Source organism: Pseudomonas izuensis, from assembly GCF_002356535.2.
Classification (GTDB): Bacteria; Pseudomonadota; Gammaproteobacteria; order Pseudomonadales; family Pseudomonadaceae; genus Aquipseudomonas; species Aquipseudomonas izuensis.
Genome location: NZ_AP017423.2, coordinates 1,714,115 through 1,944,800 on the forward strand (window position 1 = coordinate 1,714,115; position 230,686 = coordinate 1,944,800).

Here is a 230,686-nt window from a genome sequence, read left to right on the forward strand (position 1 = left end):
CTTGGGGCTGGCCAGCAGTTCGCCGGCATTGGCCGCGTCTTCGGCAGCCGTGAGACCCCGCGGGCGCGTGCCTTTGATCGGACGGGTTTCCACCTGGCGCTCGCTGACTTTGACGAAGCGCTCCGGTGACAGGCTCAGCACCGCGCCACCGTCGGGCAAACGCTGGAAGCCGGAAAACGGTGTCGGGCACGCCAGGCGCAAGGCGCAATACGCCGCCCATGGATCACCCTGGCAGGGCGCGCGGAAGCGCTGGGCGAAGTTGACCTGATAACAGTCGCCGGCCTGGATGTATTGCTGAATACGCTCGATCGCCTGTTGATACTCATCAGCACTGAGGTCCGCCTTCATGGGTGCTTGCAGTGTGAACCGCTCGACCCCTTCAGTGGCTGGCTGGCTGAACAGCTGGATCAGGCGCTGACGCTCGCTGTCGGCCAGCGTCGGGTGAAACACCAACTGGCTGGTGGCCCGCAGGTGATCGCTGATCAGTGCCCAGTCGTACAGGCCGAAACGCGCATCCGGCAATTGCAGATCATCCAGGGCCTGGCTCGGCAGGTTTTCCAGGTGGCGGCCGAAGTCGTAGCTCAGGTAGCCGATCAAACCGCCGACGAATGGCAATTCATAAGGTTCGGGCAGGGATGCTTCGCCCAGTCGCGTCAGGTTATCCCGCAGGCGCTGCAGGAAATGGCCGCCACTTTCGTCAGGCGCCACCGCCAGTTGCTCCAGCGGCCAGGCACTGAGCAGGTCAAACCGTCCGCGCTCGGCGCTGGGACGGCCACTGTCGAGCAGCACGGCACCGGGGGCATGTCGAATGGCCGCGAAGTACTCGGCGGGGTTGGCACAATAGGGCAGCGGGTGTACGGAACAGGTCAGCATGGGCGGGTTGGATCAGCCATCGAGGCGGGGTGGCGATTGTAGTCCCCTCGGGGAATTGTTCCTACAGGGGATGTCGGGGATTGGCAGATTGGGGCAGGCTTGATTGATGTATCGACCGTGAGATCGTCTTCGCGAGCAGGCTCGCTCCCACAGGGTTCAACACAGCTCCTGTGGGAGCGAGCCTGCTCGCGTAGGGGGCGACGCGGTTTTGGATTAACCCTCGACCGGCGGAATATGCCCGAACATCTCCTGCACAAACGCCACACGCTCTTCGACGGTTTCCGTCACACCGCGAGCCTTCAACTCTTCCAGTCGCGCCTCGACCGCATGGGTTCGCAAGGTCAGGCCGCAATGATTGGCAATCTGGATGTTCAAGCCCGGTCGGGCGTTGAGTTCGAGGATCAGCGGGCCTTTTTCCTGGTCGAGCACCATGTCGACACCGATGTAGCCCAGCCCGCACAGCTCATAGCAGCCGGCGGCGAGTTTCATGAAACCGTCCCAATAGGGCAGTTGCACGCCGTCCACCGCGTTGGTGGTGTCCGGGTGTTTGGCGATGATGTTGTTCAGCCAGGTGCCACGCAGGGTCAGGCCGGTGGCGAGGTCGACACCGACGCCGATGGCGCCCTGGTGCAGGTTGGCCTTGCCGCTGGACTGACGGGTTGGCAGGCGCAGCATGGCCATGACCGGGTAGCCCAGGAGCACGATGATACGGATGTCGGGCACGCCTTCGTAACTGATGCTCTTGAAGATCTGGTCCGGAATCACGCGGTATTCGATCAGCGCCCGGTCGCGGTGACCGCCCAGGGAGTACAGCCCGGTGAGAATGCTGGAAATATGGTGCTCGATCTCTTCGTGGCTGATGATCTTGCCCGATACGGTGCGATAACGGCCTTCGAAGCGGTCGGCGACCACAATGATGCCGTCGCCGCCAGCGCCCTGGGCCGGCTTGATCACAAAATCGTTGCGCCCGCCGATGATCTCGTCGAGCTTGTCGATTTCCTTCTCGGTGGAGATCACGCCATAGAGTTGCGGCACATGGATGCCGGCGGCTATGGCGCGTTCCTTGGTGATGATCTTGTCATCGACGATCGGGTACAGGCTGCGCTTGTTGTACTTGAGCACGTAGTCCGCGTTGCGCCGATTAATCCCCATGATGCCCTGGGCTTCCAGGGCCTTCCAGGTTTTCCAGAAACCGAACATCAGGCTTCAGCCTTCTTCAGGAAGGCCTTGAAGCGCACCAGTTCGGTCAGGCGGTAGCCGCGATAACGACCCATGGCCAGCATGAAACCCACCATGATCAGCAGGATCGCCGGGAAGGTGAAGACGAAGTACACCAGCTCCGGCACGGTCATGATCAGGTGCGCCAGGGACGCGGCGAACAGTGTACCGACGGCCACTTTCATGGCGTGGCCGGCACCACGCTCCTCCCAGGTAATCGACAGGCGTTCGATGGTCATGGTCAGAATCACCATCGGGAACAGCGCCACCGACAACCCGCGCTCCAGACCGAGCTTGTGGCTGAACAGGCTGATGGCAGCGATCAACACCACCACGAAGGTCAGCACCACTGACAGCCTCGGCAGCATTTGCAGTTTCAGATGCTCAAGGTAGGAGCGCAGCGACAACCCCAAGGCCGTGATAATCGTAAACAGCACGATGCCGAAGCCCAGCTGGGTTTCGCGGAAGGCCAGGGCAATCAGCACCGGCGTAAAGGTGCCCAGCGTCTGAATGCCGATCAGGTTGCGCAGGATCAGGATCACCAGCACGCCGATCGGGATCATCACCATGATCATGAAGGTCTGCTGGGTTTGCAGGGGCAAGCCGTACAGCGAATATTCGAGGAAATTGGCGTCGGTGTTCTCGTCGGTCAGCTTGGCCAGGCGAATGGCGTTCATTTCGCTGTTGTTCATGCTGAACGTGACGGTGGCCTTCTTGCCGCCATCGACGGTGATCAGGTTTTCGTCACCGGTCCACCACAGCAGGCGGTCGGTCGGCAGGCCCTGTTCACCGGTTTCCGGGTTGAAGTACAGCCAGTCGGTGCCATTGAAGCTGCGCAGCCAGAGCTCAGGAGTTTGTGGTTGATCGGCCACCAGACGAATGGTGTGGACCTTCTCCACCGGCACGTGGGCAATGGACAGTACCAGTTCGACGATCCTGGCCTTTTGCGCGGTGGACGGATCGCCGGCCAGCAGCAGCTTCACGTTGTCGTCGTTGAGATTGTTGACACGCTTGATCGCTTCGCCAACGAAGGTTTCGACATCGGCCGAATGCTGGCGGATCGGTGCGAGCAGGGCTTCGGCAGCGATTTTTTCCGGGCCGTCGAGGGCGATGCTGTCACGGAAGGTCGGGCCTTTGACCTTGGATTTCTCGGCGCTGTAGCGCTTGGTCAGCACCAGACGGTAATAAAGGGTCTGGTTGCCTTTCGCCCGTCGTGCCGACCAGGTGACCTTGCGGTTGCCGTCAACCTTGTTGACCGCCACCCCGTAGTTATTGGAAATGAAGCTTTCGTTGAGGCTGACGTAGTCGCGGCTCAGCGGCGGCACGAACATCTGGATCTTGACCGGGTCCTTGGCACTGGCGACGAACTCGACCTTCGCGTCGATGTTCCACAAGTCGTCGGTGGCGTCTTCGGTCACGGGAATGCCCAGCACGAAGATCTGATAGGCCGTAACTGAAATGCCCAGCACCACCAGGATGGCGATCAGCATTTTCAGATGAAGGGTAAGAGAGCGCATTGGTATTACTCTGCGGTATGAGCGTCGATGGCGCAGGCGGGTTTGCCGGCAGCGTATTTAAGACTGGGGTCGACCAGCGCATCGAAGCGTTTGAGTGCTTCGGAGCCGATCAGGAGCGGGTACTGGAACGCGCTGCGGTCGGTCAGGTTCACCTCGATGCTGCGTAAGGCCGAGCCCATGCAGATATCCAGCTCGATCACCGGACGGGCGGTGTACTTCTTGCCTTCTTCCGGATCGTAGTCGCCGGCCCGGCGCTTGATCTTGCTGACGCGGGCCAGCGGCCGTTCGATGGGGTGCGTATGGGCCGTGTCGATGGCCAGGTAGAAGCGCACCCAGGATTCGCCATTGCGTTTGAAACGTTTGATGTCGCGGGCGCTGAGGGAAGCGGTTTTCGCCCCGGTATCGAGTTTGGCGGCCACTTCCAGGTCGAGTCCGCCAAGCGATGCGTACTCATTGAGGCCATACACAGTCTTTTCCCCTGCCACTGCGACGCCGGGCAGGCAAAGAAAATAAAGGTAGGCGGGGAAGGGCTTGAGTCTCATAAATCCTGGTGCAAAGCGGGCCGTATTTCGATTCAAGACCCTGGCATTGCTGCGCAAGCTCCTCGTATGCCTATCAGCTATTTATGACAGGCAGTGCAGATGTGACAAACAAATGCGGGCGGCATTCTAGCACGGTGGTTTTATGGCGCCAGCGCTGGCCGGCGGCTATAAGTCGCGTTGCTGCGTCTTTATGGTGCAAGCGGTTATTAGACGATTGTCGACAATATCTATTTATCCTTTGACTCTGATGGCCGATTTCGCTAGTTTTTGCGGCATTGGTTTTCAAGGTGTCGACAATATGTTGGAGCAACTCCATCCGCCACTCACCGCCCAGGACGATTCGGAAACACTTTCCGAGAACGTCTTCCGGCGTATCCAGGCGGCCATCGTCAAGGGCGAGATCGCCCCGGGCAGTAAGATCTCCGAGCCGGAGCTGGCCCGTACCTATGGCATCAGCCGGGGGCCGCTCCGCGAGGCCATTCACCGTCTTGAAGGCCAGCGCCTGTTGGTGCGCGTGCCGCACGTCGGGGCGCGGGTCGTGTCGCTCAACCACGCCGAGCTGCTGGAACTCTACGAAATCCGCGAATCCCTCGAAGGCATGGCCTGTCGCCTGGCTGCCGAGCGCATGAGCGTCGAAGAAATCGACGAACTGCGCCGAGTCCTCGAAACCCACGAGCGCGATGAGGCATTCCAGGCCGGTCGAGGCTATTACCAGCAGGAAGGCGATTTCGACTTCCACTACCGAATCATCCAGGGCAGCGGTAACCGCACCCTGACGCAGATGCTCTGCGGCGAGCTTTATCAGCTGGTGCGGATGTACCGCATCCAGTTCTCCACCACGCCCAATCGCCCGCACCAGGCCTTTGCCGAGCACCACCGCATTCTCGATGCCATCGCCGACCGTGACGGTGAGTTGGCCGAGTTATTGATGCGCCGCCACATCGGCGCCTCCAAACGCAATATCGCCCGTCATTACCAGGACGGCGTTAACCCGACAGCCAAACGAGGTGAGTCATGAGTTTGAACAAGAGCACACCAGGCCAGCGTTTCCGCGATGCGGTCGCCAGCGAGCATCCATTGCAAGTGGTCGGCGCGATCAACGCCAACCACGCGCTGCTGGCCAAGCGCGCCGGTTTCAAGGCGATTTACCTGTCTGGTGGCGGGGTGGCTGCCGGCTCCCTCGGCGTGCCAGACCTGGGCATCACCGGCCTGGATGACGTGCTGACCGACGTGCGCCGCATCACCGACGTCTGCGACCTGCCGCTGCTGGTGGACGTGGACACCGGTTTCGGTTCTTCGGCGTTCAACGTCGCCCGTACCGTCAAGTCGATGATCAAGTTCGGCGCGGCGGCGATTCACATCGAAGACCAGGTCGGCGCCAAGCGTTGCGGTCACCGTCCTAACAAGGAAATCGTCTCGCAGCAGGAAATGGTCGACCGCATCAAGGCCGCCGTCGATGCGCGTACTGATGACAGCTTCGTGATCATGGCCCGTACCGACGCTTTGGCGGTGGAAGGCCTGGAGTCCGCCCTGGATCGCGCTGCCGCGTGCATCGAGGCCGGTGCCGACATGGTGTTCCCGGAAGCCATCACCGAACTGGAGATGTACAAACTGTTCGCCAATCGCGTGAAAGCGCCGATCCTGGCCAACATCACCGAATTCGGCGCGACGCCGCTGTACACCACCGAGCAACTCGCCGCTGCCGACGTGTCGCTGGTGCTGTACCCGCTGTCGGCCTTCCGTGCCATGAACAAGGCTGCGGAAAACGTCTACACCGCCATCCGCCGCGACGGCACGCAACAGAACGTCATCGACACCATGCAGACCCGCATGGAGCTTTACGATCGCATCGACTACCACACCTTCGAGCAAAAGCTCGATGCGTTGTTCGCCGCGAAGAAGTAAGTCGAAGAACTCCCTAATAAATTCAAGAAACTGGAGGCAGAAATGGCCGAAGCAAAAGTACTCAGTGGCGCCGGGCTCCGTGGCCAGGTTGCCGGGCAAACCGCACTGTCCACCGTGGGCCAGTCGGGCGCGGGGCTGACCTATCGCGGCTACGACGTTCGCGAACTGGCGGCTGACGCACAATTCGAAGAAATCGCCTACCTGCTGCTGTACGGCGAACTGCCGAGCAAAACCCAACTGGCGGCTTACATCAGCAAGCTGAGCAAGCTGCGTGACCTGCCGCAAGCGCTGAAAGAAGTGCTGGAACGCATCCCCGCCGACGCCCATCCGATGGACGTGATGCGCACCGGTTGCTCGTTCCTGGGCAACCTGGAGCCGGAGAACGACTTCTCCGAGCAACACGACAAGACTGACCGCCTGCTGGCCGCGTTCCCGGCGATCATGACCTACTGGTATCGCTTCAGCCACGAAGGCCAGCGTATCGACTGCGTGAGTGACGAGCCATCCATCGGCGGCCACTTCCTGCACCTGCTGCACGGCAAGAAACCGAGCGAGTTGCACGTCAAGGTGATGAACGTTTCGCTGATCCTTTACGCGGAGCACGAGTTCAACGCCTCGACCTTCACCGCCCGTGTTTGCGCCTCGACCTTGTCCGACCTGTTCTCGTGCGTCACTGCGGCCATCGGTTCGCTGCGCGGCCCGCTGCACGGCGGTGCCAACGAAGCGGCAATGGAAATGATCGAGCGCTTCTCGTCGCCGGACGACGCGATCAAGGGCACCCTCGGCATGCTCGAGCGCAAGGACAAGATCATGGGCTTCGGCCACGCGATCTATAAGGACAGCGATCCACGTAACGAAGTGATCAAGGGCTGGTCGAAAAAACTCGCTGACGAAGTGGGCGACAAGGTGCTGTTCCCGGTCTCCGAAGCCATCGACAAGACCATGTGGGAGCAGAAGAAACTGTTCCCGAACGCCGACTTCTACCATGCCTCGGCGTACCACTTCATGGGCATTCCGACCAAGTTGTTCACGCCGATTTTCGTCTGCTCGCGCCTGACCGGCTGGGCCGCCCACGTGTTCGAACAACGTGCCAACAACCGCATCATCCGTCCGAGCGCCGAGTACACCGGCGTCGAACAGCGCAAGTTCGTGCCAATCGAACAACGCTGAATGGTGGGGGCCGACACCGGGGTCTGAATTCAACCCAGATCCCTGTGGGAGCGAGCCTGCTCGCGAAGACGGACTGACATTCAAAAGAAATGTCGTCTGAAAGACCGCTTTCGCGAGCAGGCTCGCTCCCACAGTGGATTGTGTTGATGTCGAATCCGGTGCCAGCCCCACCCTTTGTAATTACCGTGACCGAGTCCTGACGATGAACACTGAATTCCGTAAAACGCTGCCCGGCAGCCACCTGGATTACTTCGATGTCCGCGCAGCGGTCGAGGCCATCCAGCCCGGCGCCTACGACACTCTGCCGTACACCTCCCGCGTGCTGGCGGAAAACCTTGTGCGTCGCTGTGACCCGGCCACGCTCACCGAATCCCTGAAGCAATTCATCGAACGCAAGCGCGACCTCGATTTTCCATGGTTCCCGGCCCGCGTGGTGTGCCATGACATCCTTGGCCAGACCGCGCTGGTGGACCTCGCCGGCCTGCGTGACGCCATCGCCCTGCAAGGCGGTGACCCGGCGCAAGTGAACCCGGTGGTGCCGACGCAATTGATCGTCGACCACTCCCTGGCCGTCGAGCGTGGCGGTTTCGATCCCGAGGCGTTCGAGAAGAACCGCGCCATCGAAGACCGTCGCAACGAAGACCGTTTCCACTTCATCAACTGGACCAAAAAGGCCTTCAAGAACGTCGACGTGATCCCGCCGGGCAACGGCATCATGCACCAGATCAACCTGGAGAAAATGTCTCCGGTGATCCAGGTGCGTGACGGCGTGGCGTTCCCCGACACCTGCGTCGGCACCGACAGCCACACCCCGCACGTTGATGCGCTGGGCGTGATCGCCATCGGCGTCGGAGGCCTGGAAGCCGAGAGCGTGATGCTGGGCCGCGCGTCGTGGATGCGTCTGCCGGAAAGCGTCGGCGTCGAACTGACTGGCAAGCTGCAACCGGGTATCACCGCCACCGACATGGTGCTGGCGCTGACCGAGTTCCTGCGCAAGCAAAAAGTGGTCGGTGCCTGGCTGGAGTTCTTTGGTGAAGGCGCCTCGGCGCTGACCCTCGGCGACCGCGCCACCATTTCCAACATGGCCCCGGAATATGGCGCCACCGCGGCGATGTTCTACATCGACCAGCAGACCATCGACTACCTGAAACTCACTGGCCGTGAAGACGAGCAGGTGCAGTTGGTCGAGAACTACGCCAAGCAGGTCGGCCTGTGGGCGGACAGCCTCAAGGGCGCGCAATACGAGCGCGGCCTGACCTTCGACCTGTCCTCGGTGGTGCGCAACATGGCCGGCCCGAGCAACCCGCACGCCCGTGTCGCGGTGTCGGATCTGGCGGCGAAAGGCATCTCCGGTCAGTGGGATGATGTGCCAGGCCAGATGCCGGACGGCGCGGTGATCATTGCCGCCATCACCAGCTGCACCAACACCAGCAACCCGCGCAACGTGATCGCCGCCGGTCTGCTGGCGCGCAACGCCAACAAGCTCGGGCTGACCCGCAAGCCATGGGTCAAATCGTCCCTGGCGCCGGGTTCGAAAACCGTGGCGTTGTACCTCGATGAAGCCGGCCTGACCGATGAGCTGGAGCAACTCGGTTTCGGCGTCGTGGCCTTCGCCTGCACCACCTGCAACGGCATGTCCGGTGCGCTGGACCCGGTGATTCAGCAAGAGATCATCGACCGCGACCTGTACGCCACCGCCGTGTTGTCCGGCAACCGTAACTTCGACGGCCGGATCCACCCGTACGCCAAGCAAGCCTTCCTCGCTTCGCCACCGCTGGTGGTTGCGTACGCCATCGCCGGCACCATCCGTTTCGACATCGAGAAAGACGTGCTGGGTGTGGTCGACGGCAAGGAAATCCGCCTCAAGGACATCTGGCCGAGCGACGAAGAGATCGACGCAGTCGTGAAGGCGTCTGTTAAACCTGAGCAGTTCCGTCAGGTGTACATCCCGATGTTCGCCATCCACGAAGACACCGGTCCGAAAGTGGCGCCGTTGTACGAGTGGCGCGAGATGAGCACCTACATCCGCCGTCCGCCGTACTGGGAAGGCGCGCTGGCCGGTGCACGTCCGCTCAAGGGCATGCGTCCGCTGGCGGTGCTGCCGGACAACATCACTACCGATCACCTGTCGCCGTCCAACGCCATCATGTTGGACAGCGCCGCCGGCGAATACCTGGCGAAAATGGGCCTGCCGGAAGAGGACTTCAACTCTTACGCGACTCACCGGGGTGACCACCTGACCGCGCAGCGTGCGACCTTCGCCAACCCGAAACTGTTCAACGAAATGGTTCTGGAAAACGGCAAGGTCAAGCAGGGTTCGCTGGCTCGCGTCGAGCCGGAAGGCAAAGTCATGCGCATGTGGGAAGCCATCGAGACCTACATGGACCGCAAGCAGCCGCTGATCATCATCGCCGGCGCCGACTACGGTCAGGGTTCGTCCCGCGACTGGGCGGCGAAAGGCGTGCGCCTGGCGGGTGTAGAAGCGATCGCCGCCGAAGGCTTCGAGCGCATTCACCGCACCAACCTGGTGGGCATGGGCGTGTTGCCGCTGGAGTTCAAACCGGGTACCAACCGCCACACATTGGCCATCGACGGCAGTGAAACCTACGACGTGATCGGTGATCGCACACCGCGCGCCGAGCTGACACTGGTGATCCATCGCAAAAATGGTGAGCGTGTCGAGGTGCCGGTGACCTGCCGTCTCGACACCGCCGAAGAAGTGTCGATCTACGAGGCCGGCGGCGTGTTGCAACGCTTCGCCCAGGACTTCCTCGAAGAATCGGCGGTTGCCGTCTAACACAGGCTGTACGGGCACGGGACTTTGAGTCCCGTGCCTGTTTTCAGGATCAGGAGTATGAGCACCATGGCTCACCCGGCTCAAATCAAGATACCCGCCACCTACATGCGCGGCGGCACCAGCAAAGGCGTGTTCTTCAGCTTGAAGGATCTGCCCGAAGCGGCACAGGTTCCAGGCCCGGCCCGCGATGCCTTGCTGCTGCGTGTGATCGGCAGTCCCGACCCTTACGACAAGCAAATCGACGGCATGGGCGGGGCGACCTCCAGCACCAGCAAAACCGTGATCCTGTCGAAAAGCACCCAGGCTGATCACGACGTCGATTACCTGTTCGGCCAGGTGTCCATCGACAAGCCGTTCGTCGACTGGAGCGGCAACTGCGGCAACCTCTCGGCAGCGGTCGGTTCTTTCGCCGTCAGCAATGGCCTGGTGGACGCCAGCCGCATCCCGCACAACGGAGTTGCCGTGGTTCGCGTCTGGCAGGCCAACATCGGCAAGACCATCATCGCGCACGTGCCGATCACCAATGGTGAAGTGCAGGAAACCGGCGATTTCGAACTCGACGGCGTGACTTTCCCGGCCGCTGAAGTGCAAATCGAGTTTCTTGATCCGGCCGCGGATGAAGAGGGTGGCGGCGGTTCGATGTTCCCCACCGGCAACCTGATCGATGACCTGGAAGTGCCGGGTGTCGGCACCTTCAAGGCGACCATGATCAACGCCGGCATTCCGACGATTTTCGTCAATGCCCAAGACATCGGCTACACCGGCACCGAGTTGCAGGGCGCGATCAACGGCGACCCGAAAGCGTTGCTGATGTTCGAAACCATCCGTGCTTACGGCGCATTGCGCATGGGCCTGATTTCCAACATTGACGAAGCCGCCAAGCGGCAGCACACGCCGAAGGTGGCGTTTGTCGCCAAACCAGCCGATTACGTGGCTTCCAGCGGCAAGGCGATTACAGCCGGTGATGTCGACCTGCTGGTGCGTGCGCTGTCCATGGGCAAGTTGCACCACGCGATGATGGGCACTGCAGCGGTGGCGATCGGTACGGCCGCCGCGATTTCCGGCACCTTGGTGAATCTTGCGGCGGGCGGTGTCGAACGCAATGCGGTGCGTTTCGGTCATCCGTCGGGCACCTTGCGCGTCGGTGCCGAAGCCAGCCAGGTCAACGGCGAATGGACCGTGAACAAAGCCATCATGAGTCGTAGTGCGCGGGTGTTGATGGAAGGGTTCGTGCGCGTGCCGGGCGATTCTTTCTAAATCGACACTGAACCACTGTGGGAGCGAGCCTGCTCGCGAAGACGGACTGACATTCAACATAGATGTCGACTGACACACCGCTTTCGCGAGCAGGCTCGCTCCCACAATGGATCGCATTTGAATAACAAGAACGGTGTCACCCAGTGAGATTGCCCTGAACCGAACCACCGCAGAGTGAATCGAACATGAGCGCCAACGTTGACCTGAACAATCGCCCGGACTATGACCAGGTCCTGCAGGACATTGCCGACTACGTCCTCCAGTTCAAGATCGAATCCACAGAAGCCCTGGACACCGCCCGCAATTGCCTGATGGACACCCTGGGCTGTGGGTTGCTGGCACTGCGCTTTCCCGAATGCACCAAGCATTTGGGACCTCTGGTCGAAGGCACCGTCGTTCCGTTCGGCGCCCGGGTGCCGGGCACCTCTTTTCGGCTGGACCCGGTCAAGGCAGCCTGGGACATCGGCTGCATCGTGCGCTGGCTCGACTACAACGACACCTGGCTCGCCGCCGAGTGGGGACACCCCTCGGATAACCTTGGCGGCATTCTCGCGGTGGCCGACCATTTATCACAAAAGCGCCTGGCCAATGGCGATGCGCCGCTGACGATTCGCGACGTGCTCGAAGCGATGATCATGGCCCATGAAATTCAAGGCGTGATTGCGTTGGAAAACTCGTTCAACCGCGTCGGCCTCGATCACGTCATTCTGGTGAAAGTCGCCTCGACCGCGGTCACCGCCAAACTGATGGGCGCCAACCGTGAGCAGATGCTTTCGGCGTTGTCCCACGCCTTTGCGGACGGCCAGGCGTTGCGCACCTACCGGCATGCGCCGAATGCCGGATCGCGCAAGTCATGGGCAGCCGGCGATGCCTCCAGCCGAGGCGTGCGTCTGGCGGACATTGCGATGCGCGGTGAAATGGGTATTCCCGGCGTGTTGAGTGCCAAACAGTGGGGCTTCTATGATGTGTTGTTCAGCCACACCAACAACGATCTGACGCTCAAACCCGCAGACAAGCGCACGTTCAGTTTCTCCCGCCCGTACGGCAGCTATGTGATGGAGAACGTGCTGTTCAAAATCAGTTTTCCCGCCGAGTTCCACGCACAAACCGCCTGCGAAGCGGCGGTGACCCTGCACCCGCAAGTCCGTAACCGGCTGCACGAGATCGACAAAATCGTCATCACCACCCACGAATCGGCGATCCGCATCATCTCCAAGGTCGGCCCGTTGGCCAATGCCGCCGACCGCGACCATTGCCTCCAGTACATGACCGCCGTGCCACTGGCTTTTGGCAATCTGGTGGCTGAACACTACGAGGATGACTTCCACCGGTCGCATCCGATCATCGATGTACTGCGCGACAAAATGGTCATCGTCGAGGACCCGCGCTACACCCGCGAGTATCTGGAGGCGGACAAGCGCTCCATCGCCAATGCGGTGCAGGTGTTTTTCAAGGACGGATCCAGCACCGGGAACGTGGTGGTGGAGTACCCGATTGGTCATCGTCGGCGCCGTACGGACGGCATTCCGTTGCTGGAAGACAAGTTCAAGGCGAACCTGGCGACGCGGTTTACCGGGCAGCGAAGCGAGGAGATATTTGCGTTGTGCAAGGACCAGGTCCGACTGGAGGCAACGCCGGTAAATAGGTTTGTGGATTTGTTTGTGATCTGAGGGACCGAGTTATCGTTCTTCGCGAGCAGGCTCGCTCCCACATTGGAATGCAGTCAAATGTGGGAGCGAGCCTGCTCGCGAAGACGGCAGATCAGACGCAGAAAATCTATTTGAAGCGCCGCTCGACGCCTTTCTCCACCAGGATCTTCGCGGAGATTTCCTCAACGGAGAAATGCGTGGAGTTGATATTCGGAATGTTCTCGCGGCGGAACAGGTTTTCCACCTCGCGCACTTCGAATTCGCACTGGGCGTAGCTCGAATAGCGGCTGTTGGGCTTGCGCTCGTTGCGGATCGCGGTGAGGCGGTCCGGGTCGATGGTCAGGCCGAACAGCTTGTGCTGGTGGGCGCGCAGGGCGCTTGGCAGGGTCAGGCGCTCCATGTCGTCTTCGGTCAGCGGGTAGTTGGCCGCGCGGATGCCGAACTGCATGGCCATGTACAGGCAGGTCGGGGTCTTGCCGCAGCGCGACACGCCCACCAGGATCAGGTCGGCCTTGTCGTAATAGTGCGTGCGGGCACCGTCGTCGTTGTCGAGGGCGAAGTTAACGGCCTCGATACGCTCCATGTAATTGGTGTTGGCACCAATGGAGTGGGATTTGCCGACGGTGTAGGAAGAATGCTCGGTCAGTTCCTGTTCGAGAGGTGCCAGGAAGGTCGAGAAAATGTCGATCATGAAACCATTGGAAGTCGCGAGGATCTCACGAATATCCTGATTGACGATGGTGTCGAAGATAATCGGACGAAAGCCGTCGGTTTCGGCGGCTTTGTTGATTTGTTGTACCATGGCCCGCGCTTTGTCCACGTTGTCGATGTATGGCCGCGTGACTTTGCTGAAGGTAATGTTTTCGAACTGCGCCAGAAGGCTTTGACCCAGGGTTTCGGCGGTAATGCCGGTACCATCGGAGATAAAGAAAGCAGATCGTTTCATTTGCACCTTGGGCCTTAAGCTAGTGACGATTCTTGGATATGATAGGCGCGATTTGCCGGCCGCCAATGGCCCGCATTCTCACTTATTTTCCAGGTCCAGGCCATATAGCTGGCAAACGCTCCCCCGAGCAGCCGGCTTCTGAGCTTTTCCAACACAGTTAGTGGAGAGATCACCTTGGTAGAGTACGTAGTTTCCCTCGATAAGCTCGGCAAACACGATGTTGAGCATGTGGGGGGCAAGAACGCATCCCTGGGCGAGATGATCAGCAACCTTGCGGGTGCCGGTGTATCGGTGCCCGGTGGCTTCGCCACGACCGCTCAGGCTTATCGTGATTTCCTGGAGCTGAGCGGCTTGAATCAGCAGATTCACGATGCTCTCGACGCCCTGGATGTCGATGACGTGAATGCCCTGGCCAAGACCGGTGCCCAGATCCGTCAATGGATCATGGAAGCCGAGTTCCCTGAAAAACTGAATACCGAAATCCGCACGGCGTTCGCCGCGCTGTCCGCCGGCAACCCTGACGTGGCCGTGGCCGTACGTTCTTCCGCTACCGCAGAAGACCTGCCGGACGCCTCCTTCGCCGGTCAGCAGGAAACCTTCCTGAACATCCGGGGTGTCGAAAACGTCATTCGCGCCGCCAAAGAGGTGTTCGCCTCCCTGTTCAACGATCGTGCGATTTCCTATCGCGTGCACCAGGGCTTCGATCACAAGCTGGTAGCCCTGTCGGCCGGCGTACAGCGCATGGTCCGCTCCGAAACCGGCACCGCCGGCGTGATGTTCACCCTCGATACCGAATCGGGCTTCCGTGACGTGGTGTTCATCACCGGCGCCTACGGCCTGGGTGAAACTGTCGTGCAAGGCGCGGTGAACCCGGATGAATTCTACGTCCACAAAGGCACGCTGGCCGCCGGTCGCCCGGCGATCCTGCGCCGCAACCTGGGCAGCAAGGCCATCAAGATGATCTACGGCGACGAGGCCAAGGCCGGTCGTTCGGTCAAGACCGTCGATGTCGACAAGGCTGAACGCGCGCGTTTCTGCCTGACCGACGCGGAAGTCAGCGAGCTGGCCAAGCAGGCGATGATCATCGAGAAGCACTACCAGTGCCCGATGGACATCGAATGGGCCAAGGACGGTGACGACGGCAAGCTGTACATCGTGCAGGCCCGTCCGGAAACCGTGAAGAGCCGCACCCAGGCCAACGTCATGGAACGTTACCTGTTGAAAGAAACCGGCACCGTGCTGGTGGAAGGCCGTGCGATCGGCCAGCGCATCGGCGCCGGCAAGGTCCGTATCATCAAGGACGTGTCCGAGATGGACAAGGTCCAGCCAGGAGACGTACTGGTCTCCGACATGACCGACCCGGACTGGGAACCGGTGATGAAGCGCGCCAGCGCCATTGTCACCAACCGTGGCGGCCGGACCTGCCACGCGGCGATCATCGCCCGTGAGCTGGGCATTCCGGCCGTGGTCGGTTGCGGCAACGCCACCCAGCTGTTGAAAGACGGCCAGGGCGTGACCGTGTCCTGCGCTGAAGGCGACACCGGTTTCATCTTCGAAGGTGAACTGGGCTTCGACATCAAGAAGAACTCCGTGGACGCCATGCCGGAGCTGCCGTTCAAGATCATGATGAACGTCGGCAACCCGGACCGTGCCTTCGACTTCGCGCAGTTGCCGAACGCCGGCGTGGGCCTGGCCCGCCTGGAGTTCATCATCAACCGCATGATCGGCGTGCACCCTAAAGCGCTGCTGAACTACGACGGCTTGCCGCAGGACATCAAGGAAAGCGTCGACAAGCGTATCGCCGGCTACAACGACCCGGTCGGCTTCTATGTCGATAAACTGGTCGAAGGCATCAGCACCCTGGCGGCTGCGTTCTGGCCGAAAAAGGTCATCGTGCGTCTGTCGGACTTCAAGTCCAACGAATATGCCAACCTGATCGGCGGCAAGCTGTACGAGCCGGAAGAAGAAAACCCGATGCTGGGCTTCCGTGGCGCCTCGCGTTACATCAGCGAATCGTTCCGTGACTGCTTCGAACTCGAATGCCGCGCCCTCAAGCGTGTACGCAACGAGATGGGCCTGACCAACGTCGAGATCATGGTGCCGTTCGTCCGCACCCTGGGCGAAGCAAGCCAGGTGGTGGACCTGCTGGCCGAAAAAGGCCTGGCACGCGGCGAAAACGGCCTGCGCGTCATCATGATGTGCGAACTGCCGTCCAACGCGATTCTGGCTGAAGAGTTCCTCGAATTCTTCGACGGTTTCTCCATCGGCTCCAACGACCTGACCCAGCTGACCCTGGGCCTGGACCGTGACTCCGGGATCATCGCGCACCTGTTCGACGAGCGGAATCCGGCGGTCAAGAAGCTGCTGGCCAACGCCATTGCCGCGTGCAACAAGGCCGGCAAGTACATCGGCATTTGCGGTCAGGGCCCTTCGGACCACCCGGACCTGGCCAAGTGGCTGATGGAACAAGGCATCGAAAGCGTTTCGTTGAACCCTGACTCCGTACTGGAGACCTGGTTCTTCCTGGCTGAGGGTCAGGCTTCGGCTTGATGGTATGTTAAACGGCTCGCTCTTTGTGGGAGCGAGCCTGCTCGCGAAGACGGACTGACATCCAACAGGGTCGTCGGCTGATATACCGCTTTCGCGAGCAGGCTCGCTCCCACACTGACCGGCTTTTAGAGATTCAATTGGGGCGGGCATCCTCTGGATGCCGCCCTTTTTTGTGCAAGAGACTATGCAAAGCAGCAGCAACCTATTTCCTGTCGCCCTGATCAGCGCCGAACGGCGCGGTGATCTGAGCGAAGATGTCTACCGTTTGAAACCTGCAAACAGCCCTGACGCCAGTGTCGAACTGGCGGTGACACGCCTGGGCATGGCTGACGAGCCGGCGGTGCGTGGTGTGCCGGTGATCCTGTTGCACGGCAGCTTTTCCAATCGACGTTTCTGGTTTTCCCCCAAGGGCCTGGGCCTGGGGGCGTATCTGACGCGCCTGGGATTCGATGTGTGGATCGCGGAAATGCGCGGTCACGGCTTGTCCCAGCGTAACCAGAATTACCGCAAGAACCGCGTCGCCGACTATGCGCGTTACGATCTGCCGGCCATTGGCGCGTTCGTGCGCGAGCAAAGCGGCCAGGTCCCGCACTGGATCGGCCACTCGTTGGGCGGTATCACCCTGGCGGCAGCGCTGGGCGGGGAATACATCGGTGAGCCTGTGGTCGCTTCTGCGGCGTTTTTCGGCACGCAAGTCAGTCGTACCTACTGGCCGTTGAAAATTCCGCCGGTCGAGTGGGGCGGGCGCTTCATTCTCAAGCGCTTTGCCCAGTTGTCCGGTTCACGGCTCAAGCGCGGCCCGGAGGACGAGCCGATTGGCCTGGCCCTGGAGAGCATGCGCTGGTACGGCCTGTTCGGGCGTTTTGGCGATGCCGACAAGGACTGGTGGGCGGGGTTGGCAGAGGTCAAAGTGCCGGTATTGGCAGTGAGCGCCGCGGGTGACCATCAGGACCCGTCATGGGCTTGTCGCAAGTTGTTCGAACAGGTGGGGTCCGAGCACAAGCAATTTATCAACCTGGGTCGCGAGCAGGGTTTTGGCGACAATTTCGGTCACGTGGAAATGCTGGTCAGCAAAGCGGCCCAGGCTGAAGTCTGGCCGTTGGTGGCCCGCTGGCTGGCGGATCAGCAAACGCCTCTGCTGGGTGATCAGGCGGACGTGGCTGCGGCCATCTAAGCTGGACGCTCTATCAAGGGCATTTCGCTCTGATCGGCTTGCGGCTAAGATATGACGCATTGAGCGGTTCCAGTCATTTTCGATGATTGAATCTTCCGTAATGTTCGCGCTGTCTTCCTCTTTACAGGAGTTTCTCGATGATCCATTACCTCACGCCTGACTTGTGCGACGCCTATCCGGAACTGGTGCAAGTGCTGGAACCGATGTTCAGCAATTTCGGTGGCCGTGATTCCTTCGGCGGCGAAATCGTGACCATCAAGTGCTTCGAAGACAACTCGCTGGTCAAGGAGCAAGTCGAACTCAAGGGTAACGGCAAGGTACTGGTGGTCGATGGCGGTGGCTCCCTGCGTCGCGCGCTGCTGGGTGACATGCTGGCCGAGAAGGCTGCGAAAAACGGCTGGGAAGGGCTGGTGATCTACGGTTGCATCCGTGACGTCGATGTCATCGCGCAAACCGATCTCGGGGTGCAGGCGCTGGCCAGCCATCCGATGAAAACCGACAAGCGCGGTATCGGCGACCTCAACGTTGCCGTGACCTTCGCCGGCGTGACCTTCCATCCGGGCCATTACATCTATGCGGACAACAATGGCGTGATCATCTCGCCCAGCCCGCTGAAAATGCCTGAATAAAAGCGGCTGTAGACAGAGGAGTGCGGATGTTCGAGGAAGAAAACGCGCAATGGGGGCTGGTACATGCCCTGGTGCTGGACGGTAAAGGCGGTGCGCGTTCGATAGCCCGGACAGAACTCGATGACTTGCAGCTGCAGGCCCATGAAAGCCTGTGGCTGCACTGGGATCGCAGTCATCCGCAAACCCAGACCTGGCTGCGCAAAACCAGTGGTTTGAGTGAGTTCAGCTGCGACCTGCTGCTTGAGGAAAACACCCGTCCGCGTCTTTTACAGCTTTCGGACAGCGAACTGCTGCTATTTTTGCGCGGGGTCAACCTCAATCCCGGTGCCGAGCCTGAGGACATGGTGTCGGTGCGGATCTTCGGCTCTGCCCAGCGGGTGATTTCCCTGCGTTTGCGTCCATTGCGCGCCACGGAAGAACTGTTGGCGCAACTGGCGGAAGGCAAGGGGCCAAAAACCGCCTCCGAGCTCATCCTTTATATGGCGCAGTACCTGACCAACAAAGTGCAGGACCTGGTCAGTTGCCTCTCGGAAGTGGTCGATGAGGAAGAAGAAAAGCTGGATGCCGACGAACGGTACACGCCCGAGCATGGAGAGGTTCTGCAGATCCGGCGCCGGGCCGCTGCGTTGAAGCGGTTTCTCGCTCCGCAGCGCGATATTTTCGGTCAGCTGACGCGAATAAAGTTGCCCTGGTTCGTCGAGGACGATGGCGATTACTGGAACGAATTGAACAACAGCCTGACACGTTATCTCGAGGAGCTGGAATTGACCCGGGAGCGCGTGGGGCTGGTCCTGGAGGCTGAGGACCGACGTTTGAGCGTGCGCATGAACCGCACGATGTATCGCTTCGGGATCATCACCGGGGTCTTTTTGCCGATGAGTTTTCTGACCGGTCTTTTGGGGATCAACGTCGGGGGGATTCCGTTATCGGGGAGTCCTTACGGCTTCCTCGTTGCCTGCCTGCTGATGGTCTCGGTGGCGCTCGGGCAGTGGTGGTTGTTCCGACGTTTGCGCTGGGTTTGAACGTGATTCATGTGACCCGACCAAATTTGACCGCGTCTTTCACAGACATCACGAGAGGTGCGTATGCACGATCCGTTTGAACAGTCTTTGCGTGACATGCTCAATGCATCACCGTCCACCCGGGACGACGATGCGTGCCTTGGCCGTGTCCTGAAAACCGCCAACCGCCAGGTCGGTGCCGGCGATCTGTTCAGCCTGCTGGGCCGCTGGCTGCCCGCCCTGATGATCGCCCTGAATAACGGATCGGCCCACGTGGCGCCGGTGTCTCGTCTGCGTAAACCTACCGCTCGCACTGCTGATAAGGCTGATTGAATATGGAACTTGATCTCTGGACACAGAGCCTCGTCACTGCAATGACTGCGTTATGGACCAAGGTTGCGAACTTCATTCCAAACCTGTTTGGCGCACTGGTCGTGCTGCTTCTGGGGTTTGTCGTGGCCAAGCTGCTGGACACGCTGCTCTCCAAATTGCTCGCCAAACTGGGCCTTGACCGCCTGATGGGCGGTACCGGTCTGACCAAACTGCTGTCGCGAGCCGGCCTTCAAGTGCCGATTTCCACGCTGATCGGCAAAATCGTCTATTGGTTCGTTCTGCTGATTTTTCTGGTTTCTGCGGCAGAATCACTTGGACTTGAGCGAGTTTCAGCTACGCTGGATATGCTCGCGCTGTATGTTCCGAAGGTATTCGGCGCAGCGCTGGTGCTGCTGGTGGGCGTCTTGCTGGCGCAACTGGCCAATGGCCTGGTGCGCGGCGCCGCAGAAGGCGTAGGCCTGGACTATGCTTCCGGGCTGGGGCGAATAGCCCAGGGCCTGGTGATCATCATCAGCATTTCGGTCGCGATCAGCCAGTTGGAGGTCAAGACTGACCTGCTCAACCATGTGATCGTAATCGTATTGATTACCGTTGGTCTGGCGGTTGCGCTGGCCATGGGGTTGGGAAGCCGGGAAATTGCCGGTCAGATTCTTGCGGGAATCTATGTGCGTGAGTTGTACCAGGTTGGGCAACAAGTGCGTGTTGGCGAGGTCGAAGGGCAGATCGAAGAGATCGGCACGGTTAAAACCACATTGCTGACCGATGAAGGTGAGCTAGTCTCTCTTTCCAATCGGATCCTCCTCGAGCAGCATGTGAGTAGCCGCTAACCCGGCAAACCCTGCTAATGTATGCCGCCGCAAAATGCCTGCTGATGCTGGCAGCGGCGGACATTGACCTGACTGTCGGCCCGACTTGTTTTGAATAAAGCCCAATCGCTATCCATGCGCTACGACCCCCGCGAGCTCTCTGATGAGGAGTTGGTCGCGCGCTCGCATACCGAGCTGTTTCACGTAACGCGAGCCTATGAAGAACTGATGCGGCGTTACCAACGAACATTATTTAACGTCTGTGCACGATATCTCGGGAACGATCGCGACGCAGATGATGTCTGTCAGGAAGTCATGTTGAAGGTGCTGTATGGACTGAAGAACTTCGAGGGCAAATCGAAGTTCAAGACATGGCTATATAGCATCACGTACAACGAGTGCATCACACAGTATCGGAAAGAACGGCGAAAGCGTCGCTTGATGGACGCCTTGAGTCTGGACCCCCTCGAAGAAGCGTCCGAAGAAAAGGCGCCGAAACCCGAGGAGAAGGGTGGACTCGATCGCTGGCTGGTGTATGTGAACCCGATTGACCGCGAAATTCTGGTGCTACGATTTGTCGCAGAGCTGGAATTTCAGGAGATCGCAGACATCATGCACATGGGTTTGAGTGCAACAAAAATGCGGTACAAACGCGCTCTAGATAAATTGCGTGAGAAATTTGCAGGCATTGCTGAAACTTAGTTCGGCGCAAATATCTCTTACGCGTAGGCAAGTTCTGATAGACTTGCCGCCGAGTTGTCCCCCGGTTTGCGGGACTGCTTCACAATCACCAGATGGGGATTTAACGGATGAAACTGAAAAACACCTTGGGCTTGGCCATTGGTACTCTTATTGCCGCTACTTCGTTCGGCGCTCTGGCACAAGGCCAAGGCGCAGTTGAAGGCGAGCTCAACTACGGGAAGAAGTACAACGACAGCGTTAAGAACGTTGAAGACGGCTACACTCCTGGCGCCTCCATCGGTTACTTCTTGACCGACGACGTGTCGTTGAACGCGACCTACAACAATGACGACCACACCCGTTCGAACAACGGTACTGGCCATCAGAAAATCGAAGGCGACCAGTTCGGTCTGAACGCCCAGTACCACTTCAACAACGCTGGCGACGCTCTGCGTCCATACGTTCAAGGTGGTGTTAAGCACGGCAGCATGACCAACGTAGCCGCTGACGGCCACACCGGTCGTGACCAGTCGACTTTCCTGACTGCAGGCGGTGGCGTTAAGTACTACTTCCTCGAAAACTTCTTCGCCCGTGCTGGCGTAGAAGCCGACTACAAGCTGGACAACGGCAAGTGGGACTACATCCCGTCCGTAGGTCTGGGTGTGAACTTCGGTGGCGGCTCCAAGCCTGCTGCTGCTCCAGTTCCAGCACCGGCTGAAGTCTGCTCCGACAGCGACAACGATGGCGTATGCGACAACGTTGACAAGTGCCCGGACACCCCAGCCAACGTAACTGTTGACGCTGATGGCTGCCCAGCAGTTGCTGAAGTCGTACGTGTAGAGCTGGACGTGAAATTCGACTTCGACAAGTCGGTAGTCAAGCCTAACAGCTACGGCGACATCAAGAACCTGGCTGACTTCATGAAGCAGTACCCATCCACCACCACTACTGTTGAAGGTCACACTGACTCCGTCGGTCCTGACGCTTACAACCAGAAACTGTCCGAGCGTCGTGCAAACGCCGTTAAGCAAGTTCTGACCAACCAGTACGGTGTTGCTCCGTCCCGCGTTCAGTCTGTTGGCTACGGCGAATCCCGCCCAGTTGCTGACAACAAAACTGAAGCTGGCCGCGCTGTAAACCGTCGCGTAGAAGCGCAGGTTGAAGCTCAAGCTAAGTAATTAGCCCGCAGCTCTGAGAAAAGCCCGGCTTAGGCCGGGCTTTTCTTTGCCTGCGATTTGGTGTTTCAGCCCGGACCCGAAAAGATCGCAGCCTGCGGCAGCTCCTACATTGATCCTGCGTAGCGTCCTGTAGGCGCTGCCGCAGGCTGCGATCTTTTGATCTTTTCGTTGGTTGCCACCGCGCCGATGACCAATATGGCTGGGCTTTTCAACTCGAAGTCGTGGGCCGCTTCTTCCATCGACATCAGATCACTCCGACATTCCCGTTGGTGCGGTAGCGAGGCATTTTCGATCATCGCCACCGGCGTGTCTGCCGCCATCCCGCCGGCCAATAGTTGCTGACGAATTTCGCTGAGCTTGGCCACCCCCATGTAAATCACCAGGGTCGTACCGCTCTGGGCCAGCGCCTGCCAGTTCAGGCTGCTGCCGTCCTGAGTATGGGCGGTGACCAGTGTCACGCCGCGCGCCACACCCCGCAGGGTCAGCGGAATATCGCATTGCGTGGCGCCAGCGAGCCCGGCAGTGATGCCATTGACCAGTTCGACCTCAACCCCGCGCTCGCGCAACCACTGTGCCTCCTCACCGCCGCGCCCGAAAATGCACGGGTCGCCGCCCTTGAGTCGCACCACGCATTTGCCCTGGCGCGCGTAACGCAGCATCAGACGATGAATGAACGCTTGTGGCGTTGAGCGGCAGCCGCCACGTTTACCCACGGGAATGAGCCGCGCGTTGCCGCAATGCTCGAGTATGGCGTCATTCACCAGATCATCGATCAGCACGACATCTGCTTCGCTCAACGCCCGCACGGCTTTTAGCGTCAACAGCTCCGGATCACCGGGACCCGCACCGACCAGCCAGACTTTTGCATTCATCGTGTTTTCCTCACGGGAAATGGAATAAATCTAAAGATTTGCAGTGATGTTCAGTACGCCTTCGCGAGCAGGCTCGCTCCCACAAGGGAATGCATTTCAACTGTGGGAGCGAGCCTGCTCGCGAAGGGCGCAACTCGGTCTCAACCATGAAATACCGCAAACATCAGCGCCAGATTGATCAACAGCGACCCCAGTGCCAGCGTCCGCCACACCTTCAGCGGCTCGCGCTCCAGCAAGGGCCTCGGGCGTACGCTCAAGCTGCGGCGCTCACCCTGTTCCATCAGCAGCAACCATTCTTCGGCGGTTTCAAAGCGCTGGGCCGGATCCGCCGCCACTGCACGCTCAAGGCTAAGGTTCAACCAGTCCGGCAGGTCAGGGCGATAGCGGCTTGCGCTGACCGGTAATGCAAATCGTGGGCGCTGGAAAGCTTCGATTTCGCCGTAGGGAAAATGCCCGGTGAGCAGGTAGAACAGGGTCACACCGACCGCATACAGGTCCTGTTGCGGCGTCGGCGCTTCACCGCGAAATGCTTCCGGCGCAATGTAGCTGGGGGTTCCGGGGAGGGCCGAGGGCTGGTCTTCGGACAAGCCAGGGCACCAGGCGAGCCCGAAATCCAACAGACGCAACTCGCCGTCGTCTCCCAGCAGCAAGTTTTCCGGTTTGATGTCGCGATGCAGGATCTGCCGCCGGTGCAGCAGGCCAACGGCTTTGACCAGGCGTTCAGCCAGGTCCTGCCATTGGGCCAACGGTAACGGCCCGCTCTGCGCGTGCAGTTGCGCCAGGGTCGAGCCGGCGTATTCGCGCATCACGTAGTACAAATGCTGACGCTGACTGGCGGTATGGACTTCAGGAAAATGTCGCCCGGCCACCCGCTTGAGAAACCATTCCTCCGAGAGCAGGGCTTGTCCGGCCAAGTGATCATCACGAAGCACACCGGGCAGGGTTTTCAGCAGCCAGGGTTGTTGCTGACTGTCGCGCACCCGATAAAGGAGCGACTGCTGGCTCTGGCCGAGTATTGCTTCAACCTGCCAGCCTTCGAAATCCTGGCCCGGTTTCAGCGCCGGTGGCAGTGGCCATTGCTGCAAATGAATCAGCGCATCGCCGATGCTGGTTTCACCGAGGGCATCGACCCGCACCAGCAAGGCACTGGCGTTATCCTGGCTGCCGGCCAGGTGCGCAGCCTTTACCAGCGTCTGCGCGGCGCTGTCGAGGTCCGGTTGGTCGCGCAGAATCGTGGCAATCGCGGTATCGCCCAGCACCGCCCAGATACCGTCGCTGAGCAGCACAAAACTCTCGTCCAGGCGTAATTCACCGTCGAGAAAGTCCAGCACCAGATGCTGATCGAGCCCCAGTGCCCGCTTGAGCACATGCTGCATGCCCGGTTGATCCCACACGTGATCTTCACTGACCCGCTGCAATTGCTCGGCATGCCAGCGATACACCCGGCAATCGCCGACATGGGCCAGGGTAAAACGCTTGCCGCGCAAGACCAGGGCGCTGACGGTGGTCAGCAAGGGCTGCCCGCCGCCGTTGGCCTGCAACCAGCGGTTCTGCGCCAGCAGCAAGCGATCCAGGGCCTGGGCGACGCCCCAGGTCTCCGGGGTGGCGTAGTAGTCCAGCGCCAGTGCCTGCAACGTCGAGCGGGCGGCCAGGCCGCCATCGGCGCACTGGCTGACGCCGTCGGCGATGGCGAACAAGTAACCCTTGCTGGCGGCCAGCGCCGGGGCCGGTGTGACCAGGCGCAGGGCGTCCTGGTTCTCGTCTCGCGGACCGGTGGCGCTGGCTTGGGCGAAGCTCAGTTGCAGGCTCATGGCTGCGTCAGACCCGCGCAGCGGTCACGGCGGCCGAACCCCAGGTGGTTCTCCAGCGACGTTTCACGCCGTGCAGACCGAACCAGGCGAGGACGCCAAGGCTGGCGAACAGCCACAACGCCATCTGGTAGCTGCCGGTGCTTTGCTTGATCGCGCCCATGCCTGCCGCCAGGGCAAACCCGCCGATGCCGCCGGCCATGCCGATCAGGCCGGTCATCACGCCGATCTCCCGCCGAAAGCGCTGTGGAACCAACTGGAACACCGCGCCGTTGCCTGCCCCCAAACCGAGCATGGTGCAGACGAACAGTGCCAGCGCTGCAATGGAGCTCGGCAGGTTGAAACCCACGGCCGCGATGCAGATCGCCGCCACGGTGTACATCGCCAGCAAGGTGCGGATGCCGCCGAAGCGATCAGCCAGTGCGCCACCCAATGGACGCATCAGGCTGCCACCGAACACGCAGGCCGCCGTGTAGTAACCGGCCGTTACCGGGCTCAGGCCGTACTGGTCGTTGAAATAGCCGGGCAGGGCGCTGGCCAGGCCGATGAAACCGCCAAAGGTCACACTGTAGAAAAACATGAACCACCAACTGTCGCGGTCGCCCAGGGCCTTGAAGTAGTCGGCCATCGATTTGGCTTTCGGCCGCTCGGGGGCGTTTTTGGCCAGCCAGGCGAAGACGATCAGGGTCAGGATCAGCGGGATCAGGGCGAAGCCGAAGACGTTACTCCAGCCAAACGCCGCCGCCAGCACCGGTGCGATCAACGCGGCCAGTACGGTCCCTGAATTACCGGCCCCGGCGATGCCCATGGCCTTGCCCTGATGCTGCGGCGGGTACCACTGCGAGGCCAGGGGCAGGGCCACGGCGAACGAGGCTCCGGCCATGCCGAGGAACAGCCCCAGCAGCAGCGCTTGCTCATAGCTGTGGATGCCGAGTTTCCAGGCCCCGAACAGTGCACAAATGACGATCACTTGACCGATCAGGCCGGCGGTTTTCGGTGACAGGCGATCAGCCAGCATGCCCATCACAAAGCGCAATACCGCTCCGGCCAGGATCGGCGTAGCCACCACCAGTCCGCGTTGTTGGGTGGTCAGGTGCAAGTCACCGGCAATTTGCACCGCCAGCGGGCCAAGCAGGTACCAGACCATGAAGCTCAGGTCGAAATACAGGAAGGCCGCGAACAGGGTCGGGGTATGGCCGGATTTCCAGAAGCTTGAATTCATCGCGCACCTCAGCTGATAGGAGTCTCGAACGGGAGTCATGCAGGTGGGGCGCCGAAGGGCCGCACCACCGGCCCCGGGCTATGGGGCCAAAACAAAAAAACGCCGCTACCCGATTCGCCAGGGGCAAATGGGGTGAGCGACGTCTTTGTCGTGGGTGGGGCAACCGCCGTTGGTTACCTGTGGTGATTACTTAGCCAGATTTGTGCCAACAGCCGAAACCGTGGTGCACCCTACGCGAGCAGGCTCGCTCCCACAGGGGAATTGCGCCGTACACCAATCAACTGTGGGAGCGAGCCTGCTCGCGAAGGCGATAGAACATTCACCACAAGGCTTCAGCCAAGCAACTCACTCATGGCAATGATCTGCTCCGCCACCTGAATCAGCTTCTGCTGACGGCTCATGGCCTGGCGGCGCATCAGGGTGTAGGCCTGTTCCTCGTTGCAGTTCTTCATTTTCATCAGCAGCCCTTTGGCCAGCTCGATGCGCTTGCGCTCGGCCAGTTGCTGGTCGCGGGCGTGCAGTTGGGCGCGCAGGGCCTGGTCGCTTTCGAAACGCGCCATGGCCACGTCGAGAATCGGCTGCAAGCGTTGTGCGTGAATGCCTTCGACGATGTAGGCACTGACCCCGGACTTGATCGCCTGGCGCATCACGTCGGGGTCGTGTTCATCGGTAAACATCACGATCGGCCGTGGCTGGTCGCGGCTCACCAACACCACTTGCTCCATGACATCGCGGCTCGGTGACTCGGTATCGATCAGAATCACGTCCGGACGCACCGTTTCGACGCGTTCGGGCAGGTCAATGGTCAGCCCGGACTCGTCGATCACCTCGAAGCCGGCTTCGGTCAGGGCCGCTTTCAGGCGCCCGACTTTTTTCGCGGTGTCGTTGATCAGCAGGATACGCAACATATTCGCAGTCTCCTGTCAGTGGCTGGCGATAAGGGGCGAGTTGTCGCTCATGGCGTGCAGTTTGAAGCTTCGGGCATAACCGGCCGGATCAGAGCCGTCCCAGACCTTGCCGTCGATCAACTGGCTGCTGCGCATTTCCGTGCCCAACGCGGCGACTCCGATGGCACTGGCGGCCTCCCGGTACACCTCCAGTTGCTGGACCTGTCGGGCCACCGCGAGGTAGTCCGGGTCGTCGCGCAACAGCCCCCAGCGGCGGAACTGGGTCATGAACCACATGCCATCGGACAGGTACGGCAAATTGACCGCGCCCTCACCGTGGAAACGCAAGGCGTGCGGGTCTTGCCAGCGATTGCCGAGACCGTCGGCGTACTCGCCCAGCAGGCGAGGTTCGATGCAGTCGAGCGGGGTGTCGAGGTACTGCGGCGCGCTGAGCAATTGTGCAGTGCTGCGGCGATTTTCGACGCTGTCTTCAATGAAACGGCTGGCTTGCAGGATTGCCATCACCAATGCCCGGGCGGTATTGGGGTATTGCTCGACGAAGGCGCGGGTGCAGCCCAGGACTTTTTCCGGGTGGTCGGGCCAAAGGGTCTGGGTCGTCGCCAGGGTAAAGCCGAGATCCTGTTGCACCGCGCTGGCGGACCAGGGCTCGCCAACGCAGAAACCGTCGATGCGGCCGGCTTGCAGGTGCGCGACCATTTGCGGCGGCGGCACCACCACGCTGTCGACATCCTGCAACGGATGGATGCCCTGGCTGGCGAGCCAGTAATACAGCCACATGGCATGGGTGCCGGTGGGAAAGGTCTGGGCGAAGGTCAGTTTTGGGCGAGTTTGGTGCACGTGCCGGTGCAGTGCTTCAGGACCGGTCACGCCCAGGCCCTGCAAGCCACGAGAAAGATTGAGGCTCTGGCCGTTCTGGTTCAGGCCCATGAGCACGGCCATGTCGGTCGGAGCCACGCCACCGATGCCCAGGTGCACGGCGTAGATCAAACCGTACAGGCTGTGGGCGGCGTCGAGTTCGCCGCTGACCAGTTTGTCCCGCAGATTGGCCCAGGATGGCTGGCGCTTGAGGTTCAGGGTCAGACCGTAGGGCTGGGCGAAGCCCTGGGTGGCGGCGACGACCACCGAGGCGCAGTCACTCAGGGCCATGAAGCCCAGATTGATTTCGGTCTTTTCCGGGGCATCGCTGCCATTGACCCAGGCCAGAGGGCCGGCGGACGGTTCGTTCATCGCGTATTCACCTTGCAAAAAAAACGTCGTACCGGTGGCCTTGCACACGCAAGTCCGGTCACGACGTCATTGTCCTGGCACTCACACCGTCGTTGGCGCGGGTGCTGATGCCTGAACGGGTGCAAGGCATATGCCAGCCGGGGTTTCATCAGCTTTTCATCAGGATTCAACGCGCCATGTCTTTCATCCTGCCGGCCCTTGATCGTCAGGCCGAAGGAGGTTGGCGTGCACATCGAATCTCTACGCGACACGCATTTCCCGGATGCCCGTTCCAGCGAGCGGGTGCTGCATCTGCGTGTCAGCGAATCCCCCGTGCAACTGGTCTCGCAACAGTGCGCGACGGTCGGCTGCCTGCCGACAGGTTGGGAAGGGCTGATTGCGATGAGCGGTGCATTCGAGGCGCACGGCAGCATGCAGGCGCTGCCGATTGCGCAAGCACCGTTGGTGAAGTTGCAAGTGTTCATCGATCTGGGGAACGCGCTGAATGATCAACGGCCTGGCCCGGCTCCCTGGGCGGCATTGCCGGTGGCTTACCCCACCGTTCAGTGCGAGCGCGCGCTGGAGCGCTGGTACATCGAACAGTCCATGGTCGGTGGTGTGGCCTACCAGGCCTTTGCCAGCGTGTTGCGTCATACCGAGGGTTACGGACTGGTGCGCTTTCTGCTGGAACAGGGCACCCACAGCGAAAAGCTGACGACCCTGGCGCAGCGTTATGGCGTCTCTGTGTCGCATTTTCGCCGACTGTGCCGGCAGGCACTGGGTACGGCAGCCAAGCCTGCCCTGCGCGGCTGGCGGACGGCCCAGGCGCTGTTGAACATGAGTCTGCAGGGCGGTTCCCTGACGGATGTGGCGCTGGAGTTCGGTTTTGCCTCTTCTTCGCATTTCTCCAAGGAAATCCGCGAACTGGTGGGCTTCACGCCCAGCAGCCTGGCCGACATTACCTATTTACCAGGCAAGTGAGCCGATGAACCGCCTAATTCACTCTTTGTATGTTTTGCCCTTCTGGCTGGGTGCCGCGTTAATCATCGTGCCGTTGCCCGCGCAGGCCGATATCTATGAATTCGAGGCCCGCGAACAGAGCGCGCGGACTTTTTTCAGCGAGTTGTCCGGATCGCTTGGCAAGCCGGTCATCGTCAGCAAGGCCGCTGCGGCCAAGCGCATTTCCGGTACGTTCGATCTGCGTAAACCGCAACAGACCTTTGAGCGAGTCAGCTTGAAAATGGGTTTGATCTGGTACACCGACGGCCAGGCGATTTACCTGTATGACGCCCCGGAAATCAAAAGCTCGATGGTGTCACTGCAAACCCTGACGGTGGCCAGGCTTCAGGCGTTTCTTGAGCGTTCCGGGTTGCACGATGTGCGTTATCCACTGCGCCATGACGGTCTGCGTACTTTTCATGTGTCGGGTCCGCCGATGTATGTCGACCTGGTGGTGCAAGCGGCCGGGATGATGGATAACCAGCGTTCGGAGTTGTTGCTGGGCAAGCAGCAGATCGGTGTCATCCAGGTACACAATACCTTTGTCAGCGACCGCAAATACGAGCTGCGCGATGACAAGGTGACCCTCCCCGGACTGGCCACCGTGATCGAGGAATTATTGCGTGGCGAGAAGCGCGAGGTCGAGCCGTCGGTAGCGCACGCCCCTGCACCGCGACCGCAGGGGTTGATGCCGGCGTTTCCCCTGGAAGGCCTGGCGACCAGCCCGTTGGATCGGGACCCGGCAGCGCCGCGCATCCTTGCGCGGGACGTGGCCGCCGGAAACATTCGGGTGGTGGCCTATCCGGATACCAACAGCCTGCTGGTCAAGGGGTTGCCGGAGCAAGTGCGTTTTATCGAGAACCTGGTGAGCGCGCTGGACACGCCGAAACGACATGTGGAGTTGTCGCTGTGGATCATTGATTTGCACAAGGACGAACTCAACCAGCTGGGCATCAACTGGCAAGGCGCCGTGAATACGGGCGGGAAATTTTCCGCTTCCCTCAATGCCGGCTCGGCGACCACCCTCGATGGTGCGTCGTTCGTGACCCAGGTCATGGCACTGGAACGCACCAACCGGGCGAATGTGGTGTCGCGGCCGGTGATCCTGACGCAGGAAAACGTTCCGGCGATCTTCGACAACAACCGCACGTTTTATGCCCCGCTGGTGGGGGAGCGCAGTGTCGATTTGCAGCACGTGACCTACGGCACGCTGGTGAGCGTACTGCCCCGTTTTGCCCAGGCGGACGAGGTCGAAATGTCGCTCAACATCGAGGACGGCAACGAAGTCGAAAGACCTGATCAGGACAAGCCGCCGGGTACATTGCCAACGGTCGGCCGCACACGTATCAGCACGGTGGCGCGGGTGCCCCAGGGCAAGAGCCTGTTGGTGGGTGGTTTCACCCGCGATGACAACAGTGAGCAAGTCGGTCGCATACCGGTTCTGGGTTCGATTCCGTGGGTCGGGCGCTTGTTCAGCTATCGGCAGAACCGTTCGGCCAACACGGTGCGGGTGTTCTTGATCCAACCCAAGGAAATTCGCAACGCACTGGAGCCCACCACGGCAGAGCCGGCTACACGATTGCTGACCCCGGAGCAGCACGAGCGTGTGCGCCGGTCCTATTTTCGGGCAGCCGTACAATGATTCTGCCATCGATTTCCACGGGCGGGCGAGCCGCCCAGGCACGGCTGAATGCCGAGAAGGCCGCCGAACATCCACAGCCTCAGGCGGATGCAGACATCGATCTCGATGACAGCGGTACGGCGGCTGCTGTCGGGCGTTTTGTGCAGATCAGCGATGAAATGTCGGCAGCGCTGGCGCAGTTCCGTGGCCGACGGCACATCGAACTAAAATCCGACACGCTGGCCGATAATTTCGAGCGGGTGCTGGACGACGACACGGTGCCCAAGGCACGGCAGATTCTCAACCTTGCGCGGCTGACGGACAAACCTGTCACCTGGCTACTGCAAATGGTGCGACATCTGTTCCCCGACGATAGCGACCTGGCGTTGGTGCTGCGGGAACTGTTGCGCCGAAAAAAGCTGGAAACGACTACTCGTCAACGACTCGAAACGTTGTTGCAGACGGTGGTTGCCCAAGGCTCCCCCAAGCGTATGAATGCCGGGATCAACACTGCCCTCAAAGCCCGGATGTTCGGTAAAAGCATGGCGGTGCGCGCAGCACTGTTGCGCGAGACCTACCGCGATTTTCTCGAGTCCGACGAAGGCCCGGTCGATTGCTATCAGGACTGGATTGCGTTGTACGGGCCACTCCAGCGCAAGAACGTTCTGGTCTTTATCGAAGCGGCGTTGCTCACCGACATCAGCGCCCAGGACCCGAGTTGCTCGCGCGCAGAATTTGGTCATCTGCTGGCCCGGGTGAACGACCTCAAGCGCCTGCGTTCGGCCGATGACTTGTTCATCGGCAGCCTGCTCGGTGACGCGCTCATCTGTCGGCATAACCCCCACGAGCCTGACTGGCTGGTGTTCCTGCTCGGCGTGTTGGCCTACCCCGATGAGCTCGATCAACTGTTGCTCGGCGCATTGGGCGAGCGGGTGCTGCTGAGTCCGCACCGTGAACGCTCGACCGTGCTGCAGACGCTGCGTCGGCACAGCCTGCAATTGCCGACGCCTCTGTTTGCCGACGAAGAAGCGCCGGTGCGCCTGGCCCAACAGTTCATGCGGCTGGCCGACATTGCCTACGCCCACGAATGTATCGAACAGCGACGTCTCGGCGGTTGCCCGTGACTTTTTTGCGGAACTGACCTGCCATGCTCAATGTGTTTTTGCGAAACGTCGGCGCTCGTCCGGAGCTGCTGATCCTGACGCTGATGGTGATGATCATCGCCATGCTGATCATTCCACTGCCGACGGCGCTGGTGGATTTTCTCATCGGCCTGAACATCGTCATTTCGCTGCTGGTGTTCATGGGCTCGTTCTACATCGAACGCATCCTCAGCTTTTCGACATTCCCGGCCTTGCTGCTATTGACCACCTTGTTTCGCCTGGCACTGTCGATCAGCACCAGCCGCCTGATCCTCAGTCAGGCCGATGCGGGGGAGATCATCGCGTCGTTCGGTGAGTTCGTGATCGGCGAAAGTCTGGTGGTGGGTTTCGTGATCTTTTCCATTGTCACCATTGTCCAGTTCATCGTGATCACCAAGGGCTCGGAACGGGTGGCCGAAGTCGCGGCGCGCTTCTCGCTGGACGGCATGCCGGGCAAGCAAATGAGCATCGACGGTGACCTCAAGGCGGGCGCCATCACCGCCGAGGAGGCCAAGGAAAAGCGCAGCGTGCTGGAACGTGAAAGCCAGTTGTATGGCTCGTTCGACGGCGCCATGAAGTTCATCAAGGGTGATGCGATCGCCGGCATCATCATTATCTTCGTCAACTTCATTGGCGGCATGGCCATCGGGGTCGGGCAGATGGGCATGGACATGTCTACGGCCTTGTCGACCTACACGCTGCTGACCATCGGCGATGGTTTGGTGGCACAGATTCCCGCGTTGCTGATCGCCATCGGCGCCGGGTTCATCGTCACCCGTGTAAACGGCGACGACAGCAACCTGGGGCGCAACATGCTCGCGCAAATGCTCGGGCATCCGTTCGTGCTGGGGGTGACGGCGCTGCTGGCGGTGGGTGTCGGCCTGCTGCCCGGTTTTCCGCTGCTGACCTTCCTGCCCATCGCCGCTGCCCTGGCGCTGGTGGTGTTCGTCCGGCAACGCAAGGCTTCCAGGATGGAAGGGCAGGGTGACAGCCGTCCGGCCCCTGCGCAGGGGGATGCCATACAGACCGGATCGGGCCTGCTCGATGACGTCGACAACATTGCCACCGAAACCGTCGCCTTGATGTTGCTGGTGCCCACGGCGCGGCTGGAAGAACTGAACAAGGCCCGCTGGGCCGCGCGTTTTCGCAGCCAGTTTTTCGTCGACTACGGGTTGCGCATTCCGGAACCGCAGCTGCGTGCCAGCGAGGCGTTGCCGACCCATCAAGTGGCGGTGCTGATCAATGAAGTGCGCGCCGAGCAGTTCGATATCCATTTTGATCACTGGCGCCTGCTCGACTATTCGCCAGAGCTGGAGCCCCTGGGTTTTGCCCTGGTACGCGGCAACGACAGCAACCGTCTGGGTGGTGTCTGGGTCAACGCCGGCGACAGGGAGCGGGTGCAGCAGCTGGGGTATCACCTGCGTCCGGCGGACGAGGAATGCTATCGCTGCCTGGTCACGCTGTTGGCGCGCAACATCCAGGAGTTTTTCGGGGTGCAGGAAACCAAGCAGTTGCTGGACGAAATGGAATCGCGCTACCCCGATTTGCTCAAGGAAGTCTATCGCCACGTCACGGTGCAAAAGATCGCCGAGGTGCTGCAGCGGTTGATCGGCGAGCGCATTTCCGTGCGCAACATGAAGCTCGTTCTCGAGTCGCTGGCGCATTGGGCATCGCGGGAAAAGGACGTGCTAGCACTGGTCGAGCACGTTCGCGGCGCGATGGCCCGCTACATCAGCAACAAGTTCGCCCAGGGCAATGACTTGCGTGTGCTGCTGTTGTCACCGGAGTTCGAGGAGGTGGTGCGGCGGGGCATTCGACAAACCTCGGGCGGCAGTTTCATCAACCTGGAACCGGCGGAGTCGGAGGATTTGATGGACCGACTGACTGTCGGTCTGGACAGCGTGCACATCGCGCACAAGGACATGGTGTTGCTGTGTTCGGTCGATGTAAGGCGCTACATCAAGAAGCTGATCGAGGGGCGGTTCCGGGAGCTGGACGTGATGTCGTTCGGCGAAGTCTCCGAGACCGTCTCCGTCAATGTCATCAAGACGCTGTAAGGAAAACCTGTAAATGATGCCAATGGATATTGCCGACCTGTTGCGCGAAGCGCTGCGCCACAGTGGCTGCATGGACAGCCAGATCGGACACTTCGACAGTCACAGCACCATTGAAATGCAGATGAAGGATTTGCCCAATATCAACGTCGGTCATGTGGAAGGAGAGGTATGGGTCTGGGCCGCGGTGATGGAGATCGGGCCTCTGCAATTGGGCCGTAGTGCCGACCGGTTGTTGCAGATTTTACTGCAAGGCTGCCCTTGGTCCCGCAGTGGGCAGTTGCATCTGTGCGAGGTAGAAGGGCAGCTGGAACTGCGGCTGATGTGCAATCAGCAGGCCCTCAGCGAAGCCGGCAAGTTCGCCCAGGCCCTGGACCACTTTGTGGCGGTGGTCGAAGAACTGTGCGGCATTCTGCGCCTATGACCGGGCGACTGGAGCGAACGGCTGCCCATCCCCTGCGACTGAGCGGTCCATTGGTCGAAGCCGCGCTGAGCAATGTGGTGATCGGCGAAATTTGTGAAGTGCGTCGCCATTGGCGCTTGCCTGAAGTGTCGGCCAGGGCGCAGGTCATCGGCTTCAAGCCCGACGCCGTCGTACTCAGTTTGCTCGGCGATGCGAAAGGCTTGTCCAGGGAGTCGATGATTGTGCCCACGGGCTCGACCCTGCAATTGACGTGCAGTGATGCCTTGCTCGGCAGCGTGGTCGATCCACAGGGCACTATCGTGGAGCGTCTGGCACCTTCAACCGCGCTGGCTCAGCGCGACTGTCCGGTGGATGCCGACCCGCCGTCGTACCAGCAGCGGCGTCCGGTTGTGGACTCGCTGCGCACGGGAATTCGCGTCATCGACGGCTTGCTGACTTGCGGGGTCGGCCAGCGCATCGGCATCTTCGCCGCCGCCGGTTCCGGCAAAACCACGTTGATCAACATGCTGATCGCCCACACCGATGCCGATGTTTTTGTCATCGGCCTGATCGGTGAGCGCGGGAGAGAAGTGACCGAGTTCGTCGAACATCTGCGCCAGTCCGAGAAGCGCTCCCGCTGTGTGGTGGTGTATGCCACATCGGACTTTTCTTCGGTGGATCGCTGCAACTCGGCCCTCCAGGCCACGGCCATCGCCGAGTATTTTCGTGATCAGGGCTGGCGTGTGGTGTTGTTGCTGGATTCGTTGACACGTTATGCACGTGCCCGGCGCGACCTGGCCTTGGCGGCCGGTGAAGCACCGGCGCGGCGCGGTTATCCGGCCTCGGTGTTCGATGCCTTGCCGCGTTTGCTGGAAAGACCCGGTATGACCGCTTCCGGCAGCATCACTGCCTGGTACACCGTCCTGCTGGAAAGTGATGATGAACCGGACCCGATCGCCGAGGAGATCCGCTCCATTCTCGATGGCCACGTTTACCTCAGCCGAACCCTGGCGGCCAAAGGTCACTATCCGGCGATCGACGTCTTGCGCAGCGTCAGTCGCGTGGCGACGCAAGTCACCACGCCACAGGTACAGCAACTGGCGGCGTCCACCCGGGAAACGCTGACACGTCTCGAACAACTGCAGATTTTTCTCGACATGGGCGAGTACACCCAGGGCGTGGACGCCGCCAACGACCGCGCGCTGCAACGCCGTGACGCCCTCGACCAGTGGTTGCGACAGCCCACCGGCGAACGATGTGAACCAGACGAAACCTTGAGGCGCTTGCATGAGCTTATTACCTGATCGACGACGCCTGTTGGCGTTCAGTCAGTTTCGTCGGCAACGGGGCGAACAGGCCGTGCTGCGTACACAGCAGCAACTGCAACCGCTGTTGCAGGAACGGGCCGGATTCGAGGGGCAAGCAACAGCGCTGCAAAACCTGTTGGCCAGCCATCGCGCCAATGACTGCATGCTGGATCACGGGCAACTGCTGGCGCTGTTGCGGCGGCAGGCGGTCATCCGTCGGCAGATCGATCTGTTGCGGGTCGAGCGTGATCGCGTCGACCAGCAGTTGCGACAGATTGAACAAACGTTGCAAGAGCAGCGCGAGCAACTGTGTTTTCTGCAGTGCAAACATGACAAGTACGAGCGGTCTGTCCAGCAGTTGTTGCGTGCGCAACGGCTTGAGCAGGTGCGTCGGGAAGAACGAGAGGTCGAAGAGATGAGCGGAGTTCGGCGATGAAAGAGGTATCTGTCATTTCACTTCTGCCGATTCAGGTTCCGGACCCCGTGTCCGAAGATGCCATGGATGAGCTGCTGGATCCGCTTGTACCGGCGCAAGAGGATGAGTTGCCGCAAGGTGTATTGGAGCTTGTGGCGAGTTTGATCCGGCTTCATCGACCGGCGATGGAAACGGTTCACCCGGTAGCCTGGGAATCATTGGCTTCCCCCCGGAGAACAACCCATGTTGAACGTGAGGGAATACGGGCTCCCACTCCGGTGACGATGCCTCACCCACCAGCGGGCCCATTGCTCGGCAAGCCAGTACACCGTCCGTTGCCACAACCCATGGTTCCTGTCGCTGCCTTCATCGACAAGGTGATAGCGCCAACACCCATGAACCTGCTCCCTTCGATTGCAGATGAACCGGTGTTGATTGAGCGCCCAACGGTCGAACCACGACAGGCCGAGCACATCGCCAGTTCCAGTACGCCGCCGGCATCCACCTTCGATGAGCAATTGCCCGAATCCTTGTTGAGCCTTCAAGCCCCGCGCCATGGGTCGCAGGTTGCACGAGCTTTCACCCCTTTGCCTGTGTCGCTGCAACCGCTGCCAGCGCTCGACGTAATGCTTGAAACCCTGCCTGGCCCGGACAAGGGCTTGCTGCAGGTGCCGTTCAACAAAGGCGCTGCCAGCGGGCAAGTGACGATCAGCCGCGTGCCGGACGAACCGGCCCGGAACCTGCAACTCAGCCCCAGCAATGTCCTGGTGTTCGAGCAACTCAAGGTGCCCTTCGAGCTGGCTCGAGAACCTGCCTGGCGACTGACAGACAGTGGTGGCGAGCAGCAGCGCCAGGGTTCCCGTCAGTCGCCGGATGACGAGCAGGCTGAACAGTCCGAGCATCCTGCATGAGCGCACTGACATTGCGCCGGATCGACGTTCAAGCGCATGCCTGTGCGCAAGCGGTTCAACGATGGCGGTGCACAGGTGTGGGCGCGGGTTTGGAACGTCTGCAAAGGCAATCCGGTTATTTGCGTTTCCGTGCGCAAGGTGACGGCGGCGACTGGCGGGGGCTGATCGTGGCCCGCGACTGGTTGCATCACTTGCTTCCAGAGCTGCAGTCGCTGCTGGCGGTCGAGTGCCCGGTGGCGAGCATCGCCGGGTTGTTTCGGGCCGTGCCACGGCCCTTGCCGTTGGCTGTGGAGGCGTTGCACTACCGGGCGCTTACCGACGTCGAACTCGTCGACCCGAAGGAATTGCCCACCCACGACGTGCCGTGGCTCGACACGCCAGGGGGGCGAGTGTGGTTGACGCAGTTGCCCCCGGCACGCGCCGCTCACATAACCCTCGGCCCCGAGTGCTGGCTGAGCGAATTGCCGCTGCGCCTGGAGCTGATGCTGGGCGTCAGTCACCTGAGCCCTGCAAGTCGGACTCGGCTGAAAGAGGGCGATGTCCTGCGGATCATTCAGCGCACTCACCAGTGTTGGCTGGCGGATCGATGCCTCGGCGTTTTCACGTTTCACGAAAAGGGAATACACATGCAATCGACCATGGTCGAAGCCAATCAACAGGACACGCCGGATCCCGGGATTGACCTTGGTTCTTTATCGGTGCGCCTGGAGTTCGTACTCGCCAGCCAGCAAATCGATCTGGCCTCGTTATCGCAGATCATCGAAGGGCAACTGATCCCGCTGGCTGACGATGCCGCCCATCACATCGAGATTCGCGCCAATGGCAAGTGTGTTGCCCGTGGAGAACTGGTGCAACTGGAGGAGCAATTGGGCGTCGAGTTGCTAGAGGTTTACCGGAACATCCGCAATGAATGACGTCTCGCTGATCGCGCTGCTGGCATTCGCGTCCTTGCTGCCGTTTCTGGTGGCGGCAGGTACCTGCTACATCAAGTTTTCCATTGTCTTTGTCATCGTGCGCAATGCCTTGGGGTTGCAGCAGGTGCCGTCGAACATGGCGCTGAATGCGATTGCTTTGATGCTGGCGATTTTCGTAATGACGCCGGTGATGAAACAGGGTTATGGCTATTACAAGTCCGAAGCGGTGGCCTTCACCGATATCGAGTCGGTGGTGAATTTCGCCGAGAACGGTTTGGGTGGCTACAAGGACTATCTGCGCAAGTACACCGACCCGGAGCTGGCGCTGTTCTTCGAGCGGGCCCAAGCGGTTCACGATGAAACCGAAGTAGACCTGCCTGCCGATGAAGAACTCGCGCCCTCGCTGTTCGCACTGTTGCCGGCCTATGCCCTGAGCGAAATCAAAAGCGCCTTCAAGATCGGCTTCTATCTGTATTTGCCCTTCGTGATCGTCGACCTGGTGATCTCCAGCATCCTGCTGGCGCTGGGCATGATGATGATGAGCCCGGTGATCATCTCCGTGCCGATCAAACTGGTGTTGTTCGTCGCGCTGGACGGCTGGGCGTTGCTGTCGACCGGGTTGGTCAAGCAATACCTGACCTTGCTGGTGTAGGGGGCAATCATGAACGATCTGGTCTATGCCGGTAACAAAACCCTGTACCTGATTCTGTTGATGGTGGCCTGGCCGATCATCGTCGCCACGGTGGTCGGTCTGGTGGTCGGCTTGATTCAGACGGTGACCCAGTTACAAGAACAGACGCTGCCGTTCGGTTTCAAGTTGCTGGCGGTGGCGGCGTGCCTGTTTCTGCTCTCGGGCTGGTATGGCGAAACCCTGCTCGATTTCAGTCGTGAAGTCATGCGTCTGGCGTTGAGTTAGGCCGATGTCGGTCACGTTGTTTTTCGACCTGTACGCGTTGTTCGCCGCCGCGATCCTGGGCGTTGCACGGCTGGCGCCGATTTTTTTCATGCTGCCGTTTCTCAACAGCGGGGTGCTGACCGGGGCGCCGCGCCAGGCCGTCATGGTGCTGGTGGCGCTGGGGTTCTGGGCCTATGTCAGCGTGCCGTTACCCGCCCTCGACGGGTTGGCGTTCTTTGGCCTGGTGCTGCGCGAGGCCGGTATCGGCGTATTGCTGGGATGCCTGCTGTGCTGGCCGTTCTGGGTGCTGCACGCCATGGGCAACCTGATCGATAACCAGCGCGGAGCCATGCTCAGCAGCACCGTGGACCCGGCCAACGGCGTTGACACTTCGGAGTTGGCGAACTTTCTCCAGTTGTTCGCCGCCGCGGTCTATCTCGAAGGCGGCGGTATGCTGTTAATGCTCGAAACCATAGGCCACAGCTACCGGATCTGTGCCCCGGCGAACGGCTGCGAAGTGCATCTGCAACCGATCCTGAGTTTGTTGGATGCACTGGTGAGCAAGACGCTGGTCATCTGCGCGCCCGTGGTGGCCACGCTGTTGGTCAGCGAGGCGCTGCTGGGTTTGCTCTCGCGCTTTGCACCGCAGATGAATGCGTTTTCGGTGTCGCTGACGGTCAAGAGCCTGGTGGCACTGGTGGTGCTGATGCTGTATTTCGGCGTGCACCTGCCGGACGAAGTCTTGCGCATGGGCATGAAGTCCGGGGCGCTGGAGCACTATCTGGGGGCCGAAGGGGAGGGAAGCGATGTCGTCCAGCGCCTCGAAGACTGAGAAGCCCACAGCCAAGCGTCTGCGCGATGCTGCCCGCAAGGGGCAGACCTTCAAGGCCAAGGATCTGGTCATCACTTGCCTGACCCTGTGCGGTATCACTTACATGGTGTTCAACAGTTCGCTGATTGAAATCATGGAAGTCTATCGACGCATCATTGCCAGCGATTTTGATGCCGACCTGCAAAAGTATTCGGCGATGTTGGTGGTGGTGGGGTTAAAAGCGCTGCTGCCGCTGTTGGTAGTGTGCGTCTTGACCAGCGCGTTGCCGGCGTTGCTGCAAAGCGGTTTTACCCTGGCCAGCGAAGCTTTGAAGCTGAACCTCGGGGCGTTGAACCCGATCAATGGTTTCAAAAAACTGTTCAGCCTGCGCACGGTCAAGGACACCGTCAAAGCGTTGCTGTACCTGGGCAGTTTTGCCCTGGCGCTGTGGATTGTCTGGAGCACGCAACGGCGATTGCTGTTTGCCCAGCTGTTTGTTCAGGCACCGGAGCTGTTTGCGATCTGGGGGCATTTGCTGCTGGTACTGGTGTTGGCATTTCTGGTTTGTGTCCTGTTGATCGTCGTGCTCGATGCACTCAGCGAATACGCGTTGTTCATGAAAGATCAAATGATGGACAAGGACTCGGTCAAGCGCGAACACAAGGAGCAGGACGGCAATCCGCAAATCAAGGGCCGTCGCCGTGACCTGCACCGGGAGTTGCTGTCGGAACAGATCAAATCCGACGTGCGCAGCTCGCGGATGATCATTGCCAACCCGACCCACATCGCCATCGGCGTGTATTTCCGTCCGGAAATCACCGTGCTGCCGTTCATCTCCCTGATGGAAACCAACCAGCGAGCCCTCGCAGTGCGGGCTTACGCCAAAGAGGTCGGTGTACCGGTGATCAACGACATCGCCCTGGCCCGGCGGATCTTCAAGACCCACCAGCGCTACAGCTTCCTGCAAGTGCAGGAAATCGAAGAAGTGCTGCGTCTGTTGATCTGGCTCGAACAGGTCGAACAAGCCTGATCCCAACTCTTGTCCTTGTAGGAGCGAGCCTGCTCGCGATGGTCGAGAAGGCGCCGCGTTCATTCCGGCGTTGGCATGAGCGCAATTTGGCAGCGCCCTTGTCAGCGCTTTGGCTCAATGCACAGGTCAGCAGTGCTGACGTTTTTTCAGGAGTGTGGCTGATGAGTCGCAACAACAAAGAAGACGAGCAGATTGCCCTCGACGTCGTGGATGCGGTGCTCGGTGGCGCGGCATTGAAGGACGTTCAAGGCATCAGCGATGAGCAGATGAACAGCCTCTATGCCTTCGCCTACCAGTTTTATGAGCAGGGTCGGCTGGACGATGCCGAGAAGTTCTTTCACTTCCTGTGCATCTACGACTTTTACAACAGCCATTACTGGATGGGGCTGGCGGCTGTGCACCAGCTCAAGCAGAACCATCAAAGAGCGATCGATCTGTACGCGATCGCCTTCGCCCAAAGCAAGAGTGATTGGCGGCCGATGTTTTACACCGGTCAGTGTCAGCTCGCCCTGGGCAGGATCGCCAAGGCCCGGTTGTGTTTCGAGTATGTGCTTGAGCAAGCCACGGAAGATGAACTGCGAAAGCAGGCCGGGGTGTATCTCGACACCTTGAGTCAAATGGAAAAAGACTGTTTGGAGGACTGAACATGAGTGAAATCAGAAGCACTTTCAATCCGGTCATTCAGGGGGCATTGAGCCGAACTGAAGCCCTTGAGAAATATGGCAAGGCCGCCGCCCAGGTTGCCAGGTCGGTGGATCACCAGAAGGCCGGTCAGCAAGCGCTGGCGCGTTTGATGTCGGTGAGTTACGAAGGCCCGCATGGTGGATCGGCCGTCGGCACGGCAAGACCCGTGCTGCATGCGCCACCCGCCCGTGCAGACGGCAGCAAACAGGAGACCAACGGTGATCTGTTCACGCTGTTGATGGCGGTGATCAGCGAAATGCTGGGTGAAGTCGACAGCAACAAGCTGAAAAACCGACTGGCGATGCTGCAAAGCATGGCCGCCATCAAGCAACAAGGCCATGAAAAACTGGCTGCCGAATACGCCGCGGCTGTCGAGGCGCTGGAGGCTGCCGAGGGCGCTGTGGGCAGCAGTCAGGAACACCTCGATCAGTTGCAAGCGCGAGTCCGGCATTTTCAGGGGCTGCTGGAAGAAAGTGAAGCACGCCTGGCGGGACTGGATCCCGAGTCACCGGAGTATGCGGCTGAATTGGCGCGGCGTGACCAGCTCAAGGGCGAACTGGCAGGCCATACCTTGACCTTGCAACAAGCCACCGACACTCACCTGAAATTGATTGAGACCGCCAATGCCCATGCCAAAACCCTGGCCGCGTTGGCCGTGAAAGTGCAGGAGGCTGGTCTTGGTGGTTCCTCAATCAAGGAAACCAATGAGAAGGCTTTGAGCAGCAGCGCCCTGGCGTTGCTGAACCGTTTGAAGATCATCGAGATGCTCGGCGAGGCGGCGCAGAACAAGGAAGAACTCAGTCAGGAACTGTTCCAGGAATTGCAGGCCAGGCTTCAGGAGCACATGAAGCTGGAGTCGGAAAAGTATCTGGAGGAAGTCCGAAAGGCCGAGGCGCTGCAAAAGACCATGGGCTGCATCGGCGCCATTGTTGGGGCGATTTTGACCGTCGCAACCATCGCCGCTGGCGTGCTGACTGCCAATCCGGTGCTCATCGCAGTGGGTGTGATCGGCGCGGCGATCATGATTTCCGATGCGGTGGTCAAGGAAGCGACCGGAACGTCGTTCATGGCCGAAGCCATGAAACCGCTGACCACCGTGATGCAGGAAGCCATCAAGTTGTTCACGGAGCTCTATACCCAACTGCTGATCGCGGTTGGCGTCGATGAAGAGACTGCAAAAGACATCGCACAGATCGCCGGCATGATCCAGGGCATCGCGGCCACCCTCGCGGCCGTGGCGTTAGTAGCGGTGGTCGGTGCGCAAGTGATTGGGCCAATGGTCAGCGCCGTCGCCTCGAAACTGGCCTCGGTGGTCGCGCAGGCAGCTCCGGCGGCGGTGCAGGCAGCCAGGCAATTGGCAACGTCACTGGGCAATTCGTTGACGCAACTGCTGACCCAGTTTCGCAGTTTCATCACCCAGGGTGCCGACCCTGTGACCCTCGCCCGGTACGCCGCCAACCTTGAGATCGCCCAGGCCGTTACCGAGTTCGGCAACGTAGCGGTGCAGGGCGGGCTGCAAATCAAAAGCGGTATGCACCAGGCCCAGGCCGCCGTGCATTTGGCTGACGTGAAGGTGCGCATGGCGATCAGCGAGGAAATCTCCTCCTACCTGACCCGGCTGGTCGAGGACTACGGCAAAGCGATGCAGGACAGAACCCGGCATATCGAGCATGTTTTTGCCGATTTGCAACGCAGCCATGCCGTGAGCCTGCATATGGCCCGGCATGTTTGAACGGATCGATAAAGGAGCTTGCGATGACCACGATTCACACAGCCATCAGAACCGCGCCTGCGGTATTGACTCATGATCCGATCAACAAGGCCGGCCGTAGCGAGAAGACCGGAAGACAGGTTTTAGAACTCAAAGAGAGCGCTATGGGGTCTGCATCATTGGACCGGATCGCCGGAAAACAATTACTGCAGAACGGCCAACTCACAGCACCTACCGCTCAGGAGTTTGAAAGCGCAATCAGTGCCTACCAGCCCAGCGAGTCCGATTGGCAAGACTTCGTCGCGGGCATGAGCTTGATCGACGATGAAGTCAGAAACGATCTGATGTTCGACCCCGGTGCCTGGGAAAAACACGCGAACGTACTGGTTGCCGCCATCATCGCGCTGAACATCGCACGGGTAGCCAACGCGCAATTGCGCGGGCATTTCAGCGTGATGGCGGCCGATGCCGCCAAGGCCGTAGGGGCTGCGATCGTCCAGTCGGGCGAAGCCGCAAAAAACAGCGCCATGTCCCAGTTTTTGGTGTCCGGTGCCATTGCTGGTTTTGCCATGGTCAAAACCTTTCAAGGGCAAGCGTTGAAGCATGCGGACATCAACCTGCACAAACGCAATTCCCTGGATGCCAGCAACCTCGAACGCGACCTCAAGCATCATCGCAACCGCGATGACTGGAACCCGCAAACCACCTACAAGATCAAGACCTTAGATGATTTCGGCCGCACCACGTCAGTCGATTTCAAACCCAAGGGCGCCACGCTGACACCGCAGGAGCAGGCCTGGTTCGACGGGGAAATCCTCAAGGCGCAGAAGGTCAGTCAGACCTCTGACTGGTTGAGCCAGATGGGGGGCAAGGGCATTGAAAAGAAACTGGAAATCGGACGGGCGCTGAACGCCATGTCGATGAGCATGAGCCAGGTGGTATCCAGCATGGTGCGCATGGCCGAGCATGCTGCGCGGGAGGAAGAGGTCTTGCAGCAAAGTGCGCAGAACACTCAGAAGAGTTTGAGCGATGAAGTCGGGCAAAAGGATTCGGCCGATGCAGCGTTGTTGCAAAAGCTGATGGAGATGGTGATGCAGCTGTTTCAATCGCGTATTGAAGTTATTGGGCGAGTTTGAGTAGGGACACAGAATGATCATTACGAAATACACATTGCCAACAGCTAAACCACCTGCGGATTTTAACCTGACCACTGAAAAATCTGTGCCTGCCGAAACGCCTCGCGAAGCGAGAGTGGTGTCTGCCCAGGTTCGATTGCTCGACAGTTCGACCAAAGCGCTCAATCGTAGCCTCGACAATGTTCTCAAGTGCCCGCCGGAAATGTTCGAAGTACGATCGCAAATGGGGGCAAGGCAAGTTGAACAATACAGCGCACTGATCACTCAGTGCTTACAAGCGCTATCCATGGAGGAGCGTCAGCAACTCTTCGAGCACAGCTTGCAACGAATGCCTGTACCGCTTGAGATTTCTGACGATTTCGATGCTGGTGTGAAATCATCGAATGACTTCTTCGACAAGCTGCTCGAACTGATCGACCTGATCAAGAACGGCTACCTGGCCGGTTATGAACACATCATCGCGGCTTACTCGGATTTCTTTAAGGATTTCAACGCGGAAATAACCGCGAAGATGAAGGACTGGATCGAAGGCGCCAATGACGGAAAGGAAGTCAAGTTAAATGCCGGCGCACTGAAAGCGGCGCTGGAAAGCCTTCTGCAGAAATACTCCCATCCCAACCCTGCCTCAGTGCTGTTTCCGAAACCCGGCCAGGGCGGCGCAAGCCGGGAAGAAGCGGAAAAATGGCGAGAGGCGCTGGGCCTGCCCGCCAGTTGCCTTAAGCAAAATGCCGACGGGACATGGTGTGTAGTCATCGATACCGGGCCGCTTCTGAAAATGAAAGAGGGCCTGCCGTCTGGTACGGTGACTTGGGACACCGCGAAATTCCAGGCCTGGCAAACCGGCTTCAACGCCCAGGAAGAACGCATGAAAAACACGCTGCAGTCCTTCACGCAGAAGTATTCGAATGCCAACTCTTATCATGACAACTTCAACAAAACGTTGTCTTCGCATCTCAGTCAGTTTGCGGACATGCTTAAGGCGATGTTGAATTTTTGAAGTGGATGTAAGAGCGTAAAGCAAGTCACTTGTATATCAAAGGGCAGGTGCATCGGCGGTTCGTTTGAATCGAAGTTGTGCCTGCCTTTACTGCATGGGAAAAGTTAATGTCGAAAGAAGTGTTGGCTGGGCTTGAAGTTGAATGCAAAGTAATAAAGGTATTGTCAGATTGTTGTCCGGCAGTTCGCGGGAGAATTGAGCTGGGATCGCGATTGGTGGAGGATTTGTGTGTGGATTCCATAAGCCTGGTTGAAATTGTGATGGCGCTGAATGATTCGTTTGGTATTGAACTGTCCGAGGCTGGAGTGGGGGAGTGGAGGACAGTGTTGGATATCTACGTTTCGGTGAGAGAGAACGGTTGGTACATGGGGTGAGAGTATGATTTATAATTGTTGTATTTTGCGGGGTAAGTCGTTTTTTTTTTGTATCTGTTGTATTCAGTGGGGCGGGCTGTGGGGATTGGCTTTTAGCAGGTTTGTTGTTTTGGGGTTATTTTGTTTTTTCAAAGCAGATGACCTCCCGGTATGGGTGGTCATCTTTAAAGGAGGGCTGATTAGGTTGGTGTGATTATTTTTTTGAAGCGATCATTAAGTTGGCTTGCCAAATCGGCGTCTGCGACTTCAACGGTCAACAGTTTATCGAAGAGATCATGCTGGTTGTTGGAGAGTAATGCGTCCAGAGAGTCGTAGTTTATTTCTGAAAGTTTGGCGTCAACGAGTTTTATGGTTTGTTCGGAAAACTCGTTGTGCGTAACCCCGTTGATGGACTCCATTTGATACATGGCAAGTGCTGGAAGCAAGGAGGTTTCTACATAGTTGGGCTCGTAATAATCATTAAGATGTTTCTCTTCTCTCGGGGTTAATGGCAGGTTAAGTCTGCGGGCTTCGGTCAAGTGAGTATTGAGTTCGAGTTTTAGGTCTAGAATTTGAAGGAAAGTAATCTGGTTCTGCAAAATGCTATCGAATTCTGCTTTATTTTCTATTTTTCTTTGAGGGATCTCTTTTATTTCTTCATTTTTTTCGAAGGCGTAGGATTTTTCCGTTACCGATTTAGCAGTATGTGCAAGGGTCGTGGTTGTCCCCATTACTGAAGCGTGTGTTTCGACACTATGAGCGAGATTAATCGGGAAATGATTGGTTTCACCTTCTGCATAGAGCTCTTTTTTTATTGGCATCATGGTTGCTCTAGATATGAAAGTCGTATGGCGACTGTCTTTGCTGCTTTGGTTTTTTGATGCGCTCAATTCATATTTGGAGTATTCGTGCTCTTTCGCATGAGGCTGATCCAGGCTGCCTTCTTCATAGTTTACATTCATATATCCGCCGGAGAATACTTGGGAGGCCAGTGTCCATCTATGGTAGTGAGGACTATCCTCGCCACCCAATCCACTGCCTTTCACGCTAAAAGTATGCAGGCGTAAGTTCCAGCCTTGAACATCATTTGACATTAGGTAGAGTTTCGTGAATAGAGGCGAATTTGCCGAGCTTTTTTGGCATTGCTCGAATAAGGCTGGGTCTGATTGTAAGTGTTTAAGTATCGAAATTATTTCTTTTATTGTAATGTTTTCAATGTCACCAGTAATGCCTGGCTTGTGTTGGAAGCCAATTTCATTTTCTTGGCTGAATGCGGCGTACCGTTGACTGATTTCATTGAAGATGCGGGCATATACTTGTTCGTTGTCTTCGGGGATGGTGTTGTTTTGAGTTGGTGGCAGAGTGACGCTCGTTGGGAATGCTGGTGTGGTAGTAGAGTGGCTGCTTAATTGGCTGATGTTCATATTTATTGAGCTATTGATTGATGGGTTTTAATGTTCTGTTTATATTGTTTTTCGACGCTATTAAAAAACGCTCTTGGCTGATTTGTTTCTGGCAGATTTATTCTTGTTCTTAAATTTTCGGAAAGTTTTGGATTTGTGAGTGTAAGCCTACGGTTTTTGTCGCAATTTCCCACGGATATAAAGTTAAACTCCTACGGATTCCCCTCACTCAACTTCCTATAGTCACGCCGCTTGTCATCTCGAGCCTGCCCACCCCACAGGCTCGATTGCGCTTCAGTAACTTTCTATAGAGATGTCTCAGAGTATGGACAGTGCAACTGATCAAACGCCGGCCAGGTCATTCGTTTTTGACCACTGGCTACTGCAAAGCGATGGAACGCTGATGCGAGATGGGCATGGAGTTCATGTCCCCCCCAAAGAGTTGAACGTGTTGCGCCTGTTGCTGAAATCGGCGGGAACGGTGGTTAGCAAGGATCATTTACTGGACCGGGTATGGCCTGAGACAGACGCCGCCGAGGAGTCGTTGACTCGCTGTATTTATGCCGTGCGCAAGCTGCTCAAGGAGAACAAGGATTTCATTGCGACGGTGTACGGCCAGGGTTATCGATTCACCTGTCCGGTTGTCGAACTCGACGTATCGAACGAGGCGAGAACAGCAGCACCCTCGCTGGCTGTTCTGCCTTTTCGCAATCTGGACGAGCCTGCTGCGCTGGATCTGCAAGACGTGTTGATCCGCCAATTGACCACGGCATTCGGCGAGGCGTTGCACATTATCCCCTCTGGATTGATGGCCGGTTGCGGACAACCGGTCCTTCTGCAGTCGCTGGCGGGTCAGATGTCGGTGGACTACTGCTTGAGCGGGCGCTTTACGGGCACGAGTGAGCAATGCCGCTGGTCGGTGGAATTGATCCGTGGCAGTGATCACGCGCTGTTGTATGGACAGACGCTGGATGCCACTGATCTTGCAGAGGCGCTGGGTGCTTTGACTTGTATGGTTGCGCAGCGTGTTCCCCGGTTGCGTCCTGTCGGTGATGCCTGTGGGTCATATCCGGCCGCGGTGGCCTATCTCAATGGTTTGTGCCGCCTGCATCAGCATACTCCGCAAAGTCTGCGCGATGCCTTGGTGCAGTTTCGACAATGCCTCAAGCAAGATGCCGGATATGCGCCAGCCTGGTGCGGGTTGGCAGATGCCTGGCTGGGGCAGGCGATGATCGGCTTGTGTTATCAGGGGCGCGCGATTGAAGAGGCACAGGCGGCAATATCCAATGCGTTGAGGCTCGACCCTTCCAATCCTCTGGCACTGACTCGCCTCACTCTGCTCACCAGTCTGCGCGGCTGCGAGCAGGCGGCCCAAGTGCTTTTTCGACGCTGTTTGCTGACGGCTGATCAGGCTGACGTGTATTACTTTCATGCATGGCATCACTGGTTCTGGCGGCGCAATGAGCAGGCGGCACAGAGTATCGACAAGTGTCTGCAACATGATCCGGATTGTGTACGGGCGCAGGTCTTGCGCGTGCGTATCGCGCTTTCGCAAAGCCCCACAGAGGCAGTGCTCGTGGCTCGTCGGGTCTTGCAGCAAGGCGGTATGGGCAATCCTCTGTTGGTGATACTGCATGCCGTGGTATTGGCGTATTTCGGTCAACACACGGCGGCCTGGCATGAGCTTGAGCGAGCCGGTCTGGTTGAAAGCGCTCTCGGTGAGCAAGGGTTGGCGGCCTGGAATGTGCTATTCGGGGGCAACCCACTGATCGCTCGCAGTCAGTATGCAAACTGGTTGCGCCTGATGAAGTCTCCAGTCATCGGCAAGGGGCAGGGGGGAGCATGCGTTGCGCCCCTCTGGCAATCTTTACAGCGTTCGACAGGTATTCGGCATCAGACGCCGATGCTGGGTTTTCCATTGCAGGACCCGCTGACAATCGATGATGGACGGCGCCTGGCATGAGTCCGCGCAAGGTCAAATGGCTGATCGTGCTGGTGTGTCTTGGCGCGGGTCAGGCGCATGCCTGGTGCTGGAATCGGGCGGGGGAGCACCATGCAATCGAACCCGAATTGCTTCAAGCGATTGCCGATGTCGAATCGGGATTGCGGCCGGATGCAATCAACCGAAACAAGGACGGCACGCGAGATATCGGGTTGATGCAGATCAACAGCAGCCATCTGCCCCGATTAAGTGCCCAGGGCATTACCGAGCAGCGCCTGCTGGCAGAGCCTTGTCTTTCAGTCGAAGTCGGCGCGTCGGTGCTGGCGGGTTTCATCGCCCGTTACGGCTACAACTGGACGGCGGTGGGCGCCTACAACGCCGGCAACTCACCTCACCGGCAAGCTGCGCGTCTTCGCTATGCACGCAAGGTCTGGCAGCGCTATCAAGTGGTCACGGCGCCATGAGCGGGTCGGCTGAAGATTCTGATCCTCTGCCGGGTGCAATCGGCAGAATTCGATCAGGAATCCCGCAGCCAGCCTTTCTAACATGCCCGCTCATTTCACAGCTATGGAGCTTGAACGGTGACAGTTCTGACGGCCCCCGCCTTGCAACCCTGCGTGCTACGGATACTCAATGGTCCGTTGCAAGGTTGTGAGTTCCCCCTCGGCGAAACCACAACCCTGTTCGTGGTAGGGGCGGTGGATCTGCTGGGGGAGGGGGCCCTGACGGCCAGCGTTCCTGCTGATGCCATCTTCGTTCCTCTGGATGAGGGTGGCTGCAATTTTGAGGTGTTGGCCGATCAGGGCACGTCGGACGGCCTGCCGTTGCGAGTACTCAGTGAGTCAGTCGAAATACGCTTCTGCGCCTTTCAGACCCGGGTGCAGATCGGTGGCCTGTACATCGCCTTGCGTCGTGAAGACCAATCCTGGGCCCCCGAGCTTCTGCGACTGCCATACAACGCGTCATCCGATGCAACCGCTTTTGTGTGGAGGCGTGCGCCTTCGACCCGATGGATCGCCTGCAGTCTGGCACTGGCTGCGCTGGTCGTGGCGGTTGGCATCCGGGCGGTGCCGGAACCGACACCGGAAACCGATATCCGCGCGTTGATCGCGGGCGTCAGTGCGGAGGTCGAGGTGCTGCACGGTCGTGACCACCGGGTTTACGTATTTGTGTCTTCCGAGCGCGATGCCGGCTGGAGTCGACAGGTGCTGATGCGCGACAACACGCTGAGCGGCAAGGTGCTGGTGATGGATCAGGAGCGTCGTCGTCTGGAGCAGTTGCTGATCGACCATGATCCGCAATTGGCCTGGCATTCCCTCGATCTCAAGGACCCGTTAGTACCGCGACTGCTGCTCAGCGCCCAGCGCAATCTGCTGACGCCCCAGAAACAGACAAAGTTGCTCGAGAGGCTGCTGGCGGCCGCTCCCTATGCCCGGGATATCGCGGTGCATTTACAGGATGACAACCTTCTCGCCGACCTGGCGCAGGAAGGCCTGCAACGCCTATCGATCGGTTTCAACCGGCTCGAACAGGGGGACAGCGTCACGTTCGCGGTGACGGGCAATTTGCAGGATTCCGAACTGGCCGCCGCTCGCCAATACGTCGACAGCTTTTACCGGCAGTGGGGGGATCGCTACGTGCATTTCACTGTCGAGCTCAAGGACGACTCGCTCAAGGACAAGTCGTTTCAAACCGGCCCGCAGGGCTACATCAAGATGACCTCGTCATCCTGGCATTTTCCGACACAACACTAACAGGTGACTCATGGCTGACATTGGTATCCCTATCGACTTTCCCGATGACTTTCTCGGACGTCAGGCCGAGGCGTTCGAAAACGGTGCCTCAAAACTCAAGAGCGCGCTGGACAAGGCGCTGGAAGACTTGAAAAAAGATGCATCAGACCCCGGTTTGCTGGCCGCTTATCAGACCGCATTCTCGTCCTACACGGTGTTCCGAAACGCCCAGACCAACACGATCAAAGGCTTCAAGGACATCGATATGGCGATTATCCAGGCCGCTCGCTGACGTTTGTGTTTTAACCGGCCATGGGTTCCTGGCCATGGCCATTTTCATGAGTGTATTCCATGCAAGATATTTCCCTTTTCGGCATCGAGCGGACAGCCTTCGCGCCATTGCGAGGCCCGCAGGAAGGACCGGTCGTTTCCCTCGAGTCACGCTTGATCGATGCCTTCGCCGGTTCCGCGGTCAACAGCGAGCAGGAGGTTTCGGCGATCCATCAGTTGATGCAGCGCCCGGACATCACCAACCCCGAAGTACTGGCCCAATTGCAGGAGCTGACGGGGCAATACAACGTCGATATCAATTTGCTCAACGTGCTGGTCCGCAAGGCGGTAGGTACCGCCGAAACCCTGTTGCGTGCGTCATGAAGCCAGGCCTGTTGTTGATGCTGTTGTGCCTGATGTTGTCCGGATGTCGCCAGCCGAATCTGCTTGAAGGGCTGGACCAGCAACAGGCCAATGAAGTGCTTTCGGTGTTGCAGCGAAACAACATCGCGGCAGTGAAAGTCGACGCCGGCAAAACCGGCTATGCGGTGAAAGTCGATCAGGTCGATTTTTCCGCCGCCGTCGATTTGCTCAACCTCTATTCGCTGCCTTCCCGGCCTCGCCTGCAGGTGGCAGAGATGTTTCCCGCCGATTCTCTGGTGGCTTCGCCCCGCGCTGAAAAAGCCCGGCTCTACTCGGCGCTGGAGCAGCGCATCGAACAGTCACTGGGTGTGCTCGAAGGCGTGGTTTCCGCGCGGGTACATGTCAGTTACGACCTGGATGCCGGTGAAGGCGGGCGCAAGTCGTCGCCCATTCACCTCTCGGCGGTGGCGATCCATGAGCGAGATGTCGAGCCGCAGTTGCTGATCACCGACATCAAGCGTTTTCTCAAGAACAGCTTTGCGGCGGTCGAGTACGAGCACATCTCGGTGGTGTTGTCGAAACGTTCGCCGACACAGCATGTCGCACCCTCCGTCGCTGCAACGCAGGGACATTCGAACTGGAAGTGGTTGTTGGCCGTGATGAGCGGATTGCTGTTGGCCGGGGGGGCGGTCTGGGCCTACCGACAGGCAAGGATAGGGCGACGCGATGTCGCACGCTGAATCTCTGCGGGCGATTCTCGCCGAGCCGCTGGACTATTTGCACCCGCAGCGTCTGACGGTACCGGCGCGATTCAATGGGCCTGAGGCACGGAACCTGCTCAACCGGATACTGCTGGAAGGCCTGGAGCTGCAAGGTCCATGGCCTTCGACGCCGCTGACCGCCGTGGCTAAACAATGGGTGCGCCACTGGCGACAATTGCCCCATATCGCCAGGTTGATAGGCACGCATCGCATGATGCCCGATCTGGCGCGAGGTGCGGCACTGCGAGGCCTGCCATTGTCGTTACGGCGGTTCGCCGGTTACAGCATTGCGGCTCGAAACAGCCTTGCGCTGGAGTGCCCGGCTGTTTCAGTAACGCAGGTCGAAGCTGCCGGCCTCAATGCGTTATGGAGCTGGTCCGGGCAAGTACCCCGCATGTTGCTCGAACGCCTGAACTTGCAATTTCCCGAACCGGTGGTGCGTTTGCACAGGCAATGGCCGATCACTGAACCCGATACAGCTCTTTACTTTTTGGCGGTGCAGCATGCTCGACTCCATCCGAATCCTGACTGAACTCCCCGAGTCGAGCGATGCGCATCTGTCCCGCGAGGACATGGCCGCTGCGCGTCAACGCAGAAGCTTGCAGCAACAGGCCCGGCGCTGGGCTCGCGATTGCGTCGAGCAAGCCCGTCGCGACGCCGAAGCGATTCATGCCCAGGCGTTTCGGGAAGGCTATGCCGAGGGCCTCTTGCGCGCGACCGGGCATCTGGCCAACGGCTTGCTGGAATCGCAGTCGCTGGGAGCGCAATTGCGCAAGGACCTTGCGCAGGCCGCTCGCGATTTGCTCGCACAAGCCTTGAGTCGTCCCGAATGGCTGGACGACATGCTGGAGCGCTGGCTGACCGGGCATCAGGGCGGCTCGGGTGCGGTGCTGCAAGTGCTGTTGCCGGCGCACTTCCGGTCGCGAGGCAATGAACTGCGCGAACAATTGCGCAGGCTGTGGCCCGGCGAACTGGTTATCGACTATCACCCTCAGGAGCGCTATGTGGTGCGGCTCGCCGATCAGCTACTCGAATTCGATGTTGAAACGACCCGACAACGGCTGGAACCACGATTGCTGGCGTGTATCGCGAACCTGCCGGAATCGGTTCGATCCCTGGACCAGCGCTCGATGCAGGCGCTCACGGAATTGTGTTCGACCTTTGCCGAGCGCCCAGCCCGCTGCGCCCACACTGCCCCGACCGAGGCGCTTCATGAAAATTGAATCCGTAAACAGTTCCAGCGCGCTTGAGCGCGGTGAAAGTCCGGTGGTGGAGACGCTGGAGTCGCGCCTGATAGCTGCCAGCCCGGCGCTGTCTGGCAACAAGCGCCCGGACCCTGAGTTCGAGCGCTTGTATCAACAACTGTTGGCGATGGAAGGGCAAGGTGAGAAGGCCATTTATGAGTTCCTTCGCGCGTTGCGGGGTGCCGATGGAGAATCCCCCGCGTATCCATCTGCCAAGGCGTTGATGGCGGTCACGCTGCAGGTTCTGGTCCGGCTGAAAGACGAGGGTCTGGAAAAGTCTCGGATCTATAGCGAAGTCAGCGGCGCCAATGGCCTGGCGTTCAGCATGGACCTGTTCGTCAAGGGCTACATGCGGGATGTGTTCCAGCCGATGGGGGACGAGGCGTGGGAGAAGAGTGAGTGGTGAGGTGGGCTAAAGCATCTCGAATAAACATGAATAACAACTCAGGGAATAGAAAATGGTTATTTCGATTACTCCGTCTGCTGGGAACTTTCGCGCCTCTTCAGACAATGTTGTTTCATCTTCTGCCAGACAGACCTACAGCCCCTTGCTTGAATCGCTCGATCTCGCAGGAATGGACTTTCGAGCTGACATACTGGGCACGGAGCGGGAAATTGTAGCGGGTATGACGCGTCTGGATCGTCCGGTGTCGATGGCATTGCGTGAGTGCCACGATGAGCTCGGTGAGACAGGGCAGGTAACGGCAGGAGAGGTGAGACTCTTTATCGAAAATGGGGAAATCAGGTCGTACGATGATTTTTCCGCCCGACTTTCCGAAATGAACAGGACAGATAACCAGCAAACCCGTGAAAGTCGTATGCATTCGGTCATCACGGCGGGCATGGAGTTGCTAGAGGGAGTGAGGGGACCTGGACTGAACCTGCTGAACGTAACGGCACGAACAGGTCTGATCGTCACGCTGACCACGGTACTGCGCCAGCTCGTTGGTTATTACGTGGAAAAAGCTATCCGGGAAGGCGATTCCACCGACGCCTCTCGCGTCTGGGCCGTGGCCGCGATCACGATGATCGGCCCGGCCATGAGTCTGATGGGGGCTATCCGTGATGAGTGCGCAGGAGCGGCCACACTTCAGACACGACTTGGGCGGGTGTGCATGGCAAGCATTACGATGGGGGCGTTTATTGCGGCACAGCTGACCGGCGCCACAAACACCATGCTCTCCACCGTGATCGGTACGAATGTCTATACGGTGGCTCGAGACGTGACCAATGCCTTCTTCCCTTTGCAGGACAACGCGGGTGGAGCGACTGCCTTGTCTACCGGGGTGACCACGGCAGCGTATGGAGCTGTTCAATTTTCACTGGAACATTTGAATGCCTTGATGCCACTCAGCGGCGCGGGGCGGTATGCGGCGGAGCTTGGCTACAGTCTCGGGGCGGATGTCATTCAGGGCGTACTCAATGGCTTGGGAGCGGTCACTGACGACTTCATTTTCATCCTGTGTAGAAGCTGGCCCTTGCTATCTCCGTCAGTGGGGTTGGATTCGGCTCAATTTGACCCCGAATCGCTGCAACGAAGTGTTCTGGAAGTGCGTGCGGGGGCGCGTTTGCCATCGAGGGAGCAACTGGCCAATGCTCTGCTTAACGTCAACGCATCCCGAACGTCGGCATTCCAGGCACTCAATCATGCTTTGGGAGCGGCGGCAGTCACGCTGGCTCTTTCCGATTTGGATGAAGGTACTCAAGGTCATCTTTTGGTTGTCGGTTTGGCGATGGTCCTGATGCTCATCTACTTTCCATTCATCTGGAGTTGTTCACAGCGTACTGACAGGGCTAATGCACCCGCGCAACTGAGTGAAAATCCTGCGCCGTAAACGCTTTGCGTAGTGTCGTTTCGTATGTGGAGGGGCGGTGTCATGTGCGCCCTCGCCTGTGTCCCTCCACCCGGCTATAATCCCCGCCACTTTTCGCCGCCCCGAGTCCAAGCCGCCCATGTACACCCTGGCCCGTCAGCTGTTGTTCAAACTTACCCCGGAAACCTCCCACGATCTGTCCCTGGACCTGATCGGCGCAGGGGGGCGTCTTGGGCTCAACGGTTTGCTGTGCAAGGCCCCGGCGAAGATGCCGGTCAGTGTCATGGGGCTCGACTTCCCGAACCCGGTGGGTCTGGCGGCGGGCCTGGACAAGAATGGCGCGGCCATCGACGGCTTCGCGCAGCTGGGCTTCGGTTTTGTCGAGATCGGCACCATCACCCCACGTCCGCAACCGGGCAACCCCAAGCCACGGTTGTTCCGCCTGCCGGAAGCCGAGGCGATCATCAACCGCATGGGTTTCAACAACCTCGGCGTCGATCACTTGCTGGCCCGCGTGGCGGCTGCCAAGTACAAGGGCGTGCTGGGCATCAACATCGGCAAGAACTTCGATACCCCGGTCGAGCGAGCGGTCGACGATTACCTGATTTGCCTGGACAAGGTCTATGCCCACGCCAGCTATGTGACGGTCAACGTCAGCTCGCCGAATACCCCCGGCCTGCGCAGCTTGCAATTCGGTGATTCGCTCAAGCAGTTGCTGGCTGATCTGGCCGAGCGTCGTGCGGAACTGGCCTTGCGTCATGGCAAGCATGTACCGCTGGCAATCAAGATCGCGCCGGACATGAGCGACGAAGAAACCGCGCAAGTCGCGCAAGCCTTGATCGAAACCGGCATGGACGCGGTCATCGCGACCAACACCACGCTGAGCCGCGTGGGCGTTGAAGGCATGGAGCATGGCGACGAGGCGGGCGGTCTGTCGGGCGCACCGGTTCGCGACAAGAGCACCCACACCGTGAAAGTGCTGGCGGCGGAGCTGGGCGGTCGCTTGCCGATCATCGCGGCGGGCGGCATCACCGAAGGCAAGCATGCGGCCGAAAAAATCACCGCGGGCGCGAGCCTGGTGCAAATTTATTCGGGCTTCATCTATAAAGGCCCGGCGCTCATTCGCGAATCCGTGGACGCCATCGCGGCATTACGCTAAGCCCTGTGGGAGCGAGCCTGCTCGCGAAGACAATCTGTCTGCCAACGTTATTGTTGAATGTGAGATTGCTTTCGCGAGCAGGCTCGCTCCCACAAGTTTTTCTGCGTCTCAAGATAAATCGACAGGCATAAAAAAGGGCTCCTATAAAGGAGCCCCTGGGCCGGAGCCCGCCGTCCGGATGGGACGTGCGTGGTTAATTCGTTACGTAATCAGATTGTGTGTCGGAGTGTGTGCCCTGTGTTAGCCGACGGCGTGAAGTTCGTTGAGTCTGTGGATTCCCGCAGTGCCGGTCATACCGTCCCAGTTGTCGCCGCGTCCTTCTCGCCAGCCGTTGATCCAGGCTTGACGTACCGACGGTAGAGTAAATGGGCAAAGCTCACGGGATTTGCCACCAACGCCATATTGATATCCGCGCAAAAATGCTCTTTCCAACGGATCACGCTTAAGTCTTCTCATAGGGTGTAGCCCTCACTTGTTGACTGTTTTTATCGCGTCGACCTCTATTGAGGTCAGGCAGAAAAACTCTGCCGTTGGGGCTCGCTGCCGGCGTGGCGAGCCAAGGTGTTGACGTCATTGCGGCGCCAACCTGTATTGAGTTCTAACCAATGCGTCACATCGAGGGAATGATCGTTTTGTCATAAGGGCGTAACTATTAATGTGGTATGGCCATAAGCAACACGATGTTTGTGCCGTATTTATTAGTCAAAGCCCTGTATGATCGGCCCCCCGCAGGATGACGGGGTTAATCCTTTGGTGAGAATGCCTCGCGTTGCAGTGTGGCATTATTCGACGAAGGGTCGACTTATGACATTTTGTTGCATCAACTTTTTTATCTGCCCTTGCATCTAAGCTCATTTAACCCGAGCAGCAGGGGTGGAACGGCACACCTTCGTGCCACGCGGGCGCTCTTCGAGAAAAGCGCCTGATTGAAAACCGGGCCGGCAATGCGTTGCCGGTTCACTCAGCCAAAGGCGCAGAAATTCTCATGTCCGATCGTTTCGAACTCTTCCTCACTTGCCCAAAAGGCCTAGAAGGCCTGCTCATCGAGGAAGCCGTCGGGCTTGGCCTTGAGGAAGCACGTGAGCACACCTCTGCCGTGCGCGGCATGGCCACCATGGAAACCGCTTATCGCCTGTGCCTGTGGTCGCGCCTGGCCAACCGGGTGCTGCTGGTACTCAAGCGTTTCCCGATGAAAGATGCCGAAGATCTCTATCACGGCGTGCTCGACATCGAGTGGCAAGACCACATGCTCAATGATGGCACCCTGGCCGTCGAATTCAGCGGCCACGGCTCGGGTATCGACAATACCCACTTCGGCGCGCTGAAGGTCAAGGACGCCATCGTCGACAAGCTGCGCACCCCGCAGGGCGACCGTCCGTCCATCGACAAACTCAACCCGGACCTGCGCATTCACCTGCGCCTGGACCGTGGCGAAGCCATTCTTTCCCTCGACCTCTCGGGCCACAGCCTGCATCAGCGTGGTTATCGTTTGCAGCAAGGCGCGGCGCCGCTGAAGGAAAACCTCGCGGCGGCGATCCTGATCCGTTCCGGCTGGCCACGCATTGCGGCCGAAGGCGGCGCGCTGGCGGACCCGATGTGCGGTGTCGGTACATTCCTCGTCGAGGCGGCGATGATCGCCGCCGATATCGCACCGAACCTGCGTCGCGAGCAATGGGGCTTCACCGCCTGGCTCGGCCACGTGCCGGCGCTGTGGAAAAAACTCCATGAAGAAGCGTCCGAACGCGCGGCAGCCGGCCTGGCCAAGCCACCGCTGTGGATTCGCGGTTACGAAGCTGATCCGCGCCTGATTCAACCGGGCCGCAACAACGTCGAGCGTGCGGGCCTGAGCGAGTGGATCAAGATCTACCAGGGCGAAGTCGCGACCTTCGAGCCGCGTCCGGACCAGAACCAGAAAGGCCTGGTGATCTGTAACCCGCCGTACGGCGAGCGTCTGGGTGACGAGGCGAGCCTGCTCTATCTCTACCAGAACCTTGGCGAGCGCCTGCGTCAGGCCTGCTTGAACTGGGAAGCGGCGGTATTCACCGGCGCGCCGGACCTGGGCAAGCGCATGGGCATCCGCAGCCACAAGCAGTATTCGTTCTGGAACGGCGCCTTGCCGTGCAAGCTGTTGCTGATCAAGGTGCTGCCGGATCAATTCGTCACCGGCGAACGTCGTACGCCGGAGCAGCGTCAGGCCGAGCGTGAGCAGGCGGCTTACGATCAGGCCCCAAGTGAGCCGCAAGAGCGTCAGTACAACAAAAACGGTAACCCGATCAAACCGGCTCCGGCACCCGCGCCGGTGGTCGAACTGCCGCGCCTGAGCGAAGGCGGGCAGATGTTTGCCAACCGTCTGCAAAAAAATCTCAAGGCGCTGGGCAAGTGGGTCAAGCGCGAAGGCATCGATTGCTACCGCGTCTACGATGCAGATATGCCCGAATACTCCATGGCCATCGATCTGTATCAGGATTGGGTCCATGTCCAGGAATATGCCGCACCAAAATCCATCGACCCGGCAAAAGCTTCTGCACGTATGTTTGATGCCCTGGCCGCGATTCCGCAGGCGTTGAACATCGACAAGAGCCGCGTAGTGGTCAAGCGCCGCGAGCGCCAGAGCGGCACCAAGCAGTACGAACGCCAGGCAGCGCAAGGCAAGTTCGTCGAAGTGAGTGAAGGCGGCGTGAAGCTGTTGGTGAACCTCACCGATTACCTCGACACCGGCCTGTTCCTCGATCACCGGCCGATGCGTATGCGCATTCAGAAAGAAGCGGCCGGCAAGCGCTTCCTCAATCTGTTCTGCTATACCGCCACCGCCAGTGTTCACGCAGCCAAGGGTGGCGCACGCAGCACCACCAGTGTCGACCTATCGAAAACCTATCTGGATTGGGCGCGGCGCAACCTGTCGCTGAACGGTTTCTCCGACAAGAACCGCCTGGAGCAGGGCGATGTGATGGCGTGGCTTGAAGCCAGTCGTGACGAGTACGACCTGATCTTCATCGACCCGCCGACCTTCTCCAACTCCAAGCGCATGGAAGGTATCTTCGACGTGCAGCGTGACCAGGTGCAATTGATCGACCTGGCCATGGCGCGGCTGGCAGCCGGCGGGGTGTTGTACTTCTCCAACAACTTCCGCAAGTTCGAACTGGAGGCCAATCTTTCCGAGCGTTATGCCATCGAAGAGATTACCGCCCAAACCATCGATCCGGATTTTGCCCGCAATGCCAAGATCCACCGCGCCTGGAAAATCATGGCTCGTTGATGGTGGATCCTCTCCCGTAGGAGCGAGCGCTGCTCGCGATGGTCGACAACGATAACGCGTATCTTCTGGATGTACGCGGTGCCGCTGAGCCCATCGCGAGCAAGCTCGCTCCTGCAGGGGTTTCAGTGCTGGTCAAATTAGTGGCTAATAGCTATAACTCAACTCATGGCCAAAGGGCTTTCCCGCACCTGGCGTTTTGAGTTGCGTTTATGTCGTTGCACGCCGTGCGCCCAAAGATCCTGGGTTTTATCAGCGAAGACGTTTCGGCCTGGCTGGTCGCGCTCCTGGTATTGATCGTCGGCGGGATTCTCACGGGATTGCTGGCCTGGTCGACGCTCAACCTGTTTCACCATCAATTGCGGCAACGTTTCCAACTGCTGGCCAGTGAACGCTACAGCCGTATCGAAGAACGTTTCGAAGACCAGGAGCAGCGCCTCGACGGCCTGCGCCGGTTCTTTGCCAATTCCGATTCGGTGACCCGAGAGGAATTCAACGGATATACCCAACCTCTGCTGCACCGGACCCAGGCGTACTCGTACGCCGAACGGGTCAGGGGAGATCAGCGGGCGGCTTTCGAGCGCCGCGTGCGGGACGAGGGCCTGAGTGGTTTTACCTTGCGCGAACTCAATGCCGACGGCCAGCTGCAATTGGCCGCCGAACGGGATGAGTACGTGGTGGTGCTGTACAGCCAGACGCAAAGTAAACTGGGTTCGCCGTTGGGCTACGACCTGCTGGCCCAGCCGATGCGACGCGCTACCCTCGAGCGGGCCGACCAGCATGGGCGCATGGCGGTGTCGCAACCGATGTACCTGGTCAGCATCGAACCGGCTTATGCGCGGGGTGTGCTGCTGGTCGCGCCGGTCATGTTGCGCAATAACCCGGATGGCGCAACCGGCAAGCCATTTGGTTATGTCATGGCGGTGATCAGCATGCGCCAGCTGTTGGCCGACGACTTGCCGGAGGCGGGCCGTGATTATCTCGCGGTGCGCATTCTCGACTTATCCACCGAGGAACAACACGAAGTACTGTTCCAATCACCGAACCCACCCGCCATCAGTGAGTTGTCCGCGACCCGACTGTTGCGCCTGGCCGATCATGAATATCAAGTCGATATCCAGCCCAGCGAGGCGTTCCTGCAGGCCAACCATTCGTCGGTGACCACCCTGGTGGTGCTCGGAAGTTTGCTCAGCGTACTGCTCAGCGCCTTGCTCTACGTGCTGGTCAGCCAGCGGCAACGGGCGCTGAAAATGGTCGAGCAGCGGACCCAGGAACTGCGCGCCCGCGAACAGGAACTGCGTGGCACCCACGGCCAATTACGCGGAGTGCTGAATGCCGCCACCCAGGTGGCGATCATCGCAACGGACCTGCGCGGAGTGATCACCACCTTCAATGCCGGTGCCGAGCAAATGCTCGGCTACACCGCCGCCGAAGTGGTTGGGCACATGACCCTGGAAAACCTGCACTTGCCCCGGGAGCTCGCCGCACGTTCCGCCGAGTTGAGCACGCGATTCGGCAAGCCGGTGCCGGCCTGCCACGCGATGCTGGTCGAAGGCAGCATCGAGGGTGGGCACGAAGCGCGGGAGTGGACGCTGGTGCGGGGCGATGGCAGCTATTTGATGGTCAACATGCTGGCCACGCCGGTGCTCGACGAGCAAGGCTTGTGGGTCGGGCATCTGGCCGTGTGCATCGACATCACCGAACGCAAGCGCGTGCATGAGGCGCTGGCTGCGCGGGACCTGTTGTTGAAGAAACTCAGTGCCCACGTGCCCGGCGGTATTTACCAGTTCAAGATGGAGTTCGACGGCCGCTTCAGTGTCATCTATGCCAGCGACGGTATTCGCGAGATCTACGAACTCGATCCGGACGTGTTGCTGCTCAATGCCGAAGCGATCTTCACGCGGATTCATCCGCAGGACACGACGCGCGTGCGCGCGTCGATCCGCGCCTCGGCGGATACCCTCAGCCCCTGGCGCGAGGAGTACCGTGTGCAACTGCCCCAGCGTGGCCTGCGCTGGGTCCGCGGCGAGGCCACGCCGGAGGAGCTTCCCGGTGGCGGCGTACTGTGGCATGGCTACATCTCGGACATTTCCGATTTGAAGCGAGTGGAAGAAGAACTGCGCGCGTTGTCGGTGACCGATTCCCTGACCGGTATTCACAATCGCCGCTACTTCCAGGAGCGCCTGACCGGCGAGATGGCCCGTGTGGAGCGTGGCGGCGGCGAGCTGTCGGTGATCATGCTCGACATCGACCACTTCAAACGCATCAATGACCAACACGGCCACGCCGTGGGCGATCGGGTGTTGCAAGCGGTGTGCGAGCGCATTGGTCAACGGTTGCGGCGCACGGATGTGTTCTGCCGCCTGGGGGGCGAAGAGTTCATGGTGCTGTGCCCGGACATCGGCGGCGAACAGGCCCATGTGCTGGCGCTGGAGCTGTGGCAAAGCTTGCGCAGTGCACCGATCGACGAAGTGGGGGTCGTCACGGCCAGTTTCGGGATTGCCAGTTGGCGGGTCGGCGAGGGCGCGGATGCGCTGTTGCTGCGGGCGGATTCGGGGGTTTATGCGGCGAAGCAGGCGGGAAGGGATCGGGTGCAGGGGGAGATGAACTGAGTCAAGCGGCATGCAAACACTGTGGGAGCGAGCCTGCTCGCGAAAGCGATTTTACACTCAACATAGATGTTGGCTGTTACACCGCTTTCGCGAGCAGGCTCGCTCCCACATGGGTTCTGCGTTGGGTTACAGAACCGAAGCGGTCTGCGGCAGTTTCGGTTGGCGGTACAGGTCCAGCAGTACCTGATCGAGCACCGACGATGCGCCGAACGGTGCCTTGTCGTTGAGGATCGCCACCACCGCCCAGGTGTTGCCGTTGATATCGCGGCTGAAGCCGGCAATCGCGCGCACAGTGTTCAGGGTGCCGGTCTTGACGTGGGCTTCGCCGCGCATCGCGGTGGTCTTCAGCCGTTTGCGCATGGTGCCGTCGGTGCCGGCAATCGGCATCGAGCTGATGTATTCGGCGGCATAAGGGCTGTGCCAGGCGGCTTGCAGCATCGAGGCCATTTCCCGGGCACTGACGCGTTCGGCGCGTGACAGGCCGGAACCGTTCTCCATCACCAGGTGCGGCGCAGTGATGCCTTTCTTCGCCAACCACTGGCGCACCACGCGCTGTGCCGCTTTGGCATCGTCGGCGTCGGCGTCGGTGCGGAATTTCTGGCCGAGGCTCAGGAACAACTGCTGGGCCATGGTGTTGTTACTGTATTTGTTGATGTCGCGGATGATCTCCGCCAGGTCCGGTGAGAACGCCCGCGCCAGTACCTTGGCATCTTTCGGGGTCGGCGCCAGAACATCCTTGCCCTGAATGCTGCCGCCCAGCTCCTTCCAGATCGCACGTACGGCGCCGGCGGTGTAGGTCGCATGGTCGAGCAGCGACAGGTAAGTCTGCGAGCTGCAGCCTTCGCCCAACTGCCCGCCGACCGTGACGGTCACACTGCCATCGGCCTGGGGTACGGGGTTGTAGCGCACGCCGCCGGTGCATTGCTTGGAATTGATGGCCTTGACCTGGTTATCGATGCGGATGCTGGCGATTGGCGGTTCCACCGAAACCAGCACTTTGCCCGAGTCATTGCGCGCGACAAACCGCAGCGCCTTGAGATTGACCAGCAGCGCATCGGGCTTGACCAGGAACGGTTTGTTCTCATCGTTGCCGTCGTCGTTGAACTCGGGCAGTTGCGGTTGCACGAAGAAGTTTTTATCCAGTACCAGGTCGCCGGTGACCTGGGTCACGCCGTTGGCGCGCAGGTCGCGCATCAACAGCCAGAGTTTCTCCATGTTCAGCTTCGGATCGCCGCCGCCCTTGAGGAAGAGGTTGCCGTTGAGGATGCCGCCGCTGAGGGTGCCGTCGGTGTAGAACTCGGTTTTCCACTGGTGATTGGGGCCGAGCATTTCCAGGGCCGCGTAAGTGGTGACCAGTTTCATGGTCGAAGCCGGGTTGACCGATACATCAGCGTTGAAAACGGTGGCAGTGCCGGGGCCCGTGAGAGGAATCATCACCAGCGACAGGGCGTTGTCCTGCAACTTGCTGGCCTTGAGGGCTTTTTCGACGCTGGGCGACAAGGCGGTATTGATCGGATCAGCGGAAACGGGGAGGGCCAGCGGGAGGAGAAGGCTGGCGAGCAGCAGTGGACGCAACGATTTGATCATTTGAAATAAGACCCTGCAGTCGAGGGGGAAAAGACGAGGGCATGAAAATGAAAGCCCCGGCGGTCACAAAAGTGTCGGCATTATGCCCCAAGGTGTCGTGGCTTGGGCCGTGCCTTGGTCTAGTTATCGGCAATTTTTTTACCGGCGGTAAGGCGCGCACCGTTCAGAGGCGGGCAATCGGCGGCTTAAACTGCTAAAGTGCCGGCCGTTATTACTTAAGAGGATTGTTCCAATGGCGACTAACCGTTCCCAGCGTCTGCGCAAAAAACTGTGCGTCGATGAATTTCAAGAGCTGGGTTTCGAACTGAACCTGGATTTCAAAGAAGATTTGGCTGATGAAGCCATTGATGCTTTCCTCGACGCGTTCCTTAAAGAAGCCATGGAAGCCAACGGCCTGGGCTATGTCGGCGGTGACGACTACGGTCTGGTTTGCCTGCAGAAGCGTGGCTCGGTCAGCGCTGAACAGCGCGCTGCCGTTGAAGCCTGGCTCAAGGGCCGCACCGAGCTGACCAGCGTTGAAGTCAGCCCGTTGCTGGACGTCTGGTACCCGGAAAAGCCGATCAATCCGGTAGCTTGATGTCATGAAGAACGGCGACCCAAGGGTCGCCGTTTTTTTATGCCTGCTTTTTCTCTTTGTGGGAGCAAAGCTTGCTCGCGATGGCGCTTTCAAGGACGCCATCGCGAGCAAGCTTTGCTCCTACAGAGGGTGGTTGCTCAGGCTTTGCGCCAGTTCAGGATCACCAGCGTCACCACCCCCGCGACAATCCCCCAGAACGCCGAACCGATGGAAAACAGTGTCAGCCCCGATGCCGTGACCATAAAGGTGATCAGCGCCGCTTCACGTTCCTTCACTTCGCTCATGGCGATGCTCAAGCCATTGATGATCGAGCCGAACAACGCCAGTGCGGCAATCGACAGCACCAGCTCCTTGGGCAGCGCGGCAAACAGCGCCGCCAGCGTCGCCCCGAACACACCGGCGATCCCGTAGAAAATCCCGCACCAGACCGCTGCCGTATAGCGTTTGTTGCGATCCTCATGGGCGTGCGGCCCGGTGCAGATCGCCGCGCTGATGGCGGCAAGGTTGATCCCGTGGGAACCGAACGGCGCCAGCAGCAACGAAGCAATTCCGGTGGTGGTGATCAGCGGCGAGGCCGGCACGCTGTAGCCGTCGGCGCGCAACACGGCAATACCCGGCATGTTTTGCGACGTCATCGCGACCACGAACAACGGAATGCCGATGCTGATCGTTGCGGCGAAGGAGAAGTGCGGGGTGGTCCAGACCGGCGTGGCCACTTCCAGATGAAAACCGCTGAAATCCAGCAGCCCCATCAACCCCGACAGCGCAGTGCCGATCAACAATGCGGCCAATACCGCATAGCGTGGTGACAGGCGCTTGATCACCAGGTAGGTGAAAAACATGCCCAGCACCAGTGCGGTCCGATGCTGGGCGGCGACGAAGATTTCGCTGCCGATCTTGAACAGAATCCCTGCCAGCAAGGCCGCCGCCAGTGACGCGGGGATTTTTTTCACCAGCCGCTCGAAGCTGCCGGTCAGGCCACAAATCGTCACCAGCACCGCGCAGGTAATATAGGCGCCAATGGCTTCGCCATAGCTCACGCCGCCCAGGCTGGTGATCAGCAACGCGGCGCCCGGGGTCGACCAGGCGATAGTGATGGGGGTGCGATAGCGCAACGACAGGCCGATCGAACACACCGCCATGCCAATGGAAATCGCCCAGATCCACGATGAAATCTGCCCACTGGTCAGGCCCGCCGCTTGTCCGGCCTGGAACATCAGCACCAGGGAGCTGGTGTAGCCGGTCATCATGGCGATGAAACCGGCGACGATGGCCGACGGCGAGGTGTCGGCCAATGGGCGGAGCTGGGTGTGTGTGGCTTCGTTCATGACGGCGATGTTCCTTATACGTACGAAGATGTCCGCGGCAACACAACCCTCTGTAGGAGCTGGCTTGCCAGCGAAGGGGCCATCGGGTTTTGCAGAGCCCTTGAGGTCGCCTTCGCTGGCAAGCCAGCTCCTACAGGGGATTGCGAATGCCACGGATTCTGCGTTCAAGCCTAAACTCAAATGTAAGCAGGCATTGCCATACAGCAGAAGCGACAAACAGCCGTACAGTCGTGTTGCCACTAACCATTGTGTACAATCGCAGTGTTTTTTACGCGATACTTGCCAGCGACCCACTGTGCCGTATTACAGTCACGGTCAATTCGCCGCAGTTCTCCCGACTCGAGTGCCCATGAACGAACAGTTGCAACCCCTCAAGAAACAACCGCGAGCAGGCAAAGCCGGCCGCAGCGGTACCCAGGACGATATTGTCTACGCGCATATCTTCGAGGCCATCCTCGAACAGCGTCTGGCGCCCGGCACCAAGTTGAGTGAAGAAGCGCTGGGGGAAATTTTCGGGGTCAGCCGCACCATCATTCGCCGTGCGCTGTCGCGCCTGGCCCATGAAGGGGTGGTGTTGCTGCGTCCGAATCGCGGTGCCGTGGTCGCAAGCCCCAGCGTCGAAGAGGCGCGCCAGGTGTTCATGGCCCGGCGTCTGGTCGAGCGGGCGATCACTGAGCTGGCGGTTCAACACGCCACTGCCGAGCAGATTGCCGAGTTGCGACAAATGGTCAACGACGAGCGCGACAGCTTCTCCCGCGGCGACCGCGGTGCCGGCATCCGCCTGTCGGGCGAATTCCACCTGAAACTGGCCGAAGCGGCGAAAAACGCGCCGCTGATCAGTTTCCAGCGCAGCCTGGTGTCCCAAACGTCGCTGATCATCGCCCAGTACGAAAGCGGCAACCGTTCCCACTGCTCCTACGACGAGCACACTCAACTGATCGATGCGATCGAAGCGCGCAACGCTGAGCTGGCGGTGGACTTGATGATGCATCACATGGATCACATTGACAGCAAACTCAACCTCGACGAAGAAAGTGCGTCGGATGATTTGCATGCGGTGTTCTCGCATTTGTTGCAGACCAAAAAGCCAGGGCGGTCGCCAGCGAAAATCTGACCTGTGGGAGCGAGCCTGCTCGCGATGGTCGTTAACGATTACGCGGGGTATCTGATACCCCGCGATGCCCTCTAGTCCATCGCGAGCAGGCTCGCTCCCACAGGGCATAAAAATCCCCCGGAATCTGGCGATTGCGCGGGATTTTTTATGCCCGGAGAAAACTCAGCGCTGATGCACCAGATTCCCCGCCGCATACGTCTGCAGCACCGTCCGGTCATCCCCCAGCGTCATCAATACAAACAACGTTTCGGCAATGTTGTTGGCCTGCTTCAGGCGATAGCCCAGCAATGGCGTGGCGTTGTAGTCCAGCACCAGGAAGTCGGCGTCGGTGCCCGGTTGCAAGTTGCCGATCTTGTCTTCCAGGCGTAGCGCGCGGGCGCCGCCGAGGGTGGCCAGGTACAGCGACTTGAACGGACTCAGACGCGCACCTTGCAGCTGCATGACCTTGTACGCCTCGTTGAGGGTTTGCAGCAGCGAGAAACTGGTGCCGCCGCCGACGTCGGTACCCAGACCCACATTCAGTTTGTGCTTTTCGGCCATCGGCAGGTTGAACAGGCCGCTGCCAAGGAAGAAGTTCGAGGTCGGGCAGAACGAGATCGCGGAGCCGGTTTCGGCCAGGCGCGCGCATTCGGCATCACACAGGTGCACGCCGTGGGCGAACACCGAGCGCTCGCCGAGCAACTGGTAGTGATCGTAGACGTCGAGGTAGCCCTTGCGCTCCGGGAACAGCGCCTTGACCCACTCGATTTCCTTGAGGTTTTCGCTGATGTGGGTCTGCATGTACAGATCCGGGTATTCAGTCAGCAACTGGCCGGCCAGGGTGAGCTGTTCCGGGGTGCTGGTGGGCGCGAATCGTGGCGTGACCGCGTAGTGCAGGCGACCCTTGCCGTGCCAGCGCTCGATCAACGCCTTGCTTTCCACGTAGCTGGATTCGGCGGTGTCGGTCAGGTAGTCCGGAGCGTTGCGGTCCATCATCACCTTGCCGGCGATCATCCGCAGATCCAACTGTTGGGCGGCCTCGAAGAACGAGTTCACCGACTGCGGGTGCACGCTGCCGAACACCAGTGCGGTGGTGGTGCCGTTGCGCAGCAGTTCCTTGATGAAAATGTCCGCGACTTCGTCGGCATGGGCTTTATCGGCGAACTGGCTTTCGCACGGGAAGGTGTAAGTGTTGAGCCAGTCCAGCAATTGCTCGCCGTAGGCACCGACCATGCCGGTTTGCGGCAGATGGATGTGGGTGTCGATGAAACCAGCCGTGATCAGCGCGTCCTGATACTGGGTGATTTCGATGTCCGCCGACAGGGTTGGCAGCAGTTCGCTGGCGTGACCCAGGGCACTGATTTTGCCGTTATCGACCACCAGCAGGCCGTCTTCGAAATACTCGTAGGAGGCTTCTATACCCACTTCGGCAGGGTCAGCGATGCTGTGCAGGATGGCGGCGCGGTAGGCTTTGCGAGTCAAAGGCATGGGATTCCCGGTTCTCAGTCTTATCAATTGGACGCTTGGCTGCGGCGTGAAGCGGGCAGCAGTTTGGCAATCGAGCCGGCGCTGGCGGTGTGCTGGCCGAAATTCGCGTTATAGGTGGCGATGATCTCGCCGGCGATGGAGATGGCGATTTCCACAGGCAACTTGCCTTTGACTTCGCCAATCCCCATCGGGCAGCGCATGCGTTGCACGACGCTATTGTCGAAACCGCGGTCGCGCAGGCGATGTTCGAACTTCACCCGTTTGGTCTTCGAACCGATCAGGCCGAAGTAGGCGAAGTCGTTGCGCTTGAGGATCGCGGCGGTGAGTTCGAGGTCGAGCTGATGGTTGTGGGTCATGACGATGCAGTAGCTGCCAGCGGGCAGGTCGTCAATTTCATCCACCGGTTCTTCGCTGACGATCTTGCGCACGCCGTGGGGGATCTGCTCGGGGAACTCTTCGTCCCGCGAATCGATCCAGCGCACCCGGCAGGGCAGGCTGGCGAGCAACGGCACCAGTGCCCGGCCGACATGGCCGGCGCCGAACACGGCAATTTGCGCCTGGACCTGACCCATCGGTTCGAACAGCAATACTGTTGCGCCACCGCAGCACTGGCCGAGGCTGGCGCCAAGGCTGAAGCGCTCCAGATGGGTGTCCTGCTTGCCGCTGGCGAGCATCTCGCGGGCGATCTGCATGGCTTTGTATTCCAGATGCCCGCCACCGATGGTGTCGAAGGTCTGACGGGCACTGATGACCATTTTCGAGCCGGCATTGCGTGGCGTCGAGCCGAGCTCTTCGATGATGGTCACCAGCACGCAGGGCTCTCCCTGGTTTTGCAGGTCGGCGAGGGCGTCGATCCAGTTGTACATATCTCACCTCAACATCTCTGTTGTCTGTTCGGGCCTCATCGCTGGCAAGCCAGCTCCCACAGTGTTTTGTGGTGCCCACAAATTAGGATTCCATGCAAATCCTGTGGGAGCTGGCTTGCCAGCGATGGCCGCAGCTCGGTCCTAGAGCGAAGCCAACTCGGTTTCGGTCTCAACGGTTTTCACCGCCTTCAACTGCCGCATCTGCTCACAACCCCACAACACCCGCTCCGGTGTCGCCGGCGCATCGATTTTCGGTTGATGCCTGTAATCACCCAGGCTCGCCACCGCGTCCTTGATCGCACACCACGAGGCGATGCCGAGCATGAACGGCGGCTCGCCCACGGCCTTGGAGTGGAACACCGTGTCTTCGGGGTTCTTGCGGTTTTCCACCAGCTTCACCCGCAGGTCCAGCGGCATGTCCGCCACGGCCGGGATCTTGTAGCTGGCCGGGCCGTTGGTCATCAGCTTGCCCTTGTTGTTCCACACCAGCTCTTCCATGGTCAGCCAGCCCATGCCCTGGATGAAACCACCCTCGACCTGGCCGATGTCGATAGCCGGATTAAGCGAGGCTCCGACGTCGTGGAGGATGTCGGTGCGCAACATTTTGTATTCGCCGGTCAGCGTGTCGACGAGCACTTCGCAGCACGCCGCACCGAAGGCGAAGTAGTAGAATGGACGACCACGGGACTGGCTGCGGTCGTAGTAGATTTTCGGGGTCTTGTAGAAGCCAGTGCTCGACAGCGACACCTGGGCGAAATACGCCTGCTGGATCAGCGCTTCGAACGTCAGGATGTGATCGCGAACCCGTACGTGACCGTTGTGGAATTCCACATCTTCTTCGCTGACCTTGTACTGCCGCGCAGCAAATTCGATCAGGCGTTTCTTGATGGTTTCCGCCGCGTTCTGCGCGGCTTTACCGTTCAAGTCAGCGCCGCTGGAGGCCGCGGTCGGCGACGTGTTCGGCACTTTGTCGGTATTGGTCGCGGTGATCTGCACGCGGTCCATTTCCACCTGGAACACTTCGGCCACGACCTGCGCGACTTTGGTGTTCAGGCCCTGGCCCATTTCGGTGCCGCCGTGGTTCAGGTGGATGCTGCCGTCGGTGTAGACATGCACCAATGCGCCTGCCTGGTTGAGGAAGCTGGCGGTGAAGGAAATGCCGAATTTCACCGGGGTCAGCGCCAGGCCTTTTTTCAGGATCGGGCTGTTGGCGTTGTAGCGGCGAATTGCTTCGCGGCGCTCGGCGTACTGGCAGCTTTCCTCCAGTTCGGCGGTCATTTCCTCGAGCATGTTGTGCTCGACGGTCTGGTAATAGTGGGTGACGTTGCGCTCGGTCTTGCCGTAGTAGTTGGCCTTGCGCACGGCCAGCGGATCGAGGGCCAGGTGGCGGGCAATGGCGTCCATCACTTCTTCGATGGCGACCATGCCTTGCGGGCCGCCGAAACCACGGTAGGCGGTGTTCGACGCCGTGTTGGTCTTGCAGCGGTGACCGTTGATGGTCGCGTCGCCCAGGTAATACGAGTTGTCGGAGTGGAACATCGCCCGGTCGACAATCGAGTTCGACAAATCCGGCGAGCAGCCGCAGTTACCCGCCAGTTCCAGCTGGATGCCGTGCAGGCGCCCGCTGTCGTCAAAGCCCACGTCGTATTCGACATAGAAAGGGTGGCGCTTGCCGGTCATCAACATGTCTTCGACCCGTGGCAGGCGCATCTTGGTCGGTTGGCCGGTCAGGTGCGCGATCACCGCGCACAGGCAGGCCGGGCTCGCCGCCTGGGTTTCCTTGCCGCCGAAACCACCGCCCATGCGACGCATGTCGACGACGATCTTGTTCATCGACACGTCCAGCACTTCGGCCACCAGTTTCTGCACTTCGGTGGGGTTCTGCGTGGAGCAGTAGACGATCATGCCGCCGTCTTCGGTGGGCATGACCGAAGAAATCTGGGTTTCCAGGTAGAAGTGTTCCTGGCCGCCGATGTGCAACGTGCCCTGGATACGATTTTTCGCGGTCGCCAACGCACCTGCCGAATCACCGCGTTGATGGGTGTGGCTGTCCAGCACGAAATGCTTTTTGCGAAAGGCCTCGACCACGTCCAGCACCGGTTCCAGGTCTTCGTATTCGATCACCGCGGCCATGGCGGCCTTGCGTGCGGTCTCCAGGTCACGGGCGGCCACAGCCATCACTACCTGGCCGACGAACTGCACCGTGTCGATGGCCAGCAACGGATCACCAGGCATCAATGGGCCGATGTCTTTCAGGCCCGGAACATCCTCGTGGGTAATGGCGATGCGTACACCTTCGAAGGCGTAGCACGGCGAAGTGTCGATGCTGATGACTTTCGCGTGGGCGCGGTCCGACAGTCGTGCGTAGACGTGCAACTGGTTCGGAAATTCCAGGCGATCGTCGATGTACTGCGCTTCACCGGACACATGTTTGGCGGCGCTGTCGTGCTTGACGCTGCGGCCGACACCGGTGGTCAGGTCCTTGGCGAACAGTTCAGCCAGTTCGGCCTGAGTCTTCTCTACGGCGTGATGGTTAGACATAAGCGGTCACCCGGGTCTCGATGTGCGGTGTTTGCAGTTCGATGAAGTATTTGCGCAGCAGGTTCTGCGCGCTGAGCAGGCGATATTCCTTGCTGGCGCGGAAGTCCGAGAGCGGGGTGAAGTCCTCCGCCAGTGCGGCGCAGGCGCGCTCGAGGGTGGCGCTGTTGAAGGGCGCATTGCGCAGCACGGTTTCGCAGGCATTGGCGCGTTTCGGGATCGCCGCCATGCCGCCGAACGCCACGCGGGCGTCGGCGATCACGCCGTTTTCAAGGCGGATATTGAACGCGGCGCAGACGGCGGAAATGTCATCGTCCAGGCGCTTGGACACCTTGTAGGCGCGGAACAGTTGTTCGGCACTGGCGCGGGGCACGATGATCTTTTCGATGAACTCGCTTTCCTGACGCGCCGTCACGCGGTAGTCGATGAAGTAATCTTCGAGGGCCATGGTGCGGCGGGTTTCGCCCTTGCACAGGACGATCTGTGCGCCGAGGGCGATCAGCAGCGGTGGTGAGTCACCAATGGGCGAGGCGTTCCCGATGTTGCCGCCCAGGGTGCCTTGGTTGCGAATCTGCAGGGAAGCGAAGCGTTGCAGCAGTTCGCCGAAGTCCGGGTACTCGGCTTTCAAGGCGTCGTAGCAGTCGGAGAGGGCGGTGGCAGCACCGATTTCCAGGCGGTCGTCGAAGCGTTCGATCTTTTTCATCTCGGCGACGTTGCCGACGTAGATCATCACCGGCAGGGTGCGGTGGAACTGCGTCACTTCCAGCGCCAGGTCCGTACCACCGGCCAGCAGGCGGGCTTGTGGATAAGCGTCGTAGAGGTCGGCCAGATCGGCGACGGTCAGCGGTACCAGGCAGCGTTTGTCGCCACTGTTGAGTTCGCCGATGTCGGTGGGCGCGATGGCCTTGAGGCGAGCGATGGTTTCGGCTTCACGGGCATCGAACTGGTCTGGTTGCTTGCCGCAGCAGGACTGTTCGGCCGCTTCCAGGATTGGCCGATAGCCTGTGCAGCGGCAGAGGTTGCCGGCGAGGGCTTCGTGGGCCTTGTGATGATCCGGCGCCTCACTGTTCTTTTGCAGGGCGAACAGCGACATCACGAAACCGGGGGTGCAGAAGCCGCATTGCGAACCGTGGCACTCAACCATGGCTTTCTGCACGCTGTGCAGTTCGCCCTTGTGCTTGAGGTCTTCAACGCTGATCAGTTGTTTGCCGTGCAGGGAGGAAACGAACGTCAGGCACGAATTGAGGCTGCGATAGCGAATGTGCTCGCGGCCCGCGTCATCCACCTGCAACTCGCCGACCACCACGGTGCACGCGCCACAGTCACCGCTGGCGCAGCCTTCTTTGGTGCCGGGTTTGCCCACATGGTCGCGCAGATAATTGAGCACGGTCAGGTTCGGGTCCAGGGCGTGCTCGCTACGGAGTTCCTGGTTAAGTAAAAACTGGATCACGGAAGGCCTCGCAGACTCATTATTGTTGTTAACCGACTTGAACCGAATTTAGCAGGTCTGACTTTCCGGTCAATGATTTTCTGACTTAAAGGTCAGGAAAGTGCATTTCGTCGATCAACCACTCGTTCCTACAGTATTGACCCTCGCGGGATAGGCTGCTTTTTGCTTGAATCGTGCCAAATTCCGCCGGTTGGGCCCTGCGCCATGACGTATCAATTGCGCTACACTGCGCCGCTTGTGCAGATCGAAGAGTTTGAAGGACAACCATGACGTTCAAGGCGCCGGACAGCCTCGCCGAGCAAATCGCTCACCACCTCGCCGAACGCATCATTCGCGGTGAAATGAAGCCCGGGGAGCGCATCCAGGAGCAGAAGGTCACGCAGGCCCTCGACGTCAGCCGTGGTTCGGTCCGCGAGGCCTTGCTGATTCTCGAGCGTCGCCACCTGATCGCGATCCTGCCGCGACGTGGCGCTCATGTGACCGAGCTCACCGCGCACAAGGTGCAGAGCCTGTGCACGCTGATGGGCGAGATGTACATCCTGCTGGCCAACGCCGTGGCCACTGGCTGGAAAGTCCAGGCCGACCTGGCGCCGTTCGTGCAGATCCAGCAGCGCCTGACCGCCAGCTACGAACGCCAGGACATCCATACCTTCGTCGACGACAGTTTCAATGTGATGCGCGCCACGTATCCGTTCGCCAACAATCCTTATCTGCAGGAAACCGTCGAGAATCTGCAGCCGGCCATGAGCCGTGCCTACTTCCTTGCCCTGGATCAGCGCAAGGCCTCGATGAGCGAGTATCTGGAGCTGTTCGAACGCCTGCTCGCCGCCGTGATCGCCCGTGACTTTCCACAGATTCGCCAAGTGCTGACGGCTTATGGCCAGCGTAGTTGCGATCTGGTGATTTCCGCCCTGACGGACGCCTAAGCGTGCGGCTCAAGTGCATCAAGCTGGCAGGGTTCAAATCCTTCGTTGATCCGACCACGGTGAACTTCCCCAGTAACATGGCGGCGGTGGTCGGGCCCAATGGCTGCGGCAAGTCGAACATCATCGACGCCGTGCGTTGGGTGATGGGCGAGAGTTCGGCCAAGAACTTGCGTGGCGAGTCGATGACCGACGTCATCTTCAATGGTTCTACCAGCCGCAAACCCGTAAGCCAGGCGAGCATCGAGCTGGTGTTCGATAACTCCGACGGCACATTGCTCGGTGAATACGCGGCCTATGCGGAAATTTCCATTCGCCGCAAAGTGACCCGCGACAGCCAGACCACTTATTACCTCAACGGCACCAAGTGCCGTCGCCGTGACATCACCGACATTTTCCTCGGCACCGGCCTGGGCCCGCGCAGCTACTCGATCATCGAACAGGGGATGATCTCCAAGCTGATCGAGTCCAAGCCCGAAGACCTGCGCAATTTCATCGAAGAAGCGGCGGGCATCTCCAAATACAAGGAGCGCCGGCGCGAAACCGAAAACCGCATCCGCCGCACCCACGAAAACCTCGCGCGCCTGACCGACCTGCGCGAAGAGCTCGAGCGTCAGCTCGAGCGCTTGCATCGCCAGGCCGAGGCCGCCAAGAAGTATCAGGAGCTCAAGGCCGAAGAACGTCAGCTCAAGGCGCAACTGTCGGCCCTGCGCTGGCAGGATCTGAACGATCAGGTCGGCCAGCGTGAGTCGATCATTGGCACCCAGGAAGTCAGTTTCGAGGCCTTGGTGGCCGAACAGCGTAATGCCGACGCCAGCATCGAACGCTTGCGTGACGGGCACCACGACCTCTCCGAGCGCTTCAATCTGGTGCAGGGACGCTTCTATTCAGTCGGTGGCGACATCGCCCGGGTCGAGCAGAGCATCCAGCATGGTCAGCAACGCCTGCGTCAGCTGCAGGATGACTTGAAGGAAGCCGAGCGCGCGCGCCTGGAAACCGAGTCGCACCTGGGCCATGACCGCACCTTGATGCTGACCCTCGGCGAAGAGCTGGACATGCTCACGCCGGAGCAGGAAGTCACCAGCGCCGCCGCCGAAGAGGCTGCCGCCGCGCTGGAAGAATCCGAAACCACCATGCATGGCTGGCAGGAGCAGTGGGACACGTTCAACCTGACCGCCGCCGAGCCGCGACGCCAGTCCGAAGTTCAACAGTCGCGAATCCAGCAGCTGGAAACCAGCCTGGAACGCCTGGCCGATCGCCAGAAGCGCTTGGGCGAAGAACGCGCCTTGCTGTCGGCGGACCCGGAAGACCAGGCGATCATGGAACTCAGCGAGCAACTCGCTGAATCCGAGGCGACCCTGGAGGATTTACAGACCAGTGAAGAAGCTCAGGTCGAAAAGCTTGAGCAGCTTCGCCAGCAATTGCAGCAGGCGCTGTCCGCGCAGCAGCAGGCCCAGGGCGAACTGCAACGGCTCAATGGCCGGTTGGCCTCGCTGGAAGCCTTGCAGCAAGCCGCGCTCGATCCAGGCACTGGTACCGCCGAGTGGCTGCGCGAACAGCATCTGGCCGACCGCCCGCGCCTGGCCGAGGGCCTGAAAGTTGAAGCCGGTTGGGAACTGGCGGTGGAAACCGTGCTGGGCGCCGATCTGCAAGCCGTGCTGGTGGACGATTTCAACGATTTCGATTTGTCCGGGTTTACCCAGGGCGACCTGCGTTTGCTCAGCCCGGCCAGTGATGGCGTGCGTGTGCCGGGCAGCTTGCTCGACAAGGTCGAGGCGCAAGTCGATCTGTCGCCGTGGCTGGGCCAGGTCAAACCGGTCGAAAGCCTTGAGCAGGCCCTGAGTTTGCGCGGTCAGCTGGCTGCCGGGCAGAGTCTGATCAGCCGCGACGGTTACTGGGTCGGTCGGCATTTTCTGCGTGTACGCCGAGCCAGCGAAGCGGAAAGTGGCATGCTGGCCCGCGGTCAGGAAATCCAGCAACTGGGCCTCGATCGCGAAGCGCTTGAAGCTACCGTCGAAACCCTGGAAAGCCAGCTTCAAAATCTCAGGGCGCAACAGCGTCAACAGGAAAATGGCCGCGAACATTTGCGTCGCTTGTTGCAAGACGAAGCCCGTCAACAAGGCGAATTGAAAGCCCAGTTGTCGGCTGGCAAAGCCAAGGCCGAGCAGTTGGCCTTGCGTCGCACCCGCCTCGACGAAGAAATCGCCGAGTTGACCGAGCAGCGCGCGCTGGAGCACGAAAACATCGGCGAAGCGCGCCTGCAATTGCAGGAAGCCCTCGACAGCATGGCGCTGGACACCGAGCAGCGCGAGTTGCTGCTGGCCCAGCGCGACAGCTTGCGTGAGCGGCTTGACCGGGTGCGTCAGGAAGCGCGGCAGCACAAGGATCATGCCCATCAACTGGCGGTGCGCCTGGGTTCGCTCAAGGCGCAGCACGATTCGACGCGTCAGGCGCTGGAGCGTCTGGAAATGCAGGCCGAACGCCTCACCGAAAAGCGTGAGCAGTTGAGCCTCAATCTGGAGGAGGGTGAAGCGCCGCTGGAAGAGCTGCGGCTGAAACTCGAAGAGTTGCTCGACAAGCGCATGACCGTCGACGAAGAACTCAAGACCGCGCAAATCGCCCTGGAAGATGCCGACCGCGAATTGCGCGATGCCGAAAAGCGCCGCAGCCAGGCCGAGCAGCAATCGCAGTTGATCCGCAGCCAGCTCGAACAGCAGCGCATGGAATGGCAAGCCCTGACCGTGCGGCGCAAGGCCTTGCAGGACCAGTTGATCGAAGACGGTTACGACCTGCATGGCGTGCTCGCCACGCTGACCGCCGAGGCCAGCGAAAAAGCCGCCGAGGAAGAGCTTGAACGCATCGCCGCGCGTATACAGCGCCTGGGCGCGATCAACCTCGCGGCCATCGACGAATACCAGCAACAATCCGAGCGTAAACGTTATCTGGATGCGCAGGACGCCGATCTGGTGGAGGCGCTCGAGACGCTGGAAAACGTTATTCGCAAGATCGACAAGGAAACCCGCAACCGCTTCAAGGATACCTTTGATCAGATCAATGGCGGTTTACAGGCGCTTTTCCCAAAAGTTTTCGGTGGAGGTCGCGCGTATTTGGAACTGACGGGCGAAGATCTACTCGATACAGGGGTGACGATCATGGCGCAACCGCCCGGAAAGAAGAACAGCACCATCCATTTGCTCTCCGGTGGCGAAAAAGCCCTGACGGCATTGGCCCTGGTTTTTGCGATCTTCAAGTTGAACCCGGCGCCGTTCTGCATGCTCGATGAGGTGGACGCGCCATTGGATGACGCTAACGTGGGACGCTACGCACGACTGGTCAAAGAGATGTCGCAGACGGTGCAGTTCATCTATATCACCCACAACAAGATCGCCATGGAAATGGCCGAACAACTGATGGGGGTGACGATGCACGAGCCGGGGTGTTCACGTCTGGTGGCCGTGGATGTCGAGGAGGCGATGGCGATGGTGGAGGCTTGAGTTGTCTCTGTAGGATAGGTACTACTGACGTGTAGGACTTTTTTACTTGTCCTGAGTTGCTGGCCAATCGACATATTCGCTGAAGCCTATGTGACAGACGGTGTAAAGTTACCTTTGGTCGTGCTAGTTTAATGTCAATTTTTCGTATACGTGGGCAAAACGCCTGTCAGAACATAGAGTTGGCGCCACGTTTTAAAGGTGTTTACAGGTTGTAAACCCCTTATTTTTCAGCATTTTTTATAGAGGCACGGGATTACATGGAAATCGGTCTGCGCGAGTGGCTGATCGTCATCGGCATTATTGTCATTGCCGGTATTCTTTTTGATGGCTGGCGCCGTATGCGCGGCGGCAAGGGAAAACTGAAATTCCGTCTTGACCGAAGTCTGTCCAACCTGCCGGACGAGGACACCAGCGCCGAGCTGTTGGGCCCGTCCCGCGTGCTGGACGACCATAAGGAACCGCATCTGGACGAGCAGGATCTGCCGTCGGTGAGCATGCCGGCGCGCGAGCCTCGCGAAACCCGTGAATCGGGTTCCAAGCGCGGCAAGCGTGGTGGCGAGCCGTCCCAGGGCGACCTGAACCTCAATCTCGATCTGGACGGCGGCCCAGGCTTCAGCAGCCGCGACGACGATTTTGTCGAAGACACCAAGGCTTCGGCTGCGGTCAGCGAAAAAGATCAGCCGCAAGCCGAAGAAGTGCTGGTGATCAGCGTGATTTGCCGCGACGCCGCCGGCTTCAAAGGCCCGGCGTTGTTGCAGAACATTCTGGAAAGCGGTCTGCGTTTTGGCGAAATGGACATCTTCCATCGTCACGAAAGCATGGCCGGCAATGGCGAAGTTCTGTTCTCCATGGCCAATGCGGTCAAGCCAGGCGTTTTTGATCTGGATGACATCGACCACTTCAGTACCCCGGCGGTGAGCTTCTTCCTGGGGCTGCCAGGCCCGCGTCATCCCAAGCAAGCCTTCGACGTGATGGTGGCCGCGGCGCGCAAACTGTCCCAGGAGCTGAATGGCGAACTGAAAGACGATCAGCGCAGCGTGTTGACCGCCCAGACGATCGAACACTACCGTCAGCGCATCGTTGAATTCGAGCGTCGCGCCCTGACTCAGAAACGTTGATTCAAAAGGTTGTTCCCGCGCCGGGCGCGGGACGATCGGCACAATAGATTGAGCAGCCTCGGCTGCTCTTTTGCTTTATGAGAGAACACCGATGACTGCCGCCAAAAACCGCATTCTAGAGCTGCGTGCCGAGCTGGATCTGCACAATTACCGCTATCACGTGCTGGACGAGCCGAGCATTCCGGACGCCGAGTATGATCGGCTGTTCAACGAGCTCAAGGCGCTTGAAGCCGCTAATCCCGAACTGATCACCAGCGACTCGCCGACCCAGCGAGTGGGCAGCGAGGCGTTGTCGGCATTCACTCAGGTGCGCCACGAAGTGCCGATGCTCAGCCTCGGCAATGCCTTCGAAGAAACCGACATGCGCGAGTTTGATCGTCGGGTGACCGAGGGGCTGGACTTGCCGGCTGGTGATCTGTTCGGTGGTGGCGCTGCGGTTGAATACAGCTGCGAGCCCAAACTCGATGGTCTGGCGGTCAGTCTGTTGTATCAGGATGGCGTGCTGGTGCGCGGCGCCACGCGCGGCGACGGCACCACCGGCGAAGACATCAGCGTCAATGTGCGCACCGTGCGCAACATCCCGCTCAAACTGCACGGCACCGGTTGGCCACCGACCCTGGAAGTGCGGGGGGAAGTGTTCATGTCCAAGGCCGGATTCGAGCGGCTCAATGCCACGCAACTGGAGGTCGGCGGCAAGACGTTCGCCAACCCGCGCAATGCGGCGGCGGGCAGCTTGCGGCAACTGGATTCGAAGATCACCGCCAACCGGCCATTGGAATTCTGCTGCTACGGCATCGGCCAGGTGTCCGCGGATATTGCCGACACGCACATTGGTAATCTGCAGCAGCTCAAGGCCTGGGGCATGCCGATCAGTCATGAGCTGAAACTGGCGAACGGTATCGATGAGTGCCTGGACTACTACCGCGACATTGGCGAGCGGCGCAATGCGTTGCCCTATGAAATCGATGGCGTGGTGTTCAAGGTCAACAGCATTGCCTCCCAGCGCGAGCTGGGTTTCCGTGCCCGCGAACCGCGCTGGGCCATCGCCCATAAATTCCCGGCCATGGAAGAGCTCACCGAGTTGCTCGATGTGGAGTTCCAGGTCGGCCGCACGGGTGCCGTCACGCCGGTGGCGCGCCTGAAACCGGTCAAGGTGGCGGGTGTCACCGTGGCGAATGCGACGCTGCACAACATGGATGAGGTGGCGCGACTGGGGCTGATGATCGGCGACACAGTGATCATCCGCCGCGCCGGCGACGTGATTCCGCAAGTGGTGCAAGTGGTCACCGAGCGGCGTCCGGACAACGCGCGGCCGGTGCAGATTCCGGAGCAGTGCCCGGTCTGCGGTTCCCATGTCGAGCGCACGCAACTGGTCAAGCGTAGCAAGGGTCGCGAGACCGTCAGCGAAGGTGCGGTCTATCGCTGTGTCGGTCGACTGGCCTGTGGCGCGCAACTCAAGCAGGCGATCATTCACTTCGTTTCCCGTCGGGCGATGGACATCGAAGGCCTGGGCGACAAGAGCGTCGAACAATTGGTGGATGAAGGTCTGGTGAGTTCGCCCGCGGATCTCTACGCCCTGAAGTTCGAGGACATTGTCGACCTGGAAGGCTTTGCCGAACTGTCGAGCAGGAAGTTGCTCGGCGCCATCGAAGACAGCAAGAAGCCAGGCCTGGCGCGCTTCATCTATGCCCTCGGGATTCCCGATGTCGGCGAAGAGACGGCCAAGGTGCTGGCGCGCTCCCTGGGCTCGTTGGCGCGGGTGCAGCAAGCACTGCCGCAAGTGCTGACGTACTTGCCGGATGTCGGCCTGGAAGTGGCTCACGAGATTCACAGCTTTTTTGAGGATGCGCATAACCAGCAGGTCATCGCCGATCTGCTCAAGCACGGGTTGCAGATACAGGATCAGGGCGAGCTGGGCGCCGAATTTGCCGCCAGCACGACACTCGGTGGTTTCCTCGACAAGCTGCACATTCCTTCGGTCGGGCCGGGCGGGGCGCAGAAGCTGGCCGACAAATTCGGCTCGCTGCAAGGGGTGATCGACGCCGACTGGCTGGACATGCGTCAGGCGCTGCCGGAGAAACAGGCCAATTCGGTTCGTGAGTTTTTTGCAGTCGAGGACAATCGCCTGCTGGCCGCGGCGGCCGAAACGCAATTGGCCGAATTCGGCATGCACTGGCACAGCGAAAAGAAAGTCGTCGAAGGTTTGCCGTTGGCTGGCCAGACCTGGGTGCTGACCGGTTCGTTGGAGCTGATGAGCCGCGATGTGGCCAAGGAGAAACTTGAAAGCCTCGGCGCGAAGGTCGCCGGCTCGGTATCGGCCAAGACCCATTGCGTGGTGGCGGGGCCGGGGGCAGGGTCGAAATTGACCAAGGCCAACGAGCTGGGGCTGAAGGTGCTGGATGAAGAGGCGTTTGTCGGATTTCTGAGTACGCACGGCCTATCGGTGTGAGGCCATTCGCTGGCAAGCCGGCTCCTGCAGGATCTATGCGATCTTTGTAGGAGCCGGCTTGCTGGCGAAGCCGGCGACGCGGTGTGTCAGGCATGCCGCCTTCGCTGGCAAGCCAGCTCCTACAGGGTTTACGCGATCTTTGTAGGAGCTGGCTTGCCAGCGAAAGCGATCTCAGCCCGCTCACAAATATCGGGAACGATCGTCGATCAGGAATGATCTAGTCTTGGCAAGCCCCAGGGAGAGATCGCCATGTACCGTTTCTTCGAACTGCTCAGTTCGCGCCTCGCCGCGCCTTTCAAAGGCGATAGTTCGCGCAATAGCAAGGTCTGGCCCTGTCGTTGCGGGCAGTCGCTGTTCTTTCGCAACAGCCAGTGCCTGGCCTGTTCCGCGGCGTTGGGTTATCAGCCGGAGCAGAGTCGCTTGTCCTCGCTGCAACCGGGGGCGCAAACGGGCACCTGGCTCCTTGATGCCGATTCTGGCGCAGGCCTGTTTCACCGTTGCGCCAACCTCGATTCCCCGGCCGCCTGCAATTGGTTGCTACCTGCCCATGATCAGGGTGCCTTGTGCATCGCCTGCAGCCTGAATCGCACTATTCCTGATCTATCGATAGCCGAAAACCACGAACGCTGGCGCAAGGTGGAAACCGCCAAGCGGCGTCTGGTGGCGCAATTGGTCAGTTTGGGTTTGCAGGTGATTCCCAAGACTGTCGACGAAGAGGCGGGCCTGGCCTTCGATTTCATAGGTGTCGACCTTGAAGGCAAGCCACCCACCACCGGCCACGCGAACGGTCTGATCACCCTTGATATCAAAGAAGCCGACGATGCCCATCGCGAACAGGTGCGGGTACAGATGCACGAACCCTATCGCACCCTGCTTGGGCACTTCCGTCACGAAGTAGGGCACTACTACTGGGACCGTTTGATCGCTGGCAATGATTGGCTGGAACCATTCCGCGGGCTGTTCGGCGATGAGCGCGCCAGCTACGCCGAGGCGCTGGATCGGCATTATCAACAAGGTGCCCCCCTTGATTGGCAGCAGCACTACGTCAGCGCCTACGCCACGATGCACCCGTGGGAGGACTGGGCTGAAACCTGGGCGCACTACCTGCACATGATGGACGCGGTGGATACGGCGCTGGGGTTTGGCATGAGCGCCCGGGAAATGGACTTCGACTATCAGCCATTTCCGCTGGATACCCTCTACGATCCGCAACATCCGGGCGGCGCGGCGTTCCTGTCGTTCGTCAACGCCTGGATCGAACTGGCCGGCATGCTCAATGAGCTGTCGCGCAGCATGGGCCAGCCGGATTTTTATCCCTTCGTGCTGCCACCGGCGGTGATCGCCAAGCTGCACTTCATTCATCTGGTCATTCAGCGCGAGGGGGGCAGGGCGGACGAGGTCTTGCAGGACCTGTAGAGACTGCCGGACGCTGCGATCTTTCGGGCGTTCTGCATGTCATTGAAGCAGTTATATTTTTTAATCCACCCGAACGGTTGTAACTTCGTCTCAGATAGGTACAATGGCGCGGCTCGCCGTCAGGTGAGCGTCGTTATGGTGACCCCATCGGTCCCCCCGCAACGATCAGCCGTGAACCCGGTCAGGCCTGGAAGGGAGCAGCCGCAGCGGTGACATTGTGTGCCGGGGTGTGGCTGGTGGGGTCGCCACCTTAACGCCACGCGAACCCTCTTCGCGTTTCTATATGAAAGTACTTTTATTGCACTGCCATGGACCAAGTCCATAGCGGTTTTTTGTCGTTTCCGATTCAGGCTACGACATAAAAAGGAGGCCGACCTGTCAGCATGACAAGTCGGCCTCCTTTTTTCTTTTCTGGCACTAAGGCTTGGACAAGGCCTGGTCAACCGCTGCGATCAGCTTTCCCAGATCCTTCGGGGTGGCTTTATGTACGACATCGAACAGATACGCCCGCTGTTCATCTTCTTCGCCCAGATCGGCGAAAAAGGCTTTCAGCTTCACGCCCAGCACATTGGCAAGCAGGAACAGTACGTCCACGCTGGGGGTATAGGTGCCGGTTTCGAAGCGGCTGATGGTTTTGGGGTCAAAACCGGTTTTTTCGCCAAGTTCAGCCTGAGTAAGCCCCGCGACCTTGCGGTAGCGCCGAATGGCCGGACCCAAACTTGAAATTTGCATCGCTCAATTCCCATTTAGAATCAAGAACTTAACGATAGATTTTTGCATTATACAACTGCATGATCCATCACCTTGCTTTGCAAAATGTGATGCGTTTCGTAGAATCGCCGCCCTGAAGGCGCGTTGGGTGACCTGTTCCCGGAAGTTGGAACGCAGTAAATGAACCACTATCGCGCGCACTCGCAGGATTGCGAGTGCCCAGGTTCGACAAAAATATTACCAGTATTGGTGTTGCTGCCTTAAACGGGTTCCACCGCCAGTGACAGCGAGTCTGACTCATGGATGAGAAGTACCGCAGGGCCGTGGATGCCGCCGCCATTTTTTCCGAGACCGATCTGACCGGCCGGATTACCCACGTCAACGATCAATTCTGTGCGATCTCGGGCTACAGCCGCGAGGAGTTGCTTGGGCAGAACCATCGCATGCTCAATTCCGGCATGCATTCGGCCGAGTTTTTCGTCGGGATGTGGCGCACCATCGCCTCGGGCAATGTCTGGAAGGGTGAAATCTGCAATCGCACCAAGGACGGGAGCCTGTATTGGGTCGAAAGCACCATGGTGCCGGTACTCGATAAAGCCACTGGGCGCATCGAGCGCTATTTATCGATTCGTTTCGATATCAGCGAGAAGCGTCAGTTGCTGCACTCCCTGCAATGGCGGGTCGGGCATGACGTGTTGACCGGGCTGCCCAATCGCGCGTTTCTATCGGACTTGCTGGATCAGGCGCTGGAGTTTTCGCGGCAGGAAGGCATCCCGCTGGCGGTGTGCATGCTTGACCTCGACGGCTTCAAGGCGGTCAACGATGGCTACGGGCATGCCAGCGGTGATCTTTTATTGGTGGAAGTAGCCAAACGATTGCGCGGCATCGTACGTGGCGAAGATGTGGTGGCGCGGCTGGCCGGGGATGAGTTCGTGCTGGTACTGCGTTATGTGCGCGATTTGCCGGAATTGCGCGCGGCACTGAACCGGGTGCTGGAGGCGATTTCCGCGCCGTACTCGCTCAGTGGCAAGGACATCAATGTGTTTGCCAGTATCGGCGTCACACTGTTTCCCCATGACCATGAAGATGCTGAAACTCTGTTGCGCCATGCCGATCAGGCGATGTATGTGGCCAAGCAGAGCGGCCGCAAACGCTTTCATCTATTCGACGTATCCCGGGATCGGGAGGTCAAGGCCACTCACCAGACAGTCGAACGGGTGCGCCAGGCGCTGGCCGCCGATGAATTGCGCCTGCATTACCAGCCCAAGGTCAACATGCGCCATGGTGAGGTCGTCGGGTTCGAGGCGTTGCTGCGCTGGGAGCATCCGCAACAGGGCATCGTGCCGGCCCGGGCGTTCTTGCCGCTGGTGGAAGAAACCGACCTGATTATCGACATCGGCGAGTGGGTGATGGACCAGGTGCTGACGCAACTGGATCAGTGGCAGCAGGCCGGCCATGACTGGCCGGTGAGCATCAACATCGCGGCACGGCATTTTCAGCGGGCGGATTTTGTCGAGAGGCTTAAAAAAGTGCTGGCACGACATGCCAGAGTCGCGCCGCAGCGGCTTGACCTGGAAATCGTCGAGTCGGTCGCCATTGAAAATATCCAGCACGTCAGCGATTGCTTGCAGGCCTGCCAGGCGCTGGGGGTGCAATTTTCATTGGGGGATTTCGGCACGGGTTATTCTTCCCTGAGCTACCTCAAGCGCCTGCGCACCCAAACCATCAAGGTCGATAAATCCTTTGTGCGCGACATTCTGCAAGACGGCGACGATCTTGCCCTGACCACCGCGATCATCGGCCTGGCCCGGGCGTTTGGCCGGCAGGTGATTGCCGAGGGGCTGGAAAGCGTCGAGCACGGTGAGTTGCTGATGCGGTTGGGCTGCGACGTGGCCCAGGGCTATTTCATCGCCCGCCCGATGCCGCCGGCAGAGGTGCCGGGGTGGGTCGCAGGGTTTGTCGTGCCGCTGAAATGGCGGGTGCTGGATCAAACGGCGTCAGGCGCATGAAAATGCAATGTGGGAGCGAGCCTGCTCGCGAAGGCGGCGTCACATTCGGCATCCATGAGACTGACAATCCGCATTCGCGAGCAGGCTCGCTCCCACAAGGGTTTATGGTTTGCCGCCGATGTAGAGCCCGATGATGTCATCGATCTCCCCGGACATTTTCATCTGCACCAACGTACGCAGGATCCGTTGCCCCGGCACTTTTGGATCATTGCGCACGTAGCACCCAACGTTTTGCTCCTGTAGCACCGCCACGCCTTGCAGTTGCCGACCCGGCAGCAGGCGCTGGTTGAACCAGTCCAGTGTCCATTGATTGCTGACGGCATAGCGATTGCGCCCGGCGTAGAGTTTTTCCAGCACCTGCTCCTGATTGCGGGCATCGTCGCGGTGCAATTGATTGGCGTCGAACAACGGCTGCAAGGTCGGATAGCTGTAGCCGAGCACCGTGCCGATGGATTGTCGCGGCAGGTTCGCCGCAATTACTGAAGTCTGCGGGGCAGGGCGGCTGACCAGCAAATCAGCTTGAGTGAAGAGCGGGATGCTCCAGAGGTAGTCGCCGGACGGGTCCGGTAGCCAGGACTGCGCAACATAGCAGCGGATATCGACCTCGCCATGTTCCATGGCACTTTGCACACGCCCTCTGGGCAGTACATGGAATTCCGCCGGTACGCCGATTTGGGTCGCCAGGCTGAGCATGACGTCGTACAAGATGCCCTGGGTCGGCCGGCCATTTTCCAGCTGCACCATCGGCATTGCCCAACTGTCGGGCACCACGAAGCGCAACGGCGCTTGCGCGGCGGTGCCGTCCAGGCTGATCAACAGCAGTGCCCCCAAGGCCAGCCGCATAAACGCTCCGCTATCTTTGAATCAAAAAGCCCCCAAAAAGCAGCTTAGCCAGATTAGACGAGCGCACCGGATGCAATTTTGGCCTTGCTCCGCTAGCATTAGCCGCTTCTGCTTCCCAGTGGCGATGGTTTTCGATGAGTTATCAGGTTCTTGCACGTAAATGGCGTCCGCGCTCGTTCCGCGAAATGGTCGGCCAGACCCATGTGCTCAAGGCTCTGATCAATGCCTTGGACAGCCAGCGGCTGCACCACGCCTACCTGTTTACCGGTACGCGCGGGGTCGGCAAGACCACCATCGCGCGAATCATCGCTAAATGCCTGAATTGTGAAACAGGTATCACTTCCACGCCCTGTGGCGAGTGTTCGGTATGCCGCGAGATTGATGAAGGCCGATTCGTCGACCTGATCGAAATCGACGCCGCCAGCCGCACCAAGGTCGAGGATACCCGCGAGCTGCTCGACAACGTGCAGTACGCGCCGAGCCGCGGGCGCTTCAAGGTCTACCTGATCGACGAAGTGCACATGCTCTCCAGCCATTCCTTCAATGCGCTGCTAAAAACCCTGGAAGAGCCGCCACCCTACGTAAAATTCATCCTGGCCACCACCGACCCGCAGAAACTTCCTGCAACGATTCTTTCGCGGTGCCTGCAGTTCTCACTCAAGAACATGACCCCGGAGCGCGTGGTCGAGCATTTGACCCATGTGCTGGGCGTCGAGAACGTGCCGTTCGAAGACGATGCACTGTGGTTGCTGGGCCGTGCCGCCGATGGTTCGATGCGCGACGCCATGAGCCTCACCGACCAGGCGATTGCCTTTGGTGAAGGCAAGGTCATGGCCGCCGACGTGCGGGCGATGCTCGGCACCCTCGATCACGGTCAGGTCTACGACGTGCTGCATGCGCTGATCGAAGGGGATGCCAAGGCGTTGCTCGAAGCCGTCCGTCATCTGGCCGAGCAAGGCCCGGACTGGAATGGCGTGCTTTCGGAAATTCTCAACGTGCTGCACCGTGTTGCCATCGCCCAGGCCTTGCCCGAGGGCGTCGACAACGGTCACGGCGACCGTGACCGGGTGCTGGCGCTGGCCCAGGCCCTGCCGGCCGAAGATGTGCAGTTCTATTACCAGATGGGCCTGATCGGTCGCCGCGATTTGCCGCTGGCGCCGGACCCGCGAGGCGGCTTCGAAATGGTGCTGCTGCGGATGCTCGCGTTCCGTCCCGCCGACACCGCGGACGCCCCGAGGCAACCGCTAAAGCCAGTGGGGATCAGCCAGGCCACAGTTGATTCCGCCAAACCAGTGGCTGCCGCGCCGGTGGTAGCGCCGGTAGTCGCTGCGGCCGTTGCCCCCGTGGTCCCTGCGCCAGTCGTTGCTGCGGCGCCGGCTCCCACGCCTGAACCGGTTGCCCCTGTGGTGTTGCCTGAGCCCGTGGTCGAGGCGGACGTGGTCGAAGAGGTTGTCGACCTGCCGTGGAATGACCCGGTCGAGCCGGCCACTGTCCAGCAACCAGCGGTGGAACCGGTACTGGAAACCGCCAGCGAACAACCCGAATTGCCACCGATGCCGTTGCCGACGCCTGACAGCGTGGTGCCGGACGCTCCGGAGTGGGCCGCTGCGCCAATCCCGGAGCCGTCCGTGGCCGACGTCGATGCCGCCACGCCGGGCATGGACCTGGACGACGAGCCGCCGCTGGACGAGGACTACATCGAACCGGACATGGACTCGGCCTACAGCTACCTCGATGATCTGGCCAGCGAACACGCCGCCGAACCAGCGCCGGAGCCCGAGCCGGAACCCGCCGCCGCGCCGGCCACGGGCCTGGCCCTGCAATGGCTGGAACTGTTCCCGAAATTGCCGATCTCCGGCATGACCGGCAGTATCGCCGCCAACTGCACCTTGATCGCCGTCGATGGCGACAATTGGCTGTTGCACCTGGACCCGGCCCACAGCGCCTTGTTCAACGCCACACAGCAACGTCGCCTCAACGATGCGTTGAACCAATATCATGGGCGTAACCTGACCCTGACCATGGAGCTGATCAAGCCCGAGCAGGAAACCCCGGCCCAGGCTGCGTCCCGCCGTCGTGCCGACCGTCAGCGCGAGGCCGAGGAGTCGATCCACGGCGATCCGTTCATCCAGCAAATGATGCAGCAGTTCGGTGCAGTGATCCGTAACGATACTATTGAACCTGTCGAAGCCCTGGTCAGTCAGGGCTCATAACTGAAGGTGTTCGGCGGCAAGCGCCGGGCGCCGTTTTGATCCAAGTACTTTTGAGGTGATTACCATGATGAAAGGTGGCATGGCCGGCCTGATGAAGCAGGCGCAGCAGATGCAGGAAAAAATGGCCAAGATGCAGGAAGAGCTGGCCAACGCCGAAGTCACCGGTAAGGCCGGTGGCGATATGGTCACCGTGGTGATGACCGGTCGTCATGACGTCAAGAGCGTGAGCATCGACCCAAGCCTGCTCGAAGGCATGAGCGAAGACGACAAGGAAATGCTGGAAGCGGTGGTCGCTGCCGCCGTCAACGACGCCGTGCGCAAGATCGAAGCCAACAGCCAGGAAAAAATGGGCAGCATGACCGCTGGCATGCAACTGCCGCCGGGCATGAAACTGCCATTCTGATTCGCTGAAGCGCGTCGGATGGGCTACATAAAAAATGCCAGGCATCGCGCCTGGCATTTTTGTTTCGGCCTGTTGGGCCTGAGGCGTCTGTCGCGACGCCATCGCGGGCAAGCCCGGCTCCCACAGGGATCACCTCAATCCTGTGGGAGCGTGGCTTGCCCGCGATGAAGTCGCCTCGGTATAACTGACGAACGATCGAACCCGCCACCGCCACAAAGGTCTGCTCCCTATACCCCCGAACTCATCGATCAAAGGAGACGCCGCCATGTCCGACCCCATGACCCTCAACCAACGCATCGTCCTGGCCTCGCGCCCGGTCGGCGCGCCGACGCCGGAGAATTTCCGCCTGGAGCGCGTCCCGCTGCCCGATCTGGCCGACGGCGAGGTGCTGCTCAAGACCCTTTATCTGTCACTCGACCCTTACATGCGCGGGCGTATGAGTGACGCACCGTCCTACGCAGCCCCGGTGCAAATCGGTGAGGTGATGACCGGCGGCGCAGTCAGCCGGGTTGAGCGCTCGCTTAATCCCAAATTTCAGGAAGGCGATCTGGTGGTAGGTGCCACGGGGTGGCAAAGCCACAGCATCAATGATGGCCGCAGCATTATGCCAATCCCGTCATCGTTGCCGAGCCCATCGATGGCCCTGGGTGTACTGGGCATGCCGGGCATGACCGCCTACATGGGGTTGATGGACATCGGTCAGCCGAAAGCGGGTGAAACCCTGGTGGTCGCCGCTGCATCCGGTGCCGTGGGATCGGTGGTCGGGCAGGTGGCGAAGATCAAGGGGTTGCGTGTGGTCGGCGTGGCCGGTGGCGCGGACAAGTGTCGCTATGTGGTCGAGGATCTGGGTTTTGACGCCTGCATCGACCACAGAAGCCCGGATTTCGCCGATGAATTGGCCCAGGCGTGTCCCAAGGGCATCGACATCTATTACGAAAACGTCGGTGGCAAGGTGTTCGACGCCGTGGTGCCACTGCTCAATCCCAAGGCGCGGATTCCGCTGTGTGGCCTGATAGCGTCCTACAACGCCAGCGAAGCGCCGAGTGGGCCGGATCGTCTGCCGCAATTGCAGCGCACGCTATTGACCAAACGCGTGCGGATCCAGGGCTTCATTGTGTTCGACGACTACGGCGACCGTCAGCCGGAATTCGCCAGCGCCATGGCACCGTGGGTGCGTGACGGCAAGGTGAAATTCCGCGAAGACGTGGTCAATGGTCTGGAGAATGCGCCCCAGGCGTTTATCGGTCTGCTGGAAGGGCGCAACTTCGGCAAACTGGTGATTAAGGTCGCCCAGGGCTAATTGCCTCTGCAATTTGACGCTAACCAGAGGCGCGGGTATAAACCGCGTCTCGTTGTTTTACCGGATTTTTCCCCATGAGCTTCAGCCCTTTGATTCGCCAACTGATCGATGCCCTGCGCGTTTTGCCAGGTGTGGGTCAGAAAACCGCCCAGCGCATGGCGTTGCAGTTGCTCGAGCGCGATCGCAGCGGCGGCTCGCGACTGGCCCAGGCCTTGAGCCAGGCCATGGAAGGGGTCGGTCACTGCCGTTTGTGCCGCACCCTGACTGAAGATGACCTCTGCCCGCAATGCGCCGATACCCGGCGTGACGATACGCTGCTCTGCGTCGTGGAAGGGCCGATGGATGTCTATGCCGTGGAGCAGACCGGCTTTCGCGGTCGCTATTTCGTGCTCAAGGGCCACCTGTCACCACTCGACGGCCTGGGACCGGAAGCCATTGGCATTCCACAGCTGATGGCGCGGATCGAAGAGGCAGGCACGTTCACTGAAGTGATCCTCGCCACCAACCCGACCGTGGAAGGGGAAGCCACGGCACATTACATCGCCCAGTTGCTCAGCAGCAAAGGCCTGATCGCTTCGCGCATCGCGCATGGCGTGCCATTGGGCGGCGAGCTGGAGTTGGTGGATGGCGGGACGTTGGCGCATTCGTTTGCCGGGCGTAAGCCGATTGCTTTGTAGCGTTTGATTTGACGCCTTCGCGAGCAGGCTCGCTCCCACATTGGATTTGCGTACACCAGTCCCTTGTGGGAGCGGGCTTGCTCGCGAATGGCGCACCTCGGTCCATCTGATTCACATAACCCTGTTGAAAACCAAGCAAGCGCTCGGTTAACGTCGGCGAACCCCTTCCGTGGAGTTCGCCGATGCCTGCCTTTCAGGAATATTTCGACCCCAGCCACCAGTTGGTTCGCGACAGCGTCAGACGTTTCGTCGAGCGCGAGATTCTTCCGGACATTGACGAGTGGGAAGAAGCCGAAAGCTTTCCCCGTGAGCTCTACCTCAAGGCCGGCGCGGCGGGGATTCTCGGTATCGGCTACCCGGAAGCGCTCGGCGGGAGCCACGAAGGCGATCTGTTCGCCAAGATCGCCGCCAGCGAAGAGTTGATGCGTTGTGGCTCGGGCGGTCTGGTGGCAGGGCTTGGGTCGTTGGACATCGGTCTGCCGCCGATTCTCAAATGGGCCAGGCCTGAAGTCCGTGAGTGGGTCGTGCCGCAGGTGTTGTCGGGCGAAAAAATCAGCGCCCTGGCCGTCACCGAGCCCGGCGGCGGTTCCGACGTCGCCAACCTGCAAACCCGCGCCGTGCGTGATGGCGAATTTTACCGGGTGAGCGGCAGCAAAACCTTCATCACCAGTGGCGTGCGCGCGGACTTCTATACGGTTGCGGTACGCACCGGTGAGCCGGGTTTCGCGGGTGTCAGCCTGTTGTTGATCGAGAAGGGCACCCCCGGTTTCACCGTGGGGCGGCAACTGAAGAAAATGGGTTGGTGGGCGTCCGATACCGCTGAACTGTTCTTCGATGACTGCCGGGTGCCTGTAGGCAATCTGATTGGCGGCGAGAACATGGGCTTCGCCTGCATCATGGGCAACTTCCAGAGCGAACGCCTGGCATTGGCCCTGATGGCCAATATGACAGCGCAGCTCGCCCTGGAGGAAAGCCTGAAATGGGCGCGAGCGCGTGAAGCGTTCGGCAAACCCATCGGCAAGTTCCAGGTGATCAAGCACCGCCTCGCCGAAATGGCCACCGCACTGGAAGTCTCAAGGGAATTCACCTATCGCCAGGCAGCGAAAATGGCCGCGGGGCAGAGCGTGATCAAGGAAATTTCCATGGCCAAGAATTTTGCCACCGACACGGCGGACAGGATTACCACGGATGCCGTGCAGATATTGGGTGGCTTGGGTTACATGAGGGACAGCCTGGTAGAGCGGCTGTACCGCGATAATCGGATTCTGTCGATCGGGGGCGGGACGCGGGAAGTGATGAACGAGATCATCAGCAAGCAGATGGGGCTCTGAGTTCTGTGGTGTAGCTGCTGACGCTATCGCTGGCAAGCCAGCTCCCACAGTGTTCTCTGCCGTGCACACAATTTGTGTACGCCGCAGATCCTATAGGAGCTGGCTTGCCCGCGAAGACGTCAGTACAGACGCTGCTTACATATCGGTCAGGGCAAACTGCGTCAGGCAAAACGTCGGAATGCCCATGTCTTCCAGCCGCTGCGATCCACCCAATTCCGGTAGGTCGATGATTGCCGCCGCTTCATGAACCCGGGCGCCCATGCGTCGAATCAGGTTCGCCGCTGCAATCAAGGTGCCGCCCGTGGCGATCAGGTCATCGAACATCACCACCGAATCGCCTTCGCACAAGCTATCGGCATGCACTTCCAGGAACGCTTCGCCGTACTCGGTCGCATAACCCTCGGCCAGGACATCGGCCGGCAGCTTGCCTTGCTTGCGAAACAGCACCAGCGGTTTGTTCAATTGATAGGCCAGCACCGAACCGATCAGAAAACCACGGGCATCCATGGCGCCGATGTGAGTGAAGTCGGCTTCGACATAACGATGGGCGAAGCTGTCCATCACCAGGCGCAGGGCCGTGGGCGACTGGAACAACGGAGTGATGTCGCGAAAAATCACCCCCGGCTTGGGAAAGTCGATCACGGGGCGGATGAGGGATTTGATGTCGAAGGAGTCGAAGACCATCGTCGGGGTGTCCTGGCAGGGCTGCAAACGGCGCATTATAACGGCGGCTGAACCGTTTCGCTCAGCCGCTATCGCTTGAATCAGCCTTCGATTGAGCCGCCGGCCAGCGCGCACAGCTGGATCGGGTCAAGAATGCGGATTTCCTTGCCTTCGGCGGCAATCAGCTCGTTCTGCTGGAAGCGCGTGAACACCCGCGACACGGTTTCCACCGCCAGGCCCAGGTAGTTGCCGATTTCGTTGCGCGACATGCTCAGGCGGAACTGATTGGCCGAGAAACCCCGGGCGCGGAATCGTGCCGACAGGTTAACCAGGAAAGTGGCGATGCGCTCGTCAGCCGTTTTTTTCGACAGCAACAACATCATCTGTTGATCGTCACGAATCTCACGGCTCATCACCCGCATCAACTGACGGCGCAGCTGCGGCAATTGCAGGGCCAGTTCGTCGAGGCGTTCGAAGGGAATTTCACACACCGACGTGGTTTCCAGCGCTTGCGCCGACACCGGATGTTTTTCGGTGTCCATGCCCGACAATCCGACCAGTTCGCTTGGTAGATGAAACCCGGTGAGCTGTTCTTCGCCGGCATCACTCAGGTTGAAGGTCTTGAGTGCGCCGGAGCGTACGGCGTAAACGGAGTCGAACGTGTCACCCTGGCGGAACAGAAACTCTCCCTTTTTCAGCGGGCGGCCACGTTTGACAATGTCGTCCAGCGCGTCCATGTCTTCCAGATTCAGCGAAAGCGGCAAACACAGCGGGGCCAGGCTGCAATCCTTGCAATGGGCCTGGTTATGAGTGCGCAGTTTTACTGGCTCGGACATTTCTTCAATCCTTGTGGGAAAACACACATAAGACGTAAGGGTAACCCACTGGAGGATGTTGAGGCCAGCGCATGGCGGTTTTGTCGCACCGCTAGATCACCCGTGAAAACCGTTGGCGGCTGTGTTGTTCCAGGTACGCATCGAACACCATGCACACCGAGCGCACCAGCAAGCGCCCGGCCGGCAGTACGCTGATTCTTTCGCGATCCAGTTCAATCAGGCCGTCCTTGGCCATGCGCTGCAATTGTGGCCAAAGTTCGCCGAAATAGCCTTGAAAATCGATGTTGAAGGTGTGCTCGATCAGGGCGAATTCCAGGCTGAAATTGCAGATCAACTGCTGAATCACTGCACGCCGGATCCGGTCATCGCCGTTGCATAACAGGCCGCGACTGGTGGCCAATTGTGCTGAGGCCAAGCTGTTCTGATACTCGTTCAAATCGCTGCTGTTCTGGCAATACAAATCGCCGATCTGGCTGATCGCCGAAACGCCCAGTCCGATCAGATCGCAATGCCCGTGGGTGGTGTAGCCCTGGAAGTTGCGTTGCAGGGTCGATTCTTCCTGGGCGATCGCCAGCTCATCGTCGGGCAGGGCAAAGTGATCCATGCCGATGTAGCGGTAACCGGCAGCGGTCAGTTGCTCGATGGTGCGTTGCAGCATTTCCAGTTTCTGCGCCGGTGTTGGCAGTTCATCACCGTCGATCCGCCGTTGCGGCATGAAGCGTTCTGGCAGGTGCGCGTAGTTGAATACTGAGAGCCGGTCCGGTTGCAGGCGGATGACCTCTTCGACGGTGCGGGCGAAGTTGTCCGGGGTCTGTCTTGGCAAGCCGTAGATGAGGTCGATGTTGATCGAACGGAATTGCAGGGTGCGGGCGGCGTCGATCACCGCGCGGGTTTCCTCCAGGCTTTGCAGGCGATTGACCGCGCGTTGTACGGCGGGGTCGAGATCCTGCAGGCCGATGCTGACCCGATTGAACCCCAGCTCGCGCAACAGGCCCATGGTCGACCAATCGGCTTCACGGGGGTCGATTTCGATACCGTAGTCGCCGGAATCGTCGTCCAACAAATTGAAATGCTTGCGCAGGTGCGCCATCAACTGACGCAGTTCGTCATGGCTGAGAAAGGTCGGTGTGCCGCCGCCGAAGTGCAGTTGCTCGACCTTTTGCGCGGGGTCGAGGTGACAGGCGATCAGCTGAATTTCGTGTTCCAGGCGTTGCAGGTAGGGCAGGGCGCGGCCGCGATCCTTGGTGATGACTTTGTTGCAGGCGCAGTAGTAGCAAATGTTCGCGCAGAACGGCACGTGAACATACAGCGACAACGGGCGCAGGGCCTTGCGGCTCTCGCGCAGGGCGTGAAACAGATCGAAGGTGCCGACCTGCCCATTGAATTGCACGGCGGTCGGGTAGGAGGTGTAGCGCGGTCCCGCCAGGTCATAACGGCGGATCAGATCGGTATCCCAACGAATGGCGTCGAGCATCATGCGGGCATCCCCCGGAATGGGCTGGCGGTGCTGGCCAGTCTAGGGGGTGTGACATTTGGGGATCTTGATTTGCATCAAGGGTCGGTATTTGTGTTGTTTGTGCGGGCCTCTTCGCGAGCAGGCTCGCTCCCACAGGGGGAACGCATTCCAAATGTGGGAGCGAGCCTGCTCGCGAAGAAGACACCGCCGATCTAATGCCCCATCAACCAATGCTGATGCGGCCCCGGCAAGGTCCAGATACCGAACACCATCACCAGCAACCCACCGGCCACGCGCACGCTGCGCTTGCGCAACAGCGCCGTCACCCGTTCCGCCGCCAGCCCGGTGGCAAGCAGGACCGGCCAGGTGCCGAGGCCGAACGCCAGCATCAGCAGCGCGCTGTCCAGCGCATTACCCTGACTGGCCGACCATAACAGCGTGCTGTAAACCAGGCCGCAGGGTAGCCAGCCCCAAAGCGAGCCCAGCAATAGTGCGCGGGGGATACTCGACACCGGCAGCAGTTTGTTGGCCACTGGCTGGATATGCCGCCACAGGCCGCGACCCAGGCTTTCGATGCGCGTCAGGCCACTCCACCAACCGGCCAGGTACAGGCCCATGGCGATCAACAGCAATCCGGCGAGCACGCGCATGAACAGCGCCGCCGGGCTATTGGCCACCGCCCAGCCGGCGAGACCGATCAGCAGGCCGGCGGCGGCATAGCTGAGGATTCGCCCGAGGTTGTAGGCCAGCAGCAGGCGAAAGCGACGGCTACGTTGTTCCTTGGGAATTGCCAGGGTCAGCGCGCCCATCAAGCCGCCGCACATGCCCAGGCAATGGCCGCCACCGAGCAGACCGAGGATCACCGCAGACACCAGTAATGGCGCCAACTCAAGCATGGGGCGGCGCCTTGTCGTCTGGCTTGGCCGGATGGCCGCTGGCCTCGTCGACCGCCGCGGTGTGATTCGGGTCCTGATCGTCGAACAGGATGCTGTGGGCTGGGCCGTCCAGATCGTCGTACTGACCACTGTCGACCGCCCAGAAGAAAATATAGATAGCGATGGCCACGATCAGCAGCGCGGCCGGGATCATCACATAGAGAGCTGGCATCTGGACTCCATGCCCGCGCGGCTCAGGCCGGCAACGGGCGGGTTTCTGGCGTGGCGGCGGCAACCGGCGCGCCGGGCAGGCGGGTCAGGCGCAGGGCATTGAGCACCACGGTCAACGAACTGATGGACATGCCGACCGCGGCCCACACCGGCGTGATCCAGCCGAGGGCGGCGAACGGCAACATGAGGCCATTGTACAGCGCCGCCCACAGCAGGTTCTCGATGATTACCCGACGGGTTCGCCGAGCCAGGCTGAAGGCTTGTACCAGTGCGTCGAGGCGATTGGACAGCAGCACCGCGTCGGCGCTGGTTTTTGCCAGGTCGGTGGCCGAGCCCATGGCCACGCTGATATCGGCGGCGGCCAGCACCGGTACATCGTTGACGCCGTCCCCGAGCATCAGCACTTTGCGGCCTTGTTGGTGCAGCTGTTGCAGAACCTGCAACTTGTCGTCCGGGCGCAAACCGCCCCGGGCCTCGTCGATACCGAGCTCGGCGGCGACACTGGCAACCATCGGCGAGCTGTCGCCGGACAGCAGCAAGGTGCGCCAGCCGCGGGCCTTGCAGGCTGCCAGCAGGGCCGGGGCATCGTCACGCAAGCGGTCGTCGAGAACGAACCAGGCCAATGGCCCCCGTTCATCGCCAAGCAGCAGCCATTGTCCGGCTTCATCCGGCATCGAGGGGGCGGCGGCACCGCTGAGTTCGCAGACAAAACCGGGCTGGCCGATACGCAGGCGCTGCTCGCCAACCAGTCCCTCAAGGCCCAAGCCCGGAAAACTGTGCACCTCCTCGGCGGCCAGCGGTGCGCGACCGAAGGCACGGGCAATCGGATGTTCGGAGCGGTTTTCCAAAGCGGCGGCCAGGCTCAGGCACTGATCGCGGTCGAGGGCACCAAGGGGACGGATCGAGCGCAGCGCCAGGCGTCCTTCGGTCAGTGTGCCGGTTTTGTCGAAAATCACCGTATCGATCTGGTTCAGGCCTTCGAGCACATGGCCGCGGGTCAGCAGCAAGCCGAGTTTGTGCAGGGTGCCGGTGGCCGCCGTGAGGGCGGTCGGTGTTGCCAGGGACAGGGCGCAGGGGCAAGTCGCGACCAGCATCGCCAGCACAATCCAGAACGCTCGCGATGAATCCAGCTCCCACCACAGCAGGCCAATACAGGCGGACGCGATCAGCGTAAGCAACAGGAACCATTGCGCGGCGCGGTCGGCGATTTCCGCCAGCCGTGGTTTTTCCGCCTGGGCGCGATCCAGCAGGCGGACGATGGCGGAGAGCCGGGTGTCCTGGCCGAGCGCCTGAACTTGCACGGTCAACGCGCCTTCGACATTCAGGGTGCCGGCGGTGACGGCGTCGCCAGGCGTACGGGGTTGCGGCAGGTATTCGCCGGTCAGCAGCGATTCATCGATGCTCGACTGGCCGTCGAGAATCCTGCCGTCGGCCGGAAGGATCGCGCCCGGATGCACCAGCACCAGGTCACCCACCCGCAGCTCGGTCAGCAGGATACGCTCGCTCTGGCCGTCGGTGCCCAGGCGCAGGCACGAGGCCGGCAGCAGGTTGACAAGCTGCGCGGTGGCGGCGGCCGTGCGTTCCCGGGCGCGGCGCTCGAGATAGCGCCCGGCCAGCAGGAACAGCGCAAACATGCCGACCGCATCGAAATACAGTTCGCCAACGCCGCTGATCGACGTCCAGATCCCGGCGATGTAGGCGCTGCCAATGGCCAGCGACACCGAGACGTCCATGGTCAGGTGGCGGGTGCGCAGGTCACGCATGGCACCCTTGAAGAACGGTGCACAGCTGTAGAACACAATCGGGGTGGTGAGAAACAGCGCGACCCAGCGCAGGATGGCGTGCAGTTCAGGGCTGAGGTCGATGTTGAATTCCGGCCAGGTGGCCATGGTCGCCATCATCGCCTGGAACCACAGCAGGCCGGCGACGCCGAGCTGGCGCAGGGCCAGGCGGTTCTCGCTGGCCAGTTGTTCACTGGCGCGGTCGGCTTGATAAGGGTGAGCGGCGTAGCCGATGTGGCGCAGCTCTGCGAGCACCTGACTGAGCGGCAGTTGCGCGTCGGCCCAGCGCACATGCAGTCGATGGTTCGACAGGTTCAGGCGGGCCTCGGCCACAGCGGGCAAGGCGCGCAAGTGTTTCTCGATGAGCCAGCCGCAGGCGGCGCAACTGATGCCTTCCATCAACAATGTGGTTTCGGCGAGTTCGCCTTCATGGCGGACAAAGGGTTGCTGCACGTCGGCACGGTCATACAGTGCCAGTTCATCCACCAATTGCACCGGCAGCGCCTCGGGGTTGGCTGACGCTTCGCTGCGATGTTGGTAATAGCTTTCCAGTCCACCGGCGACAATCGCTTCGGCCACGGCCTGGCAACCCGGGCAGCAGAACTCGCGGGTTTGCCCCAGGACCGCCGCGGTGAAACGGCTGCCGGCCGGGACGGGCAGGGCGCAGTGGTAGCAGGAGAGCGAAATGGTCATGGGTAATCTATGGCGTCTGGATGGGCCTCATCGCTGGCAAGCCAGCTTCTACAAGAGTACGTGCGTTCCTGTAGGAGCTGGCTTGCCAGCGATGCGCGAAGCGCGACGTTTATTTCTTCAGGTCTTCCGCCCCCTGCAACGGCTCATCACCGAGCAGCAGGTCCTTGTCATGGCTGACCAGTTCTTCTTCGAACATGCGCCATATGTGGTCGTCCTGGCTACCCAGTAATTCGATAAAGCGACGGCCTTCGATCTTGTCGCTCAACTGGCCGATGTAGCGCCCCTGTCCGGTTTCACTGCGGGTCAGGAGGATCTTGCGGTCCTTTTCCGGTTGAGTGGGCGAAATCAGGTTCAGCTCAAGGGTCTTTGGCTGACTGTTGCCACTCAGGCGCAGGTCGACTTCACCGGTCACATCATCCAGGTGAACGCTGGCGCGCATCAGCAGGGTCTGCGCCAGCAGTTCACGGTCCAGGGAGCGGTTGATGCCTTTGCCGGCCTCGTAGTAGTTGTCATTGACCAGGTTGTCCGGGTTATTCACCGCGATGGTCACCATGGACAAGGTCAGGGTCACCGAGCAGGCCAGAATCCCGATGATGATCCATGGCCAGAGGTGCTTGTACCAGGGGCTTGCGGCGTTTGTTGCGGGCATGATCACTTCTCTCAACGATTTTGTGGGCCGATGAACCGGCTCTTGGCTTCAACATGAATGCTGGCGTCATCGGCATCCTTGAGGATGAATTTCACCTCGTTGGTGCTCGATGGCAGGTGTTCCGGGGCCACGGACAGTTCGGCCGGCTGGCTGATGATATCGCCGGCTGCGACCTTGATCTCGCGCCGGCCTTGCAGCTTGAGGTCCGGCAGACCGGTGGCCTCCAGTACGTAGGTGTGGTCGCGCTGGTCCTTGTTCATGATCTTCAGGCTGTAGACGTTTTCGATCCGCCCTTCGGCGTTTTCGCGGTACAGCACGCGGTCCTTGCTGACGTCGAAACCCACCAGCGAGCGCATGAAGAAGGCGGTCACCAACAGGCTGATCATGGCCAGCAGCACCACGGCATAGCCGATCAGGCGCGGGCGCAGTTTATGGGTTTTCTGCCCGGACAGGTTGTGTTCGGTGGTGTAGCTGATCAGGCCGCGCGGATACTCCATCTTGTCCATGATCGCGTCGCAGGCATCGATGCAGGCGGCGCAGCCGATGCATTCGATTTGCAGGCCGTCACGGATGTCGATGCCGGTCGGGCAGACCTGGACGCACATGGTGCAGTCGATGCAGTCACCCAGGCCCTGGGCCTTGTAGTCGATACCTTTTTTACGCGGGCCACGGCCTTCGCCACGGCGTGGGTCGTAGGACACGATCAGGGTGTCCTTGTCGAACATCACGCTCTGGAAGCGCGCATACGGGCACATGTAGATGCACACCTGTTCGCGCAGCCAGCCGGCGTTGCCGTAGGTGGCGAGGGTGAAGAAGCCGACCCAGAAATACGACCAGCCATCGGCCTCGCCGGTGAAGAAATCGATGGTCAATTCACGGATCGGCGAGAAGTAGCCGACGAAGGTCATGCCGGTCACGAAGCCGATCAGCAGCCACATCGCGTGCTTGCTGAATTTGCGCAGGAATTTGTTGGCGCTCATCGGCGCCTTGTCGAGCTTGATGCGCTGGTTGCGGTCGCCTTCGGTGACCTTTTCACACCACATGAAAATCCAGGTCCAGACGCTTTGCGGGCAGGTATAGCCACACCACACCCGGCCTGCGTACACCGTGATGAAGAACAGACCGAACGCGGCGATGATCAGCATGCCGGACAGGAGGATGAAATCCTGGGGCCAGAAGGTTGCGCCGAAGATGAAGAATTTACGCTCCGGCAGGTTCCACCAGACGGCCTGGTGACCGCCCCAGTTCAGCCAGACCGTACCGAAATAAAGCAGGAACAACACGGCACCGCCTGCCATCCGCAGGTTGCGGAACAGACCGGTGAAGGCGCGGGTGTAGATCTTTTCCCGGGAGGCGTAGAGGTCGACGCTGTTGTTCGCGTTTTTGGCAGGCGGGGTTACGTCGTGTACCGGAATCTGGTTGCTCATCGGTTGCATCCCACGGCAGTGGAAAAATGCCTCGATCAGTACGTGCCGACCGGGGTCAAAAAGGGGTGTTGCAGTGGCTCAATGATACGCCTGTCGCTCTAGCTCAAGGGTGCGACCTTTGGTCACGTTGGTGGAAATCAACTGACCGTGTAATGACCTGTATCAATTGACTTGTGAATTATGGCCGGTTTTACGGAGGTCAGGACTCAATCAGCCCATGGGTTGATCAACTGAACACCGCTGGATTGAAAGTCGCCGACGTTGCGGGTGACGACAGTCAGACCATGAACCAGCGCAGTGGCTGCAATCAAGGCGTCTGCTTCGTTGGTGCGATCCGGAACGTGCAGACTTGCACACCGAAGGGCCACGGCGGCATCGATCGGCAGGATCCGGGCATCGAAAGCCGGTATGACGTGCCGTTTGAGCCAAGTGCGCAATACCTTTCCCTGAGCGGGATCGCGGCGCTCCATGCACAGCACCCCTGTCTCCAGTTCTTTCAGGGTAATGGCCGAGATAAACATGCGGGGAGCGATGATGCTTTTGGCCCAGGCGACAACGTTCGCGTCAGCCTGGGGTTTGCGCAGTTCGGAAATCACGTTGGTGTCGAGTAGAAACATCAGGACAAATCCACGGGGCGATGAGTGATCACGGCACGCTCGGTTTCGAACTCGATATCTGCCGCTTCAGGCATTACCAGCAGGTCGACGATGTCGGCGTTGATGCCGGTCAGTTTTTGGTAATCCTCAATGCTTAGCAGTACATGGGCCGGTTTGCCTCGGTCGGTGATGAAAACCGGCCCCTGGCGCGTGGCTTTTTTGGCACCACTTGTGTCCTGGTTGAATTCGCGGCTGGAAATGGTGGTGATGGCCATCATCAGTGACCTCCTGAACGTTCTAATGTAGCAACGTTACTACCTGATTTGAGGGCCTGCAACATTCGAAGGTGAGTACTCGATCACCGGTCTTTGTTTGAGGATTGCTGTTCATTCAAGAAGATTTTGAGAGGGGAGTGCACGGCAAACATGAGAACGCAGCGGATTGCCGCTGCGTTGGGTTGGAGGGGCTTAAGGCAGACGACCTTTCCCCAAGCTATCCAGCCCACCGGAGGTGCGCTTTTTATCCGTGGCGGGACCGGGAGCGGCAAAGGAGGCGCGCCGCTTTGAGTTCTTCGCGGCTTCACCGGTTTCCAGTGGCACGTCATCGGTATCTCCTGGCCGGATATCCGCGGCTGGAGCGACCTCGACAGTCGTTTCGGGTACACCGGCATTGCAAACATGAGGATCGATGTTGTTTGGCTCAGGCATTTCATGAATTCCTTGGTTATTGATGAAGTACTTCCTTGTCCATGAATGACCTGCGTTTCAGATTCCGTTTGCGGGTCATCAGGCGAGTCGACGTTACCGCTTACCGATCTGCCGGCCTATCGAACATAGGTTTCGGTTTATGAAACCAAGGTGTATCCATGCCCCAAACAAAACGGCCCCGCCAAATTACATTGGCGGGGCCGTTTTTTGTTGCTTCAAGCGTTTGCCTTACTGGGCGTTTTCCGCCACAGCCTTCTCACCGTGAGACAAGCTGTAAACATAAGCGGCCAGCAGGTGAACCTTGTCGTTGCCCTGCATTTGCTCTTGCGCAGGCATCTGGCCCTGACGGCCGTAACGGATGGTCTGCTGCAGTTGAGCGAAGCTCGAACCGTAGATGAACGCGGCAGGGTGGGTCAGGTTGGGAGCGCCCATCGCCGGGGTGCCTTTGCCTTCCGGACCGTGGCAGGCCACGCAGTTGGCGGCGAACAGTTTCTGCCCGGCAACTGGATCAGCCTTGGCGCCTTCCGGCAGCTTGCGGCCGTCGAGGTTGGTCAGTACGAACGCGGCAACGTCCGCAACGCCTTGCTCGCCGATCACTTCAGCCCACGCCGGCATGACCGCGTGACGGCCGCCCATGATGGTGGTCTTGATGGTTTCCGGCTCGCCGCCCCAGCGCCAATCGGCGTCGGTCAGGTTAGGGAAGCCATAGGCGCCTTTGGCGTCGGAACCGTGGCAGACCGAGCAGTTGGAGGCGAACAGGCGGCCGCCCATCTTCAGGGCTTGCGGGTCTTTTGCTACTTCTTCGATCGGCATGGAAGCGAACTTGGCGAAGATCGGGCCGAACTTGGCGTCCGACCGAGCCATTTCCTTTTCCCACTCGTGAACGCCGGTCCAGCCGGTCTGGCCGTTGGCGAACGCGGTCTGCTTTTCGTTATCCAGGTAGTTATAACCCGGCAGCAGGCCTTTCCAGTTGCCCAGGCCCGGGTACAGCACCAGGTAGCCCAGGGCGAAAATGATGGTGCCCACGAACAGCATGAACCACCATTTCGGCAGCGGGTTGTCGTACTCCTCGATCCCGTCGAAGGAGTGCCCAACCGTCTCTTCGGTGGCCTCGGTGCGCTGGCCCTTGCGGGTCGACAGCAGCAGCCAGGTCAGGGAAAAGATCGTACCGAGACTGAGGACTGTGACGTACAGACTCCAGAATGTAGTCATTCTTTGTTACTCCTAGAAGCTTGCTCGACGTGCTTGATGGCTTCGGGATCATCCGCGAAAGGCAGCAAGGTCGCGTCTTCAAACTCCGACTTGCGCTTGGGGCTGAATACCCACAACGCCAGACCGATGAAGGCCACCATCACAACGACAGTGCCCAGGCCACGAATCATCCCGATATCCATCTAGATCACCGTTTGCTTTTGATGATGGTGCCCAGGCCTTGCAGATAGGCCACCAGCGCGTCCATTTCGGTTTTGCCCTTCACAGCATCCTTGGCGCCGGCGATGTCTTCGTCGGTGTAAGGGACGCCGAGCGTGCGCAAGACTTCCATTTTCTTCGCAGTGTCTTTGCCGTCGAGCTTGTTTTCCACGAGGAACGGGTAGGCCGGCATTTTCGACTCGGGCACGACGTTGCGCGGGTTGTACAAGTGCGCACGCTGCCAGTCATCGGAGTAACGACCGCCGACACGGGCCAGGTCCGGACCGGTACGCTTGGAACCCCACAGGAACGGGTGGTCCCAGACGCTTTCACCGGCAACCGAGTAGTGGCCGTAACGTTCGGTTTCAGCACGGAACGGGCGGATCATCTGCGAGTGGCAGCCGACACAACCGTTGGCGATATAAATGTCCCGGCCTTCCAGTTCAAGGGCGGTGCGAGGCTTCATGCCCTCGACCGGCTTGTTGGTGACATCCTGGAAAAACAGCGGAACGATCTGGGTCAGGCCGCCGACGCTGACGGCGATGACCATGAAGAAGGCCAGCAGGCCAATATTCTTCTCGACTGCTTCATGCTTCATCAGTGAGCTCCAACTACAACGATCTGTTCGGCGGCTTCAGCTTCTGCCGGGTTCGAGGCGCGTACGGTGCGGAAAACGTTGTAGGCCATGAACAGCATGCCGGTGGCGAAGAACGCACCGCCCAGGGCGCGAACGATGAAGCCAGGGTGGCTGGCTTGCAGCGCTTCGACGAACGAGTAGGTGAGGGTGCCGTCATCGTTGATTGCACGCCACATCAGGCCTTGGGTAATGCCGTTGACCCACATCGAAGCGATGTACAGAACGGTACCGATGGTGGCGAGCCAGAAGTGCGTGTTGATCAGGCCGATACTGTGCATCTGCGCGCGACCGAACAGTTTCGGGATCATGTGGTAGATCGCGCCGATCGAGATCATCGCTACCCAGCCCAGGGCGCCGGCGTGTACGTGGCCGATGGTCCAGTCGGTGTAGTGCGAGAGCGAGTTGACGGTCTTGATCGCCATCATCGGGCCTTCGAAGGTCGACATGCCGTAGAACGCCAGGGAGACCACCAGGAAGCGCAGGATCGGGTCCGTGCGCAGCTTATGCCAGGCGCCCGACAGGGTCATCATGCCGTTGATCATGCCGCCCCAGCTCGGAGCCAGCAGGATGATCGACATCGCCATGCCCAGGGACTGGGCCCAGTCCGGCAGCGCGGTGTAGTGCAGGTGGTGGGGACCTGCCCAGATGTACAGGGTGATCAGCGCCCAGAAGTGCACGATGGACAGGCGATAGGAGTAGATCGGACGCTCGGCCTGCTTCGGCACGAAGTAGTACATCATCCCCAGGAAACCGGTGGTCAGGAAGAAGCCCACGGCGTTGTGGCCGTACCACCACTGGATCATCGCGTCGGTCGCACCCGAGTAGGCCGAGTAGGACTTGAAGAAGCTGACCGGCAGGGAGGCGTGGTTGACGATGTGCAGCATCGCCGTCACGACGATGAAGGCGCCGTAGAACCAGTTGCCCACATAAATGTGCTTGGTCTTGCGCTTGGTGATGGTGCCGAAGAACACCAGACCGTAGGTGACCCAGACGATGGCCAGCAGAATAGCCAGGGGCCATTCCAGCTCAGCGTATTCCTTGGTGGTGGTGTAACCCAGCGGCAAGGTAACGATGGCGCCGACGATCACCGCTTGCCAACCCCAGAAGGTGAAGGCCGCGAGACTGTCGGAAATCAGTCGCGTTTGGCAGGTTCGCTGCACGACGTAATAGGAAGTGGCAAACAGTGCACATCCACCGAAGGCGAAAATCACCAGGTTTGTGTGCAACGGGCGCAGGCGTCCAAAGCTCGTCCAGGGCAGACCGAAGTTCAATTCCGGCCAGACCAGTTGAGAGGCGATGAAGACACCGAGCCCCATGCCAAGGATCCCCCAGACCACCGTCATGATGGCGAACTGGCGGACTACCTTATAGTTATAAGCAGTCGGACTGATTGCTGTGCTCATTCTAAGGTTCCACGGTTTGGGTGTTTTATTAGGATTAAAAATCGGCCGCAAGTATGTAGAAAGCGGGGGGTCATTGCAACGCGCCATGACCTGGGTCAATGCTTTCAAATGCTGATTCTGCGGCCTTTCCATGCGCCGCGTAGGGTCAAAATTGTCCGCGGACAAAACGTCCCGTGAGACTGATCAGGCGAGGGGGTCAGGTCGGATGTAACAGGGTGTGTTCAAACGCAACGATTGGGTGACCGAAGGCAATTGGCGCGACAGCCGGTATCTACCAGCCTTTGCGGCCTGTCATCGGGCAGATTCGTCGAACACATCGTTCAGGGTCGACCTGGAACCGGCACTGGCCAGTCCGCATCGGGGGAAGCTTAGACCCGAATCAGGGGAACCGAAAGGCGCGATAGCGAAGGGTGCGACAATGAGTCGCAAAGGGGAAGGGAACTGCCGCATCCCGGAGAATGCGGCAGCAGAGCGGTCAAGAATTACTTGGTTTTTCCTTCAGCCTGCAAACGCTCTGTATTCAGACCATGGGACAGGCTGTACACATAAGCGGCGAGAAGTTGCACCTTATCGTTACCCAGCAATTCACTTTGCGCGGGCATATGCCCCTGGCGACCATGGCGAATGGTCTGTTGCAGCTGGGCCAGGCTCGAACCGTAGATGAACGCGGTCGGGTGCGTCAGATTCGGCGCACCCATGGCTTCGGTGCCCTGGCCGTTTGCCCCGTGACAGGCTGTGCAGGTGGTACTGAACACTTGCTGCCCGGCTTGCAGGTCGGCGGTGTCATCAGCCGGCAGCGGCAAGCCAGCCAGCCCATGACGCACATAAGCTGCCACGTTTTTCACCCCGGCCTCCCCAAGGACTTCACCCCAGGCCGGCATCATCGCCATGCGCCCGCCCATGATGGTGGTCTTGATGGTTTCGGCATTGCCGCCCCAGCGCCAATCGCTGTCGGTCAAATTGGGGAAACCGAACGCGCCCTTGGCATCCGAGCCGTGGCACACCGAGCAGTTGGAGGCGAACAGGCGGCCACCCATTTTCAGCGCTTGCGGGTCCTTGGCCACTTCTTCCACCGGCATGGCGGCGAATTTGGCGAAGATCGGCCCGAACTTCGCGTCAGCCTTGTCCATCTCCTTTTCCCATTCGTGCACACCGGTCCAGCCGTTGTCGTAGCCGGGCAGGATACCTTTCCAGTTGCCCAGGCCCGGATAGAGGATCAGGTAGCCGACGGCAAACACCAGAGTGCCGGCGAACAACATGAACCACCATTGCGGCAACGGGTTGTCGTACTCCTCGATGCCATCGAAGCTGTGGCCCATGGTCTGGTCCACGCTGCCCTTGGTTTCGCCCCGGCGGGTGCCGATCAGCAACCAGGTCAGGCCGATCAGGCTGCCGATGGTCAGTACGCAGATCCACGTACTCCAGAAGGTGGTCATGGCCGGGTACTCCCTGTTGCTGCATTTTTTTGGTTGTCGGTTTGTGGCTCGTCGGCGAACGGCAGCAGGCGTGCTTCGGCGAATTCCGGACTGCGCTTGCTGCTGAAGACCCACAGGGTCAGGCCGATGAAGGCCACGAACACCACGACCGTGCCCAGGCCGCGTATCATTCCAGTGCTTAACTCAAAGACCATGACTCACCTCTTGCTCTTGATGGCAGTGCCGAGCACTTGCAGATAAGCAACCAGTGCGTCCATTTCAGACTTGCCCTTGAGCGACTCGACACTGCTGGCGATGTCGTCGTCGGTGTAAGGCACGCCCAGGGTGCGCATGGCCTTGAGCTTGGTTTCGGTGTGGCTGCTGTCGAGTTGATTGGCTACCAACCACGGATAGGCAGGCATCTTCGATTCCGGCACCACGTTGCGCGGGTTGTACAAGTGTGCGCGGTGCCAATCATCCGAGTAGCGCGCGCCGACCCGTGCCAGATCCGGCCCGGTGCGTTTGGAGCCCCAGAGGAACGGGTGATCCCAGACGCTTTCACCCGCCACCGAATAGTGGCCGTAACGTTCGGTTTCAGCACGGAACGGACGGATCATCTGCGAGTGGCAACCGACGCAGCCTTCGCGGATATAGATGTCGCGCCCTTCGAGCTGCAATGCGGTGTAGGGCTTCATGCCTTCCACCGGTTTATTGGTCACGTCCTGGAAGAACAGCGGGACGATCTGGGTCAGGCCGCCGATGCTCACGGCAAACACCATCAACAGCATCAGCAGGCCGACGTTTTTCTCGATTGTTTCGTGTTTCATGGCGGACTCCTCAAGCCATCTGCGCTGCAGCGGCGACGGCGGCAGGCTGCGAGGCCCGCACGGTGCGCCAGGTGTTGTAGGCCATCAGCAGCATGCCGCTGAGGAAGATCGCCCCGCCCACCAGTCGCACGACGAAGCCCGGGTGGCTGGCCACCAGGGTTTCGACGAAGGAGTAGGTCAGCGTGCCGTCCTCGTTCACCGCGCGCCACATCAGGCCCTGGGCGATGCCGTTGACCCACATCGAGGCGATGTACAAAACGGTACCGATGGTGGCGAGCCAGAAGTGCGCGTTGATCAGGCCGATGCTGTGCATCTGCTCACGACCGAAGACTTTCGGGATCATGTGATACAGCGCACCGATGGAAATCATCGCCACCCAGCCGAGCGCACCGGCGTGTACGTGGCCGATGGTCCAGTCGGTGTAGTGGGAGAGGGCGTTCACGGTCTTGATCGCCATCATCGGTCCTTCGAAGGTCGACATGCCGTAGAACGCCAGCGATACCACGAGGAAACGCAGGATCGGATCGCTGCGCAACTTATGCCAGGCGCCCGACAAGGTCATCATGCCGTTGATCATGCCGCCCCAGCTCGGCGCCAGCAGGATCAGCGACATCACCATGCCCAGCGACTGCGCCCAGTCCGGCAGCGCGGTGTAGTGCAGGTGGTGCGGGCCTGCCCAGATGTACAAGGTAATCAGCGCCCAGAAATGCACGATGGACAGGCGATAGGAATACACCGGGCGTTCGGCCTGCTTGGGCACGAAGTAATACATCATGCCAAGGAAGCCCGCAGTGAGGAAAAAGCCCACGGCGTTGTGGCCGTACCACCACTGCACCATGGCATCGGTCGCACCGGCGTACAGCGAGTAGGACTTGGTGAAACTCACCGGCAACTCAAGGTTGTTGACGATGTGCAGGATGGCGACGGTGATGATGAACCCGCCGAAGAACCAGTTACCGACATAGATGTGCTTGGTCTTGCGCTTCATCACCGTGCCGAAGAACACGATGGCGTAGGCGACCCAGACGATGGTGATCAGGATGTCGATCGGCCATTCCAGCTCGGCGTACTCCTTGGAGCTGGTGTAACCCAAGGGCAGGCTGATAGCTGCCAGCAGGATCACCAACTGCCAGCCCCAGAAGCAGAACGCGGCGATTTTCGGCGCAAACAATTGTGTCTGGCAGGTGCGCTGTACCGAGTAGAGCGAACTGGCGAACAGGGCGCAGCCGCCGAAGGCGAAGATCACCGCGTTGGTGTGCAGCGGGCGCAAACGGCCGAAACTGGTCCACGGCAAATTGAAGTTGAGTTCGGGCCAGACCAACTGGGCGGCGAGAAAAACCCCGAGCCCCATGCCGACGATGCCCCACACCACCGTCATAATGGCGAATTGGCGGACCACCTTGTAGTTGTAGGCGGTACTGATAGAAGTGTTCATGGTTCCCCATCCACGGTTCAGCCGAATCGGGCGTGTGCAAGGCAACGTCCCCTTCGCCTGGAGTTATAGGCAGACTAAAAGCGAGGCAAGCATGGACAAACAGCACAAGGCCGGTATTGACGGGGATCAATGGGCGCAGTGCGTGCAGCAACATGGATGGTTGTGGAATGCCGCGGCCGCGCCGGCATCGGCCACGCTGATCCTCGCCCACGGTGCCGGCGCGCCGATGGACAGCGACTGGATGAACGACATGACCGCACGCCTGGCGGCGCTTGGCGTCAACGTCCTGCGCTTCGAATTTGCGTACATGGCGCAACGGCGTGTCGATGGCGGCAAGCGTCCACCCAATCCGGCGCCGAAGCTGCTGGAGTGTTGGCGTGAGGTATATGCCCAGGTGCGACGCCATGTCGCCGGGCCACTGGCTATTGGCGGCAAGTCCATGGGTGGGCGGATGGCCAGTCTGCTCGCGGATGAACTGGGCGCGGATGCGCTGGTGTGCCTGGGCTATCCGTTTTATGCCGTGGGCAAACCGGAGAAACCGCGGGTCGAGCATTTGGCCGGGTTGAAGACGCGGGCGTTGATCGTGCAGGGGGAGCGGGATGCGTTGGGCAATCGTGAGGCGGTCGAGGGATACGACCTGTCACCGAACATCGAGGTGTTTTGGCTGGTGGCGGGGGATCATGATTTGAAGCCGTTGAAGGCTTCGGGGTTTAGCCATGAACAGCATTTGACGGCTGCGGCGCAGAGAGTGGCTGCATTTCTTCAGTGAGTTTTTTTGCCGGCAGTGATGGCCTCATCGCTGGCAAGCCAGCTCCCACAGTGATCTGTGGTGTGATTCGGACTTTGTGAACACATCGCTGGCAAGCCAGCTCCCACAGTGATCTGTGGTGTGATTCGGACTTTGTGAACAATACAAAACCCTGTGGGAGCTGGCTTGCCAGCGATGAGGCCCGAACAGGCAACATCACCTTCAGACTGACAATAAAAAACCCGGAGGCTTCCACCATCCGGGTTTTTTGTTCGCAGCATCAATCAGCGGTTAAACCGCTCCACCAACGAATACTGGGTATTGGCCGTTTTGGTCAGCTCTTCACTCAGCAGCGCCGAGTTCTGCGCCTGTTCCGAGGTCTGGTCGGCCAGGTGCGAGATGTTGCTGATGTTGCGGCTGATTTCTTCGGCCACGGCACTTTGCTCTTCAGTCGCCGCAGCGATCTGGGTGGTCATGTCGGTGATGTTGGCCACCGCTTCGCTGATCCCCACCAGTGCCTGATCCGCTTCCAGTACCCGAGCCACACCCTCTTCGGCCTGGCGATGTCCGGCTTCCATGGTTTGCACCGCGGTGCCGGCGGTCTGTTGCAGCTTGGCGATCAGGGCGTGAATCTGCCCGGTGGATTCGCTGGTGCGTTGCGCCAGTTGCCGGACTTCATCCGCCACCACCGCAAAGCCACGACCCATTTCGCCGGCACGGGCCGCTTCGATGGCGGCGTTGAGCGCCAGCAGGTTGGTCTGGTCGGCAATGCCCTTGATCACGTCGACCACGCCACCAATCTCATTGCTGTCCTTGGCCAGTTGGGTCACGGTCAGGCCGGTTTCCCCGACCGCGGCCGACAGGCGCTGAATGGCTTCGCGGGTTTCCCCGGCAATGTCACGACCGCGGCCGGTCAGGCGATTGGCTTCCTGCGTCGCATCGGCCGTGCGCTGTACATGACTGGCGACTTCCTGAGTGGTGGCCGCCATCTGGTTGACGGCGGTGGCCACTTGCTCGGTCTCCACCCGTTGGCGTTCCAGGCCGCTGGAACTGTTATGCGCCAAGGCATCGGACTGTTTCGCTTGGTCGGTCAGGTGCTCGGCGGTGTCCTGCAGACGGGTCAGGCAGGTTTTCAGGCGTGCTTCCTGACTGAGAATCGACATCTCCAGGCGCGCCTGGGCGCCGCGGCTGTCGGTGTACATCTGCGCGATCAAGGGGTCGGACGTGGTCTGCTCGGCCAGTCGCAACAGGCGCTTGATCCCGCGTTGCTGCCAGCTCAGGCCCATCAGGCCCAGCGGCACCGAAAGGCCGGCGGCCAGGGCGAAACCCCAGTGGGAGTTGAGCGAGGCGCCGATAGTGAAGCTCAACTGGCTGACCAGAATGAACGGTAGCCAATCCTGAAGGACCGGCAGCCATTTATCGGTAGTAGGAACGGCCGACTTGCCCTGGTTGATGCGTTGGTAGAGCGCTTCGGCGCGGCGGATCTGTTCGGCGGTGGGTTTGACCCGCACCGACTCGTAACCGATCACCTGATTGCCTTCGAAGACCGGTGTCACGTAGGCGTTAACCCAGTAATGATCACCGCTCTTGCAGCGATTCTTGACAATACCCATCCATGGCAAGCCTTGTTTCAGTGTGCCCCACATATGTGCGAACACCGCAGAAGGAACGTCGGGATGACGCACCAGGTTATGCGGCGCACGGATCAGTTCCTCACGAGAAAACCCGCTGATCTCGACGAAGGCATCGTTGCAGTAGGTGATCATGCCCTTGGAATCGGTGGTGGAAATCAACCGTTGCTGAGCCGGGAAGGTCCGTTCGCGTTGTGTAATTGGCTGGTTGTTACGCATGGCATGTTTTATCCGCAAGGCTTTCAAAGGTTGTCGGCCGGGTCGTGTATTTGTTGAGTATTTTTTCGAAAGCCTGACGTATGTCTCAAATCGGGAGCGTGAACTGAAGGAATTTTCCTGCCCGGCGGTTGAACTTTTCAGGTTCCCCTTGATGGACTCGGCGCGTATGATTCGCCGCTATTTTGCGTAGGGCGTTATCTTCGGTCAGGTAGGAAGAAGTAAATAACACCCAGGGTGTCGCCGGTTTACCAGCATTTACATTAATGGAATTTGATTGTTGTTCGGCCTTCTTCAAAGGGGCCGGGTATAAAAAGGGCTAGTCGTAATGCGTAAGAAAGTTGCAATTATAGGGACGTCGTTCCGTTTTCCAGGCTCTACAACTGCAACTTTTTGGCCGCACCTGCTGGATCGACAGAGCTTTATTACCCAAGCGGATTTTTCCCGTTGGTCCAAGGACGAGTTCCTGCACCCGGACAAGGCAAACCCTGCGACGTCCTATACGTTTGCTGCCGGTTCCCTGGGCGATATTTCGACGTTCGATGCCGGGTTCTTCAATATTTCTCCTCGTGAAGCGGCGGTCATGGACCCTCAGCAGCGTCTGTTGCTGGAACTTGGCTGGGAAGTGTTCGAGAACGCCGGCGTCAAGCCGTCGAGCCTGCGTGGCAGCGATTGCGGTGTTTACCTGGGGATTGCCAGTGTCGACTATGGGTATCGCCTGGCGCATGACATGTCGACGGTCGATGGCGCAACCGCTACCGGTAATACCTTCAGTATCGCCGCCAACCGGTTATCTTTCTTTTATGACCTGCAAGGTCCGAGCATGGCCATCGACACGGCGTGCTCTTCTTCCCTGATTGCCTTTCACCAGGCTTGCCAGGCCATTCAGAACGGCGATATAGAGCAGGCGATTACCGGTGGTGTCAGCCTGCATCTTCACCCGTTCGGTTTTCTGATCTTTGCCAAGGCATCCATGTTGTCGCGTACGGGGCAATGCCATGTGTTCGATGAATCCGCCGATGGCTATGTCCGGTCTGAAGGCGCGGGGCTGTTCTACCTGAAGGATTACGACAAGGCGATCCAGGACGGTAACCAGATCCTGGCCGTCGTTGCCGGCAGCGCAGCCAATACGGATGGGCGAAAGTCGAGTCTGACCGTCCCGAGCGCGACGGCGCAGATTGCCCTGATGAAGCAGGCCTATGACGTCGCCGGCATCGATGCGGCGGACATCGACTACCTGGAAGCTCACGGTACGGGCACGCCAGTGGGCGATCCGATCGAAAGCCGGGCCATCGGTGAGGCACTGGGGCAGCAGCGCCCTGTGGATAAGCCACTGCTGATCGGTTCGATCAAAAGCAACATCGGGCACCTGGAAGCCGCCTCGGGTGTTGCCGGTTTGATGAAAGCGTTGTACTGCGTGGTCGAACGCAAGGTACCGGCCACCATCGGTATCAAGAAACTCAATCCAAACATTCCGTTCGCTGACCTCAACCTCAGTGTGGTCACCGAAACCCAGGCGCTCAAAGCCGATGGGAAACTGGTGGTCGGGGTCAACTCCTTTGGTTTTGGCGGGGCCAACGCCCACGTCATCCTGGAAAGTCCGCCACCTGTGCCGCAAGCGCCGAGCCGGCAAGGGCAGACGGTGCCGCTGATGGTCACTGCCAAGGACAGCGCAGCGCTTGCGGCTCAGTCCGAACAACTCGCGCAATTTTTGTCCGGGCCAGAGTCGGCCGACCTTTACGACGTGGCCTACCAGTCGATCTTTCGACGCGAGTTGCACCCGCAACGGGTCGTGGTGTTTGGCGCACAAGCCCTGGGGAGTGCCCAGGCACTGTTGGACTTCGCCACTGAGCCGGGCGTTCCGGCGTTGTCGACGGTGCTGGAAAGCGGCCGTGCCCTGGATCAGGCAAGCGGACCGGTGTTCGTCTTCTCCGGCAATGGATCGCAGTGGCAGGGCATGGGCAAGTCATTACTGGCCGACCCGATTTTCCATCAGGCGGTTGCCGAGGTGGACGCCATTTTCCAACCGCTGTCCGGTTATTCATTGATTGGCGAACTGGCGGGCGAGCAGGGTGATGACCGTTATCATCTGACTGAATTCGCGCAACCTGCACTGTTTGCCTTGCAAGTGGGTGTCACCCGCATGCTGGCCGAAAAAGGCGTGGTGCCGGTGGCCGTCATTGGCCACAGCGTCGGTGAAGTCGCTGCCGCCTGGGCATGCGGTGCCCTGACGCTGAGCGATGCCACACGTGTGATCTACCATCGCAGTCGCCTGCAAGGCTTGACCAAGGGCTGTGGCAAGATGACGGCAGTCGGTTTGTCGGGTGCCGACACGCTGAGCCTGTTGCGAACGCTCGGCCTGGACGGCGAGCTGGTGGTCGCGGGTGAGAACAGTTTCAAAGGCGCAACCGTCGCCGGTCCGGTACCTGCGCTGGACGTTCTGGAGCAGGCGTTGACCGAGCGTCAGGTGTTCGTCCGTCGCCTGGCGCTCGATTATGCGTTCCACTCGCCAGCCATGGAGGTGATTGCCGATCAAGTCATCGACGTATTGAGCGATGTCGTCCCGGGGCCTGCCCGTATTCCGATGTATTCGACCGTGGCCGGTGACGTGCTGGCCGGTGAGCATCTGGACGCTGAATACTGGTGGAAAAACATTCGGTATCCGGTGTTGTTCCAGTCGGCGAGTGAAGCGCTCGCCAGGCAGGGCTACAACGTCTTCGTGGAAGTCGGGCCACACCCGATCCTGCGTGCCTATGTGGCCGATGCGCTGGCCAGCCAGGCGCTTGAAGGCGTTGTTATCCCGACGGTGCTGCGCGGTGAAGAAAGTCCACAGCTGATCGATCGCACGCTGGCTAAAGTGCTGATTGCCGGCGTCGACATCGATCTGCAATGCCTGTTTCCCCACACCGGCCGGTTCGTGCAGCTACCCAACTACGCCTGGCAACGCGAGCGTCACTGGCATGTCGACACGCCCGAGTCTTCCGGCAACCTGAGCCGCAACCGCGTCCATCCGCTGCTGGGTTACCCGCTGCCCGAGCATGAGTTCACCTGGGACAATCGCCTCGATACGCAACTGTTTCCGTCACTGGGCGACCACCGGGTGGGCGACTCGGTGTTGTTCCCGGGAGCCGGTTTCACTGAAGTCGTGCTGGCCGCTGCCTTGCAGTATCAACCCGGTGAATTCGTAGAAATCGAAGAGCTGGAAATTCATAGCCCGCTCTTGCTCCATGCGGATTTCAGTAAAAAAGTCCGGGTGATGATCGACAGCACCGATGGCGGCGTTTCCATTGTGTCGCGCAGTACAGCCCAAGCTGAGCCGTGGGTGCAGCATGTGGTCGCCAGGCTTCCGGGCGAAGCACACGGCGGGCTGTTGGCTTGCACCGCACCGGTTTTGCCTGCGCGCGCCCCCGATTTCACCTCGGCAGAACACCTGGCGCTGACCTGTGCGGTCGGGCTCAATTACGGTCCGGCTTATCAAGCGGTCGAGGCCGGCTGGATCGAGGGCAACCAGGTGTTGGCGCGGTTGACGATCCCGGCGCCGATCGAGACTGAACTCGCAACGCTGAATGTGCACCCGGCCTTGCTGGACAGTGCTTTCCAATTGATCACTCAACTGCTGCGCGAGGACGTCGGTCGTCGTCAAGACCTGGCCTTTATCCCGGTGAAACTGGGGCGCATCACCTTCGCTGCCGGCAGTCTGCCCCCTTGCCTGGCTCAGGTGAAACTGGTGCGGCGCTCGGAGCATTCGTTGCTGGCGGATTTCACCCTGTACGACGTCCATGGCCGCGCGGTCATCTGCATCAAGGATGCTCGTTTCCGTGGTGTGCGCCTGCACAAGGATCGCAGTGGCGACATCAAGCTGGTGGATTTTGTCGGGGTGGCCAAACCCTATCCTGCCCGTCAACGCACAGTGCCATTGCCGGCTTCACGGCTGGAGGCGCAACTTCGTCAGCACCTTTGCGCTCTCGCGGATGATCCCGTGCAAGCCCGTTATGCCGATGAAATCGACCCATTGCTGGACGGTCTGTGTGGCAGTTTCCTGCTGGAAGCCATCGAAAAGCTCGGCGGTGAGCTGACTCTGCAGCAACACGCTGACGGTGAGGCTGGTCGCTATCTTGAGCATTTGCTCCGGCAAGCGCTGGAGGACGGCAGCCTGGTCGCGGTCGGCGACAAGCGCTGGCAGCTTGTCGATCAGGGCGAACGAGCCCGTGCGCAAGACATCTGGCAGGCACTGTTCAGCGGTTATCCCGAACACTTCCAGATCATTCATTCGGTCGGCCGGATCGGCATGCACTTGCCAGAGCTGATCAGTGGTCAGGTGAGTCTGGCGCAACTGCTGCCGCGGGAAACCACGCCCGCCGTATTGACCCGCATGGTCCTCGGTGCCAGCGGTCACCACGCGTTGCTGGGCGGCCTGCGAGAACACATCGCCCAGCGGTTGGACGCTCTGCCGGACGGGCAACGCCTGCGTATTCTTGAGCTCGGTTTCGAGGGTGCACCTCTGGCGACGGAGTTGTGTGTCGGCCTGGATTTTGACCGGGTCGATTATCAATACGTTGCGCAAAACATTGAAACGCTGTCGATGCTCCAGGCGGACTTCCCGGATCTGCAGATACGGGGTCTGGAGGCGTCCGAACACATTGCACCGACGCCGGCGAACCGCTTCGATTTGGTCCTCGTCGCCACCGATCTGGCGTCGCTGGACGCCATCAGCCAGGGCTTGCAGCATGGCGCCGCACGGTTGTGCGCGAACGGTGAGTTGCTGCTGCTGGCACAACACCCGGCACGATGGGCTGATTTCACCTTCGGCGCCGAGCCTTCCTGGTGGCTGGCCCCGCAGGGGCAACAGGCCCTGTCGGTGCAACAGGCACCGGGATTCTGGCAACAGGAACTGCAGCGTCATGGCCTGAAAGTCTCCGAGCCTCTGGAGTTCATTCCGGACTCGGCGTCCGGGAGCTATCTGTTGGTGGCCACCGAGGACTGCGCAAAGCCCCACGCGACGGCCGCCGGGCATCCGTCTCAGAGCTGGTTGCTGATTGCCGACGGGCAAGGTCCGGAAGGACCATTGACCCAGGCACTGGCTTCACTGTTGCGCGAGCAAGGCCAAGAGGTTGCCCTGCTTGAACCGGGCTCGGCATCGGTGCTGGCGCAACAGCTGCGTGAACGCCCCGTTGCGCCCCAACACATTGTGATGCTGGCCGGGTTGTTCGCACGCCAAGGGCTGGATGCGCAGGCTGAGCGCTGCATGCTCGCCGCAGACATCACGCAAGCCTGTGAGTCGGCCGGCGTCGCTGCGGATTGCTGGCTGGTGACTTCAGGCGCCGCCGTCCATTTGCTGCCACAAGGCGCCCGTGGGGAAACGACGGTGCACGGTATTGCCGATGCGGCCTTGTGGGGTTTCGGCCGGACCTTGGCGAATGAAGCGGTCGGCTGCCGTGTCCGTCTGCTCGATCTGGCGACGGGGGCCGGTGTCGAGGCGCTGGTGCCGGCATTGCTCAATGCTGATGAAGAAACCGAATTGGTGGTCAGCGCGGCTGGCGATCGATACGTCGCAAGGTTGCGGGTCCAGCCCGACGAGTTGCCACGTCCGGTGTCGCTGGATGCGCCGGCGCAGGTCAGGCTCGGCTTCGACTTGCCGGGGCAGTTGCGCAATCTGCGCTGGGAAACACGAGCACCGCTCGTTCCGGCTGACGATGAACTGGACATCGAGGTTCAGGCCACCGGTCTGAACTTCCGCGATGTCATGTACGCGTTGGGTCTGCTGTCGGATGAAGCGATCGAAAACGGTTTTTCAGGTCCGACCCTGGGCTTCGAGTTTGCCGGTGTGGTGCGTGGCAAGGGCTCGTCGGTTGAAGGCGATTTCCAGCCGGGCGATCGTGTCGTCGGCTTTGGTCCGTCGAGCTTCGCCAATCGCCTGGTCACCAACGCCAACGCGGTGGCGCGCATTCCTGAAGGCATGTCTTTCGAGGCGGCGGCGACCATTCCGAGTACGTTCTTCACGGTCTATTACGCCGTGCATCACCTGGCGCGGCTTGAACCGGGTGAGAAGATCCTGATTCACGGTGCAGCGGGCGGCGTCGGTATTGCCGCAATCCAGATTGCCAAATGGTGCGGTGCCGATATCTACGCCACGGCAGGCAGCGATGAGAAACGCGATTTCCTGCGCCTGATGGGCGTCGAGCATATCTTCGACTCGCGTTCGCTGGCGTTCGCCGATGACATCCTGGCGATCACCGATGGCCGCGGCGTGGACGTGGTACTCAATTCCCTGGCGGGGGAGGCGATCAATCGCAACCTGCGGGTACTCAAGCCGTTTGGTCGTTTCCTCGAACTGGGCAAGCGCGACTTTTACCAGAACACCAAAATCGGCCTGCGCCCGTTCCGCAACAACATCAGCTATTTCGGCATCGACGCCGACCAGCTCATGAGCGAACGCCCGCAGCTGACCCGTCGGCTGTTCAGCGAAATGATGGCGTTGTTCCGCGAAGGCATCCTGGCCCCATTGCCCTATCGCGCCTTCGATGCCAATGAAGTCGTTGAAGCGTTCCGCTACATGCAACAGGCCAGGCAGATCGGCAAGGTCGTCGTGACGTATCGCACGCCAATCCGGGAGACGGTCAGTGCATCGGTCTCGCGCTCGCAGGTGTTGATGCTGGAGGCGAACGCCACTTACCTGGTCACCGGCGGGCTCAGCGGTTTCGGTCTGCGCAGTGCGCAATGGCTGGTAGAGAAAGGTGCCCGCCACCTGGTTCTGCTCGGCCGTCGCGGTGCCGCGACTGAAGAAGCGCAACCCCTGCTGACACTGTGGCGCGAGCAGGGCATCGAGGTTCAGGCGCTGGCCTGCGACATCACCGACGCGGCGCAGTTGGCGTCGGTCATGACGCGTATTGAAGCAAGCGCCCGGCCATTACGTGGCGTGGTGCATGCGGCAACGGTGTTCGACGACGGCTTGATCCGAAATCTGACCCGCGAACAACTGCAACGCGTTCTGGAGCCCAAGGCCAAAGGCGCGCAATACCTGCATGAATTGACGGCGCATCTGCCGCTGGACTTCTTCGTGCTGTTCTCTTCGGCCACGACCTTGTTCGGCAACCCGGGTCAGGCCAACTACGTCGCCGCCAACCATTGGCTCGAAGCGCTGGCGCGTCATCGCCTGGCGTTGGGGCTGCCGGCTACCAGCGTGCTCTGGGGGGCCATTGACGATGCAGGTTTCCTGGCGCGCAACCAGGACATCAAAGACGCCCTGCAAAGCCGCATGGGTGGTGCTGCCTTGCAGTCGCAAGCAGCCCTGCAGACCCTTGAGCGCCTGCTGCTGCAACGACGTTCGGGGCTGGGCGTGCTGGAGCTGGACTGGAAAGCGCTGTCGCGATTCCTGCCGGCTGCCGGTTCGCCCAAGTTCAGTGAACTGGCCAGGTTGCACGGGGGTGAGCAGGACGAAGAAAGCGATGTCGACGATATCCAGCGACTGCTGGCAGAAATGGATGACCCCGAGCTGATCGAGCTGTTCAGTGAAATGCTCAAGCAGGAAATCAGCGAAATCCTGCGTTTGCCAACCAGCAAGCTGGACGTCACGCGACCGCTTCAAGAATTGGGCCTGGACTCGCTGATGAGCGTCGAGCTGGTGGTGGCCGTCGAGGAACGATTCGGTGTTCGTCTACCGGTCATGGCGCTGAGCGAAGCATCAAGCATCGATAAGATTACCGTTCGAATCCTTGAACTCCTGCGCGGCAATCAGGAGAGCGATGGGCAACCGGATGCGGGAAATGCGCAGCAATCGCTGGCGAGCGATACGCTTTCCCGTCATGGGGTCGACATTAGCGCTGGCGATATTGCGATGAACGACGGGCTCGACACCCGGGTTTCAAAACCCTCACGTTTGATTGATTGATCGGAACCATGACCAATAGAACCACGTCCGGGCTTGCCACTTCGATGAAGGACAAGCTGATCCAGCAAGCCCTGGAGCGGCGCATGCGCAAAAGCGGCGACGGCGCTCCAGGCCCCTCGCTGGAAAGCATCAAAGGTACCCGGCGCGAGGACTTCGGGCAGTTTTGCCGATTTGACCAGCACCCTGGCTATCAGCATTTGCGCATCATGCTCGACGGCGCCGCGCGATTTGGCCTGGTCAATCCGTTCTTCAAGCAGCACGACGGCCTGGCGGGGGCCGAAACCGTCATGGGCGGTAGCCTCTACGTGAACTTCGCGAGCTATAACTACCTGGGCTACTCAGGACACCCGGTTGTCGTCGAAGCTGCCAAGGCGGCCATCGATCGTTTTGGGACCTCGGTTTCGGCCAGCCGCCCGGTGTCGGGTGACCGGCCGATCCATCGCGAGCTGGAGCAGGAGTTGGCCCGGCTCTATGAGGTGGACGACGCTATTACATTCGTCAGCGGTCATGCGACGAACGTGACCACCATCGGTTATCTGTTCGGTCCGCGGGATTTGATCCTGCATGACGAACTGATTCATAACAGTGTTCTCCAGGGTATTCAGTTGTCCGGCGCCCGGCGCCTCAGTTTTGCCCATAACGACTGGGAGGCGGTTGACCGGCTGCTGAGTGATCAGCGTCAGCATTTCGAGCGGGTGTTGGTGGTGCTCGAAGGCATCTACAGCATGGATGGCGATTTCCCGGATTTGCCACGCTTCGTCGAACTCAGGAAAAAACATCAGGTGTTGCTGATGGTCGATGAAGCGCATTCGCTGGGCGTCATGGGACAGACCGGCAAGGGCATTCGCGAACATTTCGGTCTGGCCGGCAGTGACGTGGATATCTGGATGGGCACCTTGAGCAAAAGCCTGGCCAGTTGCGGCGGCTACATCGCCGGTGAGTCGGCGCTGGTGGAACACCTCAAATTCCTGGCGCCGGGCTTTCTCTACAGTGTCGGCATGCCGCCATCGGTGACGGCGGCAGCTTTGGCTGCGTTACGATGCCTGCCAGAAGATGGCGAACGCGTCGCCACCTTGCAGGCACGTGGCAGGCAGTTCCTGGAACTTGCTCGGGATGCGGGCCTGGACACCGGCACCAGCACCGGCCTGGCGGTTGTTCCGGTCATCACCGGCAGCTCACTCAAGGCGACCCAATTGTCCAGCGCATTGTCTCGTCGCGGCATCAATGCCCAACCCATCCTGCATCCAGCGGTCCCCGAGAAATCGGCGCGTGTACGCTTTTTCGTGTCGTGCCTGCACACCCCGGAACAAATCGCCGAAACCGTCGCCATTGTTGCGCAGGAACTGCAAAAGCTATAAGTCGAGCAGCCGAATGTTCGGGGCAAGGGTGCCGTCCAAAAGGTGAGGGTTTGAACGTTTTTGTAGGAGCTGGCTCGCCAGCGAAGGTGACCGTGAGTCATGCGGCGCCAACGAAAACGTCTTCGCCGGCAAGCCGGCTCCTACAGGTTTGGTGTGGTCCACAACATCATCGTGTGTACGCATTTATGTAGGAGCTGGCTTGCCAGCGAAGGCGGCCGTGAGTCATGCAGTGTCATCGCAACGCCTCTAGCATCTATAGCCATATGGCATCCCACAGCGAATAGTCATGAACACGCTTGACCAGGCCCGCGCGCAACGGGTTGGCGATGATGTACCGGGCTACGGCCAACAGATTTTCTTCACGGCGAATGGCGCGATCGTGGAAGCCTTTTTGCCAAAATTGGCCTGAGCGACCCAGGTAGGCATTGATCTCTCTCGCGCTGCGAGATTTGGTGGAAAGCATCAACCTGGGCAGCGTGCTGTTCTGGAGTTCGACCAGCCAGTGAAAATGGTCGGGCATTACCACCCAGGCCAGCGAATCTGCCTGTCCTTCTGACTTGGCCAGACGAAATTGATCCACCACCAAACGTCCCGCTCGCCAATCGCGGAATACCGGTTCACGCAGGTGGGTCACGGCAGTGAGCAGGTAGATTTGTCCAGACTGGGAATATCGGCCGGCGCGCAGTTGATTAGCGTGGGAGCGAGTGGGCAATCCTTTGCCCTCCTATAAAGGTGGAGAAAGGTAAGGCTGGTGCGCAGATGATTTGACGTCGTAAAAGTTTGGGTCCTGATGTGTACGGACCGCAGCCTTCGCCGGCAAGCCGGCTCCTACAGGTTGGGCGGCCGTGAGTCATGCAGCGCCATCAAAAACGCCTTCGCCAACAAACCGGGTCCCCCGGGTGTTACAGAGAGAACATGCCTTTGAGATAGCGGCGCACTCGCCGATAGCGCGGGCAGTTGTCGAGCAGGCCTGGGCGAGGTTGTGCGTGGTGCTCCTGCGCCTGCTCCTGGCTGCAGGGCATGCCGCGGACGTGCTGCAGTTGTTGTTCATCGTCGTCATTGCGCTTGAGGGTCAAGCTGGCTGTTGCGCTGCCCGGGCTGATGCGCCACAGCGGGATACCCTGTGCTGCGGCACGTGACGACAGATCATGTGGTTCATGGTCGCTCCACACCAATACCTTGCCGCTTTCGCCCGCCACTGCCGTCATCAGGTCAGCACTATTGCGGGTGAACTTCACACGGCCCCAACGGCTATCGAGCAAGCGGCGGACTGCCGGTTGCCGGCGCCGGGGCACGCCAAGCACGGTCAACGCACCTGCAAACTGACTGTCCTGTTGCTTCTGCCGGGCCAGTTGCCGGGCCACGGTCATCACATCGCAGCGTTGGTCGGTCAAGGGGTCTACATAGCGGCAATAGCGAATGTAGGCGGCGGCAACCAGTTGCTCCAGCGTTGGCCGGGCCTGACGCCGCGGGATCGGCAAGCGATCATCGGTCAGTCCCCAACCCGCGTAGAACGGCAGCCCGAAACACGTCACCGGCACGCCCTGAATCAAGGCTTCCAGCCCGGCCTGGCTGGTGCCGACATACACACGTTGCGCCCGGCACGCCAGGGAGGCCCAGGACACATGACGGTTCTCCAGCGCCACACCCCGTGCAAGGGCAGCCTCGAGCAGGCAGCTTTTCTTGTGGCCATTGAGGCAGTCGGGGTGAATCCGAACCCGTACGTCCGCGCCGGGGTTTTCCGCCAGCGCTGCATCGAGCATGCGGATGAAGTCCGCTTCGCAAAGCCCGCCGCCAGGAATGGAAAAGTCGCCGTAGGTCTGGTCCACCACCAGGATCAGCGGCTTGTCACGGCCCAGGGCGTCGTCCTTGCTCAAATCCGGGGCGTTGTTGTATTTGCCGATGCCGCTGCTGCGCATCAGGGCAATCAACGACCGGGCGGTTGCCAGCTCCGCAGCGGTCAGGGTGTGCGGGGTTTGCAGGATGTTTTCCAGCAACGACGGTCGATCGGCCAGGTAATGGATGCCGATGGGATCAACCACCATCGACATCGGGGTATCGCCTTCCACCCCCAATGACGAGGAACGCAGAAAACCATCCTCCAGCGCCACATAGGGAATGCCCCAGCGTTTGCACAACACCCGGGCATGGTCGGACGAGCTTTTGTAGCCGATCCCGGAAATTGCCTTCAAACCTTCGGGCCGTTGATGACCGCGCCGCCACAACCAGTGTGGTGGGCCTTCAGGGTCGAGAAACTCGCCCAGATGAAAGACTTTCCACATCACCCATTGCGACATGATGCCCACCCAGCCGGGGCCTTCCACCAGTGAATCAAGGGGGACTGATCGACTCATCTCTTCAAGGCTCATGGTTGGGATGTCAGCGAGCGGCGCATGTTGATCACCGCGGGGAAGGGCAGAAGGCGGCCCAGCCAATTCACTGGCGTGGCCCGGACCCGGCTGAAGCCCAGTTGCTCATAGAGCCGTCGGGCCCGTTGATTCTTCACTTGGACCTCCAGTGCTACCCGGTCATGACCGGCTTGCCGGGCCTGGTCAAAAATCGCTGCCATCAGCGAACGGGCAATGCCCTGATGACGTGCGTGCTTGATCACGTGCAAACCATAGAGATAAAAACCGTAGTACCACTCCCGGCCTTCGATAATGGCAAACAGCAGGTAGCGCAGTGCGCCCCGCAACCGGCCGAACTCGCGCAGAAAAGGCCCGGCACCGGGCGAGAAAGGCCCGCGCCGATGGTGCTTGAAGGCGGCATAGCCAAGGGGGGTACGATCACGGTAGGCGATCAGCACCCGGTCCCAGTTGATCGCCCCGGCCAGCAGTCGATAGCGGCAGGCTTCATCGCCGAGCAAGAAGGCCAGGGAGCTGCGACCCGAAGTGATCATCCGCGCGATCGATTCATCAGGCTCCGGCAAGTGGGAGCCGAGGGCGATCTGCAAAGGGACGGTGTCGATATCAATCATGAGTTACGGTCTGGGCCCGGTTCGCTTTCCTGACGGATGACCGGGTGCTAACCGACTGCTCGACGAAGGCCTTCGCCAGCTGTTCCACAGCCATTGTTCGGGGCGCATTGGAGGAGCGCGCCTGATTGGACCAGATGAAGTAATCGGTATCGCCATCGGGTGCGCCCAGTGCGGTATACACCTGCGGGAGAATCGGCACGTGGTCGCCAAAGAAACACAGCCCGGTCGAGGTCGGGCTGACCAACAGGTACTCGCGCAATTTTCCGAGCATTCGGTCGGCATTGCTCAGGTGGCGCAGATAAGGCGCCAAGTCACGCATGCCGTCCAGCAACGGACGATCGAACCAGTTTGGCAGCTCCGCCGCTTCCACCTGCTCCAGATGCAGCGGTCCATGGTTTTCCATCGTCACGGCGTGGATGTACAAGGGCTGGGTGCGGGCGCTGTCGTCGAGCAGCTCGATGATCTTGTCTGCCACGGCACAATCGCCAATGAACGGTCCGGCTTTTTGCCCGTCATTGAAGCTGCGCACGTCGATGAACTCATCGAAGCCCAGTGCCGGCAGCACGCGATCACGGCCGTAGAAACTCCCCGCGTAAGGGTGAACACACACGGTGCGATAACCCCGGCGTTTCATCTCGGCGGCGATGCTGGGCAGCCCCTGACGAGCCAGGTGGCGGTACGGATTGAAGCGATGAACCCCCAACGTGTCACCGGCAATCCCGGTCAGGAAGGCGAACTCGGTGCGTACGGTATTCGCGCCCCAGGCCGCGACTTTGAGGCGACCATGGACCCTGGCTTCGTTACGCAGTACATCGTACTGACTCAGTACCTGCTCGCGGATGCCGGGCCACAATCTTCGAATATCGAAAAACGATTCGCTCTGCACTGAGACCAGGTCGGGCAGGGCGATGTCGCAAGGGGAAGCAATTGCGTGCGCATTGTTCGCAAAAGGTGAATGCAGTGTGTCGAGGGGCACCTTGCGCCGGGCAGCGCAAAAGTAGGTCCACAAACTGGCGGCCATTCCCCAGCGGCGCAAATCCAGGCTGGCGTCGTAAGTGGGTTGCAGCGGTTTCATAGCGCCGATGACCAACAATAGCGAGGCACCGACCAACGCCATCGCAGCTGTGGATAACGCATCACTGGCGCTGGCCTCGAAATACAGTCCGCAGGCCAGATAGCCGACAAACGCCAGCGCCAGCACGATCGTTTTGCCAATGCCGAAAAAAGGCAGGTACAGGCGCGGAAAACGCACCGCATCACTGAAGTATTCAAAGTCGGCGCAGACAAAGGGTTCGCGCAACGAGTGGTACTTCGAATTGCTCACCAGCACGATCAATAGCCACAGGGCCAGCACATTCACGGCACTGAAATACGGGCGCCCGGTCATGCCATACAGCAGGGCAACCGAGAACAGCCATGCACCGGCATGCAGCAGCCAGCTGCGCAGCGGGCGGCGCAAGACCGGCCTGGGGATCAGCATCGCTTCGATGATGCAGGAGAGAAGAAAACCGCCAGTCATGACCCAGCAGAAAGAACTGTTCAGAAAATCAGGCACTGTAGTCCAGCCATCGCAAAATTACAGACGACATCCGCGGGGGAATGACACTCAAGGCCCAGCATCCGAGGTTCAGGGGGAAGGGGAAGCTGATGCGTGGCTGGTTGGCTGCAAGGCCACGGCGAATCCGCTGCGCGGCCTTGTCCGGGTTCCACAGCAGCGGTTTCGGTCCAGGCATTTCAAAGCACATTTTCGATTCGACATAACCCGGCATGATCACGTTGATCCGCACGCCGTCAGCAGCGACCAGATCGCGCATGGCTTCGCCGTAAGCTTTCATCGCCGCTTTGCTGGCGCTGTAACTGGGGGTGACGGGCAGTCCGCGCCAACCGGCGAGGGAACTGAACAGCGCAATCTGACCATGTTTGCGCGCGCGCATGGCTGGCAGGGCCGCCTGCACGGTCGCGATGGCGGCCATCACGTTTACTTCGATCAACGCCTGGGAGTGTTCCCAGATTTCATCTTCCCCGTTCGGCCCGGTGGCCGTATTGACGCCGGCACCGACGATGATCAGGTCCGGCTGCTCGGTTTCGCTGATGCGGGTGATCCATTCGCGCACCGCCACCAGATCCTGAACGTCGAGCGCATGGAGGATGACCCGCGCACCGGCGGCACGACACTGCCCGGCCATTTCTTCCAGGCGCTCGGTGCGTCGGCCTTGCAGGATCAGGGTGACGCCCGGCGCCGCATAGGCAGGCGCCAGTGCACCGCCGATGCCTCCCGTGGCACCGGTGATCAGGATGCAACGTGGTGTTTTTTGCAGCGTCATAGGTAGCGTTCAATCCTGGAGGTTTTGGCCATCAACACTTCCAGCGAGTTGTTCACGGCCATGTCGATACCGCAGCGCGTATAGAAGCCGCCATTGACCTGCGTGGTGTGAATCACGGTGCTGCGAAAGCGCTGGAACAGCGTGGTGTCAGGCGGTTCCGGCGTGTGCCAGAAATCGTCGAGGCCGCCCTGGTGGGTCAGTCCCTTGAGGTTATAGATCGGGTCGCTGAGGGCGATGGTGGGCACGTTGTGCATCAGCGATGAACCGCCCACGGTGCTGTTGACCGTGATCACACCCGCGACGTGGGACAGCAGTGTTGGCAAGTGGCCGCTTTCGAGGAAGTCCACGCGATCGGCGATACCGAGTTTGTGGGCAATGCGCAGGGTGATCCGGTGGTAGTTGACGATGCCCGGGGTCAGGGGATGATTCTTGACCACCAGGCGCGTATCGCTACCGGCATGGCGGGCGAACGAACCCATTACATGCTTGAGCACATCCTTCATGTGCTTGAACGGCGAGTGATCGCGGATCTGCGCATCGCTGTCCAGTTGCAGTGGCAACAGGAAGGTGCGATGGCGATTGCGCGCCACTTGACTGATCACCTCTGCATCGCGGCCTTGGGCGCGGGCCAGGCGAATACCCTGGCGAATGTAGCCGGCGTACTCCACCGCCGCGTTGAAGGGCGCGTGGGTTTTGTAGTGGGGGAACACCACTTTATTCAGTGCACTACCGATGTGATACATCACGTCGTGAAGGGCCCGGGAGGCAAAGGACAGGTGGAACGGATTGCCATTCTGATAACGCGGGATGTACTTGCCCACGTCCCGATACCATTCCGGATCACGGGGCAGCAGCGAGTGATTGTTCACGCCGTTGCGCTCAAGCGTGATCCAGTAGGGGCGGAAGTAACCTTCTTCGAACACGTGCACGCGAATGCCCAGCGACCTGGCCAGTTCCACCGCCGGCTGATGCACCGGACGGCAGTCACCGAACAGCACCACGTCGGTAATGTGGTCCGCCCTGAAGCACTGGCTGTAAAAGTCCATCAACTGCTCGGGGCGCGCCGAATAAAATACCCGCGCACCGCTGCCGTACAGGATGTCACCCATGTTGAAGTTGACCGACTTGACCCACTGTCCCTCGGCCCGCAGTGCCTGGATCAGGCGTGCGAAAAACGGCGAACTGACGCCCTGCAGAAACAGGAATGAGTTGCGCGGTTTTACCGATACCGGACGTTGGGGGCGCTCGACAGGAACTACGAGTTTCTCATGCGCGGTTTCAACGCGGTCAGGAACAAACGCTGAATCATCTCTCGCCATGTTGTAGTTCTTCCTTGTGTGCGTACTTCATCCCAGTTCTGGATCTCTACTAATGTGCGTTCGGGGGTGGTGAATTTTCGGGTAATGCGGCTGACGTAGGTCGGGTAGCGGATCAGGGTCGCGGCGACCAGCTCATCCAGGGTGAGGCGTCGGGTGCGGCGTGCCAGGACTTCAGGGCTCATGTCCTGATCCCGGGTCAGACCCCAGCCGGCATAGAACGGCTGGCCGTAGGTGGTGACCGGCACACCGCGCAACAAGGCTTCAAAGCCAGATTGCGAGGTCAGTACATGCACCTCGTCGACCTCGGACAACAGTTCGTGGAAAGGCACATCGCCGACCACCTGATTGCACCAGTCGCTGGTGCGTTCTTCGTGTTCGCCCGCCTCACGGGTGCCCGCCAGTACTTCGGGGTGCGGCTTGTACAACAGCCAGGCCAAGGGATGGCGCTCGCGCACCGCCTTGAGCAAATCAAGATTGCGCCGGATCCGATGAGCGCCGTACCGAATCGAGGCGTCGGACTCGACCTGGCCCGGAACCAGAATCACTTTCTCGACACCGGCGGGACGTTTCCACGAGGTGCCAGGCAAGTTGTATTTGGTGACACCGGCGGCACAGATCGCTTCACGCAGCGCCGCTGCCCGCTGCAACAAGTCCGGGCCGCACGGTTCGTTCTGCAAGAGGTGTTCGAGGCGCGAAGGGCGGGTCGCGTCGTAGTAAATGCCCAGGTCATCGAACACCCAGGACAGCGGACGGGTTTTCTTTGCGCCCAGGCCGACGGAGCGCAGGAAACCGTCTTCGACGCGGCCGAGGTGCTTGCCAGATTTCTTGGTCAATGGCGTGTCGTGCTGACACCCCCAAGTGATGACCGCCGTTGAGGCGCGCTGACGGGAAAAACGTCCCTGGAAACGAATGGACGAACCGTTGAAAAAATCCAGCACTAATGGCTGCTTCCATTTGCTGAAGCCGACCATCCGCAAATCTTTCGGCAGCCGACTGCGCATCCGCCGTTGCAAACCAAGCCACGCCAAAACGGTCTCCGGCTGACAGGGCGCACCCGTTTCCGGATCGACGTAACGTGGGTACTCCACCAGCGCGGCATGCAGCATTTGTTCAAGGCTGACGGGGTGGCGCCGCGCAGGGGCGGGCAGGGCATCGGTGGTCAAACCCCAACCGGCATAGAACGGCATGCCAAAGGTATGCACCGGTACGCCCCACAACAAGGCATCGAAGCCCAGTTGCGAGGTCATCACGTACACAGCCTGAACGGTAGGCAGCAGCTCGGCCGGGTGAACGTTTTCGCTGATCAGATGAACCCGTGGCTGTTTGCGCAGCGCTGCCAGGTCAAAGTGACCCTGCTTGCGCCCGGCCACCACGTCCGGGTGGACCTTCACCACCACCGTGCACTGCGGATGCCGGGCCAGTGCGGCCTCGAGCATGCGCTGGAAATCAGCGACAGTAGCGCCCTGCAACGACGCATCGCCGCGGGTCTGATCGGCCACCAGCACGCAGGGCTGCGGCAATACGCAGGTTTCAATGCGGGCGCCGTTGTATTTGGACACACGCTCCTCGCACCAGCTCGCCCGTAACGCGCGGGCGCGCAGCATCTGCGCTTCTGTCAGCGGTTCGGGAATCAGTTGTTCCAGGCGAGAAGGGGCGGTGGCGTCGTAGTAGATGCCCAGCGGGTCGACGATCAATGACAGTGGTGGGTCTTCGACGCCCAGACCTTCCGAGCGCAAAAAGCCGTCTTCGACGGTGAGCAGCGGCAAGCCAGCCTCTCGAGCAACGGCTTGGGCGCGCAATGCGCTGGGTTTGCGCCCCCACGCGAGGACTTCATCGGCCAGGGCAATGTCGCGCACCGTTCCACGCAGCAGCCGATACTCGGGCAGCAAGGCGCAAAGGGTGGGGATTTGTTGCGCACCTTTAGACAAAATCAGCAAAGAGCGACGAGGTGTAGCGGCATTGTCCATAAAAAACAGCAGATATCCATAAACGAGCGCACTCTTTAGTCAGTCACGAATCAGTACGTGCCTGAAGAAAATGCTCAATCAAATGTGGCGCAAATGATAATACAAATGGCCAACTGCCATTCACCAAAACGCCCCTTTTCTAACAACTTTTTCACAAAAAATGTGATTTTTTTAAACTTGACAGTTGTAGGAAACTGACTTGTCCGATGAGCGGTCTGGACGAGCCGCTCAAGGCGCTTGACTATCAAACCGAATCAAGAAACGGCCTCGCACATTGTAGGAGCTGGCTTGCCAGCGAAGAGGGCGTAACAGTCGCCGACAGACATCAACGCAAGCGCGCCCACAAACTCACTCAGCGGCTCCAGCTTGCCGCGTCCGCGATATCGACATTCCCTCGCTGGCAATGAGCCGCTAACATACGCGCCCCCAAAATCAAGGAACGATAACGTCCCCATGAACCACCTTCCCATCGCCAAAGAAGCGCTGTGCGCCCAGGCACAAGCCATCAGTCAACTTGCAGAACGCCTGGATGGCGAATTCCAGCGCGCCGTCGAACTGATCCTCGGTTGCAAAGGCCGTGCGGCGGTATGCGGCATGGGCAAGTCCGGTTTGATCGGCCAGAAAATGGTCGCCACCTTCGCTTCCACCGGCACCCCGAGCCTGTTCCTGCACCCGGCCGAAGCCTTCCACGGCGACCTCGGCATGCTCAAGCCGATTGATGTCCTGATCCTGATTTCCTACAGCGGCGAAACGGAAGAAGTGATCAAGCTGATCCCGAGCCTGAAATCCTTCGGCAACAAGATCATCGCCATGACCGGCAATGGCCAATCCACCCTGGCCAAACACGCCGACATCTGGCTCGACATCTCGGTCGAGCGCGAGGTGTGCCCGAACAACCTGGCACCCACCACCTCGACCCTGGCGACCATGGCCATGGGCGATGCCCTCGCCGTCGCCCTGATCAGCGCCCTCGACTTCAAACCGATGGACTTCGCCCGCTACCACCCCGGCGGCAGCCTCGGCCGCAAACTGCTGACCCGCGTCAGCGATGTCATGCACACCAATATCCCCAAAGTCACCCGCGACACCTCCTTCCACGACTGCCTGCTGGTCATGACCTCCAGCCGCCTGGGCCTCGCCCTGGTGATGGAGCAAGACAAGTTGATCGGCATCGTCACCGACGGCGACCTGCGTCGCGCACTGCTGGGCAATCCAGGTGTCGTGAACGAAAACGTGGCGACTTTCCTGACACCGAACCCGCACACGGTTAAAGCCTCTGCGCAGTTGTCCGAGGCTGAGGCTTATATGCTGGATCACAAGATTCGGGCGTTGCCGGTGACAGCGGATGGTGGGGATGAGGTGGTGGGGGTTGTGGAGATTTTTGACTGAGGTCTTCTTTAACGTTTAAGTCCTGCATCGCCATAGTCAGCTTTTAAAAGGTGTAGCTTATCGGATGAGAAACTCATATTTGCTCATCCGTTTCTGTTGGACGTGAATGTTGTTCACGGTATTGCGAGCGATGCTTCGCTTACAGTTCTGATAGTGCATGATTATAAATTTGGGGTTCAATATGGTGGAGAAAATAAGAGTTGGATCATGGGCTGTTTATGGTGATGAGGATCCTGGTAGATTTACTGCGTCAGGATGTGTTATCTCAAAAAGCGCGATGATTCATTCCTCTGTAAAAATTTGTGTGCCGGTTCATTTGTCGCCAGGAACGCAAATAAAAAATAATGTCAAAGTTGATAAATTCTCTTTCTTGAACTGGAATTCAGTTCTTTATCCAAATGTGCACGTAGGTGCGTATTGCTCGATAGGGCGGGATGTTCAGATTGGTCTGGCTGGTCATCCGACGGATTGGCTAAGTACGCATACATTTCAATATAATCAGAATTGGTTTCCGGATGTGGAGAGTTACGTCGCAATTGAACGGAAAAATAAGCATCTTTACCATCCAAAAACTCAAATAGGGTCAGATGTTTGGATTGGTAATGGTGCAATGATAAAGTCTGGTGTAAAGGTAGGTCATGGTGCAGTTGTTGGCGCCGGTGCGATGGTTACCAAGGATGTGGAGCCTTACTCAATTGTGGCGGGTGTGCCGGCGAGGCATATTAAATTTCGATTTGAACCGGAAATGATTGAGGATCTTTTAGCTACGAAGTGGTGGCTCCGCAATCCATCCAGTTTGAATGGTATAGATTTTTCTGATGTGAAGAGCGCGATCGAATGGCTAAATAAAGCTGAGTAGAGTTCAAGTTTAACCTTAAGCAATTTTATATTAAGGTTGTCGTTGGTGGTGTGATAGAGCCTTGGCTGAAATTATTAGCCAAGGCTGTAGCTGTCTAATATGTAAAGTCTGTATCAGTTAATTATTTTTTCAAGTATGTCTTTTTTCAGTGAGAGATAAGAGTGCGAGTCGGCAAAGGTCGCTTGTGAAACGTTCTCTGCGTTTTTTCTGGCATTATCATTTTTTATAAATGCCAAGGTAGCAGTTGCAAATTCATGATTCTCTGATTCGCAAGCAAGTCCCATAGTTGTATCTATCCCCTCAAAGGCGACAGGCGTGCCAACTAAAGCTTTGCCATAAGCCATTCCTTCAACTACTTTGATCTTCATGCCGGTGCCGTATCGGATTGGACAGATAATTACCTTTGCAGTCTTGTAAACATCATCCAGTGACTCTACAAATCCTTGCTGTGTAATGTTTTTCTTGTGTAGTGAAGACTCGATCGCTGATTTTACTTGTTTGTTGCGATTTACGTTTCCCTGTATTAAGAAGCGAGCAGACGAGTGCTGTTGAGCGATGAGGGGGAATACGTCTTGAATGAACCACACAAGGCCATCCACATTCGGAGCGGAGTTAGAACCAATGAAGGCTATGTCGTATAGAAACGTGCTCGATCCTAACGTTTTAGGGTCGTCGCTGGCTTTGAGAGTTACGAGTGTTGCTTTCGGTGCATAAACTTCCTTGATCGATTGCGTCTCCACGGGTGATATCGATATTGCGATATTGCAGTTGTCGAGTCCGGCTTTTTCACTTCTAATGAATCTCTGCAGATATTTTTCTCTGCGAGAGCGTTCAATTGAAGGCAGTACGTCACTTTTAACCCGGGTCGATTGCATGTCGTGCATGTCAATAACTATTTTTGTAGTTGTGTTCGGCAAATTGCTAGGCATAACCTTCATGTAGTTAAACCAAGCAATATCGTAACTACGGGATGTTAAACTTTTGGAAATTAGTTTTTCAAAGTTTTTTGGGAGAGCTACGACGTTGTTGATTAACGCGTCTTTATATACGATTTTCCCCAGTTCAAGGGTGGCGTTATAAAGTTTTTTCTCGATTTTTTGTTTGAGTGTTGTTGTTTTTGTATAGTTGGGGTGCTTTCTGACTTCAACTGCCAGATTCACATTTTGATAATGATCTTCCAAGCGTTGTTTCAGGCTGGCTGAGGATGTTTTTTCCTCGCTTTGATTGAGCACTAGCAGCTTAAGCTTTACGCCATTGTCAAGTAGCGCACGGATCATTTGATCCGTGCGATGGGCGCTACCGCGGTTGATCGGAATTGGTATGACTGGGGTTACGAATAGGACTTCTTTTTTTTTTTAATTTCTTCGGGGATCGTAACGGTGTCGAAGTTTATTTTACGAGTGATATTCCGATAGGAGCCATCTTTTTGTAAGACAAGTTCAGTCTCAAAGGTGCCGAAAGAATAGACCTTATTGACAAGGTGGTGGGTAAATCGGTTGCGAATATCTTTGGATACCTGAAAGCCGTTTAGAATCCAGTAGACTACGTCTTCTGGGGTTTTAACCTGCCGGTTCAATCCAGGATGGGAATAAAAAGCATCGCCGGCGTGCAACACTGGTTTGTCAAACAGAGATGAAATAACTCCAACCCCACTATTCACCAATAGTACGGCTTCAGACATTTCGATTAAGTCATGAACGTGAGTGTCGTCCGCAACAAACATAACATCTGCGTTGGGACGGGTTTGCTCTAATGGATGACGTTTTGCAACTATAACCCAGTCAGGGGCGTGCTGCTGCAATAGCCTTTTGGTCTGGTTGACTAGCGCTACAAAATTGTCAAATGATTCGATTCCACCGCTGAAGAATTTGATAGTGGTATCGGAAGGGCGTTGAAACGGAACAAAAAGTACTTTTTTGTCAGAAAGCCCCAGATCTTCCTTAAGCGCTTTACCTCCGAGGCGATCGCCTTGCACTTCCAGAGGAGTTTGTTCTTTAGCGCTCTGGATGTACGTCTCAATTGCCAGGGTTTCCTCACTGTTCAGTGGTTTATCCCAGCGTAGTGGATGATAGGTGGCACTATCGGCATTGAAACCAAGGTCAAAGAACCATGAGCCTGGCAAAGCGCCCCGGTCGAAGACCATTACTGGGAAATTTAGGTTCTTAAGATGCGTATAGATCCAGCGCCGACGCTCATTGCCGTATGGATTGGGCATGATAACCAGATCAAAGGATGAGTTCCTGACATGGTTGATTGCATCTTCGGCCTTTTCAAAAGAAGCCTCCTCGCGAAAAGAGAGATCACCCATCTCACGCAGGGTATCTTCAATGCTTCTATAGGCAGCGGAGAAGCGATCGCCTAAAGCCAATATTTCCAGAGTGCCATTTTTCATGTTTTTACCTTAAATATCTAAATCTATACAACCAACAAACTTTGGGGTTGTCATTCTAATTAGGTCAAAAGCTATTGGGTGGATAGCTTCGAAGTTCCATTTGTTGTGCGGCCGTATCGGTCCTCGAATCGGACAATATCGTCTTCACCCAAATAGGTCCCAGACTGAACTTCAATCATTTCCAGAGGGATCTTGCCAGGGTTTTCCAAGGCATGAATTACTCCGACTGGTATATAGGTCGACTGGTTTTCTGTCAGTAGTAATTGTTTGTCTCCTATGGAGACTTGAGCAGTCCCTGTTACAACTATCCAGTGCTCTGCTCGATGATGGTGCATCTGTACGGACAGTTTTTGTCCAGGCGCAACAGTAATGCGCTTGACCTGGTAGCGTGGTCCATGATCAATAGAGTCGTAAGCGCCCCAAGGCCGATAAACCTTACGGTGATTGGTCGCTTCCAATCGTTTCGCGTTCTTGATCTTGTCTACCACTAGCCTCACATTTTGCGACTGGTCTTTCGTTGTCACCATTACTGCATCGGCCGTTTCAACCACCACAACTTGATCCAAACCTAGTACGGTTACCAGACGGTGTTCTGCATGAACATAGTTGTTGCTTGCGGATTCGAGAATGACATCACCGCGCGTAGCGTTGCCGTTTATGTCTTTTGTTGCGATATCCCAGACAGCCGACCAGGAACCCACGTCGTTCCAGCCTGCATTCAGCGGTACGACGGTAACGCTTTCAGCGTGTTCCATTACCGCATAGTCAATGGAGATGTCAGGCACCAGAGCAAAGGAGCTTGCATTCAATCTTGTAAAGTCGAGATCCTCCTTGGCTTCCGATAGGGCGGTTTCAACCCCGCTCAGTACTTCGGGAGCCAGTTTCGCAAGCTGATCTCTCATTGTTGAGGCTTTGAACAGGAACATTCCACTGTTCCAGTAGAAGCGACCGTCCGCCAGATACTTTTCAGCGGTACTCAGATCAGGCTTTTCGACGAACGATTGCACAGGTTGGGGGGCCCTCGACTTCTGCGCAACCTGGATATAACCAAAGCCGGTTTCTGGTTTGGTCGGAACAATGCCGAAGGTTACAAGGCAGCCATCATTTGCGTATGGAAGGCCCTCATTGACTGCCGCCTTTAACGCTTCGACATCATTGATCGAATGATCTGCCGGTACTACAAGCATGATTTCATCTCGACCTTCTGCCAGAACCTTCAGCACGGCTGCGGCAATAGCAGGTGCTGTATTCCTACCAAACGGTTCAAGCAAGATCGCACTGGGATTAACACCCAGTTCGCGACATTGTTCGGCAACGAGGAAGCGATGTTCTTCGTTGCTGACAATAATCGGATCGACCATCACGGTCTGCAGAGCAGCCATCCATGTCAGTGTGGTCTGGAACAGTGACTCATCATTGTGGATGGCAAGAAACTGTTTTGGGTGCATGGCTCTGGACAGGGGCCAAAGCCGTGAACCTGAGCCGCCTGACAGAATTACCGGGATCATCTTATTTCCCTATAGTTGATCGTTTCTGTGTTGTGTGAAATGGGTCAATTTGCTTGTAGCGCTCTACCCAGAACTAAAGTCTGCACAACTGGCCCAATAATTTTTTGCCATTCATAAACAGCAGCATTGGTGACATAAATCGTGTCATCGGGCTTTATTACGACTTGACGAGCAAAGAAGATTGCCGCTGGATCACGCATATCAATACGCATGACAGTAGGTTTTGTATCGCTTTCGCCCATGCGAAACACGAATACGCCTTGTGGGTTTGCGTTGGATTCTTTCAGGCCGCCAACAGAGCCCAATGCATCAAGCAGGCTAGTGTTCTGTGCCGGCAGGTCGTGCAAGCCTGGCTCGCCCACAGCACCCATCGCCACAAAACGCTGGCGCGCACGGTCCAGAATCACTTCCGAATTGGGCTTCAGAACGAAGTTGTTACCCGCCAGGATATCTTCGTAGTTGTAGGTGCTGGCTTGAGCACCATTACGTACAGTGACGTTGACCAGATGCGGTTCCATCACCGGACCACCCGCCTGGTTGACCGCATCCAGCAAGGTCAACGGACCTTGCAGGGTAGAGAATCGTCCTGGTGCTTTCACCGCGCCGGCTACCAACACCGAACCCGACAGATCACCCACCAGATCCACATGCGCCTGCACATCGGTGGTCACGCCCTTGAGCTTCTGGCGAATCATGTCTTCGACCTGGATCAGGGTCATGCCGGCGACGAACTGATGGCCAACGTAGGGCAGGGAGATCATCCCCTTGTCGTCGATGCGCACCTTGAGTTGGGTGCCGCCCGTGGAGAGCGGGGCGAACAGGCCGCTGCCTTCCGGCGCGTTGTCGGTAATCAGCACATTGATCACGTCGCCACCCATCAGGCGCACGCTTTGCGCCAGGGGGCTGGTGATTTTGGCTTTGGTCGGCTTGGCGGCCGGGCGCATGAACGGTGCGATGGTGTTGGCGTTGATGTCCACCAGGTCATACGCCGCGCTCTGGCTTTTGCTTTCGATATCGCCTTTGTACGGGCCTGCACCGGACAGGGTGCCGCCGCAACCGGCCAGGGTCAAAGTCACCAGCATCAAACCCGCGACAGCGCTGTTTCGCATGCTCAAGTTCAGGGGGCGAAGGGGCAGGCCAGAAATGGATTTAATCACGATGATCCTCGATCGATGCAATTAGGAAGCGGGTGATGCCGTACAGAAGGAGCAGGGCAAGGAAGAGGGTTGCCAGGTTGTACAGGCGCTCTGGATAGAGGGCCATTTGCGGCGTGTTAGGGCTGACCACGGTCACCAGGGTGCGGATCTTCTTGCTGGCTTCGATGCGTGCGTTGTCCAGTGCGGCAACGGCAGTCTTGTAGGTTTCTTCGGCGATGCCGGCGTCCAGGGTCAGCTGTTGGAAGCGCGAAGCCACGACGTTGAGCTGATCGCCATCGGGGGCGGAAACCAGCAGGCGTTTTTCGGCATTGAGCTGTTCGCGAATGGCGTTGACGCGTTGCTGTTGCTGCGCAACCTGAGGTGAATCTGCGCGAAGTTTGTAGCTCATTTGGGTGAGTACGGCGCGCTCCTTGGAGTGCTCGCCTTCCAGGGTGTCGATGATGCTGGCGCGGCCCTGGGCCGAGCTTCTACCGTCCAGAACCTTGTTGCGGTTCTGGAAGCTCAGCAGCTCTTCCTTGCGTTTGGTGTAGTTCTTCTTGGCGCCTTCCAGTTCGCCTTGGGCGAAGCGCATCTGCTCGCGGGCGATGCTGTGGGAGACTTCGTTCACGAAGTGCTCGCTGGCCTCAAGAATGGTCTTGACCATTTGCTCGGCCAGTTCCGGGCTGAAGGCTTGTACTTCAACTTTCAGCAGGCCGGTGGTTTCGTCGTAGTGGGCGGACACCATGCGCTGGTAGTACTCGAGCAGGTCCTCGCGCTCGGTGTCCTTGTCCAGCCAGAAGAACGGGTCATTGCGTTGCTTGCTGTACTGCTCGACCCAGTGCAGGCGGTCTTCCAGCAACTGCATCATGTCCATCGACACGATGTATTCACGCAAGTACAGGGTCTCTTCCCGGGAGGCCGGGTTGGCACCGCTGAGCAGCATGCTCAGGCCAGGCATTTGAGCGGCAGGGTTGTTGCCGTCCTGACGTACGACCACTTGCGCGGAACTGACAAAACGGTCCACGGCAAAAAAGCTGTAGTAGACGATGGCGACAACCATCGGGAGCACGATCAGCCCCAGCGTCAGGCGCCAGCCCTTGAATTTACCCGTACTGCTCATATGCACTCGCATCCTTGAAATAAAACAATCACGCCGCGGTCAGGGCGATCAGGTGTTGTAGGCCTTGATGCCTTCATCGACATCGTCATAGATCTGCACCCCGCCATCGCGCACCAGCAGCACGACGTCACAGAGCTTTTTGATATCGGGCATGCTGTGGGAAACCAGCACAACCCTGGATTTCTTCAGGCGCTCCTCGAACACATCGGCGCACTTGCGCTTGAAGTGCGCATCACCCACCGACATCACTTCGTCGATCAGGTAGTAATCGAAGTCGAAAGCCATGCTCAGGCCGAAGGCCAGGCGCGAGCGCATGCCGGAGGAGTAGGTCTTGACCGGTTCGTCGATCCAGTCACCGATTTCGGCGAAGTCCTCGACGTAGGCGATCTTCTGGCGCATCGCGTCACCTTCGGCGCCATATACCCGGCTGACGAACTTGATGTTTTCGCGGCCCGTCATGGTGCCCTGGAAACCGCCGGCCAGGCCTACGGGCCAGGAAATGCTCTTGTCGGTGACAACGGTGCCGGAGTCTGGAATGTCAGCGCCGCCCAGCAGGCGCATCAAGGTCGATTTGCCTGCGCCGTTGCGGCCGATCAGGCCGATGTTCTTGCCGGCGGGGATTTTCAGCGACAGGTCGCGAAACACGTGGCGGCGACCTTTGGGGGTCAGGTACGACTTGGTGATATTTCTGAGCTCGAACACGGGAAACCTGCGCTTAGCCGTTCTTGGTGGAGATCAAATGCAGTCGACGAACCCGATAAGTACCCAGGGAGACGAACAGCAAAACAAGGGTGAAGGCGATCACGTAGTGCACCGAAACACCGTCGACCGGAACGTAGTGCGGAAAGATTTCGGCACGGAGCAGTTCAAGCAGGTGCAGGAACGGATTGAGCAGCAGCAGCGGCAGCATGGCGTGCGGCAGGTAGGCGGCGGGGATGAGTACGCCCGAGATGAAATACAGCGGGAAGAACATCATCCGCAGGAACAGCGTGCTGCTGGGCATGGCATGGGCGATCAGCGACAACAGCATGCCCAGGCCAAAGGCGAACACTACCCCCAGCAAGATGGTCAGCATCCACTGGATGGGCGACTTGATGGCCATGTCGAAGCCGTACCAGGCGAAGCCGAACACCAGAATGGCGTACACGCTGGCCGAGATGCAGAACTCCACTAGCGCACGGGCGATATAGGTGTCGAGGGGCTTGATCTGTTTATAGGAAAACAGCGCGCGGTTTTCCTTGGGGCTGTTCATCAGGCGCATGGCGATGTTGCGAAACAGCAGGAAGGGCGCCAGGCCGACCAATACAAAGACCGGGAAGTCGATGCCGGCCACGGTGCGGCCGCGAATCAAGGCAAACAGCACGCTCAGGATCAGCAGATGGCAAATGGGCTCGATCAGTGTCCAGGTGGCGCCCATGCGTCGGTCGCCGAAACGCGAACGCGCTTCACGCAGCACCAGGGCAAAAATGACGGATTTTTTGATTTGCAGGGGGGAGCGAGGCTTGAGCATGGGTTACCGCAAAGCACAACGGCGCGATGCACGCGTTGTTTGAATTCATTTTCAGAGGACTTTCTGCCTATGCAGATAGATCGCTTCCATTCGAGGGGCGCGAGGTTAAACGGTCGGGGAGACAATCGTCAAGCCGATTGGTTCCCGGGCAGTGCCTGACTAAAAGTAACGGACTTGGAGCGAGGGGTGTAGCTCAGGAAACCGGATTTTCTCAATGTTTATCGGGTGTTGCCGATACTAGTGCCAGTGCGGCGTGGACAATTTTAATGATTTTTAACATTGAGACACAGCAATTGGCCGGCCCGACCCATTGGCTCGGTAGAGCGTGCCTTTTTGTGGGACATATCGGCAGAAATCGCCGCCAGTCAGGAATTGTGATGCTGTTCCATGGTGCGTAAAACTTGGCGTGTTACCTTGTCGATAAGCGCCGGCCATTCGCTTGAATGGCGTGCTGGCGGATTATCCTGTATCAGAGGACGGACGTGATTACTTGGCCCGTGATTGTCGTGGGATTGTTGGTGTTTTTCACGCTGATGGTTCTTGTCGTTTCGCTTTATGGTTGGATCCAACATCTGAAGAATAAAGAGGATATCGAGTAGTAGATTCCACTCGGCACAGTCCCGATTTTCATATGAGCAAATACAGCCGACCGTAGGAGCTGGCTTGTCGGAACGCCGCACCGCAGCGATGGTCGCGAACGATAACGCGTGTTGATGAGTTAATCGTGTCGCTCCTGGGGCCTTCGCTGGCAAGCCAGCTCCTACAAAGGGCCGGTTTTTTCATCGGGCAATCATGAAGCAATCAACTGCCGCAACACGTAGTGCAAAATCCCTCCCGACTTGAAGTACTCCACCTCATTGAGCGTGTCGATCCGGCACAGCACTTCGACTTTCTCCCGAGTACCGTTTTCACGGGTGATGACCAGGGTCAGGTTCATCCGTGGCGTCAGTTCGATACCCGTCAGACCGATGATGTCCAGGGTTTCAGTGCCTTTGAGGTTCAGGCTCTTGCGGTTTTGATCGAGTTTGAACTGCAGCGGCAGCACGCCCATGCCCACCAGGTTGGAGCGGTGAATCCGCTCGAAACTTTCCGCAATGACGGCTTTGACCCCCAGCAGGTTAGTGCCCTTGGCCGCCCAGTCGCGGCTTGAGCCGGTACCGTATTCCTGCCCGGCGATCACCACCAGCGGTGTGCCCGCAACCTGGTAGCGCATGGCCGCGTCGTAGATCGCCAGTTTTTCCCCGGTCGGAATGTAGAGGGTATTGCCACCTTCTTCGCCGCCAAGCATTTCATTGCGTATCCGAATATTGGCAAAGGTGCCGCGCATCATCACTTCATGATTGCCGCGTCGCGAGCCGTAGGAGTTGAAGTCTCGCGGTTCAACGCCTTTCTCGCGCAGGTAGCGGCCCGCCGGGCTGTCAGCCTTGATGTTGCCAGCCGGGGAGATGTGGTCGGTGGTCACCGAGTCGCCGAGCAGCGCCAACACGCGGGCACCGTTCACGTCCTTCACCACCGGCGGCGGCCCGCCGATGTCATCAAAGAACGGCGGGTGCTGGATGTAGGTGGAATCCGCCTGCCAGACGTAGGTAGCCGCTTGCGGCACTTTGATGGCCTGCCACTGTTCGTCACCGGCAAACACTTCGGCGTATTCCTTGTGGAACATGGCAGTGTTGACCTGCTCCACGGCGTCGGCGATTTCCTTGCTGCTGGGCCAGATGTCCCGCAGGTAAACCAGCTTGCCATTCTGGTCCTCGCCCAGAGGCTCGCGGCTGAGGTCGATGCGCACGGTGCCGGCCAGCGCATAAGCCACCACCAGCGGCGGCGAGGCCAGCCAGTTGGTTTTCACCAGTGGATGGACCCGGCCTTCGAAGTTGCGGTTGCCCGACAATACGGACGCTACGGTCAGGTCGGCTTTCTGGATGGCTTTTTCGATCGGCTCCGGCAAGGGGCCGGAGTTGCCGATGCAGGTGGTGCAGCCATAGCCGACCAGGGCAAAACCCAATTCATCCAGGTAGCGTGTCAGACCGGCGGCCTTGTAGTAGTCGGTGACCACTTTCGAGCCGGGGGCCAGCGAGCTTTTCACCCAGGGTTTGCGTCGCAGGCCTTTTTCCACGGCTTTCTTCGCCACCAGGCCGGCGGCCATCATCACGCTAGGGTTGGAGGTGTTGGTGCAGGACGTGATCGCGGCAATCACCACCGCGCCGTTTTTCAGTCGAACCGTTTGACCTTCAAAGTCGTAGTCCACTTCACCCGCCAGATCGGCGTTGCCCACCGCGACACCGCCGCCACCTTCGCTCTCCAGGCGTCCCTCTTCCTTGCTGGTGGGTTTGACTTGCAAGCCGATGAAGTCGCTGAACGCTTGCGCGACATTCGGTAGCGATACCCGGTCCTGCGGGCGTTTCGGTCCGGCGAGGCTGGCTTCGACGCTGGCCATGTCCAGCGCCAGGCTGTCGGTGAACACCGGTTCCTTGCCTGGTAAGCGCCACAGGCCTTGGGCCTTACTGTAAGCCTCCACCAGTTTCACGGTTTCGCCGGGGCGGCCGGACAGGCGCAGGTATTCCAGCGTCACGTCGTCCACCGGGAAGAACCCGCAGGTGGCGCCGTATTCCGGGGCCATGTTGGCAATGGTCGCGCGGTCAGCCAGCGGCAGGTCGGCGAGACCGTCGCCATAGAACTCGACGAATTTACCGACCACGCCTTTCTTGCGCAGCATCTGGGTGACGGTCAGCACCAGGTCGGTGGCGGTAATGCCTTCCTTGAGCTTGCCGGTGAGCTTGAAGCCGATCACTTCCGGAATCAGCATCGATACCGGTTGGCCGAGCATCGCCGCTTCGGCCTCGATACCACCGACGCCCCAGCCGAGCACACCAAGGCCATTGATCATGGTGGTGTGGGAATCGGTGCCCACCAGCGTGTCCGGGAAGGCATAGGTGCGGCCGTCCTCGTCCTTGGTCCAGACCGTGCGACCCAGGTATTCCAGGTTCACCTGGTGGCAGATCCCGGTGCCCGGCGGCACCACGCTGAAATTATTGAAGGCACTTTGGCCCCAGCGCAGGAATGCGTAGCGCTCGCCATTGCGTTGCATTTCGATATCGACGTTCTGTTCGAACGCGCTGCTGCTGGCGAACTTGTCGACCATCACCGAGTGGTCGATCACCAGATCCACCGGCGACAGTGGGTTGATCCGCTGCGGGTTGCCGCCTGCCTTGGCCATGGCCGCACGCATGGCGGCCAGGTCGACCACCGCGGGCACGCCGGTGAAGTCTTGCATCAGCACCCGCGCCGGGCGGTACTGGATTTCGCGATCGGAGCGGCGCTCCTTGAGCCAGGCGGCAATTGCCTTGAGATCGGCGCCGGTGACGGTTTTTTCATCTTCCCAGCGCAGCAGGTTTTCCAGCAGCACCTTCAACGACATCGGCAGCTTGTCCAGGTCGCCCAGGCTTTTGGCGGCATCCGGCAGGCTGAAGTAATGGTAGGTCTTGTTATCGACTTGCAGGGTTTTAAGGGTGTTCAAGCTATCGAGGGACGGCATTACGATCACTCCTATAAGTCCACACGGCTACGGACTGAGGGGACGGGCAGAGCATTAAACCTAGCCCTGTTTTAAGTAGCTGGCTAATAACTGGACTCTATGAGCAAGTCCGGGGTTCCGAAGTCAGCTATCATGCGCCGGTTTTCGTGACAGGCTTTGCTCCAGCGCAAGTCTGGGCATCGCGCAGTGGCGAATGTCTCGCCATCTGTCCAGGAGTAAGAATGAACACCCTCTTTATGCATTGCCGGCCGGGCTTCGAAGGCGAAGTCTGCTCCGAGATTTCCGACCTCGCCGCACAGCTGAACGTAGCCGGTTATGCCAAGGCCAAGACCGCCAGCGCCTGCGCCGAATTTGTCTGCACCGAAGAAGACGGCGCCGAACGCCTGATGCGCGGTCAACGTTTCGATCAGTTGATCTTCCCGCGCCAGTGGGCCCGGGGAATTTTCATCGATCTGCCGGAAACCGACCGCATCAGCGTGATCCTCGCGCACCTGGCGGACTTTCCGACCTGCGGCAGCCTGTGGCTGGAAGTGGTCGACACCAACGACGGCAAGGAACTGTCGAACTTCTGCAAGAAGTTCGAAGGCCCGTTGCGCAAGGCGCTGACCGGTGCCGGCAAACTGGTGGACGACGCCAACAAGCCACGCCTGCTGCTGACGTTCAAGAGCGGTCGTGAAGTGTTCATGGGGCTGGCGGAGTCGAACAACTCGGCGATGTGGCCAATGGGCATCCCACGCTTGAAGTTCCCCCGCGAAGCGCCCAGCCGTTCGACCCTGAAGCTGGAGGAGGCCTGGCACCACTTCATCCCGCGCGACCAGTGGGACGAGCGCCTGCATGGCGACATGACCGGCGTCGACCTCGGTGCGGCGCCCGGTGGCTGGACCTGGCAACTGGTCAATCGCGGCATGCTGGTGACCGCCATCGACAACGGTCCGATGGCCGAAAGCCTGATGGACACCGGTCTGGTGCAACACCTGATGGCCGACGGTTTTACCTTCAAACCCAAGCAGCCGGTGGACTGGATGGTTTGCGATATCGTCGAGAAACCGGCGCGCAACGCCGCGATGCTCGAAGAGTGGATTGGTGAGGGTCATTGCCGCGAAGCGGTGGTCAACCTCAAGTTGCCGATGAAACAGCGTTATGCCGAAGTGAAGCGCCTGCTGGAGCGCATCGCCGATGGCTTCAAGGCGCGGGGCATTCGCGTGGAGATCGGCTGCAAGCAGCTGTACCACGACCGCGAAGAGGTGACCTGCCACCTTCGCCGACTCGATGTGAAGAAGCCAAAATCCCGTTAATCAATGAATTGGCCGGTCAAAACAAATCCTGTGGGAGCCGGCTTGCTGGCGAAATCGGCACCGCGCTTATTCAGATTCACCGCGTGATGGCTTTCGCTGGCAAGCCAGCTCCTACAGGGGTGAGGCGTTGTGCCACAGATGACCGAACACCCGGTAATGCGCGACAATGCCGGCAAGTTTCAGGAGTGAATCATGAGTGAAATGATTGATGCGCCGGTTGACGGCACCCTCGACGCCACCGGTCTCAACTGCCCGGAGCCGGTGATGATGTTGCACCAGCACATCCGTGACCTGGTGCCTGGCGGCTTGCTCAAAGTGATCGCCACCGACCCGTCGACCCGGCGTGACATCCCCAAGTTCTGCGTGTTTCTCGACCACGAGCTGGTGGCGCAGCATGAAGATGCCGGCACTTACCTGTACTGGATTCGCAAGAAATCTGGTTAATCCACCGCGAACAAACTGTGGGAGCAAAGCTTGCCCGCGATGGCGTCAGGCCAGTCAGCATTGATGTTGAATGTACTGCTGCCATCGCGAGCAAGCTTTGCTCCCACAGGATTTTGTTTCGTATCAGCCGGCCGAGTGGCCGATGCGAATCCGCTTGCGTGCACTGCGGGTCAGGCGGATCGACAGCATCAGCGCTGCACAACTCAGGCCTGCGATCAAACCTTCCCACAGCCCGCTCGGGCCGCTGGCCGGGCCGAACCAATCGGTCAGCCCCAGCACATAGCCTACCGGCAGACCGATGCCCCAATAGGCGAACAGCGTCAGGATCATCGTCACCCGAGTGTCTTGATAGCCTCGCAGCGCACCGGCGCAGATCACCTGGATGGCATCGGAGAACTGATACAGCGCGGCATAGACAATCAACATCGAGGCAATCTGGATCACCGCCGTGTCGGGCGTGTAGATCGAAGCAATGGATTCGCGCAACAGCAGGATCAGGCTTGCCGAAAACGCGGCGAACACCAATGCCGCGCCCAGCCCGACCTTCGCCGCGAAACGCGCCTGCCAAGGGTTGCCCGCGCCCAGTGCCTGGCCAACCCGAACCGTAACCGCCATGCCCAGGGAATAAGGAATCATGAACAACAGTGAGCTGATGTTCAGGGCGATCTGGTGTCCGGCGACCACGGTGGAACCGAGGCTGCCGATCAACAGGGCAATGACCGCGAAGATGCTCGATTCGGCAAACACTGCGATACCGATCGGCAGACCGATGCTCACCAGGCGCTTGATCACCGACCATTGCGGGCGGTCGAAACGCCCCAGCACGCGCGTGCGGGCATAGAAATCCGCCCGGCCTGTCCAACCGGCCATGCTCAACGCCATGAACCACATCACAATGCCGCTGGCCCAGCCACAACCGACGCCACCCAGGGCCGGCATGCCGAAATGGCCATAGATCAGCGCATAGTTCAGCGGGATGTTCAGCAGCAGTCCGCACAGGCCGATGACCATGCTCGGACGAGTACGTCCCATGCCGTCGCTGTAGCAACGCAGTACGTAATAGAAAGCAATTCCGGGAAAGCCGAAGGCGATGCCGTGCAAATAGCCCATGCTTGGTTCGATCAGCTGCGGATCGACTTTCATCCAGTGCAGGATCGGTTCGGCGCTGAGCAGCAGGCCGCTGCCGGTCAGACCGACACACAGCGCCAGCCACAATGCCTGGCGGACCAGAGGACCGATTTCGTCGAGTTGTGCGGCACCAAAACGTTGGGCGACCTTGGGTGTGGTGGCCAGCAGAACGCCGGACATCAGCAGATAAACCGGAATCCAGATCGAGTTGCCCAAGGCTACCGAGGCCAGATCCCGTGGGCTGACACGGCCAGCCATTACCGCATCGACGAAGCCCATGGCCGTAGTGGCCAGTTGCGCGACCATGATCGGCATGGCCAGTCCGAGCAGGCCTTTGAGTTCCTGGCGAACCGGGGTCGTGCGGGGGGTGGTGATGGTGTCAGTCACGGAATTCACAGGCGAAGCGTCCAGAAGTTTTGATGCGCAAGGCCGCGCATTCTACGCGTTGACGCATCGGTCAGGAAAAGACTGTGTTGGGTATTTGTAATCATCGACTCGTGGTGTCCGCATCCCCTGTGGGAGCGGGCTTGCCCGCGATAGCGAGGTGTCAGACAACATCAATGCGGCCTGATACACCTCAATCGCGGGCAAGCCCGCTCCCACAAGGTATTTGCCGTCGTTCAGATCAAGGTGAGCGATGCTGACTGGCTCAGTGCAGGCATCTGCGCCTACACTGCCAACCCGCCAAAGGAGCCTGCCATGCTGATTGTTGCCGACGAAAATATCCCCCTGCTCGATGCCTTCTTCGAAGGTTTCGGCGAAATCCGCCAGGTGCCGGGGCGTTCAATCGACCGAACCACCGTCGAACAGGCCGATGTGTTGCTGGTGCGTTCGGTGACCAATGTCAACCGCGCCCTGCTCGAAGGTAGCAAGGTTCGGTTTGTCGGCACCTGTACCATCGGCACCGATCACCTGGACCTGGATTACTTTCAACAGGCCGGTATCACCTGGTCCAGTGCGCCGGGATGCAATGCCCGGGGTGTGGTCGACTATGTGCTCGGAAGCCTGCTGACCCTGGCTGAAATCGAAGGCGTCGACCTGACGCAACGTACTTACGGCGTGGTCGGTGCCGGCGAGGTGGGCGGGCGGCTGGTCAAGGTCCTGCAGGACCTGGGCTGGAAGGTATTGGTCTGCGACCCGCCACGGCACGCTTTCGAGGGTGGAGATTACGTCAGCCTGGAGGAGATCATCGAGCAGTGCGATGTGATCAGCCTGCACACGCCGTTGAACAAGCGTGGTGCTCAGCCGACCTGGCATCTGTTCGATGAAAAGCGCCTGAAGAAACTCAAGACCGGTACCTGGCTGATCAACGCCAGCCGTGGGCCGGTGATCAATAACGCCGCCCTGCGCAATGTGTTGTTGGAGCGTGAAGACCTGCAAGCGGTGCTGGACGTCTGGGAAGGCGAGCCGGAAGTCGATGTGGCGCTGGCTGAACTCTGCGTGCTGGCGACGCCGCACATTGCCGGATACAGCCTGGATGGCAAGCAGCGCGGCACGGCGCAGATCTATCAGGCCTATTGCGATTTCCTCGGGCAGCCGGCCCGGGTCCGTTTGAGTGATCTGCTGCCGGCAGCCTGGTTGTCGCAAGTGACATTGAGTGCCGAGAGCGATCCGGCCTGGGCGCTGGCGATGTTGTGCCGTGGCGTGTATGACCCGCGCCGTGACGATGCGGATTTCCGTCGCAGCCTGGTAGGTAGTGTGAGTGAGCAGCGCGCAGCGTTCGATGAGTTGCGCAAGAACTACCCGTCGCGGCGTGAGATCGATGGGTTGCAGGTGCGGATCGATGGGGATTCGCCAGCATTGCAGAAGATTGTGGCGGCGTTGGGGGCGACGGCTGTCTAGAGACCGAGTTGGCACCTTCGCGAGCAGGCTCGCTCCCACAGGTTCTGCGGTGAACACAAATGACTTGTACAACGCAGATCCACTGTGGGAGCGAGCCTGCTCGCGAAGGGCCACACCACAAATCTTCCAGAAAGCACCCATAAAAAACCCGGCCAACAGGGGCCGGGTCAAGAAGACGGTGGCTATATCACTTTTGTTCGGCAGGCTTGACCAATCGCTTTTCCAGGTCGTGGCACGCTTTCTGGATCATGTCTTCAGTGATCGGTATTTCGCGGCCCTTTTCGTCAACAATCGAGCAACCCAGAGACTGATCTCCTTTCGGGCGGATCACTGGAACGGTGACATCGCTGCTGTTTTGCAAGGACATGGCCTGTCTCCTCATCAGGTTGTGTGCTTACTGTAGAACCGCCTGGTGACCGGGTTATGACAATTCCCTGCGATCGTTTCATGGCGGCAACACCAGTCCACCAGAAATACCACGACGTTGCCACCCGGACTTTAGACCAATAGCGTCTATGACCTAGTGTTCGCGGTCATAATTAACCTGACTCATTGTGATTTACCAAGTTCCACCCCATTGAGCGGTGTAGGGTTAACCTGTCAATTGCTCCGTTGTGGATGATGCCAATGCTCTCTGTTCGACACCGCCGTGCGATTCGCCTGGCCAGCCGTTTCATCGTGCCGTATCGCTGGCAGGCTTTTGGTGCCTTGCTCGCGTTGATCGTCACGGCGGCCATCACCCTGTCCATGGGACAGGGTATCCGCCTGTTGGTGGATCAGGGCTTCATGACCCAGTCCCCACACTTGCTCAACCAGTCCATCGGCTTGTTCATGCTGCTGGTGATGGGGCTGGCAGTTGGCACTTTTGCGCGGTTTTACCTGGTGTCGTGGATCGGCGAGCGTTGCGTCGCCGACATCCGTCGCCAGGTGTTCAATCATCTGATTTACCTGCACCCGGGTTTCTATGAAAACAATCGCAGCTCGGAGATCCAGTCACGCCTGACCGCCGACACCACGCTGCTGCAATCGGTGATTGGCTCGTCACTGTCGCTGTTTTTGCGCAACTTGCTGATGGTGATCGGCGGGATCGTCCTGCTGTTTATCACCAACCCCAAACTCACCAGCATCGTGGTGGTCGCTTTGCCATTGGTGATTGCGCCGATCCTGATCTTCGGCCGCCGCGTTCGCAATCTGTCGCGCCTGAGTCAGGACCGGATTGCCGACATCGGCAGTTATGTCTCCGAAACCCTTGGCCAGATCAAGACGGTTCAGGCCTACAACCATCAGGTTCAGGATGAGCGCAAGTTTGCCGTGACCGTGGAAGAGGCGTTCGATACCGCGCGCAAGCGCATTTTTCAGCGGGCCTGGCTGATTACCCTGGTGATCATTCTGGTGCTGGGCGCCGTGGGTGTCATGCTCTGGGTCGGCGGCATGGATGTGATTGCCGGACGCATTTCCGCGGGTGAGCTGGCGGCGTTTGTCTTCTATAGCCTGATCGTGGGTAGCGCGTTCGGCACCTTGAGCGAGGTGATCGGCGAACTGCAGCGCGCGGCAGGCGCAGCGGAACGGATCGCGGAACTGCTGCGTTCGGAAAACATCATCCTCCCACCGACCACCGATCCGGTGACCTTGCCTGCGCGAGTGAGGGGCGACCTGCAGTTGCAGGGCGTGCGTTTTTTCTACCCGTCACGTCCCGAAAGCTACGCTGTGGATGGCTTGAACCTGACGGTCAGGGCCGGTGAAACCCTGGCCTTGGTCGGGCCGTCCGGTGCCGGAAAATCGACGGTGTATGACCTGTTGCTGCGCTTTTATGATCCGGTTGAAGGGCGCATTTTGCTGGATGGCGTGCCACTGACCCAGCTCGATCCATTGGATTTGCGTCGCTGTTTTGCCCTGGTCTCGCAAACCCCGGCGCTGTTTTTCGGCAGCATCGAAGACAACATCCGCTATGGCAATCCAGCGGCGACACTGGCCAATGTCCAGGAAGCGGCAAAAATCGCCTACGCCCACGACTTTATCCAAGCCATGCCCAACGGTTACCAGACCCACTTGGGTGATGGTGGCCTGGGCTTGTCCGGCGGCCAGCGCCAACGGCTGGCCATCGCCCGGGCGCTGCTGGTGGATGCCCCGATCCTGCTGCTGGACGAAGCCACCAGCGCCCTCGATGCCCAAAGCGAGCACCTGATCCAGCAAGCCCTGCCAAGCCTGATGAAAAATCGCACCACCCTGGTCATCGCCCATCGTCTGGCAACGGTCAAAAACGCCGACCGCATCGCGGTGATGGATCAAGGGAGGCTGGTGGCGGTGGGCACGCATCACGAATTGATTGCCAGCAATGCGCTGTACGCGCGGTTGGCGGCGTTGCAGTTCAGTGATGGATTGATTAACGCAGGAGAGCTCTTGTAGGAGCGAGCCTGCTCGCGATGGTCGTGAACGATGACGCGGGGTGCCTGATACCCAGCGGTGCTCTAATGTTCATCGCGAGCAGGCTCGCTCCTACAGTGATCATTGATCGTCGAAATACCGCTCATGCCAATCCACCAACGGTTGTGGCGAGTTGAGCTTCTGGCCGTAGATCACCGAATACGACAGCACGTTTTGCACATACTGGCGGGTTTCGTCGAACGGGATGCTTTCCACCCATACGTCGAAACTCAGATGGTCCGCGCCGCGTAGCCACTGGCGGACGCGGCCGGGGCCGGCGTTGTAGGCGGCGGAGGCGAGGACGCGGTTGCCGTTGAACTGGCTATGGACCTGACTCAGGTAAGCGGCACCGAGCTGAATGTTCTTGTCCGGATCGAACAACTGCTGTGGTGAGGCATACGGAATGCTGAACTTGCGCGCGGTTTCCTTGGCGGTTCCGGGCATCAGTTGCATCAAGCCTGACGCGCCGACACCGGAGCGGGCGTCGTCCATGAAGGCGCTTTCCTGGCGGGTGATAGCGAACACCCAGCTTGAATGCAGGCCGCGGACCTTGGCTTCACGGACCAGGGTTTCGCGGTGCGCCATCGGGAAGCGGATGTCCAGATCGTCCCAGTACTGCGCCTGGCTGATGGTGCGGATCGCCGGGAAATACCATTTCAGGTCGTAGGCCAGTTTGGCCTGGGCGACCATTTCGTCGCGGCTGAAGTGCCGGCTGACGTGATACCACTCGCGGCGACCGTCGACGATCTGGCCGCGGGCGTGGAACTCCAGGGCGCGGCGTACGCCGGGGGTGTTGCGTACCTTGTTGATGGTCGCCTGACTCAGCATCAACGGCTTGTTGAGCAGCGAATAGGGCGACTGCGAACGGTCGGCGGCGAGAAAACCATAAAAGTCACGCTCGCGGGCAAGGCTCTTATAAAGGGTCTGCGCTTCCGGGTTCTGCGGTTGCGCCAGTTCCAGGCTGCGGGCTTGCCAGTAGCGCCAGCGGTTGGTGGTGGCCAGGTCCTGTGGCAAGCGGCGAGTCAATTGATAGGCATCGTCCCAGCGGGCCAGGCGCAGCAGCAGGCGCAGGCGCCACTCGGACACGGTATTGTCGCGCAACTCCGGGTCGTACTTGGTCATCACGTCCAGCGCGCGGCTGTCGAAACGGCGCGCGAGGGTCAGGCCGATTTCCCGGGCGATCGCCACTTTTTCGTCGCGGGAAAAGTGCATGCTGCTGGCATAACCGTCGAGCAGGTCCATGGCCTTGTCCGGGTCCTGGCGGGCGAGGCGGCGCAGGCCAAGGCTGACGATATCCGACATCGGTTCGTCCGCTGGCGTGAAACGCGACGGCTGGTTGAGCAGCTCGGGTTTTTGCGCCACATCGATCAACAGGCGACCCCGGGGGGCGAGGGTGGTCAGGCTGTTGACCAGGCTGTTGGCCAGCGGGTAGTTGCGCACCTGGGCAGCGAGTTTGGCGCGCTCCCAGCGTTTCTGTTCAGTCAACTGGCCTTCAGCGGCCCACATGCCGAACAGCGCGTCGCAGGCCTCGGGTTGGGACTTACCGGTCAGCCAGAGCTTGTTGGTGTTGGCGTTACCTTCGGACTTGAGATTGTGACTGAGCTGATACTGCGCGTTCAGGCAGTCCAGTTCAGTGAAATTCATTTTTGGGTCGTAATACTTGACGAAAGTCGCCCAGTCGCCGCGCTCGGCCAGCCAGCGCAACCAGCGCAGTTTCATCCAGTTGGCCTGGGGCAGGTCGCCGTGGTCGGCGAGGAATTTTTCGATTTCGGCATTGCTCGCGGTTTTCAGTCGCGCGGTCAGTTCGTCATACGCCAGGTACGGCTCCAGCGGATAATCGGCCAGGGCCTGGCTGTAACGGAAGTAAGGACCGGTATCGCCCTTGGCCAGGGCGCGCTTGGCCTCATCGTAATATTGGCGTTGGGTGGACAGGTCCACCGCGTGGGCGGATTGAACGGCAGCGGCAGAGAGTAAAAAACAGGACAAAAGCTTGAGAAGGCGACTGCGCATGAGACGTCCGGACAGAAAAACCATGACAAGTGCTGGCGATGCCCACACTGAATTCTCCGTAGCTTAGCCTTTTGCCAGCAACGGGCGAAAGCTTTGCGGACCTGTCTGCATCAGTTCGCAACATTTGTTGTGCAGAGTGCTTCGACAATGAAATTGCCGGCCTTCTGAAGCCTCGATTCAGGTAGAATGCGCGCCCGGTTTTTGGAGAAGCTCATGACCCTGCTCAAATTCAGCGATGTGTCCCTTGCTTTCGGCGCTATGCCGTTGTTGGACAAGGTGTCCTGGCAGATCGCCCGTGGAGAGCGGGTGTGCATCATCGGCCGCAACGGCACTGGCAAGTCCAGCATGATGAAGCTCGTCAAGGGCGACCAGAAGCCCGATGACGGCTCCGTTTGGCGCGCACCCGGACTCAAGATTGGCGAATTGCCGCAAGAATTGCCGGTAGCCGACGAGCGGACAGTGTTCGACGTAGTGGCCGAAGGCCTGGACGGTGTCGGTGCCTTGCTTGCCGAGTACCACCACCTGAGCCAGAACATCGTCACCGACGCTGACCTGGACAAGCTGATGCACGTCCAGCACGACCTCGAAGCCCGCGATGGCTGGCGTTTGCAAACCCTGGTCGACAGCACCCTCAGTCGCCTGCAGTTGCCGGCCGACAAGACCCTCGCCGAATTGTCCGGCGGCTGGCGTCGTCGCGTCCTGTTGGCCCAGGCCCTGGTGTCCGAACCGGATCTGCTGTTGCTCGACGAACCGACCAACCACCTGGACATCGGTGCAATCGCCTGGCTGGAAGAAGCGCTGAAGGATTTCCAGGGCGCCGTGCTGTTCATCACGCACGACCGTTCCTTCCTGCAAAACCTTGCGACCCGCATCCTCGAACTGGATCGCGGTGGCCTGATCGACTGGAACGGCGACTACGCCAGTTTCCTCGTGCACAAAGAAGCCGAACTCGCCGCCGAAGCCACCGCCAATGCGCTGTTCGACAAGCGCCTGGCCCAGGAAGAAGTGTGGATTCGCCAGGGCATCAAGGCCCGTCGTACCCGTAACGAAGGCCGCGTACGCGCACTCAAGGCTTTGCGCGTTGAGCGTAGCGAGCGTCGCGAGCGCACCGGCAAGGCCAACATTCAGCTGGAAACCGCCGACAAGTCCGGCAAGCAGGTGATGGTGCTCGAGAATGTGAGTTTCGCTCACCCGGGCGGGCCGTTCCTGATCAAGGATTTCTCCATGGTGTTGCAGCGCGGCGACCGTATTGGTCTGCTCGGCGCCAACGGCACCGGCAAGACCACGCTGCTGAAACTGATGCTTAGCGGCTTGCAGCCGACCAGCGGCAAGGTGGAAGAGGGGACGAAGATCGACGTCGCCTACTTCGACCAGTTGCGCCATCAGCTGGACCTGGAAAAAACCGTGATCGACAACGTCGCCGAAGGGCGCGACTTCATCGATATCGATGGTCAGAGTCGCCACGTGTTGAGCTATCTCGGCGACTTCCTGTTCAGCCCGCAGCGTGCCCGCACGCCGGTCAAGGCGTTGTCCGGTGGTGAGCGTGCCCGTCTGTTGCTGGCCAAGCTGTTCAGCAAGCCGGCGAACCTGCTGGTGCTCGACGAACCGACCAACGATCTCGACGTCGAAACGCTCGAGCTGCTGGAAGAGGTCCTGCTGACCTTCAACGGCACCGTGCTGATGGTCAGCCACGACCGGGCATTCCTCGATAACGTGGTCACCAGCACCTTGGTATTCGAAGGTGAAGGTCAGGTTCGCGAGTACGTCGGCGGTTATCAGGACTGGCTGCGCCAGGGCGGTTCGCCGCGCCTGTTGGGCGTGACCGAAAGCAAGTCCGGCAAGGCCGACCTGAACTCCGCGGTGGTGAAGGCCGAGCCAGCACCGGTCGCGGCAGCTGTCGAAGCGCCGGCGGCGAAGAAGAAGCTCAGCTACAAGTTGCAGCGCGAACTGGAAGCGTTGCCAGGGCAGATCGAGATGATGGAGCAGCAGATTGCTGCGGTTGAAGCGCAGATGGCGGACGCCGGTTTCTACCTGCGTCCAGCAGCCGAAACCGCTGCGGTGATCGCTCAGCTGTCGCAGTTGCAGGCTGAGCTGGACGTGATGGTCGAGCGCTGGGCCGAACTGGATGCCTGATTGAACTTGCCATGAAAAAGCCCGGCGTTCCGAAAGGAGCGCCGGGCTTTTCATATGCAATGCGATCGGCTTCCTGTAGGAGCGAGCTTGCTCGCGATGAATCTGAGAGCGCCGCGGGGTGCCGCGTCATCGTTGGCGACCATCGCGAGCGAGCTCGCTCCTACGGGATCGATTATCAGCTTTTGTTTTGCAGGCGCACCGCCAGCACATCGCAAGGCGCGCCGTGCAGTACGTCGTTGGCGGTGGAGCCGAGCAGCAGTGCCAGGCCATGCCGGCCATGGCTGCCGACCACAATCAGGTCGCAGGTTTGCTCCTTGGCCAGGTGGTGGATTTCCTGGCGTGGCTGGCCATAGGTCAGGTGGCTGTATTCCTTGGAGAGTTCCGGATACTTCATGATCAGCCGGTCAAGGCGCTCCTTGGCCTGATCGAACTGCTGTTGTTGCAGTTGTGACAGGTCCATCGGAACGTCACCACCAAACGCCATGGCCATCGGCTCGACAATGTGCACCAGGGACAATTTCGCCCCGTTGCTCACCGACAGCTCGCGAGCACGGTGGATTACAGGGTCGCACTCTTCGGTTAGATCTACAGCGACCAGAATGTGGTTGTAGGGCATGAGGTGCTCCTCCTGAGGAATGCAATATTGGTAAGTATGGCTGGTTTCAAGCGTATTGGTTTCAAAGTGACTGAATACGCCCATTCAAAATCGGGAGTACAGATATGACGGTCTGGATAGTGGTGTCAATCCTGCTGGTGGTGCTCAGTCCGCTGGCATGGTTGCGGCCGTCCCGCCACCAGAGTGGCCGCATGGCTCTGCGCATGGAGGCACGACGAATCGGATTGGCCATGCAGTTGGCGCCTCAGGAATGGCCGCACTGGCTCGGTCAGGAGCCGCCAAACCCGTGCGCGCAATACCACCGACCACGACGCGGTACCCAGCCTGCCTGCTGGAGTTACTGGCAAAAAACACCAGGTCTGTGGGTGAATCAGTGGCAGGAGGTTTGTGACGATCAAGCGCTGCTCGATCATTTCGAAAAATTGCCGGATAACGTCTACAAGGTCGAAGCCGACAAGCAAATGATCGCTTTGTATTGGGGCGAGAAGGGCGAAGCCGAGGTGTTGCTGCACATCGATGCCACCCTCAAGGCCCTGGCCTGAAACCGATTCCCTGTGTAGGAGCGAGCTCGCTCGCGATAAACCTGAGAACGCCGTGGGGTGTCAGGCTTCCAGTGTCATCGTTGACGACCATCGCGAGCAGGCTCGCTCCCACAGGGGGGGCAATCGCCGTTTTATCGCAGGCAATAAAAAGCCCGACAACAGCATCGGGCGGGGTTGGCCAGGCAGGCCGGTAAGTCTGTGTGGGCTGATCTTACGCCCGGCATTCGCCGTGGGCGTTCAAAATTTCCCTGAAGTTCCGCCAGCTTAGCCTGTTAAACAAAGGCTGCAGCGAATTAGGGCGACTTTTCTAATGATTGATCCTATGAATGTCTATACATGCAGCCGCGTGTTGCAGGCCTTCGTCTTACAGAAATGACCGCAAAGTCGCATTTCAACCCGCATTTTGGGCGATTGACAATTGTCGGAAATTCCGTGAAGGTGGCGTACCCAAATCAAACGGGCGTATGAATTGAGCGTTTGTATTGAAAAACGCTCCTACAGAATCCCGACTATCGCGTTGGCGGGTGTGCCGGGCAGATTGGCGTAGCATCGACGTTTAACGTCCTGCCAAGCCGGTCGCCTGCGTCCGACGTGTACTGTTCAGCTTCCATATCGTGGAGATCAGTTGATGATTTACGAAGGTAAAGCCATCACGGTTAAGGCTCTTGAAAGTGGCATCGTCGAACTGAAGTTCGACCTCAAGGGTGAGTCCGTCAACAAGTTCAACCGTCTAACCCTGAACGAACTGCGTCAGGCCGTGGACACCATCAAGGCAGATGCTTCGATCAAGGGTGTGATCGTCAGCAGTGGCAAGGACGTCTTCATCGTCGGCGCCGACATCACCGAATTTGTCGACAACTTCAAGCTGCCGGATGCAGAGCTTGTTGCAGGCAACCTGGAAGCCAACAAGATTTTCAGCGATTTCGAAGACCTCAACGTCCCGACTGTCGCCGCAATCAACGGCATCGCGTTGGGTGGCGGTCTGGAGATGTGCCTGGCGGCGGATTACCGCGTCATGTCCACCAAGGCCAAGATCGGTCTGCCGGAAGTCAAGCTGGGCATCTACCCGGGCTTCGGCGGTACCGTGCGTCTGCCGCGCCTGATCGGTGCCGACAACGCCATCGAGTGGATTGCCGCCGGCAAGGAAAACCGTCCTGAAGACGCGCTGAAAGTCGGCGCCGTCGATGCCGTGGTCGCGCCTGAAAAACTGCAGGACGCCGCGCTGGAACTGATCAAGCGCGCCATTTCCGGCGAATTCGATTACAAGGCCAAGCGCCAGCCGAAGCTTGAAAAGCTCAAGCTGAACGCCATCGAACAAATGATGGCTTTCGAAACCGCCAAAGGTTTCGTGGCAGGCCAGGCTGGCCCGAACTACCCGGCGCCGGTCGAAGCAATCAAGACCATCCAGAAAGCCGCGAACTTCGGTCGCGACAAGGCACTGGAAGTCGAAGCCGCCGGTTTCGTGAAACTGGCCAAGACCTCTGCCGCGCAGAGCTTGATCGGTCTGTTCCTGAACGACCAGGAGCTGAAGAAAAAAGCCAAGGCCTACGACGAAATCGCCAAGGACGTGAAGCAGGCCGCCGTATTGGGCGCCGGCATCATGGGTGGCGGTATTGCCTATCAGTCGGCCTCCAAGGGCACGCCGATCCTGATGAAGGACATTAACGAGCACGGTATCGAGCAGGGCCTGGCCGAAGCCGCCAAGCTGCTGGTTGGCCGCGTTGATAAAGGCCGCATGACCGCCGCGAAAATGGCCGAAGTGCTCAACGGCATTCGTCCGACCCTGTCCTACGGCGACTTCGGTCACGTGGACCTGGTGGTCGAAGCAGTCGTCGAGAACCCGAAGGTCAAGCAAGCCGTTCTGGCTGAAGTCGAAGCTCAGGTCAAAGAAGGCACCATCCTTGCCTCGAACACCTCGACCATTTCCATCAGCCTGCTGGCCAAGGCCCTCAAGCACCCGGAAAACTTCGTCGGCATGCACTTCTTCAACCCGGTGCACATGATGCCGCTGGTGGAAGTGATCCGTGGCGAGAAGTCCAGCGAGTTGGCGGTTGCCACCACCGTTGCCTACGCCAAGAAAATGGGCAAGAACCCGATCGTGGTCAACGACTGCCCGGGCTTCCTGGTCAACCGCGTACTGTTCCCTTACTTCGGTGGTTTCGCCAAGTTGGTCAGCGCCGGTGTGGACTTCGTCCGTATCGACAAGGTCATGGAAAAATTCGGCTGGCCGATGGGCCCGGCGTACCTGATGGACGTGGTCGGCATCGACACCGGCCACCACGGTCGTGACGTAATGGCTGAAGGCTTCCCGGACCGCATGAAAGATAACAGCCGCTCGGCCGTAGACGTGCTCTACGAAGCCAAGCGCCTGGGCCAGAAGAACGGCAAGGGCTTCTACGCCTACGAGACCGACAAGAAGGGCAAGCAGAAGAAAGTCGCCGATCCGTCGGTACTGGAAGTGCTCAAGCCAATCGTGTTCGAGCAGCGCGAAGTCACTGACGAAGACATCATCAACTGGATGATGATCCCGCTGTGCCTGGAAACCGTGCGTTGCCTGGAAGACGGCATTGTCGAAACCGCTGCCGAAGCCGACATGGGTCTGGTCTACGGTATTGGTTTCCCTCCATTCCGTGGTGGTGCGCTGCGCTACATCGACTCGATCGGTGTTGCACAGTTCGTTGCCCTGGCTGACCAGTACGCTGATTTGGGTGCGCTGTACCACCCGACCGCGAAGCTGCGCGAAATGGCCAAAAACGGCCAGAGCTTCTTCGGTTAAGCGCCCCCAACTAGAGTGAGAGTGAACTTATGAGCTTGAATCCTAGAGACGTCGTGATTGTCGACTTCGGTCGTACTCCGATGGGCCGCTCCAAGGGCGGCATGCACCGCAACACCCGCGCCGAAGACATGTCGGCGCACCTGATCAGCAAACTGCTGGAACGCAACGTCAAGGTCGACCCGAACGAAGTCGAAGACGTGATCTGGGGCTGTGTGAACCAGACCCTGGAGCAAGGCTGGAACATCGCGCGCATGGCGTCGCTGATGACCCAGATCCCGCACACGTCGGCCGGCCAGACCGTCAGCCGTCTGTGTGGCTCGTCCATGAGTGCGTTGCACACTGCCGCGCAAGCGATCATGACCGGCAACGGTGACGTATTCGTCGTCGGCGGCGTCGAGCATATGGGTCACGTGAGCATGATGCACGGTGTCGATCCGAACCCGCACATGTCCCTGTACGCGGCGAAAGCCTCGGGCATGATGGGCCTGACTGCTGAAATGCTGGGTAAAATGCACGGCATTACCCGCGAGCAGCAGGATGCTTTCGGCGTGCGCTCCCACCAACTCGCCCACAAGGCGACCGTGGAAGGCAAGTTCAAGGACGAAATCATCCCGATGCAGGGCTATGACGAGAACGGTTTCCTGAAACTGTTCGACTACGACGAAACCATTCGTCCGGAAACCACCCTGGAAAGCCTGGCGGCTCTGAAGCCGGCGTTTAATCCAAAGGGCGGCACCGTGACAGCCGGTACCTCGTCGCAGATCACCGATGGTGCTTCGTGCATGATCGTGATGTCGGCGCAACGTGCACAGGACCTGGGCATTCAGCCTTTGGCGGTGATTCGCTCGATGGCAGTGGCAGGTGTGGACCCGGCGATCATGGGCTATGGTCCAGTACCGGCTACACAAAAAGCACTGAAGCGCGCGGGCCTTGGCATCAACGATATCGACTTCTTCGAGCTCAACGAAGCTTTCGCCGCACAGGCCCTGCCGGTGCTGAAAGATCTGAAAGTGCTCGACAAGATGAACGAGAAGGTTAACCTGCACGGCGGCGCGATCGCCCTGGGTCACCCGTTCGGTTGCTCCGGTGCGCGTATCTCCGGCACTTTGCTGAACGTGATGAAGCAGAATGGCGGCACCTTCGGGGTTGCCACCATGTGCATTGGTCTCGGCCAAGGCATCTCCACCGTCTTCGAACGCGTCTAAGCGTTTCGTTGACGGAAGCCGGGGCCAAGTGCCCCGGTTTTTGTTTTTCCGGATTTATTTTTGTTTTTATTTTGAAAAAATTTGAGTGAGGGCCAAAGCATGCCGATACAACCTGGGCTCTACCAACATTACAAAGGTCCGCAGTACCGCGTTTTCAGTGTCGCGCGGCATTCGGAAACCGAGGAAGAAGTGGTCTTCTACCAAGCCCTGTATGGCGATTACGGCTTTTGGGTACGACCCTTGAGCATGTTCCTGGAGTCGGTCGAAGTTGACGGCGAACAGGTGCCGCGTTTTGCTTTGGTGCAAGCCGAAGAGAGCCTTTTTACCAAGCCATAAGCTGAGTGCGCGCAAAACCCTGCGCTTGACCTCACCTTGTAGCCACTATATATAGCGGTGCCGCGTCAGGCGCCAACCGCCTTTCACTTTTAGAATTCAGGAATTTTCTGATCCATGGGCAAATCGCTGGTCATTGTGGAATCCCCGGCTAAGGCCAAGACCATCAACAAGTATTTGGGCAACGAATACGTGGTGAAGTCGAGTATCGGCCATATCCGAGACCTGCCCACCAGCGGTTCGGCTAGCGCCAGCAAAGAGCCAGCCGCCAAGCGCGGCAAGGCTGCTGCGGGTGAAGCGCCGGCACTGTCGCCGAAAGAAAAGGCGCGCAAGCAGCTGGTCGCTCGCATGGGGGTCGATCCCGATCATGGCTGGAAAGCCAAGTACGAGATCCTTCCGGGCAAGGAAAAGGTCATCGAAGAGCTGCGCCGGCTCGCCAAGGATGCTGACACCATCTATCTCGCAACCGACTTGGATCGCGAGGGGGAAGCCATTGCCTGGCACCTGCGCGAAGCCATCGGTGGTGACGACAGCCGCTACAAGCGCGTGGTGTTCAACGAGATCACCAAGAAGGCGATCCAGGAAGCTTTCTCCCAGCCAGGCGAGCTGGACATCGATCGTGTCAACGCCCAGCAGGCGCGTCGATTCCTCGACCGTGTAGTGGGCTACATGGTTTCGCCGCTATTGTGGGCCAAGATCGCCCGTGGCCTGTCCGCCGGCCGCGTGCAGTCGGTTGCGGTCAAACTGGTGGTCGAGCGTGAGCGTGAAATTCGCGCGTTCATCCCGGAAGAGTACTGGGAAGTGCACGCCGATCTCGGCACCGCCAAAGGCGCGACCGTGCGTTTCGACGTCGCTCGCGAGAAGGGTGAGGCGTTCAAGCCGCTTAACGAAACCCAGGCCATGGCCGCGCTGGAGAAGCTCAAGGCTTCCAGCTACAGCATCGTCAAGCGTGAAGACAAGCCGACCAGCAGCAAGCCATCGGCACCGTTCATCACTTCCACCCTGCAACAGGCCGCGAGCAACCGCCTGGGCTTCGGTGTGAAGAAAACCATGATGATGGCCCAGCGTCTGTACGAAGCCGGCTACATCACTTATATGCGTACCGACTCCACCAACCTCTCGGCTGATGCCGTGGCGATGGCGCGTACTTATATTGAAGGCGAGTTCGGCAAGAAATACCTGCCGGACACCCCGAACGTCTACAGCAGCAAGGAAGGCGCACAGGAGGCTCACGAAGCGATTCGTCCGTCCGACGCCAATACCGAGCCGAGCAAGCTGTCGGGCATGGAGCGTGACGCAGAGCGGCTCTACGAGCTGATCTGGCGCCAGTTCCTCGCTTGCCAGATGTTGCCGGCGCAATACCTGTCGACTACGGTCACTGTCGGTGCCGGCGATTTCGAGTTGCGTGCCAAGGGCCGTATCCTCAAATTCGACGGTTACACCCGTGTCATGCCGCAAATCGCCAAGCCGGGCGACGACGATGTACTGCCGGACATGGCCCAGGGCGACGCGATGAAGCTGATCAAGCTTGATCCGACCCAGCACTTCACCAAGCCACCTGCGCGTTACTCGGAAGCCAGCCTGGTAAAAGAAATGGAAAAACGCGGCATTGGTCGTCCTTCGACCTACGCGGCGATCATTTCGACCATCCAGGACCGCGGCTACGTGGCGCTGCACAACCGTCGTTTCTATTCGGAAAAGATGGGCGATATCGTCACCGAGCGTCTGGCCGAAAGCTTCTCTCATCTCATGGACTACGGCTTCACCGCGGGCATGGAAGAGCATCTCGATGACGTGGCCCAGGGCGAGCGCGACTGGAAAAACGTGCTCGACGAGTTCTACGGCGACTTCAAGAAAAAACTCGAAGTGGCCGAAGGTGCGGAAAACGGCATGCGTGCCAATCAGCCGGTGATGACTGACATTCCGTGCACGACCTGCGGTCGCCCGATGCAGATTCGTACCGCGTCGACCGGTGTGTTCCTCGGTTGCTCGGGCTACAGCCTGCCACCGAAAGAACGCTGCAAGGCCACCGTCAACCTGGTGCCGGGCGATGAAATCGCTGCGGACGATGAAGGTGAGTCGGAGTCGCTGGTACTGCGTGGCAAGCATCGCTGCCCGATCTGCAGCACGGCGATGGACGCCTACCTGCTCGATGAGAAGCGCAAGCTGCACATCTGCGGTAATAACCCGGATTGCGATGGCTACGAAATCGAAGAAGGTGTCTATCGCATCAAGGGCTATGAGGGTCCGAGCCTGGAATGCGACAAGTGCGGCAGCGAGATGCAGCTCAAGACCGGCCGCTTCGGCAAGTTCTTCGGTTGCACCAATCCGACCTGCAAGAACACCCGCAAACTGCTGAAAAGCGGTGATGCGGCGCCGCCGAAGATGGACCCGGTGAAGATGCCTGAGCTGAAATGCGAAAAGGTCAACGACACCTACATCCTGCGCGACGGTGCTTCAGGTCTGTTCCTGGCAGCTAGCCAGTTCCCGAAAAACCGCGAGACCCGCGCTCCGTTGGTCATGGAAATCATTCCGCACAAGGATGAGATCGATCCGAAGTACCACTTCCTTTGTGAAGCACCGAAGAAAGACCCGGATGGCCTCCCTGCGGTGATCCGATATAGCCGCAAGACCAAGGAGCAATACGTGCAGACGGAAGTCGACGGAAAGCCTACGGGCTGGAAGGCGTACTACGACGGCGGCAAGTGGACCGTTGAAGACAAGCGTCCGGCAGCCAAGGCTTAAGCGCAAGCTTGTAGTGGGCCGACTCCGTCGGCCAGCGGGAGCAAGCTCCCTCGCCACAAAAGAAGGCCGCATGAGAACCCTCGGGTTTTCATGCGGCCTTTTTGTTTTGGGCTTGCGGTCGACTTGGGTGATCCACGACACTGTCTGACCTGCGTGAAGCATTATTTCGTTGTGGAGGCTGCCGTCATGGCCCACGAGCTTTATACCCGTACCAACCAGAAGATCTATTTCGCCGGCCTGTCGCTGGAAGCACTCGGCAGGGCTGAAGAGGGGCGGGCGATGAATTCCCTGGCGCTGATTCAGGCCGGTCGTGAATCGGCATTGTTTCATCTATACGGGGCGCTACTGGGGCTGTGCCATGAAATCGCCGGTTTCTATCGGTTGCCTCAGGCCAATGCCTCCCGGGCTGAGTCGCTGCTGACTCGCGAAGTGCTGGAAAGTATCGCCATTCCTGAAATGGCCGAGATGGTCGAACTGGCCAACAACCCGGAAACCTGGCTGGCCAAGCTGCTGGCGGCCCATGCAGCGCTGTTTCAGCCGCCACGGGCGCCGCGCAAACCGAAGGGGGACGTGACGCAGCCGCTGATTCAGGCGGTAAACCTGGATGAAGAGGAGGCGCCTGCAGAGCTGAGCCGTGAAGAGCTGGAGAGCTGGCGTCAGAACCTCAAAAGCCTGGCGATCCGTTTTCGCGAAGGCTTGAACGAGTGCTAAGGGGCTGAGTTTTTTAACGGACGACACGGAAGGCTGTCCGTTCAGGGAAGAGAGTTGTCAGACATTTCTCTTCGTGATGGCATCTTGTCAAGATCCCGAGCGAAGCCTGGCCGATGCCTATATAATCCCCGCCTTTCGTGGAGAACAAACCTTTATGCCAACGTCCTTTCTAGAAATTGTCGAGTTACCAGACGGCCGTATCGAGCTGCGCAGGGCTGAGGACGAGGGTTCTCTGGTTACTTTGGATTTCTCCGAGGACGCCAAAGCATTTCTGCAAGGCCAACACGTAGAAGTCGCCAAAGCGATGTTGAGCGTCGGTGTTCAGATGGCCGGTCGCTTGGTTGAGGGCGAATTCGAAAAGGAAGAGGGGCCGCGGGTTCTTCACTGATACCCGTTCGTCGTTTTTTCGAATACCGCTAGAGATTGGCTTCTCTGTCCCTGGAGAAGCCCTGCACCGTATTGTGTTAACCCAATCGAATATTCAGGCTTTGCGCGTCCCCGGTCCGGGCGGCGCTGATCAACTGTTGCCGTGAAGTGGTGCTTAGCGGGTTGAGCCAGCTGACTACCGTGTGACTGCGGCCGAGACGAAGGGCCTCACAGGTCAGTTGCTGGGCACTCTGCGTGCCACTTGGCTGGAGCAACAGGATGCGCTCGCGATTGAGTCCTGCGTCCCGTAACCAGGCCTGGGTCAGGCTGGCGGGTGGGGCGATCAGAGTCAGCCAGCGTGCATCCTGATCCTGGCTCAACTCCCGCAGGATCGGTGCCAGAAGGTTCAGGCAGTTCCCGGTTGCACCACGCAGAGACATTTCACTGAAGACCTCGGGTTCGGCGCTCCAGGGCGACTCGACCACTTCCTTCAGGATCGGCGCCAACGGCTGCGCCAGGAATGCCTCGAACAGCAGTGGCAGTTGGGCTTGCTGTGATGTGTGTGGGAACTGCATAAAGCCTCCTTTAGCGGCGAATGACGCCGACACTCAAGCCTTCGATCACCAGTTCCTGATCTTTAAGGTTTACTTCGATAGGGGCGAATTCAGGGTTTTCGGCAATGAGCCAGACCTTGCTGCCGTCACGCTTGAAGCGCTTGACGGTCACTTCGTCCCCGATACGTGCCACCACGATCTGGCCATTACGGGCTTCGCGGGTGGTATGGACGGCCAGCAGGTCGCCATCGAAAATACCCACGTCCTTCATGCTCATGCCATGCACTCGCAGCAAATAGTCGGCGCGTGGATGGAAGAACGCAGGGTTGATGTTGCAGGATTCTTCGACATGTTGCTGGGCAAGGATCGGCGCGCCGGCCGCTACCCGGCCAATGATGGGCAAGCTGGCGTCATCGGCCTTGGCTTCGAAACCGGGAATGCGAATCCCGCGGGACGCACCAGGCGTCATTTCGATTGCGCCTTTGCGGGCCAGCGCCTTGAGGTGTTCTTCCGCCGCGTTGGGCGATTTGAAACCCAGTTCCTGAGCGATTTCCGCGCGGGTCGGCGGGTAGCCATTGTCTTCCAGGCAGCGTTTGATAAAGGCCAGAATCTCGGCTTGGCGTGGCGTCAGCTTTAGCATATTGATCGCTCTGTTTTTTTATACAGTGACTGGGATTATATACAGTGAAACGGTCTTGGCAATGCCCGTTTTTCTGCCAACCGCCGGACGGTCTTTCAGCCTGCTGATTGAAGCTTTGCGGTTGTATGGTTAAATGTCTGACCGACCATTCCCAAAACGAACCGCCAGACTTGACAATGCACAGGCTGAAACGTATGTTTCAAACAAGTGTTTGTCAGGCGGAGTAGCCATGGCCCAGTCGGAAACCGTTGAACGCATTCTCGATGCTGCCGAGCAGTTGTTCGCGGAAAAAGGTTTCGCTGAAACCTCGTTGCGTCTGATCACCAGCAAGGCCGGTGTCAATCTGGCAGCGGTGAACTATCACTTCGGATCGAAAAAGGCGCTGATTCAAGCGGTCTTTTCGCGTTTTCTAGGGCCGTTCTGCATCAGCCTCGATAAAGAGCTCGAGCGGCGCCAGGCCAAGCCTGAAGTCAGGCCCACGCTCGAAGAACTGCTGGAAATCCTCGTCGAACAAGCCTTGGTGGTACAGCCCCGCAGCGGCAATGATCTCTCGATTTTCATGCGTTTGCTGGGCCTGGCTTTCAGTCAGAGCCAAGGGCATTTGCGTCGTTATCTGGAAGACATGTACGGCAAGGTGTTCCGCCGCTACATGATGCTGGTCAACGAAGCTGCGCCGCGCATCCCTCCCATCGAACTGTTCTGGCGCGTGCACTTCATGCTCGGGGCGGCTGCGTTCAGCATGTCCGGCATCAAGGCCTTGCGTGCAATTGCCGAAACCGACTTCGGGGTAAACACTTCCATTGAGCAGGTCATGCGTCTGATGGTGCCGTTCCTCGCGGCCGGCATGCGTGCCGAATCCGGCGTCACAGACACGGCCATGGCCACCGCGCAATTGCGTCCGCGCAGCAAATCGACATCGGTCGCCGCCAAGGTTTGACCGCGCACGGGTGGGCGCGGCAGCTGACATCCGTTAAGCTAGCCGCCCATGCCGACTCTCGTTCTGAATCCATTTCCCATTGATATCGCCGACCTGCCGGGCATTGCCCTCGGTGGCGAATTCGTGCGGGCTGGATTCATCGTTATCAAGGAATCTCTATGACTGCTGGCCTGCAAGGCTCGTTGATGGTGGACGTCGCCGGTACCTGGCTGACGGCCGAAGATCGCCACCTGTTGCGCCAACCCGAAGTGGGCGGCCTGATCATTTTTGCCCGCAACATCGAACACCCGCGTCAGGTCCGGGAGTTGAGCGCCGCGATTCGCGCCATGCGTCCCGATCTGCTGTTGGCGGTGGATCAGGAGGGCGGGCGGGTTCAGCGTCTGCGTCAGGGCTTTGTGCGGCTGCCCGCGATGCGTGCGATTGCCGACAACCCGAATGCCGAATACCTGGCCGAGCAGTGTGGCTGGATCATGGCTACCGAAGTATTGGCCGTGGGCCTGGATCTGAGTTTCGCTCCGGTGCTGGATCTCGATTATCAGCGTAGCGCTGTGGTCGGCACCCGTTCATTCGAGGGCGATCCGGAGCGTGCAGCACTGCTGGCTGGTGCATTCATCCGTGGCATGAACAGCGCCGGCATGGCCGCCACCGGCAAACACTTCCCTGGTCACGGCTGGGCCGAGGCGGATTCCCATGTGGCGATCCCGAACGACGAACGCAGCCTCGACGAAATCCGTGCCAACGACCTGGTGCCGTTCGCCAGATTGAGCAAGCAACTGGCCGCCGTCATGCCGGCCCATGTGATCTATCCGCAAGTCGATGCCCAGCCTGCCGGGTTCTCCCGTCGCTGGCTGCAGGACATCCTGCGTGGCGAACTGCAGTTCGATGGCGTGATTTTCAGCGATGACCTGTCCATGGCTGGCGCTCATGTGGTGGGCGATGCCGCCAGCCGCATTGAAGCGGCACTGACCGCCGGTTGCGACATGGGCCTGGTGTGCAACGATCGTGCGGCCGCCGAGCTGGCCCTGAGCGCCGCGCAGCGCATGAAGGTCAAGCCGTCACCGCGTATCGCGCGGATGCGCGGTCAGTCGTACGCGCGCACCGACTACCGTCAGGATCCGCGCTGGCTGGCAGCTGTCGGCGCGCTCAAAGACGCTCAATTGATTGATTAAGGACGGTTCGTTATGACGGTTTACGCGATTATCGGTGGTACCGGCCTGACTCAGCTCGAAGGCCTGAGCATTCGTCAGTCACTGGCGGTCGACACCCCTTACGGCACGCCTTCGGCCGAGGTGCAGATCGGCGAGTATGCTGGCAAGGAAGTGCTGTTCCTCGCCCGCCACGGTCATCCGCACCGGTTCCCACCGCACCAGGTGAACTACCGCGCCAATCTCTGGGCACTGAAACAGGCCGGAGCCGAGGCGATTCTCGCGGTCAATGCCGTGGGGGGGATTCATGCCGCGATGGGCACCGGACATTTCTGCGTGCCGCATCAATTGATCGACTACACCAGCGGTCGCCAGCACACCTATTTTGCCGATGACCTGGAGCAGGTCACGCATATCGATTTCAGCTACCCGTACAGCGAACCGCTGCGTCAGCAGTTGATTGCAGCGCTGGCGGCTGAAGGCGTTGGCTACAGCAGCCATGGCGTGTATGCCTGCACCCAGGGCCCACGGTTGGAAACAGTGGCCGAAATTGCACGCCTGGAGCGTGACGGTTGCGACATCGTTGGGATGACCGGGATGCCGGAAGCGGCCCTTGCCCGTGAGCTGGAACTGGATTATGCCTGCCTGGCGCTGGTGGTGAATCCGGCGGCGGGCAAGTCGACGGCAGTGATTACCATGGCCGAGATCGAGCAGGCTTTGCATGACGGGATGGGGAAGGTGAAGTCGACGCTGGCGCGGGTGCTGAAAGGCTGAGCCAGGCTTTAGATCTGGTTGAGCCCATCGCGGGCAAGCCTTGCTCCCACAGGCTTAATGTTGATCACATACTGAGTGATCGACTCAAAACCTGTGGGAGCAAGGCTTGCCCGCGATGGCGATCTCTCTGGCATCGCTATTCTCAACGTTTCTCGAGCTTGTCCGGCAACGGCGCAAACAACGCCTCGATGTCATCGCTCTGCAGTTTCCAGTCCCCGGCCTGGCGCCCATCCAGCACGCCGGCCGCGAGGTCGGATTTTTCTTTCTGCAGATGCTGGATTTTCTCCTCCACCGTGCCGCGTGCAATCAGCTTGTAGACGAACACCGGTTTTTCCTGGCCGATGCGATAGGCGCGGTCGGTTGCCTGATTTTCCGTTGCCGGGTTCCACCAAGGGTCGTAGTGAATCACGGTGTCTGCTTCCGTCAGGTTCAAGCCAACGCCACCTGCCTTCAGGCTGATCAGAAAAATCTGGTGTTTGCCGCTCTGGAAGTCCTTCACAGGCGTGCGCCGGTCGCGGGTTTGTCCGGTCAGGAGCGCGTAAGCCACGCCACGTTTGTTCAGTTCATCTTCAATCAATGACAGCATTGAAGTGAATTGCGAGAACAGCAAAATCCGCCGGCCTTCTTCGAACAACTCTTCGAGCATTTCCATCAGGCTATCGAGCTTGCCCGAAGTGCTGCCGCGAGCCGGCAGGGCGGCATCGTTGACCAGGCGCAAATCGCAGCACACCTGACGCAGTTTCAGCAGCGCCTCAAGGATGATGATCTGGCTGCGGGCCACGCCCTTGCGAGTGATCTCGTCGCGGACCTTCTTGTCCATGGCCAGGCGCATGGTTTCGTACACATCACGCTGCGCCTCGTTGAGTTCGACCCAATGAATGATTTCGGTTTTTGGTGGCAGCTCGGTGGCCACCTGTTCCTTGGTCCGGCGCAACAGGAAGGGTTTTATCCGACCGTTGAGGTGCTGAAGTCTTACTTCGCTGGTGCGCTTTTCAATCGGTACTCGGTAATCGCGGTTGAAGCTTTTCACGTCGCCGAGCCAGCCTGGCAAGAGGAAGTGGAACAGTGACCACAACTCGCCCAAGTGGTTTTCCAGTGGCGTGCCACTCAGGCACAAACGCTGTCGGGCGTTCAGCTCGCGGGCGGCCTGGGCAGCCTTGCTGTTCGGATTCTTGATGTATTGCGCTTCATCCAGTACCAGCACGTGCAGCGGCTGTGCGGCCAGGCGGTCGACATCCTTGGGCAGCAGCGCGTAGGTGGTCAGGATCAAATCGTAATCAGTCAGGTTTTCGAAATGCTTCCTGCGACTGGCGCCGTAGAGTGCCAGCACTTTGAGCTGCGGTGTGAAGTGGGCTGCTTCGTCGAGCCAGTTGGGAATCAGGCTGGTCGGCATCACCACCATGCAGGGACGATCAAGACGTCCGGCGTTTTTCTCACTGAGAACATGCGCGAGGGTTTGCAGGGTTTTACCCAGGCCCATGTCGTCCGCGAGAATCCCGCCGACCTCCAGTTGCCTCAGCGACTGCATCCAGCTCAAGCCTTCCAGCTGATAGGGGCGCAGTGTTGCGTTCAAGCCTTCCGGAACGCTGGCGGTGTAGTCCTTGATGTCGCGCAGGCGCTGGGCAAAGGTGCGTATCTGCTCACCACCTTCCCAGAGGAGAGGCAGGTCTTCCAGCGGGTTCAGGCGTGTGGCGTCGGCCTTGCTCAGGCGTAATGTGGTTTCACCGGGCTCTTGCAGGTAGAACTCGCCGAGGGTCGCCAGCACGGGCTTCAAGCGGCCGAAGGGCAGGGCGACTTGCAAGGGGCCGTGTTCGGAGTTCGGTCGATGGGGGATATTCACCAGGATCAGTTCGTCGTCGCGACGTCGGGCCAGGCGTTCGGGGTTGAGGATTTCGGTGTGCGAGCGCATCAGGTTCAGCAGGATCGGCAGCAGGCTCAGCCGTTCGCCGTTGACGATGATCCCCAGTTCCAGGTCAAACCAGTCACGCTCCGGTGCCTGTTCGACCGTAGCGTACCAGTCGTCCACCGCGGTCAAGTCGAAGCCGAAATCTTCGTTGATCTGCAACTCCCAGCCCTGGGTACGCAGCTTCGGCAGTTCATTGAGGGTGAAGGTCAGCCAGGCGCTGTCGTTGACCATCTCGAACAGCTCGCCGGCGCTTTCCGGCAAGGCCTTGCTTTGCCGGGTGGCGACTTTGAAGCCGAGAATCCGTAACTGTTCCCGGTAGGACTGTTCCACTTCCGGATGGCGTTTTATCCGCAGTGTCTGTGTTTCCTGGCGAATCAGGATGTCGGCATTTTTCTGCCCGGAAACGTATTCATCCAGATAGCTGAACGACAGTGCGGCGCGGTGCTGGATGTAGCGTTGCATCCGGCCATTGCGCGGTTCGAAGGCGCTGAACTCGATGCTCGCCAGCCACAGGCGCGGAACCGGTTGGACATTGTCCACCAGCAATTGCGGCAAGGCTTTAGGGCTACGGTTTTCCAGCACGGCCTGGAGTTTCTCAAGCAACTCGGCGTCTTTGGCGGCTGCGGGGTAGTCGAGGGTTTCCTGCACCTGCAGCAATACCGCTGCGCAGTGTTTGCAGTTGTTGTGGACCGGGCAGGAGCATGTGGCGTCGATCATCAGCAAAGTGCCTTTGGCTGACTCTCGCAAGCGAATGGTCTGACGGTAAACGTTACCGCCAGAACCTTCGCACGCCGCTATGATCGTTGCATCGCCGGCTTCGACGATCCTGACGCGATTCTCCAGCGCGTAGCGGCGGCCACGCTCCAGGCTCTGCTCCTTGAATCGGCTGACCCAGGAAGGTGCCAGGGGTTTGCTCAGGGTCGCGGACATAGGGGATCAATCAGTCCGGAATTTCTTCGGGGACTGGCCGAGGCGCGGGGGCTGTCAGCGAGGTGATCTTGATCAGCAGGCCGAGATGACCGGCATCGAGGAAGTTCAACTGCCCGTTTTTGGTATGGCTTTCTGTCTTCAGGCGTTCACTGGCAGTGACCAGGCCATCGGTGTTGATCTGGTTGACCCAGAAGTCGGCGTCGACGTCGGTGAAACGCCCCAGTTTCATGTTCAGCGTGCCCTCGATCGGGAACTGCCCGAACTGTTCCTTGCCGTCGCTGATCGCGACTTTGGTGGCCTCCTCGCCAAGGGTCTGTTGCCAGGTCTTGTGCAGCAACACCTCGTATTGATTGCTGGCAGTGAGTTTTTCCACCTCGCCGTTGAGGCTCGGCGAGCGCAGGCTGTCGGGGTTGATGCGTTGGGCGCCAGCATCCCAGTCTTCCGGTGCGGCACGGGTGACAATCGCCGGCACGGCATTCTGCCGCACCAGAATCATTTCAATCTGATACAGATCATCGGCAAACACCGAAGGTGCGACCAGCGTTATCAACAAGGTCAGTGAACGAAACAGGCGCATGCGGCGTCCTTCAAGCAGTTTTCGGGATGAGGCGCTCGAACAGCGCCTCTACAGTATTAAAGCGCTCTTCCGGGCGCTCCATCGGGACCATGAACTTGAACATCGTGGCGCCTTCGAATTTGTAGCGTTTGGGCTGGCTCTGGATCAGTTTGATCAGGGTCAGCGGGTCGACCGGGGTTTGCGTCGCGAACTCGACCCGACCGCCTTGCGGGCCGCCGTCGACTTTCTTGATGCCCAGCAATTCGGCCTGCAATTTCAGGGCGGTGATGCGCATCAGGTTCTTGGTCGGCTCGGGTAGCAGGCCGAAACGATCGATCATTTCCACTTGCAGATCCTTGAGGCCTTCCTCGTCAGTGGCCGAGGCGATGCGCTTGTAGAGAATCAGGCGTGCGTGGACGTCCGGCAGATAGTCCTCGGGAATCAACGCCGGTACACGCAAGTTGACTTCCGGACCGCCGCCCAGCGGTTGATCGAGGTTCGGCTGTTCGCCCTTGCGGATCGATTTCACGGCGCGCTCGAGCATTTCCATGTACAGCGTGAAACCGACGGCCTGGATCTGCCCGCTCTGCCCATCGCCGAGCAGTTCGCCGGCGCCACGGATTTCCAGGTCGTTGGTGGCGAGCACGAAGCCTGCGCCGAGGTCCTGGGTATTGGCGATCGCTTCCAGGCGCTTTTCGGCGTCCGGGGTGATTTGCTGGCGCGGCGGCGTCAGCAGGTAGGCGTAAGCCTGGTGGTGACTGCGCCCGACCCGGCCGCGCAACTGGTGCAGCTGCGCCAGGCCGAACTTGTCGGCACGCTCGATGATGATGGTGTTGGCGCTCGGCACGTCAATGCCGGTCTCGATGATGGTCGAGGCGATCAGCACGTTGAAACGCTTGTGGTAGAAGTCGCTCATCACCTGTTCGAGTTCGCGTTCGCGCATCTGCCCGTGGCCGATGCCGATCCGCGCTTCCGGCACCAGTTCGGCGAGGTCGGCGGCGCATTTCTCGATGGTTTTCACGTCGTTGTGCAGGTAGTAAACCTGACCGCCACGCAACAGTTCACGGAGCAGGGCTTCCTTGACCGTGCTCTTGTTCTGTTCCATGACGAAGGTCCGCACGGACAGGCGTCGGGCCGGTGGCGTGGCAATGATCGACAGGTCGCGCATGCCCGACACCGCCATGTTCAGCGTGCGCGGAATCGGCGTGGCGGTCAGGGTAAGGATGTCGACTTCGCTGCGCAGGGCCTTGAGCTGTTCTTTCTGGCGCACCCCGAACCGGTGCTCTTCGTCGATGATCACCAGGCCCAGGTTTTTGATTTTCACGTCGTCCTGCAGCAGCTTGTGCGTGCCGATGACGATGTCGATCTTGCCTTCGGCCAGATCCGCGACCGCCGCGTTCACTTCCTTGGCCGACTTGAAGCGGCTCATCACTTCCACAGTCACCGGCCAGTCGGCAAAGCGGTCGCGAAAGCTGTTGTAGTGTTGCTGGGCGAGCAGGGTGGTCGGCACCAGAATGGCCACCTGACGACCGCCGTGCACGGCGATGAATGCGGCACGCATGGCCACTTCGGTCTTGCCGAAACCGACGTCGCCGCACACCAGGCGATCCATTGGCTTGGGCGCGAGCATGTCTTCGCGCACGGCTTCGATGGTGGTCTGCTGGTCGGGGGTTTCTTCGAACGGGAAACCGGCGCTGAACGTGGCGTAATCGGCTTTCGGATCGGCAAAGGCATAGCCTTCGCGGGCAGCGCGACGGGCATAGATGTCGAGCAGCTCCGCCGCGACGTCGCGCACCTGTTCGGCCGCCTTGCGCTTGGCTTTCTGCCAGGTCTCGGAGCCGAGGCGGTGCAGCGGGGCCAGTGCATCGTCACTGCCGGTGTAGCGGGCGATCAAATGCAGGTTGGCCACCGGCACGTAGAGTTTTGCACCCTCGGCGTATTCCAGTGCGAGGAATTCAGCAGTCTGGCTATCGATTTCCAGCGTCGCCAGGCCCAGGTAGCGGCCGACACCGTGATCGATATGCACCACCGGCGCGCCTTCGCGCAGCTCGGTGAGGTTCTTGATGACGGCATCGTTGTTGGCGTCGGCGCGTTTTTCGCGACGACGGCGTTGCATGACGCGCTGGCCGAACAACGGGCTTTCGGCAACCAGTGCCAGGGCCGGATCGTCCAGCAGCAGGCCTTCATCCAATGGCGCGATGGTGATTGCCAGACGTTCCTTGCCGGCCACAAAGTCCGGCCAACTGTCGACGGTCTTCGGCCGCAGTTTCAGGCGTTCCAGCAGTTCCAGCAGCACTTCGCGACGGCCCGCGGATTCGGCGGTAAACAACACGCGTCCGGGGAATTCGTCGAGGAAACCCGAAAGTGCCGCCAATGGCTGTGTGGCCTTGGCTTCGATGGCCAGGTTCGGCAGTTCTCGCGCCGGGAAACGCTCACGGCCGGCACCGGTTTCCACGTCCTGTTGACTGGCCACCACTCGCGGCCAGTTTTTCAGGCGTGCGAAGCAGTCTTCCACCGGCAAAAACAATTCGGCGGGTGGCAATAAAGGACGGGATGGATCGACGCGGCGCTCTTCATAGCGATTTCGAACGTCGTTCCAGAAGTTTTCCGCGGCCTGCTCGATGCCCGGCAGCGAGAACACTTGCGTGTCCTGGGGCAGGTAATCGAACAGCGTCGAAGTTTCCTCGAAGAACAGCGGCAGGTAGTACTCGATACCGGCCGGGGTAATTCCGCTGCTCAAGTCCTGGAAGATCGGGCAGCGACGGAAATCGACATCGAAGCGCTCGCGAAACCGTGCCTTGAAGCGGGTCACGGCTTCTTTTTGCAGCGGGAACTCTTTTGCGGGCAATAGCTTGACCGAGTCGACCTTGTCGATGGAGCGCTGGTTTTCCGGGTCGAAGGTGCGCAGGGTTTCGATTTCGTCATCGAACAGGTCGATGCGATAAGGCAACTTGCTGCCCATCGGAAACAGATCGATCAGCGAGCCGCGCACGGTGAATTCGCCATGCTCGTAGACGGTATCGACATAGCGATAACCGGTGGCCTCGAGCCGGGTGCGCATCTGCTCGACGTCGAGCTTCTGGCCGACATCCAGCACCAGGCTGCTGCCGAGCAGGAATTTGGTCGGTGCCAGGCGGTGCAGGGCGGTGGTGATCGGCACCACCAGCACCCCGTGACTCAGCTCCGGCAATCTATAAAGTGCCGAGATGCGCTGGGAAATAATGTCCTGGTGCGGCGAAAACAGATCGTAGGGCAGGGTTTCCCAGTCCGGGAAATGCAGCACAGGCAAATCCGGGGCGAAAAAACTCAGCTCCTGTTCCAGCCGTTCGGCACTTTGGCTATCGGCGGTCAGCAGCAGGGTAAAGCGCTTGGCAGCGCTGGCGGCCTCGGCGATGGCCAGGCTCAGGGAAGCACCGGGCAGGTTGCCCCAATGCTGTTTACCTGCCGCGGCAGGGAGATGCGGTAGACGCAGAACGGGCACGGAAGGTCGAGCTCCAAGCGTTGCGACAAAGTCGGTAATTGTAGCGGTCCAGGGTGCCGGCTGTCAGTTGCAGATGTGTCTAATACGCGGGTGAGGCGAAATGTAGTGGTAATGACAAAATCGGGCCGTTTTTTAACGGAAATTAACGAATATGTAGTGGCAAAATGAGGTGGTGTTACGGATGGTTACGGACAAGGCAGCGCTGTCCCCAAAAAATTGACGATGCTGGAAGCCCCGGTTTCATTGGGCTTCAGCGAAGCGTAATTTTTTTGAACAGGATTTTGTTACGGGCAGTGCGACAAGCGCGCATTGCTACGTGAGGCACGGAGCGGCATAATGTAGCCCCTTTTTTCTGCCCCTACATGTGGAAGGTTCCCGTGACTCAGAAGCCCGACCAGTGTCTTGGTGAATGGATCGACCGTGAAGCACTCGCAGAAGCGATGATTCCGCTTATCGGTCAGCTCTACCGCAATAACAACGTGGTGAGCTCGATCTATGGCCGCAGCCTGATCAACCGCTCGGTGATTTCGATCCTCAAAGCGCACCGCTTTGCCCGTCATCGCCAGACCGACGAAACCGAACTCTCCGTCCACGAAACGTTCCCGCTGCTCAAGGCGATGAGCGAGCTCAAGCTCGGCGCCGCCTCGGTAGACCTGGGCAAGCTGGCGGCCAAATTCAAGGCCGAAGGCAATGGCCGTACTGCCGAGCAGTTCGTCCGTGAAGAAATGGCCGACGTGGTTGGCCAGCAAAACGCTTCCGCCCGCAAAGGCACTGACGTTGTCCTGTACGGCTTCGGTCGCATCGGCCGTCTGCTGGCGCGCATCCTGATCGAGAAAACCGGTGGTGGCGACGGCCTGCGTCTGCGCGCCATCGTCGTCCGCAAGGGCGCCGAGAACGATCTGGTCAAGCGTGCCAGCCTGCTGCGCCGTGACTCGGTCCATGGTCCGTTCGATGGCACCATCACCATCGATGAGGCCAACAACACCATCAGCGCCAACGGCAACCTGATCCAGGTGATCTACGCCAAGAGCCCGAGCGAAGTCGACTACACCCAGTACGGCATCGAAAACGCCCTGATCGTCGACAACACCGGTGTATGGCGTGACGCTGACGGCCTGGGCCAGCACCTGGCCTGCCCGGGCGCTGCTCGCGTGATCCTCACCGCACCTGGCAAGGGCGCGCTGAAGAACATCGTTCACGGCATCAACCACGGCGACATCACCCCTGACGACAAGATCATCTCGGCCGCTTCCTGCACCACCAACGCCATCGTGCCGGTGCTCAAGGCTGTCAATGACAAGTTCGGCATCGTCAACGGCCACGTCGAAACCGTTCACTCGTTCACCAACGACCAGAACCTGATCGACAACTTCCACAAGGGCAGCCGTCGTGGCCGCGCCGCTCCACTGAACATGGTGATCACCGAGACCGGTGCCGCCACCGCAGCCGCCAAGGCGCTGCCAGTGCTCAAGGGCAAGCTGACCGGCAACGCGATTCGCGTTCCTACGCCGAACGTGTCGATGGCTATCCTGAACCTGAACCTGGAAAAGGCTACCACTCGCGAAGAGATCAACGAGTACCTGCGCCAGATGGCCATGCACTCGGATCTGCACAAGCAGATCGACTACGTCAGCTCCCAGGAAGTGGTTTCCACCGACTTCGTTGGCTCGCGCCACGCAGGCGTCGTGGATGCTGAAGCGACCATCACTCAGGATAACCGCGTTGTTCTGTACGTCTGGTACGACAACGAGTTCGGTTACAGCTGCCAGGTGGTTCGCGTGATGGAAGACATGGCCGGTGTAAACCCGCCAGCATTCCCGCGCTAAGCCTTAGCTGCACATGAAAACGCCCCGACTTTGGTCGGGGCGTTTTTGTTTGTGCGGTGTGTCAAATGCAGGTGTGTTGCCTGGACCGGCCTCTTCGCGGGCAAGCCTTGCTCCCACAGGTATTGCGCTGCCCTTGTGGGAGCGTGCGATGCGGCGACCCGACTTGCCCGCGATGGCGATTTATCAGGCACCACCTGCTACCGCGGCCTTCGCCGTCCGCAGCTCATGCTTGTTGCCACGGAACAATACCAGTGTCGCAATCAGCCCCAACACCGCCGCCGCACTCAGCCAGATCCCCGGTGCCGCTTTGTTGTCCAGCACATGGATCAGATAGGTACAGGCCGCCGGTGTGAAACCGCCAAAGGTCGCCGTCGCCAGGCTGTAAGCCAGAGAGAAACCGGTCGTACGCACTTCCACTGGCATGATTTCGGTCAGGGCCACGACCATGGCGCCGTTATACGAGCCGTAAAGGAACGACAGCCACAACTCGACGATTAGCAGATGGCTGAAGCTCGGGTTCGCCACCAGCCACGATAGCGCCGGATACGCCGTGAGGATCGCGAGGATGGTCGCCGCCAGCAGCAGGGGTTTGCGCCCGATTCTGTCGGACACCGAACCCATCACCGGCAGCCAGAAGAAATTCGACAGACCGATACACACCGTTACCAGCAACGCATCCATGTCCGACAAATGCAGTTCCGCTTTACCGAAGGTCGGGGTGTAGGCAGTGATCAGGTAGAACGACACCGTGGTCATCACGACCAATGCCATGCCGGCGATGACGATGCCGAAGTTCTGGCTGATCGATCGAACGATATCTCGCAGGGTAGGGCGATGTTTGCGTGCCTTGAATTCAGGCGTTTCTTCCAGGGAGCGGCGAATCACGAAGATCACCGGCACGATCATGCAGCCGATCAGAAACGGCACGCGCCAGCCCCATTCACCCATTTGCTCCGGACTCAGCCAATGGTTCAGGCCCACACCCAGCAACCCGGCGAACACCACGGCTGCCTGCTGGCTGGCGGACTGCCAACTGACGAAGAAACCCTTGCGGCCCGGCGTGGAAATCTCGGCCAGGTACACCGAGACCCCGCCCAATTCCACGCCCGCCGAGAAGCCTTGCAGCAGGCGACCGAATAGCACGATCAGTGGAGCGGCAACGCCGAGGGTGGCGTAGCCGGGCACACAGGCAATCAGCACCGTACCGGCAGCCATCAAGGCCAAGGTGATGATCAGCCCTTGGCGGCGGCCATGGCGGTCAATGTAGGCCCCAAGAAAAATCGCCCCCAGCGGGCGCATCAGGAAGCCGGCACCGAAGGTGGCCAGCGACAACATCAAGGAAGCGAAAGCACTGTCGGCGGGGAAGAAGGTCTTGGCGATGGCTGTGGCGTAGAAGCCGTAGACCATGAAGTCGAACATTTCGAGAAAGTTACCGCTGACAACGCGAAAAATCGCTTTGCCTTTGCCCGTATTGGAGGACATTTGAACGTACTCGCTTTTAGCTGTCTTGTCGGAAATCCTTGATTTAGACGCGTCCCTCTCTGTCGCTCGGGACGTCAGGTATCCTTGGCAACAGTTTGTAACAATATGTGTGGAGAGATAGATAGGCAACAATTAGTTAGCTTGCTGTTTATATGTTTTTGCCATTTCACTGACGTGAAATGCTTTCTCAAGCGAATGAGAAACCTGTGGGAGCGAGCCTGCTCGCGAAGACGATAGATCAGCTGGCATTTATGTTTGACTGGCACACCGCTTTCGCGAGCAGGCTCGCTCCCACAATGTTCTATCGCATAATGGCTGGTCTTGGCGTTGGGCCAGGAGAGGGGGCGTGGGGATGCAAGATTTGTTGAAATGGCGGCTTTATGGTCTGGTGATTTTGATTGTCGCGTTATCCGCCTGCGACAACGGCGACTCCCTGGAAACCTTCGGCGGCCCGACCATGGGCAGCACCTATTCAGTCAAATACGTGCGTCACGCCGGTCTTCCCGCTCCTGCGCAGGTCCAGGTCGAAGTCGAAAAAATCCTGGCTGAAGTCGACCAGCAGATGTCCACCTACCGCAGCGACTCCGATATCGCACGCTTCAACCAATTACCCGCCAACCGTTGTCAGAACATGCCCGCGCCGATCCTCGAATTGGTCCGCGTCGGTGAGCAGCTGTCAGAGCAAAGTGAAGGTTCCTACGATTTGACGGTGGAACCGCTGCTCGATCTCTGGGGCTTTGGCCCCCAGGCTCGCGAAGAAAAAGTCCCGACCGCCGAAGCGCTTGCACAAGTGCGCCAGCGGGTGGGTCACGCGCATTTGCGCATAGATGGCGATCAGCTGTGCAAGGACGCCGCCGTCGAAGTCGATTTCAACAGCATCGCCGCCGGCTACGCGGTCGACAGGATCGCTGCAAGGCTTGAAGCACTGGGCATTGGAAACTACCTCGCCGAAGCCACTGGCGAGCTCAAGGCGGCCGGCAAGAAACCCGATGGCTCGCCGTGGCGCATTGCCCTGGAAGAACCTCGCGACGACCAGCAAGTGGCCGAGCGCATCATTGCCGTCGACGGTTACGGCCTGTCCACATCCGGCGACTACCGAAATTTTTTCGAGCAGGGTGGGCAGCGTTATTCCCATACCTTCGATGCCCGTACCGGTGCGCCGGTCGCGCACGCACTGGCGTCCGTCACGGTGATTCATCCTTCAGCGTTGATGGCCGATGGCCTGTCGACGCTGTTGCTGATTCTCGGCCCGGAGCGCGGATGGGACTACGCAGAAAAACACGATATAGGCGCATTTTTTGTGATTCGTGCCGATACAGGTTTCGTCACACGCACCAGTCACGCTTTTGCACGCCTCAGTGGCGAAAAAACCGAGTGATGGCGGCGGTTCAAGCATTGAAAACTGGCGTTGTAGTGCAGGCAAAAGTAGCCTACGACGCGACCAAGGGTTAATGTGCGCGGCGTTGACGCTTCTATAGACTGTGTCCGGGTTCTGCACTGGCCCCAAATTGTTCCTTCACGCCACAGATCGGCGTGATTTAGCCGCAGGTGCCGATGGCGCCGCGGCCTGTTCTGAGGAGTACGCATGGCTGTCTACAACTACGACGTGGTGGTGTTGGGTTCCGGCCCGGCGGGAGAAGGCGCGGCAATGAACGCCGCCAAGGCAGGGCGCAAGGTGGCGATGGTCGATAGTCGTCGTCAGGTCGGCGGCAACTGCACCCACCTGGGTACCATCCCGTCCAAGGCACTGCGTCACTCGGTCCGGCAGATCATGCAGTTCAACACCAACCCGATGTTCCGGGCTATTGGTGAGCCGCGCTGGTTTTCGTTTCCGGACGTGCTGAAAAGCGCTGAAAAAGTCATCTCCAAACAAGTTGCTTCGCGTACCGGTTACTACGCCCGCAACCGCGTCGACGTATTTTTCGGCACCGGCAGCTTCGCCGACGAGCAAACCATCGAAGTGGTTTGCGCCAATGGCGTGGTCGAAAAACTGGTGGCCAAGCACATCATCATCGCGACCGGCTCGCGTCCGTATCGTCCGGCCGACATCGATTTCCATCACCCGCGTATCTACGATAGCGACACCATCCTCAGCCTCGGTCACACTCCGCGCAAACTCATCGTTTACGGCGCCGGCGTGATCGGTTGCGAATACGCATCGATCTTCAGTGGCTTGGGTGTACTGGTGGAACTGGTGGACAACCGTGGCCAGTTGCTGAGTTTCCTCGACTCGGAAATTTCCCAGGCCCTGAGCTACCACTTCAGCAACAACAACATCACGGTTCGCCATAACGAAGAATACGACCGCGTCGAAGGCGTGGACAATGGCGTGATCCTGCACCTCAAGTCCGGCAAGAAGATCAAGGCCGACGCCTTGCTCTGGTGCAATGGTCGTACCGGCAACACCGACCAGTTGGGTCTGGAAAACATCGGCGTGAAGGTCAACAGCCGTGGCCAGATCGAAGTCGACGAGGCCTACCGCACCTGCGTGCCGAACATCTACGGGGCCGGTGATGTGATCGGCTGGCCGAGCCTGGCCAGTGCCGCCCACGACCAGGGGCGTTCGGCTGCTGGCAGCATCGTCGACAACGGTAGCTGGCGTTTCGTCAATGACGTGCCGACCGGCATCTACACCATTCCGGAGATCAGCTCGATCGGCAAGAACGAGCAAGAGCTGACCCAGGCGAAGGTGCCGTACGAAGTGGGCAAGGCGTTCTTCAAGAGCATGGCGCGGGCGCAGATCGCCGGCGAGCCGCAAGGCATGCTGAAGATCCTGTTCCACCGCGAAACCCTGGAGGTGCTGGGCGTGCATTGCTTCGGCTATCAGGCGTCGGAGATCGTGCACATCGGCCAGGCGATCATGAACCAGCCGGGTGAACAGAACACCCTGAAGTACTTCGTCAACACCACGTTCAACTACCCGACCATGGCCGAAGCCTATCGGGTAGCGGCGTACGACGGCCTCAACCGGCTTTTTTGAGCGGCTCCGGCCGGTGGCCTGAGCCGGCCGGGGAGACCGATTTCAGCAATTCTCGAGCGTGGCAGTGGCCAAACCGGGAAAGTCTGTAATCAGGCTGTCAACGCCGAAGTCGGCGAGTCTGCGCATCAGCGCGGGCTCGTTGACGGTCCACACCGACACATGCAGCCCTTGACGCTGCGCCCTTTGCAGGCGTTCCGGCGTGCACAGGGTCCAGTTCAGCGCCAGAATTTCACAGCCATAGCTGGCCGCGACCTTCAATGGGTCGAGCCAGGCGTACTCGGCCACCAGCCCGCGGGATACGTCCGGCACCAATTCCAGCGCGGCTTTGAGCACTTCGCGGGAGCTCGAGGTAATGGTCACCTTGTCCATCAGGCCATGACGCTGGACCATTTCGCGAATCGCCAGCACGGTGGTCGCGGCACGCGTCCGTGATGCACTTTTGACTTCCAGCTGCCAGTGATCGAAGTCGCATTTCTCGAACAGTTCTTCCAGCGTCGGAATCGGGCAGGGTTTGATCCAGCCTGGACCACCCTTGCGTGCGTCATACGTCACAAGTTCGGCTGCCGTGTGTTCGACGACCTTGCCGCGACGGTCAGTGGTGCGCTTGAGTGTCGGATCGTGGATGACCATCAGTTCGCCATCTCTGGACAGGTGCAGGTCCAGTTCGCAACGGCGAACGCCGTGCTTGAGACATTCCTGAAAACTGGTCAGGGTGTTTTCCGGTGCTTCGCCCTTGGCGCCGCGGTGGCCGTAGATAAGGGTCACGGTTCTTCCTTAAATTAATTGCCTGATTCGAGTAGTTCGCGGGCCTGGCGTCGTTCCTGGGCCTGCTTCTGCAAGATGTAGCGGGCCAGCAGTTGCCGCTGGGCATCGGTCAGATGCTCGAACTCGGTGCCGACGTCGTAACCATCGCCCTTGCGATCGCAATGGGTGACGCGAGCGCGCAGCAACAGGCCCAGCGCTTGCGGCATGAGCACAAGCTTGACCGACAGGCGTGCACCGGCGGCAATCGGGACAGGGTGCTGGAAGTCGATGCCGCCTTCGGAAATGATGACCGGCTGCGGTTCGCCGATCTGCCCGAGTACGGTGAGTGCGATCACCTGACTGAGTAAATCAATGCGTTTGTTCTGGGATTTCAGGAATGCGGAGAGGTTGCGGTCACGCTCGCTGATCTGGCGCAACAGGTGTTGCGACTCGAATTCGCTCAGGTGCAATTCGCTAAGCACATTGAAGAGTGGGGAAGCATCCTGCAACACTTCCTGGCCTGCGGCTTCGGGAGCGGACAGGGGCCGAATTTCCAGTGCGATCGTGTCCTCGATACGGTAGTATTCGCGGCGATCTTCTTCATCTAATGTCGACATGGCGAACCCATGGTAGCGGCGGTGGTCTGAGTGTAAAGCTGGTTATCGACCCCCGCCACAAGGACGTTCCTTTTCCCTCCGAACAAGCCCCGACATGTTCAGACCTCTCTTCGTATTTATCGGCACGCGTTATACCCGTGCAAAGCGTCGCAATCATTTTGTGTCCTTCATTTCCCTGACGTCGATGATCGGGCTCGCCCTTGGCGTGGTCGTGATGATCGTGGTGCTCTCGGTCATGAATGGCTTCGATCATGAGATGCGTACCCGCGTGCTGGGCATGGTGCCCCACGCGACCATCGAGGCCGGCGAGCCGATCAGCGATTGGCAAGACCTCGCCGCGAAGGTCAAGCAGAACCCGCAGGTGACGGCCGTGGCGCCCTTCACCCAGATGCAGGGTTTGCTGACCAATAACGGCAAAGTCTCCAAAGTCCTGCTCAATGCCATCGACCCGGCGCTGGAGCGCCAGGTGTCGATCATTGATAACTTCATGCAGCAGGGCCGGCTCGATGACCTCAAGACCGGCGAGTTCGGCATCGTCATCGGCGACAAGGCGGCGGCCAAGCTTGGCGCTGCGGTCGGCGACAAGCTGACATTCGTGGCGCCGGAAGTCACCGTGACCCCGGCCGGAATGTTCCCGCGCATGAAGCGCTTCACCGTAGTCGGCATTTTCCATGTCGGCGCCGGCGAGATCGACGGCTACCTGGGCATCACCAATCTTCAGGATCTGGCGCGGCTGCATCGCTGGAAGCCGGATCAGGTCCAGGGCATTCGCCTGAAGTTTGACGATCTGTTCCAGGCGCCGCGCACGGCGTGGAGCATCGCCCGGGAACTGGGCGAAGACCGTTACTACGCCCGTGACTGGACCCGCACCCATGGCAACCTGTACCAGGCGATCCGCATGGAAAAGGCCATGATCGGCCTGCTGTTGCTGCTGATCGTCGCCGTTGCCGCGTTCAACATCATTTCCACGCTGGTAATGGTGGTGAACGACAAGAAGGGCGACATCGCGATCCTGCGTACCCTCGGCGCCACACCGGGCACGATCATGCGTACGTTCATGGTGCAGGGCACGGTCATCGGCGTGGTCGGCACGGCCATCGGCGCGGTGGTCGGGATCTTCGCCGCGCTGAATGTCAGCGCCGCGATCTCGGCGCTTGAAGGCCTGATCGGGCACAAGTTCCTCAACGCCGACGTGTATTTCATCGATTACCTGCCGTCGCAGGTGCAGGGCCAGGACGTATGGATGGTCTGCTCCGCGGCGTTGGTCCTGAGTTTCCTCGCCACCCTGTATCCAGCCTGGCGTGCCGCGCGCACCCAGCCTGCGGAGGCGCTACGTTATGAGTGAGTCGGGCATGAGTGATAAAGCAATCTTGAGCTGCCGCAACCTGGGCAAATCCTACGAGGAAGGCCCGGAATCGGTGGAGGTCCTGGCCGGTTTGCAGCTGGAGCTGCACCCGGGCGAGCGCGTGGCGATTGTCGGCAAGTCGGGATCGGGTAAAAGTACCCTGCTCAATTTGCTCGGCGGCCTCGATACACCGAGCAAGGGCAGTGTCTGGCTCGACGGGGAAGAACTCTCGGCGCTGAGCGAGAAAAAGCGCGGCCTGCTGCGTAACCGTGCCCTGGGCTTCGTGTACCAGTTCCACCACTTGTTGCCGGAGTTCACGGCGCTGGAAAACGTCTGCATGCCGCTGCTGATCGGCAAGACCGCGATCCCGGAAGCTCGCAAGCGAGCAACCGCCTTGCTGGAGCGGGTAGGGCTGGGCCATCGCCTGGAGCACAAACCGGCGGAGCTGTCCGGTGGTGAACGCCAGCGCGTGGCCATCGCCCGTGCCCTGGTGAACAATCCAGGCCTGGTGATGCTCGACGAGCCGACCGGTAACCTCGACTCCCATACCGCCGAAGGCATCCAGGATTTGATGCTGGAGCTCAGCACTTCGATGCGCACGGCATTCCTGGTGGTGACCCACGACATGAACCTGGCCCGCCAGATGGATCGCGTCCTGCACCTGCAGGAAGGCTGCCTCACTCCCATCTGATTGGCTGAAACCCGATACCTGAAAAGGTGTCGGGTCTTTTATTTTTATACGGTGCCCCAGCGAATGTTCAGACCGTTATCGATCTTTATCGGCACGCGCTATACCCGCGCCAAGCGCCGCAATCGCTTTGTTTCCTTCATCTCGATGACTTCGATGATCGGCCTCGCCCTGGGCGTGCTGGCAATGATCGTGGTGCTGTCGGTGATGAACGGATTCCAGCGCGAAATGAGCTCGCGCATCCTCGGCATGGTGCCCCACGCGACCATCGTCGGCGTCAACCCGATTGACGACTGGCAGCCGGTTGCTGCAGCCGCGATGAAAAATCCGCAAGTCACGGCAGCCGTGCCGTTCACCGAAATGGAAGGCATGCTGTCCTACAAAGGCACGATGCAGCCGATCCAGGTCAGCGGCGTCGATCCGGCACTGGAAGGCCAGGTGTCGATTGTCGCCAAACACATCGTCCAGGGGCGGCTGGATGCCTTGAAGCCGGGCGAGTTTGGCGTGGTGATCGGCGAAATCACGGCGCGCCGCTTTCGTTTGAACGTTGGCGACAAGATCACCCTGATCGTGCCGGAAGTCAGCAACGCGCCGGGCGGCATTACCCCGCGCATGCAGCGCTTGAATGTGGTCGGCGTGTTCAAGGTCGGCGCCGAACTCGATGGCACGATGGCGCTGATCCACATGGCCGATGCCGCGCAGATGCAGCACTGGGAGCCGAATCAGGTGCAGAGCGTGCGCCTGGCGGTGAAGGACTTGTATGCCGCACCACAAGTGTCGAGCGACATCGCCACGGGATTGGGCGCCGCCTACAAGGCTGACGACTGGACCCACACCCAGGGCAGCCTGTTCAGCGCCATGAAGATGGAAAAAACCATGATCGGCCTGTTGTTGCTGATGATCGTCGCCGTGGCGGCGTTCAACATCATCGCGACCCTGATTATGGTGGTGAACGACAAGGGCGCGGACATCGCGATCCTGCGCACCATCGGCGCCACGCCGCGGGAGATCATGGCGATTTTCATGGTGCAGGGCACCGTGATCGGCATCGTCGGCACGTTGATTGGTGGTGTGTTGGGCGTGATCGCCGCGTTGAACGTCAGCGAGATGGTCGGCTGGATCGAGCGGGTCAGCGGCCAGCACATCTTCAGTTCCGATGTGTACTTCGTCAGCAACCTGCCGTCCGAGCTGCAGGGCGGGGATGTGCTGTTGATCTGTTCGGCGGGGTTCATCATGAGCTTTCTGGCCACCGTCTACCCTGCCTGGCGGGCGGCGAAGATCGAGCCGGCTACCGCTCTGCGGTATTCCTAAACAGATAGACCGCTTTCGCTGGCAAGCCAGCTCCCACATGGGATTTGGGGTGATTGCAAATTCCATGTGGGAGCTGGCTTGCCAGCGAATAGGCCGACCCTGCCAGCCTCAACTCCCCTTTGGTAACTCGATCACAAACCGCGTCCATCCCTGATCCGATTCACAACGAATCTGCCCACCATGTGCCCGGATGATCGACCGGGTAATCGCCAAACCCAACCCCGCATGCTCACTGCTGCCTTCATGACGCGCCGGATCTGCCCGGTAGAACCGGTCAAACAGGCGCGGCAGCAACTCCTCGGAAATCCCGTCACCGCTGTTTTCGACCGTTAGGCGCAAGCCTTTGGGCTGATCGACGATTCGGATCAAAATCTCGCCATCGGCCGAGGTGAAGCGCAACGCGTTGTCCAGCAGGTTGGACAGCGCCCGCCGTAACATGCTGCGGTCACCTTCCATGCGTCCAAAGCCTTCGCGGCTAAGCGTGACCCGGGCGTCTTCGGCCAGCGGTGCAAAAAACTCCAGCAGCACGTCCACTTCCTCGGCCAGTTCCAGTGGTTCGCGCGAGGGCATCAACAGCCCGTGGTCGGCTTTCGCCAGATAAAGCATGTCGTTGACCAACTGCGCCATCCATTGCAGTTCTTCGAGGTTGCTGTGCAGTGCTTCGCGATAGTCCTCGATGGGGCGCGGGCGAGTGAGGGTGACTTGGGTATGGGTCAACAGATTCGACAGCGGTGTACGCAACTCGTGGGCAATGTCGGCGGAGAACGCCGACAACCGCTGAAAGGAATCGTCCAGGCGTCCGAGCATGGCGTTGAAGTGGTGGGCCATTTCCGCCAGTTCCGGCGGCATGTTTTCTTCCGGCAGGCGAGCATTGAGCGATTGCGCCGAAACACCGCTGGCCACGGCGCTCATGCGTCGCAACGGCCGCAAGCCGCTGCGGGCTGCCCAGGCTCCCAGCAGCGCGGTGGCCAGGGCCGACAAGCCTACCGTCAGCCAGATCAGGTGCTGCATGCGTTGCAGGAAATGCTGATGATGGGTGATGTCCAGCAGCAGGGTCAGTTGCGGAGAGCCGGGCTTGTCAGTAAACAGAGGAGCATTGAGTACGCGGTAATCGGCACCGTCGTTGTTGATCGTCGATAGGCCGGGTTTTTGCGGGAGTCTGTCGGGCAGGTTCGCCGAGCTGTCGTACCAACGCTGGCCATCGCTGCCGGTGATGCGCAGCGACAGATCGGCTTGTCGGCTCAACTCGTCGGCCAGTTTGACTTCGCTGTCGCGCGATTGAATGTCGTGCAACGCCCGCCGCAAGCCGATCAACTTGCCATCGAGCAGTTGCTGATCGAGTTCAATGAAGTGCGCCTCGCTGGCACGGCTGAACAGGACCCCGGCGAACAGCGACACCACCGCCGTGCACGCCGCAAACAGCAGTGCCAGGCGGCTGCTTAACGAAAGCCGCTGCATCAGGCGCAGCGCTCTTCAAGTACGTAACCCATGCCGCGCACGGTGTGGATCAGTTTGCTGGGGAATTCATCGTCGATTTTCAGGCGCAAACGGCGGATAGCGACTTCGATGACATTGGTGTCACTGTCGAAGTTCATGTCCCAAACCTGGGAGGCAATCAGCGATTTGGGCAGTATTTCGCCCTGGCGGCGCAGGAGCATTTCCAGCAGGGCGAATTCCTTGGCCGTCAGATCGATGCGCTGGCCGCTGCGCTCCACTCGGCGACGGATCAGGTCCAGGCGCAGGTCGGCCAGTTGCAGGCTGGTTTCCTGGGGCGCTGAACTGCCGCGGCGCAACAGGCTGCGTACCCGGGCCAGCAGTTCGGAAAAGGCGAAAGGCTTGACCAGGTAGTCGTCGGCACCGAGCTCCAGGCCGTGAACCCGATCCTCCACGGCGTCGCGAGCGGTGAGAAACAGTACCGGCGTGTCCAGGCCGGCGCTGCGCACCGCTTGCAGGATCTGCCAGCCATCGCGACCGGGCAGCATGACATCGAGAATCAGCAGGGCATATTCGCCGCTCAACGCCAATTGCTGGCCGGTGCTGCCTTCAGCCACCAGTTCGGTATTGAAACCGGCCTCGGTCAGGCCCTGGCGCAGGTAATGGCCAGTTTTCGGTTGGTCTTCGACAATCAGCAGTTTCATGGGCGACTCGGGTTTCTTGATGGAACGAAAGCTTTATACCGTGGGCGATGGCGGTGCAGGTCAACCTGACAAAGTTGTAATCTGGCTGTCAGGTTGTAGGCAGCGGTGGCAGTTTAGAGTTTTCCACAGGCTGAACCTTATTTTGTTGGAGTACGACGATGTTTTTGCGCAAATCCGTGATGCTGGCCGCCTGTGTGTGGGCATTGAGTCCGCTGGCATGGGCGTCAGGAACGCATAGCTATGACTTCGGTCAGCCGGCGCCAGCCGCCAAGGCAACTCGCAGTGTCGAAGTAGTGATGGGTGACATGTCGTTCACCCCCAAGACAATCGACGTCAAGGCCGGGGAAACCGTGCGCTTCGTGCTGGTGAACAAGGGCCAGTTGCTGCACGAATTCAACCTGGGCGATGCGGCGATGCATGCCAGACATCAGCAGGAAATGCTGCAGATGCAGCAAAGCGGCATGCTCACGCCTACAGGCGTGAAGGAAATGGACCACGGCGACATGGCCGGTATGGATCACAGCGCCATGGGACACGAGATGAAGAGCGGCATGAAGCACGACGACCCCAATAGCGTGCTGGTGGAACCGGGTAAGACCGCTGAGCTGACCTGGACCTTCAGCAAGGCGGCCAATCTGGAATTTGCCTGCAATATCCCCGGTCATTATCAAGCCGGCATGGTCGGCAAACTGACAGTCAGTCAGTAAGCACTCAAAGGCGGGAGCAAAGGCTGTTAGAATCCGCTGATTCTTCAGTCAGGTTTCCGCCATGCATCCCGCAGCCGAACACTCGCCGCTGGGCAAATCCAGCGAATACATCGCCACTTACACGCCGTCCCTGCTGTTCCCGATTCCGCGTACCGCGAAGTGGGCCGAGCTGGGCCTGACGGCTGAAACACTGCCCTACAAGGGTGTGGACTTCTGGAACTGCTTTGAACTGTCGTGGCTGTTGCCGTCGGGCAAACCAGTGGTGGCGATCGGCGAGTTCAGCATTCCGGCGGATTCGCCGAATATCATCGAATCGAAGTCGTTCAAGCTGTACCTCAACTCCCTGAACCAGACGCCATTCGCCGACACGGCGAGCCTTGAGGCGACACTGGTCAAGGACCTGTCAGCCGCTGCCGGCAAGCCGGTGGGCGTGCGCATTCGCAGCCTGAAGGATGTCGAAACCGAAGGCGTCGTGGCATTGCCGGGCGTGTGCATCGACGATTTGGACATCAGCGTCAGCAACTATGAGCACCCGCGCCCGGAATTGCTGCGTTGCGACGAGTCGCGCATTGTCGAGGAGAGCGTGCACAGCCATTTGCTCAAATCCAACTGCCCGGTGACCAGTCAGCCGGACTGGGGCAGCGTGGCGGTGGAGTACCGCGGCGCGGCGCTGGATCACGCCAGTTTGCTGGAGTACATCGTCAGCTTCCGCCAGCACTCGGACTTCCATGAACAGTGCGTGGAGCGGATTTTCCTCGATCTGCAACGGTTGCTGAAACCGGAAAAACTGACGGTGTATGCGCGTTATGTGCGCCGTGGCGGGCTGGATATCAATCCGTATCGCAGTACTGAAGAAGTGCAGTTGCCGAACCATCGCCTGGTCCGGCAATAAAAGTAATTCCTGTGGGAGCGAGCCTGCTCGCGAAGACGTCAGCACAATCGGCATTGATGTGACTGATACACCGCTTTCGCGAGCAGGCTCGCTCCCACGAGGGTGACATTCCAGGTCTCAGACATGAAAAAGCCCTGCCATCAAATGGCAGGGCTTTTTTGTGTCCAGTGGGTTCAGATCCCCATGTTGCCCAAGGCTTGGGCTATGTTGCGCAGGGTACCGGCAAGGGTCGGGTGTTCGAGTTCGAAGCGCTCGACAGCGAGGTTGACGCCATCGGCGAGGCTGGCGTCCTGGGTTTTGGTTTCGAGCTCAAGCTTGAGTTCGATCTGTTGCATCAGCTCGTGCAGGTTGTCGCGCTCTGATTCGGACAGCGGCGGATTCTGTTCCAATTGCTCGCGCAGGGCATTGAGCTGTTCTTGCAGTTCGCGGGCAGGCATGGCGTTCTTCCTTTTCTCGAATGGCACTGGCATAGACCGCGGCGGTACGCCAAAGATCTATGGCTTCCCTTAGATTAATCCACTCGCGGCCAACCTGCATGCCTTCGTAGGTGTGAGGCGGCGATCAGGGCTTTTCGCCTTTGAGCCGGCGCAAGTTGATATCCGCCAGGCAGGTGTCGAGTTCACCCAGGTGATCGATGACCGAATGCACGCCAAGGCCAAACAGCTGTACCGTTGCCTTGCCGCGCCGGATGTCCCGTTCCTGTTGGGACAGTGCTTGCCATTGCGTGGGCGAGAGCCCGCAAAGTGAGCCGCAGGATGCCAATCCGATCGTCCACAGTCCGGCGTTTAGCCCCGATTGCAGCAAGCGCGGTTCGCCGCTGACCAGTACGCAGCCATCCAGGCGCGAGACATTCAGCGTCATTAGCGCTTGCCAGCAGGCATTCGGTGCCGGCCAAGGGCTGATTGTTGCGGGGTGTTGCGAAGGTTTGATCCATTCCGGCAGCGCGCCGGCCAGGGAATGGCTGAGGGCAGGGGGCAGCTCATCGAGCCAGGCGCAGGGTATTTGTTGGCGCTGCAAGCTGTGCACACTGTCGAGGGCGCCCGGCGTTACTTCGGCGTATTCGGCCGAATGGTCGCCCGTCAGGCGGGTACGCGCACCGAAATCCACCAGGCAGCCACTGAGGCCGAACAACACGGCGGTCAGGTTCGGCGCGGTTTGAGGCGAGGTTTCGGCATGCGGCATGTCAACGTCCCTGAAATAGCTTAAAGGCTAGGGATCGTCGATGACAGTTGCGTGACATGGGTGTGAATCGCTCACAATCGACAGGAATCATCCGCGCGCATGCGGGTGCAATGCTGCCTAAAATGGCGTTTCCGACTTATACTAGGTGTCTTTGCGTCGAGCCAAGCGCCCGGCGATGGTATGAACCAAGGAGTTTTTCTATGCGCTGGAGCAATCATCTCGCTCAGCTTTGTGTATGTGCCAGTGCGATGCTGGTTCCGTTTGTTGCCCAGGCAGCTTCGGAAGACGACCCTTGGGAAAGCATCAACCGCCCGATCTACAAATTCAACGACGTGATCGACACTTATGCACTGAAGCCTTTGGCTCAGGGCTACCAGTACGTGACGCCGCAGTTCCTCGAAGACGGTATCCACAACATGTTCCGTAACGTCGGCGATGTGACCAACCTCGCCAACGATATCCTGCAGGTCAAGCCAGCGGCGGCCGGTGTCGATACCGCACGTTTGATCTTCAACACCACCTTCGGCCTGCTGGGCTTCTTCGACGTCGGCACCAAAATGGGCCTGCAGCGCAACGACGAAGACTTCGGCCAGACCCTGGGTTATTGGGGCGTGGGCAGCGGTCCATACGTGATGCTGCCGCTCCTGGGCCCAAGTACCCTGCGTGACGCGCCATCGAAGTACGTCGATAGTTATACCGGCCCGTACCGCTACATCAATGACATTCCGGTGCGCAATTCGGCTTTCGGTCTGAACATTGTCGATACCCGAGCGAGCTTGTTGTCCTCGGAAAAGTTGATCACTGGCGACAAGTACACGTTCATTCGTAACGCTTACCTGCAAAACCGTGAATTCAAAGTGAAGGATGGCCACGTCGAAGACGATTTCTGATCCTGGCCGGTAGAACGAAAAAGGCAGCCTTCGGGCTGCCTTTTTTCGTCTGGTACGGGGTTACTTCATCTTGAGGATTGTAAGGCCTAGTTTCTGGTCGCCATCGTGCTGCTCTTTGACCCACACCACCTCGGTGTCGGCTTCCAGTCCTTTGAGCGCAGCGTGCTCGGATTCGATACGCACGCTGAGCCGATCACCTGACTCGAACAAGCGCGGCGCCTGCAGTTGCATGCCGCTGCTGGAAAGGTCCAGGCAGACGGCTGGCACCTCATCCCCCTCATGAATCAGCGACACATCGGCATCGACCCGCATGCGGATGAAGTCGCGCTTTTCGCTGTAGTCCCGACTGGTTTGACTCATGGCCATGATCCTTCCGTTGAGTTACGGTTTTGATGGTTCTTATAACTCCTGGTGCTTTGAGGAGTGTAGACGTCAAGCGACCATCGGCGTGAGCTTGAAACGCCTCGCGGATGGGAGTACCGTCTGCGCCTTAGAAGGGCACCTCTGGTGTACCTGTGTGTAGGGCAAATGCTCGAAAACGGTGCGACAGAGAGGCTAGAAAGCGAATCCAGTAGTATGAGCCGGGCCAAAACCCGAGCCGCTACGCCAACCTAATTCTGGCGCCGTTTGCCCACATGCCAAAAACCAGTGCCACGCTGCTGATAATCGATGATGACGAAGTAGTGCGCGCGAGCCTCGCCGCCTATTTGGAAGACAGTGGTTTCAGCGTCTTGCAGGCCAGCAATGGCCAGCAGGGTCTTCAGGTATTCGAGCAAGACAAGCCCGACTTGGTCATCTGCGATCTGCGCATGCCGCAGATGGGTGGACTCGAACTCATTCGCCAGATTACCGAGCTGTCGCCGCAAACGCCGGTGATCGTGGTGTCCGGGGCCGGAGTGATGAATGACGCGGTCGAGGCGTTGCGCCTCGGCGCGGCGGATTACCTGATCAAACCTCTCGAAGATCTTGCTGTGCTCGAGCACTCTGTGCGTCGGGCCCTGGATCGCGCGCGCCTGCTGCTGGAAAACCAGCGTTACCGCGAGAAGCTGGAAAAGGCCAACCGCGAGCTCGCCGCCAGCCTGAACCTGCTCCAGGAAGACCAGAACGCCGGTCGACAGGTGCAGATGAACATGCTGCCGGTCAGCCCCTGGGCCATCGACGAGTTCAAGTTTGCTCACCAGATCATCCCGTCGCTGTACCTGTCGGGTGATTTTGTCGACTATTTCAGGGTCGACGAGCGTCGGGTTGCGTTCTACCTGGCGGACGTTTCAGGTCACGGCGCCTCTTCAGCCTTCGTCACCGTGCTGCTGAAGTTCATGACCACGCGCTTGCTGTTCGAGTCAAAGCGCAGCGGCACCTTGCCTGAATTCAAGCCTTCAGAGGTGCTTGGTCATATCAACCGGGGCCTGATCAGTTGTAAGCTGGGCAAACACGTCACAATGGTCGGTGGAGTCATCGACGAGGAGACAGGTTTGTTGACCTATAGCATCGGCGGTCATTTGCCGTTGCCCGTGTTGTACACACCCGACAGTGTTCGTTATCTGGAAGGGCGTGGCCTGCCGGTAGGCCTCTTCAATGAAGCCACCTACGAAGACCACGTGCTGGAGTTGCCCCCGACGTTCAGCCTGACGCTGATGTCTGATGGCATTCTGGACCTTTTGCCAGAACCCACACTCAAAGAAAAAGAAGCTGCATTGCCCCAACGGGTCAAGGCAGCGGGCGGCAGCCTGGATGGTCTGCGGCAGGTTTTTGGATTGGCCACGCTAGGGGAGATGCCGGATGATATCGCCCTGTTGGTGTTGAGCAGGAATCTTTAATGAGTACCGGTAGAATCCAGTTCGCCGAGCAGGACGGCACCTTCGTCCTCAAGTTCGTCGGTGAAGTTCGCCTGACCCTGTGTTCGGCGTTGGATGCGACTATTGAGAAAATCTTCACCGCGATGAATTTCAACGCGATCGTGATTGATTTGACCGAAACCCGCAGCATCGACAGCACCACCCTTGGCCTGCTGGCCAAGCTGTCGATCCTGTCGCGGCAAAAGGTCGGCCTGCTGCCGACCGTCGTCACCACCCACGAAGACATCACCCGCCTGTTGCAATCCATGGGCTTCGAGCAGGTGTTCAACATCGTTGACCAGCCTGTGGCGTGTCCAGAATGCCTGGATGACTTGCCGGATCAGGATCAGTCCGAAGAAGTGGTGCGGATCAAGGTGCTTGAAGCGCACAAGATCCTCATGGGCCTGAACGATTCCAATCGCGAAGCGTTCCATGACCTGGTGAATGCGCTGGAGCGGCATTGATTTCTTGATGTGATGTGGGCCGGACTGGCCCCTTCGCGAGCAGGCTCGCTCCCACAGGTCTTTTGTTTCTACACTAAATTGGCTGCACCCCAAGTCCCTTGTGGGAGCGAGCCTGCTCGCGAAGGCTTCCTCAGAGCTACAATACCTGTCAAAGCGAAGCCAGCCAGCTACCAATCGCACAGAAAAAAGGGCGAACCCACCAGGGTTCGCCCTTTTTGCATTTCCGGCTCAGATCACAGCTTGGCCTGCAACAGCGCCTCAAGCTTTTCCTGGTCCCGGGCAAACTGACGAATCCCTTCAGCCAGTTTCTCGGTCGCCATGGCGTCTTCGTTGGACAACCAGCGGAACTGCGCTTCGTTGAGATTCAAGCGCGCCTCACCGGCATGACCCGGCACCAGTTTGCGTTCCAGCTTGCCGGTATCCGCCGCGAGCTTGTCGATCAAGTCCGGGCTGATGGTCAAGCGGTCGCAACCGGCCAACTGCTCGATCTGGCCCAGATTACGGAAACTGGCACCCATCACCACGGTTTTGTAATCGTTGGCCTTGTAGTAGTTGTAGATGCGCGTCACGGACTGCACGCCCGGATCGTCCGCGCCGGTGTACTCGTTGCCGGTGGCTTTCTTGTACCAGTCGTAGATACGGCCCACGAACGGCGAAATCAGGAACACCCCGGCATCAGCACAGGCAGCGGCCTGGGCGAAGGAGAACAGCAGGGTCAGGTTGGTCTGGATGCCTTCCTTCTCCAGGATCTCGGCAGCACGGATGCCTTCCCAGGTGGAGGCAATCTTGATCAGCACTCGATCGCGGCCAATGCCGGCTTTTTCGTACAGCTCGATCAGACGATGCGCACGCTTCAATACGGCGTCAGTGTCGAACGACAGGCGCGCATCCACTTCCGTGGAAATGCGACCAGGGATCACCTTCAGAATTTCCTGCCCCACCGCGACGCCAAAACGGTCGCTGGCCAGACCTACATCGCCCTTGCAGTCGCTGACACAAGCATTCAGCAACTCGGCATACCCGGGAATGGCCGCTGCCTTGAGCAGCAGGGAAGGGTTGGTAGTCGCGTCCACCGGTTTAACACGAGCGATCGCTTCGAAGTCACCGGTGTCGGCAACCACGGTGGTCATTTGTTTGAGTTGTTCCAGCTTGGAAGTCATGGGCGTGCTCTGTCCTATGGGTCTGATGACATTACCCGAGCGCTGACAGCCGCTCAAGGGTGTGTACGTGTATCGGTGGCTCCGGGGGCAACTACCTGAAAACAGGTGTTTGAATGGCGAAGCGCGGTATCGAGAAATTAGATGCTACGCGTGGGGACAGGTTCAACAAATTTGACGGATGACATCCACCGTCCCCGCGTCAAATTATTCATAGACTGTGGTCCAATATGTTTGTATGTGAGGTTTTTCAAAATTACTTTGCTTGAGTTAGTTGGTCAATGCCAGAAATGCCAACGCTGGCAGGAGGCCTTTCTTTTTAAGAAAGGAATGTTATAGAAAGTCAGTCGCCTTGTGGGTGACAGGCTGCTGGAGCCTGTTATTTATGTCTGATATCGTCGTTATAATGCGTCCAGTTTATCCGTCTAATAAAGTGTAATGTGATAGTGGTAGGTATATGTTTGGTGGAAATCACTTCACAAAGTGCAGAGGTAGACGTGATTGGATGTCTTCGATGATTTAATGCTTGGTTATGCATTAAAAAAGCTAACTTGTGTGTTTGAAGAAGTTGTGATGGTTGCAGATAGCATCGCTGCGGTTGAGTCATCAGGTTTGATAGGAGACAGGCAGGGCAAAGATGCGAAGAGGCTCTCTGTTTGGCTGGGATGTCTCAAAGCCAACACCCCTTATCAAGTGACACATATATTAATCGATCAGATGCATGCCGCACGAAAGCTAAATCAGGCTTCGCGTTTAGAAGCCCAAATTGCATTGCTGGATGCGTTAGTAGAGGCGGGGGTGGCTATGCACATTGCAAGTTACTCGGTGGCGCTGGTAGAGAAACGCCTAAAGTGCTTCTACTAATAACCAGTGGACATGAAGTATTGATAAGTAGACGGGGCGTGCGTTTGCTTAGTAACTTATCAAGCAAGCTGATGCTCTGTTTGCGAAATATGTCTGATAGGCTTGTTTTTGAAAGCCTGTTAGCTACTGAGTCAGTTGCCCTGAAGGTGGAAAGTTGTTGAGTGATTCGAATAAAAAAGAGTGCTTGACTAACGATCGATCTTTATCGCGTCGACGCTTCGTTCAAATGGCCGGAATTATTACCGCAAGCCATATTTTCCTGCAAAATAAGTCTTTCGCCGGGGCACAAGAAACTATCGGTGTGAAAAGCAAGGAATCAGTGGACCTAGTCAAAAGACTTATCTCCGCCGATGGAGGAGGGAACGCCCAATGGGCAAGTAAACTTTTGGAAAATGCATTTGATTGCAAAAAAAGTTTGCTTTCCGTTCGGTATGTTGAAGTCAGGCAGTTCGAAAGGTTGATTGTCAAAAAAAAGCCAGGTGATTTGAAGAGCTGGGATTGGACTCTGGCCATCCAGGCGGCTATCGATATGGCGGAGGCAAATGGTCTTGTCTGCGTATTGCCGCCGGGCATTCTGAGAATTACCGCTCCCTTGCAGATGGGGAGCAATTCAAAACTCTATATCTCGCCTCAAACTACAGTTCTCAAGGACTTTAACAGTCTGAATACCTATTCAGGCACTGTTATGAACAAGGGAGGTGATGCCGGCGTTTATAATGTCGTCATTTTTGGTGGTGGCGTAATAAAATCAAATACTGGCCGAGTTGGAAAGCATGTCGTTTTTTTTAATAGCTCCTTCATCACAGTTCATGGACTAAAAATTCGTAATACTTACTCGGACTGGACGACAAAATTCCAGAATTGCAACCACGTCTTGATCTATGGCAATGATACCGACGTTTGCTCTGATCAGGTACTTACCGATGGGTGGCACTTTAAAGGAAAGTCAAATAAAATCGTCATTGCAAACAATCGCGTCCGGACAGGCGATGATTGTATCGCCTTCACCCAAGAGGTGTCTGTGGTTGACGAAATTGGAGATATAGAAGATGTAACAATAGTGAATAATGTGCTGGATACTGCTCAGTCGAGTTTAATAAAGCTTCATGTTCGAGCAGGCATTAATGCGGCGATACGTCGAATAAGTGTGATGGATTCGAGTGGGGAGTCGGGGCGAATCAATAAGGGTGGCTTCGCGTTTTATTTTTCAGATGATGCATTGTCCAATAATATTTCCGACATCAAAGTGTTGGGTTTAACCGGCCGTTGTGCCAGGAGTGGTGACTACTTTGGCAGGATAGTTGGTTGTAGTGATATTCATATCGAGAATCTTGTTGTGTATAACCCATTTCGTGGGCTGTTGGTTGAGAGTTCGAGTCGAGTTAGCCTGGAGCGTTTAACGATCGCTGATCTTCGTGGCGCTGGTCTGAAAATCTCCTCAGGTATAACCATCCAAAATGTAGACGGATTTTTGATTTCGAATGCTTGCATATCAGGCGCAAGTCAACACGGTATTCAGCTGGGGTCACCTGGTAAGCCTGCCACAAATGGGGTTGTATCCGGAGGAACCGTGTTCAATTCTGCGTCTACAGGGATTCGATTGACTAATGCCAATGGGGTGACAGTAGAAAATGTTACGTCTTATGGAAACCGCAACGGAATTGTTGAAGATGTCGGGTCTTACAATAATCGTGTTGTTTCCAATGATGTTAAATATAATTCGAACACCGCTATATCCGTGATTGGATTGAAGTCTGAGGCTAAGGGTAATGTGGGGTTTAATGGAAATTAGTTTCTAATAATTCCGAGAGCGCCGGTTAAAACGAAGCCTCGTGCTATTTACTCTCGTAACGGGTTTAAGACGCATCCTTTGTGGTCAGCCTAAAAGTCGCTGCTGCTTTTCTCCCGAATTCTGGCTAGTAGCTCTGCCGTTTTTTGCTGCATCAAGGCAATATCGCCACGACTTTCAACGTGGAGCAGGATTGCGGGTTCGGTCTCCAAAAGGCAAATATTGAAACGCCACTCAGTAAACGTCAGGCGCAGGCCATTGCCTTCATCTACGTCCAGTGCCGCATCAGCATAAGAATTTTTGAGGTACGCCAAGACGCCGAGTGGATTGCAGGCTGCGCACCTGATCTCCCCCGAGGAAGGGAAAAGCCCAATGCGTTCTACCAGTAAACGCGGCTGTGAAGGGGAGGAAGTAATTGAACTCTCGGATGCCCGCAACCAAACCATCAACCCGCTTTTACCTTCGGTGCGCTCTTGCCCCAAAGCCATATAGCCAAGCGCAAAAGGATCCCTTGATTTCAAGACAGAGTCGATCGGAGATCTGGATGTGTTCATAGTCGTCTGCCATATTTAATAAGTTTATGGTCGCTAAAAGTGCGGCACCCGAGAGCCTATGTAAATACTCTTACAATCCTTTCTGATACAAGTTCTCATAGCAGAAATTGGTGGCGTCGATATAACCTTCAGCACCACCGCAGTCAAAACGCTGACCTTTGAATTTATAGGCGAGCACGCAACCGCTTTGTGCCTGTTTCATCAATGCGTCGGTGATCTGGATCTCGCCACCTTTGCCAGGCTCAGTGTCTGCAATCAAATCAAAAATGTCGGCGGTTAGAATGTACCGACCGATGATGGCTAAATTGGAGGGGGCATCTTCAGGCTTAGGTTTCTCCACCATAGTGTTGACCCGATAAATACCGTCACGAATCTGCTCGCCAGCAATTACGCCGTATTTGTGTGTCTGGTCATTGGGGACTTCCTGAATCGCTACAATCGAGCAACGGAACTGCTTGTAGAGTTTGATCATTTGGGACAGTACCCCATCACCCTCCAGATTCAAGCAAAGATCATCAGCAAGAACTACCGCGAACGGCTCGTCACCAATCAATGGACGACCGGAAAGAATGGCGTGCCCAAGCCCCTTCATCTCAACCTGGCGAGTGTAGGAGAAGGTGCAGCGCTCCATCAATTCTCGGGTACTTTCCAGAAATTTCTCTTTTTCACTTCCTCGAATCTGATGCTCGAGCTCGTAGCTGATATCGAAGTGATCCTCTAGCGCTCGCTTGCCGCGACCCGTAACAATTGCCATATGCTGAAGACCCGCATCTCTTGCTTCTTCTACCGCGTACTGGATCAGAGGTTTATTGACTACGGGCAGCATTTCCTTGGGCATAGCCTTTGTCGCCGGCAAAAATCGGGTGCCATAACCGGCGGCAGGAAATAGGCATTTACGGATCATATGGGTTCCTGTTAGATATGTGATTGAAATGTTATAAATAAATAACACTTCACGTCGCTACATGAAATCGCGTTACTTATTTGAGGCGTTGAGTTTCTGCGTTCATCGGGGGAAGTGTGAATATCATAATTCAAATCAAGACGCATCAGGAAACACTGCGAATGTTAACTTACGTCTGGTTGCTGTATTGAATGTTATTTTATGTCGTGCTTCGTTGGTGGAATGTGCTAGTGCGTTGTGGCAATAAGTAGTTAGCCGATATTTAAAGGTTGATGTCGCCTGTCGTTCGCAGTTAAGATTTTAATGCATGGTTGGTGTGTAACGTATTTCTGGCGAAATACGATAGATAACGCGTCGTTTGTTTTGGGGGGTATAAATTAACACTCCTGCGTTTTTCTATTTATTAAATAACGATTGAATAACGTTTAACGTTAAGGATGCGGGGAGGTTGCAGTGGTTAAAAAAATTCTGATCGTCTGCATCGGCAATATATGCCGCAGCCCGACCGCAGAAAGCTTGATGCGAGATGCATTGGCCCAAGCAGAAATTGAGGTTGTATCAGCTGGCCTGGGCGCTCTGGTCGATAGTCCGATCGAGTCGTCTGCGCAAGCAGTCCTTGTAGAGCAAGGGCATTTGCCAATGGATCACAAAGCCGTGCAATTGACGTCCCAGGCGGTGAACAGGGCGGATCTGATTCTGGTGATGGAGAAGCGGCACATTACGAGTGTTCTCAATATTGCACCCGAAGCACGGGGTAAGGTTTTCCTGCTGGGTAAATGGCAGGACGATCGCGAAATCAGCGATCCCTATCGTCAAGGCAAGCCAGCGTTTGTACATGCTTATGCGCTGATTGAAGAAGCAGTACACGCATGGGCACAGCGTCTCGTGGGCTGATGGCCATCTTTCTAAAACAGTTACAGGGCAAAGAAATCCACTTATGCAGCAAGCGCCAATACTCAAGCTCCAGGAAGATGACAACAAAGAGATCGATCTTCTCAGTTTGGTCGGAACACTTATAGATCACAAACTGCTGATCTCCGTTGTCGCGGGTGCCTTTATGGCGGCGGGTGCCGCGTATGCAGTGTTGTCGACACCCGTGTATCGGGCAAACGCGCTCGTGCAAGTGGAAGCCAAAAAAAATGACGTTCTCGGATTTTCCGATATCAGTAGCATGCTGGGGCAGGAGTCGCCTTCTGTAACAGAGATTGAATTAATCAAGTCTCGCTCTGTATTAGGCAAGGCTATTGATAATTTGCAACTCGATATCGAGATTGAACCTCATTTTTTTCCTTTGATCGGTGAGTTTGTATCCCGTCGGTTCAACCCGGATAATCCCGGTGACGTGGCCGCTCCATGGTTCGGCATGAGTCGATTTTCTTGGGGTGGAGAAGCGTTGAGCGTTTCTCGGCTAGAGGTTCCTGGTGCGCTGGTGGGTGAAACACTGACATTGGTCGCTGGAGAGAATGGCAATTACAGTTTGTTGGACGAGGACGACAATATCCTTGCGAAAAGCAGGGTGGGTGAGCCTTTTGAAGACGGTGAGATCAAGATAAACGTAGAAAAACTGAGCGCCAACCCAGGGGCAAGGTTCAGCGTTACTCGTCAGCCACGGATGGCCACGATTATAGAATATCAAAAGGCGCTGGATGTATTTGAACGCGGCAAAGACTCCGGGATTCTTTCTCTCGCCCTCGAAGATGTAGATTCCGATAGAGCCATCCGCACACTCAATGAAATAATAAAGTTGTACGTGCGCCAGAACATAGAGCGAACGTCCGCTGAAGCCGCTGCGAGCCTGGATTTTCTGAAGGAACAATTACCTCAGGTCCGAAAGGATCTGGAGCGTGCGGAAAAATCGCTGAATCAATATCAGATTCGTAGTAAGTCTATCGATATTAGTCTCGAAACCAAGGCAATCCTGGACCAGATAGTTGCGCTGGATTCCAGTATATCTACGTTAAAATTGCAACGTGCGGAGATGGACCGGAAATTTACCGGACAACACCCGGCCTATCGTGCCCTGATGATGCAGATTTCAGAGCTGACGGCCAAGCAAAATTCGCTAGTCAAAAAGGTTGAAGGTCTGCCGGCGACTCAACAAGAACTATTCAGCCTTACGCGAGATGTTCAGGTCGGCAATGAAATTTACACCCAGCTTCTGAACAAATCCCAAGAGTTGGACGTGATGCGTGCGGGCACGGTCGGTAATGTTCATTTAATTGATGAAGCCGATGTCGATCTAAGTAAACCCGTCAAACCGCAAAAAGCTCTGATCGTGCTGGCAATGACGTTGCTAGGTGCATTCGTAGCAATTGCGATAGTTCTGGTTCGTAAAGCCTTGAATCGCGGTCTTGAAACGCCAGAAGCTATTGAGCAGCTCGGGTTGTCGGTTTATGCATCTATTCCGTATAGCCCGCTGCAAAAGTCGGAGGAGGAAAGACGTGCTCGGAGCCGTACAAATGGGGACAAAACCGTACACCTTTTGGCCCTGAATCATCCCACCGATTTGGCGGTCGAGGCCCTTCGTAGTCTTCGCACGAGCCTGCACTTTGCCACGCTTGAAGCGAAAAACAATCGTCTGATGATTTCCGGGCCCAGCCCGGCGGTGGGGAAGACCTTTGTCTCGGTTAACCTGGCGGCGGTTATTGCTCAAGCAGGGCGGCGAGTCTTATTGATCGACGTGGATATGCGTAAGGGATATGTACACAAAATGCTCGGTGTACGCGCTGAAAATGGGCTCTCCGATGTGTTATCCAAACGTTGTTCCCTGGATAAAGCGATTAATGCAACCGAAATCAACGGGTTCGACTTTATATCCAGAGGTCAAATTCCTCCAAACCCTTCAGAGCTGTTGATGAGGGCCAATTTCGCAGAGATGCTGGATGAAGTAAGCAAGAATTACGACTTGGTAATCCTGGATACGCCCCCCCTTTTAGCGGTTACAGATGCTGCCATTGTGGGGCGTCAATCAGGCACGAACCTGATTGTGGCGCGATTCGGTCTGAATCCCGCGCGGGAAATAGAATTGACGATCCGGCGCTTCTCACAAAACGGTATCGAACTTAAAGGCGCAATCTTCAATGGAGTGGAAAAGCGCGCGTCGGCTTACGGATATGGCGACTATGGTTATTATCATTACGACTACAAGTCTGATAATGCGTAAAGCATTTTTTCGATGTGTATGAGCGGAAGTAGTTTAAATTGATACATGTTGCAAATTTTCGAATCATATTCGAATGTAAATTGTAGATAGGCGTCTCATTAGTTAACAAAAATATATCGTTTTCAGGGTATTGACGGAAAATCCTGTGGCGGTAGCGTGGCCAAGGTTTGATATTTGTGCTGCATCCCTATATGCAATTAATCATTTACCTATAACTGTGTGGAAGAATCATGAAGTATTTGGTGACGGGTGCAGCAGGTTTTATCGGCAGTTCGGTGGCTCATAAGCTATGTGAGGCTGGCCATGAAGTTGTCGGCATTGATAATATAAACTCTTATTATGACCCTGGTTTGAAGCTCGCGCGCCTGGAACTACTAAGTCCGTTGGGCGGTTTTAAGTTTATTAAAGTTGATCTTTCCGAAAAAGAAGCAATTGCGCGAATTTTCAGCGAACACAAATTTGAGCGAGTTATCCATCTTGGGGCGCAGGCAGGAGTCAGATATTCTATTGATAACCCGCATGCGTATATAGATTCCAATATTAATGGTCATCTCAATATTCTTGAGGGTTGTAGGAACAATGGTATCGAACACCTTGTTTACGCCTCAAGCAGTTCCGTTTACGGAACGAGTAATAGTACGCCATACAAAACATCGTCGGCCGTAGATCACCCTATTTCGCTTTATGCAGCGACGAAACGTTCGAATGAGCTAATGGCCCATACCTACTCTCATCTATTCGACATACCCGTGACAGGTCTGCGTTTTTTCACAGTATATGGTCCTTGGGGGCGTCCGGACATGGCGCCTTTCAAGTTCACCAAGGCAGTCATGGAGGGGAAAGCAATAGAAGTATATAACAATGGAAACCTGTCGCGTGACTTCACTTATATCGATGACATCGTAGAGTCCATTCTGCGTATACAGAACGTTGTTCCGCAAAAAGATAAGTTTACAATGTCCAGTCCGGACGTAAGTACTGCCCCCTTCAAAACATATAACATCGGCAATGGCTCGCCCGTGAGCCTGACCAGGTTTATCGAAGCAATTGAATCCGCGACGGGAATAAAAGCTATTAAAAAGTTTCTTCCTATGCAGGCTGGCGATGTGTTCACCACTCATGCAGATACGCGCGAGTTGTTCAACGCAATCGATTATCAACCCAAAGTATCTATAGAAGAAGGTATTAGCCGCTTTGTCGGATGGTACATCGACTACTATGGTAAAAAGTAAATGCTTGCATTGATAAAGAGCGATATCAGGGCCGTTTATGGTGTGGTGAATATAAAGTCTCTGTTGAAGTCTTTATTGAATCCAAGTCTCCACGCCTCGATGCTTGTAAGGTTTGCAGCGTCAAAGAACAGGTTGATACATATTCTTGCCAGAAATCTTCTCATTGCCAAGCATTCGATCGATATTGGTTATGGCGTGAAAATTGAGGGTGGCTTGTATCTTCCTCACCCAGTTTCAATAGTCATTGGGTCAGGCTGCGTAGTAGGAAAGAATCTCACCATTTATCAAGGTTGTACTATTGGTAATAAGAGGGGATATCCAACTCTTCAGGATGGCGTGACGATTTTTCCGAACTCTGTAGTTGTTGGGGGGATCACGATCGGTGCAAACGCTGTGATAGGAGCAAATAGTTTTGTGGATAAAAGCCTACCATCCGAGACAAAATACCGCGGTTAGACGGTTAGTGTTTTTAGCGTGCTCCGCGTTCAACCTGATCTCTGTTTACCTGGTGATTTATCTCGCAGGAAAACTAACCGAAACCCAGCACGTTACTGAACAGGGCGTAGTACTGCTCACATTTATGCTCACAGGGATACAGGTTGGCCAAGCCGTTGGCGTTCAGGTATACATCTCCAAAACTCAAAGTCCTGTGATTGCATTGATGGCATGCCTGCTAGCGCTGATTGTGATGAGCCAGTTGCAGGTAGTGGAAATATTCAAGAATTTCATTCTTACTGGTATTGGAGCGATTTGTGGGTATTTTCTTTCGTACAGAGTGGCGTTCAATTTAACCAGTCAGAACAAATGGAAATTCCAGGCGCTCACCTCAATTCGTTATGTAGTAATTGGTTTGAGCGTAATTCTTCTTATCTTAAGTAGGGTGCTGTCCGCTACGACGCTGATTGTCACAGTTGTTGCAGTTACTATTGCTTTGACGCTTGTAAGTAGCTCCAGTGAGCGTATCAACGCCCCCTCACAAAAAAAGATGTTTTTAGGGTTGGTCACCATACTTTCCGGGATTGTGCTTTCATTGATCTATAGAAATGATATCAACATCGTGCGAGATTTGTATTCTGGAACTCAGGAATTCTCGGCCGTCCATAACATGCTTATCGCATTCAGTGTGGTGGTTGCCGGGGCGGGATTTATTGTAACGAACTATATTTATACAAAAATCAATGACCAGGAAAACACTCCTCGAATTTTCACCAAGCAAATATTCTCACTTGCTTACGGTGCATTGTTGCTGATGTTTTTCGTTGCATTGCCTGCGTTATCCCCGTACATAAAAATCGTGGCAGCTACCCTTATTGCAATTACATGTCCTGTGTTTTCCGCTTTTCTTCATCTAAAGGCGAAATCAAATATTGTATATGTGATAGGTGCGTGCTCACTCTTGGTGGTTATGTTCGTAGTCAGACAGTGGTTGGGCATGTCACCGCTTGACGCTTTTCTTTTATACAACCTAACGACACTATCGCTTTTGTATGCGGTGAGTTTGTTTTTCATGGCGGGTATCGAACAATGATGTTTGTCATGCTCACTGTTGTGTCGCTTGTAATAGTGTTTATAACGTACAGTACAAGAAAATCAAAAACATATTTATGGTTTTCGATTTTTTTGATCCTGTCCTATCTCGTTGATGGTTACTTTACGGATGATTACGAGTATTTGTTCTTCTCTGCTACTTATCCGCAAATACCAGCAGATTCCGGTTCAAATGCCAGTGTCGCAATTTTCTGTCTTTTAACACTTATTGTTTATAGCTTGCTTACAGTTTTCTTCAGTAAGAAAACTGAAATTCTTAAAGTGAGCTATGAGGTAAGAGTTACTAAAAAACTCATTGCCGTATGCTTTTTTTACACGCTGTTCCTCGGAGCGTTGGTGTTGGTCAGCATGCAGAAGTACTCCCTGTCTCTATTGTTAAGTAATAGACAGAGTTTTTTTGAAGATAATTTGCTCGCTGGTATTGCTTTGTACACGGCACCTGCGCTTTCAGTGCTTTCATTCGTAGGCGTCAACAGCACCAAGTCGATGCCCCTCCGGCTGTTCTTCATCCTGGTCCTGGTAGTGACCTTCTGTGCAAGCCTCATTTCGGGTAGCCGATCGACATTGGTATTAAATTGCATTTTGCCTTGTATTTTCTATTTGGTAATTAAAAATACTCAGCGTAAAGGACTAAAGAAATTAAGTAAGAAGACAATAGTAAAGTTGGTATCGGCTTGCTTGGTGTTGTTTAGCCTGTCCACGCTATATCGGGACTACACTCGCGGTGAGCAAGAAGAACTGAATGCTTTTGTGTCCCCTGATTTTGTAACCTTTGACTCCAGTGCCTTGATAATTCAACAAGATATTGGTCCATCTCAGACATATTTGGCCGCTTTTACTTTCCTGATCCCTCGATCAATATGGAGTGAAAAGCCTATCTCAGGAAACAGATATTTCACTCAAGAATTTTTCTATGAGCGCTTGGTCGACAGTGGGGCGGAGATTACGTCGTCACTGATTGGGGAGGCGTACATAAATTTTCGCTGGTTAGGCGTGATCAGTGCGGGTGGACTGTTATTTGTTTTGAGTCAGCTTATTGAGAAGTTATTCAGGGTTGGTGGGATTTACTCTGTGCTGGGTCTGATTTTCCTGTTTAGGGGGACCAATATTATCAGAGGTGATTTGCTGAACACGCTGGTGCCACTATTTTTCTCGTTTTTTATATTTTACATAGCCTCGGCAAAAATCGTGTTTTCAAGAATGAGCTCAAATGTGAGGTATGCCAGATGAGAGATGGGAAACAAATCGAAGTTCTTTTCTGTCTGAGGCGAGATGCGCCGGAAAAGCCAGGTGGTGATTCCGGGAAAGTATATAAATATAAGCATTTTCTTGAAAGAAAAGGTTTTCTCGTGACGGTTGTAACTGATCCGGCAGAGTTGAATGTCGGGAAGTTTTCGCCTGATATAGTCCATCTTTTCAATATGCAAACGCCTTACGAAAATTATAGATATATGGAGTGGGCGCTAAGGAAAAATGTGCCGCTCTGTTTTTCGCCGATCCACCATGAAAAGAAATATATGGTGAAGTATTTTGAAGGCGGATTGCTTGGAAAGCTTCTGAATTATGATGCTTATTTAATGCTTTCTTCTTTTGTAAAGGAGTTTGCCAGATTTAAAACACTCAGTAATCTGAAGTCATATAAAAGTACGCCTCAAAAAATAAACCGGGCGTTGGTTGAAAAATCGGCTCGAATCTTTCCGTTGTCGAAAAGTGAATTGCATCATATCAAAACTGATGTTTGCTCGAAGCTGGCCGTATCTAAGGTAAAGGTGTTGCCTAATGCGTTGACCTTCATAGAGGGCAATGTTGATGAGAATGTTCCTCGCGACATTGATGTTATGGTGGTAGGCCGAATTGAGCCTAGAAAAAATATCCTGAAAATAGCAGAGGCGTTGAAAGGCACTAACTATAGAGTAGTGTTTGCCGGTAAGGAAAATACCAATCACAAGAAATACTGCCAGGACTTCAAGGAAATAGTTGGGGCGCACTCCAATCTTCAGTATCTTGGGGAGTTAAATCAGGATCAATTAAGTTATCATTATAAGCGCTCCAAGATAAACCTATCGAATTCGTGGTTTGAAGTTGTTTCGCAGGTCGATTTGGAAGCCACTTCGTTAGGGTGTAAGCCGATTGTCTCTGCGGCGTCTGCGCTTTTTGATTATTTTTCTTCTCCTCCACTGAAGCTTGAACCAGATTGTAGCAAAGCAGAAATTTTGAATTGTATTGAGTATGCGTTGAAGGAAGAGTATCGACCCAGCATCAAGAAAGCATTCACCCTTGATTGGGAAGATGTGACCGATATATTGGCCAATGAATACACGGCTTTGCTTTCTCGTGAGGCAGTTCATACATGAAAATTCATATTTCAATCGTCGACTTTTTTAAAGCCCCAAGGCTTATAGAAAGCCTGAAGGCGCTAGAGAAGCAAAGTCTGTTCGAGTTTTGTCAGGTCACTGTTTTTGACAACAGTGTCGATGACGACAATTTTATTAAGCTCAATGAATACATAAAGAATAAAAAAAATATTGTCTTGATCAGGTCGTCTTTTAACCAAGGCTATACCAAAGCAACGAATCTCTCTGTGGATTTTTCCGCCGATTTCGTGGTGTTGCTGAATCCGGATTTAATACTGTCTTCAGAAAATTGCATAAAAGACTCTATCGAGATACTTCAGAATCATAAAAATCTCGGGCTGCTTGGAATTAAACAAGTAGACGATGACGGCAATGTAGAACTGGTCGCCAGGACATACCCGAGCGTAAAGAGTCAGTTGGCACGTAGGGCTCCATCGTTTGTTTCCCGGTTTTATAGAGCAGAACGTGAAAGTTATGAATGCGCCGAAGTGAATCGCCAGGCATCTGGCGTGCACATCGTTGATTGGGTGCAGAGTTCGTTTTGGGTTGTAAAAGGGGAGCTTTGGAGAGAGCTAAACGGGGTCAGTGAAGACTTTTTCCTTTTTATGAGCGAAGCAGATTTTTCCTTGCGGGCAAAAAAAATAGGCTACCTCACGGCACTCAATTGCAACATACATGCAATTTCTGATGGGGTTCGTGCCAGTGCTGGTGGGTGGAAAGCCATCTTCAGATCCAGAGCGTTCCGAAGTCACGTGTCTGATATGGCTATTTATTATTTGAAGAATTTATCTACATCGAAAAGGACTCTTCCATGAAATTAACAGTTTTTGGCACTGGCTATGTCGGGTTGGTTCAAGCCACAGTTCTGGCTGACGCAGGTCACACCGTTTGTTGTGTAGACAAGGATGTGAATAAAATAGCGAAGCTCAAAGATGGCGTGATACCTATTTACGAACCGGGGCTCTCTGCCCTTGTTAAAAAGAACTACGAGGCGGGGCGCCTTATCTTCACTACCGATGCCGCCGAAGGCGTAGGTTTCGCGGAAATACAATTTATCGCGGTCGGCACCCCCCCGGGTGAAGACGGCAGTGCAGACCTGCAATACGTTCTGGCTGTGGCTGAAACAATTGCCAGTCATATGCAGGATAAGAAAGTTGTAATCAATAAGTCCACGGTGCCGGTAGGCACGGCGGACAAGGTCAAGGAAAAGATTTCCGATGTCCTGAGTGCGCGAGAATGCGCCTTTGAATTTCATGTAGTTTCGAACCCGGAGTTCCTGAAAGAAGGATCGGCAGTCAGTGACTGTCAAAAGCCGGACAGAATCATCATTGGTACAGACAGTGATTATGTGATCGATTTGATGCGTGCTCTTTATGAGCCTTTCAGCCGTAATCATGAAAAAATTATTGTAATGGATGTCCGAAGCTCGGAACTGACCAAGTACACCGCTAATTGTCTTCTGGCAACAAAAATTTCGTTCATGAACGAAATCGCCTGCTTGGCTGAAATGTTGGGTGCAGATATAGAGTCTGTTCGTAAAGGCATTGGCGCGGATCAAAGGATCGGCTATCAGTTCATTTATCCTGGTTGCGGCTATGGTGGTTCGTGCTTTCCAAAAGACGTGAAGGCATTGGAACACACTGCGCAGCAATTGGATTTCGTACCGCATATTTTGAATGCGGTCGAAACGGTAAACCGGAAACAGAAAAGAAGACTGTTTGAGCAAGTACAGTATCATTACGAAAACAAACTGCAGGGAAAAACATTTGCTCTCTGGGGGTTGGCGTTCAAACCCAACACGGATGATATTCGTGAAGCATCAAGCCTGGAGCTCATGCGCTTGCTCTGGGAAGCAGGCGCTAACGTACAGGCCTATGACCCCAAAGCGATGGAAGAGGCGCAGAAACTCTATCCGGCACATCCGAACTTGCGCTTGATGGGTACTAAGGAAGCAGCTTTGCAAGGTGCAGATGGTCTGATTATTGTTACTGAATGGCAGGACTTCAGGGCGCCAGACTTTGAAATTATAAAGAAATCACTAAAAGATCCGGTGATTTTTGACGGACGAAACCTTTTCGATCCGGGTAGGGTCGCCAAACAAGGCTTCCACTACTACGGTATCGGCCGAGGGCTTTCGATCCGTCCGGTCATGTAGAAACTGACCTCTATTGAGCCGAGTTGGCCTCAATGTATAAATCTTTATAATTTCTCCAGGGTTAGATTCCCATGAAACAACGTATCCTCGTAACGGGCGGAGCCGGATTCATTGGCTCCGCAGTCGTACGTCATTTGCTGAAAAGCGGCAAATATATAGTCGGAAATATTGATAAGTTGACGTATGCCGGGAATTCGGAGTCTCTTGCATCAGTCGATATGATGGAAGATTACCACTTCTTCAAATTTGATATCTGTGATAGACAGAGCATTGAAGGGGTTTTCCAGGAGTTTCGCCCCGACGCTATTATGCACTTGGCGGCGGAGTCTCATGTTGATCGATCTATAGATGACTCGTCGGCGTTTATTCAGACCAATATAGTCGGAACTTATACCCTGCTAGAAGTTTCCCGGGGTTACTGGCGCAAGCTAGACGCGGAAGCTCAGAAACAGTTCCGGTTCCATCATGTTTCTACTGATGAAGTTTTTGGTGATCTGGAAGGGACAGAGGATCTTTTCACCGAGTCCACGCCCTATGCCCCGAGTTCCCCTTATTCGGCGTCCAAAGCAGCGTCCGACCATTTGGTTCATGCATGGCATAGGACCTATGGATTGCCTGTTGTAGTAACCAACTGTTCAAATAATTACGGCCCTTTTCATTTTCCTGAAAAGCTGATCCCGCACGTTATTCTAAATGCCCTGCAAGGAAAGCCACTCCCTGTTTATGGGGATGGCGCCCAAGTGCGAGATTGGCTTTATGTTGAAGATCATGCTCGGGCTTTAATCGAGGTACTCACCCGAGGCCGGGTCGGTGAAACCTACAATGTCGGTGGACATAACGAAAAGAGAAACCTGCAAGTCGTTGAAATTATTTGCGAGCTTTTGGATGAGTACGTCCCATCCGGTACAAGCTTAGATAACGCAAATATCTCATCTTATAGAGAGTTGATTACATTTGTAAAAGATCGATCAGGGCATGATCGTCGCTATGCAATAGATGCAAGCAAAATAAAGAATGAACTCGGCTGGGTTCCAGTAGAAAGTTTTGAGACGGGTATTCGCAAGACCGTGAAATGGTATCTGGAAAATCGACCATGGTGGGAGAGTGTTCTCAATGGAGATTATCGTCTTGGTCGCTTGGGAACCACTGTTGAGTAAGCGGTAATCAAGCATACTACCATCTTGTTGCGGAGCGATTTATGAAAGGTATTATTCTTGCGGGCGGGTCTGGTACACGTTTGCATCCCATAACACGAGGGATATCAAAACAGTTGTTGCCTGTTTTTGATAAACCAATGATTTACTACCCGCTCTCGGTCCTGATGCTGGCAGGCATCAGGGAAGTATTAATTATTTCGACACCTGAAGATTTACCAAATTTCAGTAAGCTGCTGGGAGATGGATCTTCTTTTGGTATCGAGATTTCCTATGCTGAACAACCCACTCCCGATGGTCTCGCACAGGCGTTTATTATCGGTGAGAGCTTTATAGGTGATAGCAATGTTGCCTTGATTCTGGGCGATAACATTTTCTATGGGTATGGATTTAGTGCCATGTTGGCCGATGCGGCCAACCGTAAATCCGGTGCGACGGTTTTTGGTTATCATGTCACTGATCCGGAGCGCTTTGGGGTCGTTGAGTTTAACGAAACGGGCAAGGCTATCTCTATCGAAGAGAAGCCAAAATATCCGAAGTCCAACTATGCCGTTACGGGGCTTTATTTTTACGATAACGACGTTGTCCGGATCGCAAAAGACGTTAAACCGTCACACCGAGGTGAGTTGGAGATCACCGATGTTAACAACGCTTACCTCAAACGGGGCGATTTGCATGTCAGCCTTTTGGGGCGCGGATTTGCCTGGCTGGATACGGGGACCCATGAGTCACTGATGGAGGCGGGCCACTTCGTCCAGACCATTGAAGCGCGCCAGGGATTGAAGGTCGCTTGCCTGGAAGAAATTGCTTATTTCAAGGGGTGGTTGACCGCCGAGCAACTCGGTAACCAGGCCAATGCTTTGGCAAAAACGGGCTACGGCCAGTACCTGTCCCGTTTATTGGACACGGTATTGCCATCATGAACGTCATCCAGACCCAATTGCCTGGTGTGTTGATTATTGAGCCAAAAGTGTTCGGTGATGAGCGGGGGTTTTTCGTTGAGTGCTACCAGGAGTCACGTTATCGTGAAGCCGGTATCGAATTACCCTTCGTACAGGACAATCACTCACGGTCGCAGCATGGAGTATTACGTGGGCTGCATTTTCAGCGTAATCGACCCCAGGGGAAATTAGTGCGTGTTACTCGTGGCGCGGTCTACGATGTAGCAGTGGATATCGATCCGGAGTCTCCAACGTGTGGGGAATATGTAGGCGTTGAACTCTCGGCGGACAACCATTTGCAACTATGGATTCCTCCAGGTTACGCCCATGGATTCTGTGTGTTGAGTGATATCGCCGACTTCCAATATAAATGCACCGATTTGTATTTCCCGGCAGAAGAGGGCGGCCTGATCTGGAATGACCCTGATGTGAATATTGCGTGGCCGGTAGATACGCCAAAACTGTCGGAAAAAGACCTGCGTCACCCGAGCCTGCGAGCTCTGCTAGGCGGGGAATGAATATGCGCGTTCTTGTTACGGGAGCTCAGGGACAAGTCGGGCACGAGTTGCTCCGGCGAGTCCCTGCCGGATTCTCGGTATCTGGCTTTGGTTCGCAGGATCTGGACATCAGTAACGCTGATCAAGTCCTGGCAGTGTTTACATCGATCAAACCGGAACTGGTCATCAACGCGGCTGCGTACACAGCAGTGGACAAGGCTGAGACTGACGTCGAGCGAGCCTATGCGGTCAATTCGGACGGAGTAGGGTTTCTTGCGGCGGCTGCGGAAAGGCTGAGCATTCCACTTTTTCATATATCCACGGATTATGTGTTCAGTGGTGATAGTGATAAGCCATACACGCCCGATGAGGGGACTCAGCCCTCCGGTATTTACGGGTTGAGCAAGTTATCCGGAGAGCAGCGACTGATTGAAGAATGTTCGCGCCATCTGATCTTGCGCACCAGTTGGGTGTTTGGCGCGCACGGCAATAATTTCGTGAAGACCATGCTTCGTCTTGGAGCGGACCGGGAAACATTGTCTGTCGTCGCCGACCAGCATGGGGGCCCCACCTCCGCAGGTAGCATTGCCGATACGCTTTGGGCTCTGGCTTCGAGTTTTCAACAGGAAGGTCGTCTTGACTGGGGGGTGTATCACTACAGTGGTGCACCGGCCTGTACCTGGTATGACTTTGCCAATGAGATATTCACACAATCCATAAGCCTTGGTCTGCTGGAACGGCGCCCCCAACTCACGGCGATCACTACCGCAGAGTATCCAACACCAGCCAAGCGTCCGATGTGGTCGGTGCTGGATTGCCGAAAGCTGGCGGACGGATACGGATTATACCCCTGCGACTGGGCGCAGGATCTTCGGTCCGTTCTTCAGCAGCTGGGAGACCTGAAGGGCGCCTGATGCTGGATAAAGCTGAAAAACAGTCCGACCATTAATAACATTCTTCGCGGCATTTGAGCTTTCCTCATTCAATACCGCATTATCGCAAGCCCTCTGAATACGTGGTGTTCATTGGGCATTTATACATGTTAGAAAAATCCATGGCTCATCATCGTGATCAGCGCTATCGGTAGAGCAATGTCTCATCGGTGGCATAGATCTTCTGTCGATGACATGATCTACAAGAGGTAAGGTGAGCGGGCGCGTAATATATCTGCATCTGGTCATGCTTTCGCTTCTTGGTACTTAGTATCAATCCTGTATATCGAGAAGGAGTCTGATATGAAAAAGCTATTTGCTATCACGCTATTGGGCGCTTTGAGTACCACAGTAGTTGCGGCAGAAGAACCGTTGACACTGAACACTCCTTTGGTGGGCTCAGTCACCGTGGGAACGGGTTTGGCGATTGGTGCGGCGGTAGTCGCGGGCGTTGTGGCCGCGTCCAACAGTGGTGGGAGTTCTAATGGAGGTACCACAGGTACCACCGGTACTACCGGTACCACTAATTGAAATAGTTCTCGGTGTTTTGGACAAGGTCACACAGGGTATCCTGGGTGGCCTTGTTTTTTTGGATGTGCTCTCAACTAGTGTAGTGCCAATATGATTCGTAATCTTTCTGTTGCCATACTGGCAAGTATTGCCTTGCAAGGCTGCATGTTTTCTCCCGGTCAACATATGGACACCAGTCAAATTGTTCGTGACGGTACATCCGAGAGTGGGAACGTTGAACTGATACCCATCACGCCTAAATTGATCGCAATGGAAGCCTCCACTCAGGTCGACGAGTCAATCCCACCAGAGTTGTTGAGTTACTCACCGGAAAGTTATCGGATCGGTGCCAATGATTTGCTGTTCATTACCGTTTGGGACCATCCGGAGTTAACCGCTCCTTCGGGTCCACAACAGCAGATCGACGCAAACGGACGTCTTGTACGGCCGGACGGAAAGCTGTTTTACCCTTATGTTGGCAACATCGCGGCTGCGGGTAAAACAATCGAAGAACTACGCGCCTATATTTCTGAGCGACTCACCCAGTTCGTTGATAGTCCGCAAGTCGACATCAGTGTATTGCGGTTCGCCAGTCAGAAAATCGTTGTGTCCGGTGCAGTTGTCAGAGCCGGACAGCAACCGCTTACCACGACGCCCTTGAGTGTTGTGGAGGCTGTTGGTTATGCCGGTATCGATCCGCTCAACGCTGATCTGTCGGGCCTGACGCTGACGCGTGATGGTCGTGAATATAAGTTGGATCTGGACGCATTGAACCGCCAGAAAAACTCCGCGCTACCCAACGTTTACCTCAAGGCGGGTGATCAGTTGTATCTGCCTTACAACGATCGTAAACGCATCTATGTCATGGGTGAGGTTAACCAGCCTCGGGCATTGACCTTCAAAACCAAAACAATGAACTTGTCCGACGTTCTGGGTACGGTGGGCGGCCTCAACCAGACAACCTCCAATGGCAACGCCGTTTATGTCATCAGGGGAGTCGAAAATCTGGACAAGGAACCAGCCAAGATTTTCCAGCTGGAAGCCACCTCGCCATCTGCCATGGCACTGGCAACGCGCTTCGATGTACAAGCGCAGGACGTGGTCTATGTCGGCCCCGCCAACATCACGCGTTGGAACCGTTTTATCAGCCAGTTGGTACCGTCCGCATCCATCGTGGGTATAGGCGCAGCTGCAAGAAACGATATGAGCGAAGCCGGCAGCAGATAAGGGCAAATTCTACCCGTGAATATTTTGCGCAGCAGCGCCTGCTTGGCGATGGCTTTCATGCTGTGTGGGTGTAACCCACTGATGAAAGCCTCTTTCGATACCCTTAAAGCGTCCGCAGTGGGGCCCGACTCTCTGGAGTTGACCCAGGCTCAGGTGGACGCTGTTCCTTTTCCTCAGATCAAAGTCACCACGTCTTCCAGCGAAGGCGTCATGGCAATGATTCGCCAGCGTGGCGACCTGCAGTTCTGGGTCGCTTCCGGTAAGCAGGTGTTGTTGATGCGCGACGGTTTGATCGTGCGCAGCGTCGGGCTCGGTATCAACCTCGATGGTACCCGCTGGGAGGGTGAGTCGCCGTTCAAGCGTGGGCTGCATCGGCTGCCCGACGGTTACAGCAGCACCCGCTGGATCGATCTTTATGACGGCTACCGTGTCGGGATTGCCGTGAGCAGCCGGTTTACCCAGGAAGGCATTGAGGATGTCAAGGTGATGGACAAGACGTATGCCTTGCTCCGCGTTGATGAGCGCATTGATGCGCCTCAAATAGATTTCCATGCAGTCAATCGTTACTGGGTCAGGCCACAGGATGGTTTCGTCATTCAGAGCGAACAGCATCTAACGCCTCAAATTTCCCTGAAGTTCATTCAGTTGCGTTCTCAGCAGGGAGCTATTCATTGAAGCGTCTGAATATAGTGTTTGCCGGCTTGTTATTAGCTGGCTCAGGCCTGGGCCATGCCGACGTCACCGTCAGTGGTGACGTTCGCAGTCCCGGCCCATTCAAGATCCAGCCAGGCGCCCGTTTGCTGGATGTTATTACCGCTGCACAACCCAATGCTGAAAGTTACTGGTTGGCTGCCGCCTGGTTACGCCAGCCTTTGCTGGAAGAGCAGCGCCGGTTGAAAGTCGGCGTACTGTTTGATCTGAAAGTACTGCAGCGTGGTGCCTTGTTGTTTAACAAGCCTGCCCGGGCAGCCTTGGCCGACCAACTCTATGAGGAGGTTGCTCGACTACCGGTTACGGGGCGCCAGGTTGCAGTGCTTGACCCTGTTGCGGTCGAGGTCGGGTTTGCCCTCAACGATCGCATCGATGAGGGCGACCATCTTGTCTATCCACTTCGTCCAGATACCGTGGAAGTGTTGGGCGCTGTCGCGAAACCTTGCCGGCTGCCTTATCGCGCAATGCAGGAAGCCCGCGACTATCTGCAAGCTTGTCAGTCCTCCGCCGATGCCGAGATGGATTACCTGTGGATTATCCAGCCCGATGGCCACACCCAGCGGATAGGCATTGCCTTGTGGAATCGGGAGGAGGGGCACTGGCCCGCCGCCGGCAGCAAAATCCTCGTGCCGATCAAGAACGATGATCTTGACCCGCCAACACCTGAACTCAACCAACAGTTGGCCGAATTTCTCGCCACTCAACCTGTGGCTGAGGTGGCCCCTTGAAGTTACGTTTTGCAGCCGTTCTGTTGTTACCTTGTGGTTTGGCTCATGGAGAGCCGCGTTATACCCAGAATGATTTCGGTGGGGTGGGCTTGTTACAGACACCCACCGCACGCATGGCGCCTGCCGGTGAACTGAGTGTCAATGCCAGTCGAACTGAACCCTATACTCGTTACAGTCTTTCGCTACAGCCCTTTGAATGGCTTGAGGGCTCGTTTCGCTATACCGCCATTACCAACCGGCCATACGGCCCCGAGTCACTCAGTGGCGATCAAAGTTACAAGGATAAGGCCGTTGATGCCAAAGTTCGTTTGTGGCAGGAAAGTCATTGGCTTCCTCAAGTAGCACTGGGCTTTCAGGACATCGGCGGTACGGGCTTGTTTTCCAGCGAGTACTTTGTCGCCAACAAACGCTTCGGCAATTTTGACTTCAGTGGCGGTGTCGCTTGGGGGTACATGGGGAGTCGGGGAGATTTCGATAACCCACTTGGGTGGGTCGATGACCGCTTCGATACAAGACCGCCCAGCGAAGGGACAGGTGATTTCAATGCGAATTATTTTAGAGGATCCCCCTCCATTTTCGGTGGCGTCGCTTATCAGACACCTTGGGCACCGCTCAGTTTGAAACTCGAATACGAAGGCAATGATTATAAAAGTGAACCCTTCGCTAATTCGATTAAACAAGACACGCCCGTCAACATCGGCGCCGTGTACAAACTGACAGACTCGATTGACCTCAGCGCTGCCTGGGAGCGCGGCAATACCGCCATGTTCGGTATTACCCTGCACACCAACTTCGCCAGCCGCAAGACGCCAGTGAAGACCTACGACCCGCCGGCTGAGCCTCTTCCCGCTCAAACGCCTGCTACTCCCCCGGAGCAGGTCAATTGGGCCAACGTGTCCCAACGCCTGCAAAATAATGCCGGCTATAAAGTGGAGCGCATCACCCAGCGTGGCTCTGAGTTGTTGGTGTATGGCGAGCAGTCCCGTTACTTCTATTCGGCGAAAGCTGTCGGCCGGGCCAGTCGAATCCTGGATAACAGCGTCAATGACGATATCGATTGGTTCACCTTGGTGAACAAGCGATACGACATGCCTCTGGAAGAAACCAGTGTGCCCCGCGAAACCTTCCGCGAGGTGGTCAAGAACGAAGAGTCTCTGCAAGATTTGCATCGCGCAACCGAGGTCAATGCCGCGGTACCGCACACCGAGACCACGCTGTATACCGGGGTGCGGGATCCTTTCTCTTATGGACTGGGCCTGGGGTACAAACAGAACATCGGTGGGCCAGATGGCTTGCTCTATCAGATCACTGCCGATGCCGACGCTGAATATCGCTTCACCCGTAATACCTGGTGGAGTGGTTTGCTGAGCGTCAACTTGTTGAATAACTATGACAAGTTTACCTACGACGCACCGAGTGGATTACCTCGAGTACGCACAGACCTGCGCAAGTATCTGACGACCTCCGACGTCACCATGCCGACGTTCCAGCTCAACCACGCCAAGCAGTTGGACAAGGATCTTTATGGCATGGTTTACGGGGGGTATCTGGAGTCCATGTTTGCCGGGGTCGGTGGTGAGGTACTGTTTCGCCCGGCGGGCCAGCGCTGGTCCGTCGGTGCCGATCTGAACTTCGTTCGCCAGCGTGACTTTGACCAGGGCTTTGGTCTGCGTGACTACTCGACCGTTACGGGGCACGTCACGGGCTATACCGACTTGCCTTTCGAAGCGCAGGCGGCTGTCAGCGTGGGCCGTTATCTGGCCCGGGACTGGGGCACTACGATCGACCTGTCCCGTGAGTTCCGTAACGGCGTGCGATTTGGTGGCTGGGTCACGCTGACCACGGCGACTAAAGAGGAGTATGGCGAGGGTAGTTTCGACAAGGGAATCTACATCTCCATTCCTTTCGACGAGTTGATGAGCATGTCGACGATGCGTCGTGCCAACATCGTCTGGGCGCCTTTGACCCGGGATGGTGGTGCGCGGCTGAATCGTAGTTACTCGTTGCACACGATGACCGATAGCCGTGACAGCGATTTGTTCTATCGCAACTTCGAGAAGATTACCGAGTGATGATTGGCGATCTGCAAGGTGGGTTTGCCTTGCAGATCGCTCTGAGGTTCCTACAGCCTGGTGACACTCGACAGCGGCAGGTTGATACGCTGCTCGCGTTGCAAAAAGTTCATCAGCAACACAACCCGCTCATCGCCATCCATCGCTAGAAAAAGCGCTTCCAGCTCCGCAAAACTCCCTTGGTTGATACGCACCAGGTCGCCCTGTGTCAGCAACGATTGTGCCGATGGTTCGCGCTCGCGCAGTTGAAGATGCCCAATCACATCATCAGCAATCGCTACAGGCTGACCACCAAAACTGACCGTCCTCAAAACGCCTCGCGTCGAACGCAGGGGTGCCCAGTTGTCGTGCAAGCTGAGCTGGATAAACAGATAGCCGGGAAACAGCGACTCGCAGAGTGTCTGCCGCTTGCCCCGCAGGAGGCGTTCGCGACGATAAGTCGGGCGATAGCATTGGTAACCCTGACGCTGCAAATTTTCCTCGGCGCGCTCATCCTGGTTGGCTTTGCAGTGAATCAGGTACCAGGCGGGTTTGGCATATTGTTTACTCGCGATCATCCGAGTCTTCCTTACTTGGCGAGTTGTTTAGTCTTGAGTTGCACCGGACCAAGCGAAAAGGGGACTTTCGTCCCCTGATTAATCCGCTGGCGCACCATCAAATTGAGGCTCGCCGTCAATAAATGTCTTTTGACAGCAAGGTGAATGGCGTCTTCACCAGGATTTTCAGATCCAGCCACAGCGACCAGTTGTTGATGTACTTGAGGTCGATCTCGACGCGCTTCTGCATCTTGTCGATGGTGTCGGTCTCGCCGCGGTAACCGCTGATTTGAGCCAGTCCGGTGATACCCGGTTTGATTCGGTGACGAGCCATGTAGGCGAGAATCTTGCCGGAGTAGTAATCATTGTGAGCAATGGCATGCGGACGTGGCCCGACAAGGGCCATATGGCCTTGCAAGACATTGAACAACTGCGGCAACTCATCGATTGAAGTGCGGCGGATAAAACGTCCTATCGGCGTTATCCGCGAGTCATTACGACTGGCCTGCTTCACTTCGTGGTCATCGTGCACGCGCATCGAGCGAAACTTCCAGACCTGAATGACCTTGCCATTCCAGCCATGGCGGTCCTGTTTGAAGAATACCGGACCCTGGGAGGTGAGTTTGACCGCCAGGCCAATCGCCAGCAGCAACGGGCTCAGAACGACAATGGCCATCAGCGCCACGCTTTTGTCGAGCAGGCTTTTGCTCAGTGCGGCGGTAGGTTGGCTGGTCAGCGGGCTTTCATTCAAATGGATCGCCGGAAGGCCATCCACATCACTGACCGAGTGATTGAGCAGCGTCAGGCTGTTCAAGTCCGGTACCCAGACAACATCGACGTGGGCATCCAGCAGATCGCCATACATGGCCTCGATCTGTGCCGCTTCACTCAGCGGCAGTGTGATGTACAGGCGGCGGATATCGTGGGTCTGGATCAGTTCCAGCAGTGCCTCTTGCGGGCCTACAACAGGTGGCGCACCCTCAGTCATCAAGGGCGTGGCGTCCGAACTGACCAGGCCGACCAATGGGAAATGCTCAAGGGTACGAAGCTTGTTGGCCAACCCCAATGCCAGATCGCCAGTACCAACAATCAGCGTTTTCCGCTCCCGTTGAAGTGAGCGTTGGTAGTATTTCGAGAAGCCATGCAACGGGACATATAACAACGCCTGCCCGATGTAACTGCAGATGGCCCAGATCAGAATGATCTGACGGGAAAACAGTTCATTGGCCTTGCAGAGGAACGCGACAATTGCTAACGCTGCCAACGTCATTGACCAACCCATCAGGAGTCTTATCAAACCTTCCAGGTAATTGTCTTGCTTTGCATAGACGCCGCACCAGGTATAGGCGGGCACGGATGCAAGTACGGTGAGTGTTGCGCATACTCGATAATAGAATTCTACGTTTCCATTCTGGTAATAAACCAATAGAAGTAACAGGGCGACAACAAAGCCCTGACCCATTGCCCACTGTCCCCAGAAGGTCAATCCTTTGAGAGTGGTATTTCGATTGATACGAAGATTGTTAACCATGCGATATCCCCAAAATACGTTCATTTCCGTGTCGACAGACAAGAACCAAAGTTGATCTGGCATGTATTATTGTTTTTATTAGATAGCCAACCGTTGACGAACTGAAACGCCAAGGGCGGCGCTGTCGCCAGTAAATAGAGTAAGTGATTGGTTTGAATGCTGTCTGACGACTTTTAACGATGGGGGTGGTATGTTTCGGTTGATATATTGGGCAAGCAAGGCGTGTTAGAAATGGTCGATAAACTGATTTTGTGAGGTGGGGTTTATAGAAGAGGAGAGGCAGATTGGGAAGTGAGGCGGTGTGCTTTTTTATTGTTGTAGTGCACTACCTGGGATGGCCGTTTCATTGACTCAGGTCAGACTTTGCCTCGGGTGATTTTTTGTATCAGGCAATACCCTCGGTTGCGGACTGCACGAAAAAGACGCTCGCCATTGCTGGCGCTTTTGAACTTTTCCTGGAGTCGGCTCAGGCACATTTCGAGACCGCGATAATGTTCGGGTTCTCTGCCGATGCTGCGGATAAGGTCGTCCTTGCTGACCACGCGATCATCATGATGCAGCATGGTCTTGAGCAGCGTGGCCTCCAGTCCAGTCAAGACAATCTCTATGTCATCCTTGATCAGTACGCCGTTACCATTGCTTAATCGCCAGGTTTCGTTAAATGGGTTGCATTGTTCAGCCGAGTTGGAGACGCAATCCCTGGTGTCATCCCCGGCATCATCGGCGAAGCAGACGATGTTATCGAATTGAGTGTCGGGCTGGGCAGCTTGCCACTCAGACTTGAATGTCGAAAGAACGCGCTGTGTATCATGCTTGATAACAGGCGAAACCATTCTGTCCACGTGCGGGAAAATAAATTCCATAAGTTTTGGAGCAGAGGAAAGATGGGCTACACTTTCCACAAACATTTTTGCCTGTGACGTACCGAACGAGTTATATCGCTTGCTGGAAAGTAGTGCTTCCAGTTCCAGTTGTAGCGCTGGGTTATGGGTTACTACAACAAAGTATTTTCTGAGGAGGTTTGTGCTGCTATCCATGGCTCTCTCCTGATGTGCACGCCTGGTAATGGGATTAAAGGTTTTCGGCAGGGGAGTAATGGCTCCCTTGGAAATAGTCAAAGGGCAGCGCTCGGGCCAGTACATGGCTGGCAGCATGCTCGACGCTGTCCGCTATAAAGCAGACTTTATTATTGTGCGCTTGCAGGATCATGCGTTCGTAAAGTCGGTTGAAAAGGTCAGGGTTGCCCGTGAGCTCAAGGTCCAAGTCTAAGGTCGAAATGGAAATCTTTATATAGTCGAATAGATTCAGGGTTGTGTATGTTTCGATACTTTCGTCGTAGATATCGAAGCCATCGAATGCGATTTCTATGCCGTGATCTTTCAATAGAAATACGTTGTGGAGGACATTTTTTTTGTCGGTAAAACTGTCCATCGACAAAGGCAGCGTGTTTAGTGCGATCACCAGCGTCTGACCGAAACCACGCAGGATGTCGCTGCACCGGATCAAGTCTTCAGTGAGCTCGGCATGGGTGAGCGCAGACTGTTCTACACACACAAATCGGCGGCTCAGATGTTTGTTTTCGCTAGCGCTGTTGCGGTTTTTCAGCGAGAAAGCGCTCAGCCGGGTCTGCATCAGCACTTCGCTGTAGATGCCACCCATCTGATGCGCTGCTGGTGCGCCAGAGTCAATAGCGGACAAAATCAGGCTATCGTCGGATTGTATTCTGATCTCGCTGGCAAATGGGCAGCCATCGCGTGTAAGAATCAATTGCCGAGAAAAGTGTTGATCCGCGCGGTCGAAGCGAGGCACGCATCCGGTTGCGTTCATAATGCAAAAACTCCGTTGCACATAAATAATCAGGTGGTAGAAATCAAACCCCTGATTAAACGATATCCATACCCACGAATGCTTTGAATGGCGTTGGTGCCATACATGCCTTTTATTTTGCCGCGAAGGCGGCTGATCGATTTTTCCAAGGCCCTTGGGTCATAGAAATTTATATTGAGCCCCATGACTTTGGCGATTTCATCATGGCTCAATATCTGGGTTTTCGTTTGAGAAAAAGCTTCAAGAATTTTCATTTCTGCAAACGAGACATCAAGCTTTTTATAGTCCCCGATGAGGCACATGCGAGTCGGGTCCAGGAGCAGATTGTCTTTCTTCTGCCATTCCGGGCTACTAAAGACCTCGGAAAACACCTCGGCGCTATCATCAGGCGTTCTATTGAACTTTATGCAGTAATCGGCGCCGGCAAGATAATATTTCATCTTGTTGTAGGTGCCTGAGCCTGTGATAGCCGCAATAATTGTTGACGCCAAATTGTCGGCACGAAGGCCTTCAATCAAGGCAATACTTTCATCAAGCGCCTGGGGGCTATCAATGACGACAAAAACCGCCCGATACAAATCAAGGTGCTTGTTTCTATTGAACGAATTGCTGTAGCACGCTGCATCAACGGTTATATCGGTCCCTGCGTGGCTGGCGACTAATTCCCTGAAACCCTCAGCTACGATATGGGTCCGTCCGATGGTGAGAATCCCTGTCTGCTCCTTTGCGTGGCTGTGAATTGAAGTCGTTTTGGTCCCTGTAAGCATCATGCTTTGACTCGGCTGGGTGCAGACGGTTGGATGTTAAAGCACCAATTCTCATTTGTGACTGACAATTGGTAACATTTCACCAAAATTTGATGCGGTAGACACGTTTTTTTTAACATTGCCGAACAATCGGACGTGATCGTTGGGTGTGGACAGCCAAATTGGCCAGGAATCAGGAGAGGGTAACAGGGTATAGCATTGTGCCATCTTTTTGTATCGATATCCTGATTTGCCGGACCGATAAGCTGTGCGTGTGGCCGAAGCGTGAATCGTTTTGCGCTTTTTCCTGGAGGATCAATTAGCCCTGAAAAATAGTTGCCTGTAGAGGGTGTTTCGCGACGTTTTTGGTAAAGGTATATCAAATAATAACTGATATATAACTTTCGTTTGTTAGTGCTGATATGGACAATTGATAACAACCAGTTTCATTACGGGCCATGATGCGTTTTACTTTCGTGCTCGCCAAATTGTATTTGCCAGGCTGAACTAACATCAGCTTGGACATTTGGTATTTTTGGAATGAGTCAGGTAGCGAAAATTCCAAATACTTGAATAGACAGCAGTCCCTTGAAGGGCGTGTCGTGTGGGGCTAGCGGAGAATTTATGGATTTTTGGACGACCATCACGGTGCTGATCCTGGGGGCGGTCGAAGGGCTGACGGAGTTCTTGCCTATATCAAGTACCGGGCACCAGATTATTGTCGCGGACTTGCTCGACTTCGGCGGCGAACGGGCAATGGCGTTTAATATTATTATTCAGCTCGGCGCCATCCTCGCGGTGGTCTGGGAGTTTCGTCGCAAGATCCTCGAAATCGTCAGCGGTTTGCCAACGCAGCGCAATGCACAGCGTTTTACCTTGAATCTATTGATCGCCTTTATGCCGGCCGTTGTCCTCGGGGTATTGTTCGCCGACAAGATTCACGAGTACCTGTTCAACCCGATCACCGTGGCGATGGCATTGGTGGTGGGTGGCGTGATCATGTTGTGGGCCGAGCGCCGCGAACATGTGGTGTGCGTCGATCATGTCGACGATATGCGTTGGACGGACGCACTCAAAGTCGGACTCGTACAATGCCTGGCGATGATACCGGGCACTTCGCGCTCAGGATCGACCATTATCGGTGGATTGCTGTTTGGACTGTCGCGCAAGGCCGCGACCGAGTTTTCGTTCTTTCTGGCCATGCCGACCATGGTCGGCGCCGCCGTCTATTCCGGCTACAAGTATCGAGACCTGTTCCAGGCTGGCGACCTGCCGGTTTTTGCCTTGGGCTTCGTGACGGCGTTCGTATTCGCCATGATCGCCGTTCGTGGCTTGCTCAAGTTCATCGCCAACCACAGTTACGCCGCATTCGCCTGGTACCGGATCGTATTCGGATTGCTGATCCTGGCGACATGGGGATTTGGCTGGGTCAACTGGACTGAAGCGGCGCACTGAACACCAGTACCAGGCTGCGGGATCAGCAGCCTGGTATCGGGTAATGCTTAACGCCCTTCAAGCAACTGCGCCGCCTGATCCAGCAAGGCCAACGGCTCTTTGGCCTTGTGGATATCCACCGACAACAACTGGCGAAACTTGCGCGCCCCCGGAAATCCGGTGCCCAGCCCCAGCACATGCCGCGTGATGTGATGCATCGAACCGCCTGCCTCGATGTGTGCGGCGATATACGGCCGCAACTGCGCCAGCGCCTCGGCGCGCGTAATCACCGGTGCGGTGCTGCCGAACAGCTGCTGATCCACTTGCGCCATCACATAAGGGTTGTGATACGCCTCACGGCCCAGCATCACCCCGTCGAACGTCTGCAAATGCTCGTGGCAGGCCTCCAGCGTCTTGATCCCACCATTGAGAATAATCTCCAACTCCGGAAAATCCGCCTTCAACCGCGCCGCCACGTCATAACGCAGGGGCGGAATGTCACGGTTCTCCTTCGGCGACAACCCCTCCAGAATCGCAATCCGCGCATGCACGGTAAAACTCGTGCACCCGGCCTCGCGCACCGTACCGACGAAATCACACAACTCTTCGTAACTGTCGCGCCCGTTAATGCCGATGCGATGCTTCACCGTCACCGGAATCGACACCGCGTCGCGCATCGCCTTCACACAATCGGCCACCAACTGCGGATGCCCCATCAGGCACGCGCCGATCATATTGTTCTGCACCCGATCGCTCGGGCAGCCGACGTTCAAATTCACCTCATCGTAACCGTGGTCCTGGGCCATGCGTGCGCAGGCAGCCAAGTCCAACGGAACGCTGCCGCCGAGTTGCAACGCAAGCGGGTGCTCGGCTTCGTTGTGGCGCAGGAAACGTTCGTGATCGCCGTTGAGAAGCGCGCCGGTGGTGACCATTTCGGTGTAGAGCAGGGCGTTTTTCGATAACAGGCGCAGGAAGAAACGGCAGTGGCGGTCAGTCCAGTCCATCATCGGCGCGACGGAGAAACGGCGGGAGAGCGGGGCGGGTGTGGCGATGGTTACGGGCATTGGGGATCTGGAATCGGTGAGGCTGGGAGGTGGGGGAGTTTAACAGGAATGGGGGTGTGGGGTTTTGGTGAGTAGAGGGGGGAACAACGTATTTGAGCGAAGGCAAGAGGGGCTAGTTGGCTAGGTGCGAGTAAATAGAACTGTCTGATTTTTCCCAAAGCGACCAACGGTTACCGCTGACCGAAGTGTGGGCCAGTAAGGTTGCGTTGACGTAAGAGTTTGAGAGATGGCTCATAGCTATTGCGGCGATGTACGATCCACACTTTGATATCAGACAGGGATTGCAGCTCATGGAGCTTCTGGCATTAATCGCGGGTATAGCAGCATTCGTCCTCTTGATAAAAAATACGAAACTCAAAGGGCTAATGAATCAGCTGAAAATGGAGCTGACTTCAAGACAGAATGACCTAAATGTAACCGAGCAAGAGATCGCTGCATTGCAGCAACAATTGCAGCAGAAACTCAGGGAGCTGGAGCGTTTCAAGGATATCGTGGATGCGGAAGCTGAGGCGGTCAGAATCCTCGGTGAGACCAAAACTGAACGTGTCCGTTTACTGCAGCAAGCGCAGTCGAAAGTGGATCAGGCAGAAACCCGATTGATCCAAGCGATCGCGGATGCAGAAAAAATAATCGCGGGCGCACAAGAGCGAGCGCAAGAGGTAGCAGGCGATGCCCTTGAGGCCATGGGTAAAGCCAAGCACTACGCTGAAGCGGCTCAGGCGATGAAAAACATAATAGAAGGTTACGGTGACGGCTACATCGTACCGACGTACAACCTTCTGGATGATCTGGCTGAAGAGTTCGGCTTCACCGAAGCAGGTCAAAAGCTAAAAGAAGCTCGGGAGTACACCCGGCTGATGGTTAAAACGGGCCGGGCGGCCGCCTGTGATTATGTCGAAACCAACCGCCGCGAGACCGCATTACGATTCGTAGTGGACGCGTTCAACGGTAAGGTCGACTCGATTCTTTCGCGCTCAAAATCAGACAACCACGGTAAGCTCGAACAGGAAGTTCGCGACGCTGCTGCTTTGGTAAATCTAAATGGTGCACCTTTCCGTAACGCAAGAATAACTGATGAGTACCTAAAGTCTCGCCTGGAAGAGTTGCGCTGGGCTGTCACGGCAAAACTGCTGAAAGACCAGGAACGTGAAGAACAGCGTCAACTGCGTGAGCAAATCAGAGAAGAAGAGAAAGCTCGACGTGAATACGAGCGGGCGATTAAGGATGCGGCCAAAGAAGAATCCAACCTTCGCAAAGCGCTCGAGAAAGCCCAAGAGCAGGTGGCGGCTGCAACTGCTGCAGAGCGTGCAGAATTTGAATCTCGTTTAGCTATGCTGCAAGAACAACTGCTAGCCGCCCAAGAGAAGAATCAGCGAGCGTTGTCCATGGCGCAGCAAACTCGTGCTGGCCATGTGTATGTCATTTCCAACGTTGGTTCCTTCGGCGAGCAAGTGTTCAAAATCGGTATGACACGCCGATTGGAACCGCTTGATCGCGTACGTGAGCTCGGCGACGCGAGCGTCCCGTTTGAGTTCGATGTTCACGCAATGATTTTTAGTGACGATGCGCCGGGCCTTGAGAAAAAACTTCACCGGCACTTCTTGCGCGAGCAGGTCAATAAGGTCAATCCAAGAAAAGAATTCTTCCGAATCGAGCTGCCAGCGATCCGTGCCGAGCTTGAAGACCTTGGGGTAGAAACACTTTGGACAATGAGCGCGAAGGCATTTGAATACAAAGAGACTCTGCGGATCGAACAACAGATTCTGGAAAACCCTGCAATCGCTGCGGAATGGACGCAGCATCAATTGGAAGTAGAAGAAGCAATTGAGCATTCGGAGGAGGAAGCGCTGGCTTCAGCTTAACGTTTGTTGCCTATTCGTATGCGTCTTGATTTCGACGGAGGAAGGGACCGAAAAAGGCGGAAACAGAGTGAAAGGGGGACAGGTAAAAGTATAGGGGGAAGGGGACAGATTTATTTTTACGGGTTAATAAATCTGTCCCCTTTTGGTTTTCAGCACAAGGCTTTCAGGGCAGTCAGCAAAAAACTAACCTTCCTAACCGTTTTTCGAGGGGGCAACATGAAAAGTCGAAAGCACCTATGGTGGAGTGTTTGCGCACCAACGTCAGTTGCTGTGCACTCACGTTGGTGCGCAAACACTCCCCGAATCCAGTAACTGTCACCGAAACTGTCACCAGTTCTACGCAACGTCACCTTGATACCGCTGGAAGCCTTGAAAATAGTGGAGCGGGTGAAGGGAATCGAACCCTTGTTATCAGCTTGGGAAGCACCTAACGAGGTGCCTGGGTGAAAGGTAGGGAGGTTAACAGTGGACTGGCAATCGCCTCCTAAAGACTTGGTGTATCTCGCAGAAAACCGCCACCGACGGACGCTATCCAAGCGCTCTTATAAACAGATATTATCTTCGGCGAGAGATTTTTATTTGTCATGTGGGGTAAGACGCCCACTACGTCAAACATACCAATGGCATAATGCCCTTAATCAATATGAATTTTTATGCCACTTTTACTGAATGAGGAAGCCTGTGTTGGATGTATTTAACGAGCGCCGCTGTGCCTGTTGTATCAAGAGGGTTGGGTAGATGACGAATCAACTCGACTACTTAAAGGCGAAACGGCGAATTATGGAAGTATTCGTTCCCGGATTTGATTCAGCTGTCTCGGCTAAATCTCTGTCCGATGAGGAAATGGAGGCCATTCTGGATGCTGTCACTGGTTCACTTCCTTTCCGCAAACCGGCACAAATGCTCGCGCTATCAATGTTCCTTTTCGAGGGGGTAAAGCGATTTGACCGGTGGTTTTCTCCATCGCCATACGTTGTACCGCTAAACCAACATGAGCGGTTCGCCAAGTTTGTTAACGCTTTTTGGCGCATTGAAAGGGACGAGCCGATGAACTGCCCAGTATTTAAGCTTCACCTAATTAAGGATCTTGTCTTTAAGCAATTTGATGAGAAACCAATTGATGCGATAGCTCCGTCGGAGGTGCTCCAATTTCAACACCAGGTTGAGAAAATTTCAGCGCCCACTTCTTCGGTAAAAATGACCGAATTCATACAGCAAAAATCCGAGCTTCTATTTGTTCTAAACGGTTTGATCGATAGAAGTTTGAGGACAATATTCCGATTCCGCATCCCATATGTGCTGCATAAGCAGCCACTTGAGGTCGAGTTCACGTGGTGCGGTGTTCCAATGCGAGCGCTAGTTACTCCATCCTTTCGGGCAACGGAGGAAAGCTTTATCCAAACAGGTGATAATGCAGCCCTCTCAGCGGGGGCCTCTCGGTGGCAAACAGGCTCGTCCGTTATCACTATTGAGCGGGAAGGCCTTGTGGACGGTAGCGCTTTCACCGACCGTCTACAAGCCGTGCCAGGCTCGGAGTTTCCGGTCAATGGCTGGCCAAAGTCATTTACGTTAGCATTCTCGATTTTCCATGACCTTGCTTGGCGGCTGCGTACAGATCATGCAGGACACCAAGACTGGATACCCGCACCTCGAGACTTATCTGACTTGGAGTTTTGGATTAAAACCAGTTCAAATGACAGTCTTGGTTACATTAGAAAAGGATCTCCTGCTGCACTGTTGGAAATATTTACCCCCACAGAAAATTCGTTGAATATTGTTTTAGGTGAGTTGACCCGCTTACCTTGGTCCGCCGAGTGTCGTGTAAGAGCCAACATGTACTTGGAACTCGGAGACACTAATGAGGCGCTTTTCTGGTTGAACGTGGCGGTCGAGTCTCTAATCACGCAGCGTTTCCAGGAAATTGAAGTTGCGCTTGGTCGCCCCGGTCTTGCAGCTGACCTAGGCAGCCCAAGGGAATTCTGGTCGGAAGCAGAGGCTATTCTTTCGAAGCAGTTCCCAGATATGACAGGTAAGGTCATATGGCCTAGTGCTCCGATTCATGTGAGTATTTTTGGTAAGTTGAAATCGTTATACCGACTGGTGCCGATGAAAACTTCCGCTGGCGAGCTGACTCGTAAGTATCAAGTTGTCTCGGGCGAGCGTAACGATTTATTTCACGGTAAGCGAACTTCCCGGGTTACCGTGGCTACGGTTGAGGCAGCATCCCAAGCGTTGAGTTGGATTGACACTAATATGTGGCCTGAGCCACCTAGCGACTCAATAGGGTAACTCTAATTTTTCCGAAGCTTGGTGGTTTGCCAATCGTTAAGTCAAGCTTTGTATATCTGATTATCAAGAAGCTTCCGCTTTTGGCCGATTACAGCCACGCAGCGGGAGCTGTTCGGCCTGACAACCTTCGGCTAACCGATATAGTTTCTTGAGGCGAGCCAAGCCCTGGTTAATAAACCCTGCATTTTCACCGATGGCACTCCAGTGCTCCGCGAACATTTCCTCCAGCTTCCGATGCGCTCCGGGTTTGCGCCTAGAGGCCGAATATCCCTTCCAAGCAATTACCGATTACCAGGTGCGTGCTCTGGGTGGTCCTTCAGAGACCCTCCATTAGAAAGTAGGCGCATTGCGTAAAAAAATTTCAATCTGCCGCCGATATGTTTGGATGCTTGAAGGGGGCCGGCAGTAGGCGATAGCGTCGCTGGCTTTTAGTGGTTTATGGTGTTTTCAAGGTCGCCGGAAAAATTAATTTTTGTCATTTTAGTTTCCCAGCTTCCTTCAATGGAAATGCCATTTTCAAATGGCTCTAGCAAGTGAACTGTAATTGTAACGGGATGGAAATTGGAATTAATTGGTTTTGGGATTATGCCCTCTGAAATATATTCATTTCTATAATGACTTGCAATGCCATCTAACTCAATGAGCGTTGTCATTCCGTTCCATGTTGCAACAATGTTAAATGCAATTTCATTGTCGCGGATTATTAGGCGGTTCACAGTCAGACGGTCGTCCGAGCCGTCGTCAAAATATAGCGTTCCAGAAAACATACTCGGAGCTACCTTGTTTTTCCAAGTTTTAGAAATATCGAGCTACAGCGTATTGTAACGCAAATTTTACTCCCTCACTAAATATAGGGACTAAGTGGTGGATGGCTTCACAGGCGGGTTACAGAAGAGCATTCTTTGGGGGCATGGCGCAGGGCTAGATGAGATGTGATTAGGAAAGCGGATCATGGTGGTACAGGATTGGTACGGCCGAAACTGAAGGATGCTAAGCGCTTTGGTTTTAGGGGGGGGCTAGTAACTAGTAGCTCCAATCCATCATCGGCGCGACGGAGAAACGGCGGGAGAGCGGGGCGGGTGTGGCGATGGTTACGGGCATTGGGGATCTGGAATCGGTGAGGCTGGGAGGTGGGGGAGTTTAACAGGAATGGGGGTGTGGGGCTGAGGTGGCATTTAGCCTTGACTTGAGACCGGCTAATGGGGGGCCATTTTGCACGGTTCGCGACAGGCGTCATCCCCGGTTACCTGCTATTAATCAATGGGTGTTCGAGTGCTGGTCCTTTCGGGAGCGCGTCATGAATCCATTTATTCGCATCGGCATTGTCGACGATCATCCGCTGTTGCGTGAGGGCGTTGCCAATACATTGAAAAAACGGGCGGATCTTCACGTCGTCGAGCAGG

At 57.8% G+C, this 230,686-nt stretch carries 195 protein-coding genes and 1 other RNA gene (2 of these 196 cut by a window edge); 114 read left to right on the forward strand and 82 right to left on the reverse strand.

Annotated features, from left to right (window positions below; genetic code table 11):
* The 4 genes from pabB to rloA all read right to left on the reverse strand — a co-directional run.
* Nucleotides 1-873, reverse strand: partial view of an aminodeoxychorismate synthase component I gene (pabB, locus tag LAB08_RS07785; RefSeq protein ID WP_096512768.1) — the 5' portion only. Its footprint begins 471 nt before the window's first position; 873 of the gene's 1,344 nt are visible here — the first part of the coding sequence; the start codon lies at nt 871-873; the stop codon falls past the left edge of the window.
* 213 nt (nt 874-1,086) lie between these two features.
* Entirely contained in the window at nt 1,087-2,073 is a 987-nt protein-coding gene (locus tag LAB08_RS07790) for an alpha-L-glutamate ligase-like protein (protein ID WP_096512767.1), read from the reverse strand.
* Nucleotides 2,073-3,608: an osmotic stress tolerance membrane protein RloB gene (gene rloB / locus LAB08_RS07795; protein ID WP_096512766.1), complete on the reverse strand. Its 1,536-nt coding sequence runs from the start codon at nt 3,606-3,608 to the stop codon at nt 2,073-2,075. The genes LAB08_RS07790 and rloB overlap by 1 nt, the downstream gene beginning before the upstream one ends.
* Nucleotides 3,609-3,613: 5 nt before the next feature.
* Nucleotides 3,614-4,150 carry a retropepsin-like aspartic peptidase RloA gene (gene rloA / locus LAB08_RS07800; protein ID WP_096512765.1) on the reverse strand — a complete coding sequence of 179 codons (537 nt, stop codon included), beginning with the start codon at nt 4,148-4,150 and terminating at the stop codon, nt 3,614-3,616.
* A gap of 301 nt (nt 4,151-4,451) precedes the next feature.
* Between rloA and LAB08_RS07805 the strand changes: the two genes are divergently transcribed.
* From LAB08_RS07805 to prpD, 6 genes are all read left to right on the forward strand, one after another.
* Complete coding sequence (locus LAB08_RS07805) at nt 4,452-5,168, forward strand: GntR family transcriptional regulator (protein ID WP_172901684.1); 717 nt, start codon at nt 4,452-4,454, stop codon at nt 5,166-5,168.
* The gene (prpB, locus tag LAB08_RS07810; protein ID WP_096512763.1) at nt 5,165-6,055 is read left to right on the forward strand and encodes a methylisocitrate lyase; all 891 of its coding nucleotides are present in this window, start codon (nt 5,165-5,167) and stop codon (nt 6,053-6,055) included. The genes LAB08_RS07805 and prpB overlap by 4 nt, the downstream gene beginning before the upstream one ends.
* A 42-nt stretch (nt 6,056-6,097) precedes the next feature.
* Nucleotides 6,098-7,225: a bifunctional 2-methylcitrate synthase/citrate synthase gene (prpC, locus tag LAB08_RS07815; RefSeq protein WP_096512762.1), complete on the forward strand. Its 1,128-nt coding sequence runs from the start codon at nt 6,098-6,100 to the stop codon at nt 7,223-7,225.
* Between the two features lie 202 nt (nt 7,226-7,427).
* A complete protein-coding gene (acnD, locus tag LAB08_RS07820) occupies nt 7,428-10,022 on the forward strand; it encodes a Fe/S-dependent 2-methylisocitrate dehydratase AcnD (protein ID WP_096512761.1) in 2,595 nt (864 codons plus the stop codon).
* A gap of 66 nt (nt 10,023-10,088) precedes the next feature.
* Nucleotides 10,089-11,279 carry a 2-methylaconitate cis-trans isomerase PrpF gene (prpF, locus tag LAB08_RS07825; protein ID WP_096515512.1) on the forward strand — a complete coding sequence of 397 codons (1,191 nt, stop codon included), beginning with the start codon at nt 10,089-10,091 and terminating at the stop codon, nt 11,277-11,279.
* A gap of 185 nt (nt 11,280-11,464) precedes the next feature.
* Nucleotides 11,465-12,949, forward strand: coding sequence for a 2-methylcitrate dehydratase (gene prpD, locus LAB08_RS07830; RefSeq protein WP_096512760.1), 1,485 nt, complete (start codon nt 11,465-11,467; stop codon nt 12,947-12,949).
* A 106-nt stretch (nt 12,950-13,055) separates the two neighbouring features.
* Here the strand turns inward: prpD and ppsR are convergent, their stop codons facing one another.
* Complete coding sequence (gene ppsR / locus LAB08_RS07835) at nt 13,056-13,874, reverse strand: posphoenolpyruvate synthetase regulatory kinase/phosphorylase PpsR (RefSeq protein WP_096512759.1); 819 nt, start codon at nt 13,872-13,874, stop codon at nt 13,056-13,058.
* A 174-nt stretch (nt 13,875-14,048) separates the two neighbouring features.
* Between ppsR and ppsA the strand changes: the two genes are divergently transcribed.
* The 8 genes from ppsA (at nt 14,049) to LAB08_RS07875 (ending at nt 22,226) form a co-directional block, all read left to right on the forward strand.
* Nucleotides 14,049-16,424 (forward strand): phosphoenolpyruvate synthase, encoded by a 2,376-nt coding sequence (gene ppsA / locus LAB08_RS07840; protein WP_096512758.1) that lies wholly within the window; start codon nt 14,049-14,051, stop codon nt 16,422-16,424.
* Nucleotides 16,425-16,608: 184 nt separating this feature from the next.
* Nucleotides 16,609-17,598, forward strand: coding sequence for an alpha/beta fold hydrolase (locus LAB08_RS07845; protein ID WP_096512757.1), 990 nt, complete (start codon nt 16,609-16,611; stop codon nt 17,596-17,598).
* A 140-nt stretch (nt 17,599-17,738) separates the two neighbouring features.
* Nucleotides 17,739-18,227, forward strand: coding sequence for a ribonuclease E activity regulator RraA (gene rraA / locus LAB08_RS07850; RefSeq protein ID WP_172901683.1), 489 nt, complete (start codon nt 17,739-17,741; stop codon nt 18,225-18,227).
* A gap of 26 nt (nt 18,228-18,253) precedes the next feature.
* Nucleotides 18,254-19,249, forward strand: a complete 996-nt coding sequence (locus LAB08_RS07855; protein WP_096512755.1) for a zinc transporter ZntB — start codon at nt 18,254-18,256, stop codon at nt 19,247-19,249.
* Nucleotides 19,250-19,312: 63 nt separating this feature from the next.
* The gene (locus tag LAB08_RS07860) at nt 19,313-19,561 is read left to right on the forward strand and encodes a hypothetical protein (RefSeq protein ID WP_008017601.1); all 249 of its coding nucleotides are present in this window, start codon (nt 19,313-19,315) and stop codon (nt 19,559-19,561) included.
* A 2-nt stretch (nt 19,562-19,563) separates the two neighbouring features.
* Entirely contained in the window at nt 19,564-20,388 is an 825-nt protein-coding gene (locus LAB08_RS07865) for a mechanosensitive ion channel family protein (protein ID WP_096512754.1), read from the forward strand.
* 90 nt (nt 20,389-20,478) lie between these two features.
* Nucleotides 20,479-21,069: an RNA polymerase sigma factor SigX gene (sigX, locus tag LAB08_RS07870; protein WP_075949123.1), complete on the forward strand. Its 591-nt coding sequence runs from the start codon at nt 20,479-20,481 to the stop codon at nt 21,067-21,069.
* Nucleotides 21,070-21,176: 107 nt separating this feature from the next.
* Entirely contained in the window at nt 21,177-22,226 is a 1,050-nt protein-coding gene (locus tag LAB08_RS07875) for an OmpA family protein (protein ID WP_096512753.1), read from the forward strand.
* A 104-nt stretch (nt 22,227-22,330) separates the two neighbouring features.
* Here the strand turns inward: LAB08_RS07875 and cobA are convergent, their stop codons facing one another.
* The 5 genes from cobA to LAB08_RS07900 all read right to left on the reverse strand — a co-directional run bounded on the left by cobA (nt 22,331) and on the right by LAB08_RS07900 (nt 28,263).
* On the reverse strand, nt 22,331-23,098 hold the full coding sequence (gene cobA / locus LAB08_RS07880; RefSeq protein ID WP_096512752.1) for a uroporphyrinogen-III C-methyltransferase: 768 nt from the start codon (nt 23,096-23,098) through the stop codon (nt 22,331-22,333).
* 140 nt (nt 23,099-23,238) lie between these two features.
* Nucleotides 23,239-24,909 (reverse strand): bifunctional protein-serine/threonine kinase/phosphatase, encoded by a 1,671-nt coding sequence (locus LAB08_RS07885; RefSeq protein ID WP_096512751.1) that lies wholly within the window; start codon nt 24,907-24,909, stop codon nt 23,239-23,241.
* A 7-nt stretch (nt 24,910-24,916) separates the two neighbouring features.
* On the reverse strand, nt 24,917-26,128 hold the full coding sequence (locus LAB08_RS07890; RefSeq protein ID WP_096512750.1) for a nitrate/nitrite transporter: 1,212 nt from the start codon (nt 26,126-26,128) through the stop codon (nt 24,917-24,919).
* Nucleotides 26,129-26,460: 332 nt separating this feature from the next.
* Nucleotides 26,461-27,036, reverse strand: a complete 576-nt coding sequence (locus LAB08_RS07895; protein ID WP_096512749.1) for an ANTAR domain-containing response regulator — start codon at nt 27,034-27,036, stop codon at nt 26,461-26,463.
* 15 nt (nt 27,037-27,051) lie between these two features.
* Nucleotides 27,052-28,263 carry a CmpA/NrtA family ABC transporter substrate-binding protein gene (locus LAB08_RS07900; RefSeq protein WP_096512748.1) on the reverse strand — a complete coding sequence of 404 codons (1,212 nt, stop codon included), beginning with the start codon at nt 28,261-28,263 and terminating at the stop codon, nt 27,052-27,054.
* A gap of 225 nt (nt 28,264-28,488) precedes the next feature.
* Between LAB08_RS07900 and LAB08_RS07905 the strand changes: the two genes are divergently transcribed.
* The 18 genes from LAB08_RS07905 to LAB08_RS07990 all read left to right on the forward strand — a co-directional run bounded on the left by LAB08_RS07905 (nt 28,489) and on the right by LAB08_RS07990 (nt 45,646).
* Nucleotides 28,489-29,223, forward strand: coding sequence for a helix-turn-helix domain-containing protein (locus tag LAB08_RS07905; protein ID WP_096512747.1), 735 nt, complete (start codon nt 28,489-28,491; stop codon nt 29,221-29,223).
* 4 nt (nt 29,224-29,227) lie between these two features.
* A complete protein-coding gene (sctC, locus tag LAB08_RS07910) occupies nt 29,228-30,883 on the forward strand; it encodes a type III secretion system outer membrane ring subunit SctC (protein WP_096512746.1) in 1,656 nt (551 codons plus the stop codon).
* Nucleotides 30,880-31,986, forward strand: coding sequence for a type III secretion system gatekeeper subunit SctW (gene sctW, locus LAB08_RS07915; RefSeq protein ID WP_096512745.1), 1,107 nt, complete (start codon nt 30,880-30,882; stop codon nt 31,984-31,986). Before sctC ends, sctW begins: the two co-directional genes overlap by 4 nt.
* A 23-nt stretch (nt 31,987-32,009) precedes the next feature.
* Nucleotides 32,010-34,061, forward strand: a complete 2,052-nt coding sequence (locus LAB08_RS07920) for an EscV/YscV/HrcV family type III secretion system export apparatus protein (protein ID WP_096512744.1) — start codon at nt 32,010-32,012, stop codon at nt 34,059-34,061.
* 13 nt (nt 34,062-34,074) lie between these two features.
* Complete coding sequence (locus tag LAB08_RS07925; protein ID WP_096512743.1) at nt 34,075-34,482, forward strand: InvB/SpaK family type III secretion system chaperone; 408 nt, start codon at nt 34,075-34,077, stop codon at nt 34,480-34,482.
* Entirely contained in the window at nt 34,479-35,765 is a 1,287-nt protein-coding gene (sctN, locus tag LAB08_RS07930) for a type III secretion system ATPase SctN (RefSeq protein WP_096512742.1), read from the forward strand. The genes LAB08_RS07925 and sctN overlap by 4 nt, the downstream gene beginning before the upstream one ends.
* Complete coding sequence (locus LAB08_RS07935; RefSeq protein ID WP_096512741.1) at nt 35,749-36,204, forward strand: SpaM family type III secretion system protein; 456 nt, start codon at nt 35,749-35,751, stop codon at nt 36,202-36,204. Before sctN ends, LAB08_RS07935 begins: the two co-directional genes overlap by 17 nt.
* Nucleotides 36,205-36,578: 374 nt before the next feature.
* Nucleotides 36,579-37,094 carry a SpaN/EivJ family type III secretion system needle length determinant gene (locus LAB08_RS30275; RefSeq protein ID WP_254007505.1) on the forward strand — a complete coding sequence of 172 codons (516 nt, stop codon included), beginning with the start codon at nt 36,579-36,581 and terminating at the stop codon, nt 37,092-37,094.
* Entirely contained in the window at nt 37,091-38,008 is a 918-nt protein-coding gene (locus LAB08_RS07945) for a FliM/FliN family flagellar motor switch protein (protein WP_096512739.1), read from the forward strand. The genes LAB08_RS30275 and LAB08_RS07945 overlap by 4 nt, the downstream gene beginning before the upstream one ends.
* A complete protein-coding gene (locus LAB08_RS07950; RefSeq protein WP_096512738.1) occupies nt 38,001-38,660 on the forward strand; it encodes an EscR/YscR/HrcR family type III secretion system export apparatus protein in 660 nt (219 codons plus the stop codon). Before LAB08_RS07945 ends, LAB08_RS07950 begins: the two co-directional genes overlap by 8 nt.
* 9 nt (nt 38,661-38,669) lie before the next feature.
* Complete coding sequence (locus LAB08_RS07955) at nt 38,670-38,924, forward strand: EscS/YscS/HrcS family type III secretion system export apparatus protein (RefSeq protein ID WP_096512737.1); 255 nt, start codon at nt 38,670-38,672, stop codon at nt 38,922-38,924.
* 4 nt (nt 38,925-38,928) lie between these two features.
* Nucleotides 38,929-39,735, forward strand: a complete 807-nt coding sequence (sctT, locus tag LAB08_RS07960) for a type III secretion system export apparatus subunit SctT (protein WP_096512736.1) — start codon at nt 38,929-38,931, stop codon at nt 39,733-39,735.
* Nucleotides 39,710-40,744, forward strand: a complete 1,035-nt coding sequence (locus tag LAB08_RS07965; protein ID WP_096512735.1) for an EscU/YscU/HrcU family type III secretion system export apparatus switch protein — start codon at nt 39,710-39,712, stop codon at nt 40,742-40,744. Before sctT ends, LAB08_RS07965 begins: the two co-directional genes overlap by 26 nt.
* 161 nt (nt 40,745-40,905) lie before the next feature.
* Nucleotides 40,906-41,388, forward strand: a complete 483-nt coding sequence (gene sicA, locus LAB08_RS07970) for a type III secretion system translocator chaperone SicA (protein WP_096512734.1) — start codon at nt 40,906-40,908, stop codon at nt 41,386-41,388.
* A 2-nt stretch (nt 41,389-41,390) separates the two neighbouring features.
* Complete coding sequence (sctE, locus tag LAB08_RS07975) at nt 41,391-43,160, forward strand: type III secretion system translocon subunit SseC family protein (protein ID WP_096512733.1); 1,770 nt, start codon at nt 41,391-41,393, stop codon at nt 43,158-43,160.
* Nucleotides 43,161-43,183: 23 nt separating this feature from the next.
* Nucleotides 43,184-44,275 (forward strand): IpaC/SipC family type III secretion system effector, encoded by a 1,092-nt coding sequence (locus tag LAB08_RS07980; RefSeq protein ID WP_096512732.1) that lies wholly within the window; start codon nt 43,184-43,186, stop codon nt 44,273-44,275.
* Nucleotides 44,276-44,288: 13 nt separating this feature from the next.
* Entirely contained in the window at nt 44,289-45,272 is a 984-nt protein-coding gene (locus tag LAB08_RS07985; protein WP_096512731.1) for an IpaD/SipD/SspD family type III secretion system needle tip protein, read from the forward strand.
* Between the two features lie 107 nt (nt 45,273-45,379).
* Entirely contained in the window at nt 45,380-45,646 is a 267-nt protein-coding gene (locus LAB08_RS07990; RefSeq protein WP_096512730.1) for a phosphopantetheine-binding protein, read from the forward strand.
* Nucleotides 45,647-45,825: 179 nt separating this feature from the next.
* On the opposite strand, the gene LAB08_RS07995 is transcribed toward LAB08_RS07990, so the two are convergent.
* Complete coding sequence (locus LAB08_RS07995; RefSeq protein ID WP_157755739.1) at nt 45,826-47,049, reverse strand: hypothetical protein; 1,224 nt, start codon at nt 47,047-47,049, stop codon at nt 45,826-45,828.
* Nucleotides 47,050-47,353: 304 nt separating this feature from the next.
* Between LAB08_RS07995 and LAB08_RS08000 the strand changes: the two genes are divergently transcribed.
* The 11 genes from LAB08_RS08000 (at nt 47,354) to LAB08_RS08050 (ending at nt 56,314) form a co-directional block, all read left to right on the forward strand.
* Complete coding sequence (locus LAB08_RS08000) at nt 47,354-48,991, forward strand: winged helix-turn-helix domain-containing protein (RefSeq protein WP_096512728.1); 1,638 nt, start codon at nt 47,354-47,356, stop codon at nt 48,989-48,991.
* Nucleotides 48,988-49,434, forward strand: a complete 447-nt coding sequence (locus tag LAB08_RS08005; RefSeq protein ID WP_096512727.1) for a transglycosylase SLT domain-containing protein — start codon at nt 48,988-48,990, stop codon at nt 49,432-49,434. The genes LAB08_RS08000 and LAB08_RS08005 overlap by 4 nt, the downstream gene beginning before the upstream one ends.
* Nucleotides 49,435-49,551: 117 nt before the next feature.
* On the forward strand, nt 49,552-50,724 hold the full coding sequence (locus tag LAB08_RS08010) for a PrgH/EprH family type III secretion apparatus protein (protein WP_096512726.1): 1,173 nt from the start codon (nt 49,552-49,554) through the stop codon (nt 50,722-50,724).
* 10 nt (nt 50,725-50,734) lie between these two features.
* Complete coding sequence (gene sctF / locus LAB08_RS08015) at nt 50,735-50,995, forward strand: type III secretion system needle filament subunit SctF (protein WP_096512725.1); 261 nt, start codon at nt 50,735-50,737, stop codon at nt 50,993-50,995.
* A 59-nt stretch (nt 50,996-51,054) separates the two neighbouring features.
* Nucleotides 51,055-51,357, forward strand: coding sequence for a type III secretion system inner rod subunit SctI (gene sctI / locus LAB08_RS08020; RefSeq protein ID WP_096512724.1), 303 nt, complete (start codon nt 51,055-51,057; stop codon nt 51,355-51,357).
* Nucleotides 51,354-52,076: an EscJ/YscJ/HrcJ family type III secretion inner membrane ring protein gene (locus LAB08_RS08025; protein WP_096512723.1), complete on the forward strand. Its 723-nt coding sequence runs from the start codon at nt 51,354-51,356 to the stop codon at nt 52,074-52,076. The genes sctI and LAB08_RS08025 overlap by 4 nt, the downstream gene beginning before the upstream one ends.
* Complete coding sequence (locus LAB08_RS08030) at nt 52,063-52,629, forward strand: OrgA/MxiK family T3SS sorting platform protein (protein WP_096512722.1); 567 nt, start codon at nt 52,063-52,065, stop codon at nt 52,627-52,629. The genes LAB08_RS08025 and LAB08_RS08030 overlap by 14 nt, the downstream gene beginning before the upstream one ends.
* Nucleotides 52,601-53,320, forward strand: coding sequence for an oxygen-regulated invasion protein OrgB (locus tag LAB08_RS08035; protein ID WP_096512721.1), 720 nt, complete (start codon nt 52,601-52,603; stop codon nt 53,318-53,320). Before LAB08_RS08030 ends, LAB08_RS08035 begins: the two co-directional genes overlap by 29 nt.
* Entirely contained in the window at nt 53,310-53,747 is a 438-nt protein-coding gene (locus tag LAB08_RS08040) for a hypothetical protein (RefSeq protein ID WP_096512720.1), read from the forward strand. The genes LAB08_RS08035 and LAB08_RS08040 overlap by 11 nt, the downstream gene beginning before the upstream one ends.
* A 52-nt stretch (nt 53,748-53,799) precedes the next feature.
* Nucleotides 53,800-55,176, forward strand: a complete 1,377-nt coding sequence (locus tag LAB08_RS08045) for a hypothetical protein (RefSeq protein WP_254007506.1) — start codon at nt 53,800-53,802, stop codon at nt 55,174-55,176.
* 118 nt (nt 55,177-55,294) lie between these two features.
* Nucleotides 55,295-56,314 (forward strand): quinone-dependent dihydroorotate dehydrogenase, encoded by a 1,020-nt coding sequence (locus LAB08_RS08050; protein WP_096512719.1) that lies wholly within the window; start codon nt 55,295-55,297, stop codon nt 56,312-56,314.
* Between the two features lie 240 nt (nt 56,315-56,554).
* Here LAB08_RS08050 and rmf read toward each other — a convergent pair whose 3' ends face one another.
* Nucleotides 56,555-56,770: a ribosome modulation factor gene (gene rmf / locus LAB08_RS08055; protein WP_003223300.1), complete on the reverse strand. Its 216-nt coding sequence runs from the start codon at nt 56,768-56,770 to the stop codon at nt 56,555-56,557.
* Between the two features lie 529 nt (nt 56,771-57,299).
* Here rmf and rlmKL point away from each other — a divergent pair.
* Both rlmKL and LAB08_RS08065 read left to right on the forward strand, forming a co-directional pair.
* A complete protein-coding gene (gene rlmKL, locus LAB08_RS08060; RefSeq protein WP_096512718.1) occupies nt 57,300-59,570 on the forward strand; it encodes a bifunctional 23S rRNA (guanine(2069)-N(7))-methyltransferase RlmK/23S rRNA (guanine(2445)-N(2))-methyltransferase RlmL in 2,271 nt (756 codons plus the stop codon).
* Between the two features lie 209 nt (nt 59,571-59,779).
* Nucleotides 59,780-62,179, forward strand: a complete 2,400-nt coding sequence (locus LAB08_RS08065) for a sensor domain-containing diguanylate cyclase (RefSeq protein ID WP_096512717.1) — start codon at nt 59,780-59,782, stop codon at nt 62,177-62,179.
* A 126-nt stretch (nt 62,180-62,305) separates the two neighbouring features.
* On the opposite strand, the gene dacB is transcribed toward LAB08_RS08065, so the two are convergent.
* Nucleotides 62,306-63,766 carry a D-alanyl-D-alanine carboxypeptidase/D-alanyl-D-alanine endopeptidase gene (gene dacB, locus LAB08_RS08070; RefSeq protein ID WP_096512716.1) on the reverse strand — a complete coding sequence of 487 codons (1,461 nt, stop codon included), beginning with the start codon at nt 63,764-63,766 and terminating at the stop codon, nt 62,306-62,308.
* Between the two features lie 232 nt (nt 63,767-63,998).
* On the opposite strand from dacB, the gene LAB08_RS08075 reads away from it, so the two are divergent.
* Nucleotides 63,999-64,343: a YggL family protein gene (locus LAB08_RS08075; RefSeq protein ID WP_007971486.1), complete on the forward strand. Its 345-nt coding sequence runs from the start codon at nt 63,999-64,001 to the stop codon at nt 64,341-64,343.
* A gap of 137 nt (nt 64,344-64,480) precedes the next feature.
* Here LAB08_RS08075 and LAB08_RS08080 read toward each other — a convergent pair whose 3' ends face one another.
* Nucleotides 64,481-65,671 carry a benzoate/H(+) symporter BenE family transporter gene (locus tag LAB08_RS08080; protein WP_096512715.1) on the reverse strand — a complete coding sequence of 397 codons (1,191 nt, stop codon included), beginning with the start codon at nt 65,669-65,671 and terminating at the stop codon, nt 64,481-64,483.
* Nucleotides 65,672-66,020: 349 nt separating this feature from the next.
* Between LAB08_RS08080 and LAB08_RS08085 the strand changes: the two genes are divergently transcribed.
* A complete protein-coding gene (locus LAB08_RS08085) occupies nt 66,021-66,785 on the forward strand; it encodes a GntR family transcriptional regulator (protein WP_096512714.1) in 765 nt (254 codons plus the stop codon).
* A gap of 162 nt (nt 66,786-66,947) precedes the next feature.
* On the opposite strand, the gene guaD is transcribed toward LAB08_RS08085, so the two are convergent.
* The 4 genes from guaD to xdhA all read right to left on the reverse strand — a co-directional run bounded on the left by guaD (nt 66,948) and on the right by xdhA (nt 73,106).
* Nucleotides 66,948-68,252, reverse strand: coding sequence for a guanine deaminase (gene guaD, locus LAB08_RS08090; protein WP_096512713.1), 1,305 nt, complete (start codon nt 68,250-68,252; stop codon nt 66,948-66,950).
* Between the two features lie 23 nt (nt 68,253-68,275).
* Nucleotides 68,276-69,118, reverse strand: a complete 843-nt coding sequence (gene xdhC, locus LAB08_RS08095) for a xanthine dehydrogenase accessory protein XdhC (protein WP_096512712.1) — start codon at nt 69,116-69,118, stop codon at nt 68,276-68,278.
* A 141-nt stretch (nt 69,119-69,259) separates the two neighbouring features.
* Complete coding sequence (xdhB, locus tag LAB08_RS08100) at nt 69,260-71,659, reverse strand: xanthine dehydrogenase molybdopterin binding subunit (protein WP_096512711.1); 2,400 nt, start codon at nt 71,657-71,659, stop codon at nt 69,260-69,262.
* Nucleotides 71,652-73,106: a xanthine dehydrogenase small subunit gene (xdhA, locus tag LAB08_RS08105; protein ID WP_096512710.1), complete on the reverse strand. Its 1,455-nt coding sequence runs from the start codon at nt 73,104-73,106 to the stop codon at nt 71,652-71,654. The genes xdhB and xdhA overlap by 8 nt, the downstream gene beginning before the upstream one ends.
* A 266-nt stretch (nt 73,107-73,372) precedes the next feature.
* Between xdhA and LAB08_RS08110 the strand changes: the two genes are divergently transcribed.
* The 6 genes from LAB08_RS08110 (at nt 73,373) to ffs (ending at nt 82,748) form a co-directional block, all read left to right on the forward strand.
* Complete coding sequence (locus LAB08_RS08110) at nt 73,373-74,032, forward strand: GntR family transcriptional regulator (protein WP_096512709.1); 660 nt, start codon at nt 73,373-73,375, stop codon at nt 74,030-74,032.
* Nucleotides 74,033-74,034: 2 nt separating this feature from the next.
* Nucleotides 74,035-77,523, forward strand: coding sequence for a chromosome segregation protein SMC (smc, locus tag LAB08_RS08115; RefSeq protein ID WP_096512708.1), 3,489 nt, complete (start codon nt 74,035-74,037; stop codon nt 77,521-77,523).
* Nucleotides 77,524-77,780: 257 nt separating this feature from the next.
* Entirely contained in the window at nt 77,781-78,641 is an 861-nt protein-coding gene (gene zipA / locus LAB08_RS08120; protein ID WP_096512707.1) for a cell division protein ZipA, read from the forward strand.
* Nucleotides 78,642-78,732: 91 nt separating this feature from the next.
* A complete protein-coding gene (gene ligA, locus LAB08_RS08125; RefSeq protein WP_096512706.1) occupies nt 78,733-81,090 on the forward strand; it encodes an NAD-dependent DNA ligase LigA in 2,358 nt (785 codons plus the stop codon).
* Nucleotides 81,091-81,339: 249 nt separating this feature from the next.
* Nucleotides 81,340-82,506 carry a zinc-binding metallopeptidase family protein gene (locus tag LAB08_RS08130; protein WP_096512705.1) on the forward strand — a complete coding sequence of 389 codons (1,167 nt, stop codon included), beginning with the start codon at nt 81,340-81,342 and terminating at the stop codon, nt 82,504-82,506.
* A gap of 145 nt (nt 82,507-82,651) precedes the next feature.
* An RNA gene (ffs, locus tag LAB08_RS08135) (signal recognition particle sRNA small type) lies at nt 82,652-82,748 on the forward strand.
* Nucleotides 82,749-82,923: 175 nt separating this feature from the next.
* Here ffs and LAB08_RS08140 read toward each other — a convergent pair.
* Nucleotides 82,924-83,238, reverse strand: a complete 315-nt coding sequence (locus tag LAB08_RS08140; RefSeq protein WP_096512704.1) for a helix-turn-helix domain-containing protein — start codon at nt 83,236-83,238, stop codon at nt 82,924-82,926.
* A gap of 278 nt (nt 83,239-83,516) precedes the next feature.
* On the opposite strand from LAB08_RS08140, the gene LAB08_RS08145 reads away from it, so the two are divergent.
* A complete protein-coding gene (locus tag LAB08_RS08145) occupies nt 83,517-85,226 on the forward strand; it encodes a putative bifunctional diguanylate cyclase/phosphodiesterase (RefSeq protein ID WP_096512703.1) in 1,710 nt (569 codons plus the stop codon).
* Nucleotides 85,227-85,328: 102 nt separating this feature from the next.
* Here LAB08_RS08145 and LAB08_RS08150 read toward each other — a convergent pair whose 3' ends face one another.
* Nucleotides 85,329-86,069 carry a substrate-binding periplasmic protein gene (locus LAB08_RS08150; protein ID WP_096512702.1) on the reverse strand — a complete coding sequence of 247 codons (741 nt, stop codon included), beginning with the start codon at nt 86,067-86,069 and terminating at the stop codon, nt 85,329-85,331.
* 134 nt (nt 86,070-86,203) lie between these two features.
* Between LAB08_RS08150 and dnaX the strand changes: the two genes are divergently transcribed.
* The 5 genes from dnaX to LAB08_RS08175 all read left to right on the forward strand — a co-directional run bounded on the left by dnaX (nt 86,204) and on the right by LAB08_RS08175 (nt 91,993).
* Nucleotides 86,204-88,282, forward strand: coding sequence for a DNA polymerase III subunit gamma/tau (dnaX, locus tag LAB08_RS08155; protein WP_096512701.1), 2,079 nt, complete (start codon nt 86,204-86,206; stop codon nt 88,280-88,282).
* A 64-nt stretch (nt 88,283-88,346) separates the two neighbouring features.
* Nucleotides 88,347-88,685, forward strand: a complete 339-nt coding sequence (locus LAB08_RS08160; RefSeq protein WP_096512700.1) for a YbaB/EbfC family nucleoid-associated protein — start codon at nt 88,347-88,349, stop codon at nt 88,683-88,685.
* Nucleotides 88,686-88,950: 265 nt separating this feature from the next.
* Nucleotides 88,951-89,985, forward strand: coding sequence for an NADPH-dependent curcumin/dihydrocurcumin reductase (gene curA / locus LAB08_RS08165; protein WP_096512699.1), 1,035 nt, complete (start codon nt 88,951-88,953; stop codon nt 89,983-89,985).
* Between the two features lie 74 nt (nt 89,986-90,059).
* A complete protein-coding gene (recR, locus tag LAB08_RS08170) occupies nt 90,060-90,662 on the forward strand; it encodes a recombination mediator RecR (RefSeq protein WP_096512698.1) in 603 nt (200 codons plus the stop codon).
* A 182-nt stretch (nt 90,663-90,844) separates the two neighbouring features.
* The gene (locus LAB08_RS08175) at nt 90,845-91,993 is read left to right on the forward strand and encodes an acyl-CoA dehydrogenase family protein (RefSeq protein WP_096512697.1); all 1,149 of its coding nucleotides are present in this window, start codon (nt 90,845-90,847) and stop codon (nt 91,991-91,993) included.
* Between the two features lie 135 nt (nt 91,994-92,128).
* Here LAB08_RS08175 and LAB08_RS08180 read toward each other — a convergent pair whose 3' ends face one another.
* From LAB08_RS08180 to ccoN (LAB08_RS08270), 19 genes are all read right to left on the reverse strand, one after another.
* Complete coding sequence (locus LAB08_RS08180) at nt 92,129-92,677, reverse strand: adenine phosphoribosyltransferase (RefSeq protein ID WP_096512696.1); 549 nt, start codon at nt 92,675-92,677, stop codon at nt 92,129-92,131.
* A gap of 80 nt (nt 92,678-92,757) precedes the next feature.
* Nucleotides 92,758-93,492, reverse strand: coding sequence for a fumarate/nitrate reduction transcriptional regulator Fnr (gene fnr / locus LAB08_RS08185; protein WP_096512695.1), 735 nt, complete (start codon nt 93,490-93,492; stop codon nt 92,758-92,760).
* Nucleotides 93,493-93,583: 91 nt separating this feature from the next.
* Nucleotides 93,584-94,966 (reverse strand): oxygen-independent coproporphyrinogen III oxidase, encoded by a 1,383-nt coding sequence (gene hemN, locus LAB08_RS08190; RefSeq protein WP_096515508.1) that lies wholly within the window; start codon nt 94,964-94,966, stop codon nt 93,584-93,586.
* 194 nt (nt 94,967-95,160) lie between these two features.
* Entirely contained in the window at nt 95,161-95,844 is a 684-nt protein-coding gene (locus LAB08_RS08195) for a sulfite exporter TauE/SafE family protein (RefSeq protein ID WP_096512694.1), read from the reverse strand.
* A complete protein-coding gene (ccoS, locus tag LAB08_RS08200) occupies nt 95,837-96,055 on the reverse strand; it encodes a cbb3-type cytochrome oxidase assembly protein CcoS (protein WP_059404569.1) in 219 nt (72 codons plus the stop codon). Before ccoS ends, LAB08_RS08195 begins: the two co-directional genes overlap by 8 nt.
* A 22-nt stretch (nt 96,056-96,077) precedes the next feature.
* Nucleotides 96,078-98,528 carry a heavy metal translocating P-type ATPase gene (locus tag LAB08_RS08205; protein ID WP_096512693.1) on the reverse strand — a complete coding sequence of 817 codons (2,451 nt, stop codon included), beginning with the start codon at nt 98,526-98,528 and terminating at the stop codon, nt 96,078-96,080.
* A 109-nt stretch (nt 98,529-98,637) separates the two neighbouring features.
* The gene (locus LAB08_RS08210; RefSeq protein WP_096512692.1) at nt 98,638-99,177 is read right to left on the reverse strand and encodes a FixH family protein; all 540 of its coding nucleotides are present in this window, start codon (nt 99,175-99,177) and stop codon (nt 98,638-98,640) included.
* A gap of 11 nt (nt 99,178-99,188) precedes the next feature.
* Nucleotides 99,189-100,604 carry a cytochrome c oxidase accessory protein CcoG gene (ccoG, locus tag LAB08_RS08215; RefSeq protein ID WP_096515506.1) on the reverse strand — a complete coding sequence of 472 codons (1,416 nt, stop codon included), beginning with the start codon at nt 100,602-100,604 and terminating at the stop codon, nt 99,189-99,191.
* Between the two features lie 206 nt (nt 100,605-100,810).
* Nucleotides 100,811-101,221, reverse strand: coding sequence for a type II toxin-antitoxin system VapC family toxin (locus LAB08_RS08220; protein WP_096512691.1), 411 nt, complete (start codon nt 101,219-101,221; stop codon nt 100,811-100,813).
* The gene (locus LAB08_RS08225) at nt 101,221-101,475 is read right to left on the reverse strand and encodes a type II toxin-antitoxin system Phd/YefM family antitoxin (RefSeq protein WP_059404729.1); all 255 of its coding nucleotides are present in this window, start codon (nt 101,473-101,475) and stop codon (nt 101,221-101,223) included. Before LAB08_RS08225 ends, LAB08_RS08220 begins: the two co-directional genes overlap by 1 nt.
* A 192-nt stretch (nt 101,476-101,667) precedes the next feature.
* Entirely contained in the window at nt 101,668-101,907 is a 240-nt protein-coding gene (locus LAB08_RS08230) for a hypothetical protein (protein WP_096512690.1), read from the reverse strand.
* Nucleotides 101,908-102,135: 228 nt separating this feature from the next.
* Nucleotides 102,136-103,119, reverse strand: a complete 984-nt coding sequence (gene ccoP, locus LAB08_RS08235) for a cytochrome-c oxidase, cbb3-type subunit III (RefSeq protein WP_096512689.1) — start codon at nt 103,117-103,119, stop codon at nt 102,136-102,138.
* Nucleotides 103,116-103,301, reverse strand: coding sequence for a CcoQ/FixQ family Cbb3-type cytochrome c oxidase assembly chaperone (locus LAB08_RS08240; RefSeq protein WP_003175465.1), 186 nt, complete (start codon nt 103,299-103,301; stop codon nt 103,116-103,118). Before LAB08_RS08240 ends, ccoP (LAB08_RS08235) begins: the two co-directional genes overlap by 4 nt.
* A gap of 5 nt (nt 103,302-103,306) precedes the next feature.
* On the reverse strand, nt 103,307-103,915 hold the full coding sequence (gene ccoO / locus LAB08_RS08245) for a cytochrome-c oxidase, cbb3-type subunit II (protein ID WP_010456412.1): 609 nt from the start codon (nt 103,913-103,915) through the stop codon (nt 103,307-103,309).
* Complete coding sequence (ccoN, locus tag LAB08_RS08250) at nt 103,915-105,357, reverse strand: cytochrome-c oxidase, cbb3-type subunit I (RefSeq protein ID WP_096512688.1); 1,443 nt, start codon at nt 105,355-105,357, stop codon at nt 103,915-103,917. The genes ccoO (LAB08_RS08245) and ccoN (LAB08_RS08250) overlap by 1 nt, the downstream gene beginning before the upstream one ends.
* A 482-nt stretch (nt 105,358-105,839) precedes the next feature.
* Entirely contained in the window at nt 105,840-106,793 is a 954-nt protein-coding gene (gene ccoP / locus LAB08_RS08255; protein WP_096512687.1) for a cytochrome-c oxidase, cbb3-type subunit III, read from the reverse strand.
* Nucleotides 106,790-106,987 carry a cbb3-type cytochrome oxidase subunit 3 gene (locus LAB08_RS08260; RefSeq protein ID WP_096512686.1) on the reverse strand — a complete coding sequence of 66 codons (198 nt, stop codon included), beginning with the start codon at nt 106,985-106,987 and terminating at the stop codon, nt 106,790-106,792. Before LAB08_RS08260 ends, ccoP (LAB08_RS08255) begins: the two co-directional genes overlap by 4 nt.
* Nucleotides 106,988-106,990: 3 nt before the next feature.
* A complete protein-coding gene (gene ccoO / locus LAB08_RS08265) occupies nt 106,991-107,599 on the reverse strand; it encodes a cytochrome-c oxidase, cbb3-type subunit II (protein ID WP_096512685.1) in 609 nt (202 codons plus the stop codon).
* Nucleotides 107,600-107,609: 10 nt separating this feature from the next.
* Complete coding sequence (gene ccoN / locus LAB08_RS08270; protein ID WP_096512684.1) at nt 107,610-109,034, reverse strand: cytochrome-c oxidase, cbb3-type subunit I; 1,425 nt, start codon at nt 109,032-109,034, stop codon at nt 107,610-107,612.
* A gap of 91 nt (nt 109,035-109,125) precedes the next feature.
* Between ccoN (LAB08_RS08270) and LAB08_RS08275 the strand changes: the two genes are divergently transcribed.
* Complete coding sequence (locus tag LAB08_RS08275) at nt 109,126-109,803, forward strand: alpha/beta family hydrolase (protein WP_096512683.1); 678 nt, start codon at nt 109,126-109,128, stop codon at nt 109,801-109,803.
* A gap of 263 nt (nt 109,804-110,066) precedes the next feature.
* On the opposite strand, the gene LAB08_RS08280 is transcribed toward LAB08_RS08275, so the two are convergent.
* The gene (locus LAB08_RS08280) at nt 110,067-111,632 is read right to left on the reverse strand and encodes a methyl-accepting chemotaxis protein (protein WP_096512682.1); all 1,566 of its coding nucleotides are present in this window, start codon (nt 111,630-111,632) and stop codon (nt 110,067-110,069) included.
* A gap of 325 nt (nt 111,633-111,957) precedes the next feature.
* Between LAB08_RS08280 and LAB08_RS08285 the strand changes: the two genes are divergently transcribed.
* Entirely contained in the window at nt 111,958-119,517 is a 7,560-nt protein-coding gene (locus LAB08_RS08285; protein WP_096512681.1) for a type I polyketide synthase, read from the forward strand.
* Nucleotides 119,518-119,525: 8 nt separating this feature from the next.
* Nucleotides 119,526-120,875, forward strand: coding sequence for an aminotransferase class I/II-fold pyridoxal phosphate-dependent enzyme (locus tag LAB08_RS08290; RefSeq protein ID WP_096512680.1), 1,350 nt, complete (start codon nt 119,526-119,528; stop codon nt 120,873-120,875).
* A gap of 253 nt (nt 120,876-121,128) precedes the next feature.
* Here LAB08_RS08290 and LAB08_RS08295 read toward each other — a convergent pair whose 3' ends face one another.
* The 7 genes from LAB08_RS08295 to LAB08_RS08325 all read right to left on the reverse strand — a co-directional run bounded on the left by LAB08_RS08295 (nt 121,129) and on the right by LAB08_RS08325 (nt 129,462).
* Nucleotides 121,129-121,587, reverse strand: coding sequence for an REP-associated tyrosine transposase (locus tag LAB08_RS08295; RefSeq protein ID WP_096512679.1), 459 nt, complete (start codon nt 121,585-121,587; stop codon nt 121,129-121,131).
* 190 nt (nt 121,588-121,777) lie between these two features.
* A complete protein-coding gene (locus tag LAB08_RS08300) occupies nt 121,778-123,229 on the reverse strand; it encodes a capsular polysaccharide export protein, LipB/KpsS family (RefSeq protein WP_096512678.1) in 1,452 nt (483 codons plus the stop codon).
* 11 nt (nt 123,230-123,240) lie between these two features.
* Nucleotides 123,241-123,852: a GNAT family N-acetyltransferase gene (locus LAB08_RS08305; protein ID WP_096512677.1), complete on the reverse strand. Its 612-nt coding sequence runs from the start codon at nt 123,850-123,852 to the stop codon at nt 123,241-123,243.
* On the reverse strand, nt 123,845-125,407 hold the full coding sequence (locus LAB08_RS08310) for an LTA synthase family protein (protein ID WP_254007507.1): 1,563 nt from the start codon (nt 125,405-125,407) through the stop codon (nt 123,845-123,847). The genes LAB08_RS08305 and LAB08_RS08310 overlap by 8 nt, the downstream gene beginning before the upstream one ends.
* Complete coding sequence (locus LAB08_RS08315; protein WP_096512676.1) at nt 125,400-126,176, reverse strand: SDR family NAD(P)-dependent oxidoreductase; 777 nt, start codon at nt 126,174-126,176, stop codon at nt 125,400-125,402. The genes LAB08_RS08310 and LAB08_RS08315 overlap by 8 nt, the downstream gene beginning before the upstream one ends.
* Nucleotides 126,173-127,495: a capsule polysaccharide biogenesis protein gene (locus LAB08_RS08320; protein ID WP_254007508.1), complete on the reverse strand. Its 1,323-nt coding sequence runs from the start codon at nt 127,493-127,495 to the stop codon at nt 126,173-126,175. Before LAB08_RS08320 ends, LAB08_RS08315 begins: the two co-directional genes overlap by 4 nt.
* A complete protein-coding gene (locus LAB08_RS08325) occupies nt 127,432-129,462 on the reverse strand; it encodes a capsule polysaccharide biogenesis protein (protein WP_096512675.1) in 2,031 nt (676 codons plus the stop codon). The genes LAB08_RS08320 and LAB08_RS08325 overlap by 64 nt, the downstream gene beginning before the upstream one ends.
* Before the next feature lie 453 nt (nt 129,463-129,915).
* Here LAB08_RS08325 and LAB08_RS08330 point away from each other — a divergent pair, with 453 nt between their 5' ends.
* A complete protein-coding gene (locus LAB08_RS08330) occupies nt 129,916-130,851 on the forward strand; it encodes a KpsF/GutQ family sugar-phosphate isomerase (RefSeq protein ID WP_096512674.1) in 936 nt (311 codons plus the stop codon).
* Between the two features lie 181 nt (nt 130,852-131,032).
* On the forward strand, nt 131,033-131,710 hold the full coding sequence (locus LAB08_RS08335; RefSeq protein WP_217910643.1) for a xenobiotic acyltransferase family protein: 678 nt from the start codon (nt 131,033-131,035) through the stop codon (nt 131,708-131,710).
* 113 nt (nt 131,711-131,823) lie between these two features.
* On the opposite strand, the gene LAB08_RS08340 is transcribed toward LAB08_RS08335, so the two are convergent.
* The 8 genes from LAB08_RS08340 to acnA all read right to left on the reverse strand — a co-directional run bounded on the left by LAB08_RS08340 (nt 131,824) and on the right by acnA (nt 142,908).
* A complete protein-coding gene (locus tag LAB08_RS08340) occupies nt 131,824-132,987 on the reverse strand; it encodes a glycosyltransferase (RefSeq protein WP_217910644.1) in 1,164 nt (387 codons plus the stop codon).
* 53 nt (nt 132,988-133,040) lie between these two features.
* Nucleotides 133,041-134,102, reverse strand: a complete 1,062-nt coding sequence (locus LAB08_RS08345; protein WP_217910645.1) for a capsular polysaccharide export protein, LipB/KpsS family — start codon at nt 134,100-134,102, stop codon at nt 133,041-133,043.
* Between the two features lie 71 nt (nt 134,103-134,173).
* On the reverse strand, nt 134,174-135,610 hold the full coding sequence (locus tag LAB08_RS08350; RefSeq protein ID WP_096512671.1) for a mannose-1-phosphate guanylyltransferase/mannose-6-phosphate isomerase: 1,437 nt from the start codon (nt 135,608-135,610) through the stop codon (nt 134,174-134,176).
* 44 nt (nt 135,611-135,654) lie between these two features.
* Nucleotides 135,655-136,719 carry a polysaccharide biosynthesis/export family protein gene (locus tag LAB08_RS08355; RefSeq protein WP_096512670.1) on the reverse strand — a complete coding sequence of 355 codons (1,065 nt, stop codon included), beginning with the start codon at nt 136,717-136,719 and terminating at the stop codon, nt 135,655-135,657.
* A 40-nt stretch (nt 136,720-136,759) separates the two neighbouring features.
* Nucleotides 136,760-137,866: a KpsE/RkpR family capsule polysaccharide export protein gene (locus LAB08_RS08360; RefSeq protein ID WP_096512669.1), complete on the reverse strand. Its 1,107-nt coding sequence runs from the start codon at nt 137,864-137,866 to the stop codon at nt 136,760-136,762.
* Between the two features lie 48 nt (nt 137,867-137,914).
* The gene (locus LAB08_RS08365) at nt 137,915-138,568 is read right to left on the reverse strand and encodes an ABC transporter ATP-binding protein (RefSeq protein WP_096512668.1); all 654 of its coding nucleotides are present in this window, start codon (nt 138,566-138,568) and stop codon (nt 137,915-137,917) included.
* Between the two features lie 13 nt (nt 138,569-138,581).
* Nucleotides 138,582-139,376: an ABC transporter permease gene (locus LAB08_RS08370; RefSeq protein WP_096512667.1), complete on the reverse strand. Its 795-nt coding sequence runs from the start codon at nt 139,374-139,376 to the stop codon at nt 138,582-138,584.
* Between the two features lie 790 nt (nt 139,377-140,166).
* On the reverse strand, nt 140,167-142,908 hold the full coding sequence (gene acnA, locus LAB08_RS08375) for an aconitate hydratase AcnA (RefSeq protein WP_096512666.1): 2,742 nt from the start codon (nt 142,906-142,908) through the stop codon (nt 140,167-140,169).
* Nucleotides 142,909-143,129: 221 nt separating this feature from the next.
* Here acnA and rlmM point away from each other — a divergent pair, with 221 nt between their 5' ends.
* Nucleotides 143,130-144,203 (forward strand): 23S rRNA (cytidine(2498)-2'-O)-methyltransferase RlmM, encoded by a 1,074-nt coding sequence (rlmM, locus tag LAB08_RS08380; protein WP_096512665.1) that lies wholly within the window; start codon nt 143,130-143,132, stop codon nt 144,201-144,203.
* A 192-nt stretch (nt 144,204-144,395) separates the two neighbouring features.
* On the forward strand, nt 144,396-144,647 hold the full coding sequence (gene tusA / locus LAB08_RS08385) for a sulfurtransferase TusA (protein WP_096512664.1): 252 nt from the start codon (nt 144,396-144,398) through the stop codon (nt 144,645-144,647).
* Between the two features lie 123 nt (nt 144,648-144,770).
* Here tusA and LAB08_RS08390 read toward each other — a convergent pair whose 3' ends face one another.
* Nucleotides 144,771-146,171, reverse strand: a complete 1,401-nt coding sequence (locus LAB08_RS08390; protein ID WP_096512663.1) for an MATE family efflux transporter — start codon at nt 146,169-146,171, stop codon at nt 144,771-144,773.
* Between the two features lie 303 nt (nt 146,172-146,474).
* Here LAB08_RS08390 and pdxB point away from each other — a divergent pair, with 303 nt between their 5' ends.
* Nucleotides 146,475-147,617, forward strand: coding sequence for a 4-phosphoerythronate dehydrogenase PdxB (pdxB, locus tag LAB08_RS08395; protein WP_096512662.1), 1,143 nt, complete (start codon nt 146,475-146,477; stop codon nt 147,615-147,617).
* A gap of 187 nt (nt 147,618-147,804) precedes the next feature.
* Here pdxB and LAB08_RS08400 read toward each other — a convergent pair whose 3' ends face one another.
* Nucleotides 147,805-147,984: a PA1571 family protein gene (locus LAB08_RS08400; protein ID WP_096512661.1), complete on the reverse strand. Its 180-nt coding sequence runs from the start codon at nt 147,982-147,984 to the stop codon at nt 147,805-147,807.
* Between the two features lie 251 nt (nt 147,985-148,235).
* On the opposite strand from LAB08_RS08400, the gene LAB08_RS08405 reads away from it, so the two are divergent.
* Nucleotides 148,236-150,023, forward strand: a complete 1,788-nt coding sequence (locus LAB08_RS08405; protein ID WP_172901625.1) for an ABC transporter transmembrane domain-containing protein — start codon at nt 148,236-148,238, stop codon at nt 150,021-150,023.
* A 99-nt stretch (nt 150,024-150,122) separates the two neighbouring features.
* On the opposite strand, the gene LAB08_RS08410 is transcribed toward LAB08_RS08405, so the two are convergent.
* A complete protein-coding gene (locus LAB08_RS08410) occupies nt 150,123-152,051 on the reverse strand; it encodes a transglycosylase SLT domain-containing protein (RefSeq protein ID WP_096515500.1) in 1,929 nt (642 codons plus the stop codon).
* 213 nt (nt 152,052-152,264) lie between these two features.
* On the opposite strand from LAB08_RS08410, the gene LAB08_RS08415 reads away from it, so the two are divergent.
* The gene (locus LAB08_RS08415) at nt 152,265-154,184 is read left to right on the forward strand and encodes an ATP-binding cassette domain-containing protein (RefSeq protein ID WP_096515498.1); all 1,920 of its coding nucleotides are present in this window, start codon (nt 152,265-152,267) and stop codon (nt 154,182-154,184) included.
* A gap of 175 nt (nt 154,185-154,359) precedes the next feature.
* Here LAB08_RS08415 and LAB08_RS08420 read toward each other — a convergent pair whose 3' ends face one another.
* On the reverse strand, nt 154,360-154,800 hold the full coding sequence (locus LAB08_RS08420) for a universal stress protein (RefSeq protein ID WP_096512659.1): 441 nt from the start codon (nt 154,798-154,800) through the stop codon (nt 154,360-154,362).
* A 104-nt stretch (nt 154,801-154,904) separates the two neighbouring features.
* On the opposite strand from LAB08_RS08420, the gene LAB08_RS08425 reads away from it, so the two are divergent.
* The 7 genes from LAB08_RS08425 (at nt 154,905) to LAB08_RS08455 (ending at nt 163,500) form a co-directional block, all read left to right on the forward strand.
* The gene (locus LAB08_RS08425; RefSeq protein ID WP_096512658.1) at nt 154,905-155,342 is read left to right on the forward strand and encodes a hypothetical protein; all 438 of its coding nucleotides are present in this window, start codon (nt 154,905-154,907) and stop codon (nt 155,340-155,342) included.
* Nucleotides 155,343-155,970: 628 nt separating this feature from the next.
* Nucleotides 155,971-158,118: a fatty acid oxidation complex subunit alpha FadB gene (gene fadB, locus LAB08_RS08430; RefSeq protein WP_096512657.1), complete on the forward strand. Its 2,148-nt coding sequence runs from the start codon at nt 155,971-155,973 to the stop codon at nt 158,116-158,118.
* 29 nt (nt 158,119-158,147) lie between these two features.
* Nucleotides 158,148-159,323: an acetyl-CoA C-acyltransferase FadA gene (gene fadA / locus LAB08_RS08435; protein WP_096512656.1), complete on the forward strand. Its 1,176-nt coding sequence runs from the start codon at nt 158,148-158,150 to the stop codon at nt 159,321-159,323.
* A 99-nt stretch (nt 159,324-159,422) separates the two neighbouring features.
* The gene (locus LAB08_RS08440; RefSeq protein ID WP_007986363.1) at nt 159,423-159,659 is read left to right on the forward strand and encodes a DUF1653 domain-containing protein; all 237 of its coding nucleotides are present in this window, start codon (nt 159,423-159,425) and stop codon (nt 159,657-159,659) included.
* Nucleotides 159,660-159,773: 114 nt separating this feature from the next.
* The gene (gene topA, locus LAB08_RS08445; RefSeq protein WP_096512655.1) at nt 159,774-162,401 is read left to right on the forward strand and encodes a type I DNA topoisomerase; all 2,628 of its coding nucleotides are present in this window, start codon (nt 159,774-159,776) and stop codon (nt 162,399-162,401) included.
* 186 nt (nt 162,402-162,587) lie between these two features.
* Nucleotides 162,588-163,112 (forward strand): DUF6586 family protein, encoded by a 525-nt coding sequence (locus LAB08_RS08450; RefSeq protein ID WP_096512654.1) that lies wholly within the window; start codon nt 162,588-162,590, stop codon nt 163,110-163,112.
* 154 nt (nt 163,113-163,266) lie between these two features.
* On the forward strand, nt 163,267-163,500 hold the full coding sequence (locus LAB08_RS08455; RefSeq protein ID WP_096512653.1) for a hypothetical protein: 234 nt from the start codon (nt 163,267-163,269) through the stop codon (nt 163,498-163,500).
* Between the two features lie 76 nt (nt 163,501-163,576).
* On the opposite strand, the gene sulA is transcribed toward LAB08_RS08455, so the two are convergent.
* Together sulA and lexA are read right to left on the reverse strand one after the other, a co-directional pair.
* Nucleotides 163,577-164,053, reverse strand: a complete 477-nt coding sequence (sulA, locus tag LAB08_RS08460) for an SOS-induced cell division inhibitor SulA (protein ID WP_096512652.1) — start codon at nt 164,051-164,053, stop codon at nt 163,577-163,579.
* A 10-nt stretch (nt 164,054-164,063) separates the two neighbouring features.
* Entirely contained in the window at nt 164,064-164,672 is a 609-nt protein-coding gene (gene lexA, locus LAB08_RS08465; RefSeq protein ID WP_096512651.1) for a transcriptional repressor LexA, read from the reverse strand.
* Between the two features lie 229 nt (nt 164,673-164,901).
* Here lexA and LAB08_RS08470 point away from each other — a divergent pair, with 229 nt between their 5' ends.
* The 3 genes from LAB08_RS08470 (at nt 164,902) to LAB08_RS08480 (ending at nt 167,528) form a co-directional block, all read left to right on the forward strand.
* Nucleotides 164,902-165,609, forward strand: a complete 708-nt coding sequence (locus LAB08_RS08470; protein WP_096512650.1) for a TetR/AcrR family transcriptional regulator — start codon at nt 164,902-164,904, stop codon at nt 165,607-165,609.
* Nucleotides 165,610-165,767: 158 nt separating this feature from the next.
* A complete protein-coding gene (nagZ, locus tag LAB08_RS08475; RefSeq protein WP_096512649.1) occupies nt 165,768-166,778 on the forward strand; it encodes a beta-N-acetylhexosaminidase in 1,011 nt (336 codons plus the stop codon).
* Between the two features lie 12 nt (nt 166,779-166,790).
* A complete protein-coding gene (locus tag LAB08_RS08480; protein ID WP_096512648.1) occupies nt 166,791-167,528 on the forward strand; it encodes an S-methyl-5'-thioinosine phosphorylase in 738 nt (245 codons plus the stop codon).
* 142 nt (nt 167,529-167,670) lie between these two features.
* Here LAB08_RS08480 and LAB08_RS08485 read toward each other — a convergent pair whose 3' ends face one another.
* The 3 genes from LAB08_RS08485 to mfd are packed head-to-tail and all read right to left on the reverse strand — an operon-like array spanning nt 167,671 to nt 174,401.
* Nucleotides 167,671-170,364 (reverse strand): DEAD/DEAH box helicase, encoded by a 2,694-nt coding sequence (locus tag LAB08_RS08485; protein WP_096512647.1) that lies wholly within the window; start codon nt 170,362-170,364, stop codon nt 167,671-167,673.
* Nucleotides 170,365-170,374: 10 nt separating this feature from the next.
* Nucleotides 170,375-170,941 (reverse strand): CsiV family protein, encoded by a 567-nt coding sequence (locus tag LAB08_RS08490; protein ID WP_096512646.1) that lies wholly within the window; start codon nt 170,939-170,941, stop codon nt 170,375-170,377.
* A 10-nt stretch (nt 170,942-170,951) separates the two neighbouring features.
* Nucleotides 170,952-174,401, reverse strand: a complete 3,450-nt coding sequence (gene mfd, locus LAB08_RS08495) for a transcription-repair coupling factor (protein ID WP_096512645.1) — start codon at nt 174,399-174,401, stop codon at nt 170,952-170,954.
* Nucleotides 174,402-174,763: 362 nt separating this feature from the next.
* Between mfd and LAB08_RS08500 the strand changes: the two genes are divergently transcribed.
* Nucleotides 174,764-176,227, forward strand: coding sequence for a glyceraldehyde-3-phosphate dehydrogenase (locus tag LAB08_RS08500; protein ID WP_096512644.1), 1,464 nt, complete (start codon nt 174,764-174,766; stop codon nt 176,225-176,227).
* 183 nt (nt 176,228-176,410) lie between these two features.
* Here the strand turns inward: LAB08_RS08500 and LAB08_RS08505 are convergent, their stop codons facing one another.
* Complete coding sequence (locus tag LAB08_RS08505; protein ID WP_096512643.1) at nt 176,411-177,709, reverse strand: MFS transporter; 1,299 nt, start codon at nt 177,707-177,709, stop codon at nt 176,411-176,413.
* Between the two features lie 352 nt (nt 177,710-178,061).
* Here LAB08_RS08505 and LAB08_RS08510 point away from each other — a divergent pair, with 352 nt between their 5' ends.
* A complete protein-coding gene (locus LAB08_RS08510) occupies nt 178,062-179,087 on the forward strand; it encodes an FAD:protein FMN transferase (RefSeq protein ID WP_096512642.1) in 1,026 nt (341 codons plus the stop codon).
* 207 nt (nt 179,088-179,294) lie between these two features.
* Nucleotides 179,295-180,689, forward strand: a complete 1,395-nt coding sequence (gene sthA, locus LAB08_RS08515) for a Si-specific NAD(P)(+) transhydrogenase (protein ID WP_007972111.1) — start codon at nt 179,295-179,297, stop codon at nt 180,687-180,689.
* Nucleotides 180,690-180,731: 42 nt separating this feature from the next.
* Here sthA and LAB08_RS08520 read toward each other — a convergent pair whose 3' ends face one another.
* Both LAB08_RS08520 and LAB08_RS08525 read right to left on the reverse strand, forming a co-directional pair.
* Nucleotides 180,732-181,454 (reverse strand): glycerophosphodiester phosphodiesterase, encoded by a 723-nt coding sequence (locus tag LAB08_RS08520; protein WP_096512641.1) that lies wholly within the window; start codon nt 181,452-181,454, stop codon nt 180,732-180,734.
* A gap of 14 nt (nt 181,455-181,468) precedes the next feature.
* Nucleotides 181,469-182,050, reverse strand: a complete 582-nt coding sequence (locus LAB08_RS08525) for a PilZ domain-containing protein (RefSeq protein ID WP_096512640.1) — start codon at nt 182,048-182,050, stop codon at nt 181,469-181,471.
* 94 nt (nt 182,051-182,144) lie between these two features.
* Here LAB08_RS08525 and LAB08_RS08530 point away from each other — a divergent pair, with 94 nt between their 5' ends.
* The 3 genes from LAB08_RS08530 to LAB08_RS08540 all read left to right on the forward strand — a co-directional run bounded on the left by LAB08_RS08530 (nt 182,145) and on the right by LAB08_RS08540 (nt 185,394).
* Nucleotides 182,145-183,395 carry a lipoprotein-releasing ABC transporter permease subunit gene (locus LAB08_RS08530; protein WP_096512639.1) on the forward strand — a complete coding sequence of 417 codons (1,251 nt, stop codon included), beginning with the start codon at nt 182,145-182,147 and terminating at the stop codon, nt 183,393-183,395.
* 7 nt (nt 183,396-183,402) lie between these two features.
* A complete protein-coding gene (gene lolD / locus LAB08_RS08535; RefSeq protein WP_172901624.1) occupies nt 183,403-184,086 on the forward strand; it encodes a lipoprotein-releasing ABC transporter ATP-binding protein LolD in 684 nt (227 codons plus the stop codon).
* A 63-nt stretch (nt 184,087-184,149) separates the two neighbouring features.
* The gene (locus tag LAB08_RS08540) at nt 184,150-185,394 is read left to right on the forward strand and encodes a lipoprotein-releasing ABC transporter permease subunit (RefSeq protein ID WP_096512637.1); all 1,245 of its coding nucleotides are present in this window, start codon (nt 184,150-184,152) and stop codon (nt 185,392-185,394) included.
* A 108-nt stretch (nt 185,395-185,502) separates the two neighbouring features.
* Here the strand turns inward: LAB08_RS08540 and LAB08_RS08545 are convergent, their stop codons facing one another.
* Both LAB08_RS08545 and LAB08_RS08550 read right to left on the reverse strand, forming a co-directional pair.
* On the reverse strand, nt 185,503-186,852 hold the full coding sequence (locus LAB08_RS08545) for a heavy metal sensor histidine kinase (RefSeq protein ID WP_096512636.1): 1,350 nt from the start codon (nt 186,850-186,852) through the stop codon (nt 185,503-185,505).
* Nucleotides 186,852-187,532, reverse strand: coding sequence for a heavy metal response regulator transcription factor (locus LAB08_RS08550; protein ID WP_096512635.1), 681 nt, complete (start codon nt 187,530-187,532; stop codon nt 186,852-186,854). The genes LAB08_RS08545 and LAB08_RS08550 overlap by 1 nt, the downstream gene beginning before the upstream one ends.
* Nucleotides 187,533-187,690: 158 nt before the next feature.
* On the opposite strand from LAB08_RS08550, the gene copI reads away from it, so the two are divergent.
* Entirely contained in the window at nt 187,691-188,239 is a 549-nt protein-coding gene (gene copI, locus LAB08_RS08555) for a copper-resistant cuproprotein CopI (RefSeq protein ID WP_096512634.1), read from the forward strand.
* Nucleotides 188,240-188,300: 61 nt separating this feature from the next.
* Nucleotides 188,301-189,131 carry an NADPH-dependent 7-cyano-7-deazaguanine reductase QueF gene (gene queF, locus LAB08_RS08560; protein WP_096512633.1) on the forward strand — a complete coding sequence of 277 codons (831 nt, stop codon included), beginning with the start codon at nt 188,301-188,303 and terminating at the stop codon, nt 189,129-189,131.
* Nucleotides 189,132-189,304: 173 nt separating this feature from the next.
* Here the strand turns inward: queF and LAB08_RS08565 are convergent, their stop codons facing one another.
* On the reverse strand, nt 189,305-189,568 hold the full coding sequence (locus LAB08_RS08565) for a DUF4404 family protein (protein WP_096512632.1): 264 nt from the start codon (nt 189,566-189,568) through the stop codon (nt 189,305-189,307).
* A gap of 124 nt (nt 189,569-189,692) precedes the next feature.
* Entirely contained in the window at nt 189,693-190,313 is a 621-nt protein-coding gene (pcrP, locus tag LAB08_RS08570) for an HAD superfamily inactivated hydrolase PcrP (protein WP_096512631.1), read from the reverse strand.
* A 200-nt stretch (nt 190,314-190,513) separates the two neighbouring features.
* On the opposite strand from pcrP, the gene LAB08_RS08575 reads away from it, so the two are divergent.
* Nucleotides 190,514-191,203 carry an MlaA family lipoprotein gene (locus LAB08_RS08575; protein WP_096512630.1) on the forward strand — a complete coding sequence of 230 codons (690 nt, stop codon included), beginning with the start codon at nt 190,514-190,516 and terminating at the stop codon, nt 191,201-191,203.
* 60 nt (nt 191,204-191,263) lie between these two features.
* On the opposite strand, the gene LAB08_RS08580 is transcribed toward LAB08_RS08575, so the two are convergent.
* Nucleotides 191,264-191,563, reverse strand: coding sequence for a PilZ domain-containing protein (locus LAB08_RS08580; RefSeq protein ID WP_096512629.1), 300 nt, complete (start codon nt 191,561-191,563; stop codon nt 191,264-191,266).
* Nucleotides 191,564-191,838: 275 nt separating this feature from the next.
* Between LAB08_RS08580 and rssB the strand changes: the two genes are divergently transcribed.
* Entirely contained in the window at nt 191,839-193,020 is a 1,182-nt protein-coding gene (gene rssB / locus LAB08_RS08585) for a two-component system response regulator RssB (protein ID WP_096512628.1), read from the forward strand.
* Nucleotides 193,020-193,502, forward strand: coding sequence for an anti-sigma factor antagonist RssC (gene rssC, locus LAB08_RS08590; RefSeq protein ID WP_096512627.1), 483 nt, complete (start codon nt 193,020-193,022; stop codon nt 193,500-193,502). The genes rssB and rssC overlap by 1 nt, the downstream gene beginning before the upstream one ends.
* Nucleotides 193,503-193,735: 233 nt before the next feature.
* Here rssC and tal read toward each other — a convergent pair whose 3' ends face one another.
* Nucleotides 193,736-194,662, reverse strand: a complete 927-nt coding sequence (gene tal, locus LAB08_RS08595) for a transaldolase (protein ID WP_096512626.1) — start codon at nt 194,660-194,662, stop codon at nt 193,736-193,738.
* A gap of 498 nt (nt 194,663-195,160) precedes the next feature.
* Here tal and LAB08_RS08600 point away from each other — a divergent pair, with 498 nt between their 5' ends.
* Nucleotides 195,161-195,523 carry a hypothetical protein gene (locus LAB08_RS08600; protein ID WP_096512625.1) on the forward strand — a complete coding sequence of 121 codons (363 nt, stop codon included), beginning with the start codon at nt 195,161-195,163 and terminating at the stop codon, nt 195,521-195,523.
* Nucleotides 195,524-195,680: 157 nt separating this feature from the next.
* Nucleotides 195,681-197,315, forward strand: coding sequence for a right-handed parallel beta-helix repeat-containing protein (locus tag LAB08_RS08605; protein ID WP_157755738.1), 1,635 nt, complete (start codon nt 195,681-195,683; stop codon nt 197,313-197,315).
* Nucleotides 197,316-197,404: 89 nt separating this feature from the next.
* On the opposite strand, the gene LAB08_RS08610 is transcribed toward LAB08_RS08605, so the two are convergent.
* The gene (locus tag LAB08_RS08610; protein WP_157755737.1) at nt 197,405-197,866 is read right to left on the reverse strand and encodes a phosphohexomutase domain-containing protein; all 462 of its coding nucleotides are present in this window, start codon (nt 197,864-197,866) and stop codon (nt 197,405-197,407) included.
* 70 nt (nt 197,867-197,936) lie between these two features.
* Nucleotides 197,937-198,770, reverse strand: coding sequence for a UTP--glucose-1-phosphate uridylyltransferase GalU (galU, locus tag LAB08_RS08615; RefSeq protein WP_096512622.1), 834 nt, complete (start codon nt 198,768-198,770; stop codon nt 197,937-197,939).
* Nucleotides 198,771-199,223: 453 nt separating this feature from the next.
* On the opposite strand from galU, the gene LAB08_RS08620 reads away from it, so the two are divergent.
* The 18 genes from LAB08_RS08620 to LAB08_RS08700 all read left to right on the forward strand — a co-directional run bounded on the left by LAB08_RS08620 (nt 199,224) and on the right by LAB08_RS08700 (nt 217,994).
* Entirely contained in the window at nt 199,224-199,664 is a 441-nt protein-coding gene (locus LAB08_RS08620) for a low molecular weight protein-tyrosine-phosphatase (RefSeq protein WP_096512621.1), read from the forward strand.
* A gap of 43 nt (nt 199,665-199,707) precedes the next feature.
* On the forward strand, nt 199,708-201,933 hold the full coding sequence (locus LAB08_RS08625) for a polysaccharide biosynthesis tyrosine autokinase (protein ID WP_096512620.1): 2,226 nt from the start codon (nt 199,708-199,710) through the stop codon (nt 201,931-201,933).
* A 230-nt stretch (nt 201,934-202,163) separates the two neighbouring features.
* Nucleotides 202,164-203,165, forward strand: coding sequence for an NAD-dependent epimerase (locus LAB08_RS08630; protein WP_096512619.1), 1,002 nt, complete (start codon nt 202,164-202,166; stop codon nt 203,163-203,165).
* Nucleotides 203,166-203,621, forward strand: coding sequence for a serine O-acetyltransferase (locus LAB08_RS08635; protein ID WP_096512618.1), 456 nt, complete (start codon nt 203,166-203,168; stop codon nt 203,619-203,621). It begins immediately after the preceding gene.
* Entirely contained in the window at nt 203,578-204,693 is a 1,116-nt protein-coding gene (locus LAB08_RS08640; protein WP_172901623.1) for a hypothetical protein, read from the forward strand. The genes LAB08_RS08635 and LAB08_RS08640 overlap by 44 nt, the downstream gene beginning before the upstream one ends.
* 92 nt (nt 204,694-204,785) lie before the next feature.
* Entirely contained in the window at nt 204,786-205,943 is a 1,158-nt protein-coding gene (locus LAB08_RS08645) for an O-antigen polymerase (RefSeq protein ID WP_372237692.1), read from the forward strand.
* On the forward strand, nt 205,940-207,067 hold the full coding sequence (locus tag LAB08_RS08650; protein ID WP_096512615.1) for a glycosyltransferase: 1,128 nt from the start codon (nt 205,940-205,942) through the stop codon (nt 207,065-207,067). The genes LAB08_RS08645 and LAB08_RS08650 overlap by 4 nt, the downstream gene beginning before the upstream one ends.
* Complete coding sequence (locus LAB08_RS08655) at nt 207,064-207,882, forward strand: glycosyltransferase (RefSeq protein WP_096512614.1); 819 nt, start codon at nt 207,064-207,066, stop codon at nt 207,880-207,882. The genes LAB08_RS08650 and LAB08_RS08655 overlap by 4 nt, the downstream gene beginning before the upstream one ends.
* Nucleotides 207,879-209,222 (forward strand): UDP-glucose dehydrogenase family protein, encoded by a 1,344-nt coding sequence (locus tag LAB08_RS08660; RefSeq protein ID WP_096512613.1) that lies wholly within the window; start codon nt 207,879-207,881, stop codon nt 209,220-209,222. The genes LAB08_RS08655 and LAB08_RS08660 overlap by 4 nt, the downstream gene beginning before the upstream one ends.
* Before the next feature lie 71 nt (nt 209,223-209,293).
* Nucleotides 209,294-210,379, forward strand: coding sequence for a dTDP-glucose 4,6-dehydratase (gene rfbB / locus LAB08_RS08665; RefSeq protein ID WP_096512612.1), 1,086 nt, complete (start codon nt 209,294-209,296; stop codon nt 210,377-210,379).
* 41 nt (nt 210,380-210,420) lie between these two features.
* A complete protein-coding gene (rfbA, locus tag LAB08_RS08670; protein ID WP_096512611.1) occupies nt 210,421-211,299 on the forward strand; it encodes a glucose-1-phosphate thymidylyltransferase RfbA in 879 nt (292 codons plus the stop codon).
* Nucleotides 211,296-211,835, forward strand: coding sequence for a dTDP-4-dehydrorhamnose 3,5-epimerase (gene rfbC / locus LAB08_RS08675; RefSeq protein ID WP_096512610.1), 540 nt, complete (start codon nt 211,296-211,298; stop codon nt 211,833-211,835). The genes rfbA and rfbC overlap by 4 nt, the downstream gene beginning before the upstream one ends.
* 2 nt (nt 211,836-211,837) lie before the next feature.
* Nucleotides 211,838-212,728: a dTDP-4-dehydrorhamnose reductase gene (gene rfbD / locus LAB08_RS08680; protein ID WP_096512609.1), complete on the forward strand. Its 891-nt coding sequence runs from the start codon at nt 211,838-211,840 to the stop codon at nt 212,726-212,728.
* 321 nt (nt 212,729-213,049) lie between these two features.
* Nucleotides 213,050-213,277: a hypothetical protein gene (locus tag LAB08_RS30280; RefSeq protein WP_096512608.1), complete on the forward strand. Its 228-nt coding sequence runs from the start codon at nt 213,050-213,052 to the stop codon at nt 213,275-213,277.
* Nucleotides 213,278-213,367: 90 nt separating this feature from the next.
* Nucleotides 213,368-214,483 (forward strand): polysaccharide biosynthesis/export family protein, encoded by a 1,116-nt coding sequence (locus LAB08_RS08685; RefSeq protein ID WP_096512607.1) that lies wholly within the window; start codon nt 213,368-213,370, stop codon nt 214,481-214,483.
* 15 nt (nt 214,484-214,498) lie between these two features.
* On the forward strand, nt 214,499-215,158 hold the full coding sequence (locus LAB08_RS08690; RefSeq protein WP_301943430.1) for a YjbF family lipoprotein: 660 nt from the start codon (nt 214,499-214,501) through the stop codon (nt 215,156-215,158).
* Nucleotides 215,155-215,922 (forward strand): capsule biosynthesis GfcC family protein, encoded by a 768-nt coding sequence (locus LAB08_RS08695; protein WP_096512606.1) that lies wholly within the window; start codon nt 215,155-215,157, stop codon nt 215,920-215,922. Before LAB08_RS08690 ends, LAB08_RS08695 begins: the two co-directional genes overlap by 4 nt.
* On the forward strand, nt 215,919-217,994 hold the full coding sequence (locus LAB08_RS08700; RefSeq protein ID WP_096512605.1) for a YjbH domain-containing protein: 2,076 nt from the start codon (nt 215,919-215,921) through the stop codon (nt 217,992-217,994). The genes LAB08_RS08695 and LAB08_RS08700 overlap by 4 nt, the downstream gene beginning before the upstream one ends.
* A gap of 50 nt (nt 217,995-218,044) precedes the next feature.
* On the opposite strand, the gene rfaH is transcribed toward LAB08_RS08700, so the two are convergent.
* The 5 genes from rfaH to LAB08_RS08725 all read right to left on the reverse strand — a co-directional run bounded on the left by rfaH (nt 218,045) and on the right by LAB08_RS08725 (nt 222,658).
* Entirely contained in the window at nt 218,045-218,551 is a 507-nt protein-coding gene (gene rfaH / locus LAB08_RS08705; protein ID WP_096512604.1) for a transcription/translation regulatory transformer protein RfaH, read from the reverse strand.
* 115 nt (nt 218,552-218,666) lie between these two features.
* Complete coding sequence (locus LAB08_RS08710) at nt 218,667-220,061, reverse strand: undecaprenyl-phosphate glucose phosphotransferase (protein WP_096512603.1); 1,395 nt, start codon at nt 220,059-220,061, stop codon at nt 218,667-218,669.
* A 356-nt stretch (nt 220,062-220,417) separates the two neighbouring features.
* Nucleotides 220,418-221,098, reverse strand: coding sequence for a winged helix-turn-helix domain-containing protein (locus LAB08_RS08715; RefSeq protein ID WP_096512602.1), 681 nt, complete (start codon nt 221,096-221,098; stop codon nt 220,418-220,420).
* A 34-nt stretch (nt 221,099-221,132) separates the two neighbouring features.
* Nucleotides 221,133-221,888 (reverse strand): EAL domain-containing protein, encoded by a 756-nt coding sequence (locus LAB08_RS08720; protein ID WP_096512601.1) that lies wholly within the window; start codon nt 221,886-221,888, stop codon nt 221,133-221,135.
* A 29-nt stretch (nt 221,889-221,917) separates the two neighbouring features.
* On the reverse strand, nt 221,918-222,658 hold the full coding sequence (locus LAB08_RS08725) for a winged helix-turn-helix domain-containing protein (protein WP_372237691.1): 741 nt from the start codon (nt 222,656-222,658) through the stop codon (nt 221,918-221,920).
* A gap of 600 nt (nt 222,659-223,258) precedes the next feature.
* Here LAB08_RS08725 and LAB08_RS08730 point away from each other — a divergent pair.
* Nucleotides 223,259-224,089, forward strand: a complete 831-nt coding sequence (locus tag LAB08_RS08730; protein WP_096512600.1) for an undecaprenyl-diphosphate phosphatase — start codon at nt 223,259-223,261, stop codon at nt 224,087-224,089.
* Between the two features lie 47 nt (nt 224,090-224,136).
* Here LAB08_RS08730 and dusA read toward each other — a convergent pair whose 3' ends face one another.
* Nucleotides 224,137-225,132 (reverse strand): tRNA dihydrouridine(20/20a) synthase DusA, encoded by a 996-nt coding sequence (gene dusA / locus LAB08_RS08735; protein ID WP_096512599.1) that lies wholly within the window; start codon nt 225,130-225,132, stop codon nt 224,137-224,139.
* A gap of 290 nt (nt 225,133-225,422) precedes the next feature.
* On the opposite strand from dusA, the gene LAB08_RS08740 reads away from it, so the two are divergent.
* Both LAB08_RS08740 and LAB08_RS08745 read left to right on the forward strand, forming a co-directional pair.
* A complete protein-coding gene (locus LAB08_RS08740; protein WP_096515492.1) occupies nt 225,423-226,994 on the forward strand; it encodes an SNIPE associated domain-containing protein in 1,572 nt (523 codons plus the stop codon).
* Between the two features lie 738 nt (nt 226,995-227,732).
* Entirely contained in the window at nt 227,733-229,283 is a 1,551-nt protein-coding gene (locus tag LAB08_RS08745; protein WP_096512598.1) for a hypothetical protein, read from the forward strand.
* Between the two features lie 428 nt (nt 229,284-229,711).
* Here LAB08_RS08745 and LAB08_RS08750 read toward each other — a convergent pair whose 3' ends face one another.
* On the reverse strand, nt 229,712-230,050 hold the full coding sequence (locus LAB08_RS08750) for a hypothetical protein (protein WP_157755734.1): 339 nt from the start codon (nt 230,048-230,050) through the stop codon (nt 229,712-229,714).
* Between the two features lie 530 nt (nt 230,051-230,580).
* Here LAB08_RS08750 and LAB08_RS08755 point away from each other — a divergent pair.
* Nucleotides 230,581-230,686 carry the 5' end (the start) of a response regulator gene (locus LAB08_RS08755; protein WP_096512597.1) on the forward strand. 590 nt of this gene lie beyond the right edge of the window, so the window shows 106 of its 696 coding nt (coding positions 1-106); the start codon lies at nt 230,581-230,583; the stop codon falls past the right edge of the window.

Bases quoted from the DNA above. Each gene is read 5' to 3' on its own strand.
- LAB08_RS07935 (WP_096512741.1), top strand. From the start codon at position 35,749: ATGAGCTTATTACCTGATCGACGACGCCTGTTGGCGTTCAGTCAGTTT.
- LAB08_RS08405 (WP_172901625.1), top strand. From the start codon at position 148,236: ATGATGCCAATGCTCTCTGTTCGACACCGCCGTGCGATTCGCCTGGCC.
- LAB08_RS08080 (WP_096512715.1), bottom strand. From the start codon at position 65,671: ATGAACGAAGCCACACACACCCAGCTCCGCCCATTGGCCGACACCTCG.
- LAB08_RS08355 (WP_096512670.1), bottom strand. From the start codon at position 136,719: ATGCGAAACAGCGCTGTCGCGGGTTTGATGCTGGTGACTTTGACCCTG.
- ccoN (WP_096512684.1), bottom strand. From the start codon at position 109,034: ATGAACACTTCTATCAGTACCGCCTACAACTACAAGGTGGTCCGCCAA.
- LAB08_RS08730 (WP_096512600.1), top strand. From the start codon at position 223,259: ATGGATTTTTGGACGACCATCACGGTGCTGATCCTGGGGGCGGTCGAA.
- LAB08_RS08360 (WP_096512669.1), bottom strand. From the start codon at position 137,866: ATGAGCAGTACGGGTAAATTCAAGGGCTGGCGCCTGACGCTGGGGCTG.
- acnA (WP_096512666.1), bottom strand. From the start codon at position 142,908: ATGCCGTCCCTCGATAGCTTGAACACCCTTAAAACCCTGCAAGTCGAT.
- LAB08_RS08195 (WP_096512694.1), bottom strand. From the start codon at position 95,844: ATGCTTGAGTTGGCGCCATTACTGGTGTCTGCGGTGATCCTCGGTCTG.
- LAB08_RS08660 (WP_096512613.1), top strand. From the start codon at position 207,879: ATGAAATTAACAGTTTTTGGCACTGGCTATGTCGGGTTGGTTCAAGCC.
- LAB08_RS08650 (WP_096512615.1), top strand. From the start codon at position 205,940: ATGAGAGATGGGAAACAAATCGAAGTTCTTTTCTGTCTGAGGCGAGAT.
- LAB08_RS08545 (WP_096512636.1), bottom strand. From the start codon at position 186,852: ATGCAGCGGCTTTCGTTAAGCAGCCGCCTGGCACTGCTGTTTGCGGCG.
- rfbD (WP_096512609.1), top strand. From the start codon at position 211,838: ATGCGCGTTCTTGTTACGGGAGCTCAGGGACAAGTCGGGCACGAGTTG.
- LAB08_RS08350 (WP_096512671.1), bottom strand. From the start codon at position 135,610: ATGATCCCGGTAATTCTGTCAGGCGGCTCAGGTTCACGGCTTTGGCCC.
- LAB08_RS08330 (WP_096512674.1), top strand. From the start codon at position 129,916: ATGAACCACCTTCCCATCGCCAAAGAAGCGCTGTGCGCCCAGGCACAA.
- prpC (WP_096512762.1), top strand. From the start codon at position 6,098: ATGGCCGAAGCAAAAGTACTCAGTGGCGCCGGGCTCCGTGGCCAGGTT.
- sthA (WP_007972111.1), top strand. From the start codon at position 179,295: ATGGCTGTCTACAACTACGACGTGGTGGTGTTGGGTTCCGGCCCGGCG.
- LAB08_RS07885 (WP_096512751.1), bottom strand. From the start codon at position 24,909: ATGAGCCTGCAACTGAGCTTCGCCCAAGCCAGCGCCACCGGTCCGCGA.
- LAB08_RS08450 (WP_096512654.1), top strand. From the start codon at position 162,588: ATGGCCCACGAGCTTTATACCCGTACCAACCAGAAGATCTATTTCGCC.
- ccoO (WP_010456412.1), bottom strand. From the start codon at position 103,915: ATGAAGCATGAAGCAGTCGAGAAGAATATTGGCCTGCTGGCCTTCTTC.
- LAB08_RS08275 (WP_096512683.1), top strand. From the start codon at position 109,126: ATGGACAAACAGCACAAGGCCGGTATTGACGGGGATCAATGGGCGCAG.
- LAB08_RS08150 (WP_096512702.1), bottom strand. From the start codon at position 86,069: ATGCGGCTGGCCTTGGGGGCACTGCTGTTGATCAGCCTGGACGGCACC.
- LAB08_RS07920 (WP_096512744.1), top strand. From the start codon at position 32,010: ATGCTCAATGTGTTTTTGCGAAACGTCGGCGCTCGTCCGGAGCTGCTG.
- LAB08_RS08630 (WP_096512619.1), top strand. From the start codon at position 202,164: ATGAAGTATTTGGTGACGGGTGCAGCAGGTTTTATCGGCAGTTCGGTG.
- rssB (WP_096512628.1), top strand. From the start codon at position 191,839: ATGCCAAAAACCAGTGCCACGCTGCTGATAATCGATGATGACGAAGTA.
- hemN (WP_096515508.1), bottom strand. From the start codon at position 94,966: ATGCTCGACGCCATTCGTTGGGATACCGATCTGATCCGCCGTTATGAC.
- tusA (WP_096512664.1), top strand. From the start codon at position 144,396: ATGAGTGAAATGATTGATGCGCCGGTTGACGGCACCCTCGACGCCACC.
- LAB08_RS08160 (WP_096512700.1), top strand. From the start codon at position 88,347: ATGATGAAAGGTGGCATGGCCGGCCTGATGAAGCAGGCGCAGCAGATG.
- rloB (WP_096512766.1), bottom strand. From the start codon at position 3,608: ATGCGCTCTCTTACCCTTCATCTGAAAATGCTGATCGCCATCCTGGTG.
- LAB08_RS08260 (WP_096512686.1), bottom strand. From the start codon at position 106,987: ATGGTCTTTGAGTTAAGCACTGGAATGATACGCGGCCTGGGCACGGTC.
- LAB08_RS08290 (WP_096512680.1), top strand. From the start codon at position 119,526: ATGACCAATAGAACCACGTCCGGGCTTGCCACTTCGATGAAGGACAAG.
- LAB08_RS08505 (WP_096512643.1), bottom strand. From the start codon at position 177,709: ATGTCCTCCAATACGGGCAAAGGCAAAGCGATTTTTCGCGTTGTCAGC.
- sctT (WP_096512736.1), top strand. From the start codon at position 38,929: ATGTCGGTCACGTTGTTTTTCGACCTGTACGCGTTGTTCGCCGCCGCG.
- xdhB (WP_096512711.1), bottom strand. From the start codon at position 71,659: ATGTCTAACCATCACGCCGTAGAGAAGACTCAGGCCGAACTGGCTGAA.
- LAB08_RS08410 (WP_096515500.1), bottom strand. From the start codon at position 152,051: ATGCGCAGTCGCCTTCTCAAGCTTTTGTCCTGTTTTTTACTCTCTGCC.
- ccoO (WP_096512685.1), bottom strand. From the start codon at position 107,599: ATGAAACACGAAACAATCGAGAAAAACGTCGGCCTGCTGATGCTGTTG.
- LAB08_RS08655 (WP_096512614.1), top strand. From the start codon at position 207,064: ATGAAAATTCATATTTCAATCGTCGACTTTTTTAAAGCCCCAAGGCTT.
- LAB08_RS08440 (WP_007986363.1), top strand. From the start codon at position 159,423: ATGCCGATACAACCTGGGCTCTACCAACATTACAAAGGTCCGCAGTAC.
- LAB08_RS08085 (WP_096512714.1), top strand. From the start codon at position 66,021: ATGAACGAACAGTTGCAACCCCTCAAGAAACAACCGCGAGCAGGCAAA.
- ligA (WP_096512706.1), top strand. From the start codon at position 78,733: ATGACTGCCGCCAAAAACCGCATTCTAGAGCTGCGTGCCGAGCTGGAT.
- LAB08_RS07790 (WP_096512767.1), bottom strand. From the start codon at position 2,073: ATGTTCGGTTTCTGGAAAACCTGGAAGGCCCTGGAAGCCCAGGGCATC.
- LAB08_RS08045 (WP_254007506.1), top strand. From the start codon at position 53,800: ATGGTTATTTCGATTACTCCGTCTGCTGGGAACTTTCGCGCCTCTTCA.
- LAB08_RS07895 (WP_096512749.1), bottom strand. From the start codon at position 27,036: ATGTTGCGTATCCTGCTGATCAACGACACCGCGAAAAAAGTCGGGCGC.
- prpD (WP_096512760.1), top strand. From the start codon at position 11,465: ATGAGCGCCAACGTTGACCTGAACAATCGCCCGGACTATGACCAGGTC.
- pcrP (WP_096512631.1), bottom strand. From the start codon at position 190,313: ATGCCGCATGCCGAAACCTCGCCTCAAACCGCGCCGAACCTGACCGCC.
- LAB08_RS08575 (WP_096512630.1), top strand. From the start codon at position 190,514: ATGCGCTGGAGCAATCATCTCGCTCAGCTTTGTGTATGTGCCAGTGCG.
- LAB08_RS08420 (WP_096512659.1), bottom strand. From the start codon at position 154,800: ATGCCCTACAACCACATTCTGGTCGCTGTAGATCTAACCGAAGAGTGC.
- LAB08_RS07845 (WP_096512757.1), top strand. From the start codon at position 16,609: ATGCAAAGCAGCAGCAACCTATTTCCTGTCGCCCTGATCAGCGCCGAA.
- LAB08_RS08540 (WP_096512637.1), top strand. From the start codon at position 184,150: ATGTTCAGACCGTTATCGATCTTTATCGGCACGCGCTATACCCGCGCC.
- LAB08_RS08130 (WP_096512705.1), top strand. From the start codon at position 81,340: ATGTACCGTTTCTTCGAACTGCTCAGTTCGCGCCTCGCCGCGCCTTTC.
- LAB08_RS07890 (WP_096512750.1), bottom strand. From the start codon at position 26,128: ATGAATTCAAGCTTCTGGAAATCCGGCCATACCCCGACCCTGTTCGCG.
- lexA (WP_096512651.1), bottom strand. From the start codon at position 164,672: ATGCTAAAGCTGACGCCACGCCAAGCCGAGATTCTGGCCTTTATCAAA.
- LAB08_RS08635 (WP_096512618.1), top strand. From the start codon at position 203,166: ATGCTTGCATTGATAAAGAGCGATATCAGGGCCGTTTATGGTGTGGTG.
- guaD (WP_096512713.1), bottom strand. From the start codon at position 68,252: ATGCCTTTGACTCGCAAAGCCTACCGCGCCGCCATCCTGCACAGCATC.
- LAB08_RS08230 (WP_096512690.1), bottom strand. From the start codon at position 101,907: ATGCCTGAGCCAAACAACATCGATCCTCATGTTTGCAATGCCGGTGTA.
- LAB08_RS07955 (WP_096512737.1), top strand. From the start codon at position 38,670: ATGAACGATCTGGTCTATGCCGGTAACAAAACCCTGTACCTGATTCTG.
- LAB08_RS08025 (WP_096512723.1), top strand. From the start codon at position 51,354: ATGAAGCCAGGCCTGTTGTTGATGCTGTTGTGCCTGATGTTGTCCGGA.
- LAB08_RS08220 (WP_096512691.1), bottom strand. From the start codon at position 101,221: ATGTTTCTACTCGACACCAACGTGATTTCCGAACTGCGCAAACCCCAG.
- LAB08_RS08225 (WP_059404729.1), bottom strand. From the start codon at position 101,475: ATGGCCATCACCACCATTTCCAGCCGCGAATTCAACCAGGACACAAGT.
- LAB08_RS08745 (WP_096512598.1), top strand. From the start codon at position 227,733: ATGACGAATCAACTCGACTACTTAAAGGCGAAACGGCGAATTATGGAA.
- LAB08_RS08175 (WP_096512697.1), top strand. From the start codon at position 90,845: ATGCCTGCCTTTCAGGAATATTTCGACCCCAGCCACCAGTTGGTTCGC.
- rssC (WP_096512627.1), top strand. From the start codon at position 193,020: ATGAGTACCGGTAGAATCCAGTTCGCCGAGCAGGACGGCACCTTCGTC.
- dnaX (WP_096512701.1), top strand. From the start codon at position 86,204: ATGAGTTATCAGGTTCTTGCACGTAAATGGCGTCCGCGCTCGTTCCGC.
- rfbA (WP_096512611.1), top strand. From the start codon at position 210,421: ATGAAAGGTATTATTCTTGCGGGCGGGTCTGGTACACGTTTGCATCCC.
- sctF (WP_096512725.1), top strand. From the start codon at position 50,735: ATGGCTGACATTGGTATCCCTATCGACTTTCCCGATGACTTTCTCGGA.
- queF (WP_096512633.1), top strand. From the start codon at position 188,301: ATGCATCCCGCAGCCGAACACTCGCCGCTGGGCAAATCCAGCGAATAC.
- LAB08_RS08320 (WP_254007508.1), bottom strand. From the start codon at position 127,495: ATGGCGAGAGATGATTCAGCGTTTGTTCCTGACCGCGTTGAAACCGCG.
- sctI (WP_096512724.1), top strand. From the start codon at position 51,055: ATGCAAGATATTTCCCTTTTCGGCATCGAGCGGACAGCCTTCGCGCCA.
- LAB08_RS07965 (WP_096512735.1), top strand. From the start codon at position 39,710: ATGTCGTCCAGCGCCTCGAAGACTGAGAAGCCCACAGCCAAGCGTCTG.
- recR (WP_096512698.1), top strand. From the start codon at position 90,060: ATGAGCTTCAGCCCTTTGATTCGCCAACTGATCGATGCCCTGCGCGTT.
- LAB08_RS08205 (WP_096512693.1), bottom strand. From the start codon at position 98,528: ATGACCATTTCGCTCTCCTGCTACCACTGCGCCCTGCCCGTCCCGGCC.
- rmf (WP_003223300.1), bottom strand. From the start codon at position 56,770: ATGAGAAGACTTAAGCGTGATCCGTTGGAAAGAGCATTTTTGCGCGGA.
- LAB08_RS07990 (WP_096512730.1), top strand. From the start codon at position 45,380: ATGTCGAAAGAAGTGTTGGCTGGGCTTGAAGTTGAATGCAAAGTAATA.
- LAB08_RS08140 (WP_096512704.1), bottom strand. From the start codon at position 83,238: ATGCAAATTTCAAGTTTGGGTCCGGCCATTCGGCGCTACCGCAAGGTC.
- LAB08_RS30280 (WP_096512608.1), top strand. From the start codon at position 213,050: ATGAAAAAGCTATTTGCTATCACGCTATTGGGCGCTTTGAGTACCACA.
- LAB08_RS08145 (WP_096512703.1), top strand. From the start codon at position 83,517: ATGGATGAGAAGTACCGCAGGGCCGTGGATGCCGCCGCCATTTTTTCC.
- LAB08_RS08340 (WP_217910644.1), bottom strand. From the start codon at position 132,987: ATGATCCGTGCGCTACTTGACAATGGCGTAAAGCTTAAGCTGCTAGTG.
- LAB08_RS08470 (WP_096512650.1), top strand. From the start codon at position 164,902: ATGGCCCAGTCGGAAACCGTTGAACGCATTCTCGATGCTGCCGAGCAG.
- LAB08_RS08300 (WP_096512678.1), bottom strand. From the start codon at position 123,229: ATGAGTCGATCAGTCCCCCTTGATTCACTGGTGGAAGGCCCCGGCTGG.
- sctW (WP_096512745.1), top strand. From the start codon at position 30,880: ATGATTCTGCCATCGATTTCCACGGGCGGGCGAGCCGCCCAGGCACGG.
- LAB08_RS08610 (WP_157755737.1), bottom strand. From the start codon at position 197,866: ATGAACACATCCAGATCTCCGATCGACTCTGTCTTGAAATCAAGGGAT.
- LAB08_RS08075 (WP_007971486.1), top strand. From the start codon at position 63,999: ATGGCGACTAACCGTTCCCAGCGTCTGCGCAAAAAACTGTGCGTCGAT.
- nagZ (WP_096512649.1), top strand. From the start codon at position 165,768: ATGACTGCTGGCCTGCAAGGCTCGTTGATGGTGGACGTCGCCGGTACC.
- LAB08_RS08180 (WP_096512696.1), bottom strand. From the start codon at position 92,677: ATGGTCTTCGACTCCTTCGACATCAAATCCCTCATCCGCCCCGTGATC.
- LAB08_RS08750 (WP_157755734.1), bottom strand. From the start codon at position 230,050: ATGTTTTCTGGAACGCTATATTTTGACGACGGCTCGGACGACCGTCTG.
- rlmM (WP_096512665.1), top strand. From the start codon at position 143,130: ATGAACACCCTCTTTATGCATTGCCGGCCGGGCTTCGAAGGCGAAGTC.
- LAB08_RS07945 (WP_096512739.1), top strand. From the start codon at position 37,091: ATGAGCGCACTGACATTGCGCCGGATCGACGTTCAAGCGCATGCCTGT.
- fadB (WP_096512657.1), top strand. From the start codon at position 155,971: ATGATTTACGAAGGTAAAGCCATCACGGTTAAGGCTCTTGAAAGTGGC.
- LAB08_RS08710 (WP_096512603.1), bottom strand. From the start codon at position 220,061: ATGGTTAACAATCTTCGTATCAATCGAAATACCACTCTCAAAGGATTG.
- LAB08_RS08315 (WP_096512676.1), bottom strand. From the start codon at position 126,176: ATGACGCTGCAAAAAACACCACGTTGCATCCTGATCACCGGTGCCACG.
- sulA (WP_096512652.1), bottom strand. From the start codon at position 164,053: ATGCAGTTCCCACACACATCACAGCAAGCCCAACTGCCACTGCTGTTC.
- LAB08_RS07925 (WP_096512743.1), top strand. From the start codon at position 34,075: ATGATGCCAATGGATATTGCCGACCTGTTGCGCGAAGCGCTGCGCCAC.
- LAB08_RS07860 (WP_008017601.1), top strand. From the start codon at position 19,313: ATGCACGATCCGTTTGAACAGTCTTTGCGTGACATGCTCAATGCATCA.
- LAB08_RS08285 (WP_096512681.1), top strand. From the start codon at position 111,958: ATGCGTAAGAAAGTTGCAATTATAGGGACGTCGTTCCGTTTTCCAGGC.
- sctN (WP_096512742.1), top strand. From the start codon at position 34,479: ATGACCGGGCGACTGGAGCGAACGGCTGCCCATCCCCTGCGACTGAGC.
- sctC (WP_096512746.1), top strand. From the start codon at position 29,228: ATGAACCGCCTAATTCACTCTTTGTATGTTTTGCCCTTCTGGCTGGGT.
- LAB08_RS08110 (WP_096512709.1), top strand. From the start codon at position 73,373: ATGACGTTCAAGGCGCCGGACAGCCTCGCCGAGCAAATCGCTCACCAC.
- LAB08_RS08455 (WP_096512653.1), top strand. From the start codon at position 163,267: ATGCCAACGTCCTTTCTAGAAATTGTCGAGTTACCAGACGGCCGTATC.
- LAB08_RS07980 (WP_096512732.1), top strand. From the start codon at position 43,184: ATGACCACGATTCACACAGCCATCAGAACCGCGCCTGCGGTATTGACT.
- tal (WP_096512626.1), bottom strand. From the start codon at position 194,662: ATGACTTCCAAGCTGGAACAACTCAAACAAATGACCACCGTGGTTGCC.
- LAB08_RS08725 (WP_372237691.1), bottom strand. From the start codon at position 222,658: ATGATGCTTACAGGGACCAAAACGACTTCAATTCACAGCCACGCAAAG.
- sicA (WP_096512734.1), top strand. From the start codon at position 40,906: ATGAGTCGCAACAACAAAGAAGACGAGCAGATTGCCCTCGACGTCGTG.
- LAB08_RS08345 (WP_217910645.1), bottom strand. From the start codon at position 134,102: ATGAAAAATGGCACTCTGGAAATATTGGCTTTAGGCGATCGCTTCTCC.
- LAB08_RS08280 (WP_096512682.1), bottom strand. From the start codon at position 111,632: ATGCGTAACAACCAGCCAATTACACAACGCGAACGGACCTTCCCGGCT.
- rloA (WP_096512765.1), bottom strand. From the start codon at position 4,150: ATGAGACTCAAGCCCTTCCCCGCCTACCTTTATTTTCTTTGCCTGCCC.
- acnD (WP_096512761.1), top strand. From the start codon at position 7,428: ATGAACACTGAATTCCGTAAAACGCTGCCCGGCAGCCACCTGGATTAC.
- LAB08_RS08685 (WP_096512607.1), top strand. From the start codon at position 213,368: ATGATTCGTAATCTTTCTGTTGCCATACTGGCAAGTATTGCCTTGCAA.
- ccoN (WP_096512688.1), bottom strand. From the start codon at position 105,357: ATGAGCACAGCAATCAGTCCGACTGCTTATAACTATAAGGTAGTCCGC.
- sctE (WP_096512733.1), top strand. From the start codon at position 41,391: ATGAGTGAAATCAGAAGCACTTTCAATCCGGTCATTCAGGGGGCATTG.
- LAB08_RS08480 (WP_096512648.1), top strand. From the start codon at position 166,791: ATGACGGTTTACGCGATTATCGGTGGTACCGGCCTGACTCAGCTCGAA.
- LAB08_RS08625 (WP_096512620.1), top strand. From the start codon at position 199,708: ATGCAGCAAGCGCCAATACTCAAGCTCCAGGAAGATGACAACAAAGAG.
- curA (WP_096512699.1), top strand. From the start codon at position 88,951: ATGTCCGACCCCATGACCCTCAACCAACGCATCGTCCTGGCCTCGCGC.
- LAB08_RS08210 (WP_096512692.1), bottom strand. From the start codon at position 99,177: ATGCCCGCAACAAACGCCGCAAGCCCCTGGTACAAGCACCTCTGGCCA.
- LAB08_RS08485 (WP_096512647.1), bottom strand. From the start codon at position 170,364: ATGTCCGCGACCCTGAGCAAACCCCTGGCACCTTCCTGGGTCAGCCGA.
- galU (WP_096512622.1), bottom strand. From the start codon at position 198,770: ATGATCCGTAAATGCCTATTTCCTGCCGCCGGTTATGGCACCCGATTT.
- LAB08_RS07855 (WP_096512755.1), top strand. From the start codon at position 18,254: ATGTTCGAGGAAGAAAACGCGCAATGGGGGCTGGTACATGCCCTGGTG.
- LAB08_RS07995 (WP_157755739.1), bottom strand. From the start codon at position 47,049: ATGAACATCAGCCAATTAAGCAGCCACTCTACTACCACACCAGCATTC.
- pdxB (WP_096512662.1), top strand. From the start codon at position 146,475: ATGCTGATTGTTGCCGACGAAAATATCCCCCTGCTCGATGCCTTCTTC.
- LAB08_RS08580 (WP_096512629.1), bottom strand. From the start codon at position 191,563: ATGAGTCAAACCAGTCGGGACTACAGCGAAAAGCGCGACTTCATCCGC.
- xdhC (WP_096512712.1), bottom strand. From the start codon at position 69,118: ATGTACAACTGGATCGACGCCCTCGCCGACCTGCAAAACCAGGGAGAG.
- LAB08_RS07985 (WP_096512731.1), top strand. From the start codon at position 44,289: ATGATCATTACGAAATACACATTGCCAACAGCTAAACCACCTGCGGAT.
- LAB08_RS08720 (WP_096512601.1), bottom strand. From the start codon at position 221,888: ATGAACGCAACCGGATGCGTGCCTCGCTTCGACCGCGCGGATCAACAC.
- lolD (WP_172901624.1), top strand. From the start codon at position 183,403: ATGAGTGATAAAGCAATCTTGAGCTGCCGCAACCTGGGCAAATCCTAC.
- LAB08_RS08565 (WP_096512632.1), bottom strand. From the start codon at position 189,568: ATGCCTGCCCGCGAACTGCAAGAACAGCTCAATGCCCTGCGCGAGCAA.
- LAB08_RS08370 (WP_096512667.1), bottom strand. From the start codon at position 139,376: ATGCTCAAGCCTCGCTCCCCCCTGCAAATCAAAAAATCCGTCATTTTT.
- rfaH (WP_096512604.1), bottom strand. From the start codon at position 218,551: ATGATCGCGAGTAAACAATATGCCAAACCCGCCTGGTACCTGATTCAC.
- LAB08_RS08490 (WP_096512646.1), bottom strand. From the start codon at position 170,941: ATGCGCCTGTTTCGTTCACTGACCTTGTTGATAACGCTGGTCGCACCT.
- LAB08_RS08040 (WP_096512720.1), top strand. From the start codon at position 53,310: ATGAAAATTGAATCCGTAAACAGTTCCAGCGCGCTTGAGCGCGGTGAA.
- copI (WP_096512634.1), top strand. From the start codon at position 187,691: ATGTTTTTGCGCAAATCCGTGATGCTGGCCGCCTGTGTGTGGGCATTG.
- ccoP (WP_096512689.1), bottom strand. From the start codon at position 103,119: ATGACTACATTCTGGAGTCTGTACGTCACAGTCCTCAGTCTCGGTACG.
- LAB08_RS08425 (WP_096512658.1), top strand. From the start codon at position 154,905: ATGACGGTCTGGATAGTGGTGTCAATCCTGCTGGTGGTGCTCAGTCCG.
- LAB08_RS08305 (WP_096512677.1), bottom strand. From the start codon at position 123,852: ATGATTGATATCGACACCGTCCCTTTGCAGATCGCCCTCGGCTCCCAC.
- fadA (WP_096512656.1), top strand. From the start codon at position 158,148: ATGAGCTTGAATCCTAGAGACGTCGTGATTGTCGACTTCGGTCGTACT.
- LAB08_RS08005 (WP_096512727.1), top strand. From the start codon at position 48,988: ATGAGTCCGCGCAAGGTCAAATGGCTGATCGTGCTGGTGTGTCTTGGC.
- LAB08_RS07900 (WP_096512748.1), bottom strand. From the start codon at position 28,263: ATGAACGAACCGTCCGCCGGCCCTCTGGCCTGGGTCAATGGCAGCGAT.
- LAB08_RS07865 (WP_096512754.1), top strand. From the start codon at position 19,564: ATGGAACTTGATCTCTGGACACAGAGCCTCGTCACTGCAATGACTGCG.
- dacB (WP_096512716.1), bottom strand. From the start codon at position 63,766: ATGATCAAATCGTTGCGTCCACTGCTGCTCGCCAGCCTTCTCCTCCCG.
- ccoP (WP_096512687.1), bottom strand. From the start codon at position 106,793: ATGACCACCTTCTGGAGTACGTGGATCTGCGTACTGACCATCGGCAGC.
- LAB08_RS08335 (WP_217910643.1), top strand. From the start codon at position 131,033: ATGGTGGAGAAAATAAGAGTTGGATCATGGGCTGTTTATGGTGATGAG.
- rfbB (WP_096512612.1), top strand. From the start codon at position 209,294: ATGAAACAACGTATCCTCGTAACGGGCGGAGCCGGATTCATTGGCTCC.
- LAB08_RS08500 (WP_096512644.1), top strand. From the start codon at position 174,764: ATGTGGAAGGTTCCCGTGACTCAGAAGCCCGACCAGTGTCTTGGTGAA.
- LAB08_RS30275 (WP_254007505.1), top strand. From the start codon at position 36,579: ATGAACCTGCTCCCTTCGATTGCAGATGAACCGGTGTTGATTGAGCGC.
- fnr (WP_096512695.1), bottom strand. From the start codon at position 93,492: ATGTCCGAGCCAGTAAAACTGCGCACTCATAACCAGGCCCATTGCAAG.
- topA (WP_096512655.1), top strand. From the start codon at position 159,774: ATGGGCAAATCGCTGGTCATTGTGGAATCCCCGGCTAAGGCCAAGACC.
- LAB08_RS08525 (WP_096512640.1), bottom strand. From the start codon at position 182,050: ATGTCGACATTAGATGAAGAAGATCGCCGCGAATACTACCGTATCGAG.
- prpB (WP_096512763.1), top strand. From the start codon at position 5,165: ATGAGTTTGAACAAGAGCACACCAGGCCAGCGTTTCCGCGATGCGGTC.
- LAB08_RS08240 (WP_003175465.1), bottom strand. From the start codon at position 103,301: ATGGATATCGGGATGATTCGTGGCCTGGGCACTGTCGTTGTGATGGTG.
- LAB08_RS08065 (WP_096512717.1), top strand. From the start codon at position 59,780: ATGTCGTTGCACGCCGTGCGCCCAAAGATCCTGGGTTTTATCAGCGAA.
- LAB08_RS08530 (WP_096512639.1), top strand. From the start codon at position 182,145: ATGTTCAGACCTCTCTTCGTATTTATCGGCACGCGTTATACCCGTGCA.
- LAB08_RS08000 (WP_096512728.1), top strand. From the start codon at position 47,354: ATGGACAGTGCAACTGATCAAACGCCGGCCAGGTCATTCGTTTTTGAC.
- LAB08_RS07875 (WP_096512753.1), top strand. From the start codon at position 21,177: ATGAAACTGAAAAACACCTTGGGCTTGGCCATTGGTACTCTTATTGCC.
- LAB08_RS08050 (WP_096512719.1), top strand. From the start codon at position 55,295: ATGTACACCCTGGCCCGTCAGCTGTTGTTCAAACTTACCCCGGAAACC.
- LAB08_RS07950 (WP_096512738.1), top strand. From the start codon at position 38,001: ATGAATGACGTCTCGCTGATCGCGCTGCTGGCATTCGCGTCCTTGCTG.
- rlmKL (WP_096512718.1), top strand. From the start codon at position 57,300: ATGTCCGATCGTTTCGAACTCTTCCTCACTTGCCCAAAAGGCCTAGAA.
- prpF (WP_096515512.1), top strand. From the start codon at position 10,089: ATGGCTCACCCGGCTCAAATCAAGATACCCGCCACCTACATGCGCGGC.
- LAB08_RS08415 (WP_096515498.1), top strand. From the start codon at position 152,265: ATGACCCTGCTCAAATTCAGCGATGTGTCCCTTGCTTTCGGCGCTATG.
- zipA (WP_096512707.1), top strand. From the start codon at position 77,781: ATGGAAATCGGTCTGCGCGAGTGGCTGATCGTCATCGGCATTATTGTC.
- LAB08_RS08740 (WP_096515492.1), top strand. From the start codon at position 225,423: ATGGAGCTTCTGGCATTAATCGCGGGTATAGCAGCATTCGTCCTCTTG.
- LAB08_RS08400 (WP_096512661.1), bottom strand. From the start codon at position 147,984: ATGTCCTTGCAAAACAGCAGCGATGTCACCGTTCCAGTGATCCGCCCG.
- LAB08_RS08550 (WP_096512635.1), bottom strand. From the start codon at position 187,532: ATGAAACTGCTGATTGTCGAAGACCAACCGAAAACTGGCCATTACCTG.
- LAB08_RS08715 (WP_096512602.1), bottom strand. From the start codon at position 221,098: ATGGATAGCAGCACAAACCTCCTCAGAAAATACTTTGTTGTAGTAACC.
- LAB08_RS08510 (WP_096512642.1), top strand. From the start codon at position 178,062: ATGCAAGATTTGTTGAAATGGCGGCTTTATGGTCTGGTGATTTTGATT.
- LAB08_RS08035 (WP_096512721.1), top strand. From the start codon at position 52,601: ATGCTCGACTCCATCCGAATCCTGACTGAACTCCCCGAGTCGAGCGAT.
- dusA (WP_096512599.1), bottom strand. From the start codon at position 225,132: ATGCCCGTAACCATCGCCACACCCGCCCCGCTCTCCCGCCGTTTCTCC.
- cobA (WP_096512752.1), bottom strand. From the start codon at position 23,098: ATGAATGCAAAAGTCTGGCTGGTCGGTGCGGGTCCCGGTGATCCGGAG.
- LAB08_RS08325 (WP_096512675.1), bottom strand. From the start codon at position 129,462: ATGGACAATGCCGCTACACCTCGTCGCTCTTTGCTGATTTTGTCTAAA.
- rfbC (WP_096512610.1), top strand. From the start codon at position 211,296: ATGAACGTCATCCAGACCCAATTGCCTGGTGTGTTGATTATTGAGCCA.
- ccoG (WP_096515506.1), bottom strand. From the start codon at position 100,604: ATGAGCAACCAGATTCCGGTACACGACGTAACCCCGCCTGCCAAAAAC.
- ccoS (WP_059404569.1), bottom strand. From the start codon at position 96,055: ATGCCAGCTCTCTATGTGATGATCCCGGCCGCGCTGCTGATCGTGGCC.
- ppsR (WP_096512759.1), bottom strand. From the start codon at position 13,874: ATGAAACGATCTGCTTTCTTTATCTCCGATGGTACCGGCATTACCGCC.
- LAB08_RS08030 (WP_096512722.1), top strand. From the start codon at position 52,063: ATGTCGCACGCTGAATCTCTGCGGGCGATTCTCGCCGAGCCGCTGGAC.